The sequence below is a fragment of the Candidatus Merdisoma sp. JLR.KK006 genome, from assembly GCF_036941035.1.
Classification (GTDB): domain Bacteria; phylum Bacillota; class Clostridia; order Lachnospirales; family Lachnospiraceae; genus Laedolimicola.
Genome location: NZ_JAYMNS010000005.1, coordinates 1 through 216,243, shown reverse-complemented (window position 1 = coordinate 216,243; position 216,243 = coordinate 1). Strand labels below are relative to the sequence as shown.

Here is a 216,243-nt window from a genome sequence, read left to right as displayed (position 1 = left end):
GAATTTCTTCTGAGAGGGATGTACAGTTTGTATCCTGCGGAACTGGAATAGGAGGCTTTATTGAAGATTACATGCATTGCGGTGGGAAAAATTAAGGAAAAATACTACGCAGAGGCCATAAAGGAATATGCCAAACGGCTAAGCCGCTACTGTAAGCTGGAGATCCTGGAGTTACCCGATGAAAAGACACCGGACGGAGCGAGTATGGCAGAAGAAGCAGTTATTCTGGAACGTGAAGGGGAGCGGATTTTGAAGGTGATTCGGGAGGATGCTTATGTGATTGCCCTGGCTATTAAGGGGAGGGCTTTGGACTCATTAGAGTTCTCTCACAGGCTTGAGCAGCTTGGCGTAGAGGGAAGAAGCCATATTGCCTTTGTAATCGGCGGATCCCTGGGGCTGTCCCAGGCTGTGATGGAACGGGCAGATGAAGCTGTAAGCTTTTCCAGGATGACGTTTCCTCATCAGCTGATGCGTGTGATTTTATTGGAGCAGGTGTATCGGAGTTTTCGGATTATGAAAGGGGAACCATATCATAAGTAAAGGCGAAAGAGGACGGATGTTCTTGGGAATAAAAGAGAATAAGAGTTGTAATTTTAACCCCATGGGAGTTTGAGGCTTCCATGGGGTTTTACTGTTCGTGACAATAAAGTTCTTACAACGTAGGTTTTATTGCAGAGTCTGTGTTTCTTCTGGCGGGATATATTCTATCAAATCAGTCAGATTACACTCCAATACATAACACAGGCGTTTCAGAATGTCAATATCCAGACGTTGTATCTTGCTATCCCTGTAATTTCTTAATTGTGTTCTCTGCATTTCTGTGCGAAAGGATAACTGATTGAGAGAAATGTTTTTTTCTTCTAATATTTCAGCTAAGTGAATTTTTATATCGCCATAACCATCTGAACTGACAGGAAGCTGGCGTAAAGGGTTTTCTTTCTTGGGCATGGCGGCACCTCCGGTTTTTATTATATTTTATCCAGAATTTAATTGTAAGATTGAGAGTTGTATAGTATATTTATATATGGTATATTTATATATGATATATTTATATATGGGATATATATATGCTCAATATAAAGTAAGAGGTTTACAGGAAAAAGATAAAGGAGATTTGAGTATGTTAATGAATGAGTTGTTGGAAAAGGAAAGTCATTCCGTGGAATATTCATGTTCTGTTGGGGCTGTCAATATTCCGAAAGAGAGAAATCTATATACGGTTCTTCGGAGAAAATACAGCAATCTGGCAAAAGAAGCTGTTTCACAGTTTTCTGCTCTTTATGACAACTATACGAATTGCGATGATATTCTGCGGAAATCTTCTTCTGACTTTCAAAAGAGTATCTGTCCTGTGATTGTAGAGGAGCAGGAAAATACACCCCTGCTTTGCGGGGAGAAGGTATTGTGGATAGCATAGCAAGTTGAGCTAGATGTTGCAGGGAGAATGTTTTTTTCTTCCCAATGTATCTTCCGCCTGCATAGTTCCAAGTTTTTTTCCATAAACCTTCAGAATATAAAAATACATCCCAATCAAAAGCCCTCCGGCCAGTACCCAGGCAGTCGGACTTGCCAGGCAGACGCCCAGATAGCTGTGCTGCCTGGCGGCGATAACAGCCACCACGCCTCGGCCAATCAGTTCCGCAATACCGGCTGTCATGGGCAGAAGTCCAAAGCCCATACCCTGAATACCGTTTCGGTAGACATTCACAACAACCAGAGGCATAAAGAAATAGCCGATGCAGTTCAGATAAAGATCAACCTCACCGATAATATCCGTCACATGCTCCGACACAAACAAATAGGTCAGATATTTACCGCCGGTCATTACAAAGGCGGAAGCCAGAATACTATAGGCAAAGCCGATCAGGGTAGAGGCCCGGAAGCCCTGCCGTACGCGCCGGATATCCCCGGCGCCCACATTTTGGGCGCAGTAGGTAGATATAGTGGTGCCAAGAGCCACATAAGCCTGTGTAACTACCTGCTCAATCTTGCTTGCGGCCGTAAAAGCGGCTACGGACATAGAACCAAGGAGGTTCAGGGACGACTGCATCATCATCGTTCCCACAGCCGTGATGGAGTACTGAAGGGCCATCGGAAAGCCAATCCCCATCTGAATCCGTGCCAGATGTCCGTCGGGGAGCCAATCCTCTTTTTTTAGCCTCAAAAGAGGAACCTTCCTTATAATATAGATCAGGCAGAGAATACCGGATACCCCCTGTGAGATCACGGTAGCAAGAGCGGCCCCGGCCACGCCCATATGAAAGCTGATAATCAGCACCAGATCCAGAACAATATTCAAAAGCGCAGCCAGAATCAGAAAATACAGAGGCGTTTTGCTGTTGCCGAGGGCGCGCAGTATGCAGGAGAGCAGGTTGTAAAGCACCTGGGCAAAGATTCCGGCGCAGATAATCATAATGTATGTATAAGCATCCGCAAAAATATCCTCCGGCGTGTTCATAAGCTTCATCAGCGGGCGCATGCCAAGCATACTGCCGGCTGTCATAAGCAGAGAAACCACCAGAGAAAGCAGGGCGGCGCTTCCAACGGTTTTGCGCATCCCGTCCATATCCCCGGCCCCGAATCTTTGGGCCGTCAGTACGGTAAAGCCTACGGTCATTCCCATAAGGAAGCCGAGAATCAAAAAAGTTATGGTTCCGGTGGAACCAACGGCAGCCAGAGCCGGCGTTCCCACAAATTTTCCTACAATAATGGTGTCGGCCATGCTGTACAATTGCTGAAATACATTTCCGATAAAAATGGGCAGGGTAAAGCCAAGAATAATTTTGGCCGGGCTGCCTTTTGTCATATCTTTTTCCATAATATTCATCCTCGCATTAACAGAAGTTAAGAAGAGCATTGCTTCTTTTTATATCTGCGATATTATAATAAAACGGCGGCGGGAGTGCAAGAGGTTTTGGGAAAGATTTTCAGGTCTGTGAAAATCAGAGAAGTCTAAAAAATCTAATTTCCCTGTAAAAGATAAAATGACAAAAATTCCATTGGAGGGATAGAATTTTTCGGCGTTTAAACAAGAGAGAGGTATAAAACACAGTTTGAAAAGCTGCATCCGGCACTCAACTGGTTTCTGACATTTTCATTTATAAATGTCACCTGGGTGATTTTTCGGGCTGATAGTATTCAAAATGCTTTCCGGTTGATAAACTGTATCGTGTGTTTAGATTTTGGTAAAATGAATGCAGACATAGTAAGCGGTTTTAACCTGCCTGAATTGCTTTTTCTAAATAAAAAACTGCATATCTTGGAAGTGTATCCCCATTTTTTCCTGACCGGATTCTTGATCGTGGCATTTTTATTGGTTCTGGGTTGTGAGAATGCATATGAAAAGATGAAAAAATTTACCCCCACCATTCCAAAATTGTTATTTACTGTGATTTTACTGGTATGGTGTGTTTTTCCTTTTTCCGGAGTTAGCACATTTCTATACTTTAACTTTTAAGGGGAATATAAGAATGAATCTAAATAAAAAATGGAGTATCGCAGTATTGGGTTCTGTTTTCCTGCTATTAACAGTGTTGGGAACAGTTACGGTGGTTGTTGATCCGTATTTTCATTATCATGCGCCGCTTGATTCACTGGAATATCCGATTCAGGATGAAAGATATCAGAATGATGGAATTGTGAAGCATTTTGAATATGATGCGATTATTACAGGAAGTTCAATGGTCCAGAATTTTAAAACAACAGAATTTGGCGGTTTATTCCATATTAATGCTATAAAGATTCCCTTTTCCGGCGGAAGTTATAAGGAGATCAATGAAAATCTGGAACGAGCAGTAGAAGCGAATCCGGATATACAATTGGTTATAAGGGGGGGGTGGACTACAACAGGCTCGGTGATTTAAAGGATAATATGCGGTATCCTCTTGAATCATATCCGGTATATTTGTATGATAATAAGCTATGCAATGATGTGAAATATGTTTTTAATAAATCGGTTTTATTAAACAATAGCTGTTCGGTTTTTGAATTTACAAAAGCAGGAAATAAAACAACGGATTTTGATTCTTATAAGAATTAGAATGCTTAAGAGACAACTGGAATTGGAAAAAGAAACAAACAATCAAAGTGTTACTGCCCTATAAAAACTTATATTTGTTTTCTTTTTTTGATGAATTCAATATGATTTGTGATTTGAATAACTATAAGGATATTATACATTATGGGGAAAACATAAATTCTCAAATTCTCATATGGATGCACAATAAGGAGCATCTACTTACAGAGGAAAATTGTGAAGCATATTATGATAAGATTTATAAATTTTATACAACCTATGATTATGATGCGCTCTTTTAACTGGTAGTTTGCTGGGAACTGATTTATTTATCAAAGACTCAAACAAGGTATTTTTCTCAGACAATAATAAGTTAACGGCCTTAAGAATTCCCTCTTTTGTCCATGCAGATGCTTTGTCCGGAAAATCTATACTTCCTGCTACAACTTCATCCGTAAGTTTGCAGATACGGGATACAAGGAACGGGTAACCGGAAGAGTAGTCAACAATTAATTCAGCCAATTCGTCAGTGTTCATACCGGTATGGCGGTCTGCTTCATATTCCTTAAGCATTCTTTCTATTCCGATTTTAGAAAAACTCATTTCTACATGAAAATCCGCAGCAATGTTCCAGGGGCTGTTCATTTTACGCTCATTACCCGGATGAATTTTCTGACTAATATTTTTTATATCATAAACACTGGCAAGGATAACTGACTGAAAGGCAGGAGTGTTTTTCCGGGTAAGATAGTATCCACGCAGTTGTGCAAGAAAATCAAGGAATACTTGGCTGTTTGCAGCACTGTCCACCTCATCAATCATCAGAATAACCGGTCTATCTGCTGTCCCACAAAGTTCACTTAGATAAATAAACAGTTTACGTAAAGGAAAGCGTATATTTTCTTGAATATCAGCAGACAGCTCATTTAAAATGTTCTGTTGGAATCCCTCCACTGGATTCCAACGGTTTTTTACCGTTGCCAGGAAAAACTCGGCAAAAGCCTTGGAAAAAATATGTTCGTCATCAAAATCTAAATTGCCTAACTTTTGAAAATCAAGAGATATGACAATATAATCTTTTTTTAAGTAATCCGCCAAAGCCATAAGAGTGGTCGTTTTTCCATACTGTCTTGCCCTGCTGATTGTAAAATATGCACCGCTGTCTACTAAAGTCTTTATTTTTTCCAGACGTTCCTGCAGGTTGACCATATAGTGAAGCTGCGGATCACATGCGCCTGTAACATTAAAGCAGCGTTTCATAATTTACACTCCTTTCCAAATGCCGTATTACTCTTGATTGAGAATGTATAGTATCAGATTATCACAGGATGAAAGCTATATCAAGCAACTGACAAATCTTTCTGATAACTATAGAAGCTCCCTCGTCCTTGGCGCCAGATACAGCGGAAGATTCGTAATCCTTCCGTCCTTCCGGTAGTTCCGCTTCGAGAAACGCAGAGCATACTGTGGATCTTTCTCTGCAACGTATTTTTTGAAAGAGGGCGCAGACTTATCTTCGCCGCCTTTTGCTTCCACAGGAATAATCTCTGTTCCATATTGTAAAATAAAATCAATTTCATTATTTTTATCCGGATAGTAGCGCGGCTCCACCTCAAACAGGCCGCGAAGCTGCTGCAGGACAAAGTTTTCCGTTAAAGGCCCTTTAAACTGGTAATTGCTTTTTAAAAGAATCGCACTGTTATCAATACCGGCCATAGCCTTCAGAATCCCGGTATCAAAGAGAAACAGCTTGAATTGATCCGATTTATCAAAAGCAGAAAGAGGGTGCTCCATCTTTGATACATTGTAAACCTGATTCAGCATACCCGCAGAGACCAGCCATACGATAGCTTCTTCAAAATCCCGCGCACGTGCCCCTTCCCGAACAGCTCCGTACATAAATTTCTCATTTGGTTTTGCAAGCTGTGCTACAATACTGCGGAAAACCATAAGAATCCGTCCGCTGTTTACTTTTCCATTGTGTTTGGAAAAGTCATTTTCATAAATTTCAATCAATTCCTTCTGGATTTGCAGGATTTTGGCCGGATCCTTATATTTTATCCAGGATTCAACACATTCAGGCATACCTCCGATAATAAGATAGTGATTATAAGCTTCCAGAAGGCGGTTATGGAAAATAGTTTCAATATCCTGTTCCTTTTCAATGCTGCAGTAGTATGCATACAGCGGCGGATCTGTGGCATTCAGAAATTCGTCAAAGGTCAACGGATAAATATTCAGCAGGTTAATCATTCCTACCGGATAAGATTTGGGTTGGGCCAGAAGTGTGCCGAGGAGACTTCCGGCTGCGATTACATGATATTCATTTGCCTTTTCTTTAAAATACTTGAGGGTATTGAGAGCAGGGGGGCATTCCTGGATCTCATCAAAAATGATCAGGGTCTCTTCAGGAAGAATTTTCTTTCCGTCAATAAGGGAGAGAAGTTCAATAATCCGCTGAGGATTTTTGTTTGTTTCAAAGATTGACTTCAGTTCTTCTTCCTCATCAAAATTGAAATAAGTAAAGCTCTTATAAGCGTTTTTACCAAACTCCTTCATAAGCCATGTCTTTCCGGACTGCCGCGCGCCTTTTAATACCATTGGCTTGCGGTCCTCACTGGATTTCCATTTTATTAAATCATAGATTGCATTGCGTTTCATTTATAGTTTCCTTCCTGAAAATGGAATAATTATAATGTATCACATTTTTCTTGGTTTTACAATCTGGATTCAACACATTTTTCTACACTTTTCGACACATAAAAACACATTTTTCTATAATATTCGACATAAAAAGACACATTTTTCAAGATTATTGAATAAAAGACAAAAAAATAAATGGAGCATACGGGATTCGAACCCGTGACCTCCACACTGCCAGTGTGGCGCGCTCCCAGCTGCGCCAATGCCCCATTTCTAAAAGTATAGCATAAAATGTGCAGCAGTACAAGAGAAATTTTTGCAATCGTGATACAGATGCTGCTTGCACAAAAAATATCATGCGTTTATAATGATAGCGTCGGGAATGCTTTTACGATTAAGAAGCATCTTCGGCGTTTAATATTTTTAACAGGAAAAAGGAGATGACACCGATGAGCATTCGAATTGGCATTTTAGGCTATGGCAATCTGGGCAGGGGCGTAGAGTGTGCGGTTTGCCAGAATCCGGATATGGAACTTCGGGCAGTATTTACCAGGAGAGAACCAAAAGATGTGAAGATTCTGACAGACACGGCAAAAGTCTGCCATGTAGATGAGGTTAAAAATTGGCAAAAAGAAATTGATGTACTCATTCTCTGCGGCGGAAGTGCCACAGACCTTCCGGTACAGACCCCGGAATATGCAAAGCTTTTCAATGTAGTGGACAGCTTCGATACCCATGCCCGGATTCCGGAGCATTTTGCTGCAGTAGATGCAGCGGCAAGAGAAGCGGGGAAGACAACGATTATTTCCGTGGGCTGGGATCCGGGAATGTTCTCTTTAAACCGTCTCTATGCCAATGTCATTCTTCCGGAAGGGAAGGATTACACGTTCTGGGGCCGGGGCGTAAGCCAGGGACATTCTGACGCAGTGCGGAGAATCAAGGGTGTAAAGGATGCCAAGCAGTACACCATTCCCGTAGAATCAGCGTTGGCATCCGTACGTGCCGGTGAGAATCCGGATCTAAGCACCAGAGAAAAACATACCAGAGAGTGCTTTGTGGTACTGGAAGATGGTGCAGATGCAGCAAAGATAGAGGAAGAGATCAAAACCATGCCCAATTATTTTGCAGATTATGATACCACCGTACATTTTATCAGTGAAGAAGAAATGAAGCAGGATCACAGCCGGATTCCCCATGGCGGTTTTGTCTTGCGAAGCGGCGTAACCGGATGGGAGAAAGAAAACCATCACCTGATTGAGTACAGCTTAAAGCTGGATTCCAACCCGGAATTTACTTCAAGCGTCATTGCAGCTTACGCCCGGGCCGCTTATCGGCTTTCAGCAGAAGGAGATCATGGCTGCAAAACCGTATTTGATATTGCTCCGGCATATTTAAGCGCCAAGAGCGGGGAAGAGCTTAGAGCTTCCATGCTGTAGAAACCGCAAATTGTAATCAGGATTGCTTTTCTGTCTGCTGAGTGCTTTTGATATAAGCAGACAGAAAAGCATTTATATGACAGGAGTGCCTATGACCTTTCAAACCATCGAATCTGCCATTGCTGCCTACCCAATTTGTGATTATGCCTTTATTCAAATCAAGGACATCCCCTTTCGGGAAGAAGTCCGCCACATTTGCAAAACCGAATGTCAGCGATACGGCAGGTCCTGGTCCTGCCCGCCGGCAGTGGGAACTGTAGAGGAATGCAGGAGCCGCTGTGAGGAATATGAGGGCGGTTTTCTGTTTACCACTATGACAGAGGTTCCGGATATGGAGGATCTGGAGGGAATGCTGGCCACCAGAACAGAGCATGAGAAAATCACGCGTCAGATAAGAGAATTGTTTTTAAAAGAGAATCAGGAAGTCCTGGTTCTATCCACAGAGTCCTGCGCCGTCTGTGAGCATTGCACTTACCCGGATGCCCCCTGCCGCTTCCCAGAGCGAATGTTCCCCAGTCTGGAAGGCTTTGGAGTCCTCGTCACCGGCCTTGCAGAGCAGTGCGGCATAGCTTTTATGAATGGAAATAACCTTGTAACCTGGTTCAGTTTGATTTTATACCGAGATACATAAGCAATTTTTGCATGCTGCATCCTGTTTCAAAAGACAGAGAAAGGACATCCCATGAAGACCATTTATTTTGAAAAAGATATCCCCCGGATTCTTGCCACCAAAGCCGCTGCCAAGTGCTGCAGACCGCTTCTGTACACAGGCATCAATGGGGTAAAATATAATAAGAAATTACCCAATCCTCCGCTGCCGGGGCCAAACTGGCTGAGAGTAAAAAATATAGCCTGCGGCCTTTGCGGAACAGATGTAAGCTTTTTTAAGGCTACTACCGGAACAAGTTCTGCCTTCGAGCCAATTCCCGGTTCGGCCAGAACCTATCTGGGCCATGAAAACGTGGGCGTTGTCATAGAGACAGGTCCTGCCGTAACAAAGTTTAAAAAGGGAGATCGGGTGACGATTCGGGAATATATGTCCGGCTGCGGCAACAAGGATATTCATCCGCCCTGCAGATACTGCGCAGAAGGCAACTACAATCTCTGCCTCAACTATGGGGAGCCAAGCCCTCTAAAGCTTCCGGATGTAGGCGCAGGTTTTGGAGATCAGTTTTTGGCCCCGGAGCAGCAGCTGACAAAGATTTTTGACGAACTGACAGACGATCAGGCGGTACTGTTGGAGCCTTCCTGCGTCTCGGTTCATTCTGTGCTGATAGATCCGCCTCAAAAGGGCGAAAAAATCCTTGTTTACGGCTGCGGAATGATTGGGCTCGGAATTGTTCAGGCATTAAAGATCATCCAGCCGGAGTGTGAAATCTGGGTAACAACCCGAAAAAAAGCACGGCAGCAGATGGCAAAACGCTTTGGTGCAGATCATATTTTAAAGGGAGATCCCTATGAGGAAACAGCAAAGGCTACAAAGGGGAGCCGGGTTTATGTGGGAATGAATAAAAACAAGATGATGTTCGGCGGCTTTGATCGAATCTATGACTGCGCCGGAGGAGGAAAGGCCAATACCCTATGCTGCCGCCTTCTTCGTCCCAAAGGCACTCTGGTAAAGGTAGGCCATCACATGACATCCATCACCTTTGATGAGACTCCCATCTGGTGGCATGAGTTAAAAATCATTGGCGTGGATGCTCACGGCATGGAGGAATGGCAGGGGCGCAGGCTGTATACCTTTGATCTGGTGCAGGAGTGGATACGTGACGGGCTTTACAAGACTGACGGTCTGATTACTCACCGTTTTCCTCTGTCCCGCTATAAGGATGCTATGCGGCTGGCTATTGAAAGTCCTTCCGGCATGATTAAGATTGTGCTGGACTGTCAGGACACTTAACACACGGCCGGATTTTTCAGATAACGTCATAGAAACAGGCAGAGAGGCATATAGTAAGAGTAAGGAAAAGAGAAAGTCCGGGACCAATGAACTGGAAGGAAGAAATGACAGACGCATTAAATCTGCCCAAGGATTTGATGCTCGGCGCGGTAATCATAACCATTACCGGAAAACATGAGGCTTATGTGGAAAACTACATGAGCCTCATTGAATATACGGAAAGTCTGATCCGCATTCAGACAAAGACCTGCAAGCTGGAGATACACGGGATAAACCTGTACATTTCCTATTATACAAATGACGAAATGAAGATCACCGGAGAGATTCAGGAGGTGAAATATTGCTGACTTCATTCTTTCGTTACCTTTATGGATATGTACGCATCCGGCTTACGGGTTACTCGCCGGAGCGTTTCTTAAACCTCTGCAAGACCCATCACATTGAGATCTGGGACTTGCAGAATGAAGGCGCTTATTATGAAATGAACTTGAGCATCCGGGATTTTCGGAGGCTTAAGCCCCTGCGGAGGAAGACGAAAGCCCATCTGCTGGTCACAGAGCGGCACGGGCTTCCCTTTTTTTTGCATCACTATCGAAATCGGAAAATGTTCGTGGTCGGAATCGCCTTATGCATTGCATTTCTGTACATCATGTCCTTGTTCATTTGGAATATTCACATAGAGGGAAACTATTCCAGAACCACCAATGTGATACTGGACTACCTGGAATCTGAGCATATTGTCCACGGTATGCGTAAAGACAAGGTAGACTGTAAAGAGATTCAATCTATGATCCGCATTCAATTTCCTGACATCATTTGGGTTTCTGCAGAAATCAAAGGAACCCGACTCTTGATTCGGATTCGGGAAAATATGGACAGTATACCCATAGAGGAAGAAGCAGGATCAGAGGAACCAAGGGATATCACAGCAGCCCGAGAGGGCATTATCACAAGTGTTCTGGTTCGCAGCGGCGTGTCCCAGATTCAGGTGGGGGATGAGGTGGAGCAGGGACAGCTTCTGGTATTGGGCCGCATTGACATACTGAATGACAGCGGAGAGGTATCCGGCTATCAGTATACAGCGGCAGACGCCGACGTGTATGCAAGAACCACCTACACCTATTATGATGAATTTGTCCTTTCCCATGAAGAACGCCATCCTACGGGAAAAAAGCGCTATGGAATTTATGCAAAAGTGGGCGGAAAAACCATTTCCGTGGATCTCAGACCAAAGTTTGAAAGGTTCAGTGCCCTGAATACCGAGTATCCGTTAAAGCTCACGGAGAACTTTTATCTGCCGCTGACCTTTGGAACCACATGCTATGAAGAATATGAAATTTATACAGAATCTTACAGCGAAGAGGAGGCCAGAGCCCTGGCAGAAGCAAATTTACATGAATTTTTGGAAAATTTAATACAAAAGGGGGTTCAAATTATTGAAAATAATGTTAAAATAGAAGTCGGCACAAATACCTGCATAGCTGTCGGAACAATTACGGCAGTGGAAGAGATTGGAAGTAGCGTTCCAGCAGAGATTCTGGATGAGCCGGCCATGCCTTCCGAGGAGGATGAGAAATGAGAGAATTTGAGCAGGTTTGTGCAGGAAGCTGTGGAGGTGTGCACAGCTTAAGAGAAATGAAGAAGACAGGAGCAGCAGAACTTGAATATTGTAGAAACCCTGATAGACATTCCGGCAGAACATGAGCGCAATGTATTCGGACAGTTTGACAGCTATGTTAAAAAGATTGAACAAACCTTAAAGGTCTCTGTGATTCCAAGAGACGGGACAGTAAAGATTCTGGGATCCAAAGAGCGCACAGAACAGGCAGTCCGGGTTTTGGAACAGTTATTAATTCTATCCAAACGGGGTAATATAATACAGGAACAGAATGTAGATTATGCCCTTGCCCTTTCCATGGAAGGACAGGAAGAGGCTCTGACGGAGATAGATCGGGATCTTATCTGCCATACTGTAAACGGCAAGCCCATCAAGCCCAAGACTTTGGGACAGAAGCGCTATGTGGATCTGATTCGGGATCGGATGATTGTCTTCGGCACAGGTCCTGCCGGAACAGGCAAGACTTATCTTGCCATGGCCATGGCTGTCACGGCCTTTAAAAATAATGAGGTCAGCCGGATTATCCTCACAAGACCGGCTATTGAAGCCGGAGAGCGGCTTGGCTTTCTTCCGGGGGATCTTCAAAGCAAGGTAGACCCTTATCTGCGTCCCCTCTATGATGCGCTGTATGAGATTATGGGGGCAGACAGCTTTTTGAAGAATATGGAGAGAGGCCTGATTGAGGTAGCTCCTTTGGCTTATATGAGGGGCAGAACACTGGACAATGCTTATATTATTCTGGATGAGGCCCAGAATACCACTCCGGCGCAGATGAAGATGTTTTTAACCCGGATTGGTTTTGGATCCAAGGTGATTGTGACAGGAGATGCCAGCCAGAAAGACCTGCCCTCCGGTACGAGATCCGGTTTGGAGGTTGCCTTAAGGGTGCTGTCCAGGGTGGATGAGATTGGCTTTTGCGCTCTGACCAGCAAGGATGTGGTGCGTCATCCGCTGGTTCAAAAGATTGTACAGGCATATGACAGTTATGAACAATCACAGGCGCGCAGGGGCACAAGAAAGGATGTTTATGACAATCAATATAGAAGATGAGATTCAGATTCGGATTCCGGGAACAGATCTGGAAGATCTGGCGCATAAGATTGCGGAAGCAGCTTTGGATTACGAGGGCTGCCCTTATGAGGCAGAATTGAGCCTCCTGCTTACAGGCAATACAGAGATTCGGAGAATTAACCGGGAATACCGGAATATTGACAGAGCCACAGACGTGCTGTCCTTTCCCATGCTTGAATATGACAGTCCTTCGGATTTTTCCTGGGCAGAAGCAGAGGTCCAGGACTGCTTTAATCCTGAAACTGGAGAACTGCTTTTGGGGGATATTATTATTTCCATGGAAAAGATGCGTGAACAGGCGAAAAAGTACGGCCACAGTGAAAAGAGAGAGTTTGCCTTTCTGATCACCCACAGTATGCTGCATCTTTTCGGCTATGACCATATGGAACCTGATGAGGCAAAGGAAATGGAGAACCGGCAGGAAGCTATTCTTCATTCTTTAAATATTTTACGTTGAAAGGATGCAAAACATGAAAAAAGGAAAGTTGTTTTTCCTTCTTCTGGTTTTCGCAATTGTTTTTACAGGCTGCAAAAAAAACGAACCGGATGAGGAAGAATACAATACGGAGGATGAGGTTTTTGAGGGAGACGAAACCTCTTATTCAAATGGCCGGGAAGTGAAGGACGGCAAGGTGCGCAGCTATTTTACCGGCGAATGGATTGATGAAGAATATGGAAACAGGCGTCCTCTGGCTATTATGATGAGCAATGCGGCGTCAGCTCTGCCCATGTCAGGCCCAACCAGTGCCAGTGTGATTTATGAATGTCCCGTAGAGAAGCGGACTACCCGGTGGATGGGGATATTTGAAGAATGGGATGATCTGGAACGGATTGGCTCTGTTCGGAGCTGCCGTTTATATTTCCTGCATTTTGCTCAGGAATATGATGCAGTGTACGCACACTTTGGACAGGCCATGTATGCGCTGGAATCTTTAAACAGCGGAGAGTTTGACGTGCTGTCCGGCGGAACAAAAGGGATTGAGCATCCGGTTACTTCCATGTATGACAGGATTTCACGTCCCGGAAAAGCATATGAGCATACCCTGTACGCATTCCCGGAGGGAATTCACAAGGATATTGAGAAGAAGGGATATGATATGAAGATGCCGGAGGATTATTCCGGAAAGTTCACCTTTGCCCCTATAGGGGAGATTGAGGAATATGAGGACTATCCGGACGCAGTTTTCCTCCAGCCCGGCGGCAACGGCGGAGCGAATGGCTTCGGAGGTGTAAAGGCGACCTTTGAGTACAATTCAGAGGATCGGAAGTATTACCGTTCCAGCTACGGCAATCCCCATATAGATGAGCTGACGGGAGAGCAGGTGGCAGTGACCAATGTGATTTTCCAATACTGCGACGGCGCAGTGCTGGATGAAAATGATTATCTTCACTTTGCAAGCCAGTCTTTTAATAATGAGTGTATCGTTTTTACAAATGGAAAAATGATTGAAGGATATTGGAATACTGCAGAAGGACTGGGATCTCCGGCTCGGTATTACGATAAAGAAAATAATAGAGTTGTACTGAATAACGGAAAAACTTTTATCTGCATTGTTTGGAAGGATTATGCAGATGAAGTGGTAATTCAATAAATTTTGTACAACATGCCGATGGAAGGGCAGATATGAGCAAGCAGAAAAAGACAAAGACGAAGAACCGCTCCAATTACATAATGCAGGGCAGTATATTGGCAGCGGCCTCCATCTTAAGCCGGATCATTGGCATGCTCTACCGCCTTCCGGTTACGAATATTATTACGGATCACGGCAATGATTATTATTCTGCGGCTTATGAGATCTATAATATTATTCTGCTGATTTCATCCTATAGTCTGCCTCTTGCCGTTTCCAAGCTGGTTTCGGCAAAAGCGGCTCTTGGACAGTATCGGAATGCTCACCGCATCTTCAGGGGCGCCCTGTATATGGCCCTTGTGGTGGGGCTTGCAGGCTCTGTAGTCACTTATCTGGGAGCCGGATTTTTCACGGGAAATCTTCTGAATACGCCGGAGAGTGAGCTGAGCCTTAAGGTTCTGGCTCTCGCAGTATTTTTTCTTGCTGTCATGGGTGTGCTTCGAGGCTTTTTCCAAGGCATGGGAAGCATGATGCCTACAGCAGTATCTCAGGTAATTGAGCAGATTTTCAATGCGGCGGTAAGCATTACTGCGGCCAGTATTTTGTTCCGGTACGGCGTATCCTTAGATGAAAAAGCCGGGATTACGGATGGCAGAAGCGGTCCTATCTATGGGGCGGCAGGGAGCACGCTGGGAACCAGTATGGGGGCTCTTGCAGGCCTTATTTTTCTGATCCTTGTAATGCTCATGTACAATCGTGTGCTGCAGCGGCAGATGCGCCGGGATCGCACAGGACGCAGGGAGAGCTACGGAGCAATTTTCAGGCTTCTGATACTGACCGTTGTTCCGGTTATTTTGAGTACAGCAGTCTATAATATCAGTGGTGTTCTGGATCAGGGGCTTTTCAAATATCTGATGCTGGATGTGCAGGAAGTAGAAAAATCTACGGTTGAGGTTTATTGGGGAATCTATGTGGGAAAATACAAGCTGCTGACCAATGTACCCATTGCTGTAGCATCCGCCCTGTCGGCTTCAACCATTCCGGCTCTCACCCGGGCACGGATGGAAGGAAGCTGCAAAGAGATGCGCAAAAAGACGGATGGGGCCATCCGCATGGTGATGTTTATCTGCATTCCCAGTGCCTTTGGGCTTACGGCTCTGGCAGAACCGATTCTAAACCTGCTTTCCTGGAATACAGATCCCATTGCGCCAAAGCTATTTATAGCAGGCTCCATGGCTGTGATTTTCTATGGCTTGTCTACCCTGACCAACGGAATTTTGCAGGGAATTGATAAGATGCAGATTCCTGTGCGCAATGCTTTGATTTCATTGGTGCTTCATCTGGGGTTGATGGTGGTACTGGTTCAAGTATTTAAGCTGCACATTTATGGCGTGGTTATTTCCTATCTGTTTTTTGCAGTGATGATGTGTATTTTGAATGGACTGGCAATTCGAAAGCATCTTAGGTATCGGCAGGAGTTGGTGCGTACTTTTTTGATTCCTATAGTATCTGCGACCATTATGGGGCTTTCATGCTGGCTGCTTTCCATGTCTTTAGAGGAGCTCATAGGCCCTCGTCCCACAGCTCTGGTATGTATTGTTCTGGCTGTTTTTATCTATGGATTTTTTATGCTGCTTCTTCGGGGAATTACAGAGAAAGAGCTTCGGGCTTTTCCGAAGGGCCATGTACTTGTAAGAATATTGAAAAAAATGCGCCTTCTTTGACAGGTGTTTTCATGTAAAGCTTTATAAGATCTTCCTTTTTTGTCCATACTATGGAAAATAGCAAAAAATGCTGTTGTCATAGCCCTTTTCGGGGATGTGCGTGGACAATAAGGAGGATTTTTTTATGACAAAGAGGATCATTGCAGGTCTTCTGACCATAGGGATTCTGGGAGGACTGGCTTATTATTCGGGTTCTCTGTATTCGGAAAAGGCTCTGGCGGAGGAACAAATGCATCTCAAAGCCCCCATAGCCCAGCCGCTTAAGGAGGAACTCTGGGCTTGCGGCGAAGATTTGGTACAGATGGAAAAGGAAAAAAGCGAGTGGGAGGAATACCGGCAGGAGGCAGCTGCAGAAGCGGATGCAGTTCGGGCGGATACTGAAAAAGAGGTTTATTATCTGATGGAAGAGGAAGGTTATGTAAATATCTACCTTGAGGATAGGAAGACCCTTTATGATGAGACGGAGATTACCATGGAGGCTCTTCCGGAGGAACTTAAGGAAGAGGTGCGAAGGGGAAAGGGGCTTTCCGGAAAAGGCGAGCTTTATGATTTTTTGGAGAATTACTCCAGTTAAAACTTGCTATTCTTTTGGTTATGGTGTAAATTAGAAGTGTTCATATACCCATGGCAGATTACTCGGGCATGGACAGACCAGGGCTTTGGCCTTTAATTATTGGAGGCGTATGTGAGATGAAACGAGCAGGAATGATATTGGAGGGCGGCGGAACCAGAGGCGTATTCACGGCAGGAGTGCTGGATTACTTTATGGAACAGAAGCTGTATCTGCCCTATGTGATTGGCGTGTCAGCCGGTGCCTGCAATGCAGTAGATTATGTATCCCATCAGCCGGGAAGAATGAAAACCTGTACCATCGACTTTTTGGAGGCCGGCAGCTATGTGGGGCTGAAATATTTGGTTCGGAACCACAGCCTTTTTAATATGGATTTGATTTTTGATGTATTTCCTAATAAAATTATACCTTTTGATTATGATACCTATTTTTCTTCGGGACAGACCTGCATCTTGACAGCGACCAATTGTCTTACAGGAAAGGCGGCTTATCTTACGGAAGACAGAGATAGGGCAAGGCTTATGACAGTCTGCCGGGCATCCTCCAGTCTTCCTGTGGTCTCGCCCATGGTGGAAGTAGACGGGATTCCCATGCTGGACGGAGGCGTGGCAGATTCCATTCCTATCCGAAAGGCTCTTTATGACGGGGTGAAGAAAAACATTGTAATTCTCACCAGACAGGAGGGTTACCGGAAGCCGCCGGCCAGAAAGTCCCTCCGGATAGCAAGGATTATGTACCAGAAGTATCCCTATCTGATTCGGGCTATTAAGAACCGGGCTTACTATTACAACCGAACCATGGAGCTTTTAGAAGAGCTGGAAAGCAGGGGGCGGGTATTTGTGATTCGGCCCCAGGTTCCGGTGGTGAAGAATACAGAAGATGATGTGGCAGTTCTGACTGCTTTCTATAACCATGGTTATGAATATGCAGAGGATATATTTTCTAAGGCTGTAAGCTATCTGGGCTGGGAGCCAGATAAGTCCAGCTAAGAAATGTCAAGTGTTTGACAGAAATATTTTCTGCTGGACGGTAAAGTTGCGAAAGCGCACGAGAGGAACTTTCATGAGTGCACTTTCGAATGAAAGTTTCTCTCATAGGTGTGCGCTGAAGTGACTTTACCATTTAGTGCTGTTGCGCAGCAACTTAAAAAGGAGGAAACTTAAGATGATGGATGAGAAGAAGATAGCCCGGATCAATGAGCTTTATCATTGCTCCAAGGCGGAGGGCCTCACGGAGGCGGAGAAGCAGGAGCAGGCAGAGCTTCGCCGGGAATATATTGAGGCAGTTCGGATGAATCTTCGCGGTCAGCTGGACCGTATTGATATTAAGGAAGCAGATGGAAGCATTACCAATCTGGGAGACAGGTTTGGAAGCAAAACTTCCAAATCTGCAAAATGACGCATCAGGTGTGTCAGAAAGAGGAAAAGATGCAAAAAAAAGATATTGACAGAAAAGAAGAGAAGAATCTGCTGCGAAAGGAGATCCGAGAGCTTCGAAAAGCCCGAACGGATGATGAGATTCATGCAATGAGCCGGTCTGTAACGGAACAGGTTTTGAAGCTTTCAGAGTATCAGAAGGCAGAGATTCTTTATGCCTATATGGACTGTAAACATGAGGTAGAGACACGGGATCTCATTCGTTCGGCATGGGCAGAGGGAAAGCGTGTGGCAGTGCCGAAGGTTCAGGGACAGGAGATGCGGTTTTACTATATTACCTCCTTTGAAGAGGACCTGGAGGAGGGAAGCTTTGGTATTCAGGAGCCCAGGGAGGGCGAGGCGGCAGAAGCAGAGGATGCTCTGCTTTTGATGCCGGGTGTGGCGTTTGATCCCCGGAGGCACAGGGTAGGGTACGGAGGAGGCTTTTACGATCGGTTTCTGGAAAAGCATCCGGGACTTATTACGGTTGCGCTGGCCTTTGAATTTCAGGTGAAAGAGGAAGTTCCCTTTGAAGAATTTGATATTCGGCCCCAAAAGGTAGTGACAGAGCAGAGAGTACTTACATAACGGAACTGAAAATGGGAGAATTATTATGATGTTATTGGAGCAGATTGGACAGCAGGCAAAGGAGGCGGAGCCCTTTCTTCGTACCCTGTCAGAAGAGAAAAAGAATCAGGTTTTAAAGCAGGCAGCGGCAGAGCTGGTAAAGCATACAAAGCGGATACTTGCGGCAAATGAGAAGGATATGGCCAGAGGACGGGGAAAGGGTATGAAAGCCGGACTTCTGGATCGGCTTTTGCTGACGCCGGAGCGGATAGCGGGCATGGCAGAGGGACTTGTACAGATTGCAGCATTGCCGGACCCGGTTGGTCAGGTGATGAAGGAGCACACACCGCCCAATGGACTTAAGATTCGTCAGGTACGTGTGCCCCTGGGGGTTGTCGGAATTATCTATGAAGCCAGGCCCAATGTGACGGCAGATGCCTTTGGCCTTTGCTTTAAGACAGGCAATGCGGTGGTGCTTCGGGGCGGAAGCGATGCCCTGAATTCCAACCAAACCATTGTAGAAGTCTTAAGGGAGACACTTTTGGCATGTGACTGTCCGGCTGCCGCCATTTCTATTTTGGAAGATACCAGCAGGGAGACAGCGGCAGCCTTTATGAAGCTGAACCGCTATGTTGATGTGCTGATTCCAAGAGGAAGTTCAGGCCTTATTGCCGCAGTAGTTCAGAACAGTACCATTCCTGTGATTGAGACAGGATCAGGCAATTGTCATATTTATGTAGATGAGGCAGCAGACCTGGATATGGCAGCTAGGATTGTTTTCAATGCAAAGACTCAGCGTATTGGCGTGTGCAATTCCTGTGAATCTCTGGTGGTTCATGAGAAGGTGAAGGATGCTTTTCTTCCCATGCTTGCCCAAAAACTGGAGGAAAAACAGGTGGAGCTTCGGGGAGATGACAGGGCCAGGGCTGTGGTATCCATGAAAGAGGCTGCAGAGGAAGATTGGGGAGCTGAGTATCTGGACTACATTCTTTCTGTGAAAATTGTGGACAGCATCTCGGAGGCCATTGCCCATATTAACCGTTACAATACCGGGCATTCAGAAGCCATTATTACAGAGGACAAGGCTCATGGAGAGCAGTTTTTAAGGGAAGTGGACGCAGCGGCAGTCTATGTCAATGCATCCACCCGGTTTACGGATGGTTTTGAGTTTGGCTTTGGAGCGGAGATTGGGATCAGCACGCAGAAGCTTCATGCCAGAGGTCCTATGGGACTGGAAGCTCTCACTTCCTACAAATATGAGATTTACGGAACAGGACAGATAAGGGGGTAAGCTTGTGAGAGTGATTGCCGGAACGGCCAGAAGCCTTCCTCTGAAATGCATTGAGGGGCTGAGTACCCGTCCAACCACAGATCGCATTAAGGAAACATTGTTCAATATGATTCAGCAGGATATTCCCGGCTGCCGGTTTCTGGATCTGTTTGCGGGCAGCGGTTCCATCGGTATCGAAGCTCTAAGCAGAGGGGCTAAAGAGGCTGTTTTTGTAGAAAACCAAAAAAAGGCATTGGCCTGTGTAAAGGACAATCTTTCCTTTACCAGACTTTCCGATCGGGCAAGGGTGCTGTTTAAGGATGCTGTGGCTGCCCTTTATGAGCTTAAGGGGGAGCCTGCATTTGACATCATTTTTTTGGATCCCCCCTACAATCAGGGGCTGGAGCAGCAGGTATTGGCGGTTCTTCGTGATTCTTCACTGGTGAATGAAGATACTATGGTGATACTGGAGACCTCGAAGGACAGTGATATGGACTGGATAGAGGACAGCGGCTTTGCCCCGTGGAAGATAAAAAATTACAAGACGAATCAGCATTTATTTTTAAGATACAGGAGATAAGGATGGTAAGAGCAATTTATGCAGGAAGCTTTGATCCGGTAACCTTCGGACATCTGGACATTATTGTGCGTGCCTCCCGGGTTGTGGAGGAACTGGTAGTGGGTGTTTTGAATAATCGTGCAAAATCTCCGTTGTTTTCTGTGGAAGAACGTGTTAAGATGTTAGAAGAAGTAACAAAGGAATACCCAAACGTGAAAATCAGATCCTTTACAGGGCTGTTAGTAGAATTTGCAAAAGAGTGTGAGGCTCGTGTAATTGTCCGGGGATTAAGGGCCATTACCGATTTTGATTACGAGCTTCAGATGGCACAGACTAACCGGATTATGAGTCCGGATCTGGATACCATATTCCTGACAACCAGCTTGGAGTATGCTTATCTAAGCTCTACAACCGTAAAAGAGGTGGCAGGCTTTGGAGGCAATATTTCTGCCTTTGTACCTCCTTATGTAGAAAAAAAGATACAGGAGCGGATGGAAATATTGCCAAAGGGGTAAGCTAGTATAAGACCCGAGTTTTCAGTGAGAAGGGTGCCGCTGGTTAGAAGGAACAGAGGCATAGATCTTGAAAAGGAGAGCAAGCATGAGCAGCAAAATCGAACAGATTATTGAAGAAATTGAGGAGTATATTGATGGCTGCAAGCCGCAGACATTATCGAAGACCAATATCATTGTAAATAAAGAAGAGATCGAGGAACTTCTTCGGGAGCTTAGAATGAAGACCCCGGAGGAGATAAAGCGATATCAGAAGGTACTTGCCAACCGGGATGCTATCCTTGCGGATGCACAGGCAAAGGCGGATGCCATTATCAAGGAGGCGAATATACATACCTCCGAGCTGATCAACGAGCACGAGATCATGCAGCAGGCGTATATTCAGGCAAATGAGATTATGGCAGCGGCGGAGGCGGAGGCTCAGCGGAAGCTGGATGCGGCAACCATAGAGGCCAACAATTTTCGGATGCAGGCCATGCACTATACAGATGATATGCTTGGCAATCTCCAAAACCTGATTCATAAGACTATGGAAAGCCATATGGCAAAGTATGAGAGTATGATGGGGTCCTTACGCAGTTTCAGCGATATTCTGGCTAATAACCGCAATGAGCTGGCGCCGGCCCTGAATGAAGAGGAGCTCAGTGACCTGGAAGAATGAAATACCCCGTAGCAAGACAGACAACAAAGGCGGTTGTCAAAAGCTTTGCTTTGAGATAGTTCCAAAATGATAAACCGCTGTCCAGGATCATGCTTTCCGTCTGGGCAGCGCCGGAGAGCCCTCCAAAGGAGAGAAAGCACAGAACAGAGAGATACCGCATAAGAACCGGAAGGGACAGATCGGATGTAACCAGAGCAATCCCATTGGTCATTTCCAGAAGTCCCACACTCAGGTAGGTTACAGAGGAAGACGGACAGGGGATCCGTATCAGAAGTCTTGCCAGCATGGAAAACAGGATGATATAACACCCAAGCTTCAGAATACTTTCCAGTCCGTTCATCATACAGACATCTACGATTTTGAAGCTGATTTGAGATCGGGATGTCTTATTTTCTGCGGTCAGATTTTCAAAGCTTCTTCCTCGACGGGAAAAAAGAGCTAACAGGAGGGGAACGCCATAGACCAGCATCAGAGTAGGAAGCAGAAGCTCCGGAGTTTTTAAGGAATCCGTCAGGCAATAGCCTGCAAGAAAGGCCGGGCTTGCATTATTGCAGAAGGTAAGAAGGTAATTTCCTTCCTCTAGGGTGATGCGCCCTTCCCGTACCAGATCCCCTGCAAGCTTGGCACCGATGGGATATCCGCACAGAAAGCCGGCGGCAAGGCAGAAGCAGCCGTTTCTGGAACAGCCAAAGAGCCTGTGGAGGACAGGATAGAGGAAGCGCGTCAGGTATGCAATTCCGTCTATGGCTATGAGAAGATTGGACAGGATCAAAAAAGGCAGAAGGGTAGGTACCAGAGTGTGGAACCACAGCATAAGCCCTGCTTTTGAGGCAGCTACTCCATGAACCGGGTCTAGGAGAAGGAACGCCAGCAATATCAATATTACGGAGAAATAAAGTATTTTTTTCATCATATTCATATATATGAAAGACAGGAGGCAGCTTATGAGCAAATTAATAAATCTTGAACCGAAGAAAGTATTTCGGTATTTTGAGGAACTGTGCGCCATTCCCCATGGATCCGGCAATACAAAAGGTGCCAGCGACTACTGCATGGAATTTGCGAAGGAGCATAGACTGACTGCATGGCAGGATGAGGCATGGAATGCAGTGATTGTGAAGGAAGCCTCCGCAGGCTATGAGGATGCGCCTACGGTGATTCTTCAGGGACATCTGGATATGGTCTGTGAGAAGGAAGCAGATAATCCCATAGACTTTGCGAAGGATGGATTAGATCTCATAGTGGAGGGGGATTTGCTTTCGGCTAACGGAACCACTCTGGGCGGCGATGACGGAATTGCAGTTGCCATGGCTCTTGCAATTTTGGATGATGAGTCTATTGCGCATCCCAGATTGGAGTGTGTGTTTACCACAGATGAGGAGATAGGGCTCTTAGGCGCAAATGCTATGGATATGAGCAGTCTTCAGGGAAAGCGCCTGATTAATATTGATTCGGAGCTGGAAGGAATTTTTACTGTAAGCTGTGCAGGGGGTATGCGGAGCAAGTGCATTCTGCCTGCGGCATATGAGGCTGTAGAAGGTCTAAGCTTCCGGATTGCAGTGGAGGGCCTTTTGGGCGGACATTCGGGCATGGAGATTCACAAAGAGCGCGGAAATTCCAATATTTTGATGGGACGGCTGCTCTGTGAGCTTTCCCGTGAATTGGATTTTCGGCTTGGCGCTTTAGACGGCGGCTTGATGGACAATGCGATTCCACGCAGAACGGAAGCTCAGATCTATATAGGCGGGGATAAGGAGAAACAACTTACAGAGGCACTAAGAAAATGGGATGCTGTTTATAAGAAAGAATATTCCTCAAGTGATCCGGAAGTTACCGTTTCCTTTGAAGCAGAGGGAAGAAAAAAGGGAAAGGCTTTGAAAGCGGAAAGTGCGTCGAAGCTGCTTTATCTTCTGCACATGGTTCCGAATGGCGTTCAGAGGAACAGCATGGAGATTCCGGATTTGGTGCAGACTTCTTTGAATCTGGGAACCTTAAAGCTTATGGAGGAGGAAGCTTATCTGGTTTTCAGTGTGAGAAGCGCTGTAGAGACAGAAAAGGAAGCTCTGGGGAGCAGGCTTCGTCACTGCGTGGAATTTCTGGGAGGAACCTATGAGGAAACCGGCTCCTATCCCGGATGGGAATACAAGAAGGATTCTGTCCTTCGGGATACTATGGTAAGGATTTATGAAAAGCTGTATGGGGAAAAACCCCAGGTAGAGGCCATTCACGCCGGTTTGGAGTGCGGCATTTTCAGCGGAAAGCTCAAAGGTCTGGACTGTGTTTCCATCGGTCCGAATATGTATGATATTCACACGCCTAAGGAGCGCCTGAGCATTTCTTCCGTAAAACGTGTATATGAATTTGTCCTGGAGGTTCTAAAAGAGCTTCATTAAGCATATAGTAATGGATGGAGTATAAAAAAGTGGAGCGCATATGCGGCTGTCAATTGCTTCTTATCTGTTACTGATTATCACAGTATGTTTTCTGATTCAATTCCAGCTTGTCCGGATGGAGGAAATGACTCATTCGGTTAAGGAGGAATCAGAAGCAGAAGAACAGGCTCGAGAGTTTTACGAGCTGTATGAGAATATTTGGAAGGATCTGGTCTATTTTCCTGTGCCTGAATCCACAGAGAATGAGGAGGCTGTGGTTGCCTATGAAAATAGCTGGATGTTTGAGCGTACTTACGGCGGCTCCTATGGACATGAGGGGACGGATCTGATGGCCGGGATTCAAAAGGCCGGTTACTATCCGGTGGTAAGCATTAGCGACGGGGTAGTGGAAAAGATTGGCTGGCTGGAAAAAGGGGGCTGGCGCATAGGTATCCGAAGCCTTCATGATGTATACTTTTACTATGCCCATCTTAGTTCCTATGCAGAGGAATTTAAGGAGGGGGATGTGATAAAGGCCGGGCAGATCTTAGGATATATGGGCGATACTGGCTACGGAGTTAAAGAGGGGACCAGCGGAAAGTTTGACGTGCACCTGCATCTTGGGATTTACATACGTACAGAAGAAATCCGTGAGCTGGCAGTTAATCCCTATTGGTTCCTGAAATATCTGGAACAGAGCAAGCTGCGCTGTTCTTACTGAGGCAGTCATACTGCGGCAGAAAAGGAATGGAGATTACAAATGGAAATACAATTATGGCGGGAAATATTAAATCCTTACGAGCTTGCCGTTAAAGAAGTGACAACAAAGTTTAACCATTTGATAAAAGAGCATAAGGACAAAGGAATCTACTGTCCCATTGAACGGGTAGAGGGCAGAGTGAAAACCATTGCCAGTATTCTGGATAAATGCCAGAAGAAAAAGATTTCTCCGGAGCGGATCGGGGATCGGATCGTAGATTTGGCAGGTATTCGGATTATATGCCAGTTTGTAGAGGATATTGATCGGGTGGTTGAGATTATACGAAACCGGATGGATATGGAAGTAAAGCAGGAGCGTGATTATATCCGACAGATGAAGACCTCCGGCTACCGCAGCTATCATATGATTATCTTCTATGAAGTGGATACCTTAGAGGGTCCAAGGAGGCTTCAGATGGAGGTGCAGATCCGAACCATGGCCATGAATTTCTGGGCTACGGTGGAGCACTCTCTCCAGTATAAGTATAAGCGGAATATTCCGGAGCACATTAGGGAGCGGCTTTTGAATGCGGCAGATGCGATTATTGTACTGGATAATGAGATGTCCAATGTGCGCAGTGAGATAATGGATGCGCAGATTTCTTTCCAGATTCAGGCGAATATTGTGGCGGATATTTTGAATAATATTCAGAATCTTTATAATGTGGCCAATAAACGGGAGATTGTGAAGATTCAGGATGAATTTTACCGGATTTATGCCATGAATGATATTGAGAAGCTGGAACGGTTTGACAAGCAGCTGGATATGATCGCCGAGGGTTATCGGGCACAGGCTTTATCAGAAACCACCAAAATCACTTAATCAGGCAGTACAAAGGAAAAGGATATAAGAATATGGCAATGGAATTACCAGAAGCATTTCTGGAACATATGAAGGATTTACTGGGAGCAGAATACGAAGCTTTTTTGGAAAGCAGGAAGTCGTCGGGCTTCCGCGGACTTCGTGTGAATACTTCCAAAGTGGAGGCGGAGAAATTTGAAGAAATTTCTCCTTTTCCTTTGGAAGCAATTCCGTGGATTCCAAATGGTTTTTATTTAAAAGAGGATGCTCCGGCTTCCAGACATCCTTATTATGCTGCAGGGCTTTATTATCTGCAGGAACCAAGCGCTATGACACCGGCGGCATGCCTGCCTGTAGAAAAAGGAGATCGGGTTCTGGATCTCTGCGCAGCTCCGGGAGGAAAGGCTACGGAATTGGCGGCTCGTCTTGGGGGGACGGGGATACTGGCTGCCAATGATATCAGTAATTCCAGAGCCAAGGGACTTTTAAAGAATCTGGAGCTTTTCGGAGAGGGAAATATTCTGGTTACCAGCGAAAATCCGGAACGGCTTGTCTCCTATTTCACCGGATTTTTTGATAAGATTCTCGTAGACGCTCCATGTTCCGGGGAAGGAATGTTTCGAAAGGATCCGTCTATGGTAAAGGACTGGCTGGAGCATGGACCAGACTGGTATGGGGCTGTTCAGCGAAAACTGGTGGAGCAGGCGGCACAGATGTTAAAACCAGGGGGGATGCTTCTCTATTCTACCTGTACCTTTTCAGCGAAGGAGAATGAGGGAACCGTTGCTCATCTTCTGGTCCATGAGCCGGAGTTTCGTGTATGCCCTCTGCCCCAATATGCTGGTTTTTCGCCGGGCAGGTCTGAGCTTGCCCCGAAGGAAACGGGCGGGCTTTCCAAGGACATCTTGGAACAATTAAAGCATTGTGTGCGTATCTATCCTCATCGCATGAAAGGCGAGGGACATTTTCTGGCTTTGCTGAAAAAGAACGGAGAATGTCCGGAACAGGAAAATGATTCAGGGAGACAAAGCAAATTTTCTGAAAAGTCTGCTGTGTCCTGTCCTGAATGGGAGCAGTTTTCCAGGTGTCTTGGAATTTCGGTTCCCAAGGAAAGCCTTCGCTTGTATGATGGAAAGCTTTACAGCCTGCCAAAACCTCTCTGGAATCATTCCATCCGCGGTCTGCGTTTCCTGCGAACAGGGCTCTATCTGGGAGATGCAGAAAAAAAGCGGTTTACCCCCAGTCAGGCTCTGGCTATGTATTTGAAGAAAGGAGCTTGCGGCACAGGGATAGATTTTTCTGTTTCGGATCCAAGGGTGATTCGTTACCTGAAAGGAGAGACTTTGGATGTGGACGGAATGGATAAGATTCTTCCAGGCTCTGGCTGGTGCCTTGTCTCTGTGGACGGTTTCCCCCTTGGATGGGGGAAGCTGGTAAGCGGGCAGCTTCGGAACAAATATTATCCAGGCTGGAGGTGGCAGCATGCGGCTGGATAAATATCTCTGTGATATGGGTGCAGGTACGCATTCACAGGTGAAGCAGAAGATTCGAAAAGGTCTGATTACGGTAGAAGGAGAGACGGTGCTGCGCCCGGAATACCAGGTAGAGCCGGAGCAGAAGGTTTGTGTGGAGGGTGAGCCCTTCACTTACACAGAAATGGAATATTACATGCTGAACAAGCCAGCCGGCTGTGTCTCGGCCAGAACCGATGAACATTGCCGGACAGTCCTGGAATTGCTTCCGAAGAAAAAAAGGAAAGATCTGTTTCCGGTAGGACGGCTTGATAAGGATACGGAAGGATTGCTGTTGATTACCAATGACGGAAAGCTGGCACATCTGCTTCTGTCCCCTAAGCGCCATGTGGATAAGACCTATGAGGCAAGGATTCAGGGACAAGTGACCAGAGAGCATGTAAAAGCATTTCAAGAAGGTTTGGATATTGGAGAGGAACGTTTAACCCTGTCTGCTGTCTTGGAAATATTGAATTCCGGGGAGATTTCTCAGGTACGAGTGACGATTCAGGAGGGGAAATTTCATCAAATTAAGCGGATGTTTCAGGCAGTAGGCTGTGAAGTTCTTTATTTAAAGCGGCTTTCTATGGGAAGCCTGACTTTGGATGAAAGCCTGAAGCCGGGAGAGTATCGATTTTTAACCGAAGCCGAGCTTGCGAAGCTGAAATTGGAAGTTGGGGTTGAAGGGTAGTGTTCGGCTAATGGGGAACTGGAATGGAGGAAATGAAAATGTTAGAGAATATAAAGGCAGTCTTGTTTGATATGGACGGAACCCTGGTGGATTCCCTGTGGATGTGGGGAGATATTGATGTGGAATATTTGGGAAAGCACGGATATGAGGTTCCTGCGGATTTGCAGCATACCATTGAGGGAATGAGCTTTTCCGAAGCTGCCGTCTATTTTAAAGAGCATTTTAAGCTTCCTTCCAGTGCAGAAGAGATCAAGGATGAGTGGATTGAGATGGCAAAGGATAAGTATGCCCATGAAGTGCCCTTTAAGCCGGGAGCTTTACGTTTCTTAAAGCATCTGAAGGAACAGGGGATTCCTATGGGAATTGCTACCAGCAGCAGCCGTGAGCTGTTGGAGACGGTGATGGAAGCCCTCAAACTCTCTGATTACATGGATTACTGCATGACTTCCTGCGAGGCCGGAGCAGGAAAGCCGGCGCCTGATATATACCGGAAAGTGGCAGAACAGCTTGGCGCTGTTCCTGAGGAATGTCTGGTATTTGAGGACACTATTGCAGGGATACAGGCAGGACTTAATGCCGGAAGTAAGGTCTGTGCTGTGGCAGAAAAACAGTCGGAAAGCTGGAAGGAGCAGATCCTTAAACTGGCAGATTATTACATAGAAAGCTTTGACGAGATTCTGGACGGGACATATAAGCGCCTGTAAGATTGACATAAAGAGTGAACAGTCAGGAGGTCGGAAATGAGAAAAGAAGGATTTGTGCCAGCCACAAAAGAAGAATGGGACAGCCTTTATGGCGGGCAGCCGGATTTTGTTTATGTAATCGGTGATGCTTATGTGGATCATCCCTCGTTCGGTCCGGCCATTATCAGCCGGGTCTTAGAAAGCAGAGGCTATACAGTGGCCATCATTTCCCAGCCGGATTGGAAGAAAAAAGAAAGCATTCAGGTATACGGAGAGCCCCGCCTTGCTTTTCTTGTATCTTCCGGGAATATGGATTCTATGGTGAATCACTATACTGTGTCCAGGAAGCGCAGAAGCAGGGATGCCTACACCCCTGGCGGATTTATGGGAAAGCGTCCGGATCGGGCTGTAATTGTCTACAGCAATCTCATTCGGCAGACCTACAAGAAAATCCCCATTATATTGGGAGGAATCGAGGCCAGCCTTCGCAGGCTGGCTCATTATGATTACTGGTCTGACAGCTTTCGCCGCTCTGTTTTGCTGGACAGCGGAGCGGATCTGATTTCCTATGGAATGGGAGAGCGTTCTATAGCAGAGATTGCGGATGCTTTGGATGGAGGAATTGATGTAAGGGATCTGACCTATATTGAGGGAACCGTGTATCGCACCAGCAATTCGGAAATCATTTACGATGCGATATACCTGCCGGATTATGAAAGCATGTGTAGGGACAAGCGTTTTTACGCCGAAAGCTTTGCCATTCAGTGGCGGAATACAGATCCTTTCAATGGAAAGCGTCTGGCAGAGCAGTATGGGAAGCAGCTTTATGTGGTGCAGAATCCACCGGCTAAGCCTTTGTCTCAGGCAGAAATGGACGATATTTACGCATTACCCTATATGCGGGCCTGTCACCCCAACAGCCTTAGATGGGGTGAGGTTCCGGCTATTTCTGAGGTCAAGTATAGTCTGGTTAGCTGTCGGGGATGCTTTGGGTCCTGTTCTTTTTGCGCTTTGACTTTTCATCAGGGGCGGATCATTCAGTCGCGCAGCCATGAATCCCTGTTAAAAGAAGCAGAACAGATGGTAAAGGAGCCTGACTTCAAGGGATACATCCATGATGTAGGCGGTCCTACAGCCAACTTTCGCCATCCGGCCTGCAAAAAACAGGAGGTTCATGGGGCCTGCAGGGAACGACAGTGCCTGTATCCGAAGCCCTGTAAGAATCTTATAGCGGATCATAGGGATTATCAAGCGCTTTTAAGGAAGCTCCGGGAGCTTCCGGGAGTGAAAAAGGTCTTTGTTCGTTCGGGGCTCCGCTTTGACTATCTGCTGGCTGATCCGGAATCCTCTTTCCTGAAGGAGCTCTGCACCTATCATGTGAGCGGACAGCTAAAGGTGGCGCCGGAGCATGTATCGGATACTGTGCTGGCAAAGATGGGAAAGCCCTCCCGGTCTGTCTACGAGAAATTCTGCCGTCAATATGGGGAAATGAATGAGCGCCTTGGAAAGAAGCAGTATCTGGTTCCGTATCTGATGTCTTCTCATCCCGGATCCGGCTTAAAAGAGGCCATTGAACTGGCCGAGTATTGCAGGGACCTGGGTTATATGCCGGAACAGGTGCAGGATTTTTATCCTACGCCCTCCACTGTTTCCACCTGTATGTATTATACAGGTTTGGATCCCAGAACCATGGAGAATGTCTATGTGCCGAAGGATCCCCATGAAAAGGCTATGCAGCGTGCTCTGATCCAATATCGGGATCCGAAGAATTATGAGCTGGTGAGGGAAGCTCTTGAGAAAGGCCGTCGGACTGATCTGATTGGCTTTGGTCCTAAATGTCTGATTCGGCCCAAAAAAGGAGAAAGCACACAAAGACGTCCGGAACAGATCCGGAAACGCAAAAAGATTATACGGAATGTACACAAGCGGCCGGGCTAAGCAGCTTTTAAGCAGCATTTACAAAATAATGTTTATTAAACAATATGAAAAAGTACAAAAGGGAAAAGGATAAGAGCAATATGAAACACATTGCGTTAATTACCGGAGCATCCTCCGGAATCGGAAAAGAATTTGTCCTTCAGATTGCGGCTGCCTATTCATCGCTGGATGAGATATGGGTACTGGCCAGAAGGCTTTCGGAACTTCAAAAGCTTAAGGCAGAGCTTTCAAAGAAACAGATACGCATCTTACCACTTGATTTGTCTCAGGATATGGATCTGGAAGCCTTGGAAAAATACTTAAAAGATGAACAGCCCTGTATCCGCCTTCTTGTAAACAGTGCAGGCTGCGGCAAAAGCGGTCCCATAGCAGAGCAGGGCTGGAGGGATGCCTGCAGGATGCTGGATGTAAACTGCAGGGCCCTGACAGCAGTAACCATGATCTGCCTGCCTTATTTGAGAAAGAAAAGCCGTGTAATTCAGATGGATTCAGGTGCAGCCTTTCTGCCTCAGCCGGGCTTTGCCATTTATGCGGCCAGTAAATCCTACGTTTTTTCCTTTGACCAGGCATTAGGAGCAGAACTAAAGGGCAGAGGAATCACTGTAACCTCCGTATGCCCGGGGCCTGTAGACACCGAATTTTTCCATAGGGGGGGAATCACCATAAGCCCCTGGAAAAAAATATTTCTTGCAAAGCCAGAGAAGATAGTACGAAAAGCATTGTTTGATGCAGAGGCAGGCAAAAACCTTTCCATATATGGATGCTCCATTCAATTGGTTCGCCTGACAGCCAAGCTGCTTCCGCAAAAGCTGCTCCTTGGAATCATGAGACGCATGCTTTTGTAAGCGGAAGTATTTTGCAGATTGTATTTTCCTGTAAGATAAGCTACAATAAAAGAGCCTTTAAAAGAAAGGAGATTGCGGTGAAAAAAATCCCAAAGGGCACATTCGGCTACACGGATGCCCATAAAAAACAGCAATTATTAAAGACCTTTATATTTTTTCTTCTTCCTCTGGCGATCTTTCTGACAGGCTGCATAACTACAAAGACAAAGCAGAATTATTTCACCGTTGTGGCTGTAGTAGGCTGTCTGCCGGCCTGCAAGGAAATGGTGAATGTGCTGATGTTCTTGAAACGGAGTTCTATGCCGGAAAAGCTGTATCAGGAGATCGCTTCCCACACAGAAGGAAGCAAGGGAATGGAGACAGCCTACGAGCTGGTGCTGACCACCTATGAGAAGTCCTATCCAATAGCAGCAGTAGCAATTAAAGGAAATGAAGTCATAGGTTATACAGACACAGCAAAAGAAACTGACTGGAAAGCAGGAGAGGAGCATATTCGAAAGATTCTCAAACAGAATGGAATCCCTAAAGCCCATGTGCACATCTTCCAGGATCTTCCCCAGTTTCTGGAACGGATAGACGCTCTGGCAGCCCAGAAAAAAGAGAACCTGCCCTTCACACCGGACGAGCGTTACCCGAACCTTACCCGAGAACAGGTGATACGGGAAGTGATTCTTGCATTGTCTATTTGAATCGGAGTACTCTGTTTTATGAAAATCATTACAATCAAAACAAATGAAGCAGATCAGCGGCTGGATAAATTTCTGGCTAAATATATGGACAAGGCCCCAAAAAGCTTTTTTTACAAAATGCTTCGGAAGAAAAATATTACATTGAATAAAAAGAAAGCTGATGGAAGTGAGCGCTTGAAGGCAGGGGATGAGATCTGCCTGTTTCTATCAGAGGAAACCATAGCAAATTTTTCTGGATCCCGGACATATGTAAAGCCGCAGACAGTCTGCTCCTGTAAAAAGCCGGAGATTATTTATGAGGATACTCATATTCTTCTCCTAAACAAACCGGCAGGCTTGCTGTCGCAGAAAGCAAAGCCAAAGGATGTCTCTCTGATAGAGCAGATGACTGCTTATCTGATAGAATCGGGGCAGTTAAGGGAAGAAGATTTAAGAACCTTCCGTCCAGGAATCTGCAGCCGCCTTGATCGAAATACCAGCGGCCTGATTGCTGCCGGAAAGAGTCTTTCAGGACTTCAGTCTATGAATGAACTTATTCGAACTCATAGCTTACGCAAATTTTACCGATGCATTGTATCCGGCACAGTTCATAAACAGCAGCGGATAGAAGGGTGGCTGAAAAAGGATGAAAAATCCAATCAAGTTACGATTTATCAAAAAGAGCAGAAGGACAGTCTTTTTATCTGCACCGAATATTTGCCGCTGAAAACTATTTTACTTGGAGGAAGAACATACACCTATTTAGAAGTCAATCTGATTACTGGGCGTTCCCATCAGATCCGGGCACATTTGGCAAGTGCAGGACATCCTCTGATAGGCGATGCCAAATATGGAAATCCAGATATAAATAAATATTTTCGAGAACATTACAGTCTGAAATATCAGCTTCTCCATGCGTTTCGGCTGGAATTTCCGGAGCTTTCCGGAATCTTGGAGCCCCTTTCCAATCGGCAGTTTACAGCACCTTTTCCGCCGATTTTTGCAGGAATTTTGAAGCAGTCAAATATCTTGCAGGAATGAATCAGAGATATAGTTTGCTATAAAGTTAAAAAGAATTTATGTAAAGATAGCCCTAAAGCCGCTGAGCTGGGGCTTTTGTATTCTCTCAAAACTCTCTTATAACAACCTGGGCTGATTGCATTTATTTTCAAATTATTATATAATTTGAAAGAAGTTTCAGTAAAAAGAAATGCACATAAGGGAGGGAGAGGATACAATGGATTATCAGAATAAATACAATTCCCTAGGACCAGGATTTGAGATAAATGATTTGAGTAAGAGCAAAAAAATTCCTGTGCCGGTTTTTTTGTTTTTGATGGCTGCTGTACTTTTGGCAGGCGTTTCTATGGGGCTGTTTCCGGAAACCTTTTCGGATTATAAAGTTTTCCGTCAGGCAGAGGAGCGCATAGAGAACGGTGAGACCTCTGGGGCCTTACAGGGGCTTTATGAGGTACAGGAGCGGCATCCCAATTCTTTGCCTGTAACCCTAAAGCTTATCGAGCTTTCTATGGATACAGGTTATTACGATCTGGCAGCTTTTGTATTCAATGAGTATCTGGTCGGAAAAAATTTAAGTGACGGTCAGTATGCCAAAATGATGCGCTATTCCAGACGGCTGGACAGCTACTATCTGACCTATGACGCTGTAGAAGAGTTAATGGCAGAGCTTAATGCAATGGCAGCAGAGGATGAAAGTCAGGAAGCTATAGAAAATCAGACAGAGTGGTTTCGGGGAGAGCTGGCAAAGCTTCATGAGGATGAAAGTCAGGATCAGGCATTTCTATACTATTATGAAGCAATTACAGCTCAAGATGAGGAAGAATATTATAATTGTCTTAAGAAAGCCTATGCAGAAGACCCGGAGCTTTTTGATCTGCGTGTCCTGTTGGGGAATGCGGAGCGAAGCAGAGGAAAAATGGAAGAGGCTGAGGACTACCTTACGGCTGCCGTCGCTAAAGATAAGCGAGATGCAGGAGCCTTGAGGGGGCTGGCTGTCCTGGCAATGCTGGAGGATGATTTTAATGAGGGACTTGTAAAGGCAAGACAGGCTTATGAAGCGGATCCGGACAGTATGTATGTGAGAGACACCTACCTGATTGCCCTTCATGTAAACGGCGATGCGGCAGGAGAGCAGGCCATGATGAAAGAGATTGAAGATCTGGAGGGTTCCTTGGAGGAGGACACAAAGCAGCTTCTGGAGGGAACCATGACCCTGCAGGAATATTATATGAGTGATTAGCGCATTGTACCCATACAGAGCTGAACACATGCGCTGAAGTGACTTTACACTTTCGTACCCTTGTGCAGCAACTTAAAAAGGAGACTTAAATTTATGATAATACCAGGAGTTTTAATTTCATTGCTGACCTTTCCGGGAGTCGTAGTTCATGAACTGGCTCACCAGATTTTCTGTATGCTTTGCGGACTTCGTGTTTTTGAGGTAAAATATTTTCAGATGGGCAATCCAAACGGTTATGTGATCCACGAATCTACAGACCGTCCTTGGAAAGTGTTTCTCACCTGCATGGGGCCGTTTTTCATTAACAGTGTACTGGGAATGGTGATTTTGCTTCCGGCTTCCATCTCCCTTATGGTATTTCGGGAATATAACAATCCTCTGTATCTGCTCCTTGGCTGGCTTGGCTTTTCTATTTTGATGCATGCCTTTCCAAGCAGGGGGGATGCGAAGGTTATGATCAACCGTATTCTTAAGGATCCCGATGTAAGCCTTTTGTGGAAAGTGATTGCAGCGCCCTTTGTAGGCCTTATATATGTCTGCTCCATCGGAAGCATCTTCTGGCTGGATCTGCTGTACGCAGCAGTCCTTGCTATGCTGATTCCCTGGTGTTTGGTACAGATCCTGTAAAAGGAAGGTTAAAAAGCTATGGCAACTTGGAATTCCAGAGGTTTGCGAGGTTCCACCTTAGAGGAGCTTGTAAACCGAACCAATGAAAAATACAGAGAGCAGGGGCTGGCGCTGATTCAGAAGGTGCCTACGCCTATTACGCCTATAAAGATAGACAAAGAGCACCGGCATATTACCCTGGCTTATTTTGAGCAGAAAAGTACAGTGGATTACATTGGAGCCGTCCAGGGGATTCCGGTGTGCTTTGATGCCAAGGAATGTGACAACGATACCTTTCCGCTCCAGAACATTCATGATCATCAGGTGAAATTTATGGAGGATTTTGAAAAGCAGGAGGGGATTGCCTTTCTGATTCTGCTGTTTTCCCACCGGAATGAGCTGTATTTTCTGACCTATGAGAAGATGCGCCAGTTCTGGGACAGGGCTCAAAACGGAGGCCGAAAGAGCTTCCGGCATGAGGAACTTAATCCGGAATATATCTTAACTCCCCATGGAGGGTATCTGGTGCCTTATCTGGATGGAATACAAAAGGTAATTGACAGTCAGGAATAAATGTTTTATAATAGCAGACGTTACTTTATTATATTAGCACAATAAAGTAAAGGCGTACAAAGATCATGTATAAATTTAAGGAAACACCCTTCGGGTATCCCTTTATGTACAAACAACATGTACAAATTTAAGGAAAGGTTCAATTCAATATGAAAAGTCAGGAACAGATTTTACATACGCCGGAGGGCGTTCGTGATATTTACGGAAGCGAATTTGTACAGAAATTCGAGCTTCAGCAGCAGCTCTACCGCCTGCTGGCAGGGGAGGGGTATCAGGGAATTGAAACTCCTACCTTTGAGTTTTTTGACGTGTTTTCCAGGGAGGTGGGAACGGTTCCTTCCAGGGAGCTGTACAAGTTTTTTGATCGGGAGGGCAATACGCTGGTGCTTCGTCCGGATATTACGCCCTCCATTGCCCGGGCTGTATCCAAATATTTCCACGACGAGACGCCTATTCGTCTCTGTTATATGGGTAATACCTTTATCAATTATGACAAATATTTGGGCCGCTTAAAGGAGAGCACCCAACTGGGCGCAGAACTTATGGGAGACGGAAGCGTAAAGGCGGATGTGGAGATGCTTTCACTTCTGATTAAAGCCTTAAAGGAGGCCGGATTAAGAGAATTTCAGGTAAGCATCGGTCAGGTGATGTTCTTTAAGAGTCTCATGAAGGAGGCCGGAATTGACAGCCAGACGGAAAAGCGGCTGCGGCAGCTGATCTCCAATAAGAACCGATTTGGAGCAGAAGAGTTGCTTTCCGACTGTGAGCTGCCGGATGAGCTTCGCCGTATTTTCCTGGAAATGACTGCCTTATCAGGCGGTGTAGAAGTAATCGAAAAGGCAAAAAGGCTTACAGGCAATGAGGAGGCCTTAAGTGCCCTTGAACGTCTGGAGCGGATTTATGAGGGCTTAAAAGCGCTGTCCTGCGAGGCTTATATAAGCTTTGACCTGGGAATGCTCAGCAAGTATAATTATTACACCGGAATTATTTTCCGGGCCTACTCTTACGGATACGGAGAGCCTATTGTAAAAGGAGGGCGCTATGACACCCTGCTGTCCCATTTTGGACGGGAGCTTCCTGCCGTGGGCTTTGCCATTGTCATTGACCAGCTTATGCGGTCTGTCAGCAGAAACGAGAGAGCCTGGCAGGATACTGTTTCTCAGGGGGAGCGTTATCTGACCATAGCCCTGACCAAAGGACGGCTGGCAAAAAAGACTTTGGAGCTCTTAGAACAGATCGGCGTTACCTGTGAGGAGATGAAGGATCCGGACAGTCGAAAGCTGATTTTTGTAAATAAGGAACGCAGGCTTAAGTTTTTTCTGGCAAAAGGGCCGGATGTGCCTACCTATGTAGAGTACGGCGCCGCAGACATTGGAGTAGTGGGCAAGGATACGCTGGTGGAAGAAGGCCGGAAGATGTATGAGGTTCTGGATTTGGGCTTTGGAAAATGCCGTATGTGCGTCTGCGGGCCCAAAGAGGCGAAAGAAAAGCTTGAATCTCAGGAGCAGATCCGGGTGGCTACCAAGTATCCGGACATTGCAAAGGATTATTTTTATAATCGGAAGCAGCAGACGGTGGAGATTATTAAGCTGAATGGCTCCATCGAGCTGGCGCCGCTGGTAGGACTTTCCGAGGTGATCGTGGATATTGTAGAGACAGGGTCAACCCTTCGGGAAAACGGCCTGGAGGTGCTGGAAGAGATTATGCCCCTTTCTGCAAGGATGGTGGTAAACCAGGTGAGTATGAAGCTGGAGCATGAAAGGATTTACGGTCTGATTCGGGACTTACAGGCTGTTTTGTGAGGGCTTGATGCTTTGACGTTTGCTGTAAAAAGGAGATTGTATGCCGAAAACGAGACTTTATTATCTGGATATGGCAAAGGGTGTGGGGATTTTTCTGGTGATTCTCGGTCACATTGAATATCTGGCCCCAGGTGTTCAGCGCTGGATTTCTTCCTTTCATATGCCCCTGTTCTTTGTAGTCGGCGGTGTTTTGGCATATAGAAAAGAGGATTCAAAGGACTCCTGGAAGGAGCAGTTAAAAAGAAGGGCCAGGGGAACGCTGATTCCCTATGCTTCTTTTTCTATTATGATGCTTACCATGCGTACCTTTGAATATTTTGTGCAACCGGAGCGGATTACAGAAAGAGAGCTTGCCAAGGAGTTTGTAGAGAGCCTTACGGGATATGGCCTTTATACCCTTTGGTTTCTGCCGGCCTATTTTTTTTCCGGAGCTCTGTTTGCTCTGCTGTGCCGCAGGCTTCGCAGAAAGCAGCATTTTGAATGGCTGTTGAGTTTGACGGTTTTTATTCTGACAGCTCTGGCCCTGGGAATTACTTTTGCGGTTCATGCAGACCAGTATCCGGTTACCGAAGAGACTCTGCTTTGGTATGCCGGCATGGGTGTGCTGATTGTGTTTCTGCGTATGCTGCTGGTGCTTCCCTTTTTCTGGCTTGGCCGTCGGTATAAAAAAATGGAAAAGACCAATGATAGGAAGCTCTTTCTTTTCCTGACAGGTATGGGACTTTTTCTTGCGGGAACTCTGGGGGCAAGGGGACTTCCGGGGATGGATCTGCATTATCTCTGTCTGTCCCCACTTCACTATGGGGTTGCAGCAGTCTCCTGCATGGGAATTCTGAATATGCTTCGGGCGCTGCCTGCCAGCCGGATCCTTTCTTATCTGGGACAAAATTCTTTGATAATTATGTGTACACATGCAGGGATGTACGTGTTATACTATGTATCATTGGGAATGTTTTTTGTCCGGAAGTTTATTCCTATGACAGATCCGGTTCTTTATGTATGCATTACCATTATGACCTGTGCGGCGGAGGTTCCGATTATTTATATTTTTAATCACTGTTTCGGACATCTGCTGGGTAAGAAGAATTGACATAGAATAGTCCAGCTAAGAAATGTCAAGTGTTTATTAGAAATATTTTCTGCTGGACGGTAAAGTCGCAAAGGCACATGAGAGGAACTTTCCATGAGTGCCTTTTCGAATGAAAGTTCCTCTCATTACAGGTGTGCCGAAGTGATTTTACCCTTTAGTACCGCTGCTCAGCAACTATAACTTAAGATAGGAGGAAATAGATGAGAATTACAGCACTTAACGCATCCAGCCGGAAAAACCTGCTGGATGAATTGTTAAAACGAAGCCCCAATCACTATGGAGCTTATGGGGAGCAGGTAAACGCTATTTTGGATGAGGTAAAGGAAAAGGGGGACGAAGCTCTTTTTTCTTATACCGAGCGTTTTGACGGAGTAAGGATTACAGAGGATACCATCCGTGTCACCCGGGAGGAGATAGAGGAAGCATACCAGAAGGTTGAGCCAGAGCTTCTTAAGGTAATCCGAAAAGCCCTTGTGAACATCAAAAGCTTTCACGAGAAGCAGAAGCGGAACAGCTGGTTTGACAGCCAGCCGGACGGTACGCTTCTGGGTCAGAAGATAACTCCTCTGGCAATGGTTGGTGTGTACGTGCCCGGAGGAAAGGCAGTGTATCCTTCTTCGGTGCTGATGAATATTGTTCCGGCAAAGGCGGCCGGAGTGGAGCGGATTATTATGACCACGCCGCCGGGCAGGGATGGAAAGATCAACGTCAATACGCTGGTGGCTGCTCATGAGGCCGGAGCGGATGAGATTTACAAGGTGGGCGGAGCACAGGCCATCGGCGCTCTGGCCTATGGAACAGAAAGCGTTCCCAAGGTGGATAAGATTGTAGGCCCGGGGAATATCTATGTGGCTTTGGCAAAAAAAGCAGTCTACGGCTTTGTGAGTATTGATTCCATCGCCGGACCCAGTGAGATTCTGGTGCTGGCGGACGAGACGGCCAATCCCCGGTATGTGGCGGCGGACCTTCTGTCTCAGGCAGAGCATGATGAGATGGCTTCTGCGATTCTGGTAACTACAAGCAGAGAGCTGGCAGAGCAGGTGTCCAGGGAAGTGGACGGCTTTCTTACAGAACTTTCCCGAAGGGATATTTTGGTGAAATCTCTGGAAAACTATGGATGGATACTGGTGGCGGATACCATGGATGAGGCCATTGATACAGCCAATGCCATTGCCTCCGAGCATCTGGAGATTGTGACGAAGGATCCCTTCCAGGTTATGACCAGGATCCGCAATGCAGGAGCAATTTTCATTGGTGAGTATGCAAGCGAGCCTCTGGGGGATTATTTTGCAGGGCCAAATCATGTACTGCCGACCAATGGAACGGCGAAGTTCTTCTCCCCCCTTGGGGTAGACGATTTTATGAAGAAATCAAGTCTTATATACTATTCCAAAGAGGCTTTGGAGGCTGTTCATGAGGATATCATCCGTTTTGCCGGGGCAGAGGGACTGACAGCTCATGCCAATTCCATCGCTGTGCGCTTTGAACAGGGAAAGGAGTGAGGGGCCATGAATCGGACAGCAGAACTTGCAAGAAATACAAAGGAGACTCAGATAACCCTGTCCCTTAATCTTGACGGTACGGGGAGGGCGGATATTTCTACAGGCGTAGGCTTTTTTGACCATATGCTGAACGGCTTTGCCCGCCATGGGCTTTTTGATCTTGCCTGTCAGGTGAAGGGGGATCTGGAGGTGGACTGCCACCACACCATTGAAGATACGGGAATTGTGCTGGGGCAGGCCATTCGGGAGGCCGTGGGAGACAAGAAGGGGATGGTGCGTTTTGGAAGCTGCATTCTTCCCATGGATGAAGCTTTAGTGCTCTGTTCGCTGGATCTTTCCGGAAGGCCCTGCTATGGGTCGGATGCGGTATTTCCCACAGAACGGGTGGGAGATATGGATACTCAGATGGTGCGTGAGTTCTTTTATGCCATTTCCTACAGTGCAGGCATGAATGTTCATTTTAAAATGCTTGCAGGAGAGAACAGCCACCATATGATTGAGGGAATGTTTAAGGCTTTTGCAAAGGCGTTAGATATGGCCGTTGCATTAGATCCCAGAATTGCAGATGTTTTATCAACGAAAGGAAGTTTGTAGAATGATGGAAAAGAATCGCGGGGTGATCCGCCTGAATCGGGAGTCAGAAAAAGAGGAACAGAATCCGGTTATTCTGGCAAGACATTACAGTGACAATGGAGCAGATGAGATTCTTGTTTTTGACTGCTCCCGTACAGAAGAAGAACATGAGGCTGCTGTTGGAATGATTAAGGAAATCTGCCGGGTATCGGAGGTTCCGGTGAAGGCCGGCGGCCATATTGAGAGAGCGGAGGATGTGAAAAAGCTTCTCTATGCAGGCTGTGCCAAGGTGATTTTGAACTATGCCAAGCAGGGCAACATTGATCTGACGAAGGAAGTATCCAAACGTTTCGGAAAAGAGAAGATTGCGGCCTCTGTGGACAGCTCTGATGTGGTCAGTGCGCCTGCAGCACTGGCAGAAGAGTATGTAAGTGAGCTGATTTCCATGGATGAGCTAAAGCCCTTTAAGGAACAGCTTCGCCCCTTAAGCTGCAATATGGAATGGCCGGAATTTAAGCTGGGCCCGGATGGTCTGGTTCCGGTTGTGGTTCAGGATTACCGGACAGATGAGGTTCTTATGGTGGCTTATATGAATGAGGAGGCTTTCCATAAGACCATTGAGACCGGGAAAATGACATATTTCAGCCGCAGCCGTCAGGCTCTCTGGCTGAAGGGTGAGACCAGCGGCCATTTCCAGTATGTGAAGGAGCTTCGGGTGGACTGTGACTGTGATACCATTTTGGCGAAGGTGTCTCAGACGGGGGCGGCCTGCCATACGGGCAATCACTCCTGCTTCTTTCATGAGATTGCCAAAACTGAGTATCAGAACACCAATCCTTTAAAGGTTTTTGAGAATGTGTATCAGGTGATTGGGGATCGAAAGGTTCATCCCAAAGAAGGATCTTATACCAATTATCTCTTTGACAAGGGAATTGACAAGATTCTGAAAAAGATTGGAGAGGAATCGGCGGAGCTTATTATTGCGGCCAAGAATCCCAATCCTGAAGAGATTAAGTACGAGATGTCGGATCTTCTATACCATGCCATGGTGCTTATGGTGGAGCGCGGCGTGACCTGGGAGGATATTACAAGAGAGCTTGCTAATCGGTAGGAAGCTGCGGAAAGGATGCAAAATGGAGCGTTTAAAGGATAAAAGAACAGGGTGCCTGCTTTTGATTTACGGCATTATCGTGATTGTGTTCCATGTGTTTTTCCTTCAGCTTGGAGACGGGGACGATCCCTATTATATGGCGTGCCTGAATGATACCACCTTTTGGGGAATTTTGTGGGAGCGGTGGAACGACTGGTCATCCCGGATTGTGATTGAGGCGCTGCTGATTTTGGTTGTGCAGCAGCCCGCAGTTCTGTGGATGGTTTTGGATATTCTGATATCCGTTCTGATTGGAGCTTTGGCCGTCCGGTTTGTTTTTGAGAAAAAGGAGGAGATAGAGACTCCCCTTGCGGTTCTGTTGCTTTTTCTTCTCCTTTCCTATGATTTTCGGGAAATGTCCTCTGCCGGATGGATGACTACCACCATCAATTATTGGTGGTCTTTGGCTGCGCTGCTCCTTGTGTTCCTTCCCATGGCTCCCGGAATTACAAAGAGGGGAAGGAAGCGGGCCTATGCTGCTGCCATACCTGCAGCAATCTTTTCCGTTAATCATGAGCAGATCTGCCTTATAGTGCTGTGCCTGTCCCTTTATATGCTTCTTTGTGAATGGATCCGAAAGCGAAGCTGTAACTGGTATGTATGCTTTCTCCTTGGAGTTTCGCTATTATATTTGTATATTATTCTGACTTGTCCGGGAAATGGGATCCGTAAGGACACCAGTATTGATGTGTGGTTTCCGGGGTATGCCGATTTTAATCTTATTCAGAGAGGGCTTTTGGGCTGGTACAGCCTTTTGCTGACCCTGTATAAGGATATCAACTGGACATATTTCCTGTTTACAGGGGTTCTGTTCCTGGCGGTCGCAGCCAAAAGGAGAAGAATCTGGGAGTATCTGATAGCAGGGCTTCCCTTTGCCTCCAATGCGGGGCTCTTGGTGCTGAAGGGAATTGAGCCTTACTGCGGGATTGATTTGGTTCATTATATTGTAAATATTTTTGAGTTTGACCAGCCTGTTGTCTGGTATCAGGGATATCTGCCGAATAAGGCCCGGTTATTGCTGTTTATCTATACAATCTGCTGCTTTTGTGTGGTTTATGCCCTGTTCCTCCTGTGGGGAGCGACGGAAAAGTTTTTGGATATGCTAGTGCTCCTGGTGAGCGTTACTCTTTCCAAGGTGAGTGTGGGAATGTCCCCTACGGTGTGGGTTTCTACAGAGCGGACAAGCATATTTCTGAATTTCGGCTTTCTGTTTCTGGCCATGTTCTGTGCCCTTGAATGGAGGAAGACAGCCTATTCATATTTTTGGCAAGGCTTTCATAAGATCAAGTAAGCTTCCTTTTGAGAGGGATTTTTATGGCGAAAGCACAAAAAACGGGGGGACAGTACCGACAGATGCTTCTTGCACAGCAGGGACACAGAATGGCGGAACCGGAGGAGCCGGTAAGCTTTTTCCGTATCCGTTTCTATATTTGTCTTTGTCTGTTCCTGGGCTATGTGATTTTGGATTATACAAAGGCTTCTGTCTATGAGGTTGACAGTACTCGTATCTATGCGGAGGTACAGCGGGATCTGACGGCGGAGCTTGATCTGGAGGAGACCTTTGCCAGAGCATTGGACAGTATATGGGTATCGGAGGAGGAAACGGATCCCCTGACAGGAGAAAATATCGAAAAAGAGTGACGGAAGATGAGACGAGAGATACGCTATGCATTTATAAAAACCATTCCGGTGCTTCTGGGATATCTGTTTTTGGGGCTTGCATTTGGCCTGCTTTTGCAAAAGAGCGGCTACAGCTTCTGGTGGGCGCTGCTTTCCAGTACGGTTATTTATGCAGGCTCTATTCAGTTTGTGCTGGTAAGCTTCCTTTCCGGAGGGACAAGCCTTTTGACAGCGGCAGTTATGACACTGCTTATTAACAGCCGCCATGCCTTTTACGGCTTAAGCTTTGTGGAAAAGTTCCGGAGCATGAAAACCTATCCTTATATGGTGTTTTCCCTGACGGATGAAACCTATTCACTTCTTTGTTCCACAAAGGTTCCTGAGGGAATGGAGGAAAAAAGAGTGCTTTTTTTGATTTCTTTTTTTGATCAGTGCTATTGGGTTACAGGATCTGTGCTGGGCGCTGCGCTGGGTGAGATTCTGCCTTTTGATATGACAGGGATTGATTTTGCCATGACGGCTCTTTTTGTAACGATTTTTGTGGATCAATGGAGAGGGTCGAAGTCCCATCTCCCGGCTTTGATTGGACTTGGTTCTTCCATTTTATGTCTGCTGATTTTTGGAGGAAGTAATTTTATTCTGCCGTCTTTGATTCTAACTGTCACGCTTCTGATGGCATTAGAGAGGCCCATTGAAAAAAAGGAGGCAGCGCTATGACGAGGACACAGGCGCTTTTGATTATTCTGGTGGCGGCGGTCTGTACGCTGATTACCCGTCTGATTCCTTTTGTGCTTTTTGGCGGGAAGCGTCAGGTGCCGGAGAAGGTACACTATTTGGGAAGGATTCTTCCGCCTTCCATTATGGCTGCGCTGGTAGTTTATTGCCTGAAGGGTGCAGATGTTTTTTCTGCGGATCATGGACTGCCGGAATTTCTCGCTGTCCTTTTGACAGCTCTCCTGCATATCTGGCGGCGCAATGTGCTGCTGAGTATTGCCGCAGGAACTCTGTGTTATATGTTCCTGGTTCAGATTGTTTTTGTGAGCCGTTGACAGATGGAAGGGAAATCAGGTACAATAGCAGCAATTGCTATCTGTGAAAGGGATTTTTGTAATTATGGAGGGATTTATGAAAAAAATGCCCTTAATTCAGGGCAGGCGGGTAAAATTGCTTTTGGGCTGCGCCCTGTTTGTCTGGCTGCTGGCGTGCATGTTAGTTACGCCGGTCTACACAACTATAACGATAAATTTTGCAGAAGATCCCAGTGGGGAGTATATTACTACTGTTTATGCAGGACCAAGGCAGCATGTGCGGCCGGAGGATGCAAAAAGCAGGGTGATTAACAGCGGAACGGCACGGATTTCCTTTTGGGATATCCAGTATGGTTCCCACTGTTCCCTGAAGCGGATTGATCCGCTGGACGGGGCATATGATGTGAGTCCTTTGGTGATAGAGAGCCTGACTGTGCGGCAGAATGGTTTTGTGACGATTGCTCTTGAGGGAGAGGAGCTTAAAAGCTGCTTTACTGGGAATGAACATGTGCAGTTTACAGAAGATGCGGGTTTTTCTTTTGAAGTTACGGGAGAGGATCCCCAGCTTCTTCCTTCGGATAGCTTCTGTGCTTTGTATCGACAGTTCCGGCTTCCCGTATTTTTGGCGGGATTTTTCGGCTCCCTTGGTATATGGGTGTTTTTGTTCCTTCTGTGCCGCTGGCTGTACAGAGAGCAGCAGACGGCTTCCCTTCTGGAGCGGCGGGCCAGCTTTCTGTTTGCGGCAGGGCTGCTTGGCGCAGTTTTTATGTGCGTTTATACGGGGCTTCGAAGCCCTTTCTGGCTGAATCCAGATGAATATGATGTGAAAGCGGCAGTTACTTATTATTTTACTCATTTTATGCCGCCGGATATCCGCAGCGATATTATTACGGACAGTTTTCCGGTATACGGAACGTCCCGGCATTTTGAATGGAATTTATTTTATTTTTATGCAGGGAAGCTGGGGCAGTTTTTTCAGGATCCGGCCGTTCAGATGCGCCTGTTCAGTCTGATTCTTTTTTCTGTCATGGCAGGGATTGCGCTGAAAAATATCCGGAAGCATTACGCTCTTTTGCTGGTGCTTCTTCTGACCCCTCAGGTATGGTATATTTTCAGTTATTCCACTTCGGATGCATTGGACTTTTTTGTGGGGTTTTTAAGCCTTTACGAGCTTTTGGAGGAGAATAGTATGCTGAACCGGCTTCTTCGGGAGAATTACAGGAGACGGCATCTTCTCTATTATGGGCTTTTGAGTATTTTGTTTGTGCATCTTTTGTGGGCTAAGGCAACCTTTTATCCCATTTTGGTTTTCCTGTTTTTGATTTTGCTGATTGGGATGCTGCACCAGGAAAAGCGGAAGAGAGGGGCTTTGCTGCGCAAATATTTGATTCTTGCAGGGCTGACTTTGGGAATTTTCGTAGTGCGTTATATGATCACGGATTATCCTTATTATGGCTTTAATAAGCTTGGGGCTGTGATTGAGGTAACGGAGCTTCGGGCAGATTATGGCTACAAGCCCTCCACGCCGCCTATAGAGCAGGCGTATTCCATGAGCTTTTTTGGAAAGGGCATTACCCTGGGAGAGCTTTTGACGGAATATGAGTTCCACCAGAACCTTTTTCGGACTTTTGCAGGCTTTTTTGGGACTTATGCTTTTGGGGAGAGAGGCTGGTATTATCTTGTTATGGGACTTTTGTATCTGGCTTTCCTGGGGCGGATTACATGGCAGTTTATCCGTATGAAGAACCGGCAGAAATGGTGGGAGTATGGAGCTGTCGCATTCTGCTGCTTCCTCCAGTATGCACTGATTGTTTTTAACTCCTGGTTTATCGATTTTCAGCCACAGGGACGTTATCTGCTTCCGATCCTGTTTTTTATCTCTTATCTGACGGCTCGGACAAGGCAGCCTCAGAAGGACAAGGTGATTCAGGGGATACTGGTGTGCACCTGTCTTTTGTCCCTGTTTGCTTTCTGGCATGTGGGCATTCCGAATCTGGTTCCGGATCGGGTGGTATTGCCCTAGATGCTTCAATTACATTGACTTTTTTGAAAAAGCCTTTTATACTGAATGAAAGGAAGGGGCTGTTGCAAAAGTTCACAGGCGTTTGCAGCAGTCTTTTTTCTAAGGAATGATGAAGGATGAATATGTATGAAGAAATTGGCTCTTGATGATACCATATTATTAAAAATAGAAAAGCCGGCCCGGTATATCGGCAATGAGATCAATGCAGTGCAGAAAGATAAGTCCAGGGTTGATGTCCGGTTCTGCATGTGCTTTCCGGATGTGTATGAGATTGGCATGTCCCATCTGGGGATTCAGATTCTCTATGATATGTTTAACCAGAGGGAGGATGTATGGTGCGAGCGTGTCTACTCTCCCTGGGTGGATCTGGATCAAGTTATGCGTGAAAAAAAGATTCCGCTCTTTGCATTGGAATCTCAGGATCCCATCAGGGACTTTGATTTTCTGGGCATTACGCTTCAATACGAAATGTGCTATACCAATGTACTGCAGATTCTGGATTTGAGTGGGATTCCTTTGTTTGCGGACAAGCGTGGGGAAGCAGATCCAATCGTTATCGGAGGCGGTCCCTGTGCCTGTAATCCGGAACCGTTGGCTGATTTTTTTGATCTGTTTTATATTGGAGAGGGAGAAACCTCCTATTATGCCTTGCTTGATGCTTATAAGGCACATAAAAAGGCAGGGGAGAGCAGGCAGGAGTTTCTTCAAAAAGTAGCTCAGATTCCCGGCATCTATGTTCCTTCTCTTTATAAAGTAACGTATCATTCCGACGGAACTATTGCTTGTATGGAGCCGACGGATCCTTGCGTGCCGGCCAAGGTGCAGCGTCAGGCAGTGTCTGATTTGACCAATACTTTTTATCCTCAAAAGCCCTTAGTTCCCTTTATTAAGGTTACGCAGGATCGGGTAGTTCTGGAGATACAAAGGGGCTGTATCCGGGGTTGCCGGTTCTGTCAGGCCGGAATGCTCTATCGTCCCACAAGGGAGCGGGATCTTGAGATGCTGAAGACTTCGGCCCAAAAGATGCTTAAAGCTACCGGACATGAGGAGATTTCCTTAAGTTCTCTAAGTTCCAGCGATTACTCAAAGCTCCCGGAGCTGGTAACTTTTTTGCTGGAGACCTTTGGAAATCAGGGAGTCAATATTTCTCTGCCCTCCCTGCGGATTGATGCCTTTTCCCTGGATGTGATGAGCAAGGTTCAGGATATCCGCAAAAGCAGCCTGACCTTTGCGCCGGAGGCCGGTTCCCAGCGCCTTCGTGATGTGATTAACAAAGGGCTCACCGAGGAAGTGATTTTAGAGGGAGCGGGAGCTGCCTTTGAGGGCGGCTGGAATAAGGTGAAGCTTTATTTTATGCTGGGTCTTCCTACGGAGACAGAGGAAGATCAGAAAAGTATTGCGTGGCTGGCGGAAAGAATTGCGAAGCGTTATTATGAGATTCCCAAGGAGCAGAGAAACGGAAAATGCCAGATTACCGTCAGCACTTCCTTTTTTGTGCCAAAGCCCTTTACGCCTTTTCAGTGGGCAAGAATGTGTACAAGAGAAGAATTTCTTGAGAAAGCCCACAGGGTAAATATGGAAATTAAGGCTCAGTTAAACCGCAAGAGTATTAAGTACAATTGGCATGAGGCGGATGTGACTGTGCTGGAGGGTGTATTCGCAAGAGGAGACAGACGGCTTTCTAAGCTGCTCCTTCGAGCTTATGATAAGGGATGCCTCTTTGATTCCTGGACGGAATGTTTTCACAATGAACGGTGGATGGAAGCCTTTGAGGAGACAGAGACGGATCTGCTGTTCTATACCACACGAAATCGGAAGCAGGATGAGATCTTCCCCTGGGACTTTATTGACAGCGGTGTTACAAAGAAGTTCCTGTATGGGGAGTGGGAACGGGCAATGAATGAGACGGTTACGCCTAATTGTAAGCAGCAGTGCCAGGGGTGTGGTGCAGGACGCTATGGAAGCGGAATCTGTTTTTTACAGGGTACCATGAGTCAGGATAAGGCAGAAAAAGAGTAAGCTTCTGAATTAGGGAACATGAAATTTTCCGGCTTATTCGGGTTAGAATGTATAGAAAGAAACGAGGATAAAAGGGTTATGAAAATCCGGGTAAAATTCCGCAAGTATGGGGTAATGAAATTTATCGGCCATCTGGATATGATGCGCTATTTCCAGAAGGCTATCCGCAGGGCGGGAATCGATATCTGCTATTCCGAAGGCTTCAGCCCCCATATGATTATGTCTTTTGCTTCGCCTCTGGGGGTGGGACTTACCAGCGACGGGGAATATCTGGATATTGAGGTTGGACAGGCTTTAGCTTCCGAAGAGGCCATCCGTCGGCTGAATGATGTGATGACAGAGGGGGTCCAGGTAGTTTCCTTCCGGAAGATTCCCGATGGAAAGGCATCCAATGCCATGGCCCTTACGGCGGCGGCAGACTATGAGATTCGCTTCCGGGAGGGATGCGCTCCAAAGGAGGGGTGGCAGGAGACATTTGATGGCTTTTGCGCTTTAGAGACAGTGCCGGTAGTGAAAAAAACGAAAAAGGGTGAGCGGGAGGTGGATATCCGTCCCCTGATCTATAGGATAGAACGGCGTGAGGACTGTATCTTCATGCAGGTGGCAACGGGAAGTGCCCGGAATGTGAAGCCGGAGCTTGTGATGGAGGCTTTTGCTTCCTGGGCCGGGCTGGAATTTCCGGAGTTCGCTTTTCTGATACACCGTCTGGAGGTTTATGCGGACATGGGGACGGAAGAGAAACGGCAGTTGGTAGCTTTGGAATCTCTGGGAGAAGATATGAAGTAACATGAATTGTTTGGATTCAGATTTTGACATCTATGGAGCAATGTAATGGAAAAAAACGGAAAACTCATTATTACGAGGCAGAAAGAACAGGATAGGGGAAAGGTTCTTTCTGCCTTTTACGAAGACGGAAAAGCAACGGAATTATCCTGCTTTGGAATGGATGAAGAACAGCTTCTTGGGAGTATCTACATTGGCAAGGTAAAAAATATTGTGAAGAATATTGAAGCGGCTTTTATTGAGATTGAGGGCGGTATTCTCTGCTATTATTCTCTTCGGGAAAAGGAAGAACCTATCTATATTAAAGAGAAAAAAGGGAGTAAGCTGTCTCCCGGAGATGAGCTTCTGGTGCAGGTAAGCAGAGAAGCGGTGAAAACCAAAGCGCCTACCGTGACCTGCAATCTCAATTTTCCGGGAAAGTATCTGGTGCTTACCACAGGAAAAAAGCAGCTTGGTCTTTCCTCAAAGCTTTCTTTGGAGGAAAAGGAGCGTCTTCGGAAGATTGCGGAGCCTTTTCTTACCGGAGAATTCGGTGTCATCGTGAGAACCAATGCGGCCCGGGCTTCAAAAGAAGTGCTTGAGGAAGAATTTGAGCGTCTAAGCAAAAGCTGCCATAGAGTTTTAACCATGGGAAAGCATCAAAGCTGTTTCTCACAAGTTTATCAGGAACCTCCCGCCTATGCCGCAGCAATTCGTAATATTCATAAGGAACAATTGCTGGAGATTGTAACGGATGATTGGAAGATTTATGAAACCCTTTCCCTGTATCTTTCGGAATATCAGCCGGAGGATCAGGAGAAGCTTCATTTTTACCAGGAGGAGCGTCCCTCTCTGAATCGTTTATATGGAATCACCACAGCTTTTAAGTCTGCCCTTCAGGAACGGGTTTGGCTGAAATCCGGTGCTTATCTGGTTATTCAGCCCACAGAGGCTTTAACTGTAATTGATGTAAATACCGGGAAATATGATGGGCATAAAAAAATTCGAGATACCTTTCTTCGAATTAATATGGAAGCGGCAGGAGAGATTGCAAGGCAGCTGCGGTTACGGAATCTGTCAGGGATTATTGTTGTAGATTTTATTGATATGGAAGAAGATGAGGATCGCAAAAAGCTGATGGAGTTTTTGGACAATGAGATAAAAAAGGATCCCATAAAAACCGTTTTGGTTGATATGACGCCTTTAGGACTTGTGGAGCTTACCCGTAAAAAGGTACGCAAGACACTGAAAGAGCAGGTAGAAGAGTGAATCAATTTGAAGTATCATTAACAAAAAGCACACGGAAGGTATTAAAATTTCTTTTGGAGGAAACAAGTTCTTCGAATATTGAACAAATTATTCATGGGTCCGGAACTTCAAAGCGCAGCGTATATTATGATTTAAACCATATCCGGCATCTTTTGAAGCTTTTGAAAGCCGGTTCTCCGGACAAAGAAGACGGTATGTATCTGCTTACGCCAAAACAGAAACAATTACTGAAAGAATATCTAAGAACAGCCGGACGTTCCTTTGAAAAAAGTCATCGCATTGCTTATATTATTTGTGCTTCTATCTGTTCTCAAAAAGAGGTGCGTCTTGAGTCGCTGATTGCAGAGTTCGGTGTGTCCAGAAATGCCGTTCTCTATGATCTGGCCGAAGCAAAAAAGATTTTATCCGGTTATCAGCTTTCTTTAGTAAATACAAAAAAGAAAGGGTATCATGTAAATGGCGATGTGTTCCGTCAGCGCTCCGTCTTTTTACTTTATGTTACGGAGATTCTGGATTTGCTTGGTTCATCGGAGTTAAATCTGTTTGAAACAGGGATTGTGGATTCTTATCTGCATATTTTGAAAGAGATTACAAAAGAATTGAATCTTAATTTGGAAGAAGAGAATATGCTTGAACTGGTTTATTTGATTTTGGTGGTACAAAATACACCTGCAGTTTATCAGATTCAGCTTTTAGATATTGAATATGTAAGAGGAACCCGGGAATTTCAACTGGTGGATCATTTTTTTCAGGAAATTAAAATGCATGAAAAGTTATACCTTGCCATTTGCCTGTTGGGTTATGGGAATAATCGGCTTTACATGCATGAAAATCCCAAAGAAGAACTCAAACTTCAAGATTGTGCGGAAAAGCTGGTAAAGACCTTTGAACGGGTTGCTTGTGTAGATTTTGAACGCCGGGATGAATTGACGGCATCCCTTTATCTTCATATGAAGCTTTCTTATTTTAATTATTGCTATCTGGTGCCGAACAATAACCCTCTCTTCAAAGAAATACAAGAGGATTATGGGGAGCTCTATCGGATGACAAAGGTAAGCTGTGAGGTTTTAAAAGAAGAACTGCCCTATCTTTTGGATGAAAATGAAATTTCTTATTTGACCATTCATTTTGGTGTTTATATGCATAAAGTCAAAAAGGAGACATCCAAGGCAAGGGTACTTATTACCTGTCCGAATATTACTACAAGTTCTTTGCTGTTGAAAAGTGAAATTGAGCAGCAGTTTGATAACATTGAAGTAGTTGATATGGTACGTCCTCAGGATATCAGCAAATACACTGCTGCTAAGCAGATTGATTTTGTGATCTCCACTGTCCATTTTGATTGTATTTTCCCTCTGATTCTTGTCCATCCTATTTTGACTCAGGAAGATAAGGCAAGCATTGTATCTATGATGATGCTGCTGAATATCAGTTCAAAATCTGATAATCAACAGGTTAAGGCATTGCTAAAGATTGTGCGCAGTCATGTGGACGAGGAAACCTATCAAATAATATGCCAGGATTTGAGCAGCTATTTGAATTCCGGCGGCGCCCTTGTTACTATTCCCGAGCAAAAATATATGACGCTTCATGATATTCTTGCTAAATGCGGGGTTATGATTGCATCACATACTTATGGAAATTGGGAAAGGGCGGTAAGAGATGCGGCCCTTCCTCTTCTTGAGCAGGAATGCATCCGAGAAGACTATATTGATGCCATGATCTCTATGGCTCATGATAATGGCCCTTGGTTTGTCATCAATGATGAGATGGCCATTGCTCATGCCCATGCGGAGAATGGTGTGGATGCCCTTGGAATGACACTTACCATTTTTCAGGAAGGCCTGAATATTATGGGAAAGTCTTCCATTCATTTTCTTTTTGTCTTGGCAACGCCTAACAACCAGGATCATTTACATATTTTGCAGGATATTATGGAGTTGAGTGGAAATCCCTCTATGCAAAGGGAGCTTCTGGCGGCAGAGTGTGAGGAGGATGTTCTTTTTACTTTAAGCAAATTCACGAATATCTAAGTTGGGTACATTTTTCTGCACTGTAAATTGTGAATAAAGTTGGGCTTTTTTCTTTTTGTTTTTTTGTGTATAGTTGCCTTATCAAGAAGCTTGTTGATCAAAAGGGTAACTGTTTTTACTCAGCCTTTATAAGTTTTGCGTATTATTTTTACTTAAGGCTGATCGCAGCAAAAGAAAAGGAGAGAAAGTTATGTTTGTTATTGAGGCAATTTTGGGATTTATTGTACAGTTTATTTCAAATCCCACCATTCTGATTGCATTGATTGTGCTCATTGGTTTGCTTATTCAGAAGAAAAAATGGAATGACCTGCTTCGTGGCACCGTTAAGACAATTGTAGGATTTACACTTATCAGTTGCGGTTCCACCATTGTTATCGGTGCTGTTACTCCAATGAGTGACATGATGCAGGGAATCTTCGGATTTACCGGTACCCTTCCTGTAAATGAGTCTTGCTTCGCCGTGGCTTCCGCACAGTTCGGAACGGCCCTGTCCGGCATTATGGCAATCGCATTAGTAGTAAACCTTGTATTAGCCCGATTTTCCAAATTCAAATTTATCTATCTGACCGGTCATGAAATTATGTGGATTTCTACCGTATGTGCCATTTCTTTGGGCGCTCTTGGATTCCCCATCTGGCAGGTGCTTATCTGCGGCGGCCTGATCACCGGAACTTATATGGCGGTGTTCCCGGCCCTGATTTACAAATCCGTATGTAAGGTTACAGGTGTAAAGGATCTGGCCGTTGGTCACTCAGGAATTGTATATTATTGGATTGGCGGATTGATTGCAAAGGTTACCGGCAATAAAGACAAAGACGCAGAGAAGATTAATATGTCCAAGTCTCTGAACGTGCTTCGTGACCTGACTATTTCACTTTCTCTGGCAATGACACTGGTTTACATTTTAATTTCCGTTCTCTGTATGGTTCAGCAGCCGGAGCTGGCAGCGGCAACCTTTGGAGGAACCAATTTTATCATTTTCTCTATTACTTATGGTGTACAGTTTGCGGTATCTATCTACGTTATCCAATCCGGTGTGCGTATGATTGTAGCGGAACTTGTTCCCGCTTTCAAAGGTGTTGCGGAGAAGTTTATCAAAAATGCGGTTCCTGCTCTGGATATTCCGATTCTGTATCCCTACCAGCCCAACTCCGTATTGATCGGCTTTTTGTGTGCGGCTATCGGCGGCGTGCTGGCATTCTTCCTTCAGTTGGCGTTGGCCGGAACAGCCCTGGAGCTTCCGCTGATTCTTCCGTCTCTGTTCACGGCGTTCTTCTATGGTGCAACCGTAGGCTGTGTAGCCAATAAGGAAGGCGGACTTAGAGGTGTAATCATCAGCTCTCTGCTTACAGGATTTATCATTGCCCTGTTCCCGGCTCTGCTTATTAAGTTTGGCGGTGTAAATGTAGAGGGAACTACCTTTGGCGGTGCGGACGCTACGGTAGTTGGTATGTTTAATACACAGATCGGCGGCACCATAGGAAGTACCGGATTCCTGGCTGTGTCTGTCCTGGTATTCCTTGCGCCAATTATCTACAGTGTACTTACTAAGAACAAACCTGGCTTTACTGAGGAAGCTTAAATGAAATGTCCGCATGCTGCGGACGGAAAGGAGTTATATAATGAAAGAAATCAATCGAATCTTATGCTGCTGTATGACCGGAATGGGTTCCTCTTTCCTGGTAGCTATGAATGTAAAGAAGGTAATGGAGAGCCTTGGCATGGAGGATGTACTGGTAGATCATGCCGGAACCTATGATGCGGTTCCCGGTGCGGCGGATCTCTTTGTCTGCTCTGCGGATATCTATGAAGAGTGTTCTCGTGCAGGGGATGCGATTCCCTTGGAGCATCTGACGGATTACGAAGAAGTAGAAACGAAAATTAAGGCTTATTTAAACAGCTAGATGGGACGTATTGATATGATAACTGAAATGTTAAAGCTCGAAAACGTTCGTATTATTGAGGAAGACTGTGACTGGGAAAAAGCTATTTATATCTCCATGCAGACCCTTCTGGAGCAGGGATATATTACCGAGCAGTATCCCAGGACCATTATCGACACAACAAAAAAGCATGGTGCTTACTATGTATTGTGTCCGGATGTGGCCCTTGCCCATTCCAGGCCGGAGGACGGCGTGATTAAGAAGCAGCTGGCCCTTACGCTGTTTCGCCATCCCATATCCTTCCCCAACAAGAAGGATACGGTTCGGCTGATTATTGCTTTGGCGGCCGAGGATTCCAACAGCCACCTGGATGTGCTGGCCCAATTAGCGGAGCTTTTGAATGATGACAGCAGGATTCAAAGCTGTGTGAATATGAATTCCTCCCAGGAGCTTTATGAGGAATTTGTTAAATAATAGAAGTCCGGCTAAGAAACGTCAAGTGTTTAAAAGAAATACTTTCTGCCGGACGGTAAAGTTGCGAAAGCGCACGAGAGGAATTTTCATGAGTGCACTTTCGAATGAAAGTTTCTCTCATAGGTGTGCGCTGAAGTAACTTTACCCTTTAGTACCATTGCGTAGCAACTTAAAAAGGAGAAAAAAATCACATGGACAAAACATCATTTACAAAGGAATCCCTTGCAGCATATATGGATCACACACTTTTAAAGGCAAATGCGTCAAAGGAGCAGATTCTTGAAATTTGCCGGGAGGCAAAACAATATCATTTTGCATCTGTCTGCGTGAATTCTTATTGGATTGCACTTGCTGCAAAGGAACTGAAAGGGACGGATATTTCACCCTGCTGTGTTGTTGGCTTCCCTTTGGGAGCAATGTTGACCTCCGCAAAGGTTCGTGAGACAAGGGATGCGGTTGCCGCAGGCGCAAAAGAAATTGATATGGTTCTTAATATAGGAGCGGTTAAGAGTGGCGATTGGGATGCCGTAAAGGAGGATATCGCAGCTGTAAATGCAGCTAAAGGCAGCGCAAAGCTAAAGGTAATTCTTGAAACCTGCCTTTTGACAGATAAAGAGAAAGTAAAAGCCTGTGAAATATCCAAAGAAACGGGAGCTGATTTTGTTAAAACTTCTACAGGTTTTTCTGTCGGCGGAGCTACGGCTGCGGATGTGGCGCTGATGAGACGGACAGTAGGTGAGGACATGGGTGTAAAGGCTTCCGGAGGTATAAGGACCCTGGAGGATGCATTGGACATGATTGAAGCAGGGGCGAGCCGGCTTGGTGTCAGTGCCGGTGTGAAGATTGTGGAAGAGCTGTAAAGGATTGATACTTTAACAGTCTCTAAGAAAAAAGGGTTCCAATGATTTTTCATTGGGAACCTTTTTAACGATACTAAATTGAAAAAAATCTTGACAATTTCATCCATCCATGCTATCCTGATACGGATGCCGCACAGTGGGGTAAAAGTATGTGCTTTTTTATGCAAAAGAAAAGCATATCACCGAAGCTGGCGAGTAATGATAATAGGAGGTGCCATATGTACGCAATTATTGCAACAGGTGGTAAACAGTACAAAGTATCTGAGGGCGACGTTATCAGAGTGGAAAAGCTCGGCGTGGAGGCTGGTTCGACTTATAAGTTTGATCAGGTTCTGGCAGTGGGCGGAGACACTATGACAGTTGGAACCCCCACTGTGACGGGAGCAACTGTTACCGCATCTGTAGTCGGTGACGGAAAAGGCAAGAAGGTCATCGTTTACAAGTACAAGAGAAAAAGCGGATATCACAAAAAGAACGGCCACAGACAGCAGTACACAGAATTGAAGATTGAGAAGATCTCTGTGAGGAAGCCGCGTGCAAAGAAGGCTGTTGCAGAAGCTGAGACTGAAGCCGCAGAATAAGTTGTTATGATTACAGTAACCATATATAAGGATTCCAGTCAGTATAATCGGTTTTCCGTGGAGGGACATGCAGGCTATGCCCAGAAAGGGTTTGATATCATCTGTGCAGCAGTCAGCGCTCTGACGGTGAATACGGTAAATTCTATTGAGACATTTACCGAGGACAGACTTTCGGCAGAAGAGAAGAACGGATTTCTTATCTGCCAGTTTGAAGGCCCCCTGTCTTCGCAGGCGGCGCTTTTGATGGATTCCATGGTGCTTGGCTTAACAGACATTCAGAATAACTATGGAAAGCAATATATCAGATTGATCTTTAAGGAGGTGTAAGACTATGTTGCAGATGAACCTTCAATTGTTCGCACATAAGAAGGGTGTTGGTTCTACCAAGAACGGAAGAGATTCCGAGTCAAAGCGGTTAGGCGCAAAGAGAGCAGACGGACAGTTCGTAAAGGCTGGTAACATTCTTTACAGACAACGCGGAACCAAGATTCACCCTGGTGTAAATGTAGGCCGGGGAGGAGACGATACATTGTTTGCTTTGACAGACGGTATTGTTCGTTTTGAAAGAAAAGGAAGAGATAAGAAACAGGTTTCTATCGTTCCGGTAGCAGCAGAATAAGTGTGATGAGGCTTCAAGTCGGTAGATTTGAAGTCTCTTTTACTAATATGGCATATGAGAAGATTTCTTATGAAGCTTCCCTGTGCAATATTTGTTTTTATGAAGAAAGGTTAACTCTATGTTTGCAGATAGAGCAAAGATTTGGATCCGTTCCGGAAAGGGCGGCGACGGGCATGTGAGCTTTCGGCGGGAGCTGTATGTTCCCAACGGCGGACCTGACGGCGGCGACGGCGGAAAAGGCGGAGACGTGATCTTTCAGGTAGATGAGGGCCTGAACACTCTTTACGATTACCGTCATAAGCGGAAGTATAAGGCTGAGGACGGAGAAGAGGGCGGAAAACGGCGCTGTCATGGAAAGAATGGCAGTGATATTATAATGAAAGTTCCGGAAGGAACCGTGATCAAGGAAGCGGAAAGCGGGAAGGTCATTGCGGATATGTCTGGGGGAAATACCCGTCAGGTAATCCTAAAGGGCGGCCTTGGAGGGGCAGGCAATCAGCATTTTGCCACTTCTACCATGCAGGTGCCCAAGTATGCCAGACCGGGTCAGCCGGCCCAGGAACTGGAGGTGCTGCTGGAGCTCAAGGTCATTGCAGATGTGGGATTGGTGGGATTCCCCAACGTAGGGAAGTCCACACTGCTTTCTCGTGTTACCAATGCACAGCCTAAAATTGCCAACTATCACTTTACCACTTTAAACCCCAATCTGGGTGTAGTGGATTTGGACGGAGGCGGCTTTGTGATTGCAGATATTCCGGGACTTATTGAGGGCGCTTCCGAGGGTGTGGGACTGGGACATGAGTTCCTGCGGCATATTGAGCGCACCCGGGTGATCATTCATCTGGTAGATGCGGCTTCTACGGAAGGGCGGGATCCGGTGGCTGATGTGTATGCCATTAACCGGGAACTAAAGGCATACAATGAGGAGATTGCATTAAGACCGCAGGTGATTGCAGCCAATAAGATTGATGCAATTTACGATGACGGGGAAACCAATCCTATTGAGCGTCTGAAGGAAGAATTTGAGCCGAAGGGTATCCGGGTTGTGCCTATCTCTGCGGCGGCGGGAACAGGTCTTAAGGAGCTATTGTATTATACAAAGGAGCTTCTTGATGGTACGGAGCAGAAGCCTATTGTATTTGAACAGGAATTTTTTCCGGAGGAAATGCATGTGGACGAACAGCTTCCTTACACGGTGGAGAAGTCCGCAGAGGAAGAGGGCGTCTTTATTGTGGAAGGACCCCGGATTGAAAAGATGCTGGGCTATACCAATTTGGATTCAGAGAAGGGCTTCGTATTCTTCCAGAATTTTCTGAAGGATACGGGGATTTTGAAGGACTTAGAGGAAGCCGGAATTCAGGAAGGCGATACGGTAAAAATGTACGGACTGGCCTTTGAATATTTCCGGTAGGAGGATTTTTGAAATGACAAGCAAACAACGAGCCTATTTAAAAAGCCTGGCTATGACTATGGATCCCATTTTTCAGATAGGCAAGGCTTCTGTAACGCCGGAGCTTTGCGCTGCCATCAGCGAGGCTTTGGCTGCACGGGAACTGATTAAAATAAGCGTTCTGCAAAACTGTGTGGATGATCCCAGGGTCATTGCCCAGACGCTGGCGGAACGCACCCATTCACAGGTTGTACAGGTAATCGGAAAAAAAATCGTACTCTACAAAGAGGGCAAGGATGACAAAAAGCGGATTGAACTGCCCCGATAATGGGGGGAAAAGAAAAAAGGTAGGCATTCTGGGAGGAACCTTTGATCCCATTCACACAGGCCATCTGATTCTGGCAGAAGAAGCCTTTGCGTCCTTTGGCCTTGATTATGTTCTTATCATGCCCAATGGCAATCCGCCCCACAAACCGGGACAGGTACATGCAACCATGGAGCAGCGCACCCATATGGCGGAGCTGGCATCTGCCGGCAATCCGCATCTTAAGGTGTCTGATTTTGAAAAGACGCCCCAGGATTACCATTATACTTATGAGACACTGGAATTTCTCACGAAGAAGCATCCGGATACAGATTTTTACTTTATTCTGGGGGCGGATTCTTTGGTTTTGTTCCATACCTGGATGGAACCGGGACGGATCTGCAGATGCTGCCGGATTCTGGCAGCTGCAAGAGACCGGATGGAGATTGAGGTCTTAGGGGAGCATATGGAACGTTTAAAACGGGATTATGGCGCTGTGATTGAGCCTTTGGAAACACCTAATATTGATATTTCCTCCAATATGCTTCGGGAACGGGTGCGCAGCGGGAGGAGCATCCGCTATTATGTGCCGGAAGCAGTGGAAGCCTATATTCGGGAACAGGGATTATATAGTGAAAACCACAGGAAATGAGGAATTCGGATGAAAAACTATGATATGAAAGCTTATCAGAAGAAATTGAAGCATGAGATGGACGACGGACGCTATCAGCACACCTTGGGAGTTATGTATACCTGTGCGGCTCTTGCTATGCGTTACGAATATGACATTCAAAAAGCCCAGATGGCCGGTCTCCTTCACGATTGTGCCAAATGCATTCCAAATGGAAAGAAGCTGAAGCTCTGTGAAAAGCACAATATTCAGATGACAGAGACAGAGCGCAGAAATCCTTTCCTGCTTCATGCCAAGCTGGGGGCGTTTTTGGCCATGGACCAGTATGGGATAACGGACAAGGAGATTATCAGTGCGATTTTGAATCACACCACAGGAAAGCCGAATATGTCCCTGCTGGACAAGATTGTCTATGTTGCTGATTATATTGAGCCGAAACGCAACAAAGCAGAAAATCTGCCGGAGGTTCGAAAGCTGGCTTTTATAGATATCAATCAGGCTTTGTACCGGATTCTTTCAGATACATTGAAATATCTGGACAAGGGATCCAGTGAGATTGATGAAATGACTGTAAAGGCGTACGAGTATTACAGAGAAAAACAGGAAGGCCTGGCAGAAAATGCGCAACTGGAATAAAAAGTCCAGCTTAGTACCATTGCGCAGCAATTTAAAAAAGGAGGGAAGCATATGACTCTGAAACAATCAAAGGAAATGGCAAAGAAGGCTTGCCAGGCATTGGAGGATAAGAAAGCAAAGGATGTGCGTATTCTGGACATATCCGAGGTCAGCGTACTGGCAGATTATTTTCTCATTGCAAGTGGTTCCAATCGGAATCAGGTGCAGGCCATGGTGGATAATGTGGAGGAGAAGCTTCGTGAAGCAGGCTTTTCCCCAAAGCAGGTGGAGGGATATAATACGGCTAATTGGGTCTTGCTGGATTACGGCGACATTATCATCCATGTGTTTGATGAAGAAAATCGACTATTTTACGATTTGGAGCGAATTTGGCGTGATGGTTCGCTGATACAGGCGGAAGAACTGGAGGTGTAGCCTGCAGATACCTTGCCGGACAAAGTCTGCCTGTCCATAAAGTATATTGATTTAGCATTACTACAGCATTTGACAGGAGGATATACCAATGATTTTGACAGGAGCAGTAGTTAATGCACTTGCCGTATTTATCGGAAGCGCTGTAGGTCTTTTGCTGAAAAAAGGCCTTCCGAAACGTATGGGAGAATCCATTATGAAAGGCCTCTCCCTTTGTGTGATTTATATTGGCATCAGTGGGGCCTTTGAGGGGGAAAATGTGTTAATTGCCATTGTATCTATGGCTGTTGGAACGGTGATCGGAGAGCTTTTGAACTTGAATGTCCGGATGGAACGGCTGGGAGAGTGGATCCAAAATAAGTTTCAATCTAAAAATAGCCAGACTTCTGTTGCGGAGGCCTTTGTCACCAGCAGTCTTTTATTCTGTACTGGAGCCATGACGATTGTGGGTTCTCTGCAGAGCGGTTTATCCTTAGATCACAGTACTCTTATTGCCAAATCTCTTATTGACGGGATTGCAGCCGTAGTACTTGCTTCCAGTCTGGGCTTTGGCGTTTTCTTTGCAGGTGTTCTGTGTCTGGTTTATGAGGGAGGATTGGCTTTGTGCGCTCAGTTTATTGAGCCTTTCCTGACTGCCGCAGTGATCAATGAGATGACCTGTGTGGGGTCTCTCCTTATTATGGGAGTAGCCATCAATATGCTTTTTAAAAATAAAATCTGCGTGATGAATTCCATTCCGGCTGTATTTATGCCGATTCTGCTGTGCAGATTTATGTGATAGAAAGGGGAGAGACGGATGGGAAAGATTTTAAAAGTTACACAGGTTACAGACAATCGATTTTTAAATATGTATGATTTAGAGGTGGAGGATAAGTTTGGAAATCAGCATCCCTATCAGGTAGCTTCCAGAGCCCGGCACAAAGAGGATATGAAGCTTGCCACAGGGAAAAACAAGCCGGACGGGGTGATTATCTATGCCCTTTATGGGGAACAGAAGGATCATGTAGTGCTGATCCGGCAATATCGTTACAGCATCGGAAACTATATCTATGAATTTCCGGCTGGCCTGATTGATGAGGGGGAGGATTTTCATAAGGCAGGTGTCAGAGAGTTAAGAGAGGAGACGGGCCTTACCTTCCACCCTGTTGAAGTGGATCCGATCTATTCCAAGCCTTATTTTACTACCATTGGAATGACCGATGAGTCCTGTGCCGCAGTATATGGCACAGCGGAGGGAGAGATCTCGAAAAAAGAGCAGGAGGAGACAGAAGAGATAGAAGTAGTTTTGGCAGATCGAAAGGAAGTTCTGCGGATTCTCAGAGAAGAGCATGTATCTCTTATGTGTGCTTATATGATGATGCACTTTCTACATGAAGATCCGAAAGATCCCTTTGGATTTTTAGAGGGATATCGGTCTGTTTGAGAACTTAAAGATACTGGCAGTCCGTATACGAAAATATAAGCCATGACATCCCTGATAAATACTCCTTAAGGGCAGGAAGACTTTGGCCGTTATAGGTGAAATATGCTCTAAATGACTTCTTAATCACAAGATTTTCTCATGGTTAGTGAAGAACTCATTTAGAGCATATTTCATGTAAGGAGGCAGACGCTATGACGAAAACCAAGATCACCCCGCTGTACGAGAGGCTCTCCCGTGATGAACTCCAAGGTGATAGTAATTCCATCAGCAACCAAGAAGAGATTTGTCAAGGATAATTTCTCCGAAAAAAATTTTAATACGCATCCGCATAGCACTCTAAAGCTGTTGTCAAGGGGAGAATGTGAGATTTTTTGATTTTCATGAGGACAACTGCGTCTGGACAAGTGCGCTCTGTTCGTGTTAGTATAGGGGAAACGACAGGGCGGTAGTGGTAATATGCAAAAAATAATGGTTATAGAGGACGATACCGCTATCCAGGAGGAATTGGCTCTGCTTCTGGAAAACGAAGGATATACGCCTCTGGTGGTTACAAATTTTACAGATATACTGGGGCAGGTGGTCTTGGAGCGCCCGGATTTGATTCTCTTGGATATTGGACTGCCAGGGCGGGATGGTTTTTCCTTATGCGCCGCTCTGCGGAAAGCTGTTTCTGCGCCGATTATTTTTGTCACCAGCCGAGATGCTGGTGTGGACGAGGTGCGGGCACTGAGCCTGGGTGGGGACGACTACATCACCAAGCCTTACAGCGTCCCTGTTCTGCTGGCCCGCATCAAGGCGGTTCTGCGCCGGAGCCTTGATGAGCCGGAACCGGCTGATGTTCTGGAGGCCGGAGAACTGCGTTTGAGCCTGACAAAAGGAGTTGTGTCGGCCAACAGAAAAACTGCGGAGTTGACCCGAAACGAACTACAAATACTGGCTTGTCTGATGGCACATACGGGGCAAATTGTTTCCAGAGCTGATCTGATTGATGCGTTATGGGATAATCAAATTTACATTGATGACAACACCCTCAGTGTTAATATGACCCGGCTGCGGGGTAAACTGGCGGAAATTGGCCTGCCTGATGCCATCAAGACCCGGCGTGGAATGGGGTATCAGCTATGACCTTGCGGGAATTTTTATCTGACCGGCTGGGCCGGATTGCCCTCCAACTGATTTGCACCGGATTGGCGGCACTGTTCCTTCTTGCCACAGGAACGCAATCAGGAATCCTTTTAGTTTTGCTGCTCACGCTTCTGATGGTTTTCGTGAGTGTGAATGCGTTCGATTTCTTTCAACAACGTGCCCGCTTGCTGGAATTAGAAAACATTTTGGAGGGCTTGGATCGGAAGTATTTATTTATGGAGTGTGTTCCACTTCCCAAAAATCTCTATGAGCGCCATCTCTTTGACCTGACCCGGCGGGCAGGCCGGGCTATGATGGGGGCGGTATCCGACGCGCAGGCTCAGCAGCGGGAGTATCGGGAGTATGTGGAACAATGGGTGCATGAAATCAAGGCTCCTATCACCGCTGCCCGGCTCATTTGCCGGGAACTGGATGGGGATACCCGCCGGAAGCTGACTGCGGAGCTGGCGCAAATCGAGGCCCATGTAGAGCGGGCCTTGTTTTACGCTCGCGCGGAGAACCCGGAACAAGATTGCCTGCTTAGACAGATAGACTTGGGAAAAATCGCTACGCAGGCGATTGAAAATCATCGTTCTCTGTTGATTCAAAGCGGTGTTCAGGTGGTAACGGAGGAATTGGATTGTACCGTCTATACCGATGAAAAGTGGGCAGTGTTCATCCTGGGCCAACTGCTCCAAAATGCCGCCCGTTACCGGGGGACAGCACCGGTCATCACACTTTCCGCAAAGCCGCTGGGGAAACAGACTCAGCTCATTGTTCACGATAATGGCATTGGAATTCCCGTCCATGAACTGCCCCGGATATTTGACAGGGGCTTCACTGGCACAAACGGACGAAGCCGGGGTAATTCTACCGGCATGGGACTGTATCTCTGCAAAAAACTGGCGGGGTTCCTGAATCTGGGACTGGCGGCCGCCTCCGTGGAGGGAAAAGGGACCACCGTGACCCTGACCTTCCCGGCGAAGGAGAACCTTACAAAATTGTAAGGAAAATCAATATGACTTCGATACAACGGCCTTCGCTTTTGGTGTACCATAGAGCCACAAGCAAAGGAGGCAAACCGCCATGTTACAAGTACAAAATATCGAAAAATATTATGGGAGCAAAAACAATGTCACCAAGGCCCTGGACCGGGTGAGCTTCAACGTGGAGGCCGGGGAGTTTCTGGCAATCATGGGGGCGTCCGGTTCGGGCAAGACCACCCTGCTCAACTGCATCTCCACCATCGACACCATCAGCGCCGGGAGTATCCTGCTGGACGGTGTGAGTATTGCCGATCTGTCCGAGGAAGAATTGGCAAAATTCCGTAGGGAACAGTTGGGCTTTGTGTTCCAAGACTTCAATCTGCTGGATACTTTAACGGTTGAGGAAAACATCGGACTGGCCCTCTCGCTGAACCATACTGACCCCAAAACGGTACAAGAGCGGGTGCGGGATGTTGCCCAAAAGCTGGGGATCACTGACATCCTGCCCAAGTTTCCCTATCAGGTTTCCGGCGGACAGAAGCAGCGGACCGCCTGCGCCCGAGCAATGGTTGCGGGACAATCCCTGCTCCTGGCTGACGAACCCACCGGGGCGCTGGACTCCAAGGCATCCAAGAATCTGTTGGAGATCATGACCACCATGAACCAGGACATGGGCGCTACCATTCTCATGGTCACTCACGATGCTTACAGTGCCAGCTATGCCAAACGGGTGTTGTTCCTCAAGGATGGCCGGGTGTTCAACGAACTGCTCCGGGGGGACCGGGGCAGGCCGGTGTTCTATCACGAAATTCTGGACGTGCTGGCTGCGCTGGGGGGTGATGTCAGTGACGTACTCTAAGCTCTCCCTGCGCAACGCCAGGCGGCAGGCGCAGGACTATATGGTCTACTTCGTCACAGTCGTTATGGCGGCGGCGCTGTTGTATGCTTTCAATGGGCTGATATTCTCTCAGGAGATCCATACTCTTTCCAGAAGCCTCTCCAACTTCCGACTTATGCTTGTCCTGGCCAGCATTGTGGTAGTGTGCGTCTTCGGCTGGCTGGTGAGCTACGCCACAGGATTTATGCTCTCCCGCCGGGGACGGGAATTGGGAACCTATCTGCTTATCGGATTGACAAACAAGCAGGTGGCCCGACTGTTCTTCCTGGAAAACTTAGCCATTGGCGGTTGTGCCCTGGTGCTGGGGACTGTCCTGGGCAGCCTTTTCTATCAGATGCTGCGGGCTGTTCTGTTCGCACTGTTCGGCATGCCGTATCACTTCGTCCTGACCCTGTCCCTCCCGGCGGCGGGACTGACGGTCCTTTATTTTGCGCTGATTTACCTTTTCGCCCTAGACCGGGGCCGGAAACGCATCCGTAAAGCCAACATCCACGATTTGATTTATACCGACAGGGTGAATCAGGGGGCCGTTATCCAGACAGGCAGGAAGCAGCGGATGATGTTCGTCCTGTCCATCGTGCTGGGCATCATCGGAACTGCGTTGATGATAACGCCTGTACTGGCATTGGCAGTCATCGGGGGAGGGTGCGTGATTTTCGCCCTCTTCGGCTTCTTCCTCAGCTTCGCCTCTGGTGTACCGGACTTTTTCGACAAACGCCCTGCCCGGAAATATCAGGGACAGAACCTGCTGATTTTCCGTACCCTCACTGCAAAGCTGGCCACTATAGGAATCGTCATGGCAGTGATTTCCGTGATTTTCACGGCTACGATCATCTCTGAAGGAGCCGGACTGGTGTTCCGTGGGCTTTTCGAGAGCCGGGCGGCGGAGAGCGGCTGCTTTGACCTGTATCTCGGCAGTGAAGATGACACGCCGCTCAGCGAGGACTATTTTGACTACATCCGGGCGAGTATCCCCATGGAACAGTCCCTGCGCTACAATGTTTATCATACTGGAGACAGCCAGGTTCTGGATTATGTGGAAGAAAGCGGGGAGGATTACTTCCGCTACTATGAACAGGACCCGGTACTGCGGTACAGCGACTATGCGGCGCTGCGGGCCATCGCGGGCTATCCGCCGGTGGAACTGAAGCCTGGAGAATATCTGATTCACTGCTGGTCTTATCTGGGAGAATATCTTGCGGGCTTCCCCCAGCCCATTTCTGTGGGGGGCGCCCAGCTGACCCTTGGCGGGGTGCATACAGAACACTTGATGCAGGACTACAACGCAAGCAACGGGACACAATTCACCCTTGTGGTACCGGACAATGCGGCAGAGGGACTTCCGGTGCATCACTATGCCTATGCGGCGAAGACGGTCCAACCGGTGACCGAAGATCAGTTCTACGGCCTGTATTGGATTCATCATAGACTGGAGGAACAGGACCTGACCCGGAGCTATGACACCATCCGTGCCAAAGCAATGGAGGAGGCAGACGCGGCATCGTGGACAGCCCTCTCTGCGTTCCCTTTGTTTTACCTGGCACTGGCCCTCACCATAACTGCGGCGACCATCCTTACCATCCAACAGCTCAGTGAGACGGAGCGGTACAGACGGCAGTTTGCCCTGTTGCAAAAACTGGGCATGGCCCGGCAGGAGATGGGGCGGGCCCTTGGGCGGCAGTTCGCCATCTACTACGCCATGCCCGCCGTGCCGCCGGTGCTGATTGGGGTGCCGTTCATCCTCCACCTGGCCCACGCCCCGGAGCCGGGGGTGATGGTGGGAATGAGCAGTCCCAGGGTCATCGTGCTCATTTCGCTGGGGATTTTCTTTCTGATTTACGCAATCTATATTTTGCTGGCTTACACCAGCTTAAAAAGGAGTGTGTTGCCAAACTAATAGAAAGGGTCATGGGAAATTATATCTTATAACTCAAGTATAAACCTTTTCAATGTGCGACAACGGAGTATAATAACTACTTGGCAAGCAGTGTCTTTGTTCCCACAAAGACTCGAAACTGCGGTTCCCGGCGTTGCCGGAAACCGCAGTTTCTGCTTGTTAGGGTAGCACCCCAAACCCCTTTTTCAGCCCCGTGAACGGGGCTGGCTGTGCGTTCGTGAAACGAACGCTGTTGTTTCCTGCTCCGCACAGGAACAAGTGGGGCTTGCGCTCCCTGCAAACCGGAAAAGCGGCAGTCCTGCTCCTTGTCACCATCATCGGATAGCGGCAAGACTGGCGAGGGACTGTCTGGACAATTCCCATGTCCGGCGCATATTCCATGTTCCTGTTACGGTTAGTTGTGATGGTATATTTGACCACCACCAACAGTCGTAACACTTTTCAGCTTTTTGTTACGGTTAGAGCAAGTGTTCAATTTGGACACTTGATTTACCTGTAACGGTTTTACCGCATTGCGTTACGATTGAGGTAAGTGTTCAATTTGACCACTTAGCTTATCCGTAACGCTCTGGCGATACGCCCGCTGGCGGCAGGCATTGGAGCAGTAGACCGCATCCGACCGACCGCTTGGGTGTGAAGGTCTTTCCGCAGACCTTGCAGACCCGATTCTGGCGTTTTTCCAATCGCCGCTGCTTCAAATCCTTCTGATACCCCCGGTTCCCACACAGTGAAGTATTAAGGTATAAATGTGTCAAAATACAAACTTTCTGGTTCTGATTTAGGATATTCTACTCTTTTGCAGTGCACTTTATTGAAAAAAACGGATTACGCCAAATACCTTTCCAAGGATCTGGCAGTCCGGAACAATAATGGGATCCATGGAATCATTCTCTGGCTGAAGGCGAATGTGATCGGCTTCCTGGTAAAAGGTCTTCACAGTAGCGGAATCATCCACCAGAGCCACTACCATATCTCCATTATGGGCAGTCTGACGCTGTTCTACCAGAATTGTATCTCCATCAAAAATTCCGGCATTGATCATAGAATCCCCCTGCACCTTCAGCATAAAGCATTGTTCATTGGGCATAAACTCCATGGGAATGGGGAAGTAGGATTCTACATTCTCAACAGCCAGTATGGGCTGTCCTGCTGCCACTTTGCCTACTATGGGAACATTCACCACTTCCCGGCGTGCCAGATTGAAATTGTCGTCTATGATCTCAATTGCACGAGGCTTAGTGGGATCCCGGCGGATATAACCATTCTTCTCCAATGTCTCCAGATGGGAATGAACAGATGAAGTTGACTTCAAATCCACAGCTTCACAGATATCACGGACTGACGGCGGATAACCTTTATTTAAAATTTGTGACTTAATGTATTCTAAAATTTCTGACTGCTTCTTGGAAATCTTACCATAGGGCATATATCGCTTCCTCCTTTTTAAGTTGCCACCGGGCGGTACTAAAGGGTAAAGTCACTTCGGTACACACTTAATGAAAGAAACTTTCATTCGAAAGGGCACTCAGAAAGTTCCTCTCGTATGCTTTTGCAACTTTACCGATGTTCTCAGATTTTATGTACAACAAAGTATTATCAGCCTGCCTTGTATGACTGCAGGTCAGTAAAATCTTTTGTACAAGGTTGTTTTAAGTATAACATATGTTCGAAAGAAATGCAAACAAATGTTTTGAAAGTTTGTTCTGTAAAAAATTTACAGTTACTGTTCGGTCCCGGACAATCAGCAAAGGGATTGACCGGGACTGAACAGTAACTCTTATTAAGTTTTTTTGCAAAGTATGAAATGGAAACTGTGGTAAATTACAATGCCGGAGAGCAGACAGCAACTGTTTACACACAGGATAAATCTGTGATGCGGTTTATACAATCGAAGAGTGCAGGCTTATTCCCTTGACAGAGGAAATTGCAGATAAATATAGGGAAACTAATTAAATGCACTTATCCTTATGCAGCGGCTCTTGAGGAATCAAGGCCGCTGTTCTTTATCTTCTGTAGTAATGAAAGAATGGCTTGAGAAAAACGATTCTAACTATATTATAGCAGAAAGTAAAAATGATATTGTATTGCAGACAAAAAGATGTGCTGCAATGAAGGAGGAACTTTTTATTATAGTGCGTCTTTTTCATTATAGAAATTCGCAGTTTGGTATGGATAGATGATAAACCGGAACGTGGATTTTTTATTCAATGAGGGGGTTAGGGGGAATTTTTATCATGGACAGCTACAAGCCATACAATAACACACTCACTTCTTTAGAGCAGGAAAGGCTCAAAAAAATGTATGATGCGGCAGTGGGGGAAGATAAAAAAATTCTCGAACGTGTCCTGGGGAAATACGGTGCATATAAGCTGGAACTGTAGCTGAATGAAAAATTGAATACTGCAAATACATACAGGACGTGAGGAAATGGAGAACAATCCATTGAAGCGAAGGCATTGAGCGATAAAAACCTGACAAAATGCACAGCAGTTGTGCGGGGCGATGAAGCATATCCGTGATAATAATGCTTCTGAATTTTGGTTGAAATTCAGTCATATAATGACGGTGCAATCCTGATGTGGGCAGCGTAATGACCTGCCACTTGTATGTGATTTATCTGATTATGGAATGGGAGAAAGTGACAGGGAATTTGTAATTTTTTTTAGTGCATAAAGTGAGCAGACGTTGGGGGCGGATCTGTATTTGGCAGGAGCCAATCCGGAAAATTGGAATGGCGCCAGTAAATTTGGAAATGAAAACCATTTGCTTTAAAATGCAATAAGTACATGAAAGTGTAAGCGTCTATCGGCTTTATCCCAACAGACGCTTTCCCGCTTTAATCCTAATGCATGTAAGTATCATATAATGCACTTATAATTTCTAACTATTCTCCCCTTAATCCACAAGAATTTCCTTGGCAATGACAGCCCTGTCTGCAGCACTGCTGTTCATTCCCTCGCTCTCCATTTGCTGCCAGTCATCAAGATTGTCAAAGATGAAGATATGCAGAGTCTCTATTTCTTTTCTCTGAACGGCAAATCCGGCCCTGCCTGCCATTTCCGAATCAGAGTAAAGCATCTCCCCATCTTGATTAAATATGATAGTCTGGCAGGGTTCGTAGGACCATCCAAGGATCTCAAGCATTTCTGCATCTGTCATATCAGGATCTTTGGAAAGTAATTTTTCTCTTCTGTCATCTGTCAGTTCTCTCTGTTTACCCGGCGTTGTGGTGTGGACAATTACCTGATAGGGAGATATCACGACGTTGTTAAGCTCAATGCTGCCGTTTTTCTCGCCCACTTCAATCGTCTTTACATCCGTTTCATTTACTTCAAAGGGAAGAACTATATGCCAATTGCCGTCCGTCCAATGAGATGCGGATATTTCTTCACTGTCAAGCATCCTGTCATCATCATAACCAAGGCCGTTTATATTTAAACTCAGCTCACCGCTGCCCGAAGCTTTCTCTCCGAGATTCACTTTCAGCATACCGGCAAATGTATGGCTGTCGATTACCTCTCCCTCAAAGGTGTTTTGGAGCTGTTCAGATGAATTTCCAGCAACACTCCATGTTCCGTCTATATAAAATCCTGCGGCTGTTCGGTTATCTGCAACATTCACACCTGTATAATGCTCAGGAATATGAGTAAAATCTGCGCCTTCCGCTTCAATGTTAACCGTAAGGAATATGGAATATCCATCACAGTAGATCTCCGATGCAGTCAGTGTGATTCCTTTATCAGATACGGAATAGTCCGATGTATCCAAATTCCCTGCCTGATCCTCATTTGTTAAGACAGTTCCCTTATCCGCATAATCACCGGAATATGTGACATTATCCTCAACTTTCTCAAATATTTTTCCAATCAATGGAATCTTTGCTGCAAGCACCGGATTAACATAACCCAATCCGCCAATTCCAATAACGGCTGCTGCAATAGCTGCTGCCGCTGGTCTTCCTATTTTACTAAATTTTTTCATTTTGCCTTGCCTCCTTTTAAGTACCCGTATTTCTCTTTCATCAATTTCAGGAGCAAGGGCCTGCTTTAAGATTTGATCTAACTTTTTATCTGTCATATCCTATTGCCTCCAATTTTTCCTTTAACTGCTTCTTTGCTGTCCGCATCCGGCTCTTGACGGTTCCTTCCGGCAGTCCGAGAATCTCAGAAATCTCATTTATCTGCATATCCGCTGAATAATACAAATAGATTGGCAGCCTGTATTTTTCAGGCAGAGATGCAACTAATCCCTGAATCATTTCTATCTCATTTTGCTGCAATATAATATGTTCCGGTGAAGCTTCATTGTCATGATTGGAAACCTCATATCCCTCATCGGACATCTCATCCATACTGTCAATTGGAACCAGTCTCATCCTGTTTGCGTATTTTTTCTTCTTATTTTTCCAAAGATAAATTGAAGTGGATAAAGCATAACTCTTTGCATTCTGCCCGGAGTCCAGTCTTTTCTTTTTCTCCAGCAGTTTGAGCATAGTGTCCTGATACAGATCGTCTCCGCTTTCTGCGTCTTTGGCAGTCATTCGGCAAAATCGCAGAATATCCTTTCCAAACCTCAGGACAAACTGCTCGAATTCATCATTATTCATAGCAGCTATCCTCCTTCTTCTTTTAAGTCGACTTATAAAGATTTGCCCTTGTATAGATATATTGTCACGACACAGGAATAAAGTTTTCAAATTCTCAAAAAATTTTATCATTTTTATAACCAAATGAAAACTATGAGCGGAATCCGGCTTCTTTTTGCCTGCGCCTTTAACCGGATTGCTTGTGGAAATCCCCTCCCATTTTTCATAAAATTATGCTATAATATTTTCGGAAAAAAGAAGCCCCTTTCATAGAGCAGAAAGCAGGCAGCAAAAAGGAGAGAGATTATCATGGCAGCTATTATGAGCTATCTATATTCCATCCTTTGGAGTATCGTAGTTTTGGGAATAATCATTTATTTTGTCTTTGTGAAAAAGAGCAGGAACCGGAAAGCCGCAGAAACGGGAGAGGACAAAGAGCGTGTGAGACAGGCGGCAGAGCAGATGCTGGTGGGAGTGAACGATTATCAGCTGGCCTATGCCCACTGGGAAGAGCATGAATCCTATGGCCGCACGGTTAAGACTACCTATTTCCGCTATGGGGCGGCGTTTCAAGGGGAAACATTGTGGATCTTTCCTCTGCATATTGATAAGAGAAGCCGCCAGGTTCAGGCCGGCAATCCCATCACGCTTACATCCCGGAATCTGGGCAAGGTGACTGTTAAAACGAAGGAGAAAAACGGCGTCATCAGCCGGGTGGAGGCATGGCTGGGCGACAAACAGGGACATGCCATTGCCCAGCTATATGTGGATGCGGAGAATCTAAGGAAAAGCCGCTGGTTCCCGGTTAATATTCTGCAGCCGCAGGAGTGTGAAGCGTTTTCCCGGTTTATCACAGCTCTGGCGCAGCAGGTTGCCAGTGAGAATCCCGGTATTGATGCGGTGATAGCGGCCGAGGTCAATGAGGGCTATGGAGTGATAGGAGCAGGTCTTTCTATTGCAGGCGCAGTTGGTGCAATGGTATTTCCTCCATTTGGTGCGGTTCTGTGTCTGATTGGACTGATTTTGTCGATTGTAGGAAAGTCAAAGGGAGCCAAGAGTAAGAAATGTCTGATCATAAGCATCATTTGCATGGTGTGGGCCGTATTTTTTAACTACATGTATTTTACGATTATGTGGTAGAATCAGGAGACAGGAGGTTAAGCCATGTCAGTGTCACTTTATTATACGGCAAGCCGGACGCAGCCGATTACCTTACAGGAACAGAAAGCCTGCGATGAAATCGCCAGGCGTTATGATGCACAATATCCCTATGGAGAAATGTATGAGGGATTCTGCATTTATGATTTGGAAAAAGACAGACATGAAAGTGAAAAGGACGTTATTTTCAGCGGTGCTACAAAGTTACCGCCGGATGTTGATCAGGAGTTGTTTTTTGATATTATAAATTGGTGGCTGGAATGCCTGAGTGAAATCACTGACATGCTTCCCGGCGCCCAATGGCATGTGCATATTGATGATACGGTTCTGGAATGGGGAGAAGAGGATAGAGGGGCGCTTTTTTGAAAGAAGCATTTTGCTTTCCTCTATGGGAAAAGGGAGCTTTTTATATAAAATGGAGAGGGTGCGTTATGACAAAGAAAGAATTACGACACAAGCTGAATCTTGCAATATCTCAGGAGGAATGGGAGCGGCTTCAAAGGGGAGAGCTGCCCATCAGTGATTTTAATAACAGTACGCTTAAGGAAATGAAACAGGAAAGTACGGACGGGGATGAGAGCTTTGTTGATGAACAGCTTGCCAAAGAGCTTTCCCAAGTTCTAAAGGACTACCTTTCCCGGCATCTGCCGGATAAACCTTTGGCATGGAAATATATTATAATCAGCAGCATTTATCTTACTTACATTGCCGAACGCCCCATGCATCCCATGGAAAAGCTGGAGATCAAGGTGACGGAGGATAAAGAGGGCAGGATTTATGAATGTCCGAATAAATCTTCCAAAAGAGACACAAGCTGCCATTTCTGCGTGTGTAAGAAGCTGTCAAATTATGAAATTGCCAAACGAAAAACCCAAAAGCAGTTTTACCAATATAATCATGAGGAAATTGCCGGGAAGCTTCGGATTCCTTTGGAAAACGGCTATTTATATTTGAAATTTTTAAACAGGAGCTATCGGGTCCATTGTCAGACCGGCTGCGTGGAATGGTCAGAAAATGATTTTGCTGATGTAAAGGAAGCCGATTTTAATGAGGTTATGACCATTTATGATATTCTCTGCTATTCAAAAAAGGGTGCGGCTCCCTCAAATGAGTTTGCATTAATACAGCGGCTTTCCAGTGTGCAGAATGCCGCATCCTATGCCGGAGAGGGTTCTTTTAAAAAGGATGAAGCTTTCTTTGACGGGAAAGCGGAGCTGCTTGTACAGGCGTTGGAGAGGCTGAACGGGAAGCCATACGTAAAAGGTGACGTGAGCTTTCGGATTCCGGTGTTTCAGTCTCTGGACGTGATTTTTTCCTTTTGGAACTCGGACGAGGACTTCCCGGCACAGATCCAATTTTTGTGTGATAAGAATACGCTGCAATATATGCATTATGAAACCATATGGTATCTCATATCCCATATAATAGGGCGGATCAAAGAGATGTGTAACCCATAATACACAGATTTTCAATGGATTATGGGTTCCTTATGCACCTATTGACTATCCATCACATCCATCATATATACAATATTCAAAAGTTCTATGGCATACAGTCTAAGTCTGTTTTCTTTTAACAGAAGACATTGATTACTGTCTTCGGATATATGGTTCTCGATTGTATAGAATGCATGGATGAAAGAAACGTATTTGTTTGCATGTTCCGCATAGTCATGCCCAAATGTTTCTTCAATGGTAGTGGCTGTTTCATGAATAAGTGCTTCTAATTCATCGCTGTTCTTTTCGTTTATAGAATAAGGAATTAACGTTTCTTCAAAGTCGGAGCTGTATTCAATGCAAAAGGATTGGGGCGAAAAAGAATAGTTATTGTCATTGCCATTGCTTGCTGCCGCAGTATCTTCCGCAAAGGATACATTGCCTGATAATTCATATTCTTGAGACAATAATATAAAGGATGTCAGCTTGCATTTTTCTATCAGAAGATCTCCGGATATGGCTGTATACATGCTGCCCCCAATCATTGCATTAGGTCCATATAATTCACGGCTTTGATAAACTTCTTCCTGATAATACTCCTGCCAAAGACTGATTGCATTCTGTAATTGATCATAGTCGGTTTTACTTAGCAATGCCTTAAGTTCAGAACCGGTGAAGTCAATCTGTTGGTTCCATGCTTCACATTTCGCTAAAGCGGATTTCCAAAATTCCGGAGGAGCAGCTTCATAATCCATTACATAGTTCCGGTCAACTGGATTAAATGCAGCTTTTTCATAAAAATCATGATTCGTGGAAAGGAAGTATGCACTCTCGCTGGAATGATCCGGAATATTGGATGGTTCATCCGAGCTGTCCGGATTATGATTGTCGATTGATTGCGATGAATTATCCGGTATTTTATTGCTGGTTTCATACTTGCTGTTACTGTTATCAAAAGATTCATCTACGGGATCATCATTAGGTAAGCTCTGATCATATGTGACGTCTTCTTGTGGAATTTCATTTTTCCTGCATCCGCTAAGAGCAAGAAATAAGCTCAAAGTCATACAAAATAATAAAGATTTATTTTTCATTATAAGATTACCCTTTCAAAACATTCTTGACACCTTATTTATATCACAGTGAGAAAGACAATAAAATACTCAACGTATAAACGACACAGATTTTGCATAAACGACACAAATCAAATCCGAAAAGGGAGAAAAATTTTAATGAAATTTAATAAAATTGTGGGTGAGATTGTGGTAAAATAATCTTGTTATGGTGGTGGAATTTGTTGAAGTAATGAAATGTGCTGCTGGAATTGAAAATGAGTTTGGAGAATAGCAAAGATGTTTTTTATGATAGGAATTACCCAGGGAAGAAAAGCGTTTGAGCATGATCAGCTGGTTATCTGTGACCATTGCGGCTCTTATGGCAGATATCAGATGTTCATGACTTATATGTGCCTGTCCCTGTTCTTTATTCCATGCTTGAAATGGAACAGGCAGTATTATGTGAAGACGACATGCTGTAATACCATTTATTCTCTTGATCCGGAGCTTGGAAGACGGATTGCAAGGGGAGAAGCTGTAGAGATACTGCCGCAGAATCTCACACAGGTACAGGCGGGATACAAAAGCAGGATTAAGAGCTGTGATAACTGCGGATTTGAGACACAGGAGGACTTTGAATTCTGCCCGAAATGCGGGAAGAGATTTTAAAGTGAGTACATGGCAGATTAGAGCAGTAATGGGAAGCATTTTGTAAAGGATAAATGAATTTAAGCAGAAAGCAGGTTGAAAAATGGGATATTTGATTTCAGAGACAACAAAGGAAGAGCGTGAAAGGATCGTTGCGGAATCCTTGGGCAGCATGGATGCAAATTGTGATGGCTGTATGGCTGGCTTGGCGGATATGTATCAGGATTACATTGACGGCAAAAAAGAACTGCGACAGATCAATATGGAGTTCAACGCCAGATATGTAAAGGCTGATGATATGCCGGACAGACCTGGCTGCAGTTATGTGATGTAAAAGGAGAAAAGAGCATTGACAGATTTGATATTTGGCGAATTAAGTGAAGATGGTGATTATGGCTGGTTGGGGAAGCAGACACTTGACTTTGGAGAAACCTCCTATACCATAGAGCTTCTCATAACAAAAAGCAGCGAAGAAAGCGGAATTACGGAAAGGCAGAAAGAAGCGTTTCAGTGCTTTATGGAAAAATGGCCCAAACTGCAATCAAAACTCATTGAAGCATTGATTAAATACTATAACGAGGAAGAACGCTTTGCCTGGGGGCCTGATGATGAAGCGGAATTTGAAACATGGTGGCCGGAGATTGAGACAAGGGATGCACTTTTGCAGGCAGTAACGCCGGAGACTATGGTTATCCCATGGGATTTTACCATGGAAAAAGTTAAGGGAGGGCGGTATGTTTATTTGCTTTTCTCAAGGACATGGGGCGGTGAAGACTGGGACGATAATGGAATCGGTGTGGGATTTTTAAATGAGGAAATTGATGAGATCGCTTATAAGGATATTGCGTTTTGAACTAATATTAATTTGTATTTTGGTCATTGAGGGCTGTTCCGGCAGCAGTTCTAATTTGCTTATGCTTGGGGAACTTCCAAAAGCAGAAGATAGGGAAGAGATCGGCAATGAAATCCCCCAGTGGGTATGTGATGCTGATTGGAATCAACCATTATATGCAATATCTTCCTCAGATATAGAACCTTTTGATACCTATGCACAGGAAAAATATTTTAGACATTGACCATATGGAGCATAAAGAGGTTGCAATAGATGAGATTCCTGCCATGGAGATTCATGCTTGCGTAAATGCTATGGAAACCTTATGTTCCGAACGAACAGCGAATGTAGATGACTGGATTGTAATTTCTCCGCAATGATGTATAATAAAACAGAGAAACATAATAAAAATGTGATCAAAACCGCAAAAACCCCAATAAAAATGTGACGGAGAACATCTATGGAACGACTGATTCTGAATAAGCTGCTGGAATGGAAAGATTCGCCCTATCGCAAACCGCTGATTTTAAAGGGAGTACGCCAGGTAGGAAAAACCTGGCTTCTCAAAGAGTTCGGCAGACGTTATTATGAAAATACGGCCTACTTTAACTTCGATGAAAACGAGGAATATAAGCAGTTCTTTGAAACCACTAAGGATGTGGATCGCATTCTGCAGAATCTGATGCTGGCCGGCGGGCAGAAGATTGTGCCCCAAAAGACCCTTATCATCTTTGACGAGATACAGGATTGTCCCAAGGTTATCAATGCAATGAAGTATTCCCCTGTGAAGTGAAACTCCGTGTTCGTTTTTCTCTGGACAATTTAAAGCTGGATGATGATGTTCTGAATATTCCTTTGTTCATGGCTGACCAGACAGATCGGTTGATTGGGATAGCATTGGAGCAGAGAAATGCAACACAATCTTGAACTGTTAGGGTGCTGAACAGCTACAAGTACAAGCAGATATTTTATATGAATGATGAGAGAAACCGCATGAAAAAGAAGAAATTTTCTATTCCTGTTCCATGGAAAATTTATAGCTGCATAGGAATTCTGTTCTTGTGCATGGGATATTTGAATGGCTGCATCAGTCCTGTAAATAACGCAACAGCCAAGGAAAGCACAGCGGATGAGCGTCAGGATATCTATGCGGAGGATACTCGGTTAAAATTGACCGGCCACGAAACCTATGAGTATGACAAAGACAGCTCTTCCAATGGCAGCAGCTCCTATGAACGGATAAACAAAGTCTATGACGAGGAAGAGATTGCAGAGATTTCCCATGCATATTTTGACGAACAGAATCGTCTGCTCTATGTATTAGGATATTCGCCCAATATACTTGGCGACAGTTGGAGCTACTGTGAAGAAAATATCTACCAGCGGAATGATGAAAAAGGTACATGCAGATACATTTATTTTAAGTCAAACAGCATGCCCTATAGGGACGGCTACTATGTGGCGGCCCGGTATATGTTTGAGGTTTCCGATTATCAGTTCGATGAAAATGACAGACTGCAGCGGAGTCTGACTTACCGGCGTGATGTGGGCTCCGATCCCAACGGTTACAGTGAGGAGCTTTTTTTCAGCCGTGGATATGAGGCATATTATGACGGGGCGTATCTCATGGGAGAGCTGCAGTACTATGATTACTGGGGAACCAATGAAGTCGGTGCATGGGAGTACCGGCTCTATCAGTACGATGAACAGGGAAATCGTATTCTGGAAGTGGCTGTTACCGAAGACGAGATCACGCTCTATGCTTATGAATATCAGGAGGATGCAGGCCTGGTAGATGTGTATACGTATCTGGTCACAGAGGATTGGGAGCTGACCTGTGCCGATGGAAGCACCTGTTATTTCCGGCCCCGGTGGGAATCTCCCGCAATCAAAATAGTGGCGGAAGACGGGACCGTGGAAAAGGAGCTTTTTTATGGAAAAGCCATGGACTTAGGGCAGCAGCATTATCTGATTCCCGAAGAGGTGGAAAAGACGGTAGATGACCATATGTATACCGTGTGCCCAGGGGATTGTCTTTGGAAAATCGCATACAAAAGCTATGGGCATGGCGAATACTATGATCTAATCTACCGCATGAATTGGGAAATTATCGGCGGAGATGAAAATCTGCTTTTGCCGGGTACACGGTTATATGTACCTGAGGCAGGAAATGCACAGGATACAAACATAAGCGGTACGTAAGATTCACCCCTCCAAGTCTTCAGTTTACGGAATGCCTGCAGTAAGAACGAACGGCCAAAAAAGAGAACAGCGGTATTTCAATGATGCAGGCCCCAATCATGGCATAGGGCGTCCAGACAGCCAGATTGCCGATACTCAGGAATTGGAAATCCGTAATGGCATAGAGAATACTGGCCTGAATACTTGTTCCGCTGGCAGGCAGGATACTGCAAATCCATGCGGACAATACGCCCGGCACCGTCATATGAATGACTACAGGTGCAATGCAAAACACCAGTGCCGACGCAAGGGCTGACACAGTATTTTTGCACCTGGAGGAAAGAAACAGGGTGAAGCTTACCGAAGCCAGAACAGAGAGCAATCCGGCAGCGGCGAAAAGGCCCTGCAGCTGACCTGCGTTTATATCTGCCAATGTCACAATAGAATACATCATTTGAATAGAGGTTTTCGTACATTCCCAGCCAAACAAGCTGTTCGCTGCCAGAATAAATACAACAGCACAGATGATAAAGGCAAATCCGCTAATCAAAAGGGCGGCAAGGACCTTTGTGACGCCTAAGGCCATCCTGCCATGCTTTGTGCAGCGTAGAATATCATCTGCCCCGGACTGGTAGCCGGCAGAGAATACAGGGGCGGCGATCACCACGCAGAACAGCAGCACCAGAAAGCTCATCATATTCTGATAATCCATGACAGTGGAACTCATGCCGGGATAGATTTCAAAGGGCTTTGCAATCCGGCGGTACATTTCCACAGCCCTGTGCTGTGCGGCCGGACTGTCCGGCTGTTCCATTGCCATGAGAGAAGTGATTCGAGCCTCACAAATAGAATAGTAGTTATCAATCTGCTCCGGCTCGATCTCCATAATGGCAGGTGCCATCCCCGTATCCGGGTCTGCAAATGCTTCCTTAACACCGTGGAGCAGGGGAGCGATGGGAAGTATTTCACGTTCATAGACGCCCTCGGGCAAGTCATAGGATTCCGTTACACCGTATGCCCTTAAACAGGCCTGATAAGCTTCCACGGCCTTGCGGACCCGCTGTGGAGTAACAGTACCGGAAGCTTTGGCCTGCTGCTCCTTTTCATAGGAAATGGATTTAAGCCCAGTCAAATGGATCTCATTCCCGCTTTCATCCGTATAGCTGCTGTAACAATAGGTGACAGGCAGATAAGCCAGTAAAAGGGAAAGCATCAGAGCCAGGGCCAGTAAAATCCAGGTGAGCCTTGCTTTCAGCATTCGTTTTAGTTCCAATTGTAAGATTCTCATGCTCCATACCTCCTGTCAGTTTTTCCGCTGCTTTGAGGGAACAGCCACAAGTACAAGTCCTCCAGACGAGGAACGGCAGGTTCGGACCAGGCATTGCAGGGGCGTTTCGCAAGATAGCGGACAGAGACATTGCCGTCATCTTCATTTCGCAGGCTGACAATCCGAAGCTTGCTTTCATATTCCGGCACAGTGTCCGGGGAAATCCGACAGCTCCACACCTTGTCCTCCACCAGCTTTACCAGTTCTTCCGTTGTTCCGGTGGCAAGTAGCCTGCCATCCTTTATCATGGCATGACAGGTGGCAATATACTCCACATCCGGGACAATGTGGGTGGAAATAAGAACAATCCGATCATGGGCAAACTCCGAGAGCAGGTTGCGGAAGCGGACCCGCTCTCCGGGGTCAAGACCTCCGGTAGGCTCATCCAATATCAGAACCTTTGGGTTGTTCAGCAATGCCTGTGCAATTCCTACCCGCCGTTTCATTCCGCCGGAGAGCCTGGAGATCTTTTTGCCGCTGACATTTTGTAGGGAAACCCGTTCCAGCAGCTCATGAATCCTGCGTCGGCTTTGCCGCTCGGGAATTCCTTTCAGGGCGGCCACATATGCCAGATAGTCCCTGACGGTAAATTCATGATAAAAACCAAACTCCTGGGGCAGATAGCCGAAGATATTCCGGTATTCCTCCCCCAGGGTGCGGATGGGAATGCCGTCATACAGCACATGGCCGGAGGTAGGCTGCATAATTCCGGCAATGATCCGCATAAGGGTTGTTTTGCCTGCTCCGTTGGCTCCTAAGAGGCCCCAGACCCCTGGCGTCAGTTTCAGGCTGATGTTCTGGACTGCTTTTTTATCCTTGAACCGCTTGGAAATATGGTCGATCTGCAATTCCATGTGAAAACTCCTTTCCATAATTCATAAAATGAACCTTATTAGACAAAGACCTTATTGGACGAAATCCGCCTGCCCGGGGACATGAAGTAAGAGATGCCCCCAGGGGAGGATATAAATAAAGGCGTTCTTGCCTTGACACAATCATTGTATCAGAAACAAAAACGCCTTTTCTCTGTTCGTCCTTACGGTATTCCACTATTTTTCAAAAGACTTTCTAACAATTTTCCTACAAAACAGGCAGTATTATGGTAAAGGTTGTCAAATCATGTTCGCTTTCTGCGGTGATTGTCCCGTTGTGGAGGGTAATGATCTGCTTTGCAATGGCAAGGCCCAGCCCGGTTCCCTCCGTACTGCGGCCTTTGTCAAGCCTGTAGAACTGTTCGAATACCCGCTCCAGCTTTTCCTTTGGAATGGTGCTGCCGTGGTTGGAAAATTCAATTGTCAGGTTGTCCCGGACACACCTGGCACGAATGGTGATATTGCTTCCGTCAAAGCTGTAGATCACAGCATTTCGCAAAAGATTATCAAATACCCTCTGCATTTTGTCGGCATCGCATTTCAGGGGGACGGTATCTGCCATTTCAAGCTGACAGGATATTCCCTTTTGGTCTAAGATTGGCTGGAACTCATATACGAGCTGCTCCAGCAAACGGGTCAGATTGATTTCGCTGTATTGGAGTGTGATATTGGACAGGTTGTATTTGGCGATTTCGAGAAATTCGTTGATGAGATCCTCCAGGCGTTCCGCCTTGGAAAGGGAGATGGAGAGATACTTTTCCCTCAGTTCCTCGGAAAGCTGTTTCTCGTCCCGCATCAGGCTCAAATAGCTGATGGAGGATGCCAGCGGCGTTTTCAAATCGTGGGCCAAATACATGATGAGATCGTTTTTTCGCTGTTCCTCCATAAGCATCCGGCTTTTCTGCAGATCAATGGTGTGCTTGGTCAGATTCATTTTCCGTTCTATGGTAAGCAGCTCTGGGCTTAAGGATATCTCACCGGGCGTATCCTGAAGCAGAGCGTCCATCCCTCTGTTGATTTCCTCAAAATACCGGGTAAACCAGCAAAGATAAATATGAAACAGGGCCGTAAATACAAGCAGCATAGACAGCCAGATGACAGCGTCCATATGGATGCGGAATGTCCGCTGGTACAGGTCAAGAGCGGCGTGGTGATCCATGCCGAAGACATTTTGAAAGAGGGATACCACAAGGACTGCGAAATTGCCCCGGAGGAAAAACGAATACAGGACATAGATGGTCACGGCGGCGGTGAGCAGCATGGCAATGGTGCGGAGACAAATTTTTATTCGAAACTGGCGAAAATCCTTGTAAGCTTTACTTTTCAATGGTGTATCCAACCCCCCATACTGTTTTTATAAATCTGGGATTTCTGGCAGGCTCCTTAAGCTTCTCCCGCAGCCGTCCGATGTGGGCCATAACTGTATTGTTGTTTTGGAGGAATTTTTCTCCCCACACTGCTTCAAACAATTCTTCTGAGGGGACAACAATTCCCTGACGCTCACAGAGATACCAGAGGATGGAAAACTCAATAGGAGTAAGGGGCAATTCCTTTCCGAACAGGAAGCATTTGTGATTGTCTTTGTTGATAACAAGACCTCGGATATCGTACTCATGTACCGGCTCCCCTTGTCTGGGAACGGCATTGTTATAGTGCATATACCGCCGAAGCTGCGTCTTTACCCGGGCCGTCACCTCCAAGGGGTTAAAGGGCTTGGTGATATAATCATCAGCCCCAATGGTCAGGCCCATGATTTTGTCTCCGTCGGATGCCTTTGCAGTTAACATAATAATGGGATAATAGGAGGTTTCCCGAATCTTTTTGCAGATTTGAAAACCGTCCCCGTCCGGCAGCATAACGTCCAATATGGCCAAATCCAAATCCGTGTGCTCAATACATTTGAGGGCATCTGCGGCGGTATAGGACTTGTGGACGGTGTAGCCGTCATTTGTAAGATAAAGCTCCAGAACATCGGCCAGTTCTTTTTCGTCGTCTGCCACTAAAATATGGATGCTCATTTTAATATGGATTCCTTTCCTTTTACAACACAAGGGTTTTCAATATGGACTACCGGCAGGTGTATGGGATGAAAAGTCTCATTTTTATACAATGTCCCATACTTGCGGGATTATACTTATGGAAATGTTATAGTAGAGGGGGTACATAATCCTATGGTTAATTATATTACGCTTTTCCTATTATATCAGGATAAAGGATACGGTTTCTTCGTTTTTTCTATAAATTTTCTTAAAATTTTCCTACGAAGAAGCGGGAGAATGTAAGGAAACTCTTTCCCGCAATTTTTTGCCGGATTAAACGGAATAAGGGAGGACGATTTATAATATCTGTGGTATAATTTTTCTATTAATGGCTGTAGGGGTATTTGACTTCTGACAGGCTCCTGGTCAGTTAAATAAACGGAATAACATGTAAGGATACATGGAAGGAATTGCACAAATGGATTATAAAATAATACGACTAACAGACGCTCCTGAAATAAAAGAACAGGCAGCCAAGTGGTTTCACGATAAATGGGGGATTCCGCTGGAAGCATATCAGAAAAGTATGGAAGAGTGCCTTACAAAAAGAGAACCGGTTCCCCAATGGTATATGGCAGTGGAGGAAGACAGGATAATCGGAGGAGTGGGAGTGATTGAAAATGATTTTCATGACAGAAAAGATCTTTCTCCCAATGTCTGTGCAGTATATACGGAAAAAGACAGGCGGTGCAATGGAATAGCCGGTGCCCTGCTGAATTATGTATGTGCCGATATGAAAGAGAAAGGAATAGACACCTTATATCTCATTACGGATCATACCTCATTTTATGAACGTTATGGCTGGGAATTTTTGTGCATGGTACAGGGCGATGGCGAGCCTGATAGGATAAGAATGTATATTCACAGGAGCTGATAAGCTCTATTTTGGGATTGCATATCAACCATCAGAAATAATTATCGCACCACCCAAGGCCACGTATTTTAAGGTTTGGGGACGTGGATGGTATTGAAGTGGAATTCAGCCTATAAATTTCAGGCTCAGGGAAGAAAATAATTTGAAAGGCACAAGAAGTATGAAACCAAAATCACAAAAGAGCATGGAACTCTATGATATTTTGCTAAAACGTGGCTATCCGGAAGCGTTCTGTGATCAAATCACAAAGAATCTGAATACGGATTTTACAGCCGGGAGAATGATTGGCTATCTGTCTCATTATAAAAAACTCCCCTTGGATGAGATTGCGGATGAGATGCTGGCTATCTTAAGCGATCGGAACCGGATTATGCAGAAAAAGAAGATGGAGAGTGTCAATGCTTCTTGGAACGAGCATCTTATGCATGGGTTTGAGGAAGAAGTTTGAGAAAGACAACCATAGTTATCAGAAACGGAGGAAATTTTATGGGATACATCATCCAAACAGTTCAGGGAGACATTACAAAAGTAACGGATCTGGAAGCAATCGTAAACGCAGCAAACACCAGTCTGTTTGGCGGCGGAGGTGTGGATGGTGCAATCCATTGTGCTGCCGGACTGCAGCTTCTGGCTGAATGCCGGACTTTGCATGGCTGCAAAACCGGAGAAGCAAAGATTACCGGTGCCTACAATCTGCCATGCAGCCATGTCATTCACACGGTAGGCCCCGTCTGGCGTGGCGGTGGGAATGGAGAAGAACAGCTCCTGGAAAACGCATACAGAAATTAATTAAAGGCTGCCGCTGCAAATGGAATCAGAACAATCGCATTTCCCTCAATCTCCACAGGCGTGTATCGCTATCCGGTAGAGCAGGCGGCTTTTGTGGCAGTCAGAACAGTTTTGGAATTCTGCCAAGCGAATCAGGACAAGATTGATATTGTACGCTTTGTTCTGTTCGATCCCAAGACACTTGCGGCATACGACCTTGCAGTTAAAGAAGCAAAAAAGAGAACGTGCAGGGATTGTAACAGGTGAAAGAATGGCATAAGGCGAGCCCGTTTCATGCCCGCTGGAATAAAGCATATAGGAAAGAACTATGATTTACATTGCAGACAACATTTTAAATTATTTCATTTATCTGTTTATAACTTATTTCGGCTTCAAGGGACGCCCAAGGAAAAACAAGCTTTTGATTGGTGCATCCATATTCGTTATGCTGTCGGCCGGTGTATACAATGCATATTTTGATACAAATTCTCCGATTATTTACATGGTTTGGAGCGTCCTTTCCATAAGCTTATTTTTTGAGGACAGTCCATTGCATCTTGTCCTGTTAAGTGCAGCACTTATGTATTTCACCGGAATTATAGATACATTTACGGTCATGCTGCTCCAGATTGTATTTGTAGGCGGAGGGATCTCCGGAACGGATACGGCATGGTGGATGGAAGCTGCTTATCTGCTTTCATTTTTGATCTATCTTCTGGTATATGTTCTGCTTCTCAAAAAGAACGAAGTTTACTTATGCCATATAGAGCTTAAGTATAAGCTTGCACTTCTCATACAGGGAAGTATCTTTCAAATGTTCTATAATTTTGTCTTTGTCTTTTTTAATGAGAATGAAGCCATGTATGGCCAGGATGCATATGCAGTATTTTTCATCAGCATTGCCGGTGTGATTTACTCCATTTTTCTAACCCTTGGTCTTGCCATTAAAAATGTACTTTCAAACAGGCAGAATCAGGAGCTTAAATCCTTTATGCATATGCAGAAGCAGCAGTACGATTATCAGCTTAAGCAGTCATGGGCAATCAGGCGTTTTAAGCACGATCTGGTAAATCATATGGGCGTCCTAAGAGAGCTGATTACCCAGAGAAAGACAGAGAATGCAAAAGATTACATAGATAAAATCTGGAATATTCAGGAGGACTTTGATTTAAAGCTCCACACAGGTGACAGCTTTCTGGATGTTATTGTCAATTATTATTTTTATCTGGCAAAAAAGGAAAAGATAGACTTTGCCCTAACAGGAAAGCTGACGGAAAAAATGTCCCTTGACATGGTGGATTTGACCTCTCTTATGGGAAATGTGCTGCAGAATGCTTTAGAAGCGGCAGGAAAAGCAGCAGTTCCCAGGATCCGGGTGGAATTAATGGAGCATAAAAAGGAGATATTCATAGTTGTCAGCAACAGCATGGCTGAAACTATACATACAAAAGGCGGCTTATTTGCCACATGGAAAAAAGACAAAGAAAATCATGGCTTTGGTATGAAAAATATTGCCGCAGCAGTGGAAAAGTACCACGGGGAATATTATATGGATTCCACAGCAGAAAATGGAGAACCAATGTTTAAAATCAGCATTTCCATCCCAAGGGAGAACAAGGCATGCGAATAGCGATTGTGGAAGATGAAGCCATATGGAGAGAGAAGATACAGGCTGTGGTTGAAAAATGCTGCAGGGCTTACGATATTTCCGTCAGCATAAAATCCTATGGCAACGGAAATGATTTTTTGAAAAGCCCGGACGCAGATTTGCTTTTTTTAGATATTGAACTGGCAGAGGGTGAAAATGGCTTTGACATAGCTGAAAAACTGATGAATTCCAAGAGCCAGTGCAAAATATGCTTTTTAACCTCACATACGGAACTTGCAAGGCTGGGTTATCGGGTGAATGCGTTCCGGTATATTGATAAAATGCATTTGGAGGAAATCTGCGAAGCGGTGGATTCCTTTCTTAAAACAAAGATTCAGGACAGGTTTATTGACTGCAATGATACCTCCGGGATTGGCGTTAAGATTCATCTGCAGCAGCTTCTTCTTGTTGAGACAAACGGAAGAAAGCTGCGGTATCTTATGCTGGACGGCAGCGAACATTTTTGCCGGGGATTGATTTCGGAGACGGCACAGAGCTTATCCCCATTTGGCTTTTGCCGCATACAGCGATCTTATATGGTGAACTTAAGATACATTGCAAAGGTAAACAGCCGGGAGATTACGCTTTGCAATGGAGCAAAGATAGCGATTGGGAGAGCCCATAGCAAGGAATTTAAGAAAGCGTTCTTTCAGTGGCGGATGTGCTTTGAGGAATAAGCTGTGTAATTTACGCAAAAATTGTGTAGTTTATGCAGAATGTATTTGATTGCGTTTTTTGCTGTGATATAAAGAGGGGGGATGATAGGCTGGCGGCATCGTGAACCGCACCGGAAAACTTTACGGACGCATGATATTGGGGTCGGAAAGCTTTCTATACAAGGTGAGCCGGAACCAATGCCGCAAGATGGGAGAATAAGATGAAAGAGATGGGGAATCAAAATGTCACAGCACAAGAGAAAGAAACGCAAAAAAAGGAGAATGCTTCCCGGAGCCATAATTGGAATATTTATTCTGATTCCGGTTCTTGTATTCCTGGTACTTTTCATAAGAGAAAAACCAGCGGATAATTACAAGGATGATTTAGCAGTTACAAATACAAATATCATTGCTATTGCTGCACTCACAAATACGGATAACAGGGACTATGATAAAGTGCTTGGAATTGAGGAATATGAATATCCCTCGGAATTTATCATGGGTGACAATTTAAAAGCCGCAGTTACGCAGCTTGCACTTACTTATGACAATTTTGATAAAGATTTTGCAGGCAGCGAGGAATGGAAAGAGACGTTCATTGCCAGATTCATTCAAAATTCAAGATTGTCCTTTGACTATTTAGAAATGGTTTCCGAGAAGAACAACGGGCAGATCTTTGTGGACGAACTGAACTATATCCAGTATTCCCTGACGGGCATGGAACTGGATGTCTCGTCTTATACAGGCGGTGCCGTGGACAGGTATGATGCCGCAGGTCCGTTGAATTATGGTTCCATATCTGACTATGATTATGCGTATACGGACAATGGGGTGGTTGTTACCGCCGATTTTGAAATAGGGTATGACGGAACGGATTCCGTGGAGAAACGTGAAATCACAGTAGAATTGCATAAGAATCCATATAGCTGTTTTGACGGATACAGTGTGGCTGCACTTTCCTCTAAGACGGTAACTTCAAGCCTTGGGCCGGACAGCAGCACACCTATGTCTGATGAGACTGGCAGGATGGATGAGAATAATGGGGCAAAAGAGGATGCGTTGGAAAATTTGGCAGGAGAATATACGTATTTATCGGATTATGGAAATGGCAGGTTGATGATAAAAAGAACCTCCGATGGATATGATATTTTCGACTATGAATCAGAATTTTCCTATCGTTTTTTGGCGGATGCATCGAACATAGAGGCTATAGAAAATAATAGGATCTATATAAAGTATCCCGAACAGGTATTTTCGGATGATACAGTAAGCTTTTGCTATTACATTTTAGAATACGGTACGGATGAAATAGATGTGTATTACAGAAAATCTGCATTTGGAGAGGCTGAATTTTTATATCACGCCGAAAGAAAATGAAGTGATTGTAAAATCATTTAAAACTCGTTATACTGATTACACAGAATGTTTTTTCCGGTGAGCAAGTTAAAAATGCAGGTGTAGCGGTGCTGCGATGAGGCTTTTTGACTTGTACAATCGGGAAAATAGTAAGGAGAGGATTGCATCATGGCAAGAACCATAAGCATCGGATGTCAGAACTATGAAACCATCCGAAGAGAGGGTTACTTTTATATTGATAAAACGCCATTTATCCGGGAATGGTGGGAGAGCGGGGACAGTGTAACTCTGATTACACGGCCCAGAAGATTCGGAAAAACACTTACCATGAGTATGACGGAGCAGTTTTTTTCCGTAAATTATGCAAAGAGAAGTGAGTTGTTTGAGGGGCTTTCCATTTGGGAGAGTGAAAAGTTTCGAAAGCTTCAGGGAACCTATCCGGTTATCAGCTTGTCCTTTGCAAATATAAAGGAGAAGTGCTACGAGACGGCCCGCAGAAAAATCTGCCAGATATTTTCCAATCTTTATTCCCAGTATGATTTTTTGCTGGATGGAAATTTGCTGAATGACAAAGAAAAAAGATTTTTTGATTCTGTGTCTGTGGATATGGATGATGTGACGGCTACGTTGGCATTGAATCAGCTGTCTCTGTATCTGTCACGCTATTATGGAAAAAATGTGATCATTCTGCTGGACGAATATGACACCCCTATGCAGGAGGCTTACGTGGACGGATACTGGGAGGAACTGACGGCATTTACCAGAAGTCTTTTTAATGCCACCTTTAAGACGAATACCTATCTGGAACGGGCTGTCATGACAGGCATTACCAGAGTGAGCAGAGAATCCATTTTTTCGGATCTGAATAATCTGAAAGTGGTAACTACAACATCCGAAAAGTATAGCGACAGTTTTGGCTTTACAGAGGAAGAGGTCTTTGCGGCATTGGAAGAGTTTGAACTTCCAGAGCGAAAGCAGGAGGTAAAGAAATGGTATGACGGCTTCACCTTTGGAAGCCGCACCGACATCTATAATCCCTGGTCCATTCTAAATTATCTTGATACAAAGAGATTAGGTGTCTACTGGGCGAATTCCAGTTCCAACAGTCTGGTGGGAAAGCTGATCCAGGAAGGAAATAAGGAAATCAAGCAGGAATTTGAAAATCTATTGAAAGGCGGAACTCTCAGGGTAGAGATTGACGAGCAGATTGTGTACGGCGAGCTGAACAGCAAGAGAAATTCCATCTGGAGCCTGCTGCTTGCAAGCGGCTACTTGAAAACCCTCCAGGTAGAGTTTACGGAGGAAGACGGAAGCTGGAATTACAGTCTGGTGCTGACCAATAAGGAAGTAGGCATTATGTTTGCCAATATGATACGGGGATGGTTTTCCGATTCCGATGGCAGCTATAATGAATTCATAAAGGCATTGCTGAAAAATGATTTGAAAGCCATGAATGCCTATATGAACCGGGTAGCCCTTACTACTTTCAGCTACTTTGATACAGGAAAGCGTCCCTCCGGGGCGGAGCCGGAACGGTTTTATCATGGCTTTGTGCTGGGACTGATGGTGGAGCTTGCGAATCGCTATGCACTTATTTCCAATCGGGAAAGCGGCTTTGGAAGATATGATGTGATGCTGGAGCCGAAAAATGCCCAGGATGACGCCATGATTCTGGAATTCAAGGTGCAGGATGAGGAGGAAGAGCGGGAGTTGTCCGACACGGTTCAGGCAGCCTTAAAGCAGATAGAAGAGCAGAATTATGAGGCGGCGTTGGTGGGAAAGGGCATTCCAAAGGAACGGATCAGGAAGTACGGCTTTGCATTTTGTGGGAAAAAGGTGTTGATTGGGGGTAACAACAAAAAATAATTTTTAGAGCGGATAGAAATGATACTGATGAGCCGGGAACCAAAAAACAGGTTTCCGGCTCTGATAATATTTATTTCTGCGGCAACGAGCCAAGCGGACATGCTGGCATGTCCATTTGGCGACTGCCGCAAGGGTCAAATACCCCGCAGCAAGATGCGGGGTATTTGACTTACTCTTTCAAAACAGCGATATAATAAAAAAGTGCAAAAAACTGAAAAAATCCTGCGAAATGTATAATTGCAACTCAAAGTTGCGTAATAGAAACCGTATTTTGGTGGTATGCTGCCTGCAAAAATAGTATGTTTAGCAGCGAAAGGAGGAACACAATATGACATTTGGAGAAAAAATACAAAAGCTAAGAAAGGAAGCCGGTCTATCTCAGGAGGAACTTGCTTATCAGTTAGAAGTATCAAGACAGGCAATCAGCAAATATCTTTGGACTATCTTCTCAACAGGGACAGGAACATAGATTCTATCAAAATAAGGCTATCAGATGATTTGATCAGGTTCTTACAGAACAGCGGCGGCACACCTCCAGACGGTGCGCCGTCTGTTTTTATGTTCCGGGAATTTGGAACCAAATCACTGGAACTGGAACTTGTGATATAGAAAATTCTTAATACAAAAATCCGCCAGAACCGGCAGGTCTTGTTCCAGGAAATCCAAGTCAACATGAACGGCCAGAAAAGACCAGATTTTACAGAGACCTGCAGATTGGGGAAGGACACCATGCTGGCAAGAATGTTTCAGGTTATGGAAAGATTTCACTTAAACGGCTGTTGTGTGGCAGAGGATACAAGTTTGGATTATACTGTGGCTACCCGGAGGATGAAAGCGTACTCATTCACAACCAGAAGTGGAAGAACTGTGCCGCAGATTATCTTGCAAGGAAACTGGGTAGAACAGTGGGGATTTGAGATTGGGTGCAGTGTTTCTGTGGAGTGTTACCAGAATAAGCTGGTTATCTTGAAGGATTAAAAAGGAAAAAATGGCGGAAGACAGGTTCCCGGCTTATTGTAATTTGCCGGAAATCTGTGTATAATAAAAATAGGTAGCAGGGCTTTTGGAATGTACAGAGTTTTTCCGGCAGTGATTTATTTGAAAGAAAGCAGGTAAATAAATGGGAAACGTGGAAATAAAGCAGAAAAATTGGGAAGAATTAGGCATATCCAATGATTTTCTGTTTGGAAAGGTTATGCAGAATCCAGAACTGTGCAAAGAGTTATTGCAGAGGATTCTTCCGGATTTGAATATTGAACGCATTGAATATCCGGAATTACAGAAGAATATCAATGTAGATATGGACGCTCATAGCGTCAGACTGGATGTGTATGTAAAGGACGACAAGGAGACTGTTTACGACATAGAAATGCAGGTCAGTGATACAAAGGAACTGCCAAAGAGAAGCAGATATTATCAGGGAATGATTGACCTGTAGCTTGTGGATGCAGGCCAGCATTATAAAAAGTTGAACAAAAGCTATATCATATTTATCTGTCCCTTTGATTTATACGGGAAAGGGAGGCATATCTATACCTTTGAAAATATCTGTAAAGAAGACAACAGTATTTCCATGGGGGATGAAGCCATAAAGATATTTCTGAACGCCGATGGGACAATGGATGATGTCAGCAGGGAGTTAAAGGCATTTTTAGACTATGTAGCTGGGCAAAAGCCGGAGGATTCCTATGTTGAGAAGTTGGAAGAAGCTGTGCAGGAAGCCAAGAAAAACAGGGAATGGAGGCATGAGTATATGACGTTGTTGATGCGAGACCAGGAGAATGTGGAAAAGGGCAAAGAATATGGTGAAGAACTGATGGCCAAACTGATAATGTTACTAAATGAGGATGGGCGGCTATCAGATGTTGTAAGGATATCACAGGATAAAGAATATCGCCAGAGCCTTTATTTAGAATATCACATCATCTAAGAGCAGGAGTATGACAAGGCAGAGTATTTCAAGTACTCTGCCTTGTTTGACAGAATAATATAAGGCTATTTTTCGCACTTAGATATGTTATGGAAAACCATATCATAAGTAAATATGGGTTCGAGGTTGTTGGTATTACTGGAGCAAATCGTTCTTCAAATTGTGGCGTAGATACAACATCAGACAATAATGAGGAAATCTGCAAAATGGGGTTATTTATAGAAAAAATTTCTTATCTGCTAACCAAAGAAAATGTATTTATTCCAATGATAGGATTAAAAGGAAATGAGAATATCATAGAAAAACTACAACATTTACTCTAAATCGTAAAGGGAGGATATCATGTCAGTTCATGTAGCAGAAACATTTGAATTGTTGTTTGATAAAAATAATACGGCTGCTTATAAAGCATTACAGGAGTTACAAAAAGAGAGTGAAAAAACGAATAGCGTTTATCCTTATATGGACAGATTAAGCGATATGCTTGACAGTGATAATTCTTATATTCGTACAAGAGGGCTTGTACTGCTTGCCTATAATGCAAAATGGGATAAAGATTATAAAATTGATGAAATCATTGATAAATATTTGAAACACATCACAGACGTCAAACCAATTACAGCCAGACAATGTATCAAAGTGCTGCCGATTCTTGCAAAGCATAAGCCGGAATTAAGAGAAGATATTCTTTTTGCACTTCATAATGCAGACACATCGGTTTATGACGATAGTATGCAGCCACTCGTTTATAAGGATATTCAAAAAGCATTGAAAGAAATAGAAAAATTGTAACAGATGCATTCAGAATTTAAAAGAGACCATCAATGGAAAAAGCAGATATAAAAGCAATTGTTGAAAACAGGTTTCGTGAACTTGGAGCAAAGCAAGTAGAATTATATCCCTCCGGCATTTGCTGGACAATGAATGGAGAATTTTTCAAAGTAACTACATTAATGGATTTTTGGGTAATAGAGTGGACGGATAACCATTCCTATGCGTCAAATTACTGCTTTGAAGATATTGACCCAATGCCGTATGATTTATCTGAGCAGGAGATAATCCGGCATGTAGATCAATTATTGCTGCAATAATTCATGGATGCAAAGCTGAATTTATAAAGTACAAGGAATTCCAATAATAGGATTAAAAGGAAATGGGAATATCATAGAAAAACTACAACATTTACTCTAAATCAAAAATTTGCACCAAAGGAAAAATTAAAAAATAGACAGTCAGATTTGTAAAGGAGAATGGCATGTTTGAAATATTAGTAACCTGTAAGCCGGAAGAACTTTTACAGCAGGCAGAGCAATTATTTTCGAGAGTGATGAATGTAAATTACAGTTTTCTTTTCGGAATTGCCAGTAGTTCCGGCTTATGGAGACAGACAAATGATTGAAAAAACATATACAACACCATCAGGCACGATCCATTATTGGATTCATACAATAGCTGCTGACACCGCAGCCTTGGTTTTCCTGCCGGGACTGACAGCTGACCACAGATTATTTGACAAACAAATCGAATACTTTAAAAACCGCTACAATGTCCTTGTATGGGACCCGCCCGCCCATGCATCCTCATGGCCCTTTCAATTTGATTTTGATCTGATGGATAAAGCAAAATGGCTGAACGGAATCTTTGAACAGGAGAAAATAACAAAACCCGTGATTATAGGACAATCCATGGGCGGCTACGTTGGACAGGCCTACGCCCAGCTATATCCGAAGAACTTAAAGGGATTCGTTTCTATTGATTCCGCTCCATTACAAAGAAAGTATGTAACAGGAATCGAGCTCTGGTTATTAAAAAGAATGGAACCCGTTTACTTTTATTATCCCTGGAAATCCCTGTTAAAGTCCGGTACAAATGGTGTTGCAGTATCGGAATATGGGAGAAAACGGATGCATGAAATGATGATGGTATACGACGGAGATAAAAAGCGGTATTCCCAGATAGCCGGTCATGGATTCAAAATTCTTGCAAATGCAATGGAAAAGGATCTGCCCTATGAGCTCAAATGTCCTGCACTATTAATCTGCGGTGAAAAAGATCACGCCGGTTCCTGCATCAGATATAATAAGGCATGGCATCGAAACACCCATATCCCTTTAAAATGGATAAAAGACGCAGGACATAATTCAAACACAGATCAGCCGGAGATTGTAAATCAGCTGATTGAAGAGCTGGTAAGAAACATTTGATCAAATCGTCCCTGCCAGTGTAAAACCGCACCTTTATTCCATTTGTTAATCAAATATGGCAAGGGGATTATGACATAGAAAGAACACAGTGTGCATTATCCAGAACACGAAACATAACCGCCTATGACAATAAAATGCTAATAGGGTGCTTACGCATTCTTACGGATGGCTATTTTTTCGGAACAATTACGGAGCTGCTTGTCCTGCCGGAATATCAAAAACAGGGAGTGGGAAGCAAGCTTCTTCAACTGGCAAAGGAAAATACGCCTACTATGTTGTACTTTGGTGCACAGCCGGAGGCAGAGGGATTTTATGAAAAAAATGGCTGTCAAAAGAGCTTACAATCCTACCTCATAGAAAAGCAACCGATAACTTAAAATTTATATTAGGAGGCTGTCATGCTTGAAACAATACCTAACGCAGAAGAGATGACAATTTTAGTGGGAGAACCACTATACGATATCTGGAATCAATTAATTGCTGTCATTGATTCCAGATATGACATGGACTGTTCCTGGAATAAAGGCGGTAAAGCGTGGAAATATGAATATAAATACCGTCGGGGCGGCAAAACTTTATGTGCATTATATGCAAGAGAAAACTGTATCGGATTTATGGTTATCTTAGGGAAAGACGAAAGGTTAAAATTTGAGACAGATAGAGAGAATTATTCAAAAGAGGTTCAAAGGATTTATGATGAAACGAAAACCTATCATGATGGAAAATGGCTGATGTTTGAGCCGATGGATACGACCTTGTTTGATGATTTTATGAGACTTCTTGGAATCAAACGAAAGCCAAACAGAAAGTAGCTTCTTCGTACACATATTTTTGATAAAAAATTAAATAAGGATGAGACATTTCATGTAAAAACCGTAGTATAAAGGTGAGGCAGAAAGGATGTGAAGAATTGGAAGATAGTAAGATCATCGATTTGTTTTATGAGCGTTCAGAGCAGGCAATCGTTGAACTATCTAAGAAATACAATTCTGTATTCACCAAGGTTGCTGACAATATATTAAATGATGTACGTGATACGGAAGAATGTGTAAATGACGCATATCTCGGAGCGTGGAATACAATACCGCCTCAAAATCCAAATCCGCTTTTGAGTTACGTCTGCCGCATTGTCCGTAATCTCGCCATCAAAAAGTATCATGCAAACACTGCAGCAAAACGAAACAGTATTTACGATGTTTCCCTGAATGAACTGGAAAACTGTTTTCCGTCATCCACTTCGGTTGAAGATGAATTTCATGCAAATGAGCTCGCACTTGTCATAGACAGATTTCTTGAAACACTGGATCAGGAAAGTAGAATCATGTTTGTCCGCCGATACTGGTATTCCGATTCCATTGGAGATATTGCGGCGCTGTTTCATACAAGCAGCCATAACATATCGGTTCGGCTCTCCAGAACCCGTGGGAAACTGAAAAAATATCTGATACGAAACGGGGTATCCTTATGAGAAAAAGAAAAATTTCCGAAATCATCGGCAATATCAATCAAAAATATGTAGACGAAGCTGCCGCTTATACCGGCATAGAAAAGCATGACCGCCCTTATGCCCGGAAAAAATGGAGTGGGCTTGCAGCCAGCTTTGCCCTGCTTATGCTTGCAGGAGCAGCAATCCTGCCGGCAGTCCTTAAGGGCAGCGAAGCGGATTCGGCCAAATATAAATATTATATTTCCGGGGCAGAAAGGGATATGGAATGGCCCTGGGAATACAAAACCGACAGTGAGAAATATCAAACCATCGAATTTAACGGCAATGCATATAGCATTAAAAATCTAAATTCCATTGACACAGAATTGCTTGGAGATGCCCTTGGCACCTGCAAAGCAGAGGGGATAGATCCCTATACCGGAAAAAAATACACCGAGACATTTGAAGTGCGAAAAATCAATGGTGTATCAGAGGAAAGACTTGTTGCAGCCGGCAATGACAATGGATTCTATGTTTACCGGCTAAACGAAGAAACAACGCCTGCAATGTTCGGGGAAATGATAGAGCTCTATGGGCTGACACAGAACCTCCAATTCAATCACTATACGGTCTGTGAGGGGTATGATGAAAAAGGTTACTTTACTGTAAATGATGATGCGTATATCTGGCAGATCCTTTCAGAATGCCGTGATGCCAGGCTGTACAGCGAAACGGATGTATTTGACGGAAGTAATCGAAATTATCTGACATTTACCGCAACATCGGATGCTCTGGGGGTATACAAAGGGGCAGTATATATTTCTGAGGACGGATACTTTGCAACCAATATCTTTGACTACAGTTATATTTATTTCATCGGAGAAGAAGCAGCGGGAAAAATCATCAACTATGTTAAAAATAATTCTGCAAAAGCAGCATTTGAGCCTTATGAGCATACCATAGCCGGAACGCTGACCGAGATTGGTGATGGCTATGTGCTGATTGATGATCGTGTTCTTTGCACAAATGAAGAGGACGGTACGGTTTATAAAATCTATACCGACGATATAAGAATGAGAAGATGCATCGAATGCACAGACATGAAAGTTGGAGATACTGTTGCAGTAAAGTATAGAGGGAACATTTCTGATGGCAATGAAATTGGCAGTGCATATTCCATGTATAAAGGAACACTGGTTGACGGCGGTTTAGCCATCCCCGAATAAGAAAGGAACAATGGGCGGCATCACAGAAGTTGAATTTTAAATCTGATTTGCATGGAGGAATCCGTACCTATGAAAAGATATATTGCATTTTTGCGCGGCATCAATATAAGCGGGAAAAATAAGATATCAATGGCAGAATTAAAGAAAGGCTTTGAAGAACTTGGCTTTCAGGAAGTTAAAACATACTTAAACAGCGGCAATGTGATTTTTTCAAGTGAGAAAGATGATACAGGAAGCCTTATAAACCAGATGGAGGCCATGATAAAAAACAAATTTGACTTGGACATTCCCGTTTTTGTCCTGTCACAAGAAGAGCTTGCGGACATTCTGCACCATGCACCTGACTGGTGGGGCGGGGAAAGCAAAGAAATCTATGACAATCTGATTTTCATAATACCTCCGGCCACATCAGCCGAAGTATTCAGTGAAATCGGAGAGCCCAAGGCAGAATTAGAGCAGGTAAAGGGTTACAAAGAAGTGATATTCTGGTCATTCAGCCGAAAGGATTATCAGAAGACAAACTGGTGGTCAAAGACAGCAAGCACAAATATCAGCAGCAAACTGACAATCAGAACGGCAAACACGGTCAGGAAAATCGTGAACATGTAAAATGGCAACTTCATTATTCGTATTTCTTTCCAACCAGATACACTGGAAAGAAAAAAGCACAAAGAAAAATGATTAAGAGCAAATAGCTTCCAATATCTATTTGCATGTTTAATAGGATGCTTCCTATCATAAAATTGATAATTGGAAATATTACCATACATAGGCACATACATATCCGGATAATTTTTACCATATGTGGCCAGTTGCTGTTATTAAATTTGATTCCCGGCATATGCATGCGAACAGCACCGTCATAGAAAATGTTCACTTCATTTTCATCATAAAATGTCGGTAATTTTGTTTTTACAAAGCAACAGAAGTATGCACCAAAGACAGCACACAAAAGCATGATGGTTGTCAATGTTTCAAAATGCGGCTCTTTTGTTTTATAGTTTATAAATATACCTATACAGCCTGTGAAAAGCGATAATCCATAAAAAGCAATCCATTTGCTTTTTACCTGATATGCTCTTTCTGGATTTTCGCCGGCATAAGTAATTGCCGCTTTCACAATATCTTCCACCTTATTTGCTTCCAAGGTATTGCTTTGTGTCATTTTTTCGCACATCAGAAGCTCTGTGACAGAAATGCCGAATAAATCTGCCAACGGAATTAACAGAGCCGTATCCGGTAAGCTAATGCCGGTTTCCCATTTGCTAACAGCCTTATCTGATATGAATAACCGCCCTGCGAGCTCTTTTTGTGTAAAACCATTTCCCTTACGGAGTTCTGCTACAAATAGCCCAAATTTTTTTTTGTCAATTTCAAACATCTTTGTCACCTCTATGCTAATTCTAACCGGAAGCTGTCTTTTTGACAATCGAATAATAGTAGAATGCCGGTAAATTAGCAGTAGAATAGCTGTCTGAATTATTACGAATAGACAAGCTGCACTGGTTGACAGTCTTTTATAAGTCATGGTACGCTGTCAGCAGAAATAATTTATCAGTAGGTGGAGCCTGCAATGAAGAAAAATTTATCGGAACTAAGTTTGGAAGAATTATGGCAGTTATTTCCCATCTATTTGTCAGAGCATAAAGATTTCTGGAAGGATTGGTATGGGGAGGAAGAAGCTTTCTTAAAATCCCTGTTAAATCAGCCGGCCAGGATCAGCCATATAGGAAGTACGGCCATTTCCTCCATATGGGCAAAACCTATTATTGATATTCTTGTGGAAGTGCCAAAAGAAAGCAATTTGCTGCATATCAGGGACTTATTGATAAACAACGGTTATCTTTGCATGAGCCGGAGTGATCACAGGATTTCATTCAATAAAGGCTATACGGAAAATGGATTTGCCGAGAGAGTTTTCCATCTGCATTTAAGATATTTTGGAGATAATGATGAGCTGTATTTCCGTGATTATCTTATGGAACATGGGGACATTGCCAAGCAGTATGAGAAATTGAAGCGGAAGCTCTGGCAAGAATATGAGCATAACAGAGATGCCTACACAGACGCAAAATCCGATTTTGTTAAAAAATATACAAGTAAAGGGAAAGGGGTGTATAAAAACAGATATTAATAGTGTCAAAAGCTTTACTTTAAATGCTAACATGTTGAAAATGGTAAGCCCTTTGTATATGATTGACTTAGAAACGGATTCTGGAAATCCAGCATAGTCAACGGTAAAAATTATCCGGATGGAAAAGAGAAAACATGAAAAGAAGAACAATAAGTGTTATCAGTATGATATTTATTTTGCTCATGATTATTAGAGTGATAGAAATTATTTTTGTAAAAACCGACCAGACATGGGTCGGAGAAAATATATTACATAAAATCTGCTGCATTTTGCTGGTATGGACTGCATTGGAGATGCTTAGGCTTCATTGGAGTGATTTGGGATTTTCAAAAAAAGGGTTATTTACCGGTTTAAAATATGGTTTTGCTCTTGGCATAAGCACCTTTTTTCTTTCTTATGCTGCAGAATTTATTGTGTTGCTTGTAATGGGGAAACACCCGTCTTTGGGATTTTATATTACAAATTTTTCACTTACACAGACACATACAAATGGTAGTTCTCTGTTAGCAGTGATCGTGTGCATTATTGGCAACATAGTAAATGTCTATGCAGAAGAGGGACTGTTTAGAGGACTGTTTTTTAAAATTGGCATGCAATACTATTCGCAAAAGACAGCTAATATAATACAAGCTCTGCTTTTTGGAGTATGGCATATTACAAATGTAATAAATCCTCTGCTTGACGGTTCCATGAATATTGCCATGGCAGTTTTTATGGGCATAGGATATATACTTTTGTCCGGAATTTTAGCCTATGAGTGGGGAATGTGTGCGGCATTGTCCGGAATGCTTTGGATAGGTGCATCGGAACATTTATTTAACAATTTCATAAGCAATTCCTTACATACGGTGACAGAAACCGGAGCAGATGAAATGATGATAATTAGAATAACCTTATCAAATGTTTTATCATTGTTATTTGTTTTGGTTATCTCTCGAAAAAATATACATAACAAATGATGTGTACAAATCAACGACCTATGTGGGAGAACGGGGGAATCATCTATATCTTGCACAGATGTATACAGAGAACGGCAACAATCATTGGATTTTGTGCAAATACAAGGATTACATTTGAAAAAAGATGGCAAGTGAACGCCATGATTTTTGAAAGGGTATGAATAAAATGGACGCAGACAATGAATTACGAAAAAATCTGGATAAATTGCACACAACCGAATTAGGAGTAGAACGCATAAAAAGAAACATTCATATCAGTACACAGTTTACAGGACAAACAATTTAAATAACGAAACGCAAAGTTGACAGGACGAAACCACAGATTGGTTGTTTTCCTCTATGGATCAGAAGTAGAATGCAGATAGAGGAGGCGGATAAAACATGACATTAGGACAAAAATTAAAAGCATTGTTGAAAGACAACCGTATGACACAGGAGGATCTGGCGGAAAGGCTGGAGGTATCCCGGCAGGCAGTAGGGAAGTGGGTAAATGATAAAGGAATACCCGAAGTAGGAAAGCTAATACAAATCAGCAGCCTGTTCGGAGTATCATTGGACTATCTGCTGAAAGAGGATTACGAAGAACAAAATGCATCCGAAGAAAAGGCCCCATCAAACAGCGGGTATTATGTCAGCCAAGAGATGCTGGAGGGATATTTATCCTACGGCAGACAGAATGCAAAGTATATAGTAGGAGGGATAAGTCTTTTTGTATTATCAAATATCTTTGAGAGCTTTGGACGCAATGTGATCATGTCTTTCCTCTATTGGCTTACCATGCTTGCAGGGATATTCATGATTATCTGGTATTTTTTTCAGACCAGCCGGTATCAGGAAATCAAAACTGAACACCTTATATTTGATGATAAAGTATTGGCAGCCTTTAAGAGCCAGAGAGAAAACAGGAGAAAGAGATATACCGTTATGATTATGGCAGGAGTGATCATTCTTTTCACAAGCTCGGAAATTGGACGCTTCATAATGGTTTATTTCGGACAGACAGCCTGCAATGTATTTGAATGGGCATCCGATACGGCATGGCTGGCACTTATTCTATGGGCGGGAATGTCAATGCACATTGACAGCATAATCATTAAAAATACGGAGCATCCCCCAAAGAGCAGCCAGATGAAAAGGTATCGCTGGATCTACATGGCATTGCCGGTTACAGCGGCTGCAGTTTTCATTGGAATGATAACAAACGCATGGAGCCCATATGCACCTATCATAATTTTATTTTGCTGCTTATTGGTTACAACATGCAAATTGCTGATAGAAAGCAGGGGAAAAGATGAATAAGAAAAGCTATAGAATAATCAGTATTCTCCTTGCACTCCTGCTATGCATTTGTGCAGGGTGCTCTGCAGGGCGGGGAGAAAAATATACCATAGAGGATTTGGATAACCTGGCTGAAATTAAAATATATTCGGCAGAGAATCATGAACTTATAAAAACAATAAGTGAGGAAGAAGAGCTATATCAATACAATCAACATTTTCTTTTTGATGATTCGGACACAGAAGAACGCCATGAGGAACTGGAAAAAGGCTTAGAGGGGGCAAAGGAGGAATACTATATTATTTCCTACAAAAACCCCGTTGCACGCTTTGGCAAAAAGGAACCGGAAGAAAATACCACAATCACATTATATGAGAATACAAATATTGTAAAAATGACGGTGGAGGAAGAAAGCATCAAAGGCTTATCAATTCCCGAGGAATTTTTAACTTTCTACTATGAACTTTCTGAGGAGGAAATAGATTTTTACCGTTCTTTAGCTGAATAAATTGTGCAATAGGAAAACTTTTTATATTTAAAGCCTGACAGCATCCGTCAGGCTTTGGTCAAATGGACAGGCAGGCATGTCCGCTTGCCCCATGGAGGAAAAATATGATTCGATATGCAGATGAAAGCGATTTTGAAATCTTGAAAAAGTATGACAGGCATATCAGCGAAGCCGAGTTGAAAAATGCTATAAACGCAAAAAGAATATTAATCATGTTCAGGGAAGACTGTTTTATCGGCTTGCTGCGTTTCAATTTGTTTTGGGATCAGCATCCTTTTATGAATATGCTGTATTTATTAGAAGATTGCAGGAGAAAAGGATACGGCAGTCAGTTAGTTGATTTCTGGGAAAAGGAAATGGCAAAAAATAAATACAAAATTGTTCTGACCTCCACTTTGTCAAATGAGCAGGCACAATTCTTTTATCGGAAAAATGGCTATAAAGACTGCGGTTCGCTGCTGCTGCCGGATGAACCCTTGGAAATAATTCTGTTAAAGGATTTAAACCAGTAAAAAGGAAGAGTTTCGGAAGATGGATAAAGCAAGAATTTATGTTGATTTAAACGAAATGGTTACGGATGATATTGTATTGTTGTCAAAGGATGATACCAAGGCTGACAGTATGGGCAGCATAATTACATTTTATGAAGGACTGCCTGTTAGCCTATATTCCGATGATGCGTCCGACAGCGGAGAAACGGATAATTTGATTTTTGAAGGCATTGCCATAAAATATGATTTAAAGAGTTATCCAGAATGGCGGCATGTAAAATGGTGTGCTCGTATTAATTGGAATAGTCTTATGCATGAATCCGATATGAAATTTTTGTAGCTATTATCCGTAGAAATAGAAAAACACCCAAACGATTTACTTTATCTTCATAAATTCCTGATATGTTTTAAAAATCATGGAATGGATAAAGATAGTTAGTGAAAAGGTTGTATAGTTAAATGGAAATGTCGGCACAAGGTTCGTTGCGGAGGTAGCCCTATGGAATATATTAGAGTAACAAGTGAGAACATAGAAAAAGAGCATATTAGAGAAAAAGGAGGCAGAAAATGAAAAAATTTGATGAAAACTACCCATTGCTTGCAGCCATGTATGGGGATGGATATTTCCCCGATTTTCTGGTGGATAAGGTAAAGAATCTGGTGCAAAATGTGATTGGATTTCTGGAAACCGGGGAAAGGGATTTGGAAAAGATACAGGACAAATTTGATGAGATGACTTTAGCAATCAATGATTTGGAGGAAGAATTTGAAGAAAACGAAAGCGAATTAGAGACCGTTGCAAGGGACAGCATCGGTGAAACCGTGGCATATATTTTAGAATGGTTTGACATTGAGCTGGAAGCGGAAGATGCAATCAGGGAGCGTGACTGGTAATGGGGGATTGTCTGCTAAAAGGTCACTGCATCGGGGAGCCGCCTGACCAATAGCAAACAGTGGTTTTTAAAAACGAATTCATTTTCCATGCATATAATTACAATATAAGAACCCTTTTCCGCATAGCGGAAACTTAAGTTCAGGGTTGCCCCATGTGCCGCTGCCGACTTTGATTCATGGTGATACGGCACTGCTGACTTTCATTTATGGCAGTACGCCAACGGGGCGTCAGGTTTAATATCAATGAGGTGGTTTTAATTGAATAACTTTAATCCAAACTGGATATTCAACCCACCGAATTTGTTCGGCATGGGAAGAATTCCTAATAGAAACTGTAATATGAACTGTAATATGAACTATAATCAAAACTATTGTCAAAACAACACATCCAGGCCCACTCCACGTCCTGTATCCGGGACAAATACCCTCCTGCAGGAGCAGTCTCAGGAAGTAAAAACCGTGGAACAGGGGGAATCCGGCTTATCCTGTTCTTGCCAAGGGAAGCCGGGAGAGCCGGAAAGAGAGCCAGGGCTTCAGGGACCAAAGGGAGAACCGGGTATCCAGGGAGAAAAAGGAGAACCGGGTCCCCGGGGGCCAAAAGGAGAGCCGGGACTTCCAGGAGAAAAAGGGGAACCGGGTCCCCAGGGGCCGAAAGGAGAGCCGGGGCTTCCGGGAGAAAAAGGAGAACCAGGTCCCCGGGGGCCAAAAGGAGAGCCGGGGCTTCCGGGGCCAAAGGGAGAACCGGGTCTTCCGGGGGAAAGAGGGGAACCGGGTCCCCAGGGTGCGAGAGGAGAACAGGGCCCGCCCGGATGTCCGGGCGAACGGGGAGAAACAGGGCCCCAGGGCGTCACAGGTCCACAGGGACCACAAGGCGTCACCGGACCCATGGGTCCCATAGGAGAACAGGGCCCCATGGGTCCGGCAGGACCGCCCGGCTATCCGCAGAATCATATCTTTGCATCCTTTTTGGGACAGGAGATCCTTATGCCGGAAAATGCAAGGCTTCCCCTTAACATGGATATACCGGACATAACCGGAAATATATCTCTTAATAGCAACCATTCTATCATACTCACTCCCGGCTTCTACGCCGTCTATTATTATATATCCACAATAACGAAAAAACATGGTCTTATAAAGCTGACACCAATATGTAATGAATGTGAACAAACCCTATTTACCTCATATGCGGAGACCTCCAGGCGTAAAGAAATGCTTGCAATATCAAGATATTTTGTCATGGAGATACCCGATATATCCACGCTGTCCTTTGCCTGGCATTCTTCAGCAGAAGCTTTGGAAATCAGCATGAATCTGAGCATAGAGAAGCTCTGCCGGCAATAAATCAATAAAGTCCGGCTAAGAAATAGCACATGCTTACTTAGAAATAATTTTTGCTTTACTCTTTAGTACCGTTGCGTAGCAACTTAAAATAGAAAGGAACCAAAATGCCCACAATAAGTCTTTGCATGATCGTCAAAAATGAAGAGAAGAATATTGCCCGCTGTCTCGACAGTGTGGCAAAGCTTGTAGATGAGATTGTTATAGTAGATACCGGCTCCACGGATCAGACGGTAAAAATCGTGTCCGGTTATACATCGAAAGTCTATTTCCATCCGTGGAAAGATGACTTTGCGGATGCCAGAAACTATTCCTTTTCCAAGGCCACCATGGACTATTGTATGTGGATGGATGCGGATGACGTTTTGGAGGACACGCAAAAGGACAAATTTCTGGACTTAAAGCAGTCTCTGTCACCGGACACGGACATGGTAATGATGAAATACAATACTGCATTTGATGAAGCCGGCAAGCCCTCCTTTTCCTATTTCAGGGAAAGATGGATACGAAACAATTCCCGGTATCAGTGGCTCGGTGCCGTCCATGAGGTCATTCCACCCATAGGAAAAATCGTATATTCCGATATTACCGTCTGTCACAAAAAAATGAGTGCCGGAGACCCGGACCGCAATCTGAATATATACCAAAAGCTCCTTGCCGGGGGAAGCTCTTTGGAACCCCGGCAGCAATATTATTACGGAAGAGAGCTTTACTATCACGGAGAATACGAAGAGGCTGTTTCTGTTTTTGAACAATTTCTGAATTCCAGGGAGGGATGGATTGAAAATAAAATAGAAGCCTGCTCCATCTGTGCCAACTGCTATTATCGGCTGGGGCAGGAGCAGTCCGCACTGCTTGTGCTGCTGCGAAGTATGAGCTTTGATGTGCCGAGGGCGGAATTGTGCTGTGACATTGGAAAACATTTTTTGGAGCATGGAAACTTTAACAATGCCATCTATTGGTATGAAACTGCACTGAACACGCCGAAAAATGAATACGCCGGAGGATTTATTCTGCCGGACTGCTACGATTACGTCCCCCTTTTACAGCTATGCGTATGCTATGACAAGCTGGGAGACCGGAAAAAGGCAAAGGAGTATAATGACAGAGCCGGGCTCTGTAAGCCTTATTCCAAGGCGTATCTATATAATAAAGAATATTTTGAGAGCTTGAAGATTTCGTAGGGGCTCTTGCAAAAGAGAAAAGCAAATGTCAGTTATTGAATAGTAAACAGAGAGCCGGAAAGCCGCATAAACAGCGGACTTTCCGGCTTTTGATGTGGGCGTGGCGGTTCTCTATGCCCTGTATTTTTAATGGTAAATAAGAAATGAAAGTGGTATAATCAGAACAAATCGAGGTTGAATTATCGAAATAGAAAATAAATCGGTGTTTGGAGGAATGAATGTCAAGAAAAATTATAGAGATAAAACATCATCTTTCAAGTGGATGCTGTATGTGTAGCGGAATTGAGGATTTATATGCAACAAGAACAAATCAATCCATTCCAGAGGGTTTTCTTCTTGCATTGGGAAGTTTTGGTGAAACCGTTTTCATCAAAATGAATAATCGTGAAAAGCCATATATGTTCAGTGCAAATGATGCAAGACCAAAAACAGTATATGAAAATTTAAAAGAAGAATTAGGTTTAGACTATAAAATTATTGGTGGAACAACTGTAAAATATGCCAAAAAGTCTATTAAAAATGAAATTGATGAAGGCAATCCTGTTGTTTTAGGTCCATTGGATATGTTTTATTTGCCCTATCTGAAAATGTACCATGCTGAACATATACCTATACATTATGTTATGATGACTGGATATGATGAAGAAAAGAATTGTGTTTTGATATATGATTGCGACCGGGAAGATATGATAGAACTTGCCATTAGTGATTTGGAACTGGCTTGGAATATTGAGAAAAATGGGGTGGGCGATAAAAACGGATTTATAAAAATTCGGCTAGGTGACAATCTGCCCGATAAATATACACTTAGTCGTAATTGTCTGTTGAAAAAAGCAGAAAGACAATTTAGAGAAAAACCGAATATTCTTGGAATTTCTGCCTACGAAAAAATTGCAAAAGAACTTCCGAAATGGAAAAAGAAATTTTCAGAAGAAGATTACAGAAAAGCCCTTATTTCTATTACTGAATATATGGGGAAAGTGCCTAAAGTGCCAAATGAGATTATGGGAGTGAAAGAAGCTGATATACCATACTGTGCAAATTATGATAGGCTTGCAGAGATTATCCATGAATTAGGACAGGAATATAAGCAGGATAATTGGATAAAGTCTGCACAGTTGTTTCATAGATGTGGGAAAAATATCGAAACGATTGTTACATACGTTGTGCAGTATTGCTGTAATGAAGTTGACAGAATAGATGAACTTCCTAACTTGTTTCTTGAAAATGCTAATTATGCAAAAGAAGCCTATCGGTTAATTCAAGACACAAAATAAGTTCCGAGTTGTGGAGGTATCCCATGAAACGAGAATTAGGAATTGCTAGGTGTGGTCTTGCCTGCTGCTTATGCTCTGAAAATGTTGAGTGTAATGGATGTGGATCAAACGATTGTCCAGATAATGATTCTTGTGAGAATAAAAAATGTTCAATTACAAAAGAGTTGACACATTGCTATAAGTGTGAAGAAAATTGCAAGAAGGGATTATTGAGCAAAATTAAGCCATACACATTTACCTTATTTGCTAAAAAATATGGAGAGGAGGAGCTATTAGACTGTTTAGAGAGAAATGAGAAAAATGGAGTTGTGTATCATCGAGATAGTATAAACGGAGATTATGATGATTTTGATGATGTAGAGCAGTTAATGAATTTTATCTTAACAGGAGTGCGATAAATTCCAGCTTTATTGGTGAGGTGTATACAAAGAAGAATTTTTTGTTGTCCAATAATAATGTTGCGATTATAATAATCTAGAGGGTGTTTTGCTACTATAAAAGTAAAGAAGAATCCCCGAACCGTGCCGGAACACGGTTCGGGGATTTATACAGGAAAAGCAGGCTGTCTTATTTTGTGGAAGCCCCTATTTTTTCGACATAAAGTAACAAACACGGATAGTTTACATAATATATTCTAGAAAAAGATATTTTATGAATATTTTTTTCAAATAAATTATGTAAGGAAGTGATTGTATGACACAAAATAATTCATATAACTGCTGCCAAAATCAATGCCAGTCTCCCTGCTGCGAACGGGGGCCGGCAGGTCCGAAAGGCGACCAGGGGCCTATGGGTCCCCAGGGAATCAAAGGAGATACCGGCTGTCCCGGACCTAAGGGTGACAAAGGTGATCAAGGCCCCATGGGTCCACAGGGTATTCCCGGTGCTCCCGGTGCAAGAGGTCCCAGAGGAAACACAGGTCCTATAGGACCCACCGGAAACACAGGCCCAAGAGGCTGTGCAGGTCCCAGAGGTTATGCAGGTCCACAGGGTATCCCCGGTGTTCAGGGTGTTCGGGGAGATATCGGTCCCAAGGGCGATCCTGGCTGTGAGGGTCCCAAGGGCGATATGGGTCCACAGGGTCCGGCAGGCCCTACGGGAGCAGTTGGTCCCATGGGTCCACAGGGAGATGCCGGCCCTCAAGGCCCCAGAGGTATTCCGGGGCCCACTGGAGCAACCGGTCCCACCGGAGCAATGGGACCCCAGGGTGTGACAGGACCCCAGGGAATCCAGGGTGTGACAGGTCCGATTGGACCTCTGGGTCCGAAAGGCTGTCCTGGTGATGCCGGTCCCACAGGACCGACCGGGGCCACTGGTGCCACGGGTGCAGACGGAGCCACAGGAGCCACAGGAGCAACAGGGGCTACGGGTGCCACGGGAGCCACTGGAGCTGACGGAGCAACAGGAGCCACTGGAGCAACAGGAGCCACTGGAGCTGACGGAGCCGCAGGAGCCACTGGAGCTACAGGAGCCACTGGAGCTACAGGAGTAGATGGAGCTACAGGAGCCACCGGAGTAACGGGAGCAACTGGGGCCGATGGAGTAACTGGTGCCACAGGAGCTACAGGAGCCGATGGAGTAACTGGTGCCACAGGAGCTACAGGAGCCACAGGAGCCGACGGAGTAACGGGTGCCACAGGAGCAACTGGGGCTGATGGAGCCACGGGTGCCACAGGAGCAACAGGGGCTACAGGAGTAACCGGAGCAACAGGAGCAACTGGAGCCGATGGAGCCACTGGAGCTACAGGAGCAACAGGAGCAACTGGAGCCGATGGAGCCACTGGAGCTACAGGAGTAACCGGAGCCACTGGAGCCACGGGTGCCACTGGAGCTGATGGAGCAACAGGAGCAACAGGAGCCACGGGAGCAACCGGAGCCGATGGAGCCACCGGCCCTACTGGTGTAGCAGGCACCGGAGCTATCATTCCGTTTGCGTCAGGACTTCCGGTTTCTCTGACAACAGTTGCCGGAGGGCTTGCGGGACTTCCTGCCTTTGTTGGCTTTGGAAGCAGTGCCCCGGGCCTTACGCTGCTGGGCTCAACCATTGATATTACAAATGCTAGCGGAACCCTGTCTAACTTTGCATTCCAGGTTCCCCGTGCAGGTGTCATTACTTCTTTCAGTGCATTCTTCAGCACAACAGCGGCACTTTCCCTGGTAGGTTCCACCGTAGCGGTGAGAGCACAGATCTACCAGTCCGCAACACCGAACAATGTATTTACACCCATTGCCGGAACACTGATTAACCTGACACCGTCACTGACCGGAATTATATCCATTGGAACATTGCTGAACGGTGCACTTACAGGACTTAATATTCCTGTAACGGCTCAAACCCGTTTGATGCTGGTATTTTCAGCAACAGCAAGTGGATTGACTTTGCTCAACACGGTAGCAGGATATGCAAGTGCCGGATTAAGCATCAACTAAAAGCAATAAGAGCATTCCTGGGGGCTTCCATCTTCGAAGCCTCCGGGAATTTTTTTAAAAGGGTACAAACAGGCACAGTTGTATTTTTGAATAAATCCGTTATAATGAAAAAAGAAAGGATGCGAAAGGATATGGAGAATCAATTTTCAAGAACACAAATGCTTTTAGGGGAAGCAGCAATGAAACGCCTGTCACAAGCAAGGGTTGCGGTTTTTGGAATCGGCGGAGTGGGCGGCTACGTGTGCGAGGCACTTGTAAGAAGCGGAGTGGGTGCTTTTGATCTGATTGATAATGACAGGATCTGCATGACAAACCTGAACCGGCAGATCATTGCCACAAGGAAAACCATCGGAAGATACAAAACAGAGGTTATGAAAGAACGGATGCTGGAGATCAACCCGGATGTAAAGGTCACGGTACATAATTGCTTCTTCCTGCCGGAGAACGGGGAGCTGTTTCCCTTTGATGAATATGATTACGTGGTTGACGCAGTTGATACGGTAACTGCTAAGATAGAGATTATATTGCAGGCACAAAAGAAAAATGTGCCGGTGATTAGCTGTATGGGAGCTGGCAATAAACTGGATGCCAGTGCATTTCAGGTGGCGGATATCTATAAGACCAGCATGTGCCCGCTGGCAAAGGTCATGAGGCGGGAGCTGAAAAAACGAGGTGTCCGAAAGCTGAAAGTTGTATATTCCAGGGAAGAGCCTATGCGTCCCTTGGAAGATGCATCAATGGGCGGTGAGACAAGCGGTATCTGTCCACCTCAAGAAGAACATGCCCATGCGGAACGCAGGAGCATACCGGGAAGCGTGGCATTTGTCCCGTCAGCGGCAGGGCTGATTCTTGCCGGCGAAGTAGTAAAGGATTTGTCTGCCGTAAAGTCTTAGCTGGATGACGGATTCTGCGGCTGGAGACCTTTCTAAATATATAAGAGTTGATGATATGGAAAAATTGTCCGCTGTAACATTTGGCGGACATTTCTTTGTTATACTATACACAAAACCCTTTCGTACCATTGCGCAGCAACTTAAAAAGTCCAGTTAGGAAATGTCAAGTGATTATGAAAAATATTTTCTGCTGGACGGTAAAGTTGCGAAAGCACACGAGAGGAATTTTCATGAGTGCACTTTCGAATGAAAGTTTCTCTCATAGGTGTGTGCTGAAGTGACTTTACCCTTTAGCTGACCGGCGTGTTTGCCGAGGACAGGGCGGCCTTTATCACCAGCCTGGACGATTACAGCCTGCTTATCATTGACGATTTAGGGGTGGAAAGGAATACCGAGTATGCCATGGAGCAGATGTTTACCGTCATTGACAGCCGGTATCGGAGTAAGAAGCCGCTGATTGTCACGACAAACCTGAAACTGGAAAAGATTAAGAACCCGCCAGACCTTGCCCACGCAAGGATTTATGACCGCATACTGGAACGGTGTGCGCCGGTTCTCTTTTCTGGAAAGAATTTCCGGGAGGAAGGAGCCATGGCGACCAAAGCGGCGGCGAAGGAGATTGTGAGGAAGGATAATAAAATCTGATTGTATGAAAAGGAGAATTTATGGGCAGCGAGAAAATTACAGAGAACACTACCACCACAGCACCGGCTAAGGACGCTCCCGCACTGGTGAAGAAGATTGGCCGGACGACCTACATTGTGAGGATTCATTTCAGCAAGACGAGCAAGGAAACCATGAGCGACAAAATCAAGCGTATGCTGAAAAATGAGATACAGCAGATGTGAAAAAACGATAACGGCAAGAAGCCGGGATTCAGAAATACGCTGGCTCCCGGCTTGTAAAATCAGGAGGTTTATGGTAGTATGGAGATACGAAAACGAAAGGGAAAGCAGGTGGGAAGATTGACAGTGACGGAACAGATAGACCAGAAACATCAGGAAGATTTACAGAGGCTAAGAGGCTTTCGCCTGCTTGATGATGACTTCCTCACAAAGTGTTTTGAGGGAGATACGGCAAGCATAGAACTGGTATTGCAGATTGTACTGGAAAAGCCGGATTTAAAAGTGCTGGACGTTCGCACCCAGGTATTTGTGGAGAATTTGTTGAATCGTTCAGTAAGGTTTGATATTCTTGCTACTGACAGTACCGGTGCTAAAATAAATGTTGAAATCCAACGAGCCGATAAAGGAGCCGGGAGAAAAAGAGCAAGGTATAATTCCAGCATGATGGACGCAACTCTTTTGAAGAAAGGTGATGATTTTGACAATCTTCCAGAAACATGGGTAGTGTTTATCACGGAAAATGATGTGATAGGAAAAGGGCTGCCGCTCTATCCGGTTGAGCGCTGCTTTTTAGGAACCGGAGAAAGATTTGAGGACGGTTCACATATACTGTATGTAAACGGCGCTTATCGTGGAGATACACCAATCGGAAAACTTATGCATGATTTTTCATGTACGAATGCGGCAGATATGTATTATACGACACTGGCAGACAGAGTTCGTTTTTTCAAGGAAAGTAAGGAGGGCATTTTAATCATGTGCAAAGTCATGGAGGATATGAGAAAAGAATCTTTACAAGAGGGCATAAAAGAAGGGGCAATAAATACTGCTAAAAGAATGCTGACAGATGGAATATTGACACTTGAAAAAATTGCGGAATATGCAGGACTTCCTCTTGACGAAGTAAAAAAACTGAAAGCAGAGCGGACAGCATAAAACAAAACCGTAGGCCGGGAATCTAAAAACAGGTTCCCGGCCTTATTTTTTGCCCTGAAATGTAAATTTTCTATGAATTTGATTAAAAAGTCCTTTACAAAACGTCACTGGGGCTGTCCGGCTGGAAAAGAAAGAGAGCCTGCTTATTGATACGGTGGCTTTAGCATTAAGCGGCATTGTCTACAAAGCGGAGAAAAAAGACATCGCCGTGACCGTTCACTGCCCGGAGGATCTGCGTCTGCTTCATGACAGCAAATGGACGGCGGAAGCACTGTTCAATCTGCTGGACAACGGGGTGAAGTACATGCCCTTAGGCGGAAAAATAGCCGTGTCTGTGACACCCTGGGAGATGTATGTGGAAATCAGGGTATCCGATACCGGCAGGGGCATTCCCGAGAGCAGCCATGCCGCCATCTTCCGGCGGTTTTACCGGGAGGAGGTGCACGAACAGCCGGGCGTAGGCATCGGCCTGTATCTGGCCCGTGAGATTGTAATGCGGCAGGGAGGTTATATCAAAGTGGCTTCGGCTCCGGGACAGGGATCAGCCTTTTGTGTTATGCTCCCCCTGGGGTAAAGTGTAAAACAGGGCGGATTTCCCGGTACGTGTTTAAACATTCATTCCTGATACCTGTATGCCTGACTTTGCGGGAGCTTGTGACACGCATCTGTCAGAAAGAATTTTTCAAGTACGCTCTGTCTGCCTGCCGCAAATGCTCCGGAAATGTCTCAGCTTTGTGACATTTCCCCCGGATTTTTAAATGAATTATTGACTGGCTGGGATATTTCTGTGACATTTTGGTTTTACAATGGCATTATGAAGAGGAAAGGAGTATTCAGCGATGGACGTACTGGAAACAATCGATCTGAAAAAATATTACGGCACGGAGCCCAATATCACCCGTGCTCTTGACGGCGTAAGCTTCACCGTAGAACAGGGAGAATTCGTGGCCGTGGTGGGAACCTCTGGCAGCGGCAAGTCCACCCTTTTGAATATGATGGGCGGACTGGATACGCCGACCTCCGGCAATGTCATTGTCCGTGGAGATGAGCTGGCGAAAAAGAACGATGAGGAACTGACCATTTTCCGCCGACGGAACATCGGTTTTATCTTCCAGAATTATAACCTTGTCCCTATTCTGAACGTCTATGAGAACATCGTCCTGCCTGTGGAGCTGGACGGAGATAAAGTGGATCAGAGGTTCCTTGGAGAGATTGTACACCTGCTGGCTCTGGAGGACAAACTACAGAATATGTCCGGCAACCTCTCCGGCGGACAGCAGCAGCGTGTGGCCATAGCCCGGGCCCTGATTACCAAACCGGCCATCGTTCTGGCGGATGAGCCTACCGGCAATCTGGACAGCAAGACCAGTGCCGACGTTCTGGGGCTGCTTCGACGTACCAGCACGGAGTTTAACCAGACCATAGTCATGATCACCCATAACAACGAGATCGCCCAGCTTGCAGACCGCATTGTGCGGATCGAGGACGGAAGAATTCAAAACACCTTTGAAACACCTTCAGACAGCATATCCGGAAGCGTCAAAGAGGCAGCCCCCTGTAAAGGAGGAGCGTTATGACATGGCCTTTTGAAAATGATACCAAAGCCGTAATAAAGAAGCTGGCGGACAGGAGCCTGGAAGCCGACAGGCGGCGGAGTATTTTCGTTATTATCACAATTGCTCTGGCAGTCTGTCTCATGGGCACTCTTTGCTTCGTCTATTCCGGACAGAGAATGCAGACCTTAGAGCAGATACAGGGACACTACCAGGCCGGCTGCACAGGCATTTCCCGTGGGGAGATGGAAGAGCTTGCGGCTTATGGAAAATTTGAAAAATGGGGCCGCACCATAGACTGTGGCTCCGTCCGCTATCAGGACAGCGTTTTGAACATCAGCTTTGTGGATTTTGGAATGATTGACCTGATGGACTACGGAAAAATCACCGGATCTTATCCCCAGGCAGAAAATGAGCTTTGCGTGGAACGGATGTTTTTGGAATATTTCAGTCTTCCCGCTGACACAGGCCAGACCATCACCCTGAATCTGGGCAATGGTGAAACCGCCTATACCATAACGGGCATTTTGGAAACCGAAAACAGCAGCCGGGTATTTACCGCCTGGATCGCTGAAGACGCTGCACTTACGGAGGGCAGCTTGGCCCCATATGAGCTGCGGTTCCAGTTTGCCGGAAGCCAGACGGGGGATAGCGAACAGCTTCGAATGGATATTCAGGCATTTTTTGAGGAAATGGGCATTTCCGAAGACAGGACATTTTACAGCTCCAACTATTTTGACATGGCGGAAATTTATCTGGGAAATGGTTTGGAGATCTACGTCCTGGCAGCCCTCATCGCAATCATCTGCGGGATTGTAATCTATAACATATTTTACATCTCTGTTATGGGAAAGCTTAAGGAATACGGCCGCTTAAAGGTTCTTGGAACCACGCCAAGGCAGTTAAGGCTTATTGTAAAAAGAGAGCGGCGTTTTTTAAGCACCATCGCAATTCCGCTTGGGCTGCTTGCGGCGGCGGCCGTCACCTTGATCCTTATGCCCGGCTACTGGGCCTGGTCAGACAATATAAAACATGGGGCGATTATTTCCGCTGCGGCCTACGGGGTTGTTCTGATTGCAACCAGGAAGCCTTTGGAACTGGCAGGAAAGGTATCCGCAATTGAAGCAGTCAGAGCCGCAGCCTATTTGGAGAGCCAGGGCCCCGGCGTATCCAGGCAGCTTCACCGCCGTCTCACAATGCCCCGCCTTGCCCTGATGAACTTTTCCCGGAACCGCAAAAAGACAGTTGTAACAACGCTTTCCTTAAGCCTGACGGGAATTCTGCTCCTTTGCGTTTCTGCTTACGCAAACTCGGTGGACGCAAAGGAAATGGCCCAGTCCCAGTTTGGAGACAGGAGCCAGTATCTCCTGCAGTATGAGGATTATGCGGGGCAGGAGTTTGTGGACATACAGAAAGAGAACCCTCTTGGCCGGAAGCTTAGGGATGAGATTGCCGCCATTCCCGGCGTGGACTTTGTCACGGCTTACAGCCTGGCCTGCGTTGAAATTCCCGCCATCTGGGAACAGGAGCCCTTTATTGTCAGGGGAATTTCAGAAAAGCAGATGTCAGACTTGTATACGGAGGATGTGGTTGCAAAGGGAACTGCGGATTATAAAAAGCTTGTGAAAGAGAATGGCATTCTGGTGTGTCCGGCAGGCGATACGCTGGAAATGGTCTACAAAACCAGCTATCAGGTTGGCGACACAATTACCCTTTCCTGTTACAACGGGCAGACAAAAACTTACACGGTTATGGGCATTGTTGATAATGTTCCGATTGGCTGCACGTCCCATTTCTTTATTCTCCCGGAGGAAGAATTGCCTGTGCTTTACCCTGAGATCATCGATTTTACAGGCTATCTCAATGTTCACGCAAAGGAGGACGGCGAAGAGCTGCGGCAGGCGGTATTCGGTGCCGCAACGGACAAAAGGGTTGATGTTTCCGGCGTGGAGGACATGGCCGCCGTCCTTAAGGACAGCCTGCAGCAGGAGCTTAAAAGGGATTACGGCATCCTTGTTTTTATCTTTGTGTTTTCCCTGATCAATCTGGCCAATACGCTGATTACAAACCTTTTGTCCCGCCAGCAGGAGTTTGGCATTTTTCAGTCCGTCGGTATGAGCGACCGGCAGCTATCACAAATGCTGTCCTTTGAATGTCTGTATTATGTTGGAATCACATTGCTTGTAACCTTGACCATTGGAACGCTATGCAGTCTGGCTGTGTGCGGCGTCTTTGATAAGATTGGCACATTCGGAAAGATTACCTATCACTTTCCGCTGATTCAAGTGCTGCTGTTCGGGGCTGCACTGCTTCTTGTTTGGGCGGTATTCTCCGGCTGTGCGGTCCGTTATTCCGGAAAGCTTTCCCTTGTGGAACGGATTAAGGCGGCAGAGTAGCAGGCCGTATCTGAAAAGTCTGCCGGAAAAAGCAGATGAAATTGCCGTAAGTAAATATTTTCTCTCTGTTTACGGCTCCAATGCTGAAATCGGGGAGAGGGTTATGCTGGACACCGAAAATTGGATTTAAGATTGCAGATAAGTCATCATTCCACAGCATCCCCGGGGCATCTCACAGCAAATGGATTAACCTGCCGTTTCTGGCAGCCGAAAGAGAAAATGTAAGGGTTCAGTGCTGTGCTGAAGTGACTTTACCCTTTAGTGCTGCCCGGCAGCAACTTAAAAAAGGAGGAATTGGTTATGCACACGAAAGCAATAGAGGGTCTTGTAGGGGCAAGTATGAATGCAAAGCTGATGAATACACCGCTTCAGGTTTATAATGAAGCAAGCCGGCGGGGTGATACGGCAGCAATGGGACGGGCAATGGAGTATGCTGGCGAATGCACGGACAAAGCAGGGGAGTGCATGAAAAAAGTAGAAAAAGGAATGGAAGAGGATGCAAAGGAAGCAAAAGAAAAAGCAAAATTGGAACGTGAAAACGCTATCCGAAAACGTAAGGAAGAGCGTGGAGAGCTTGAAAAGAGGATAGCAGAAAGCAAGAATAGGAAAATGGATACAGTTGAGATAAGCGGAAGTGAAAAGGCAACAGGGACAGGAGATGCCGGCCAGAATCAGCCCGGACAGGGCGGCGAACCGGTAAAAATAGTGACAGATGCTGTTAAGGCAGAGCCAACAATCTATACAAGAGCCGGTGAAGTAAGTCAGGAACAGCCGGAAGCCGGTGAGAGCATTTCTGTTTCCGTATAAAGTCAAATACCCCGCAGCAAGCTTGTAATGCAGTAAGCTGCGGGGTATTTGACCCTTGCGGCAGCTGCCAAATGGACATGCCAGCATGTCAGATTTTATAAAGCTTTTAGTTCATAGGGGTGCAATTGTAACAGGGACTGCAAAGAAAATGAGCTGGATGGTTGATATGAAAAAGGTAAGCAGGTATAATAAACCTTGACATATCCTGTCAGGATATAAGTGCTATTCTATGTGTAAGTCCAGCTAAGAAATGTCAAGTGTTTAACAGAAATATTTTCTGCTGGACGGTAAAGTTGCGAAAGCGCACGAGAGGAACTTTCATGAGTGCACTTTCGAATGAAAGTTTCTCTCATAGGTGTGTGCTGAAGTGACTTTACCCTTTAGTGCTGCCCGGCAGCAATTCGGAGGAAGACCAAATGCAGGAGAGCAGATTATTTAAGATTATATACTACTTACTTGACAAGGGACAGGCCACCGCCCCGGAATTGGCAGAGAAGCTGGAGGTGTCGGTCAGAACCATCTACAGAGACATTGATGCCTTAAGCGGAGCCGGCATTCCCATATATGCGGAAGCGGGCAGAAACGGCGGCATTCATTTAATGAATGATTTTGTCCTGGATAAAGCCGTATTATCAAAGGAAGAAAAGCAGGAGATCCTTACGGCATTACAGAGCATCCATGCAGTACGGAGCATGGGCGGCAGCCAAACCCTGCAAAAGCTCTCCGCAATCTTCAACCTCAATTGGGACGACTGGCTTGAAATTGATTTTTCCCGTTGGGGGAGCAAAGAGGATGACAATGAAAAATTTGAATTGCTGAAATCAGCAGTCCTCCATCGCAAAAGCGTCAAAATTCGTTATGCAGGCTCCTGCGGGACAATAAGCGAAAGAATCATACAGCCCCATAAGCTTGTTTACCAAGGAAAGGCATGGTATCTGAAAGCTTTCTGCACGGAGAAGCAGGACTGGCGGATATTCAAATTAAATCGTATTTTCGATCCGAAGATTTTAGATGAAACCTTTCCCAAACGCAGCTTTCCGGCACCGGAAGATGTTTCCGAAAGCGAATATCATGAGATTACGCTTCGCTTCCCAAAAGAAATGGCATACCGTGTATATGATGAGTTTGACAAAACACAGGTGCAGCGGCAGGAAAACGGGGATCTGATTGCTTCAGCGAAAATGCCCGAGGATGCATGGCTGACAGGATTTCTCCTGTCCTTTGGCACAGCAGTAGAGATACTTTCGCCCGCTTATTTGAGAGATGCCATAGCAGAGCAGGCAAGGCTGATATATGAAAAAAATAAGCCTTAACAAAGATTGTGCAAATAACCAGGGAGAGATCAAATGCATTTTGTAACAGCCAAAGGAATCCTATCCTCAAAAAACGGAATGAATTTATATCGGGGCTGTACTCACGGCTGCATTTACTGCGATTCCAGAAGCAAGTGCTACCATATGGAGCACGCCTTTGAAGACATTGAAGTCAAGGAAAATGCCATTGACTTGCTAGAGCATGCCCTGAAGCATAAGCGGAAAAAATGCATGATTGGCACAGGCTCCATGACCGATCCCTATATCCCTTTGGAAATGGAAATCAGAAATGTCAGAAAAGCCCTGCATTTGATTTATGAGTATGGATTCGGATTTACAGTCATAACAAAATCAGACCGCATTCTGCGGGATTTAGACCTTTTGCAGAAAATAAATGACAGGACAAAATGCGTTGTGCAGATGACCTTGACAACCTGCGATGAAGCCCTGTGCAGGAAAATTGAGCCCAATGTCAGTACAACAGGGGAACGCTTTGAGGTCCTAAAAAAGCTTCGTGACGCAGAGATACCTACTGTTGTCTGGCTGTCCCCTGTTTTGCCCTTTCTCAACGACACGGAAGAAAATATTTCCGGTATTTTGGATCTGTGCGTGGAAGCAAAGGTCTATGGCATCATTTGCTTCGGTATGGGGCTGACGCTTCGGGAGGGGAACAGAGAGTATTTTTATAAGCAGTTGGACCGTCTGTTTCCGGGGCTGAAAGAGAAGTACATACGAACATACGGCAATCAATACATGCTTGAAAGCCCGAAGAACCGTCAGCTGATGAAATTATTTCATCAGAAATGCAGCGAGAACAAAATAGTCCATAATAACGAACAGATATTTCAGTATTTGAGCACCTTTGAGGAAAAAGACCTTTCCGAACAACTTAGTCTCTGGGATTTTCAGGCGGAATAATTCCTTATGAAGTCTGTTTCTCCTGCCGATATTCATACAGAGAGAAATTTATTCATTTTCAGGCAAAGAAAAAGAGGGGCAGACATTTTTATGACAATAGCGGAAAGGATAGCGGCTTTGCCGGCGGCAGTAAATTTAGCTCAGCCGGGCCGTTCATATCTTGCTCAAGGAAAACAGAATGGCAGAACAAGCAAAGCGGAGCAGTCAGAAGATATTACAAACGCATCACGGCTCCAAAAGTCTTTATATGCAGTGGAGGATTCGGACTATTCCAAGGCAGACGCAGTAAATAAACAGTGGAGAAAGATGAATACCGTAAATATACTGGACATACTGGACGGAACGGCAGACACGTCCAATCGGACTTTGACCTCACAGGAGATTGAGCAGCGTCTGCAGCAGGGAGATCTTTTGAATGATATAAGTAATACGGATTTCGGTATGCTTAAGTTTGAACTTTCAGGGATTGAATTTGAAATGGGAGTTCCTGCTTCTGCAGATACATTTCATAAAAATGTGGAATATCTGGCTTCACGTTATGCCGCCATGGAGGATAGAATCAAAAACACATGCAAAGGGACAGAGCAAAAGGAGTACCTGGAGCAGTTAAATGACATTTACAAGAGTACATTAGAGAGGGCAGCCAACGAATATTCCAATCTGGTGGGAGGGATTTTGGGTAAATATGGTGTATTGGATGAGAGGGAAAAAATCTATCGGGCTTTCAAAAATGGAGTGGATGAAAGAGCTGCCGAATACAGGACGTACTTAAAGGAAAATCCGGGATTTACAGGCCTAGAGGGAACGAAAGATTCATGGCTTTTAAAGGATGATGAATATATAGCATCAAGGCTCAGAAGCCAAAACATTGCATCAACCAGAGATGCAAAGGATGATGAATATACTTTACAGGATCTGGAAGTAATAGGGAAGTATGCTTCTTCCTTATCCGCTATGGAGAAAAAATCCAATACCTATGATTTGAATGAAGAACGGATGGGACTGGAGCTTGCAATGCTTGCAATGAAAACAGATATCTTGGGAGCAAAAGCAGGTGTCAGTCCGATGCTTAATACAACTTTGAAAAACACACTGGAGGGATATATCAGAGCATTTCTGGAACAGTTTGATAACAGGCTGGATACGAACAGGAAGAAAGCATATACAGCTTCGGATATTCAGGGAAATGCACATTTGGATAAGGACAGCGTATGGCGTGTATACAATATGACTATGGAAAGCTATCGTATTTCCGGTGATGTGGTGCAGGCAATGCTGAAAGGTGCGGAGTATGGGAAAGCACAATATTCTGAAAAGATGAATCAGAATGGAACCAAGAATATTTACCGGTACAAAAACGGAAATACATATTGGAATCAATTTTTCCAAGCTTCCACAGTCACAAAGGCAAACGGATATGAAAAAAATGTAAGTACCTTTGAGCAGCACATGATGGGATGGGTAGATTTTAACATGAGTTTGGAAGAAAAGCAGGGGATACGTATGAACCTGTGCATGGATTTGGCGGAATACGATTCTGTGGATTATAGGGGAAACCAGTTCAGCAGGGAAGCATGAAGCTTATCCGTTTTGAAAGTGTAAACATTATGGGATGTACTGGCATCCTAAGGATGCATTGTTTGAAAAATATACCTGTGAAAAATACGGCCAAGGAGGGCTTTGTTATGCCAAGAATTATAGATTACACCTATTTATTTCAGAACATGCCTGGAGCATCAAAAACAAGCACCAATTTAATTGGCAGCTTTCAGCTTTCTCAGATCAACAGCGGCTCCGTACAGTCGCAGCTAAGAGCAGCGGGAATTGACACCAACAGCAAGCAGTTCAAAGCGGTCATGAAAGAGATGATGAGTGCCAGCAAGGGAAACGGTGCCATGTTCACAAACATCCAGGCTATTAAAAATTCCATGAAAAGCTACGATCAGGACGGAGATTATATCGATCCCACTACCGGGCTTGCAGGTCTTCTGGTGACAGAGGAAAACGAAAGTAGCCGAAAACGAATCATCTCCATCCCGGAAAGCAGCAAGGAGGAAATGTTTGAACAGACCAAGAGAGAATTCCTCCGGGAAAACGGCGTGCTGAACGGCGACACCACAAAGAGATCCGATGTATACACAAATATGTACCGAAAAGTGACAAAAAAGGATCGTCTGGCGGCAGGGTACACCATGCAGCAGTACGAGCGATCCTACCGGCAGGCATTCTTGGATGCGGCAAGAAAAGCAGATCCAAGCTGGGAGATCGGCAGGCCGATCCCGGCCGGAGCACTGGACGGCATTACAAGAGCGTCTGTTGAAAATGCACGAGGGGCATTGGATGTGAGGATATAGTGGGATTTGTTTTGAGGTTCTTGCCGATGCTTGAGATCGTACCATCTAACACACCAATTAAAAAATCTTTTTATGCAACAAACAAGTGGCAGTTACTTTTCTATGATGGAGTGACTGCCATTTCTCTATTAAGACCACATCGCAAGAGACTATTTGGAGTTGAAGATTATATGAAATACAATTATAATAAACCATAGCAGAACAATTAGTAAGCTTAGGTGACAAAGAGAGCGATTATAAAGTGATTGGCTATTATGTATGCGAAATTACAGACATGCCAGAATACTTGCATGAGCTGGGAAAGAAAATGCTCTCTGTCAGTACTTGCCTGGGTGAACCCCACTAAGACCGTATACAAGGTTGACTATCCGGATGTCAGCGGCAGCGGCTATCAATGGCATGAACAGGTGCTGAGCCGGGATCAGGGGCAGGACATGGTGGATGCAGGGAGGATGGTTCAGCGCCGGGTACTTAGCATATGGGATAAGGGCACTTATATTACCCTGGAACCGGAGCAGGATGCACAGAGCTATACGGAGGGATTAAAGCAGAAATATACATACACATTGGGAATGTCGGCGGCATATATTTTGATTTATTTGGGAACATGGGCGGTATTATGGAATATAAAACGGGGAAAGGCATGATTTTGAAAATGCTGTTTAATTCATAGAGCTTGGGGCCTCTTTGACAGAAGAGCGCATGCGGATTTTTGATTGGTATTATGGAGTGTAAAAGGAAGCTATGAAAAAAAGAAAAATTATTTTATTTGCTATTCTTATACTTATTCTCTACCTTGCAGGGAATACCATAAGCATCTGCATGTACGGTATGAAGGATGAACGCTGCGAGGCAGATGTGGCCATTGTTCTTGGAGCGGCGGCCTATGATGAGACCGTTTCCCCTGTGTATCGGGAGCGTCTGAACCACGGCATCTACCTGTATCAGCAGGGATATGTAAAAAAGATCATTGTCACAGGCGGCTTGGCGGAGGGAAACAAGTACTCAGACGCTTACGCAGCAAAACAGTATGTAATAGATATGGGCGTTCCGGAAGAAGATATACAAATGGAGGAAACCTCCACCATAACACAGGAAAATCTGGAAAATGCCAAAAGAATTATGGACGAGAATGCTTATGAGAAAGCGATTATTGTCAGCGATCCACTGCATATGAAGCGTGCCATGCTCCTGGCTAAAGATACAGGCATGGAAGCCTACAGCTCACCTACCCCCACAACCATGTATCGAAGCTTCAGGACAAAGCTGCCATTTCTGGCACGGGAGGTATTTTTTTATATTGGGTATCGGTGGTACAGACTGCTGAAATACTTTTAAAAGCGGTTGCTATTTTTCGTTGTACTAGTATACTGAAGATAATGCCTTTGGCATAATTACTTGTGCTGTTTTTACAGCCGGAAAATATAAATCGGTAATCGTTCTATGAATGACAACATGTGAGGTAATGCTATGAATAGATCTGAGAATAAAGAATTTCAGGACTTTCTTTTGGAAAGATTTAAAATTGAAAGAGCAAAATTTGACCGTTCAGGAGTATATGCCTGGACCCAGCGTTTACTTGCATATAACTCAAATAAGATTGAAGGAAGTACATTGACGGAAGAGCAGACCGCATCTTTATTTGACAATGGTACGTTACCCAGATCAGATGACTATTATAGAGCAAAAGATGTGGAAGAGATGAACGGGCATTTTCTGATGTTCAACAAAATGCTTGATACCATAGAGGAAGCTTTGACGCAGGAATTAATCAAATGCTTTCACTATGAATTGAAATCAGGGGTATTTGAAGATCGAGCCAATGGGTATGCTATCGGTGATTATAAGAAACGTCCAAATATGATTGGCATGTATCAGACCGTAAGGCCCGAGAATGTTGAAAATGAGATGGACTTGCTGTTAGACTGGTATCGCAGCAGAGAGATAAATATCTGCGTATTAGCAGAATTTCATGCGAGATATGAGAGTATTCATCCATTTCAAGATGGAAATGGCAGAACAGGCAGGCTGATTTTGTTCCGGGAATGTCTGAAAAATGGAATTGTGCCGGTTGTGGTTGAGGATGTGAATAGAAATGAGTACCTGGAGGCTTTAAAGGAATATAGAGAAGCAAAAAAATTGGATAAACTGGTTAAGCTTTTGGAGAAGGAACAGCAGTTTTATTTGGGAAAATGCGAGTATTTTATGTGAGAGCTTGTTGCCTTGGGCAATAGAAAAGAATATAGCAATGTCAGGAAGGCAGAATATTTATGGAAATGTGTGACAAAATAGCAGGCGGCTTTTATGGACTGCTCATAGGGGATGCCCTTGGAGTCCCCTATGAATTTTGCAAGGCGGAACAACTGCCGCCTTACGAAAAGATTGATATGATACCTCCCTTGGATTTCAAAAAGACGTATCCTCAAGTGGAGGCCGGAACCTGGTCGGACGACGGAGCACAGGCATTGTGTCTGCTGGACAGCCTGATAAGTCAGGGCGGCTTCTCTCTGAACAGCTTTTCGGACTTGCTGTCAGCATGGTATGAGGACGGACTTTGGGCAGTGAATAATGTGGTATTTGATGTAGGAATTCAGACCGGCAATGGGGTGCTTGCATGGGATTCAGGGAATACCAAAAGACTGGCTTTCCATGCTGCAGGAGAGGGACAAGGCAGAAAAATTGCTGGAACGGTTCTTTTTAAGCCGTGGGTATACTTAAGGTTTTTCAGAAATAAAATGTCTCCCTGCAGATAAGAGTTTAGAGATAGAAATTCTTATCTGCAAGGACATTTTCCTACATCATCGTATCATCCCGCAAAACCTCCACCAGACTTATCTTTTGCACATTCCGCCAGCCAAGGTAATAGGCCAGCGCCACGAAAACCCAGATAGCCAGCATAAAGGCAGCAATGGGAAGCAGCGGAGCTTCGGACAGGAATAATCCCACTTCAAGGTAACTGGCCCGCAGCATAGCTCCCATCGCAAGCACAGCCAGAGGCAGGGTAATCAAAACAGGCCGGCCGGCAATCACAAGAGCCTCGATACAGAACATCTTCCGGATGCCCTCGGGTGTCAATCCCACAGAGAGATACTGGGCAAATTCCCGTTTTCTCTGCCGGACGAAAGCAAGTGTATTGGAAAATACATTACTGATTCCAATAATGGCAAGAAGAACACAGAAGCTGCCGAATACAGTCATCATTCCCTGTATCTGTTTATCATTGAGTTCCTTCTCCTGAATACGGTTTTCCATCACCATTTCATATGTTTGACCCAAAAGCAGATCCATTTCATCTTCTAATTGATTCAATTCCTCCAGGGTCACATTTCCCATCCCACGCACACGAATATAGAGATCTTTGTCTGTTCCGCCTATCTGCCCCTTGATTTCCTTCCACAGGGATACAGGTAAGAAATGCACCAGCTCGTAAAAGTCAAGGGTGGCATATTCCTCTCTCAAAACAGGGACTTGCGAAGTGTAAGCAAGAACAGGAATTTCTGCGGTAATTTCTTCCTTTCCTGCCTGCCTTAAAATACTGGTATCGCCCGTTTCGTTTATATAGGGCATATACACAGGATGACGAAAATCAGGATTTGTCACGTCACGGATCTGATTTAGGATGATGGCTCCGTGAAGCTGGGGATCTATACCGATCTGCTCACAGTAAGCCAGAAAGCTATTGTCATCCAGAATAATAATAGGAACATTTACCATCCAGCCCTCATCGGTCCTTGCTACATAATTGGGAGAAGCATGGTCAAAACCGCCGAAGGAACGCATGTCATCCGTCATTTCTTCATCGGTAATTACTCTTTTTGCCACAGCCTTCTGATATACAACAGCACTCTCGATTCCGGAAAGCTCCTGTATCTGCCGGGTTTCCTCAAAAGAATCAATCTCCTCATTCTTTACCGTGGCCATAATGTCCCATACGTTCATGTACCGTACAAAATAAGTTTCCCTTGTGCTGATTCCGGACAAGGTAAAAAAGCACTGCATCATCGTAAAGGCCAAAAAAGAGAATATCAGGGACAGTGATGCGGCCCGCAGAGCCTTTCGCTGTGCCTTCAGCGCATTTCCGGCCAGTTCTCCTTCCGCACCAAACAGAAGCGTAAGAAGAGGGGAGTTCTTTTTACGTTTTAACTGGAGGCCCCCCGCAGTCTTCACAGCCTCCAAGGGAGTCAGCTTGCTTAGCTTTCTGGCCGGAAGCCATGCGGAAATCCATATAGTTATGATTGTGATAATCAGTGCAGTCAGAAAAACAACCGGATGATAAGTGAAAACCGCCTCATGCCGTCCAGGAATATCCTTTCCCAGAACATTTGTCAGATACGTAATTGCGAAGCTCAGTCCAATGCCGAAAAAGTTCCCTGCAAGAATCGGGATGGCACACAATGCGGCGGCCTCCTGCAAAAGACAGGTCCGGATCTGCTTTGGCGTAGCCCCAATACTGGAAAAGATGCCAAACTGATGGATCCGTGTATTCATGGACATGGCAAATGAATTGTGGATAATCATAATCAGGGAAAAGGATGCCATGGCCCCAATAAAGAGCAGCAGAGGAAAGGTCAATCTGGGCGCCGGATCTGACGGATCACGGATAAAATACATTGCCAGAAGATTATAGTGGTAGGTAATTGCTTCCGGCGAAGCCCCTGCAAGCTCGGCGATTTGCGGAGTATCCGTAAGGGCATCCTTCATAGAGTGAAAATAAAGGTCAATCACCGTTTCCTGCTCCGAGGATTCCCTTTCATTGATGAGCGCATCCTTTACAGTGGCAAAATTAGTGATGGATTCCGGTACTCCATCCTGAAAATCTCCCGCAATCCGGCTCTGCCAGCCCCCTTCCTCCTGCTCAATCCTCTCAATTTCATAATTCCACAGATTATAAAATTCTCCGCACAATAGGGATAAAAGCAGGGCTGAAATAAATGCGGCAGCAAGTACGGATACACTGGAGGAACGATTGTTTTTGATATAGCTGACTGAATAATCTTTCCACATAGCAATCACCTCCGCCACTCGTCATGGAGGATCCGTCCATCCTCTATGGTGATAATGCGGTCAGCCTCCAGAGCCACCTTTTCATCATGGGTAATAAGTAAAATGGTCTGTTCCAGGTTGCGGTTGGAGAGCTTCAGCATGTCCATGATTTCCCTGGAATTTTTCTGATCCAGATTTCCGGTGGGCTCATCTGCCAGAAGAAGGGCGGGGCGGTAGATCAGAGAGCGGGCAATGGCAGCCCTTTGCTGCTGGCCGCCGGAAAGCTGGCTGGGCAGAGCCTCCAGCTTGTCAGAAATTCCAAGAGAGCTGACAACCTTCTCAAAATATTCCTTGTTTGGCTTTTTCTTATCAAGTGTCAGGGGCATAAGTATATTTTTTCGTATGGTAAGGGTGGGAATCAGGTTATAGAACTGATACACCAGTCCGACCTTCCTGCGGCGGAAAATTGCGGCCTGTGTTTGATTAAGTTCGGAAAGATCCGTTCCGTCTATGGTAACTTTTCCCTTTGTGGGCTTGTCTACACTGCCGAGAATATGCAGAAGCGTAGACTTCCCTGAGCCGGAGGCTCCCACAATTGCTACAAATTCTCCCTTGCTGATGGCAAGATCGATTCCGTTTAGCGCCGTAACCTGATTGCTTCCGGAGCCGTATACTTTTTCGACGCCTTCACATTTTAAAATATCCATTTTGTTGTTTCCTTTCTTTCTTTTCTTCTGGTATTATCAGATAGAAGCGGTTTTAAGTTGCTTACATTTATATTGTAGCAAGTGAAAGTTACAACTTGGTGACGATACCAGGGAGCATCTCGCTATGCCATTCGGCAATTAGATGTAATAAAACCGAATTTCAAAACAGGCTCCGCCATCCGGCATATTTCTTGCCCGTATGGTTCCGTTCTGACGCTCAATAATCTCTTTGGACAAGGCAAGCCCGATCCCGATGCCGCCCTCGCCTGCATTCTGCCCCCGATAGAACCGCTTAAAAAGATGGGGAAGATCTTCACGGGCAAATCCGTTTCCTTCATCCCAGATAAGGATTTCCGTGTATAGCGGATTCTGTGCATAGGAGCAGTGGACGGTACCTCCTTTGTTATGCTCCATGCAGTTTTTCATCAGATTTATAATAGCTTCCATTGTCCAGTCCATATCTACGGTGACTGCCATCTCGCCCAATTCCGGGATATCCATAACCGTGCCGGATTCCGTCAGCAACTCCTGCAGGTTATCAGCGGCAAGTACAAGCATGGTAAAAACATCAGTCTCATCTTGCTTAAGCAGCAAGGTTCCAGCATCCAGCCGGGACAAAACAAGCAGAGCTTCTTCCAGATGGGTAAGCCGCAAAAGCTGTTTTTCCACCTGTCCCGGATAATTTCCGCCGCAGTCCCGTTTCATCATCTGAACAGATAAGGAAATGGCTGTGATTGGCGTCTTGATCTGGTGGGCAATATTGGACAGATTTTCCGCAAAATGATTTTTTGCTTGTACCGCAGCATCCTTTGTCTGATAGAGAAAGGTTACGGTTTTGTAGATCTCGTCCTCCAATTTGGAAAAATCATCTTCACCGGAGGCAGAGAGAATGACAGCCTTTCCCATATTGACCTGCTCCAGATAATTGGTCAGAGCCTGAATGCGTAAGCTCTCTTTTTTATTTCGATACAAAAAGGTAAGGCAAAGAAGCAGGGCCCCAAAAAGAAAGCCAGCCACGGCAAACAGGATGCCGGTTCCTATGGACAGAGCTGTGAAATCCGAGATGCGGTATCCAAATGAAGACAGGATATCAGGGTTCATTGTGCCGCTGTCACCCTCCGTCATATATTCCTTTAGTGCGGCAAGAATAAGTCCTTTGGTTTCCGGCTCCTGTTCCAGAATCTCTCTGCATACGGAATTTAACAGGTTAAATTGAAGGCGGCTGTAATAGTGAGAGACCATAAAAACCGTTAACGCAGAAGCAAGAAGACTTAAAGACAGTGCAAATCCCAAAGTAACTGCTATATTTTTTCGTCCGTTCACATCGAATCCTCCATACGGTATCCTACACTTCGAACTGTTTTCAGGCAGGCAGGCTGATGCAGCTTGTCCCGCAGGCGTTTCATGGTGACAGTCAAGGTGTTGTTGTTTACATAATTTCCATTTACATCCCATACCTGCTCCAAAATTTTCTCTCTGGTAACAGTTTTCCCCTTGTTTTGAAGCAGATACAAAAGCAGCTGGTATTCCGCTCCGCTCAACCCGATTTCCTCGGAACCGCAGAAAACAGCTCTGCGGTTTCGATCAATGGAGATTCCATCACAGGAAAGGTACTGCTTTGACACATTTCCGGTTCTGCGAAGGAGGGCCAGGATTCGGGAATACAGCACCTCCAGCTCAAAGGGCTTTACCACGTAATCATCCGCACCGTTTTGAAAGCCGGAAACAATATCATGAGAATCGTCCCGAACCGTAAGGAAGATAACGGGCAGTTCTTTCCAGTTGCTGCGAATCCACTGGCACAGGCTGTCTCCACGGCCGTCCGGCATATTCCAGTCCAACAGTACAAGCGCTGGCACATGAGCGTTCAAAGCCTGCCTTGCCTTCGCAAGGGTAGTATATATGGTTACTTGAAAGCCTTTTTGCCCCAGATATTCTTTTACGGCCTGTGCAATACTTGGATCATCTTCAATATAATATAATTCAAACAATGTTAGTTTCCGCCTTTCTGATTCCTGATGGCAGTAAGTGCTACCCTATAGTAGCTGATTTCCATTATAGCAGGAATAAGTGACAGATGAATGACAGTTTTTGGATTTGCAATAAATTTTTTAATGTTATTTTATAATAACTTACGCTATCCGCCTAGAATGTTATGATTGTTTAAGGATTAAAAAAATGTTATAATTAATAACAACATTTGACAAGTGAAAAAATGAATCTTGGATGTGAATTTATTCAATATACGAAAGAAATAAATATGGAATAATGATAGGAGGTATTGCTGATGACAGCTTTGCGGCAAACTGCAATAAAAGAAATGGAAAAGCTACCGGAAGATAAAGTAGGATTTATTTTACAGATTATACAAGGGGTTAATGGTTTATATAATGATAATCGCTCAGAAAGGAAAGAAGCATTTGCAAGATTAGAGCAATTGCGTAAGAAAGGAACGGTTGCTGATTATGACGAGGAATTAGCTTCTTATAGGGAAGAAAAATATGGTAAATAGGATTCAGTTTTCTGACTTTGACGATTGTTTGCAAATGGAGTGTGCAAGAGCATACGGAGCAGAATATATTGTCACAAGAAACATAAATGATTATAAAATGTCAGATGTGAAAGCAATTTTACCAGAAGATTATTTAAAATTATAGAATTAGTGCAGAAAAGAACATATGTTTACATGAAAGAGGCATGCAAAAATAACTGGTGCTCTTTATCTTTTAAGTCATTAGCCGTGGAGTAAAATCTACGGCTTTTCTTTTATATACAAATCAAAAAATTAAGTGTTTTCAGTTTTTCACTCGTACTATATATGACTGATCAGTGAAATGTACCAAAAAAGACATACGGTTAGAGAAAGAGGTACCAATATTGAACGACAAGAAAATAATCACAGCAATCATCAACCAGGATGAGCAGATGCTTGCATTTGTTCTGCAAAAGTATTCGAAGCTTCTCTGGCGGATTGCTGCCTCCATCCTGATCAATGCGGCTTCCGTTCAGGATGTGGAGGAGTGTATCGCAGATGTATTCATTTATCTGTGGCAACATCCCGAAAAATACGATCCCAATCAGGCAAAGCTTGCTTCCTGGCTTTCCATAATTGCAAGGTCGAAAGCGATTGACCGGTATCGCCAGATAATCAGAAAACGGGAGCTGCCCATAGAAGAAATTGTAGCCGAGAGCTTAGGATACGCCCAGGCGCCTGTCATTGATGAGGAAAAAGAAAAATTATTGTCCTGCATAGGCGAGCTGGGAGGAAGAGACAGGGATTTGATCATAAGGCGGTACTACTATGAGCAGAAACCGGCGGAGATTGCAGTTGCACTGGACATGCCCAGGAAACAGGTGGAAAACCGCCTGTACTATGTGCGGCAAAAGCTGAAAAAAATGATGGAACGGTGAGAAAGGAAGTAACTATATGGAAAAATATACCAGGAAAAATCTGAAAAACATACGGACAATCGTTCAAAACAAAACAGGAGTGGTTTTCACTGCAAACAAGACTTCTATGCAGAAAACCGCAGGCTGTAAAATCAGCCGGATGGCATTTCTGACCGCCTGCCTGCTATGCTTTATAACCCTGTCAGCCTTTGCCTGGGTGAAGCTGTCGGACTTGAATGGCGATAAAATCGGCTTTGCGTGTGCATATCAGGGAAAGGGCAGGTTTGATATTGTTATTACAAATTCCTCTGATCGGGTGTTAAAGCTGCAGGACAAGGTAAAGGTTATGCAGTGGTCAACCGGGGATGAGGTGGAGGGCGACCCGGAAAAGATATGGATAACCCACACACCAATCGCCCCGCATTCACAGGGAATCGTCTCTATTGATTTATCAGAAGGCTATGACTATAGAGCAATGGAAAATGCATTGCAGGAGGGAGACTGGTACTATTTTGTCCTGACCAACAATAATTTTGCATTCGGACAGGACTGGATGTGCTCCTTTGATTTTAAACTGGAAAAAACAGAAGAGGTTCAGAACCGGCTGGTTCAGGCAATGGAGGAAAAATCAGAGGAAGAACAATCACAGGAGCCGCAGTATCGCACCGGAGATTTGATTGATTCTGACTGGATCTGGCCCACAGTCAGCCGAAATATATCCGCTGTTTACGGAAGACAGGAAAATGGAGCTTATTCGGATCACATTAACATTGCAGGAGCAGCCGGAGATAATATTTATTCAGTTGCGGATGGAACAGTTAGAGAGGTGGCATTTGACGCAGCTTACGGAAATGTGATTGTAGTAGATTTGGGAGAAGGTGTATCTGTTAAGTATGGCCATCTAAAAGACATCAAGGTATCCGAAAGCGATGAAATCCATCAGGGGCAGGTGATCGCAGCGCTTGGCCAGACGGGAATGGCAGCAGGGCCTAATCTGTCCTTTTCGGTAATAGTGGATGGGGAAGCAGTGGACCCTTTAACGATAAAATAGAAAGGGTTGAAGATCCTTTGCAATCTATTTATAATAATATGCAGCAGGGTATCATTCCGAAAAAATTTGCACCTATAAGTTAAAGGCCAGATAGGAAGTAAGATGACAAGTTGTTGAGCCAAGGGTGAAAGAGCGTTGTTTTGTAACAAGGATGATGCCCCAAAAGGAGAGTATGATGTACAAATGTCCCAATTGTGCCGGGAATCTGAAGTTTGATATTGCCCGGCAGAAGCTGCATTGTGAATATTGTGATACGCAGATGGATCCCTACGGTTTTTATCAGGAAAAGGATGCGGAAGAGGGAAAAGGGGCATCCGGGGAGTATAAGGTGACGGTTTTTACCTGCCCACAGTGCGGCAGTGAGCTTATAAGCGAGGATACGACAGCAGCCACCTTCTGCAGCTTCTGCGGAGCGACTGCTATTTTGGACAGCCGTATCAGCAGAGAGCGGCAGCCGGAATGCATTATCCCCTTTACTAAGACAAAAGAGGATTGCAGAGCCGCCTATGGGAAGCTGCTGCGCCGGGCCATCTTTGCCCCGAAAGAGTTAAAAGACGAGACGCTGATTGAAAAATTCCGGGGAATTTATATGCCCTATTGGGTGTATTCCTTTGAAAAAAAGGAACATATTAGTTTTTTGGGAAAGAAAACACACAGAAAGGGCGATTACCTGCTTACGGATCATTATCAGCTGGACTGTGATGTGGAGGAAGATTATAAGGGGCTGGCCTACGATGCCTCCTCCGCCTTTTCGGACAGTCTCAGCAATGCCATAGCACCTTTTGATCTGCGGCAGGAGAAGAGCTTTACACCTTCTTTTCTGAGCGGCTTCTATGCAGATACCAGCGATGTGGATAAATTTGTCTATATGTCTGATGCGGAAAAATTTGTGATTCAGGATGCCTGTGAGCGTCTTCTTCGGGAACCGGTATGTGGTAAGTGCGGCGTTGGGCGGCCGGGTGATGAGTACATTATTGAAAATGCTCTTCGCCCTGACAAGAAGACAGCCAGGCTTGCCATGCTTCCGGTTTGGTTTTTGTCCTACCGGAACAAAGATCGGGTCAGCTATGCAGTGGTAAACGGCCAGACGGGAAAGGCGGCCGCAGATCTGCCGGTGGATGGGAAAAAGTATCTGGCAGGCTCTTTTCTTCTGGCAGTTCCGCTGTTTTTCCTGCTCAATCTCTCTTTCACCATTACACCCGGGGCGCTTCTGCTGATTGCGGCAGTGCTTGCATTCCTGTGCGTTCTGATTTCCAATGGACAGATGAACCATATTCTGGCAAGAGAGTCGGGGGAGGATGACAAGGGGCTGGCTTCCACAAGAGAATTTAGGGCAAGGAATACACAGTGGAAATGGAACAGGAAAAAGAAGAACCCGGGGCTTTGGAATAACGGAATAGGAAGAATACTTTGGGCTGTACTGGGAGTTTATCTGATGAGCTGGCTTTTTGTGGGATTTGCCCGGCTGGCGGACGTATTGGCAGGTATTGGGATGATAGGAAGCAGCAGTACAATGTTTTATTTTATAATATTGCTGATAATTCTAAGTAATTTTGTCAAAGGACGATCCTCCCGGCGCAGGGGACGCAGTTCGGATAAGAAGTCCTTGGGAGGCGGACATTTTAAGGAAAAAAGGCTGGTTTTGGTGAAGCCCCTTGGAGGAATTGCTCTGGCCGTAATCATACTGCTGGTGAATCCCGTTTCCGACTGGTTTTATTACATAGGCGCATTTGTATGTATGGGTATGGTGTTCTGGGCTATTATGGATATCATCAGACAGCACAATCTGCTGACTACTCGAAAACTGCCGCAATTAAACCGGCGGGGAGGTGACGAGCATGCGTAAATCTATTCGGAAATGGGTAAGAAAGGGACGAAGCCGTGTCCTGTGCATGTTATTGAGCGTGCTTGTGCTTTGGGCAGGGGTGCTGCCGGCAGGAAACCTTAAGTGCTTTGCACAGGAAAGTCCCAAAAAGGATATGGAATATGAATCCCAAAGAGATGAGAATGACAGCACATCCGAAGTGTACCGGAACCCGGACACAGGCTACCGGGTTTGGATGGAGGACAGAGCGGAGCTTCTTACCAAGGAACAGGAAATGGAGCTTGCAAAGGCTATGGAGGAAATCACTTCCTATGGAAATGCGGCATTTGTAACTACAAAAGAAAATGCCCGTTCTACGGAAAGCTTTGCCAGAAGCTGCTACATGGAGCAATTCGGCACGGACAGCGGCACAATATTTGTAATTGACATGGATAACCGCAATATCTGGATTCACAGTGACGGGGCCGTTTACAAGGTGATTACCAAGTCCTATGCCAATACCATAACGGATAATGTGTACCGCTATGCCTCAAGAGAGGATTACTATGGCTGCGCAAAGGAGGCTTTTGAAGAAATCTATGCATTGCTGGAGGGGCAGAAGATTGCTCAGCCTATGAAATACATCAGCAATGCTCTTTTGGCCATGATTCTTGCAATGCTGGCCAATTTTGGACTGATAATCTGCTTTACCAGACTGCATAAGCCCAGGAGAAAAACTGTTTTGGAAAATATGAACAGAAAATTCAGCTATTCAAATCTGAAAGCAGATTATGCTTATCAGACGAAGATTTACGATCCCATTTCCAGCGGAGGCGGCGGAAGCGGTGGAGGAAGCCACGGCGGCGGAGGGCACGGCGGTGGTGGCGGTGGCCATTCGGGAGGCGGCGGAGGGCACAGCTTTTAGGCAGTTTCAGGTTGGAAAATACCCGTCCCTTTCATTTGGGAATTTTAATTTTCCTGTAAAATTCGGAATAAACATTGAAAAAATGCATATCCTATGATATGATTATGGCAAATTTAGAATCAGATTCCAAATTTGCCATAAATATTAGGCGGAAACACCCTGCGGGCATCCCTCTATGTACAAAAAACATGTGCAGACTAAGGTAAGGAGAAGACAGGATATGGATTATATTTCAAGGGCCCTGGAAGACAGATTACGCAAGTATGAAAAAGCATATAAAGCAATCCTGGTAACAGGTGCACGTCAGGTAGGAAAGTCTACGCTGCTGAAAAAAGTATTTCCTGACAGAAAATATGTATCCCTGGATGATCCTTTTCTGGAGCAGCAGGCAAGGGAAGCAGGGGATATGTTTTTGACACTCAATGCTCCGCCTGTCACCATTGACGAGGTGCAGAGAGCGAAAGAGCTGTTTCGTTATATTAAGATTAAATGTGATAATAGTGAGGAAAAGGGATTATTTTGCCTGTCCGGTTCACAGCCCTTTCATTTGATGCGGAATATATCGGAATCTTTGTCCGGGCGTATTGGGATCATGGAGCTTTCCGGTTTGTCCATGCGTGAGTGTATGGGTGATGCATTTAACAGACATTTTCTTCCTACACCGGAATATGTGACAGAAAGAAGAAAAGCATTGCGAAAGCCGGAGAATATCTGGGAAATTATCCATATGGGCGGATATCCGGAACTGCAGGATGGAGCTAAAGAGTGGAGTGCTTTCTATGCGGATTATGTAAAGACTTATATAGAGAGAGATGTGCGAGAACTGGCGGCAGTGCAGGATTTAAGCACTTTCCGGCAATTTATGATTGCGGCGGCTGCGAGAACCGGGGAGATATTGAATTATTCAGCCATAGCATCCGAGATTGGAAAGGATGTAGGGACAGTAAAAAAATGGATATCTATTCTGGAGGCATCCGGAATTGTATATTTGCTAGAACCCTATACTTCTAACGTATTAAAAAGAGCAATCAAATCACCAAAGCTTTATTTCAGGGATACGGGACTGGTCTGCTACCTTACCAGGTGGCTGACACCGGAAAATCTTGCTTATGGGGCAATGAGCGGGCCTGTATTTGAAACATTTGCTGTGTCCGAGATTTTAAAATCATTCGCCAACGAAGGGCTGGACTACCGCTATTTTGTATCTTATTATCGTGGGCGTGATAAGAAAAAAGTGAAAGAGGATGGAGAAATACTGGAATTAGAAGCGGAAATCGATCTGATTATTGAAGAAAACGGAATCTTATATCCTATTGAGATTAAGAAAAATACACAGGCAAAGGCGGTTATGACATCCGCATTTGCCATATTGGATCAAATCCCTGGGAAAAAGAGGGGAATGGGGGCGGTTATATGTAATTGCCCGGATGTTGGAGTGCTTAGGGAAAATATTTTTCAGATACCGGTTTGGTACATTTGATATGCGGGGCAGCCGCCGGCACCGGACGGATCCATGAGATAGAAAACAAATGAAATGAGATATGAGGAACCGGAATGAAAAGGAAAACGGCAATTCGCATTGTTATAATTTTTCTGTGTACATGTTTTCTGTCCGGGTGCAGGCAAAAAGCCGAGTATCCCTTTTATCGGATGGAAACATTGGCAGATAATACGGAGATTCTTACCATTGACGGTGTTCTGTACCGAAGAGATTGGAATGACAACGAGCGTGCCATGTACTACAATGGCGGTGATGTATGGACACTGGCTTACGGGCTTGGCCAGCAGATTGGCATTTGCGGCGAAGAGGATTCCAGCAGTGAATTCGATATCTATGCTGCTGCAGGTGATGATGAGCTTAAGGTTCTCTATACATCGCCCCATAATTTTTATTTTGGAGGAACTTATGTGCGGCTTTGGCTGCGTGAGGATGTATCTCTTGGGCCGCCTACGGCAGAAATGGTTTCCTGCATAACAGTCGTTTGGAATAATGATGATATGGAATCGAAACAAACGGATGATCCGGATCTGATTGCCGCCTTGGTGAATGCTTACGGCAGCAGCTCCGAACAGGCGGCGGAGCTTCCCCCAAGGGGACGGACAGGCTGCAAGCTCATACTGCATCATGCGGATTATCCGTTTTTGCAGTATGAGATTCATTGCTGCTATTCACTGGAGCAGGGGGCGGCTTACTGCCAGAATGATGATTTGGAGTGGTTTGCCCTGCCTGGGGAGTGGATGGAGGTGTTGGGGCTATAGTTAGGCTTTTTAGAATTGCGTACCTACGAAAGAATGATGTATAATAATGCAACAAGATGCATGGAGGTGTATCATTTTGCTTTTGCTTAATTTGGCGAATTTATTTATCCGATCGGATGCGGAAAGTTATGATGAACATCATAACGGTCAGCCGATTAGACAGGGAAATAAAAAATGCCGAAACCGGAAGTGGTAAAAATATTAAATGAATTAATTTATGTATAATTAAGGAAAGCAGGTAAACGGATGGTATCCAAGACGTTTTTATGGATAGAAGATTGCAAAGGTAAGTCAGCCTATACATTCTGGAAATCCTTCATAAATCAGCTTCGTCCGGAGATTGTAGTTGAAAGTAAAAAGAATAGCAGTGAATTGGTTAAAGCGGTAAAAAATCTAAAGGATATTGAAAATAAATATGTAATCATTTTTGATAATTCCTTTGACAATCTTCAAGCTGTAATGGAACTAAAATTATTAAAGCATTATGCAGATGAAAAGGATAATGTTGTTATAGTGGATATCGTATGCTTTGAATATATTTTGTTGGAGTTCAGAGATCTGATAACATGGATTTATGCACCAGATGATGAATTTCTGGTAAAGAGATCCGATTCCATAGCCGCAAGAGAAAAACTGGTAAATTCCATTACCTCCGGCGAATGGAGCTATAAAGATATTCAGGAAATAATGGAATATGATAAAAATATAGAAGAGCACAATATTGAGCAGTTAGCAACAAAACTGTTATTTGATTTGACAAGAAATACAGGGTTTGAAGTTTCAAAAAGTACAATTGGCGACTGTTGGGTAAAATCTTGCTGTGAATGGAAGAATCGCATGGAAAACGATATCTGTGGCTTAGATGATGGAAGGCTGCTTTTATTTGATAAAATGAAAAAGCTTTATGAAGGAACATCCCTTAAAGAACAGCTTGCAGGGGTTGGATTGGAGGTGTCAAGGTGATTACAATTTTTAAAGCCAAGAAGGATATACCTCAGAATAAAGAATATGTAGAGTTAAATGATCTGTTTTTTAATCAAAATACGGCTGCCGTGCTGGACGAAAGAGCAAGTGGGATTATTGAAAAAATTGATGCTTCCAAGTTTCTTGGCAAATATAGAATTCAGTCAAGATTTGATGATGTTGTTTTGAATATTGATCAGCTTTCGGCAGGCTGCAAAACCGTATTAAATGTATTGTATTATCCTGATAAGGTGTTCTGTCTGAAAGAATGCGGCAGTAACGCATTGGAAATATTATATGGACTGGAAAATGGCTTTGTATATAGTGACTATGCATTGATCCCCTTTAACATGGAAAAAGTGACAGTTCGAACAAGCAAAGGAGAGCGACAAATTTCAGATTATGAAGAATTAAAGGAGTGGTGGTGCGATGCAAAGTAAACCTGCTGTGATGGATCATTTTTCAACGATTCATACTTCATTTATTGTTAATTTTACGTTTTCAAATAACATCACAATTCTGACTGGGGATTCGGGAACCGGAAAGACAGCAAGCTTTTCGTTTATAAAAGAATGTATGGCATTTAATCCAAACATTCTTTGCTTCAATTATCTTGATTATCAGAAAGATATTAAGAAGATAATAAGTGAGGCAGATAATAAGCTAATTGTTATTGATAATGCCGATATATTGTTGGATAATGATATAAGGAAATATATTTCTCTGGATGGTAAGAACCAGTACCTGATTATAGGAAGAAATCCGAAGAACTTGTTTGCAACAAAGGAAAATTTATTTGAACTGGTAAGCAGGAAGGTAGGGGAACAGACGGAATTAAGTATAAAACCTTACCTGTAGAAAAAGAAGCTTTAAAAACCGTCCTGTTCCTATGAGATACCTTCTGCTCCCGTCTGACAAGCACCAGTGCCAAAAAACCGGACAGTCCTTCAGAAATGGAGTTCGCCCACAGAACACTGTCAATCTCCCAAATCAGGGGGAACGCAATCACCAGCAGAAGCAGGAAAAATACCTGCCGATATGCACAGCAGAGCCATAGTTCATTTAATGAATCCCTTTTTCAATAACCCCAAATCCCAGGGGATAAGGCCCGGTATGTACGCCGATGGTAGCCCCGATCTGATAGACGGGCAGTTCCTTGATGGAATACCCTTCTTTTTGTAATACAGTCAGCGCCTGATTACGGAAGGACAAGCCTTCCTCCCGGTCATAGCCATATCCAACCGCAAGGCTGTAGCATTCGATTCCCAGAGGACTTTCACGCAGGTATGCCAAAAGAAGCTGCAGGGCTTTCCAGGCCGTGCGCTTACGTCCCCTGTCCATACCAGAGGGGAAGATTTCTCCCTGCTTCAGCGTGATCACCGGGCGAATGTCCAGAACGCTTCCCGCAAGAGAAGCCACCTTTCCAATCCGGCCGCCGTGCTTTAAATATTCCATATTTCCAACGGTAAAGAAGATTCTTCCGGTACTCTTAATCTCTTCCAAGCGGGCCGCCGCATCGGAATAGCTGAAGCCGTGATCACGCAATTGCGCCGCTTCCAATACATATTGTCCCTGCAAAACCGTGTTGACAGTTGCATCAATGACGGTGATTTCAGCGCTGGGATATGTCTCCAGCAGAAGTTCACGGGCATTGAGGGCAGATTGCATGGAGCCGCTGAATTTTGTGGTAATGCAGATGCAGATTACGGGAATCCCCGCTTTCACAAAAGGCAGGAATGCTTCTTCATAATCTTGGATCGATGGCATGGAGGATTTGGGATACACGCCTTTTTTATCAACCATCTGCTGATAGAAGTCTCGGATATCAATCTCTACATTTTCCTTAAGATAATGCTCATCATCAAAGGACACATAAAAAGGCACTATGGTTATGTTTTTTTCCTGTGCCAGCTTAGGAGGCAGATCGCAGGATCCGTCACTGATAATATGAAATGTTTCTGTCATATTAAAAACCTTCTTTATGTAAAAGATGATGCTTTGACTGTTGCAAAAAGGGGCGTCAAAGCTTGTTGTTATACAGAATACTACATTTAAACAAAAAATGCAATTATTTTGTCAAAAAAGATTATAATTAATAGTATTGAAAACTATAAAATTTAGTTTTTAATACTATATAATGAGATTCAAGAATATAAAAACACTCCATCCTATCCCCTTTATTACCCTGCCCATGGGAGCATGATTTGTGATAAAAGGATATTGTGCTCTGACGAATCTGGTATTTACAGCAAAAAATGTAACCTGTCCGCCCTTTCCCGTGTCTAATCTTCAGAAAGGAGGAAAGACAGATGCCGGCAGAAAAAGTAATATCAGAATTAATCAAGGAATATGGAGACAGCATACTGCGCATGTGCTACATCTACCTGAAAGATTACCATCTGGCCGAGGATGTTGTGCAGGAGACATTTCTACAAGTGTACAACAATTATGACAGTTTCCGGCAGCAATCATCCGTCAAAACATGGATAACCCGGATTGCGGTCAATCTCTGTAAAAATCAGATGCGCACCAGATGGTTTTCCGTAAAAAAGGAAGAGGAATTTCCCATACTTTCCTATACGGAGGATTATGACGGCGTCATAGATCGGGAACAGCTGCTTACAGCCATCGGCAATTTAAGGCCCAAATACAGAGAAGCCGTACTTTTATTCTATTATCAGGAGCTTTCCATAAAGGAGATAGCAGGACTGCTGAATAAAAAGGAATCCACGGTTAAGGTACGGCTGAAAAGAGCCAGAGAGCAGTTAAAGCAGGAATTAAAGGAGGACTACTTTTATGAATGATATTAAAAAATGCATTGACAGCGGGTTAAGTGACATGAAATTATCTCCTGATTTTGTGAAACGGATAGAAAATAGTAAAAAACCGGGGGGGACCTTTTCGGGACACGGCTATAGAATCCGATACGGAGTACTTACGGCGGTTTTATGTATTCTGCTGTTCGGAACTGCAGCATTTGCGGCAGGCTCCCTGCTGTATTCCAAAATCCGGGTGAACCAGGAGGCAATTCCTGATTTGGATCCCATGGAGATTACAGCCGTTAATCCGGTTGAGGGCACCGTGACAGAATACGGGGATGTGGAAAAAACCTATGTCTCCTTTAGGGAGCTGGAAGAGGAGTTGGGAATCAAGCTTCTGGATACGGATCTTGCATCAGAGAATCCCTTTGCAAAGATATCTTACAGAAAGCTTGGCGAGGGCTACCATGTAATTGATATTCAGGAATATATACTGGGGGATGTGACAGACATCCGAGAATGGAAAGGGGAGCCTATTGACAATACCAGAGAAGGAAATGATGAATGGTATGTTTGGACCCAGGGAGCTGTCTATAAAACCCCCGTGGATTTAAAGATCGAAATCATATCCGATCCCTCACAGCAGGAACTGGATACGGAATACATGGGCTGCTATAAATATGTGGAAACCTTTACCTCCCAACAGGGATATACGGTGAATGTTCTTAGGGATACCATAGCGGAGGAACAGACAGCCTTGCCGGAGGGATACACACCTCAGACGCTGATGATATTTGCAGCAGAGGGCATCCGCTATACCTTAGAGGGACGCATCCCGCCGGAAACCATGAAAGAAATCGTAAGTTCTATGAAATAATTGGAACTCTATAGGTACGGGACAGTTACAAATCATTCGCCTTAGAGCTGCCGCAAAACAAGTCATCCGGCTTATTTTGCGGCAGCTTCATTTCGTCCCTTTTCATGACTTGCCATTACCAAAATTATGAAATATAATAGAAGACAAGACAGATTGCATTTATCAGAGAGGGGAGATGCCATGTTTAAGAAAAAAGAAAAGAAAACAACAACAGATGTACTTTTTGGAAAAACAGTCTGCACCGTACCATGGAACGTACGAACTCAGGAGAAGGATGAGACGGTAGATTCATGGGAGGATGCGGAGGACTGTATCCTGGATATGTTTGGTGATGAGGATGAATTTGTGACGCTGACCACGGCGGATGCCCGTCACAATATCCGCTATATACAGGCATGTCAGGGAAAAGAAGGGATCATTGTTCAGGCAGGAATTGAAGAAGGAGAGCATACCAGGCTTGTAGAAAAGGTCTGCCTGGAAGAAGAATGTTTGGATATCTTTGAAGAATTCTATCATTCCGCAAATGTGCAGGGGCTGGATCAATATAAACCGGTGGAATTCTTCATATAGAGCAGGAGTGAATTATGACAGACAGAAAAGAAGCAATCGCCTATTGTCTGACATTGAAAGGCGCTTATGAGGACTATCCCTTTCACGATCCCAACTGGTGCGTTATCCGGCATAAAAGCAATCACAAGGTATTTGCATGGATCTTCAACCGAAATGGTCATGTCTGGATCAATGTCAAATGCGATCCCCAGTGGCGGGATCTCTGGAGAGAGACCTTTCCTTCCGTAGTCCCTGCCTATCACCTGAACAAAAAGCACTGGAATTCCATTATCCTGGATGGAACGGTGCCAAAAAAAGAAATTGAAAGGATGATTATGGAAAGCTATGATTTGACAGAATAAAAGTTTTCCCACACAGGAAACGTTCTTTAAAAATTTTCTCATTTCTTGGAAACTGCAATATTCTGCTTACAGTTGAAATTGCACAATCCGGAGACTATATTGTATAATATTAGTAACTATTCAGTACGGTTCGAAGCACTTGCAATCAGAAACGTAAGAAATAGATTTTGCCGTGCGGCCGGGAAGATACTGAACAGTCAGAATAGTAATAATAAGACTTCGAAAAAGCTTTAAAAAGTGTATAAATTTGTTTATGGCAGAGGAGGATATTAATATGGACACCCGATTTGTATGGCGAGAAGAGTTTAATATTGGAGTAGACAATATCGACAAGGAACACCAGAGGCTTTTTAAAATTATCAACAAGTTATTTGCTATGAAAGAAGAAGACAAGAACAGCCAGTGGGCGTGTCAGGAGGGAATTAAGTTTTTTAAGGGACATGCGGTAAAGCACTTTGCAGATGAAGAAGCATACATGATATCAATTGGGTATGAAGGAATTGGACAACACAAGCTGATACACAGGGAATTTCGAGAAAATACGCTTCCGGCCCTGGAACAGGAGCTGGAACAGACAAATTACTCCCAGGATGCGATAGATCATTTTCTGGGAGTTTGTGCCGGGTGGCTGATTGGGCATACCCTGACAGAAGATCAGGCCATTACGGGCGAACGCACAAGCGACTGGGAAAAGGTACTGCCGGGAGAAGAGCTGGACACCCTGAAAAAGGTGATCGTTCAGCTTGTATTTGATATGTTCCATCTGGAATCCCGGATGATCAGCAGCGCCTATAGGGGAGAAAAATTCGGAAAAGGAGTCTATTACCGCCTGGTTTATGGGACGAATGAGGATGAAAAACGGCAGGAGGTTATCCTGGTATTTGAGGAAAAGCTGTTAATTAACACCGTTGGAAAGATTATGGGAATTCAGACGAATAAGCTGGATACCAAGATCATACATGCGGCCAGGTATACATCCCGGCAGTTTGTGGCCCGTACTATGGAGCATTTTCCGGATATGGAAGGCTATAAGCTGAAGGAAGAGAATCTTCTTTCCTATGAAGAGCTTCAAAGAATATTTGACAAGGAAAAGGTACAGGCCAGCTTGCTGTTCGATACAGGCTCAGGCTACTTTGCCTACTGTGTGATTGCGCCTCATCTCTTAGAGAAGGGGGTGGGTACTCCCATTGAAAAAGAGAATGCTATGGAAGAAGTAGAGAAGTATCTGATGAAGCGGGAGGAACAGGCTGAGGAGGAAGCTTTAAAGCCTAAGATACTTATCGTTGACGATTCCATGACCATTCGAGAGGGTATGAAAAACCTTTTGGGAGAAGATTATGAGATTGCATCAGTCGAATCCGGAGTGGCCGCAATTCGAGCCATTACCTTGAATCGGCCCGATCTGATTTTGCTGGACTATGAGATGCCGGTTTGTGATGGACGGCAGACCTTAGAGATGCTTCGTTCTGAAAAGGAATTTGAAGATATTCCTGTTATTTTCCTGACCGGAAGACGTGATCCGGAGAGCATGATAAAGGTAATGCCCTTAAAACCGGCAGGCTATCTTCTGAAGAATTCAAAACCGGCGGAGATTAAGAAAGAGATTGATCATTTCTTTGAAAAGAAGAAAGCCTGACATTTGCGGCTGCCAAAAGCTTGCAGGTTGGAAAATCAGGTGTGGAATTATGAGATAAAGCCGTTTGCATGCAGAAAGTAGACGGCTTTATTCCTGCAAAGAATAGGTGTTCTGTTTGTAATACGTTTTGGAGTTTAGTAAAAACGCTGGTTACTTTAAGAAGACTTTTATGAAAAACGGAGTTAAGACATTGAAGAATTTTACTGTTCAAAAGGAATGCCTGGGGCGGGTTATTCGGCTTAGCATTCCGGCCATACTTGCTCAAATCAGCTCCATTATTATGCAATATATTGACGCAGCCATGGCGGGAAGCCTGGGAGCAAAGGCAACGGCGGCCATTGGCCTTGTTTCCAGTACGACCTGGCTTTTCGGCGGTTTGTGCATGGCCTCGGCAGCCGGATTTTCGGTGCAGGTGGCACAATTGATTGGCGCCGGACAGGAGGAGGGTGTGCGAAAGGTTTTACGTCAGGCTCTTTTGTGTACCTTCCTGTTTGGAGTGGGCCTTTCTGTGATCGGAGCGGGAATCAGTCATTCTCTTCCTCTTTGGCTTGGGGGAGAGCCGGAGGTCTGTAAAAATTCCTCCCGCTATTTTCTGATCTATGCCTGTGCCCTTCCCGCCGTTCAGCTCCGCCACACGGCAGGCAATATGCTTCAATGCAGCGGCGATATGCGTACCCCCAGCCAATTGAACATTCTTATGTGTGTGTTGGATGTGATTTTTAACAGCCTGCTGATTTTTCCTGTCAGGCATATTTCTTTTTATGGAGTTGCATTTACCATACCGGGAGCAAGTCTTGGAGTTGCTGGAGCCGCTCTTGGCACGGCTCTGGCAGAGCTGGTTACGGCAATTTTAATACTCTATGCCGTTTGTTTTCGCTCTATGGCCTTAAGGTTGGAACGGCATGGAACGTGGCATTTGGAAAAGAAATGTATCAAAACCTCCTTTCGTCTGGCTCTTCCCTTGGCTCTTGAGCACACCATTTTATGCGGTGCGCAGATTGCAGGGACACGTATTGTAGCACCCCTTGGAACGGTGGCGGTTGCGGCGAATTCTCTTGGTGTGACGGCAGAAAGCCTCTGCTACATGCCCGGCTACGGAATCGGAGCGGCAGCTACCACACTGGTGGGACAGAGCATAGGGGCAGGAGAAGAGAAGCTGGCCAAAGATTATGCCCGTCTTTCCGTGATTCTTGGTATTGCCATTATGACCTGCACAGGAGGCTTGATGTACCTGGCTGCACCAAGGATGTTTTCCTTGCTCACGCCGGATAAAGCTATTCGTGTCCTTGGTACAAAGGTTCTTCGTATTGAGGCATTTGCGGAGCCTATGTTTGCGGCATCCATTGTTGCGGCAGGAGCCTTAAGGGGAGCGGGAGATACCTTGGTGCCCAGTGTTATGAATCTTGCGAGCATGTGGGGTGTCCGCATTACCCTTTCCCTTCTCTTAGCGCCCCGCCTGGGACTTGCCGGCGTGTGGATTGCCATGTGCATGGAGCTTTGCGTTCGGGGGATTTTGTTTTTGATTCGTCTTTTTCGTGGAAAATGGTTAAAGGGGAAATTGATTTAAAATGTAATAAAAAACAGAATGTAGAAATGCTGTAAGTAGATCTGAAAGCTTGCAAGACTCAAGTATGTGCAGGAACTAAATATGTGAATAAGCAGGTAAATCAAGCAGTAAATAAAGTATATAAAATTTCTTGTAAAATTCTCTAAAACAGAGTACAATACCCCCTATACCTACAAATTGGGGTAAAATAATTTACTTCACCTGCATAGGGCTCTTCAGGTATACCTTTATGCACAAAAAACGTGTGCGGATCTAAGGAACGCCCTCCGGGCATCCCCCTATGCACAAAAAACGTGTGCAGATCTAAGGAACGCCCTCCGGGCATCCCCTATGCACAAAAAACATGTGCAGATCTAAGGAACGCCCTCCGGGCATCCCCTATGCACAAAAAACATGTGCAGATTTAAGGAAAGGAAGTAATTCAATGAAAAAATCTTTAAAAAGACTGCCTCTTATTATCCTGATTCTATTAGCGGCCTGTATCTATTACTATGTGACCATTCCAGCCTTCAACATCCATTCCACAGGTACCTGGATGTTCCTGATCTGCGGCTGGGCTGTCATTGTCCTTTTATTCTCATGGCGGAAAATCCGTCTTACAAGAGGCGGAAAAATAGAATATGAAAAAGAAAAGGGCTTTACTTTTACCAAATTGGGCTTTGGATTTCTGGTCCTTATGGTATTGGTATTGCTTATCGGAAGTCTTCTGTCTTCCCCTATTGTCAATGCAAAGAAGTACCAGCAGCTCCTGACAGTAGAAAACCGGGAATTTACTGAAGACATCAAGCCTGTAGATTATACCCAGATCCCTCTTCTGGATAAAGCCTCCGCAGAGCTTTTGGGCAATCGGAAAATGGGAACTATGGTGGAATATGTGTCACAGTTTGAGGTCAGCACCCTCTACAGTCAGATTAACTATCAGGGAAAGCCAGTCCGTGTAACGCCGCTTGTTTATGCAAGTCCCATCAAATGGCTGACCAATCAGGCAGACGGCATTCCGGCCTATATCATGATCGATATGGCAACACAGGAAACAGAATGTATCAAGCTGACACAGCCCATTCGGTATTCCATGTCTGAGTATTTTGGGAGAAACATTTATCGTCACCTGCGTTTTAACTATCCTACCTACATCTTCGATCAGCTCAGCTTTGAGATTGATGACGAAGGAATCCCCTACTGGATCTGTCCGGTTAAGAAGTTCAATGTGGGACTGTTTGGCGGTCAGACCATTGGAAAGGTTGTTCTGTGCAACGCCATTACAGGGGAAACTCAGAGCATGGATGTAGATCAGGTGCCGGAATGGGTAGACCGTGTTTATCCGGCGGATCTTCTGGTACAGCTCTATGACTATCACGGAATTCTGAAAAATGGCTTCTTTAACAGCATTTTAGGACAGCGTGACTGTCTGCAGACCACAGACGGCTATAACTACATTGCCATGGAAGATGATGTATGGGTGTATACAGGTGTCACTTCCGTATCTGGCGATGAGTCCAATGTGGGCTTTGTACTGATGAATCAGCGAACCATGGAAACCAGATATTATACCTGCGCCGGAGCAGAAGAGTATTCAGCCATGTCGTCAGCAGAAGGCCAAGTGCAGCACTTAGGATACCAGGCAGCCTTTCCGTTGCTGCTTAATATCTCCGGAGAGCCTACTTATTTTCTGGCTCTGAAGGATGACGCAGGTTTGGTGAAAAAATATGCGATGGTCAATATACAGCGCTATCAGATTGTGGCTATTGGAGATACCGTGGCAGAGTGTGAAAAGGCATATCGGGCTTTAATGGCGGAAAACCAGATTACTCAGACGGATGAGGACGCCATCAAGGAGCGCACAGGCGTCATCCGCAAGATTACACCTGGAGTAATTGAAGGCAATACCTATTATTATTTAATGCTGGAAAACTCCAACGATATTTTTGAAATTAGTCTGGCTGATTTTGTGGGAATCGTCCGTTACGAGCCGGGAGACCGAATCTCCATGCGCTGTCTGGAGGGAACAGAAACCTGGGAGGTTGTTGAAATAAAATAGAAACAATCACTTTAGTACCATTGTACAGCAACTTAAAAAGGAGAATTTTCAAGGATGGAAAAATGTATAGAACGTTTGCAAAAGCCAGAGCGTGCATCCGCTTTGTTTGCCGGATGGGAGGAAACCGTAATCTGGTCTTGTCTTCAGGGAATTATGGGGAATATTTATGGCGATTGCCAAAAGAATCCGCTTTCTGCAGCAGCCATCCTTGGAGATTTCTGCTTTCTGGCCGGAGAGCCAAGCCGCTCTCTTGCTTCATATAAGCCGAAAGAGAGCAAACAAAATTTTATGATTATGGTTCCTCAAAATGAGCAATGGGGCCAGATGATCCGGGAGTGCTGGGGAGGGAAAGCAAAGGAAGTTACTCGTTATGCGCTAAAAAAGGAGCAAAATAATTTTGACAAAAAGAAGCTTCATAAAATGGCAGTAAATTTGCCCGATGGATACGAAATTAAACCAATTACACAGGATTTATATGAGCAATGCAAAGAAATGGAATGGAGCCGGGATCTGGTGGGGCAATATAAAAGCTTTGCGGAATATGAAAGTCTGGGTCTGGGATTTGCTGTTATAAAAGATAGTAAAGTGGCTGCCGGTGCTTCCTCCTATTCTTCCTATAAAGGAGGGATCGAGATTCAGATTGATACACAAATGGAGCATCGAAGAAAGGGCTTGGCAAGAGCCTGCGGAGCCACACTTATTTTGGAATGCCTGAAACGTTGCATATACCCAAGCTGGGATGCCCAGAATCCGGAGTCTGTTGCTTTGGCAGAGCAATTGGGCTATCATCCGGATCATCCCTATCCGGCATATGAGATATCTGACTATTAATCATATCTTATCGGACGATGCCTGCAGGATATACTATAAAAATGTTAGAATTTTACTTGACAGAATGATGCCCGCACGGATATACTATGTATATACAAAGGCGGGAGGTGTGCTATGGTAGCACAGGTAAAAGCATGGGGAAACAGCCAGGGAATCCGTTTGTCTAAGGAATTGCTGGCTTTGGCAGGAATCCAAAATAATGACTTATTAGAAATAGAATTAATCGAAGGAGGTATCGTATTGAAAAAGACAAAAAAAGAGCACCGCACCCTGGAAGAACGTGCCAAAGAGTTCGGCGGTCAATTAGGGCCTTATGAGGAATTTGACTGGGGTGATCCGGAAGGTCGGGAAAGGTGGTGAAATATGGAGATAGAGCAGGGAGATATTATTGCCGTAGAAGGATTAAAGGGATATTATCTGGTTACGAGTAAAAATTTCTTTAACAGGACAGAGCAGGCTATCCTGTGTCCAATTGTAAAGGATACATTTTTGGATCCTTTACATATTCCCATTGAGACAGATGAGGTTCAGGGAATCGTCATGTGTGAGCAGATGCGGTTGGTAGATTTGCGGTATCGAGGTTTTAAAAAAGTGACCCGCATTCATTATCCGGATATCATTGATATCACAGATGCGATTCAAAGTATTTTTGACTATTAAGTCCTTGACAGGAATTATCAGCAACTTATTCCAATTTCGGATAAGGATTTATTTCTGCAGATCTTTGCAACTTCAGGTTTTCCCTATTTTTCAAAATATTACGCAAAATATTAAGTACTTAATCAATGCTTGTACCATGTTCGGAGATATGGTAAACTGTACTTTGTCAAAAGAGGAGAAGCATTATGAGCAAAATTCTGATCATCGGCGGCGGAGCCGCCGGTATGATGGCCTCTGTATTTGCAGCACAAAAGGGGCATGAAGTCCATATCTTTGAGAAAAATGAGAAAACAGGCAAGAAGCTCTACATTACGGGCAAGGGACGCTGTAACCTGACCAATGCCTGTGATATGGATACTCTTTTCGCAAGCGTCTGCACCAATGAAAAGTTCCTTTACAGCGCTTTCTACGGCTTCACCAATGAGGATGTAATGAACTTTTTTGAGAAAGCAGGCGTCGCATTAAAGGCGGAACGGGGCGGCAGAGTATTTCCCGCCTCTGACCGGGCGGCAGATGTGCTGGATGCTCTGCGCCGCTGTATGAAAAAATCTGGTGTTCAAGTGCATCTACACTCAGAAGTTACGGATATTTTAATAGAAGAAAACCAGGTCAGAGGGATCCGTCTGTCTGACGGAAAAGAGATCATGGGAGACGCCGTTTTTACAGCAACCGGTGGATTGTCCTATGCCAGTACCGGTTCAACCGGAGACGGCTTTCGATTTGCCAAGAAGCTTGGACATAAAGTAAATCCCTGCCAGCCCTCCCTTGTTCCCTTTAATATCCGGGAAGCATTTGTAAAAGATCTTCAGGGCCTTTCTTTAAAAAATGTGGAGATTCACATTCGAAAGGGAAAAAAAGAATTGTATCGGGAATTTGGAGAGATGCTGTTTACTCATTTTGGCGTCAGCGGCCCCTTGATTCTCACAGCCAGCAGCTATGTGGGAAAGCTTGCGGCAAAACAGGAGCTTATTCTTGCCCTCGATCTAAAACCTGCCCTTACTTTGGAGCAGTTAGATCAGCGAATCCTTCGGGATTTTGCAGAAAATAGAAACAAAGCTTTCAAAAACGCAGTATCCGGACTTTTTCCGGCCAAGCTGACACCGGTAATGATTTCCTTGGGAGGCATCGATCCGGATAAAAAAGTTCATGAGATTTCCAAGGAGGAACGACAGCGTTTCATCCGCCTTATAAAAAATCTGGAAATGACCGTCACAGGCCTTCGGGGTTTTGAAGAAGCCATTATCACACGGGGCGGGGTGTCCGTCAAAGAGATCAATCCCTCCAACATGGAATCCAAGTTGGTATCCGGCCTTTATTTCATTGGAGAGGTACTGGATCTGGATGCAGTTACCGGAGGCTTTAATCTCCAGATTGCATGGTCCACTGCCTATGCGGCAGGGAATGCCGTTTGAGCAAAAGCACAGATATAACAAGGAATATGTATCTGCTGCAGAGAGTAAGACATTCTGCAGAAAGTATACCCTACGGGTACCCCATTAATGCATGTCCCTTCGGGACTGGCGGACTTTGTCCGATAAGGTATAAATATAGAAAGACAGGAGCAAAAATTATGAGCTATCAAATCGCCATCGACGGCCCCGCAGGAGCCGGAAAAAGCACCATTGCAAAGGAAATTGCCAAGCAGCTTGATTTTATCTATGTAGATACCGGCGCTATGTACCGGGCTATGGCCCTATATTTACTGCGCAGGGAGATTCCCGTAGATGATTCGGAGCAGATCAGTGCTGCCAGCCAGAAGGCAGACATTACCATTGCCTACAAAAACGGACTTCAGCAGGTGCTTCTTGACGGTGAGAATGTAACGTCCTTTTTGCGCACCGAGGAAGTGGGGAATATGGCTTCCGTATCCTCTGCAAATCCGGACGTACGAAAGAAGCTGGTTGAACTTCAAAGAATCCTGGCAAGCCGGGAGAATGTAGTGATGGATGGCCGTGATATCGGAACCTGCGTTCTGCCCGAGGCAAATGTGAAGGTTTATTTGACGGCTTCTACGGCTTGCCGAGCGAAGAGGCGGTATGATGAGTTAACAGCTAAAGGCGAAGTTTGTGATCTGGATGTTATAGAAGCTGACATTGCAAAGCGTGATCATCAGGATATGACAAGGGAGCATTCACCTTTGCGGCAGGCTGAGGATGCGGTGCTTTTGGATTCTTCTGATTTGACTATTCGGGAGGTTGTGGAGAGGATTCTTGCATTGGTGAAGGAAAGATAGACAAGTGGAACGCAGTGGGGTGGGGCGGAACGGATGATATCTACCTTCACGCAACCGCCTGCAAGGCTAACAAGCGTGAAGGTAGATATCATCCGTTCCGCTGAATGTAGGTAGTGATTGTGGTAGTTGGTGTGGTGTAGAGTGAGGCTGTGTGTATGTTGAAGTATGATTTGAGTATTCAGGAATTGATGGATTTCTTTTACGAGGGAGAGCATAAAGGCTTTAGCGAAGCAGAGATTGAAGCAGCGGAGAAGGGGATGGGAGCATCCTTTCCATTAAGCTACCGCAGATTTCTTCTGGAATATGGCAAGGATGCTATTAATACCAGGCATAACGGGCTCAATAGTCCGCCGGAGGAAATATTTACTTCATACCAGGCAATCCATGAGACACTGGAGGAATGGGAAGAAGAATTTGAAGAAGCCCGAAGGAATGGCTGCCAAAATGACTATGCGGATAATGAATACTTCACCTTGTGGCAGCTTACGGAAGAACAATGGCATACGGTTACGGCGAACTATCTGTTGATCTGGACGGAAAACCAGGGGGTATGGAATGCAGGCTATCTCCTTAAAGATCTGTTGGATGGCCAGCCTGATCCTCCGATTTATATGAGCACTGAAGACGATTTTATTACCTTTAAAAAATGTGCAGATAATACGGAAGCCTTTTTAAAGTGTATGCTTTCAGAGGCAGCATATGGATATCACAGCAAGGAACGCTATACCAAGCTGCCAGAGATTGAGAGAGTGCTTTCCGAGAGAGGAATTGATCCAATACGGCTTGAACAGGCAGGCTGCTGTCTGGACACCGTGCAGGAGCGACTGTATTTTTATGCAGTCAGCGGAGACTACCATGATCTTATCACTGCCAACCGAAGAGAGCCGGACAGAGGGGAGCTGACACAGCAGCTATATCAGGCAGTACAGGCCATCCCAAAGCCAAGATATAACCCATATCATCTGCTGCTTACGCCTAATCAGGAGAAAGATTTGGGGATGAATCGCCCCCGCAGACCGGACGGCATAGCCATTCATCCCCTTGTAGCCTTTGCAATAAAAGAGAACTTCAACCGCCTTCCGTTAACCGCCTATGACTGGTCCAAAGATCTGGGACGTATTAAAACCTTAAAGCTTGAGCCCAGAGGCAGAAAAGAGGGAATCGATACACTCTACATCTGTCCGCCCTCCGAATACTTTCCTCCAGAGCCTTATTACTACGATCTCCATGACTGGTCCGTAGTCGGAAGAATGACCAGTCTGCGTACACTCATCATAGAAAACATCTATGTAGATGACTTCACCTTTTTAAGCAAATGCAAAAACCTTCGCAAGCTGTCCTTATACGGAACCAACTTTTCCGATTGCCGTCTCCTTTTGGAAATGCCCAATCTCAAGGAAGCAGATCTCCATCTCTGCCCCTTAACCCACGAGGAAGCGCTATCTACTTTGTCCATAAACTACCGCAGATAACCCCCCGCTTCCCCCACGACCCCAACAACCTTTTGTATAAAACACCCTATTATACACCATCTTTTTCAATTCGCTTTTGTATACCGCCTTATATATAGTACCAGCAGTCAGGAGGCCCTATATCCGGAAGGCGTGTTAGCGAAGCGGAGCAGGGAGGATATAGGGCCTCCTGACTGCGTCCGCCTTAAACAAACAAAAATCCAACACACAAATAGCAAAGAAAGGACCCCCATGGAAGTAATACTAGCCAAAACCGCCGGCTTCTGCTTCGGTGTACAAAGAGCCGTAGACACAGTACAGACCCAGATAAAAGAAGGAACCGCCCCCATCTACACCTACGGCCCCATCGTCCACAACGAAGCCGTAGTCCAGGAGCTAGAGGCGCAGGGCGTTCAAGTACTAAGATCGAAAGAAGAGCTTTTGAACCTGACAGAAGGAACAGTCATTATACGTGCCCATGGTGTAGGAAAGGAAATCTATGATCTACTGGAGAAAAAGGGCATTAATCTAGTAGATGCCACCTGCCCGTTCGTCCGCAAAATCCACCGCATCGTCCAGAAAGAGGGCGCCCTGGGAAGAAATATACTAATCATAGGCAATGCCAGACACCCGGAAGTAGAAGGCATCCGGGGCTGGTGCCGCACTCCCTCCTATGTGGTAGAATCTGTAGAAGAAGCCCAAAACTTTACAATGGATCCGAAGGGAAAACTTTGTGTAGTGTCTCAAACGACATTTAACTACAAGAAATTTAAAGATATGGTTGAAATTATTTCAAAAAAGGGGTATGATATAATTGTTTTAAATACGATCTGTAGTGCCACAGAAGAGCGTCAGACCGAAGCCAGGCGGATAGCATCCAGGGTAGATGCCATGATCGTCATAGGCGGAAGCCACAGCTCCAACACACAGAAGCTATTTGAAATATGTAAAAAGGAATGTGAAAATACTTACCATATACAGGAACTAGAGGATTTGGATTTAAAGTCATCGCAATCCATTCGTTGCGTAGGTATTACCGCAGGGGCTTCCACCCCAAAGAAAATTATTGAGGAGGTTCAAACACATGTCGGAATTAAGTTTTGAACAAATGCTGGAAGATTCATTAAAAACAATACGGAATGGAGAGGTTGTCGAAGGCACTGTTATTGATGTCAAAGAAGATGAGATCATCTTAAACATAGGCTACAAGTCAGACGGTATTCTTACCAAGAGCGAATACAGCAACACTCCGATGGACTTAACCACCTGCGTATCTGTTGGCGACACCATGGAAGTAAAGGTGCTGAAAGTAAATGACGGAGAGGGACAAGTACTTCTGACCTACAAGAGATTGGCTGCTGAGAGAGCAAGCAAGCGTTTGAAGGAAGCATTTGAGAATGGAGAAGTTTTGACTGCAAAGGTAACTCAGGCGTTGGATGGCGGTTTGAGCGTTGTAGTGGACGAGTCCAGAGTATTTATCCCTGCCAGCCTGGTATCCGATACCTACGAGAGAAATCTGGCGAAGTACGAAGGACAGGAGATCAGCTTCATTATTACCGAGTTCAATCCCAGAAGAGGCAGAATCATCGGCAACCGCAAGCAGCTGGTGATGGCAGAGAAGGCTGAGATGCAGAAAGCCCTCTTTGAGCGCATTCAAGTGGGTGATGTAGTAGACGGTGTTGTTAAGAATGTGACAGATTTCGGTGCATTCGTAGATTTGGGCGGCGCTGACGGTCTGCTCCATATCTCTGAGATGTCCTGGGGGCGCGTAGAGAATCCCAAGAAGGTATTCAAAGTAGGACAGGAGATCAGCGTTCTGATTAAGGATATCAACGATACCAAGATTGCTTTAAGCCTTAAGTTTGAAGATCAGAATCCTTGGCTGGATGCTGCGGTGAAGTATGCACCGGGCACCATTGTGGATGGTCGAGTGGCTAGAATGACAGATTTCGGCGCTTTCATAGAGTTAGAGCCGGGCGTGGATGCACTTCTTCATGTATCTCAGATTTCCAGAGAGCATGTGGAGAAGCCGGCAGACATTCTTTCCATCGGTCAGGAGATCGAGGCTATGGTTGTAGATTTCAATGAGGAAGATCGGAAGATCAGCTTGAGCATGAAGAGCCTTCAGCCACAGCTGGATGTTCAGGAAGAAGACTACGACGAAGATGTAGCTGATGTAGATATTGATGCAGTTTCTGCAGAGGAAGAATAAAGCATAAGTCAAATACGTGCGTAAGCGGCACGCGTCTTGCTGACAGGAAATTAAAAATGTGATAAGTTGACGGGAGGACATGCACTGCGTGCGTGTCCTCGTGCCTTGTTAAGAGATGCATGCATTTGAAATATCGAAACACAAAGGAGGTTTGCTTCTATGTGGGAGCGGCAGATTCTGGGGGTCGATCTTTACCATATCCTGAACTGGCTCTTTATTTACAGCTTTTTTGGCTGGGTATGGGAGAGCTGTTATGTATCGGCAAAGGAAAAAAGATGGGTGAACCGCGGCTTTGTGATCGGGCCGGTTTGTACCATCTACGGCCTCGGCGCTGTAAGTGTCTATCTTATCTTGAAGCCCATTTCCGGAAATCTGTTTTGGCTCTATCTTGGCGGGGTACTGTTCCCTACGATTCTGGAGTATTTTACAGCAGTTTTAATGGAACATATCTTTCACGCCAGTTGGTGGGATTACAGCTGCAATAAATACAATTTTCAGGGAAGAATCTGTCTGGGAGCATCCCTGGGATGGGGCATTTTTTCCGTTATTCTCTTCTATGGATTTCAGCCGATGGTGGATCGGATTGTGGCGCTCTATTCGGTGTCTGTGGGAAAAGTTCTTGTAACGGCGGCTTCTTTGGTGTATGCAGTGGACTTTGGAATGTCCTTTATGAATGCCATGCAGATTGGCGAGAAGCTGCGGAATATGGATGCAGTTATTGATGAGCTTTACGAATACATGCAGTCCACCCGTCTTTTTCAGTCCGCAGAGGAGCTTAAGGAGCGTTTGGAGAATTACCATGGGCTGGAACGGGGTACCGAATTGAGAAAGCGGCTGGAGGCCCGTCTGGATGCACTGGCGGCCTTTGGCGGGGAGCTGCCTCTTGCAGAGCGTAAGGCTGCACAGGAGGAATTAAAAGTACAGATCGAGGAACGTATTGCAGGTCTGCAGAGCCGTTATGAGCAGCTTCGAAGCTGGGGCAGTATGTTTACACGCCGTACCATAAATGCTTATCCTCATATAAAATCCCATGCACAGGCTCTGCGTGATCGGAAAAAGAAATAATAAACAAAAGATATCTTATAGGTATGACAAAGATGAGAGGAACTTATGGCACATTCAACTTTTAAGGGGGGAATCCATCCCCACAAGCGGAAACGATTTACAAGAGAAAAGCCGATTCAGGAATATTATCCCAAAGGGGAATTGGTTTACCCGGTTTCCCAGCATATCGGAGGCCCGTCCGTTCCTATTGTGAAGGTGGGAGACAGGGTCTTAAAGGGGCAGATGATTGCAAAAGCAGACGGTTATATCTCGGTGCCCCTTCATGCATCTGTGTCAGGCATTGTAAAGGCGATTGAGCCTCGTATGACAGTTTCCGGCAATCAGATATTATCCATTGTAGTAGAAAATGATAATCAATATGAGCGGATGCCCATAGAAAGGTTCCAACCCTGGCAGGAATTGGAGCCGGGAGATCGGATTCTTCAGATTCAGAAGGCTGGTATTGTAGGAATGGGAGGGGCCGGCTTTCCGACTCATGTAAAGCTGGCAGTAAAAAATCCCAAAAAGATACGCTATGTAATTGTCAACTGCTCTGAGTGTGAGCCTTATCTGACCTCAGACTACCGCCGGATGGTAGAGAATCCGGAATGGCTGGTCATGGGTTTAAAGATGATATTAAGTCTTTTTGAACGGGCGGTAGGTGTCTTTGCCATTGAAGACAGCAAAAGAGATGCCATAACAGCGCTGCAGTTTGCGGCCGGCAAGGAAAGTCGGATGGAAGTAAAGGTCTTGGAGACAAAATATCCTCAGGGATCCGAACGGATGCTGATTTATGCCTGTACAGGAAAGGAGATTAATTCCTCCAAGCTACCGGCAGATGCAGGCTGTATTGTTCACAATGTAGATACGGTCTGTGCTATTTATCATGCACTGGTCTTTGGACGGCCGCTGACAGAGCGAGTGGTATCTGTCACCGGAAAGGCTCTTGTAAATCCGTGCAATTTCAATGTTCCTATTGGAACCAGTTATGCTGAGCTTATTGACGCTGCCGGGGGATTTGCTGTAGAGCCGAAGAAATTTGTGGCAGGCGGTCCTATGATGGGCATCAGCCTCTTTGATCTGAATGTGCCCATTGTAAAGACTTCTTCGGCATTACTTTGTATGACCAAGGATGATGTGGCACGGTTCAGACCCAGTGCCTGCATCCGCTGCGGATCCTGTGTGGAGGCATGCCCGGAGGGTCTGCTTCCGGCCAAACTGGCAGATCTGGCAGAGCATTTTCAGGAAGAAGAATTTCGGAATCTGTATGGAATGGAATGTTTAGAATGCGGAAGCTGCAGCTATGTATGTCCGGCCAGGCGGCATCTGACCCAGTCTATCCGGGCTATGCGCCGGGGGCTGCTTGCGAAAGGAAAAAGATAAAGAGCATCTGATTTTATGCGTTGGATGACAGATGCAGAACCAAAAAATAGGAGAAGGATGGATGGAAAAACTAATGAATGTGTCGGCATCTCCTCATATAAGAGGCGCTATGTCCACTTCCAAAATAATGCGGCTTGTGATTTTAGCCCTGCTACCTGCCGCCGGGTTTGGAATCTATAATTTCGGCATACGTGCACTGTATCACATGCTTGTCTGCATTGTGACCTGTGCGCTTACGGAGTTTACCTATCAGGCATTTGCAGATCGGCCCGTGGCAGTGGGAGATTTCAGTGCAGTAGTTACAGGGCTTTTGCTGGCCTTGTCCCTTCCGGTGAATGCACCCCTTTGGATTGGAGCGGCAGGGGGAATCTTTGCTATATTGGTTGTGAAAATGTTTTTTGGGGGGATTGGTCAAAATATTGTGAACCCGGCTCTGGCCGGACGCTGTTTTTTGCTGATTTCTTTTGCGAAGCATATGACAAGCTTTACCTGTGATGCATATACAGGCCCTACGCCTTTAGAGGTTTTAAAACAGGGCCAGGTGACAGATCCCCTCTTTTTGATTCTTGGGAATACAGGCGGCTGCATTGGCGAAACCTCAGCCCTTGCTATTTTGCTGGGAGCCATCTTTCTTTTGGCTCTTGGGATTATCAACCTGCGGATTCCGGCTTCCTGTTTTATGGTATTTACCGGAATGCTGATTTTTTTCGGCGGCAGGGGATTTGATGATATTTATCTGATTCAGGAGCTTTGCAGCGGCGGTTTGATGCTGGCCTTCTGGTTTATGGCTACGGATTATACCACCTCCCCGATTACCAAACGGGGACAGATTATTTATGGGGCAATTATAGGGGCCTTGACTGCTATGTTTCGGTTGTACGGCAGTGCTTTGGAGGGCGTATCCTATGCCATTCTTCTGGCCAATCTGCTGACGCCGATTATTGAAAAAATAACAGTTCCCAGAGCTTTTGGAAGACGGCGCTGACAAAATACCATAGTAAACCCACATGCACCCCATTGACGCACCACCATAAATGAAAATCGGCAGTGGTGCATGGGGCATCCCTGAACTTAGTTTTCTGCTGCGCAGAAAAGGATCTTTCATAGTAATCGATTGTTTAATTAGGAAATCCTTCTGAGTAATGAAGCTCTCCTTCACGCGTAATAAAGATTGCCTGAATATCAGGAAGGCTGTTAATAAGTTCCATACCCTGTTCCATTCCCATAAGGAAACAGCAGGTGCTTAAAGCATCTCCGTCTACGGAGTGCTCACAGACAATTGTTACGGAAGCCAGCTCGTTATCACAGGGATAGCCGGTGTTGGGATCTAAGAGGTGATGGTAGAGGATGCCGTTCTTTTCAAAGCAGCGCTCATAGATGCCGGAGGTAACTACGGACTGATCGGTGATGGAAAGAATCGTGGCCGCTGTATTGGCCTCATCAAAGGGCTGACGGATTCCAATCTGAAAGGGCGTGCCGTCCGGTCGGTTCCCTATGCAGAGCACATTGCCGCCAAGATCAATCACAGCGCTTTTCACTCCCTGCTTTATGAGATATTCCTTGATGCGGTCGGCAATATAGCCTTTGGAGATGGCGCCCAGATCCAGCATCATACCGGAGTCCATTGTGACGGTATGGTTGGAAAGGCGGACTTTTTCCGCATTTACCAGCGGCAGGGCAGCATGAATCAGAGCGTCATCCGGTACTTCCGGATCTTCCCCGTGAAAATCCCACAGGCTTGAGATCGGTCCGATGCTTGGCTCGAAAAGTCCGCAGGATAAGCGGCTGTAGGAGAGAGCGATTTTCAACAGTTCCTCTGTTTCAGGGGAGAGATCTTTTTTTACTCCCTGATTGATCTGGTAAAGCTCGCTGTTTTCACGGGTGCGGCTAAGGAGATTTTCATAAGTATCACAGAGGGCCAAGGCATTGTCCAGAAGTGACGTGTCTGAGGAATCGTAAATAGTGATTGTTACCACCGTATTTAATTTAAAACTGGTTTTTGTAATGGGATCAGCCGTTTTTTTGCAAGCTGTCAGTGAAAGGATCAGGAGCAAAAGGCTGAAGCTCAGGAAAGAAAAGAAGTGCATTTTTAGTTTCATAGTCAAAGTCCTCCTTTCGTTACATTATTGTATCGGATAAACGAAAAGGCTGTCAAGGGTTATGGACGGCCGCAATTTATAGCGTTTTACATAAGAAATTGGGGTGTTTTTTGGGGAGGATAAATGGTAAGGAGGTATTTTATGGAGAGCAACAAAATAGAAAACATGGTGCAAAAAGAGAGTGAGCACATTAAAGAGGTGATTCTTCCCAGAACGATTCATTTGGTTCCGTTAGATCAGTTGGACGGCTATGATGTGCGCCCCGGCTTTTATGAAATCAATGGGGCTACGGCAATTCCGGGAGGCGTGAACTTCACGGTCCATTCCCATGGAGCAACCTCCATTGAACTTTTGCTCTTCCATAGAGAAGAGGAGAAGCCTTATGCCGTGCTCCCGTTTCCTCAGCATTACCGCATCGGCAATGTGTATTCCATGATTGTGTTTAAATTGAATATTGAGGAGTTTGAGTATGCCTATCGGGTAGACGGCCCTTATGAGCCGGAGAAGGGCCTTATTTTTGATCGAAATCGGTATCTTCTGGACCCTTATGCCAAAGCAGTTACAGGACAAAGTCAGTGGGGGGTATCCTCATCTTCGGAAAAGCATTATAAAGCCAGAGTTGTCAAGGATGATTTTGACTGGGGTGATCTGGAGGCTCCGCTTTTGCCTATGGAGGATCTGATCATCTATGAGCTGCATGTTCGGGGTTTTACAAAGCATGAATCCTCAGGCGTTTTTAAGCCGGGTACCTTTGCCGGACTTAGGGAAAAGCTGCCTTATCTGAAAGAGCTTGGCGTCAATGTGGTAGAGCTGATGCCCATCTTTGAATTTGATGAAATGCAGGATTACCGGCAGGTGGACGGACAGGAGCTCTGCAATTACTGGGGGTATAATACGGTAAGCTTCTTTGCGCCCAATACCAGCTATACGGCAAGCAGGGAATATAACCGGGAGGGGAATGAGCTTAAGAGCCTCATAATGGAATTTAATCAAAACGGAATTGAGGTTTATCTGGATGTGGTGTTTAACCATACGGCGGAAGGCAATGAATGCGGCCCGTTCTTTTCCTTTAAAGGCTTTGACAACAATATTTACTATATGCTGACCCCGGATGGAAAATATTATAATTTCAGCGGCTGCGGCAATGCTTTAAATTGCAATCATCCCATTGTGCGGCAGATGATTCTGGATTGCCTGCGCTACTGGGTCACTACTTATCGGGTAGACGGCTTCCGCTTTGATTTGGCGTCTATTTTGTCCCGAAATGAAGACGGCACGCCTATGAGCGATCCGCCTCTTCTGCAGTCCCTTGCCTTTGATCCCATATTGGGCGATGTAAAGCTGATTGCGGAGGCTTGGGATGCAGACGGCTTGTATCAGGTGGGTACGTTTCCCTCCTGGAACCGGTGGGCAGAATGGAATGGGCGCTATCGGGATGATCTGAGACGCTATCTGAAAGGCGATGCCGGGATGGCGAAAGCGGCAGCCCAGAGGATCGGCGGTTCCCGGGATATGTATGGAGCCCTTTCCAGAAAAAATGCTTCTGTGAATTTTATTACCTGCCATGACGGATTTACGCTGAATGATTTGTTTTCCTACAATATGAAACACAATGAAAAGAACGGATGGAACAATACGGACGGAGCCAATGACAATAATAGCTGGAACTGCGGTGTGGAGGGCGAGACGGAGGATCCTGCCATTCTGGAGCTGAGACGCCGGCTTATGCGCAATGCCTTTGCAGTGCTTATGTGCAGCCGGGGCATTCCCATGTTCCTGGCCGGAGATGAATTCTGCAATTCCCAGTTTGGCAATAACAACGCCTACTGTCAGGACAATCTTACCTCCTGGCTGGACTGGCGCCTGCTTTCCAAAAATCAGGGGATGTTCCGGTTTTTCCAGTATATGATCCGCTTCCGGAAAGAGCATCGTGTACTGCGGACAAATATCAGTGACGGAGCGTTGGGATTTCCGGATGTAAGCTTTCATGGGGTGGAGCCCTGGAAGCGCGCATTTGAGGAGTATGATCGGTATGTGGGCGTGATGTTTGCCGGACAGGAACAGGGACAGAGGCCGGAAGCTGTTTATCTTGCTTCCAATGCTTACTGGGAGGAGCTTACGGTATCGCTTCCCACTCTGCCCAGAGATATGCACTGGGAAATCAGGGCAAATACATGGGTAGAAGAACAGAAGTCCGGAAGAATCGTAAAGGACAGCCTTGCTATAGGGCCAAGAAGCGTGATTGTGCTGACAGGGACTACCGGGTAGAATACTTCATTAGACCGTCAGCCCTTAAAATAACGAATTATAGAGCAAAAGGGGCTGCCGAGAAATAAGACATCAGCCATTTCTATACCCTTAGCAATAAGGAATCCTCCCACCTTGTGGGTCCCTCCTTATTACAACGTTCGGAGGGTTTGTGTACATTCTGTCTGCTCTGTACGGACATTAGAAAGCAATATCCGCACATATCAGACAGTCTGTACACAAACAGCCGGACACTGGGTATTAGAAAAGTCTTCTGTCTTATTTCCCGACAGCCCCTTTTGCCAAAAACGGATGCTGTTCCCTCAGCAAAGAAGAAAAACCATAAGTTTTCAGCCTGCTAAAGCTCCTTTTTGAAGAGCATTTAAACAGATTCATCCACATAATTTCCCACATTGCTTGGGGAAACATGAGGACGGGAGGGCGAAGCTTTTGTTTCTGTTTCGCTTTCTTCTTCCGTCTTCTTTTTTCTAAGCTCTTCCAAACGGCGTTCGATCTCCTGGATTTTGCGCTCCAGTTCTCGTACCTTGTCTAAATTCTTTGCTTTTTTCGCTTTTTCTTTCTCTTTATTAAGCTGTGAAAGCTTCTGTTCCAGACTTTTGATCTGGGGATCCTCACCGGCATTAAGAGAACCTTTCGCACTTATGGGACTCTGGGAGCCTATGGAATTCACGTTCATAAAAATCACCTCGCTTATTTTCTCACCTTGCAGGAAAAAGACTGTCTATCCTGAAGGAATATGTAATAGGGTATGGAAAAAGTATAACATCTGTAAGGCAAAGAATCAATTTTTTTGGTGTGAAAGGCCATTTGAGCGTTATGAAATGACAAGTAGGATATCAAGACGAAAACAGCTTTGGGAGAGGGTGATGCGGACGGTTCCGCCGTGTTTTTTTGCCACGGCACGGATGTTGGAAAGTCCTATGCCGTCTTTCGGAATCTCACATAAGGTATCCGGACATGCATTTTCAATGGAAAGCAGATAGAGGTTTCCCTTTTGGTTCCCGCAGATTTTAATCATACGCTGTTGGGGCGGCACCAGTTGATTTGCCCAAATGGCGTTATCCAAGGCATTGGCAAGCATAATGCACCAGTCCATATCTGAGATCTCTTTCCTGTCAGGAAGCACAAATTCCCATCGGGGATCTATGTGATACTGTTCGGCAAGGGCCATCTTGCTTCCAAGAAGTGCATCTACAGCCCGCCGGCCTGTATGGATCGGACTGGAAATGGAACCGGCAGTATCCTCCAAGTGAGACAGATATTCACCGGCTTTTTGGAATTCCTGTGCGTTCAACAGCTCCCGAATCACTGTCAAATGATTTTTTACATCATGGCGGAAAGAACGTGTCTGTTCATAACGGGAGCAGACTTCCTTTAGATAAAGCTCCTGGGCAAGGAGCTGCTGCTCCAGAAGCAGGGAGTTTGTGATCCTTTTCCATAGAAAAAGGATGGCAAAAAGACAGATTCCGGCAAAGAGCTGTAAAAGAAGAATTGACCTATGTTCTACCACCGGATATACAAGCCCCAGCTGATTATCCCAGATTGTCACGGAGCCGTAGACGGAATCGCTGATGATTCGCTCTGTCAGAGAAATAAAGCAAACCGGGATCAGAAGCAGAAGAATAGGTCTGTGCATTTCTGTAAAAACAGACAGCGGAAATGCTTTCGCAATAAAAAACAGCAGTAATGAGAAAAGCACAGAGACCAAAAGGAACTGTAAGAAATCCAGATATTTAAGGAGAGGCATATAAAGTGAAATTCTCGCAGAAAACCAGAAAATCACACATTGCGCAAACCCCTGGCACACACTTAAAGCAGAAGCGGACAAGACAGAAAAGGGTAATGTCTCCCGAAGCGGCCGGTGGAATATCATGCTTCCCAGGACGGCAAGAAGGCAGGATTCCGGTAAAAGCCAGAGCCCGCCAGGCAAGGGCAGGTACAGTTCCATAAGAAAAAGTCCGGCATTGAAGAAAAAATAGAGAAAATAAAAAAGGAATTTGTATTTCCGGGAAAAATGGAAATATCGGCAAAAAAAGAAAAGTGAAATTCCGGGCAGTAAAAATAATGCGAAAAAATACGGAAAAGCCCAATTCATAACGCAAACACTCCTTTCATTACCCGAATGACATATATTGCAGCATTGCTTCCATAAATTCCCCATGCCGCAGTCTTGATACCGGAATACGGCTTCCGTCCTGCAAAAGAAGCTGTCCCTCGGAATAAGTCTTAAGATACTCCAAATTCACCAGATAACTGCGGTGACAGCGGAAGAAGCGATTGTCCAACTGCATTTCCAGAGCATCCATTTTTCCGTAATAGTCAATTATGCCATCCTGCGTATGGAGATAAAGCTTTCGATTGATGACCTCACAGTAAAAGATGGAGTTGAATGCAATCGAACGGCATTGATTCAGCGTCCGAACCAAAAGGTGGGGCTCTTTCCGGCGATTCAGCTTTTTCAGTGCCCGGTCAAGGGTAAGAGCAAGCCGCACGTCTTTCACGGGCTTAATAAGATAGTCAAAAGCCTCTACCTCAAAGGCTTCCGGCATACAATCCTTTAGAACGGTAACAAATATAAGAATACAGTCCGCAATCCGCTCCCGAAGCTGCCTTGCCGTTTCCATTCCATCAAATCCGGGCATCTGAATATCCAGAAAAATCAAATCATAGGCAGCTGGAGCATTTAAAAGCTCTGACGAGCTGGTATAGCAGGTGATGGAATAAATAACCCGGCGTGATTCTAGCAGGGAAGTAAGTTTTGTTTCCAGAAACCTGCACATGACAGGTTCGTCATCGCAGACGGCAATTTGAATCATAGCAGTGTCCTTTTCTTAAAAATATTTTTATTTTTAGTATACGGAAAACGAAAGGACATTGCAAGGCAGTGGTGTGAAATGTTATCAGAGTGTTGTGAATTATATAAATTAGACCTAAGATTACAAAAACTTTTTCATTGTATTTCCCATTGAGAAACGTTATAATAGAAATAGTAAATTTGTTCTGGAGAAAACGAAAGGAGATGGCAAATGAAGCTTACATTTTTGGGGGCAGCCCACGAGGTAACCGGAAGCTGTCATATGCTGGAAGCCTGCGGTAAGATAATGCTGGTGGATTACGGCATGGAGCAGGGGCCTGACTATTACAAGAATCGGGAGATTCCCGTAGCTGCGGCGGATATTGATTATGTATTTTTGACTCATGCTCATATTGATCATTCCGGCCTCCTGCCTCTTTTGTATAAGCAGGGATTTCGGGGAGTGATTTTTTCTACAAAGGCCACGAAGGATCTATGCGAGGTTATGCTTCGTGACAGCGCCCATATTCAAATGTTTGAGGCAGAGTGGCGGAACAGGAAAGCCAGGCGTTCCGGAGGCGAAGAATATGTGCCCCTTTATGACATGGCTGCAGCGGACGGAGCTATCAAGCTGTTCTGCGGCTGTGCTTATGGAGAACGCCTTAAGGTAGCAGACGGAATCTCTATCCGCTTTACCGATGTAGGTCATCTTTTGGGTTCCTCATGCATTGAGATCTGGCTGACAGAAGGATCCGAGGAGCGAAAAGTCGTGTTCTCCGGCGATATCGGCAATCACAATCAGCCCATTTTAAAAGAACCGAATACGGTAGGCGATGCTGACTATGTAGTGATGGAATCTACCTATGGTGATCGAAGCCATGGAGAGCGTCCTGATTATGTGGAGGCCCTTACAGCTATTCTTCAAGATACCTTTGACCGGGGCGGCAATGTGGTCATTCCCTCCTTTGCAGTAGGAAGAACTCAGGAGATGCTCTATTTTCTGCGGGAGATTAAGGAGAAAAGGCTTGTGAAGGGCCACGAAGGTTTCCAGGTTTATGTGGACAGTCCCTTAGCCGTTCAGGCAACCACCATTTTTAATAAAAATATGTACGAATGCTTTGATGAAGAAACGCTGGCTCTTGTGAAAAAGGGAATCAATCCCATTTCCTTCCCGGGCCTGAATCTGTCCATTACCAGTGACGAGTCAAAGGCTATTAACTTTGATGATGAACCAAAGGTAATCCTTTCCGCATCCGGCATGTGCGAGGCCGGACGTATCCGCCATCATCTGAAGCATAATCTCTGGAGAGAAGACAGTACAGTTCTCTTTGTAGGCTATCAGGCCGTGGGAACTCTTGGCCGGGCCCTTGTAGAGGGCGCTGCCGCCGTAAAGCTTTTCGGTGAAGAGATTGAGATACGGGCAAAGATCTGCAAGCTGGCAGGTATCAGCGGACATGCGGACAAGGAAGGGCTGATTTCCTGGCTGCAGGGATTTCAGAAAAAGCCAAAGAGAGTCTTTGTTGTTCACGGAGAGGATGCGGTCTGTGATCACTTTGTAGAATGTCTTGAGACAGAGTATGGATATGATGCAAGAGCGCCTTACAGCGGCGGTTGTTACGACCTGATTACAAATACGCATCTTGAAGTAGGCAACATGGTTCGAATCGAAAAAGATAAAAAGCTTGCAAAACCTGCTTCTACCGTATATGATAGATTGGTGGAGGTTGGCAAGAGACTTATGCGCCTGATTGAGAAGAGCAGAGGATGGACGAATAAGGATCTGGCAAAGCTTGCGGATCAATTGCAGGCACTCTGTGAAAAATGGGAAAAATAATGGGGGATGAAATAAGCTATGGAGCGGAACGAAAGAGAAAGGCAGATGAGTCCGGCAGAACGCAGGCGGAGAATGGAGGCCAAAAAAAGGCGCCAGAAGGAACGGGCACGTAAAAAGCGGATACGGATGCTGATTCTCATTGGTATGGGCGCTGCAGCAATTGCCCTCATTGGACTGATTATTTTCGGAATTGTAAAGCTGGTTTCCGGCAGCGGTTCCAGTGAAATCACTTCCAAAAGCGGTACTTTTGTGATTGCCATTGATCCGGGACATGGAGGCGAGGACATCGGCCAAAGTAATGGAGATAGCGTGGAAAAGAATATCACTTTAGCCATTTGTTCTAAACTCAAAACCATGTTAGAAGACCAGTTGGGTTATCAAGTTATTATGCTTCGCGAAGAAGATTTGAGGCTGTCAAAAGAAGAAAGGGTACAAAAAGTCAATGAATCTCAGGCTGATTTATTAGTGAGTATTCATTGTGGTTATTCAGAGGATGCTGGTATTTCTGGATCTGTAAGTTATTACAAAACTGATAGTAAATCTAGTAAAGATTTGGCAAATAAAATACAAGAGGCTCTTGTTGAAGTAAGTAGTACAGCAGATGGAGGGGTAAAAGAAGGGAACTTCAGTATTATCTCAAATACAGAAATACCATCAGTTCTTATTGAAGTTGGTTATTTAAGTAATTTTGAAGAAGCCAGCAATCTATCAGATGATAAATATCAAAGTACTATAGCACGTGGAATAGCTACGGGAATAAAAAATAAGTTGGCGAAAAATTAAGTTAGTATATTATAAAATTCGGGTCAAAGAATAATGACTAAAGTAATATAGCAAAATGATGTTATGAGTAATATACTGTAAATGAGCAAATTCCAAAAAGTGCACAAAGATCTAAGAAATTTGTCTTTGTAACAAAGACTTTTCACTGTGATTTTGGTTCAAAATCCGTATAACAGAGAATATATTGTGCAATATTTCAAATTTGCTCATTTATAGTAATATATAATTAAGAAAGCAGAGGATTTATGCAAAATATAATTAGATTTTCCATATTTGGAAATTTTGAAAGATTTAATACTAATAATCTAGATATGTATTTAAAATTAATTGATTTTTTTAGACAAAAATCTTATAAACCTGCTACAGCAAATGAATTACAACTTCAAACTAGTGGCCAAGCAGGTCAAGCTCGGATAATTATAATGCCCATTTTTTTTAATGACATGGGTGCATCCGTAGAGATAAGTTCTAATAGGATTAACTTTCAAAAGATAATAGATATAAAAAGTTCAGTTTCTAGTCTAAACGAAGCATTTCGAAATGAATTTACAGATTTATTATCACTGTTTCTTGCAGATATGGAGCTTACAGCAAATAGAGTTGCATTAAATTATGATATTTTTGATATCAAAATTAACAATAAAATGCCTATTGTTTCAAGCTATTATAAGTCTTCGAATAATGTTGAAATGTCTGTTAGAAACATGAGTCGTATTATGGTTGAAAATGAAAATAGTAATGTAATTACAGAAAAATATGTTGATTTATCTAATAATATTGTAAAATACTCTTATGATATTAATACAATGGCAGAAAATCAAATAATGCGTTTTAATTTTTCGAATATCCCTAAAATGTATAAATCTTATATGGACATTTCACTAGAAATTGAGAAAGGAATGGAGTAAGGTTGAGGAAAAATTTAAAAGAGACAACTTTACAAAATAATAGGAGCAGAGTATTATTTTTAAAAGAAGATAATTTTGAAAGAATAACATATTTAAAAGAATCTACGAATATGCATAATAATAAAATAAAACGTTACAGTAATATTTATGAAGAAGATATTACTGAGCAGTTTAAGATTATGCAAAATTCTATTATGCTAGAGCAGATTCCTATATTAACAAAGTTGTTAATGGAAACAGATTTTGATTCAGGATATGAGTCCATGGCAGAAATATATTTTAATACATTATTTAAAAGGTATGGTATTATTGCAGATACAATACTTCAAAATATTTATCTTCAAAACATGTATAATCAACAGCATTTATTAAAACATTTGTTATTCATTGTTGCAAATTTACCTGTTGATAGAAGGGGAAATCTCGAAATTATTCCTTTAGCAGGAATTTCTAATCCAGACAATGAAATACAAGATTTATCAGTCAAATGTTTTGAAGCTTGGGAAGATAAAAGACATATACCTACATTAGCCAATTTACGTGATAAAACAACAATTGGTTGGTTTAGAGATTATATAAGTGATGTGATAGCTACATTGGAAGAAGGATGATATGGTTTATTATGTAAGAAAAATTGCTCGTTCGAAATGGCCGAATATGCCTTTGAGCGATAATCCAGAAAAAGCAATATATGAGATAGGAACTGTTTCAGCAGATGCCATAACAAATTGCATTAAAACGCAAGAGAATAAGTTATCACTTTGGAGAGTTGAAGAAAAGAGGAATTCAATTGAAGATATAATTCCTTTAATAGTAGGATTTGAAAGGCCAGATACTTGTGATATTATATACATTTCAGAAGATACTTTTGGGGAGGAAGGAATTACAATTGAGCAATCAATTAAAGATGCTAATACTCCACTTGAAGAATTAAAAAAATATCATTATAATGCAATAATAAAAGATTATGATGGATTGGGAAAATTTGCAAAGGTGATATTAAAGTCTCTAGGAAATCACAAACGTTTTAAGGGCAAAGAAGTGAAAACAAAATTAAGAGAGATGTTACATAATCATGAAATAGAAAAAGGTATGATATCCGATAAACTATTTGAAAAAATAAGCTAATAAACAAAAGCATAAAAATTAATATATAGGAGGGAATAAATAATAACATGGCAAATAATACAGTGATTACTATCGGGCGTCAATATGGCAGCGGCGGTCATGATATTGGAATTAAGCTGGCGGAGGAGCTTGGCATCCCCTGTTATGATAAGGAGCTTTTATCAAGAGCTGCCAAGGACAGCGGATTATGTCAGGAGCTTTTTGAAAATCATGATGAAAAGCCTACCAACAGCTTTCTCTATTCTTTGGTGATGGATACGTATTCTACAGGGTATTCTTCTTCAGCGTTTTCAGAGATGCCTTTAAATCACAAGGTTTTTCTGGCACAGTTTGACAGCATTAAGAAAATTGCGTCCGAAGGTCCCTGCGTGATTGTAGGAAGATGTGCCGACTATGCTTTGGAGAATGTGCCTAATGTTGTAAATGTATTTCTTCATGCAGATCTTCAGTCCCGGATTGTCCGGATTGCCAGACGGCATGATCTCTCAGATGCCAAGGCCAAGGATCTGATTCGCAAGACGGATAAGGGCCGGGCAAGCTATTACAATTACTACACCAGTAAAAAATGGGGAGACGCAGCCGGATATGATTTGTGCCTGAATACCAGCACTCTTGGTATTGACGGTGCCATTCATGTGATCCGTGAATTTATTACATACAAAGAAAAAGAACATGAAAGAATCTAGGAGAAACTTACTTTTATGAAGTTTGTTATACAGAGAGTGTCCCATGCATCGGTAACGGTGGATGGGACTGTTATTGGAAATATCGAAAAAGGATTTCTTGTCCTCATAGGCGTGGGGAAAGAAGATACAAGGGCAGAGGCGGACCGGCTGGTTAAGAAAATGCTGGGCCTTCGGATTTTTCCGGATGAAAACGGCAAGACCAACCTTTCTTTAAAGGATGTAGGAGGAGAGCTTCTTCTGGTTTCCCAGTTTACTCTCTATGCAGACTGCAACCACGGCAATCGACCCGGCTTTACCAATGCAGGGGATCCTGCACTTGCAAAAGAACTGTATGAGTATATTATTGAAAGCTGCAAAAAGCAGGTCCCCAAAGTTCAGCAGGGAAGCTTTGGGGCAGATATGAAGGTGGAGCTTGTCAATGACGGGCCGTTTACTATTATTTTAAAGTAAGCTATGGATTTATAGTTTAAAAACTATGTCCTGCTAATTTATAAAAGGGAACAAGTTTGGAAGCAAGCTTCTGAATTTGTCCGGATAACGCAGTAAGTGCGTCAAGAGGAGGAAAATATGAGCAAAAGAAACGACGTCCACAAGGTTCTGATTATCGGATCCGGCCCCATTATTATTGGGCAGGCCTGTGAGTTTGATTATTCCGGCACACAGGCTTGTAAAGCTCTCAAAAAGCTGGGATATGAGATCGTGTTGGTCAATTCCAATCCGGCAACGATTATGACCGATCCCGGAACCGCTGATGTAACTTATATTGAGCCGCTCAATGTAGAACGGCTGACACAGATTATTGAGAAAGAAAGACCAGATGCCTTATTGCCGAATCTCGGCGGACAATCCGGTCTTAATCTTTGTTCAGAACTTTCTAAGGCCGGTGTCCTGGAAAAATACGGCGTAAAGGTTATCGGTGTACAGGTAGACGCTATTGAGCGCGGAGAGGATCGCATTGAGTTTAAGCATACAATGGACAGCCTTGGCATTGAGATGGCAAGAAGCGAGGTTGCTTACAGCGTAGAGGAAGCGGCAGCTATTGCAGAGAAGCTGGGGTATCCGGTGGTTTTGCGTCCGGCCTATACTATGGGCGGCGCAGGCGGCGGACTGGTTTACAATGTGGAAGAGCTTAAGACGGTTACTGCAAGAGGTCTACAGGCCAGTCTGGTAGGACAGGTTCTGGTGGAGGAATCCATCCTTGGCTGGGAAGAGCTGGAACTTGAAGTAGTTCGTGACAGCAAGAATAACATTATCACAGTCTGCTTTATTGAAAATATCGATCCTCTTGGAGTTCATACAGGAGATTCTTTCTGTTCCGCACCTATGCTGACCATTTCTGATGAGATTCAGAAGCGCCTCCAGGTGAAATCCTATCGGATCGCAGAAGCGATTCAGGTGATTGGCGGAACCAATGTACAGTGGGCCCATGATCCGGTGACGGATCGGGATATTGTAATTGAGATCAATCCCAGAACCTCTCGTTCCTCAGCACTGGCTTCCAAGGCAACAGGCTTCCCCATTGCTCTGGTTTCTGCTATGCTGGCTTCCGGACTGACTTTGGATGAGATCCCATGCGGCAAATACGGAACTCTTAATCATTATGTGCCGGACGGAGATTATGTGGTAATCAAATTTGCCCGTTGGGCTTTTGAGAAGTTTAAGGGCGTAGAGGACAAGCTGGGTACTCAGATGCGTGCCGTAGGTGAGGTTATGAGTATTGGAAAGACCTACAAGGAGGCATTCCAGAAGGCAATCCGCAGTTTGGAAAACGGCCGATATGGCCTGGGCTTTGCCAAAGACTTCCATGATAAGTCGAAACATGATCTCTTAAAGATGCTTCATGCCACCACCAGCGAGCGGCAGTTTATTATGTATGAGGCTCTGCGAAAGGGCGCTACAGTGGATGAGCTCTATGAGCTGACAAAGATCAAGCATTACTTTATTGAGCAGATGAAAGAGCTGGTGGATGAGGAAGAAGCACTTCTTTCTTCCAGCCACGGAAAAGTGCCGGAGCCTTTGGCGCTTAAGCAGGCAAAACAGGATGGATTTTCAGATCGGTATTTAAGCCAGATTTTGGAGGTGCCGGAAGAGGATATCAGAAAGGCAAGGATTGAGATCGGCGTAACAGAAGCATGGGAGGGGGTACATGTAAGCGGCACCAGGGACAATGCTTATTATTATTCCACCTACAATGCGCCGGATCACAGTACAGTCAATACAGATCGGCCCAAGATCATGATCCTGGGAGGCGGCCCCAACCGAATCGGGCAGGGTATTGAGTTTGACTATTGCTGTGTTCACGCTGCTATTGCCCTTAAAAAGCTGGGCTTTGAGACTATTATTGTAAACTGCAACCCAGAGACAGTTTCCACGGATTACGATACCTCAGACAAGCTGTATTTTGAACCGCTGACACTAGAGGATGTATTAAGCATTCATGAGAAAGAGAAGCCTGTGGGCGTGATTGCCCAATTTGGCGGTCAGACACCTCTTAATTTGGCTGCAGAGCTTGAAAAGAATGGTGTGAGGATTCTCGGCACCAGTCCGGAGATTATTGATTTGGCAGAGGATCGGGATCGGTTCCGAGCCATTATGGAAAAGCTTGACATTCCTATGCCGGAAGCAGGCATGGCAGTAAATGCAGACGAAGCCCTGGCTATTGCAGAGAAAATCGGCTATCCTGTTATGGTGCGTCCCTCCTACGTATTGGGCGGTCGGGGCATGGAGGTTGTGCATGATTCGGAAAGCCTGATTGGATACATGAGAGCTGCTGTAGGCGTAACACCGGATCGGCCCATTTTGATTGATCGTTTCCTCCATCATGCTATGGAGTGTGAAGCAGATGCTATTTGTGACGGAACTCATGCCTTTGTTCCGGCTGTAATGGAACATATTGAGCTGGCCGGGGTACATTCCGGAGATTCTGCCTGTATTTTGCCCTCCTTGAATATTTCCCAGGAGAATTTGAGGACGATTAAGGAATATACCAAGAAAATTGCAGAGGAAATGCATGTCTGCGGCCTGATGAATATGCAGTATGCCATTGAGGACGGAAAGGTCTTTGTGTTGGAAGCCAACCCAAGGGCTTCCCGGACGGTGCCCTTGGTATCCAAGGTCTGCAACATTCAGATGGTGCAGCTTGCAACGCAGGTTATCACAGAAGAACTGACAGGAACACCTTCACCTGTCCCCGACTTAAAGGAAAGCCGTTTCCACCACTATGGGGTGAAGGAAGCTGTATTCCCCTTCAACATGTTTCAGGAGGTAGATCCTCTTCTCGGACCGGAAATGCGTTCCACAGGAGAGGTTCTCGGACTTGCTTCAAACTTTGGAGAGGCATTCTACAAGGCTCAGGAGGCTACCCAGACTTGTCTGCCATTATCCGGAACCGTGTTGATAAGTGTCAGCGACCGGGATAAGCCGGAGGTACTGCAGGTAGCCAGGGGCTTCCATAAGGATGGCTTTACCATTATGGCCACAGGACGCACCTATGAAATGATTGCGGCAGACGGAATCCCGGCCAAAAAGGTAAAGAAGCTTCAGGAAGGCCGGCCTAATATTATGGATGCCATAGCCAATGGTGAGATTCAGCTGATTGTCAATACGCCCTCCGGAAAAGAGAGCATCTATGATGACAGCTATATCCGAAAAGCCGCCATTAAGGGTAAGATTCCCTATATGACCACGATGGCGGCTGCCATCGCTACAGCAGAAGGCATTCGAAAAGTAAAGGAAAAGGACGGAAAGCTGGAAGTTAAATCTTTGCAGCAGCTTCACAGCGAGATTGAACAGGTATAGCTGAAAATTCTATTAATCATATGTGCTTTTAAGGCGTTTAAATGATAAATATTATCATTTAAACGCCTTGATTTATGGTACTAAAAGGTATTGTTCTCCATTATTTTGTACAAGAGTTAACTGCCGACAATGCCTGAATATAATCCAGAGACTCATAGGGCTTGTAAATTCCATCCAGAATGGCACGAAACATTCGCTCGGAGGTGCCGGGATGCTCCTGGTTCAGACTGCGGAGCAGATCCTTTGCGTATTCTCGTTTGGTATGTCCGTCGGCAGGACAGGGGCTTTTGCAGACAGGTAGGCTGTATTTGTGCTGAAAGCCTATTACGTCCGCTTCATCTATGTACATCAGAGGGCGAATCACGGTCAGATCCATCCGATCCAGGTAGGTAACCGGCGCAAAGGTATGAAAGCGTCCTTCGAAGATGAGGGCGAGCAGCATAGTTTCCACCACATCATTCTTGTGATGGGCATAGGCTGCCTTATTACAGCCAGTCTCCTTGATAGCCTGATTTAAGGCTCCCTTACGCATCTTGGCGCAGAGGGCACAGGGGTTGCTTTCTTTGCGGATACGAAAAATAATATCATAGATATCTGTGGGGACAATCGTGTAATGTATTTCCATTTTCTCGCACAGGGTTCGAATTCCGCTTAAATCGAAATTCGGAAAGCCAAGGTCAACCGTAATTGCCTCCAGCTCAAAAGAGGCCGGATAGAAGCGTCTAAGCCCGTGAAGAGCATAAAGCATGGCCAGGCTATCCTTTCCACCGGAAATTCCCACAGCAATTTTATCTCCCTCTTGAATCATATGGTAATCATCTACGGCTCTGCGTGTATAGCTTAAAAGCTGCTGAAGCTTCATATGGTAAATGCCTTCTTTCTTTTATATATAAACAGATGAATCCGTCTTGGACATGATACCATGCCGACGAAGCTCTTGGCAAGTTCTATTTGTCTAAATACCTCTTATATAACGATATAACCTAAATTTTGGCGTTTATCTTGAATTACTGCTGTAATTATGATAAATTGTATAAAGGAGCAGAAAGGAAGGTATGATAAAATGACAATAAGAGAATGCTATGATGCTATGGGAGGTAATTATGCAGATGTAGAGGGACGTTTGAGAACGGAAGAACGGATTAAGAAGTTTGTGCTTCGTGTTCTCAATGATTCTAGTTATGACCTGCTTTGCACATCTATGGAAACCCGTAATATGCCTGAAGCGTTCCGGGCAGCCCACACGATAAAGGGTATCTGTCAGAATCTTTCTCTGGATCGGCTCTACGAATCCTCCAACGACCTTGCCGAGCTGTTGCGGAACAGAGATGAGTATGGTGCGGACTTAGAGCCTGCACTGGAGAAGGTGAAGGAAGATTACCAGGTTACCATTGACTGCATAAAGCGGCTGGATTAGGCAGGACAGGCGTGATTGCTGTTTAATAAAGAGTTGGAAATTTAATCACCCAAACGCAGGCTTGTTTAAATAAGCGTTTGGGTGATTAAATTATTATGAGTTTTTTAACCATAGCTTACTATTTATCTGATAAGCTTTCCGTATATCTGCACTTGGGAAAATTGGAGCACCCCAAAAAATTTCTTCCCTGATACATAGGATTGAAAAACTGTCTTTTTTGTGACCTGCCTTTTCCGGACAGCAAGGTTTGTGTCCAATATTGCTGTGTTTCCGTTCCAAAAATCCAACCGCTATAATTCTTAGATTCAAATACATAGATCCCGGATTCATGCAAAAATGAAAATACAGAAATAGTGAGATCTTTATAATCTACTTAAAACCGAACAAAAGCCCGAATATTTTTCGAACATATGTATTGACAAACAACTGTTCTGTGCGTATAATAACAATATGTATAGAACAATTGTTTGGAAAATGTGTTCGAATTATTGCTTTAGGGGGAAGAGATATGTGTAGGATGAGGAAGATTGCTTTGACGGCTGGTTTAACTATTTGTCTGATTTTAGTCATGGCTTTTACGTTCGGAAGCTTTTTATCAAAGGCAAAGAATAAGGAAGCAAAGGTTACTTATTACAAGTATTATACCAACATTGAGATTCAGCCTGGAGATACTTTATGGGATCTGGCAGATGAGTATTTGGAGAATTATGAATCCAAAGAGGTCTATATCAAGGAAGTCAGCCAGTTAAATTCCATTAAGAATGGCAAGATTATTTCCGGACAGAATCTGATTATGCCGTATTACTCTACGGAATATAAATTTTAATATTGTCAATTGCCTGGAAGATTTGGAAAATCCGTCTTGTGGAGAATATTCCATGAGGCGGATTTTGTGTTATGTTGAAGCTTAGGGGAACTTTTGAATTCTGTTTATCAGATTCGCTGAATAAGCTTTTAGATATTTTGGAAAAGAATGCTTCAAGAAGTGGTGGAGTTCAGAGAAATAGATCTATGCGACAAACACATGTTTTTCGCATAGATCTAAGAGGAATTACACATACAAACCCTTGCCTAAGTCAAAACCGCTGTTGGATAAACCGGACATATGAAAATACGGCTGCCAATTTGCAGTCAGCTCACAATCCTGCCGTCCTCAATATGAATCGTCTGAATTTCTTTTCTTCGAAGAATACAAGTTCCTTGTATCACATCACAAAATCCTCAGGCTTGCCCTGTTATAATTTTTCCTATAAAAAACGCCTGCCATAGGATTTGTTTTTAGAAAGTGCCTTGTATTCCGGAAAAGAAAAGCTACAGGTATTCTTTTCCGATAAAAAAGCTTCTTACAACAAAACCCAGACAGACGCCAGGGCATCCAAAGGAAACCTGGGAAAGGCGTGAGTAAGCCGAATGCCGTCACAGCTTATCAGACCTGTGCGTTTAGGATATGTCACCTTCAGATGGTACGTTCTTCCACATTGAGCATTCCATATGATAAAAAATGCCTGCTTCCACGGAAACAGACACGTACAAAAAGCCAAAAGGCATTTTTGACAGGAACTAAACTTTCTTCGGAAGTCTCTCCTCAAGTATTAAGCAGGTTTCCTGGCTTACAGATCTGCATATTTTCCTTTCCTTCTCATACAAAAAGTTGTACAATGGATTCGTTAGGAAATATTCCCTGCTTACAGTGACCGGATCGCTTAGGACTCGCACCTAATTCCCTCTTCCTGCCAAAATTTTGAATCTGGCAGGCACTTAATACCTTATATGGAATTGTACGCATTTATTATAGCATTGACCTGATGATACGTCAAGGTACTCTTAGTGCTATTTACTATGAAAGATCCTTTTCTGCGTAGCAGAAAACTGAGTTCAGGGATGCCCCATGCGCCACTGCCGACTTTCATTTATGGTGGTGTGCCAATGGGGTGCATGTGGGTTTGCTATGAGCTTTACAATACGCACCAGCAATGAATGGAAATAGTTCAAAACTGATATAGGTGTGAATTGTAACGAGAAATCGATTGATAAGTTACATAATTTTATTATGTAAACTTAAATATATTATATCTGGAACTTATACATTACTTAGGAAGGAATTTTCAATTATGGAATACAAAACCTACCATGAACAAAACGATATGGAAAATATTCGTAAGCTGCGGGAGGTACTGAAAACGCTGCCATCCTTTGCCAAGGATTATTTTCGGGCAATCGAGCCTACCACTTCCACAAAGACCCGAATCTCCTACGCCTACGATATCCGAGTTTTTTTTCGATTTCTCATTGAGGAAAACCCTGTTTACAAAAATTATGAAACCACGGATTTTAAGCTGAGTGATCTGGATCGGGTTGAGGCTGTGGATATTGAAGAATATCAGGAGTATCTGAAGCTGTATCAGAAGAAAATTGCTTATTCCGGTACGGATAAGGAAAGCTTCGACACCATAGATATTACCAATGGCGAACGAGGATTAAAACGGAAAATGTCCGCTTTGCGGAGCTTTTATGCATATTTTTATAAGCGGCAGCTTTTAGAGCACAATCCTACGGTGTTTGTGGACATGCCAAAGCTCCACGACAAGGCAATCATTCGTCTGGATGTTGATGAGACGGCAAGGCTTCTGGACTTTATTGAGCATGGCGGCGACGGCCTTACGGGGCAGAAAAAGGTTTATTATGAAAAGACAAAGGAACGTGATCTGGCGATTGTCACACTCCTTTTGGGAACCGGTATCCGTGTGTCTGAGTGCGTGGGCCTCGACATTACGGATGTGGACTTTCACAACAACGGAATCAAGGTGACTCGAAAGGGCGGCTCCGAGATGATTGTTTACTTTGGGGAAGAGGTGGAGCAGGCTCTTCGAAATTACATCAATGGGAGCCGCAAAGAGGTCATTCCTCAGGAGGGGCATGAGCTGGCGCTCTTCTACTCCACCCAAAAGCGGCGCATCGGCGTAGGTGCTGTGGAAAACCTGGTGAAGAAATATGCAAAGCAGGTAACTCCCCTTAAGAAAATCACTCCCCACAAGCTCCGCAGTACCTACGGAACTACCTTGTATCAGGAAACAGGAGACATTTATCTTGTTGCCGATGTACTGGGGCACAAGGATGTGAATACCACCCGGAAGCATTATGCCGCTCAGGATGAGAACCGCCGCCGGATGGCTGCGAAGGCGGTTAGGCTTCGGGAGGATTAGTGCTTTTTTTCATTTATGGTGATATACCAATGGAGCACATGTAGGTTTACTATTAAGAAAGGATGTTAGAAACAACCTCTCAGGCTATTTCTAACATCCTCATGTATTTTTTATTCTGTCAGTGATTACTGAATTACCAGTTCACTCCAACGGTTGTCTGCAACAAAACCAATGTAGGTCTTACCAGTGTTTATCTTAATCTCGTTACCATCCATATCATAGTAAATGGTACGACTCTGATCGGTAGTCTTGCTCCAGGTAATGGGGATTGCTTTTCCATTGGTAATGTAGTAGCCGTCTTTTCCTGCATCCAGACAATTCCAAACCATATATCCGTGATCATCCAACTGATTAAATTCCATTCTCTGAAGAATCACATTTTTGAATGCAAGCTGCTGATTGCCGTTGCCTGGATCACGGTGCTCTCCGCCGTACTCAGAATACAGATATGTACCAGATGCTTCATCATAGTCTAACTGAGAACCATTGTGGCCGAAAGGAAGATCCACCAGCGTGCAATCCTGACAGCCAATGTTGCCGGACAAATCTACGGGCTTCTTTTCAGAAGCAAACCGGAAATGCGCTTCTTCCGGACGATACTCATTATATTCCCGTGAAACGCTTGTGTTGCGGAAATTCTTATCCATATCACCAGGAAGAATGTACTCTGTAAATTCTCTTGCTTTTCCGTTATTTACACGGGAGAAGGTTCCACTGAAGTGATCCACATAGGGCTTCTCCAAAAACGTGTTAATATAGAAGGGACCTCCGTCATGGCAGACAATTGCGTTCCATTCCGGAGCGATCATCAGGTTGGTGGGACGTACGCTTCGAACACTTCCAATCTGATCAATGCTGTCATAATCCTTTATGAGAACCATAAAACGTGTAATCTGATCATTCAAAGTACTGTTCATCATCTCATAAACAATATCTGCCTGACTCAGACCATAATGGGGAAGGGCTGTCTTTTCATTGTCAACCATTACTGCAATGGGACGCTGCTCCTGCAAGTCTACACTGATCCACTCGTTGGTCAGTTCACTGCGGTACATGCCGTCCGGAGCAATTTCGTCTTCCTCCTCTTCTTCCTGCGGTTCCTCTTCTGGCTCTTCAGCTAAAATTTCATCTTCAGTAGAAAATTCTTCTGCCGGAGCGGAAACCTCTTCTTCTTTTTTTCCGCACCCTGTTGTGCTGATTCCAAGGGACAAAGCCAATAGAATCCACAATAATCGTTTCCTCATAAGTAAATTCCTTTCTGTTTTCCTGTTGTGTGTTAATTTTATTAAAAACCGTAACAATTATATCATACTTTTTTAAAATTTACTACAATTTTTTAGATATTAAAAGTCTATTATTGTCCTTAAAAAATTTCAACACAAATTCTCATTTAACTCCTGTTTTTTCCTGTCACTTCACAAGAAAAATGTGATGACTGCTTTTATAGTGATTATTCAGAAATTTTTAATCAGAAAGAAATATTCCAGGCACAGATTTTTTCAATCTTTTTTATTTTACCGCATCAAAAGCTGCATCCAATGCCGCAATCAGATCCTCTGCTTTCTCAATCCCGATGGAAAGACGAATGGTGTTCGGCTTGATATCCTGCTCTAAAAGTTCTTCCTCTGTGCACTGGCTGTGGGTGGTGGTTGCAGGGTGAATGACAAGGGATTTCACATCCGCCACATTTGCCAGCAGGGAGAAAATGGACAGGTTATCAATGAATGTCTGAGCGGTACTTGCATCACCCTTGATCTCAAAGGTGAAAATGGAGCCTCCGCCGTTTGGCAGGTACTTCTTGTACAGCTCATGGGTGGTCTCCGTGGGGAGCGACGGGTGATGCACTGCTTCTACCTGTGGATGACTGTTCAGATATTCTACAATCTTCAAAGTATTGCTTACATGGCGTTCTACCCGGAGGGAGAGAGTCTCCAATCCCTGTAGAAAAATGAATGCATGGAAAGGAGAAAGGGTTGCTCCCGTATCACGAAGAATGACCGCACGGATATAGGTTACAAATGCCGCTGGGCCTGCTGCGTCTGTAAAGGATACGCCGTGATAGCTGGGGTTGGCTTCGGAGATCCAGGGATATTTTACCGATGCTTTCCAGTCAAAGTTTCCGCTGTCTACAATCACGCCGCCAATGGCTGTTCCGTGTCCGCCGATAAACTTTGTGGCGGAATGTACTACAATATCTGCGCCATACTCAATGGGACGGATAAGGTAAGGCGTAGCGAAAGTGGAATCTACTACCAATGGAAGGTTGTGTTTGTGAGCAATCTGCGCCAGCTTTTCCAAATCGATCAGGTTGGAATTGGGGTTACCGAGTGTTTCTACGAAGATTGCCTTTGTATTTTCCTGAATAGCTGCTTCGAAAGAGCCCTCCACGTAAGGATCTGCGAAAGTGGTTGTCACCTGATTGTTCAGTGGAAAGGTGTGTGCCAAATAATTGTAGGTACCGCCGTAAATGGTTTTGGATGCTACGATATGCTCTCCTGCTTTGGCAAGAGCCTGGAATGTATAGGCCAGGGCTGCTGCACCGGAAGCAACGGCCAGGGCCGCCACGCCGCCCTCCAGGGATGCAATTCTCTGCTCGAATACGTCTTCTGTGGGGTTGGTCAGCCTTCCGTAGATATTTCCTGCATCACGAAGACCAAAGCGGTCCGCCGCATGCTGTGAGTTGTGGAATACGTAGGAAGTAGATGCGTAGATGGGAACGGCCCTTGCATCCGTTACCGGGTCTGCCTGCTCTTGTCCGATATGTAACTGCCTTGTCTCGAATCCCCAGTTTTTTGAATCTTTGATATCTGCCATTTTTTGAATCCTCCGTTTTATTTTTTGCTGTCTTTTATTCCTGTGGGCAGCGAGCCAAGCGGACGTGCTTGCACGTCCATTTGGCGACTGCCGCAGGGGTCAAATACCCCGCAGTTCTGCTGCGCTACAAGCTTGATGCCCCGTCAGCTTGCTGCGGGTATTTGACTTATTGGTATATTTCTATGGTGTCAAAGCTTGATTTCTTTTTTATAATATTCCGGCTTCATTCCTACTGTTTTTGCCTTATGGCATCATAACTTACGGCACATTCGATTTCTGCTTAAAATAAATGCATATTGAAACATTTTTTATCCTCCTTGCTGTTCCTGTTATTCATACTAACATGGTGGGTTATTTCTGTCCAATATGCAAAAAGAATACCCAGTTATAGTTTTAAACTATAACTGGGTATTCAATTCATTAGCTGCTTTTCTGGTTATTTCTTGCGTAACAGAGCAAGAAAACCATGCTTATCATAACTTCAAGTACGGATTATACTAGATTAAACCTTAAGATATTTCTTAAGCGCCTCCACATACCTCTCTCCCATCTTGCTTAACAGGATATTTTTCCTGGTGATATAGCCGATCTCCATAAGGCTGTTTGGATTCTGCTCATCATCCTCAAAAGGAATCGCCAGAAAATCGCTTCCGTTCAGTTCCTCACAGATGATTCCCGAACACAGCGTATAGCCATTCAATCCCACCATCAGGTTCAGCATGGTAGCCCGGTCGTTTGCCTTAATCACCTGGGGATATTCATTGGTCGCCAGAATTTCCTCTGCCAGATAGAAGGTGCTGTTGTCTCCCTGCTCAAAGGACAGGCAGGGATAGCCGCTAAGCTGCCCGAATCGGATGGACTTCTCTTTCGCAAGGGGATGATTTTTCCACAGATAGACATAAGCCTGACATTCAATCAGGTGATGGAACTTTAGTCCTGCGGAGCTTAAGAGCTTTTCCATGGACTTTCGGTTAAAATCGCAGAGGAACAAGACTCCAAGCTCACTTTTCAGAGTACTGACATCGCTGATGACCTCTGCCGTCTTTGTCTCTCGAATTGCAAATTCATATTCTGACATGTCAAATTCCTTCGCCATGTCTACAAAGGCTTTCACTGCAAAGGAATAGTGCTGTGTGGAAACACCGAACTTCTTTTTGCAGGATCCCTCTTTTCCGTATTTTCCCAGCAGATTTTCATACTGGGAATAAAGCTGCTTTGCATACAGCAGAAATTCCGCACCGTCGTTAGTCAAAGTTACACCCTTTCCGCTTCGGTAAAACAGGGTGATTCCAAGCTCCTTTTCCAGTTCCTTTACTCCGTTGGTAAGGGAGGGCTGAGACACATAAAGCTGCTCGGCCGCTTTGTTCATGGATTTTGTCTCGGCAATGGCAATGATATATTTTAGCTGGATCAGCGTCATGTCGGTTCGTTCCTTTCCATGTGATATATAATCCTATGTAACTGTTCAGTACCCTCACAGTTACAATGCAAAATCCATTAAAATCGCCTGCGGCGATGGGGTTCTAAATGCCGGTGGCACTTGTTCAGAACCGACCGAAGCGAAGCGTAGACCTTTGCACTCCTGAATCACGTTCTTACGGTCTTCGCAGCAAGTGCTTCGACCTGTACTAAATACTTACAATCCTACAATAAAAAAGCAGTGAAGTCAAATCGAATACTCCGCTGCTTTTTCTTATCGGTCAATCCCTGGGAGAAAATCTTCTGCAATAAGGATATCACTCGGTAAATAGAGGTGTAGAATAATATCTGTCGCCCGTATCCGGCAAAAGCGCCACAATCACCTTTCCCTCATTTTCCTGGCGCTTTGCAAGCTCAATGGCGCCATACAGAGCCGCACCGGAGGAAATGCCTACCAGGATTCCTTCTTTTTTTGCCAGAAGCTTTGCGGCGGCAAAGGCATCCTCATTTTCTGCCTTGAATACCTCATCATAAACAGATGTATTTAATACCTCCGGCACGAATCCGGCTCCAATGCCCTGAATCTTGTGAGCGCCTGATTTTCCTTCGGATAATACGGGAGACGCCGCAGGCTCCAAAGCCACTACTTTAATATTGGGGTTCTGCTCCTTTAAGTACTCTCCGGTGCCCGTTACGGTTCCGCCCGTCCCCACACCGGCGATAAAGATATCTACCTTGCCGTCCGTATCCTTCCAGATCTCCGGGCCGGTGGTTGCCTTATGAACAGCTGGATTAGCCGGATTTACAAATTGGCCGGGAATGAAGCTTCCGGGAATCTCCTTTGCCAGCTCATCCGCCTTTGCAATGGCGCCTTTCATGCCCTTGGCTCCTTCCGTAAGCACCAGCTCCGCCCCATATGCTTTCAGAATGTTTCGCCGCTCTACGCTCATGGTTTCGGGCATGGTAAGAATGATTCGATAACCCTTGGCTGCCGCAATGGATGCAAGGCCGATTCCTGTATTGCCGGAGGTTGGCTCGATGATTACGGAGCCTTCCTTTAAAAGTCCCCTGCTCTCCGCATCCTCGATCATAGCCTTGGCGATTCTGTCCTTTACGCTTCCCGCAGGATTGAAGTATTCCAGCTTGACCAGAATCGTCGCCTTAAGGCCAAGCTCCTTTTCAATGTTTGTTACCTCTACTAAGGGTGTATTTCCTATCAGCCCTAAGGTTCCCTTATAATAATTTGCCATTTCATTCTCCTCCTTTTTTAAGTTGCTGCCGGGCGGCACTAAAGGGTAAAGTCCCTTCGGCACACACCTAATGAGAGAAACTTTCATTCGAAAGGACACTCATGAAAGATTCTCTCGTGTGCCTTTGCGACTTTACTGTCCAGCTAAAAAAATTTATCATTAACACTTGACAGTTCTTAGCCGGATTTTTATTTCCGAAATTCCTCTGACAGCAACTCTGTTTATTGTTTTTCGGAACTATTTACCAAAGGATATCACCTTTTACATACTATGTCAATATGAATATAGGTTTTATATTGAATTTTTTTCCGCACTGGGTTATAATAAACAAAGAACAGCTTGGAGCTTCTCTGCAAATGAGGATTTGAATGATATCCGGGGAGTGCCGAGCATTATGGAGGAACTGCTATGATTTCAACAAAAGCCCGTTATGCCCTTAGAGTGATGATCGATCTTGCACAGCACAGGGATGCTGCTTATATTCCCCTGAAGGATATTTCCTCCCGGCAGGAGATTTCCGAAAAATATCTGGAGATTATTCTGCGGATGCTGGTAAAGGGGAAGCTTGTGAAGGGACTTCGGGGGAAAGGCGGCGGCTATGTGCTTACGAGGGAGCCGGAGGATTATCTTGTCGGAGAGATCATTGAGCTGACCGAAGGTCCTATTGCCTGTGTAGCCTGCCGGCTGCCGGATGCGGAAGTGTGTCCCCGAAAAGAAAACTGCATTACCCTTCCCCTTTGGGAAAAGTATGACGCACTTGTGCATGAGTTCTTTTTTGGTATTACGTTAAAGGATTTGATGGAGGGGCGCTTTTAAATTCTATGATCCTCTTTTTTCCAGCACCAATACCTCAAAGGGTCTCAATCTCACCGCACCCTCCATCGTACGGCTGTCCTCATAATTCCCAAGGATTTTCTCATACCCGCACCAGACGGATTCAGCCAAAACCGCCGCTTCCTTTCCGGTCAGGTTATTTAACACAACCACTTCTTCACCCTGATACCTTCTCCGATAAGCCAGCACATCCGGATTCTCCTGCATAAAAAATTCAATACTGCCCTTGGAAATCACAGCCTTTTCTTTCCGCATAGCAATCAGCTTTCTATAAAAATGATAAATGGAATCTTCCTCTGCCATCTGGGTCCGCACATTGATTTCCCCATAATTCCTGGCAGCCTCAATCCAGGGCGTCCCCTCCGTAAAGCCGCATCCGTCCTCTCCGGACCACTGCATAGGCGTCCGGCTGTTGTCCCGGGAACGGGCGGCCAAAATCTCAAGGGCCTCTTTTTCCGTCTTCCCCTGCTCCAAAAGAATCCCATAATAATTCAGGCTTTCCACATCCCGATACTGCCCAATTTCCTGAAAATGGGGATTCATCATTCCGATTTCTTCCCCCTGATAGATATAAGGCGTTCCCTGCATCAGATGGATACAGGCTCCAAGCATCTTGGCGGACTGCTTCCAGTACTTTCCCTCATCCCCCAGCCGGGACACAATCCGGGGCTGATCGTGGTTGCACCAGAACAAAGCATTCCATCCATGAGCTTTTTGCATCCCCATCTGCCACTCTTCAAAAAGCCGTTTCAGCTCCATTCGATCCGGCTCCATCAAGCTCCATTTGTCCCCATCCCTGTAGTCAACCTTGAGGTGATGGAAATGAAAGCACATGGACAGCTCCCGTTCCTCCGGGTTGGAATAGCGGATGCAGTCCTTAAGATGCGTGGAAGACATTTCGCCCACAGTCATTAATTCCTCAATCCCCGTGTCACCTGTCAGCTCTTTCAAATACTCATGAATATGAGGTCCATCCGTATAGAACCGCCGTCCGTCTCCCATAAGATCATCCGTAAATGTTTCCGGCTTGGAGATCAGGTTTACTACATCAAAGCGAAAGCCCTTTACTCCTTTCCCCTTCCAAAAGCGGATAACATTTTTAAGTTCCTCCCGAACACGAGGGTTTTCCCAGTTCAAGTCCGCCTGCGTTACATCAAAGAGATGGAGATACCACTTCCCAAGAGCGGGCACATACTCCCATGCAGGGCCTCCAAACTTGGACTGCCAGTTTGTGGGAAGCTGGTCCCCGGTTCCATCCCGGAAGATATAGTAATCCTGATACTCTTTCTCCCCGGCCAGGGCTTTTCTGAACCATTCATGAGCGGTGGAGGTGTGGTTGAACACCATATCCAGCATCACCTTAAGTCCTCTCTTTTCACTCTCGGCAATCAGACGATCCATATCCTCCATGGTGCCGAATCTGGGATCAATGGCACAGTAATCCGACACATCATAGCCGTTGTCATTCTGGGGGGATGGATATACCGGAGTGAGCCACAGGTAGTCTGCGCCAAGTCCCTGTAAATAGTCCAGCTTTTCTATCACTCCGGGCAAATCTCCCAGCCCGTCTCCGTTTGAATCCCGAAAGGATTTTGGATATATTTGATATACGATTTTTTCTCCCAGATCTATCATGGAAATCTCTCCTATCTTTTTGCTTCTTTTTTATACATACTCCCCGGCAAAGAAAGCCGGCTGCTTATCAAACTGCTGTCAGTCAGAGCTGGGAAGTATGCCCTATACTGTTCTTTGATGGGTTATTCATTTTACAGAATCTTGTACAAAGCTTTGTTTCTCTATGCAAATGTCACAAGAACGGTCTCATTTTCCTTTGCATCCATGCCCGTATGGAATTGTATCCCATGGGCATTTCCCTGTTCCGTGATAATGCATACGGTCACATCCGGATGGCCTGCCGCCTGAATCTTTTCCCGGCTGAACCGAACCAAAGCATCCCCGGCTTTCACTCTCTGACCTGTCTCCACCTCATAGGTAAAGCCATCCCCGTTCATATCCACCGTATCAATGCCGATATGTAAAAGAACTTCCATTCCATTGGCAAGTTTAAGGCCGCAGGCATGCCGTGAATCCTCCATCAGCACCGTAACCTCCGCATCTGCCGGAGCACACAGCACCTCGCTTTTTGGTATAATCGCAAGGCCCTCTCCCATAACGCCCTCGGAAAATACGCCGTCACCAACTTCTTTTAAGGGAATTACCTTTCCGGATAAAAATGCTTTTAATTCTTTGGGAACATCTGTCCCGTTTTCATTTCCGGCTTCTTCCCTATTATCTGTCGTTATTCCATCGCCTGCGTTAACGGCTTTCACTTCGCCTTTTTCTGACGGGGTCAGCTTCTTCTTTCCCGCTATCATGGTAAGAGCCAGGGGAACCGCTGCCGCAATTATCATGCACAGGGCAAAGCTTCCCATATATTCCGGCTTTATGGAAAGGATTCCCGGAAGCCCGCCTACACCGATGGCATTTGCCGTAGTTCCCGTTGCCACACAGACTATCGCAGCAGCGGCAGAACCCATCATACCGCACACAAAGGGGAAGCCTTTCTTTAGGTTTACGCCGAAGATAGCCGGCTCCGTAACTCCAAGGTAACAGGAAATGCAGGCCGGAACATTGACCTCCTGAGCCTCCGCATTTTTCTTCTGCAGAAGAATCATTCCCAGTACCGCAGATCCCTGTGCAATATTGGACAAAGCAATCATAGGCCACAGCATAGTTCCGCCATAGTCCGCAATCAACTGCAGATCAATGGCATTGGACATATGATGAAGTCCCGTAATAACCAGCGGTGCATAGACAAATCCGAAAATTGCTCCAAATACGACCTTAAAGGTTCCGGTGATTCCCGCATATACCACAGCAGAGATGGCGGATCCAATCTTCCAGCCGATAGGTCCTAAGACAAAATGGGAAGCCATTACTGCAAGCAAAAGGCTGCAGAATGGAACTACAATCATGGATACTACCTGAGGTGTTATCTTTCGGAAAAATTTTTCCAGGTATACCAGAGTAAATGCCGCCAGAATAGCCGGGATTACCTGTGCCTGATAGCCAATCATATTTACCTTAATAAACCCGAAATCCCATTTGGGAATATCAGATGCAGCCGTGGCCGCTACCGAATAGGCATTCAAAAGCTGCCCCGATACCAGCGTCAGTCCAAGAACAATTCCAAGCATCTGGGTAGTACCCATCTTCTTTGTCACCGACCAGCAGATGCCCACCGGAAGCATATGGAAAACGGCTTCGCCAATCAGCCACAGAAATCCGTCAATACCGGTCCAAAACTGGCTGATATCGCAGAGGGTCTTGGTGCCGTTCTCAAACAGATACAGACTGTCAATACAGTTGCGGAAGCCTAAGATCAAACCGCCGGTAATAATAGCCGGAATCAGCGGCGCAAAGATCTCCGCCAGTGCGGTTACGATCCGCTGCAGTACGTTTTGGTTCTGCTTTGCGGCCTGCTTTACCGCATCTTTGGATACACCCTCAATTCCTGCTATCGCAATAAAGTCGTTGTAAAAATCGGCAACCGTATTTCCGATGATAACCTGAAACTGGCCGGACTGTGTAAAGCTTCCCTTTACCACTTTCATAGCCTCGATTCCCGGCACATCCGCCTTTGCCGGATCTGCCAGTACAAAACGCATTCTGGTCATACAGTGTGATACTGCCGCTATGTTTTCCTTGCCTCCTACCAGGCCCAGCAGCTCTTTTGCATCCTGTGCATACTTACCCATAACCTCGTTCCTCCGTGTCTGTTTTACTTGTTTAAACATGTTATGGTTTATATATATCACACTTGTTTAAACATGTCAATAGGTTTTTCGAAATTTGTTTAAACAAGTTTGTGATTTGCCATTGACTTTTGGGGATTGGGATTTATAATAAAAGGTAGGAAACGGACGCAGTCAGGAAAGCCCGCATATCCCTCCCTGCTCCGCTTTCGCTAACACGCCTTCCGGGATATGCGGGCTTTCCTGACTGCTGGGGGTTGGGTGATTCTACACTGTTGATATGTATTGCAGGCAACTTGCTAATATTTTGAAGTTTATCTGCCCCGTAGGGTATAATCAAAGATACGGATCGGGCTTAGAGAGGAATGATATGATGCGGCAACATGATAAGATTATAAATATGGCTGCAAAAAAGATATTAGCCCCTCATGGGCTTTTTCGGCAAGGCACGTCAAGAACTTGGTTAGATGATAATGGATATATTTCAAACAAAGATAGAGGAATTTGCGAAAAGTGATAGAATACCGTAAATTCAATGATATGAATTATGCGAAAAAATGTCTTGAACAGAAAGCATCGGGTATACCAAAAAATCAACGCTTTTGGGAAGTTTATGATATGGCAATGATATGCTTTCTAATGGGCAATTTTGAAAATGGATTAAATTTCTTTGAAAAATTTTTGAATATATTAAAGAAAAGTTTTTATGCTGGTAATGTGTATATAGAGTGGCATGAAACATTTTATAACCATTGTATATACCATATAAAACCCTATTTAACATCTAAAGAAGCGGCACAAAAAATGGTCTTAGATATGATTAAGCGACGAAGAAATTATTTTAATAGCAAGCCCTCTTTTAAAAAGATGAGTAAAGAAATATTTCTTTTGTCTTAGAGAACAAAGTTGGAGAAATTCCGGTTTACAAAACAATGAATCAGATGCAAATTTAGTAATTGTGTGTAAAATATTCATTGATGCTTCAAGTTTTATGCAACAGAAGCTCTTTTCAAAAAAAGAGTTTTCCTTTTTATACGGATAAGCTTTCACTAGAAGTTTTAATTTTGAAGTCAGCCGTCATACAGGAAATATACTTCTTTACAAGCGTGTTAGGCCTCTGGCCGGAGCATGGAAAGAAGTATGTTTCCTGTATGACGGCGTCCGCTGCCAAATACAAATTTTATTTAAAGGAGTTTCCCTATGCCTAAGAGTATTTATGAATCTATTTATAAGGATTTAAAACGGAGAATTGAATCGGATGAGTTCGCCTATCGGGAGCTTCTGCCCTCGGAAAATGTGCTGATTCGAAACTACAACTGCTCCAGAAATACGGTCCGCAGGGCGATTGGACGGCTGGTGACGGACGGCTATGTGCAGACGATGCAGGGAAAGGGTGTCCGCAATATCTACCGTCCTGTGGAGCAGACGGCTTTTACCATAGGGGAGATTGAGAGCTTTCGGGAATCGGCCATTCGAAACGGTCATACCTATGATACGAAAGTTCTGCTTTTTATGGAACTGACTGCCGACGAATCTCTGGCAGAAAAAACAGGTTTTCCGGCAGGTGCGGAGATTTATTATCTGCAAAGGCTTCATTTTCTGGATGGGAAGCCTTTGATTATCAATCATAATTATTTTTTGAAAGAATGTACCCTTGGTCTTACAAAGGAGATCGCTGAGACTTCCATCTACGATTATCTGGAGCATACGCTTCATATGACCATTGTGAACAGCCGCCGGATTATGACGGTGGAGAAAATTACGGAGATTGATGAGAAATATCTGGAATTGAATGTGGAGGATTACAACTGTATGGCTGTAGTTACCAGCTATACCTATAACAGTGACGGGATTATGTTCGAGTTCACCCAGTCCCGGCACCGGCCGGATTATTTCCGGTTTCAGGAGCATGCGGTGCGGAAAGGGTGAGATACGATTATTACGTAAATAAGGGGCCGGATTCCTGAATAAAATCTACAAGGTTTCCAACCCTGTTGCTACTTGTCAGGGACGTATTCATCATTTTTCATCACCTTTCCTTGATTTTGATCTATTTCCCATGCTCTAAGTCATGGAGAATGACACGCTTTAACTTTTAAAGACGCATGGTTTACAATTTACTGTTCCATGCGCCTTTATGCTGTTTTATTGATATTAAATTGTTCTGTTGATTACGCCAACTGCATAACCTCAGCTTCAAGTTCTTTTAATTCTTCAAGTGATAATGACGGAACATAATCCGCAATTTCTTGCAGTGACATTTTACCTTTCTTTATCATTCTTTCTGCGGTTTCCCTGTCTGCGTCATGTCTTTCGCTTCTGATAAATGATTTCATTATCTGTTCTTCATCAAATAAACTCATCATAATCGTCACAACCTCCTTTTCTCTTTCCGCTAAATATTCCCTTAAAACATTTCTGTCCTTACAGATGCGAATTGTTTTCGAAACTGCCTTTTGTGTCATTCCATACTGTTTTGTCTGTTCGTTAAAAACTTTACAGAAAATGATGTACTGATTGATGATATCATCTGTATCACTTTCATAAATAACCCTTGCTTTTACTTCAATGTCAATATCTGCACCTTCAAAAAATTCTTTTGATAAAAATACTTTATCGGGTTTCCGTCCTTTGTTTCCTGTAAAAATCACATAGAGTTCGGGCTTCGGCATTTTCACTTTCTTGCTTTTGTAATAGTTTTGGCTGGTACGTTGAAAATATTCGTGATAACTTTGCGCCAAATACAGCAAAACTCTTACTAAAATATTCATTGTCCATGTAGACTGTGCTTCTATGAGAATCATCAGCTTATTATTAACAATAAAGCCTAAGTCATTATACAGATTGTCGGTCAGCACATTTTCTATTGTTACATCAGTTAGGGAATCCTCTGTCGCTGTGGTGTCCTCTGGGTGGAGCGTCTTATACAGCTTTAGCAGATAACTCTTGTTTTGAAAAAGGTCAAGGAATACGCTGTTTTTTGCGGTACGCTTTGCCATGACTTCTTCTATCTGTTTTGTATCGTCCTGCACTTTAACACCTCGATTTCTAAAAACCTGTGACACAAGATACGATATATTCTACTCCTGCTACACTTCAATTATACAAAAAAGTCCCGTATTTACAATGAAATTCATATGAATTTTTCATATACTATATTTCCTTGTCAACCGCCTGCAAATTTATCATAGCAACTATTTGGTTCTGCATATCCTCAACAGTTTCTATTCTAATTCTGCCTATTTTCAGGGTTCTTTTTGTTATTGCTGATTACCTCTTTGACAGTTCCTTTAATCGGTTTAATTTCTGCCCCTTTGAAAGATGTTCCATTTCCAACTGTTGGTATCGCTGTTCCTTATCTGCTGTGAATTTTGCAAGGCTCTCAAAGCTGTCTATCTGTTATTCAAGAGCCGTATAAAATCACTTTTCGCAAATGTGAACCATATATTTTCTTAATTTCAGAAATATACTGTTCTAACAAGCTCCGCATCATCTGTGGCATATACCATACCTCCTATTGCATAAACCTGTTTTCATTATGTGCTGTTAATTCCATTATTTATATATTTTCAGTCTCCAAAATCAGGAACTGATACCCCTCCATAGAAATCCGGCTTCCATCCTCTGTCTTTTCCACAGCTTCAATCCCAGGTTCCATCCCGCAATTATCCGCAACCACGCCTTTCACCGCTGCGGTAACAGATACACTTCTTTTCTCCTTTTGCACATTAGCCAAAACAAGAAGCGTCTTCTCTTTCCCCCTTCGGTAAAAGCCCGTAAAATTTTGAAGCTCCGTAAGCACCGGCTCCTGCTTTCCATAGACAACTGCTTCACCATATTCCGAATCCGTCCGCAGGGCAATGAGCTTTTTGTAAAAGGATAAGACGGAATCCTCACGCCCCTCCTGCTCTTTCACATTCAGCTCTTTATAATTTTCATTCACCAAAAGCCATGGATTGCCCTCGGTAAAGCCGCCATGCTCATCATCACTCCACTGCATAGGAGTACGGGCATTGTCCCGGCTCATTTCCGATACAATCTTAAGGGCCTCATCTTCCCCAATGCCATGCTCCAATGCAACCTGATACTCGTCCAGCGTGCTGATGTCATCCACTTCTTCTATGGAAGAAAACCGCTTATTGGTCATTCCGATTTCCTGTCCCTGATAGAGAAATGGCAGGCCAAAGGTCATAAGAGAAATTCCGGCCAAAAGCTTTTTCCCTCTGTCATTCTGCCCGTCCTTCGGCAGATACCGGCTGACCCCTCTGGGCTCATCATGGTTTTCAATGATATTTGCCATCATGCCGATTTCCTGAGATACGGCCTTGCTTTCAAAAACCGTATCCCGAAATTCATCCATGGATATTTTTCGCCTGTCATACCATCCGTTTTCACTGGCTCCCAGAAGATGGGGAGAAAAATCAAAGATGGACTCAAAGCAGCCCTCATTCCCAATATACCGCTTAAGCTCCTGGGGACGGAAATCAAAAAGTTCTCCGATGGTAAATGCATCATAGGGTGCAAATGCTTCCTGCTTCATTTCCTGAAGAAAATCCATTACGCCCCGGGCATATGCAAGCATAGTGGTTCCCGCACACATGCCGTCCTCCCGATCCGCCGGAAAATCCACAAAGCGCAGATCTTTTTTGATATTGATAATGGCATCCAGACGGAAGCCTGCAATTCCCTTTTCAAGCCACCAGCGGATCATTTTGTAGATCTCCTGACGGACCTTTGGATTCTCCCAGTTAAGATCCGGCTGCTCCTTTGCGAACATATGGAGATAAAAAAGATTGTCATATCCGGGTAATTTCTCCCACACGCTCCCTCCAAAGTAAGACCGCCAGTTGCAGGGAGGATTGCCGTCCTTTCCCTCCCGGATATAGAAATACTCCCCATAAGGCCCAAAAGGATCCTTAAGCGCTTTCTGAAACCATTCATGCTGATCCGAGCAGTGGTTTACCACCAGATCCATCACAATGGCAATGTCCCGCTTCTTTGCTTCCTTTAGAAGCTCGTCCATATCCTCCATGGTTCCAAAGGCCGGATCAATGGCGTAATAGTCGGAGATATCGTAGCCCTGATCCACGAACGGGGACTTGTAAATAGGGGAAATCCATACAATTCCAATGCCCAACTCTTTTAAATAATCCAGTTTTTCTATAATTCCACGAAGATCTCCGATTCCGTCCCCGTTGTTGTCCTTAAAGCTTTTGGGGTAAATCTGATACGCTGTCTTATCATGCCACCATCTCTTTTTCATTTTATCCTGTCTCCATCCCTGTTCACAATTTCATTTCTATAAACCTGTTCCACCCTATATCTTGTGCATACATTTAACTAATCCCGATGCCCCATAAATTTGGTCCCTGCCTGTTTTCCTTTCACAATCTCATACAAAATCGCCGGATTGCCTCCATTGGCTATAATCGTGTCGATTCCCTGAGTAGTGGCCAGGTCCGCCGCCTGAAGCTTGGTCCGCATGCCTCCCGTTCCCCGTCTGGATCCGGCGCCTCCCGCAAGCTCATAAGTGCTGTCCTCTATCCTATCAATGCATTCAATCAAAACCGCATCCTTATAAAGCCGGGGATCCTTGTTGTAAAATCCGTCAATATCCGAGAGAATAATCAGCTTATCCGCATTACAGAGAACGGCAACCACTGCGGAAAGCATATCGTTGTCTCCGAAAAGCTTTTCCTCGGACTCAATCTCCGTATAGCTTACGGAGTCATTTTCATTTACAATGGGAATGACACTGTGCTCTAAAAGGGCGTCAAAGGTGTTTGTTAAATTTTCTTTCTTTTCCTCCTGGGTAATATCCTCAGCATTCAATAGAATCTGGGCTACGGTTTTGTCGTAATAGCCGAAAAATTTATCATAGAGAAACATATTGGCGCACTGTCCCACGGCTGCCGCCGCCTGCTTCATCCGCATGCTTTTGGGCTTTTCCTTAAGACGCATTTTGTTGGCTCCTACGGCAATGGCGCCGGAGGACACCAGAATCACTTCATGGCCCATATTTTGAATATCCGCAATGGTCCGGGCAAGCTCTTCCATCCGCTGTAAATTGCTGTTGCCCAGCTCATTGGTCAAGGTGGTGGTTCCCACCTTGATGACAATTCGTTCCCGTTTCAGACTCATTTTTTCTCTCCTCAGTTCTCAGGCAAGCATACCTTAACGGACGAAGTCCGCCTGCCCCAAAGGGGCATGTATTACGGTGTACCCGTAGGGTATGCCTATCTGTTTTTAAATTTTTCGATTTCCATTGGCATCGAAGTGTTTTTTCAATGCCCTCTCCGTATAAAAAATCGTTCCAAACAGAGGAAGAAGCTGCAAAAAACACAGGATTCCTCCCACATTAGAAACAATATTTTCATTTTTTCCCATAACAAAGAGCATTGCCGCAAGAGATACGGGCAGCATCACGAAACCGCATCGCTGCCATATCCGGCCGCAGTATGTATTGGCAAAAATCCATGTATCCATATTTTTTGTAGACATTCGGGTTCGATAGCCGTAGACGTCGTTAATCTCCTTAGGCGGGTGCTTTTGAAGCAAAATCCCGAAGCCCAGCAGAATGGCTGGCGTCAGCAGATCTACAAGCAACATCGTAATCCAATATCCCATCCCATACCTCCTAAAAAATCTCTTTTAAAAATCCGTCATAAAACAAGTCATTCCTGACACCTTGCCTTATGACAAACTTTTTACCTCAATCAAATACTCATCTTATTGTCTTTCTTAAAAATCCAGCAGAATCGGGACACGGTTTTCCAGGGAAAACTTGGCAGCTCTCCAAAAAATGGAGAAAGCAAACTTGGCCAGGGATTCCGTATCATACACATCATGCTCCGCAATACCTGCATTTGTCAGCTTTCCGTCCCGAATCTCCCCATCTACCGGATAGCCTTCCGTTTCCGTCCAGCTTAAAATTGTCTCTTCATCGGCCTTCCAGCCTATGGAATTGATCTGGTCAAGCTCCATTTTTAAGGCTCCTGCAGTGGAGATTGTAACCTCCCCTCCAGCAGGATCTGTGCCGTTAAAGGCAAAGCCATCCTCTATGGGAAGCCACCAGCTTGCCCCGATAAACAAAGACCAGAGCATCTTCTCATCCTCGCCAATCCGCTGAATCAGGGGATGCTTTTCAAAATCCCAATTTTTTTCCACCGTCTTCGGCAAGGGTTCCTGATAGGTCCGGGCGGCCGCATACAAAAGCAGGGCGCCAAAGGCATCCCAATCCGGCTTATTCGTATAATAAGGCGACACATTGTCCTCTGTCCACGCCTCATATGCCGGGCGCTCCGGAGAAGCAAGGGCGGCCAATATCTGACTCTGCCAGTTTTTCATAATTTCCTGCATCTCAGATGCGCTTAACTGAGGTTCGCTGTTATCCTTATCCCCCTGGGGCGTAATCCGTGAAAAGGAATAGCCGTTGGCTTCCGCCCACTGCTGTGTGACAGACTTCCAGTTATCTGTGTAGTAGCGGGTCAATGTGCCTGCATAAATGTCAAGTCCCATGTATGATTTCCTCCTGCTGGTTTTTGTTATTTCTGTCTTTGAAAATGTGTTTTGCTTGTTTATGGAAATTATAACATGAGCGTGGAACATTTGCAATTCAAAGCGCCAAACCATCCCGCACAATGAGCCAAGAGAATAAAAATATCCTTCATCACCGCTCCCCCGCCTCCCGCTGACAAGTCCATAATCCCCTCAAAGGCGGCCTGGGAAGGTACAAGGCAGCAAACCGCCGAGATAATCGGATGGCGGCTCCCAATAAGAAAGCTCGCAATGGGCACAGCAATGAATAAAAGCATTACGATTTTAATATAAACCACTCCCACCATCAGCCCGCCGGAGGCCCTGCCAATGACAAGGCCAATAAGGGCGGCCACAAATGCGGAGAGGACCACCAGTGCCAGCATCAAAACCGCATTTTCCAAAGAAAGCCGAAAGCAAATACACACCGTAATCAGAGAGGACAGACAACCAAAGATAAAACCAACCGCTAGCTTCTGCACAATATACCGGCTCCTGGTCATGGGCAGAATCTCATTGATAAAAGCCACCCCATCCTCCTTCTCGGAAATTATATTCATGGCATTAAAGGTACATCCCATAAACATCGCCACAATCAGCGTCGCAGCTATAAACATATTCTGGTATCCTTCCATCAGGTCAGGACGCTCTAAAATCTCAGTCTTTACCTGAGAAGCCATGTCCCGCTCTTTGTACAGAACCGGAAGGGTATGGGCGGCCAGACGAAACACATCCAGCTCATCACCGGACAGAATGGTTTTAATGCCGTTTCCCTCCCCTTCCACTCCAATCAGAGTTGTTGACGGTTCATTTACCGCCGCATACAACTCATCTGATGCAGGATAGACAGTAACCGTACCATAGCGCTCCAGCCATGTGACCATTTCCTCTGACAAGTCATTTTCCAGAATTCCAAAATGTAACTTTCCCACAGGTGACATGTCTATGGATCCTGCAAAATGAAGAGCGATTGCCACAGCAATGGGCAAAAGAAAGGTCATCAGGCAAAACTTATCATGCAGCACACTTTTTAATTGATAATACAGGCTTTTCATCTTCACCCCTCCTTTTCCATTTCCCGAAAAAATACATGCCGTACCCCAAAAAACAGCAGGATAATTACAAGCAAACAGCCCAAATAGTAAAAGGGACCTGCCCCAGGCGTTCCAAAATATGCGTTTTTCAATCCCATATAGATGTGATAGAAGGGATGAAGATGAATCCAATCCATCTTTATGGCCGTATTTGCCGACAAAAAGACCGGAGTTGCGGCAAAAACAGCAATGAGAAGATACGCCAGCGTAAACTGCCGGAAATCTTTTAGCAGCAGGGCACAGGCAATCCCCAATAAAGCCATAATCAGGGAGAGAAACATGGTCTGCAGCAAAACACCGGGCAATATGGCACCCGCATCCGCAAACCCCACATTGAGCAGCGTAAGCAGCAAGGCAAAGACCAGATCGGACACCAGGAAAATCACAAGCTTAGACATGAGAAACATATTTTTCCCTATGGGAAGGGCCGCATGGATGCGGATAACCCCCATACTCTTTTCCTTAAACAGTACGGCGGCAATCCCCAGAAATCCAACGGCGGCAATCTCAAAAAACAGAAGCTCACAGGTAATCTCTTTTCGTGCCTTTTGTTCCGGTGTATTGGTTCCTACAATCTGGGTGAGATATTTTTCCGGTAAGTTTTCCGATGAATCTTCCGGCAGGTTTTCCACTCTGTTTTCCGGGGAATCTTCTGACAACTCTTCCGGCGAATGCAGGAGGGAAAATGCGTAATCAGCCCGATGACGATCAGTCTCTTCTGTTCCCCTGTAAAAAACAAGCCGTATTTCCCCGGTACTGGCATCAATCCCCACACTGCTGCTGTTATCCAACAGCGCCGCATCCAGCTCTTCTTTGGAGGAAACGGGGTGAACCAGCAGGGAAACAGATTTCTGTGTCCCTGCCGGATCATACAGATACACCGGATAGATTTCCTGTTTCATAAATTTGACATATCCCAGATTCACATACAGAGTATAAAGGATTAAAAATGCTGCCCACATAAGAAAAAATTTTCCTGATGCCATAAGTCGTATATCCTTTTTTATCAGAGAGCAAAATCCATGCATCAAACAAGCCCCCTTCCCGTATATTGAACAAACATATCCTCCAGAGTCGGGCTTTTGGAATGGATGCTGATAAGCTCCTCATGGGGGAAAGGAATACTCCCTTTAAATTCCGAAGTTTCCAGGATCTTTTCTTCCCGTTTTCCCTGGTATAAATAGGTAATCACAATATGGTGACTGCTGTTCTGTTCCTTCAGATTTTGTGGCGTATTAAGGGCCGCAATGCTTCCGCCGGACAGAAACGCCACCCGGTCGCAAAGGAGATCCGCATCCATCATATTGTGGGTAGTCAGAAAAATTGTAGTGCCTTTCTGCCGCTCCTTTTCAATCATTTTTCGGAACAGAACGGCGCCGGAAGGGTCAAGGCCGCTGGTGGGCTCATCCAAAAACAGCAGCTTCGGATTGCTGATCAGCGCCCGTGCCATGCTCACTCTCTGCCGCATTCCCTTGGAGTAGGAGGAAACGGGCTTTTTCAGAAAATCCCGTTTAAACTCCAATTCCTCCAGCAGCTCCCCCGGGTCACGCACCTGCTCCTTGGGATAGAAGGAAGAAAAATATTCCAGATTGTCTATGGCGCTTAGATTTGCATACAGATAAGGAAATTCAAAGAGAACACCTATCTTCTGAAAAAACTCCTGTCTTCGTATGGATGAAATATTCTGCCCGAATATAGACACCTCTCCCCCATACCCTTTCAAAATCCCGGTAAGTATCTTCTGAGTTGTTGACTTTCCAGAGCCGTTCGGACCCAAAAAGCCAAAGATTTCCCCATCTTCCACAGTAAAATTCAGGCCGTGCAGCGCCTGCTTATCTTTTCCATAGGAAAAAGTCAAGTCCTTTACCTCAATCATTCCTCATTCCCCCATTTCTCCTGCTGTTCCTCTTTTCTTTCCCGCTGAAGCTTATCCCACCATTTTAAAAATTTGATCTTGAAGGGCATAACAACTGCCGCCGCAAGAATGATCACAATCCACCAGTACCATTCCAAACCTAAAAACATAATGACATCCTCCTTTACTTAAGGGTTCTTCCCTTTGTCTGAAATAAGATTATAAGGGTGGAGTGAAGTTGACGTGAAGCCGCTGTGAAATCCGTGTGAAATGAGTAAAAGACGAAAGCTGCCGGCTTTGCGGCAGCTTTACTGTGAAGATGCTTACAATATACTACGAACTTTTAGACCGAAGGGATAGAGAAATAAAACCGAACTCCATCCTCCTTATTCTCAACACCGTAGTCCAAATCCTGCATGGACAAAATCTGTGCTACAATGGCAAGGCCCAGCCCGGAGCCGCTGTAGGCCGAATGGGGATCACGATAAAATTTCATCCATATTTTTGACAGATTTTCCTGGGGGATAGGCTGTCCCTGGTTATAAATAGAGAAATGCAGCATCCCGGCATTTTCTGTTAAGGATAATTTCAGTATTCCCCCTGATCGCACATTCCTTTTTGCATTGACAATCAGGTTATTGAGAACCTGCTCCATACGGCCTTTATCGGTGTATACATATACCTTCTGTTCGGGAAGCTCGTATTGCAGCTCAAAATCGCAGTCAGGAATATCGGACAAAAGCCGTCCTGCGGCGGTCTCCAAAAGCTCCACATAGTCAAATCGTTCCGGCGTAAGCCGGGCTGCACCGTTTTCCAGTGCGGACAAATCCAAAAGTGTCGTGATCAGCTCGCTCATTCGCCGGGTTTCCTCTATGATAACGGAAGAATACTTTTGTCGTTTCGTCTCGTCCTCTTCCTCCTGCAAGCCCTCGGCATAGGCACGGATCACGCCCAAAGGAGTTTTCATTTCATGGGACAGCCGATCTGCCAGTTCTTTGCGTTCCGCCAGTAAAAGCCGTTCCTGTTCCACATCCTTTTCAAGCTGCGCATTGGCAGCTTTCAATTCCGCAAGGGTCTTTTGAAGATTTTCAGCCATGGTATTAAGGCTTGCGGACAATTCGCCAAATTCATCATTGCTCTCTACCCTGCAGGGAGCGGAAAAGTCCAGCTGTGCCATTTTTCGGGCCGATCGGTTCAAGCTTGAAATGGGAGTGGAAATAAATCGTCCCATAAGGTAATCAATCACCAGCACAAGCAGGGTAACAAAAATAAGCCAGAGCCACAAGGAAGCAGAGGGTGGAAGCGTAAGCCGGGTTGACGCAATGTAAGATACAATCAAAACGAATCCCGCAGCCTTAGATACGAGTATGATTTTCCTGCGGACCGTGTGCAGAGAAAAATAGTCTTTCCATGTCATAGCGCCACCTCAAATTTATACCCGGAACGAATCAATGTAACAATATGCTTTCCCTCATTTCCCAGCTTTTGCCGCAGGGTTTTGATATGGGTGTCAACAGTCCGGGTAGTTCCTTCAAAATCGTAGCCCCATATTCGGTTCAGCAGTTGGTCACGGGTGAAAACCTGTCCGGGATTTGCCATGAAAAAATGGAGCAGTTCATATTCCTTGTGGGTAAGTGTAATTTCCTGCCCGTCTAAAAATACTTTCCGGGAGGAAGGGATTATGGTAATCTTCCCGGCATTTAAAGCGGCTGAAGGACCGGAGGAAACTCGGCGGAGAAGGGCGTTTACTTTGGCCAGCAGCACTTTGGGACTGAAGGGCTTTGTCATGTAATCGTCCGCACCATACTCATAGCCTTTAAGCTTATCTTCCTCACTGCTCTTTGCTGTCAGCATGATAATGGGCAGGCTGCTCATTTCACGTGCCGCCCTGGTGACGGAAAAGCCGTCCAGATGGGGTATCATAATATCCAGGATCATCAGATCCATTGGGGTGCTTTTCAATATCATTAAGGCATCTACTCCGTCATCGGCAGTAAAACAGGTATGGCCGCCTTTTTGCATATATGCAGCAATAATATCCTGCATATTTTTTTCATCCTCAACAATTAAGATATTTGCCATGGGAAATTGCTCCTCTCTTATTTGAAGGTTTGCAACGTTTTTTATATTATATTTCCTTAAATTTAAGAATACAAGTTGAAAGTCATATGAAATAAAATTAATAATTTCTATTTGACTTGCCTATACCATATACTAAAATTTCAATTAAAACGAAAAATGAGTTCCCTTTAGTATTGACAGTAATTAATATAATGGTTATAATAATTATCATCAAAACCAGGCAGGAGGTGACTCATGAATAATTCCGCTGATATCCGCAGGGAAAACAAACGTTCCATCTACCGCTTTCTTATGCGTGAGAAAGCCTGTACTAAGCAGCAGACTGCTTTAGGCACCGGCTTAAGTACCGCTACCTGCAATACTCTGCTTAATGATCTTAAGTCTCAGGGAATTGTAACCGGCGAGATGAAACTGTCAGGCGAGATCGGAAGAAGTTCTACCCTCTATCAGATTCGGGAAGAGCATGAAAGTTATCTGGCTCTCCACTTCTATCTGAAGCATGGAGAAAAAGCAGTGGAAACCCTTGTATTCTCTCCATCCGGAACAATTCTGTCTAAAGAAACACAGACCTTAACACAGATTCGTTACTCAGATCTGGAAGAAAGGGTTCAAAGGATTCAGGAAAAGTTTCACAATCTGACCCAAATCATTGTAGGAACCCCCAGTATCGCAGAGCATGGAATCATAAGGTACTGCGATATCCCGGAGCTTGAGAATCTTCGCTTAAAAGAAAAATTGGAGCAGCGCTTCGGTCTTCCTGCTGTTATGGAAAATGATATGTATCACAAAGCCTATGGATATTATAAGACAAAAGGAAATCCTGATGAAGTTATCACTCTTGGATATTTTCAAAGCCACATCCTCCCGGGAACGGCAACCATCCACAAAGGCACCATCATCCGGGGCGCCAACAGCTTTGCCGGGATGACCGGCTTTCTTCCCTATGACATAAGCCGTGAAGAACAGCTGTCCCTGCTTCGTCCGGGAGCCTGTATCCCCTTTATTTCCAAATCCATTGCCGCCATTCTTGTACTGCTCAATCCGGATGCCATTGTACTTACGGGAGATTTAATTACGGAAGACTTGCTATCACAGGTAAAAGACAACTGCAAGGAGACGATTCCCATGGAATATATGCCCCATTTTATCATAGCAGACAGCTTTGATGACTACTACTATCAGGGAATGTTCCAGCTTGCCGTAGATCAAAAAAAATTTTAGAACATGGATGAGTTAAATTGTCTTCTAAAAGGAACAGCTTAATTCATCTGCTATATGTATAATGCCACTAAAAAACATTATAAACAAACAGAAAGGAACGTATTTATTATGAAATGGAATGCAAAAGACCTGCAATGGACAAGAGAACCCAAGACATTTATGATTCAGGATGAGCAAATCACCATTACCACGGAACCGGGAACGGATCTCTGGCAGAGAACCTATTACGGCTTTCAAAATGACAATGCCCCGGTTCTCCAGCTATCCACAGAGGAAACTTATTTCTCCTTTGTGGTAAAGACAGACTTTTCATCAAGCAGCCATCGCTTTGACCAGTGCGGCATTGCCCTGTATCTTGACAGCGACAACTGGCTGAAAGCTTCCATCGAATATGAAAATGAACAGTACCAGCGTCTTGGCAGCGTAGTAACAAATCACGGCTACTCTGACTGGGCAACCACCGATATCCCTGCTTCTGTCAAATCCATGTGGTATCGTCTAAGCCGCCGGGAATCCGACTACTGTCTGGAATGCTCGGAAGACGGCGTAAACTTTAAGCAGATGCGTATCTGCCATCTGTGGGAAGGGGCAAAGGAGATCCGTTTTGGAATCTATGCCTGCTCTCCGGAGAACTCATCCTTTGAAGCAGTTTTCTCCCATATGGAGATTACAGAATGTAAATGGATGGCGCATCAATAAAAAAATAGAAAGAACTGCAGAAAGGATATGTATTATGAACATCGTCATTGAAGCCTATCAAACATCAGATCTCCCTTCCATGATTGCCATCTGGAATGAAGTAGTGGAGGAAGGAATTGCCTTCCCCCAACTGAATCCTTTGAACGATACAACCGGACCGGAATTTTTCGCCGCCCAGACCTACTGCGGTGTTGCAAAGAACACGGAAAATGGAGAAATTCTGGGACTTTATATCCTCCATCCCAACAACGAGGGACGCTGCGGCCATATCTCAAATGCCAGCTATGCGGTCAGTTCCAGGGTTCGGGGACTTCACATAGGCGAGCAGCTGGTTCTGGACTGCATGGCTCAGGGAAAAGCCCATGGCTTTCGAATTCTTCAATTCAATGCGGTTGTGCGCACCAACACCCACGCCAGACATCTCTATGAACGTCTGGGCTTTCAGCAGTTGGGCGTGATCCCAGGCGGATTTTTAATGAAAGACGGGCATTATGAGGATATTTGCCCTTACTATCATCTGCTATAAGTTTGTTCCTCAATCCAAGGGGCTTCACAGCCCCTGATTCTCCGGTTTCCGGGCCGCATCAAGAATCTCCATTACCATCAGGCTATGGTCAAGCCTTTTATCAAATGCTTCCCAGTCCTCTGCTTCATAATATTTTGTAAAGGTCAAAAGCTCATAGAAGAGCCGCTCCGGGTTGTCCGCCAGATGGTAATTCTCCGGCTCGCATTTATTTTCCTGAAATGAAAACCCGGCCAAAATACTGGAGGCATAATCACTGTGGAAAAAGCCCCTATTTCCCTGAACACTGACGCTCAAGGGCGCTCCGCAGTCCTTGGCCGCAATGCAGACTGCCTGAAAATCGGGATATTCCATTACAAGAATGCCAGAAGTATCAACACCACGCTCCATATTGGGGCAATAGCGCACCTTCAGAGGCTTTCCAAACAAGCCTGCCACAAAATGAATATTATAGATGTTCAGATCCATCAAAGCTCCCCCTGCATTCTTCGGATCAAAGGAGGGGCTTACAATCCCCTTTTTAAAATTGTCATACCGGCTGGAATACTGAGAAAAATTAAGGGCTACAAGCTTGATCTCTCCAAGCCTTGGAAGAAGCTCTTTCATCTTGTCATAATTGGGATTATACTGGGTGGTAATGGCTTCAAAGAGATACAGCTTCTTTTCCCGTGCCAGATCTGCAATCTCCTTAGCTTCCTCATACGTAACGGTAAAGGGCTTCTCCAAAATCACATGCTTTCCTGCCTTTAATGCTTCCTTTGCAAAGGAAAAATGCAGATTGTTGGGAAGGGCCACATAAACCACATCCACCTTTGGATCTCCCAATAGCTTCTCATAAGAATCATATCCTACGGGAATCTGATATTTCTCACAAAATTCCTTCCGCACCTCTTCTCTTCTTGCAAAAACAGCATAGATCTCCATCTGCTCTACCAAAGCCGCCGCATCCAAAAAGGTGGGGACGATCATACCTGCACCTGCGATTCCTACTCTCATATCGTATTTCCTCTCCTGTTCCTGTTTAATAATTTGATTGTAACCTACTTCTCAGGGTATTTCAATCCCCAGATAAACCGCATAAATTCTTTCAAAAACCTATTTCAAATCATCTTTGAACCAAATTTTTTTTAAAAACCCCATAAAAACCTGAATAACAGGGCCAACGGCCAAGGCGGTAATCAGCGTAACCACTCCAAGCTTTCCGCCCAAAGCCGTACCTAAGATAACCATAGTAAGATCAAATCCAATCTTCACGTAACGATATTCCTTCTTAAGCACATCTTTTAGCACCAGCACAACGCCGGTAAAGGGATCCACACCAATATCCACCGTAATATAGATGGCTACCCCAAGACATAGCAATGTACAGCCTGTCACGCTGAACACAACTCGAACAAGAAAGCCGTCCGAAAACGCAAGATGGCGATACAGGAAATTCCCCATATTAACACAGAAGCCATAGGGAACCAGATAGACAAATGTTCCGATGCTCACATAATGCCTTCCCGCAAAGAGAAGAATCACCAAAAGCGCAATATTTACTACATTCGATGCCATGCCAAGCTGCTCAGAGTTCATACCGCTGACCGCCCGGATTCCATCATAGACGATTCCCACGGGATCATTTCCGAATCCGGCACAATTATTAAAAGCTACGCCGATGCCTACCAGCAGAACTCCGAAGGCTGCGGCAAATATGTTTTTTCCTGTGATCTTTCCCTGTTCCATATAGTACCTCTTGCTTTAAAACTCATTTGTCTCGTTTCCATTACATTAACTATACTACAAATGTGAGTTTTTGAAAAGAAACATATAGAAAATAGAGGATATCTAGGGGGAATGGGAATTGATGTCCGCATGATTGCTAAAACAGTACCCAAAAAATCCCCGTCAAAAGGAGCAGGAGGCCAGGAACCACGTATTTCCTGGGATGATGCCACAGATCACTTGGCGTCTTCCATCTGCGTATAGGAAAATACCACTCCATAAGCACAGAACCTGCCGATCCCAAGCCTGCCAAAATCAAGGCCAGACATACATCGCTTATATGTCCCTGCCCATTCTTAAGCCAAAAGCTGCAAAGGAAAATCAGATCACCTGCCAGGCTGCAGGCAAACAGAAACATTCCATAGGGAAGCACAAAGCGCATCCGCTGTCCCGGCAGTGTCCGCACTGCCTGTTCCAGATCCGGATCTGCGGAGAGCAGAATGCAGACAGGCGTATTCAGGGTAAGAAGGGAACAGCCTATCGTAAGTACAAACTCCCTCTCCGTCTGCCCAAAGAAAAGAGGAAGTCCCGCCGCCACTCCCCATAAAATCACTAAATTGATCAAATAATTCTTGTGACACCATAAATACCGGAAAAAATAGTTCCAAATCAAAATGCCCTTTCCCGGCTTATGGCCAGCCCAAACGGATGCCGTTCCGAATACGGGAAAGCGAAAGCCTTCTCCTTCATAAAATGCATAAGCATCCATCCCCTTCAAAAAGAAGGCCGCAGCAAGACTGTTTACAAACAATATAACATGAAACAGCCAAGTCCCGCTCAGCCACAAGGCCAGAAGAACGGTGCCGCCCATCCAGAGGAAAATAAGCCTTCGCTTTCTGCTCTCCCCATAAATCAAAGCCGCCGCAAGAATACTGTAAAGGGCACAGATCAGGCAGCCTGTAAGCTCCGCCATTCCCCATGGAGAAACAGCCAAAACCACTGCCAGCAAAATTCCGGTCCGTGTAATCACTGCATAACTCCCTAATGCTCCCACATAGGAAGCAGTTAAGCGCCATCCCGAAAAAGGCAGCATGAAAAGATTCTTTCCTGCCAGTGCCTCATTTTTTGCAGACAGATCCTGCCACATGGCTCCAATGGTAACAGCTCCTGTCATCAGATACAGAATGCCGGGGGCAATCCGCACCGAAACTTCCGCCTGCCTTAAGCCACAGAATACAAACAGGCAAATCAGGCCGTTCTTTACCGCCTTTTCATAGCGTGAGCCAAATAAATAAGCTGCAAATCCTTTCCACATCTTTAACTCTCCTATTCGTTGTACTAGTTCCGCAATAGTTCTAACAGTGCCCCGTTAAGAAGGATCTCCGAATTTCTTCCGCATCTATATCCCCGCAGGAAAAGTTCCGGCCAATCCGCCCGTCCTCCATCACCAATACCCGCTCCGCCGTAAGGGTGATGCTCTCTAAAATATGGGAGGAAAACAGCAGTGTTCCGTAAGCTCCATATCCCTTTATTTGCTGATACAAAAACTCCGTCCCGGCAAAATCCAGCCCGTTCACCGGCTCATCCAGAAAAAGAAACTCCGGCTTTAGGGCAAAGGCCGTAATCAAAAAGGCTTTCTTTCGATTTCCCATGGACAAATCGCCCAAAAGCTTATTTTCATATGCTTCAAATCCAAAGCCCTGAATCAGTTCATCCGCCTTTGGCGCCTGCTTTCCATAAGCCCGAAACACATAGGAAAGATATTCCCGAAAAGTAAAATAGGAAAAAGAGTGATCCTCCGCAAATACCGTATAACGGCGCTTTTTAAAGGCTTCCTCCCGAAATGTCAGGGGCTTTCCCTCTGCTTCCAAAGCATCTGCCAAAAAGCCCTTATGAAGCCCGGAGAGAATATTCAAAAGGGTGGTCTTTCCGGCTCCGTTCAGCCCCATAAGCCCCAGGACCTCATTTCTTTTAAGCTCCAGGGAAAGTCCGGACAGTACCGGCTTTCCCGGTATATACCAGGCATTCAGATTCCGAACGGACAGCCCTCCCGCCATTCTATTCATCTCCTTTTCCATTTCGCTCTTTCCTCCATCCCGAATAAGCAGAAACAAGAAATATCATTCCCATTACCACATACAGAGCGCCTCCGCTCACCGCTGCCGCCGCCAGCCAAACCAAAGCCAAAATACTGCGAATCCAAATATGACGCATACCAAAGTCCTCCTATTCCTGTTTTGTTTCTTGTTTTGTTGTGCTTATAGAATAACTCTGAAAATTGCCTTCTGCCTAAATGTCCATAATTGGTTGGTTTTTGACCGCAATTGGAAAGTCATCAAAAAAAGAGCCGTCCTATTCACTGATGTCATTTCCTAAAGTAAGCAGTATTTAGTTGATTAGACAGTTCATATTTATGGGTAGAATTTCCCCAGGCGGCGGACGGGCTTTTTTGATATGTCAATGACCGTCGGATTTTGTCCATACGATATGTGCTTCATGGCGGCTGTCTCCTTTTGCCGCCGTGCGGCAGATTGCGTTTTGATTCTTTGCTTATATGCTGAACGCTGATTTTGTGGATTTCATAAAGATTAAAAAAATGAGCGATACCATAGTATCGCTCACTAATTTCAATATGGAATTTTGATAATGACCTGTGCCCCCTTTGCCTTATCAGAATTTTTTAATATGAGCTGTCCGTTATGCTGCTTGATAATGCTGCTCGTAATATATAGTCCCATACCGAAGTGCATATTTGAGGTTCGGCTCTTATTCCCCATGAAGAATTGTTCCTGTGCATGATGTAGGGCTTCCGGCGTGAAACCGCTTCCCTCATCTATTATAGAGATTTGTATAAAGCCGTCGTCCGGCTTCTGCACCTCTACATAGACTGTCCCTTTTGGTGGAGAGTGATCTATCGCATTGCCTATCACATTCATAATTGCCCGTTCCAGTAGTAATTTATCCGCTTTGAAATTTCCTAAATTTGCCTCTGTTTCCATGTGTAAACAAATTTCTTTTGTAAGGCATAATGAATTTGCCTGCGCTTCAATCTGCTCCATATAATCAGTTATATCAAATTCTTCCAAATTGAGCTGATACCCGGCTACTGTCCGGGATATATCAATCAGCGTCCTAATATAAACGCCCATTTGCCCGGAGCTTTCCGTAATATACCCCACATATAACCGCTGTTCGTCTTCAAGCTCTGTTTCACTTATCAAGTCGATATTTCCTTGAATGACAGTTAGGGGCGTTTTTAAATCGTGAGCAAGTGCCGCTATCTGCTCCTTTTGTAATTGTTCCGCTCTCCATTGTTTCTCTAAAGATAATTTCAAGTTATTTTTCATATCAGAGAAAGAACATAACACATCTTCAAATTCTTTGATTTTTGAGTGTCCCACCTCAAAATCAAGATTTTGTTCTGCCACTCTTTCTGTTGCTTCAAAAAGTGGGGAGAGCTGCGCCCTCATATTTTTTGCAAACTTCGCTGTTAATATCACGCAGACCGCGATACAGTTTATCCCCATGAGGATATACAGCAGAATTTCCGGTGAGGGAAAATGATTATAGAACCATTCATTTATAAACTGTGAGCCAATGTAATATTGAAGCACCACATATTCATTTTTGCGGGTAACAAACAGATACTGCTTGTTGAGGTTTTCGTTTATCTTTCCAGATAGGGCATACTCCATAGCCCTGTCTAAATCGTCGCCCTCTAAAGACGTTTCCCGCATTTGATAATTCTTATCCAGTATTAGGTACTTGCACCCCATAGGAAGCTGAACATCTGTTAAATCCGGCGTTACGGCAATAATTGGAACAAGATTTTTTGCGCTGCGTTCTGAATAATCCGCATAAGTAATAAAGCCCGTTCTGATTCCGGCAAGGATAAGGCTAAATGGAATAGCTACCGAACCCATTAGCCCAATCAGCAGCATACATAAAAATTTCCAAAAAGACGCTTTCAATGATGTTGTTCTTTTTATTCCCATTTATACCCTATCCCCCAAACTGTCGCTATCGGCTGAATATCCAATTTGCTTAATTTCGCCCGGATATTTTTGATATGAGTGGAAATGGTAGAATTATCGCTGTCGCCGTCCAAGCTAAAAACAGCCTCATAAATCTGTTCTTTTGAAAATACCTGTCCTTTATTTCTTGCAAGATATTCACAAATTAGATATTCACTTTTGGTTAGGGGAACAGGTATATTATCTACCCGCAGCTCCTTTGCGGACAAATCAATTTTTATCCGTTCAAAGGTAAGGGCTGTATGCCGTTCCCTGTGTTCCCGGCGCAAGTGGGCATTTACCCTTGCCCGCAGCTCCGCAATGCGGAATGGTTTTGTCAGATAGTCGTCTGCTCCCAAGCCAAGCCCGAATGTAATATCATTTTCCATTGTCTTAGCTGTCAAAAAGAGAATAGGGCAGTCCACCAATGAACGGATTTTATTGCAATAAGAAAATCCGTCCATATCCGGCATCATAATGTCCAGTATAATCAAATCGTATCTGTTCAGCTTATCAAGCGGAACCTGTGCGGCAGACGTATAGGCAGTAATGAAATGCCCGTCTTTTTGCAGCCCATTTTTCACAAGCTCTAAAATAGGTCGTTCATCATCAACCATAAGGATTGCTGCCATAGTGTCGCCTCCTTTCGTTGCTCTTTTTGTATTATAGCATAATCCGCAAGGGCAGAGGTCATTTCTGCTCTGCAATATAGTAGCGGTTATTTATTTTTACCGCAACCGCTTCTGTTTTATCCGTACCATAAATCTCGTAAACATCTGCGTAAAACCTTTGTTCCCGTCCCTGTCCGGCATTTTTTCCGTTCCAGTCAATCTTGTTCAACTCTTCTTTGGACAAAGGGTGTTTTGTTTCCGTATCGAATGTAACGCTTTCCGCAAGAATATCAATCCAGCTTCCTAATTCATCATTTGATACAGTATCAGAGGTTACTTGATAAATAATCCCGTCGCAAAGGAGCTGCGTTGCATTTTCGGGATTGATTTCAAACTTTCCACCCATAGACTGCTCTGTGTCCTTGAAATCAAAGACCGTATCTGTGTCTTTGATATTTTCTTTTCTAACAGCTTTGTGATACCCTCCGTTTACATCTACAATCAGATAATCTTCAGCGTTGGGGGCTGCGTACACATTCAAGAATGGGATAATATAAGCAGCTTCCGGGGCTTTATCCGCTAAATCTGCCAACGTCCGAAAGGTAGCAGATTCTATGTTTTCTTGAAGCAATACTTTTCCCGTTTCGTCTACCGCTGCAAGCTGCCGAATATATCCAGTCCATTCCCCAAGCCCACCATTAGAAACGGTATCCTCCAAAATCGTATAGTCGTTTCCCTTAAAGGAAAATTGCGTCACATTCTCTGCGTCCAGATAACATTGCTCTTTATCACTGGAATATTCCCTGATTTTTTCCTGTAAAGAGCAGCCCGCAAGAGAAAAGCATAGAACAAAAGCAAACAGCAAGACGATAACCATTTTTCTATTTTTATTCATAATTTTTCCGTCCTTCCCAATGAGAAAACCATAATAAGGTCAGCAGCAAGCCGCCTGTTGTTAATGCTGCAATCCATATTTTTTCCGTTCCATAGTTGAAAATTTGTCGGCTCAAAATATCCTTTACCCAATTCATAGACCATGAAAAGGGAATATACCTCGCTATGCCTTTTAGTTCGATATTGCTATATAAGATACATTGCAAACTTTCAAACACGCCCCAAAACAGGGATAACCCTAATCCAAATTTGAAGCTAAGGAACAAGTGCAGGATGTATATTATCAAGTTACAAAAGGCCATCCCGGCGGCGGCTCCAATCAGCATTCCGAGCTGCACTGTATCAGCCATTCCCAAAAGATGTATGCCAATCACAAATAAAAGGAACAGAAAGAACAATGCAAATACCCCCGAACCATAAAGATAAGTTAATTTTGCAAGCATATTTTTGTGTCGGTTCGGTACAGCAAGCAGCGTTTGGAAGTGTGAAACCTTTTCTTCCAGCGCAACATTCAGACCGACAATAACGCTTATCAACAATGGAAAAAACGTTGTCGTAATTTCTAATATCATTTTGAGCTTTTTGCTATCTGCTGTGCTGCCATAATGGAAATAGTAAACAAGAAATAACAATGCCCCAATAGCAGGTATACAAAAATGGATAGCCCCAAACGGTGTATGCTTCGTTTTTACCTGTTCAGAACGAACCGCATGAATAAAACCCATTTCCGTCTACCTCCCTTTGGAAAAATCCTTTGCGTCGGCATAGGACAAAATAAGAAACAAGAGTATTGACAACGCAATGGAAATCATAATGGCTATAGAAAATCCACAATTTCCCGCATAAGTTCCGTTTATTTCAATTCCCATAAGTGGCTTTGCCAGTTTTGCCGCCCAACAATACGGTACAAACCACCATGCTATTGTATTTCCTAATGCAGTAGCAGTAGATAGAACAATCCCAAGTATTGTATTTAATACAATCGGCACAAACATTCCCGTTTTGCGTGCTAAGTACAGGCACAAAGGGATTTGCCAGACAGACGCAAGGATAATCCCGATACTTCCTGCAATGCTGTGTAAAAGAGAATATACTGCCGTTGCCGGAGCAATGATATTACTGATAGAAATAAGCAATGCTAAAAATATCGCTGAAACAAGCAGTTTTTCGACTAAGATAATGCCCTTAGCAAATTCAAATTTTGAAAGGTTCACGGGCATAGAAAATACCGAATAGTATTTCCCGGCGCTTTCTTCTTTTCTGTGTGACAAAGAACACAAAATTGCGATTGCTCCCGGAAGCAAAAACGCATACCACCAGTAAAGTGTCATGTATTGATACCCCATAAATCCACCCATAAGCCACGCAAAAATAGCGGTGATTAGTGGAACAATGAAAATCAGTTTGTTCGATATTGTCCTCTTGAATTTTAAATGCTCTGATTTCAGATAGTTCATGCCTTAACCCTCCCTGTGATTGCTTTTTGCAACGTCCATAAAAAGCTGTTCCAAATTTTCGTTTGCGTTCAATTTTCCCTCATATCCAAGAACGCCACCTGCGATAATGCCGATATGGACGGCTCTTTTATTGCCTGTTTCCGTCAGCCGGACGATTTTGCAGAGGTTTATTGTTTTCAAAATCATTTCCATATTTTGTATTATCCTTTCTTTTGATTATGAGAAAAGAATAGCTTCTGTTTTTGAAGATTTCATAAAGAAAACAAAATTTTCTCGATTACATTTTACGAATTATTTAGATCAACTGATAGAACAGTGTAAATATATCCAAAAAGAAAGGTGAACAGTAAAATGTAATAGGGTGAATGAATATAGCAAAAAGACCAGTACCATGATATGACTTTAAGGCTTTTGGGGAAGCAATCAAGATAGCCCGGAAAGGGCGCAAGGCCCCTTGAAAAATCGAAATGCTTCAAAAGCTATGTCGGTCAGAGAAAGAAGCGGGAATAAGAAAACCGCTGTTGCATGGTATATGTTTCCATGTAGCAGCGGTTTTGTGCTGGTAGTATTTAGTTGGGAGCGTGGCTCGATAAACCGGAATCTATGCTTATATTTTTTTCCTTTGTATAAATATAAAAAATGCAATCAAAATCACATTGACAATTAAAACAATAATGCTTCCTTCAATTTTGCAAATTCCGCCGGACAAAATATCGCTTCCAGTAAAAGTCGTAACAAACAGATTTGGATAGTCATCAGCAAGTGACACACCACCTAAAACTAATGCACCAATTCCATTCCATAAAAAATGCATAATAATTGGTGCTATAATGGAGCCGCTATATTCAAGGACTACTATCATAAGCAAACTCATAGTAAGTACATTTAAAACGGGAATAATACCCGCTTCAAATGCCCCTCCATGCAATGCTGTAAAAAGTATTGTTGTCACAATCGCAGCAACAATTATATTGTGCTTTTGCTTAAGCATTTGATACAAATAACCACGAACAAGAAGTTCCTGCATAATGGTATTTAGAAATACTGCCAGCACCCAAACAGGGAATAGGTTAATTAAGTTAGTTCCGTCAACATGGATAATTTTTGCTGCATACATTACCAAAACAGGGATAGCTAACCATACAATCCCTGCGATTACTCCCAATACCATTCCCTTTACTGGATTATCGAATAAATGTAACTTTACATTTTTCTTTTCAGCAAGCCAAAAGATGAGAGTAAAAGCTGCTACTGCCAATAGAGGTGTAATTTCTGCCCATAATCTCCATATAGCTTGTTCCTTTGAAGATGATAACGGCAATATAGAAACCAATATTGTCCATCCCAGAAAAAAGCCTATGGATTTTAAAATTGTAATACCGATTTTTTTCAAAATGAATACCTCCCAAATTCTCCAATTTGTCAATGGCTCCATTATACTGCAATAGCTTTCCTGATGGAACAGACTTTACAAAAAATTCATTTAATTCCAATAAACTTTCATCATTTCTTTGATATCCAAAAAATATCATCTCTTAATCATTCACTCCCCATCCGTTTTGTGTGAACCAATCCTTTACCTTATTTGACAAATCAGGCATACCTCTTCTTTATCCTCTCCCGCATAATCCATAAATGCGATCATGTGCCCTTCCTGTGCTTCTACATTCAAAAACGTTTCAGTTTCTATATTATTTTTTCGGTCATCCCAGCGACAAACCAGCCTGATGCATATACCAAACAAGAACAGAAATTGACAAGTACAAATTTACCCCTTTCTGTAATTGCACTTCTTACAAAAACAGACTATAATTACAAGAAAAACAGGGCCATGACGTGCTAAAGTCTGTTGTTGAGGAAATCAAGCGGCTTAGTGCCACTGACTGTTATATTCTAAGAATGAATAGCAGCAGCAAGAATATCAGCCCTATGTAGGAAAATCCAAAATGTCCTGTCATCCGTTTGTTCTCCGTTATTTGTAAAAATTATATTAGAGAAATTGTTCTTTCTTGAAACCATTTATATCGTATTAGTCTCCCAATAATTCTTCATAGCTCATTGGTTTGGACGCATGATCAATTAATTCAAATAAAAATTTTGTTTCTTTATTCCAAACTTCCTCGGTAACTACATCAAAAACACCTTTTTCTTCATCCCAGATACTATATTTAACACATTCTCCTCCATTTCCATCACTCATTGGTGTAACGGTATATAATTTATATTCGATCAAATTTGCATTTTTATCATATAAATAGTATCCATACCTTGTATCTGTGTGAAAATCTTTGGAATACATTTGCCCGTTTCCAATAGGTTTTTGCTGTTCTCTTTCTTGCAGCCATATCTCAAAGCATCCCAATTCTTCATTGTATTTTATTGTATTGAGTAATGCCACAATTCTAAAGCAATATTCCTGTATTCCGTCCCCGTCCATATCAACCATATACAATTCCGGGTAAAAACCAAATTCATCTATTATTTCGCTAAAATAAAGCGTTTTATAAATAGTTGTTCCTTCTATCCATTCATAAGGATAATGAGTGATCGGAATTTCATCATGGAGAAACTGTAAAAACAAATTCTTGTCCGGATTATTCTCGTTATAAATATGGCGTTCTTTGACTTGCGTATCGTCAATCCTGTCATTTTCAGATGTGCAGTTACTTTCATTCATCTCTAATAAAGCATCTATTTCAACATAACAGCCTTTGTTCATTTTGCTTAGGGCTGTACCGCTTTTATCTGGCACACATCCTGTTGCTTTTATGCTAAAAATCAAAAGAACTATTATAAGAATTACTCTGTTCATATCTCTCCTTACCATTTTTAGACGAAAATATCATCCGGTAGTCCGTACTAAAAACTCTTGTGTTTCATTTGGCTCGTTATTTTATAAATTCTTTTCCAATTAAAAGCCCGCTTTCCTATACCCATTGGATCTGAGTTTATTATACTATACCCATTGATTTTTGAGAAGAACTATGCCGAACACATTTCCCGTTAAGCTTTCCTCAATGGTAAAGCAACCTGAAGCATGTACCGATGGAAGATGCAAATTTACTGTCTTTAGGTAATTGCACTCCTTGCAAAAACGGATTATAATGACAAGGAAAGCTGCAAGTTTTATGGAGAAAAAAATGAGAATATGAAAGAAATTTCGCTATTCGAAAAATTGATAAAGGAGAACCCATGGCAGGATACATTGTTTATTGGCCAAAGGAGCAAATCGCAAAGCTGAAGAAAGCAAAGGATACCGGCCCTATCCGGGTGGTATTGGGAAGCATTCATACGAAAATGCCCTCCATTGCAAAAATAAAGGCAGGAGATGTTATCTATCCCGTAACTCTGGAAAAAGGAACCTTATCTATTATGGCACGCCTTCCGGTGGAAAAAGTGGAAAGTGCATTTGACTATCTATTGCGTGAAACCGGAGAGCGATGGGCCGCCCTGATTCCTAAAGACGCTGCATGTGAGGAGATCCCCTATCGCAATGGCGCTCCCATCTTCCGTGTGGCAAATGGAAATTGTTTTGATCATTTTGATGAACTTCCCCCGGAAATAAATAAGGTTGCATACCTGGCCAAACGAACTCCGGTTCCTCATCTGTGTCATCAGGAGCCTTTCAACTGCTGCTCGGAAACGGCTGCGTCCGGAAGCAATGGCTCGTCCATACAGCCAAGGCCCATTCCCAAGGAGATGATTCCCACCCTTCTTTTCGGCCCCAGTAAGTCAAAGCAAAAGCCGCTGAAGCTTAATGCCAAGGGAGAACTGACAACATTGTCTCTGTCAGGCTTTGCCCGCAAAATGAGTGAAGAAACAAAAAAGGTGTTTGATTCTCTTTTTGAAGATACGATTTCTAATTGAAGCTTGATGGATTTCTTAATTCGGATTGTTGGAAAATTGGTCCTGAACAGCCGCCGGAAGTTCGTCATATTGTACTTCCTCCCATTCAAGAACACCACGGATCGGCATTATCGTTAAGCGGATAAAAGCGTCTTCTTTCAATTCCCTTGATGCTCCGAATGTAATATCTTTTCCCTTTCCATTCTCATCATAGGAAAATAAAGTGTATGAGTAATCCATACTCCCGCTGAAATTAATTACACCGCCTCTCGATTCAACCTGTTCCATTTTGCTGTTATCAATCTGTGAATAATAGTATGTGCTGCCTGCTTTTGAAAGAGAGAAAATACAGACGCAAACAGCCGCTATAACAACAGCGCCAATTCCAAACAAAATTTTTTTCTTCATGTGAAAACCTCCTATTCCAGTTCCGCAATACCTTGTCCTGTACCCTTTATAGAGAAAGATTTCCAGTCACAATAGCTTCTGCCTGTAAATCCTTCTGGCACTGTTCAAGGTATTGCTTTTCATGTCTGCTATTCTATCACGCCAACCTTACATTGACCTTGCGATAACCTTGCATTAACCTTGCAATTTGGAAAGGCACGGCGTAACCTCCTTAAACGGTTGCCACACAAAAACACCGCCCCGATTTTACCGGAAGCGGTGTTTTGTGTAAGGTTGACAGCTTTTCTCTCAAATGCTGTTAGCAAAGGAATCTAAACAATTACTTTGTCTCAATACCTTCTCCAAAGCATTCCGTTACAATTCAATAATTTCAATTACTGTCTCTTCTCAACGCTAAACGTTCATATAAACTGGAATTATATTGCCTCTGCAGAGTACGAACTCCCCATCCAGTTTTTGCCGTTTCAATTTCATAAAAACTACGTTCAGCTTCATTTTCTATGCGCATTAACTGCAAATAATGTGACCACGAAACGATAAATGGTGGCTCTTTTTCAAAAAAGCTAAACACTGTTTCACTTTTTTCAACTGCAAAAAGGCTAAACACTGTTTCGCTTATTCGTTCCTTATAAATCAAATAAAATTTCCTAGCATTTTTCAACGTATCTTCTGAAAATCCTTTACCAAATTCTTTCTGAAGCTTTTCAGATAATGTTTTAATAACTTTACCTCCGTACTTTGCTCGCTTTTCTCCCATTTGTTGCGTTTCCACAATCCATCTACCTAATGAATAGT

The 216,243-nt window shown here is 44.6% G+C and carries 227 protein-coding genes, 1 tRNA gene, 7 pseudogenes and 1 riboswitch; of the genes and pseudogenes, 175 read left to right on the top strand and 60 right to left on the bottom strand.

Annotation, left to right across the window (positions count from 1 at the left end; all coding sequences use genetic code 11):
• Positions 1–60: 60 nt before the first annotated feature.
• Complete coding sequence (rlmH, locus tag VSQ61_RS06645; RefSeq protein ID WP_334343659.1) at positions 61–540, top strand: 23S rRNA (pseudouridine(1915)-N(3))-methyltransferase RlmH; 480 nt, start codon at positions 61–63, stop codon at positions 538–540.
• Positions 541–666: 126 nt separating this feature from the next.
• Here rlmH and VSQ61_RS06640 read toward each other — a convergent pair whose 3' ends face one another.
• Positions 667–948: a helix-turn-helix domain-containing protein gene (locus tag VSQ61_RS06640; protein WP_334343658.1), complete on the bottom strand. Its 282-nt coding sequence runs from the start codon at positions 946–948 to the stop codon at positions 667–669.
• A 172-nt stretch (positions 949–1,120) separates the two neighbouring features.
• Between VSQ61_RS06640 and VSQ61_RS06635 the strand changes: the two genes are divergently transcribed.
• Positions 1,121–1,417: a hypothetical protein gene (locus VSQ61_RS06635; RefSeq protein ID WP_334343657.1), complete on the top strand. Its 297-nt coding sequence runs from the start codon at positions 1,121–1,123 to the stop codon at positions 1,415–1,417.
• Between the two features lie 9 nt (positions 1,418–1,426).
• Here the strand turns inward: VSQ61_RS06635 and VSQ61_RS06630 are convergent, their stop codons facing one another.
• Positions 1,427–2,818, bottom strand: a complete 1,392-nt coding sequence (locus VSQ61_RS06630) for an MATE family efflux transporter (RefSeq protein ID WP_502877021.1) — start codon at positions 2,816–2,818, stop codon at positions 1,427–1,429.
• A 652-nt stretch (positions 2,819–3,470) separates the two neighbouring features.
• On the opposite strand from VSQ61_RS06630, the gene VSQ61_RS06625 reads away from it, so the two are divergent.
• Complete coding sequence (locus VSQ61_RS06625; RefSeq protein WP_334343655.1) at positions 3,471–3,863, top strand: hypothetical protein; 393 nt, start codon at positions 3,471–3,473, stop codon at positions 3,861–3,863.
• A gap of 374 nt (positions 3,864–4,237) precedes the next feature.
• Here VSQ61_RS06625 and VSQ61_RS06620 read toward each other — a convergent pair whose 3' ends face one another.
• The 3 genes from VSQ61_RS06620 to VSQ61_RS06610 all read right to left on the bottom strand — a co-directional run bounded on the left by VSQ61_RS06620 (position 4,238) and on the right by VSQ61_RS06610 (position 6,927).
• Positions 4,238–5,275 carry an AAA-like domain-containing protein gene (locus tag VSQ61_RS06620; protein WP_334343654.1) on the bottom strand — a complete coding sequence of 346 codons (1,038 nt, stop codon included), beginning with the start codon at positions 5,273–5,275 and terminating at the stop codon, positions 4,238–4,240.
• Positions 5,276–5,383: 108 nt separating this feature from the next.
• The gene (locus VSQ61_RS06615) at positions 5,384–6,676 is read right to left on the bottom strand and encodes an ATP-binding protein (protein WP_334343653.1); all 1,293 of its coding nucleotides are present in this window, start codon (positions 6,674–6,676) and stop codon (positions 5,384–5,386) included.
• 178 nt (positions 6,677–6,854) lie between these two features.
• A tRNA-Ala gene (locus tag VSQ61_RS06610) sits at positions 6,855–6,927 on the bottom strand.
• A 180-nt stretch (positions 6,928–7,107) separates the two neighbouring features.
• On the opposite strand from VSQ61_RS06610, the gene VSQ61_RS06605 reads away from it, so the two are divergent.
• From VSQ61_RS06605 to VSQ61_RS06520, 18 genes are all read left to right on the top strand, one after another.
• Positions 7,108–8,094 carry a diaminopimelate dehydrogenase gene (locus VSQ61_RS06605; RefSeq protein ID WP_334343652.1) on the top strand — a complete coding sequence of 329 codons (987 nt, stop codon included), beginning with the start codon at positions 7,108–7,110 and terminating at the stop codon, positions 8,092–8,094.
• A gap of 91 nt (positions 8,095–8,185) precedes the next feature.
• Entirely contained in the window at positions 8,186–8,725 is a 540-nt protein-coding gene (locus VSQ61_RS06600; RefSeq protein ID WP_334343651.1) for a DUF2284 domain-containing protein, read from the top strand.
• A gap of 51 nt (positions 8,726–8,776) precedes the next feature.
• Positions 8,777–9,994, top strand: a complete 1,218-nt coding sequence (locus VSQ61_RS06595) for a zinc-dependent alcohol dehydrogenase (RefSeq protein WP_334343650.1) — start codon at positions 8,777–8,779, stop codon at positions 9,992–9,994.
• A gap of 86 nt (positions 9,995–10,080) precedes the next feature.
• Positions 10,081–10,341, top strand: a complete 261-nt coding sequence (locus VSQ61_RS06590) for a YabP/YqfC family sporulation protein (RefSeq protein ID WP_334343648.1) — start codon at positions 10,081–10,083, stop codon at positions 10,339–10,341.
• The gene (gene yqfD, locus VSQ61_RS06585; RefSeq protein ID WP_334343647.1) at positions 10,335–11,573 is read left to right on the top strand and encodes a sporulation protein YqfD; all 1,239 of its coding nucleotides are present in this window, start codon (positions 10,335–10,337) and stop codon (positions 11,571–11,573) included. The genes VSQ61_RS06590 and yqfD overlap by 7 nt, the downstream gene beginning before the upstream one ends.
• Positions 11,570–11,698: a hypothetical protein gene (locus VSQ61_RS06580; protein ID WP_334343646.1), complete on the top strand. Its 129-nt coding sequence runs from the start codon at positions 11,570–11,572 to the stop codon at positions 11,696–11,698. Before yqfD ends, VSQ61_RS06580 begins: the two co-directional genes overlap by 4 nt.
• Positions 11,655–12,662 (top strand): PhoH family protein, encoded by a 1,008-nt coding sequence (locus tag VSQ61_RS06575; protein ID WP_334343645.1) that lies wholly within the window; start codon positions 11,655–11,657, stop codon positions 12,660–12,662. The genes VSQ61_RS06580 and VSQ61_RS06575 overlap by 44 nt, the downstream gene beginning before the upstream one ends.
• A complete protein-coding gene (gene ybeY / locus VSQ61_RS06570; RefSeq protein WP_334343644.1) occupies positions 12,640–13,140 on the top strand; it encodes an rRNA maturation RNase YbeY in 501 nt (166 codons plus the stop codon). The genes VSQ61_RS06575 and ybeY overlap by 23 nt, the downstream gene beginning before the upstream one ends.
• A gap of 13 nt (positions 13,141–13,153) precedes the next feature.
• Complete coding sequence (locus tag VSQ61_RS06565) at positions 13,154–14,275, top strand: DUF3048 domain-containing protein (RefSeq protein WP_334343643.1); 1,122 nt, start codon at positions 13,154–13,156, stop codon at positions 14,273–14,275.
• Positions 14,276–14,307: 32 nt separating this feature from the next.
• Entirely contained in the window at positions 14,308–15,978 is a 1,671-nt protein-coding gene (locus VSQ61_RS06560) for a putative polysaccharide biosynthesis protein (RefSeq protein WP_334343642.1), read from the top strand.
• Between the two features lie 124 nt (positions 15,979–16,102).
• Positions 16,103–16,552 (top strand): hypothetical protein, encoded by a 450-nt coding sequence (locus tag VSQ61_RS06555; RefSeq protein WP_334343641.1) that lies wholly within the window; start codon positions 16,103–16,105, stop codon positions 16,550–16,552.
• A 116-nt stretch (positions 16,553–16,668) separates the two neighbouring features.
• A complete protein-coding gene (locus VSQ61_RS06550) occupies positions 16,669–17,538 on the top strand; it encodes a patatin-like phospholipase family protein (protein WP_334343640.1) in 870 nt (289 codons plus the stop codon).
• A gap of 178 nt (positions 17,539–17,716) precedes the next feature.
• Complete coding sequence (locus VSQ61_RS06545; RefSeq protein WP_334343666.1) at positions 17,717–17,947, top strand: DUF896 domain-containing protein; 231 nt, start codon at positions 17,717–17,719, stop codon at positions 17,945–17,947.
• Between the two features lie 29 nt (positions 17,948–17,976).
• The gene (locus VSQ61_RS06540; protein ID WP_334343639.1) at positions 17,977–18,552 is read left to right on the top strand and encodes a 5-formyltetrahydrofolate cyclo-ligase; all 576 of its coding nucleotides are present in this window, start codon (positions 17,977–17,979) and stop codon (positions 18,550–18,552) included.
• A 28-nt stretch (positions 18,553–18,580) separates the two neighbouring features.
• Positions 18,581–19,822, top strand: coding sequence for a glutamate-5-semialdehyde dehydrogenase (locus tag VSQ61_RS06535; RefSeq protein ID WP_334343665.1), 1,242 nt, complete (start codon positions 18,581–18,583; stop codon positions 19,820–19,822).
• 4 nt (positions 19,823–19,826) lie between these two features.
• The gene (gene rsmD / locus VSQ61_RS06530; RefSeq protein WP_334343638.1) at positions 19,827–20,381 is read left to right on the top strand and encodes a 16S rRNA (guanine(966)-N(2))-methyltransferase RsmD; all 555 of its coding nucleotides are present in this window, start codon (positions 19,827–19,829) and stop codon (positions 20,379–20,381) included.
• A gap of 2 nt (positions 20,382–20,383) precedes the next feature.
• Positions 20,384–20,875, top strand: coding sequence for a pantetheine-phosphate adenylyltransferase (gene coaD, locus VSQ61_RS06525; RefSeq protein ID WP_334343637.1), 492 nt, complete (start codon positions 20,384–20,386; stop codon positions 20,873–20,875).
• An 85-nt stretch (positions 20,876–20,960) separates the two neighbouring features.
• Positions 20,961–21,533, top strand: coding sequence for an ATPase (locus VSQ61_RS06520; protein WP_334343636.1), 573 nt, complete (start codon positions 20,961–20,963; stop codon positions 21,531–21,533).
• On the opposite strand, the gene VSQ61_RS06515 is transcribed toward VSQ61_RS06520, so the two are convergent.
• A complete protein-coding gene (locus VSQ61_RS06515) occupies positions 21,514–22,347 on the bottom strand; it encodes a transporter (RefSeq protein ID WP_334343635.1) in 834 nt (277 codons plus the stop codon). The two genes, VSQ61_RS06520 and VSQ61_RS06515, sit on opposite strands and share 20 nt — an antisense overlap.
• A gap of 130 nt (positions 22,348–22,477) precedes the next feature.
• Between VSQ61_RS06515 and VSQ61_RS06510 the strand changes: the two genes are divergently transcribed.
• The 46 genes and pseudogenes from VSQ61_RS06510 (at position 22,478) to VSQ61_RS06290 (ending at position 64,294) form a co-directional block, all read left to right on the top strand.
• Positions 22,478–23,926 carry an aminoacyl-histidine dipeptidase gene (locus VSQ61_RS06510; RefSeq protein ID WP_334343634.1) on the top strand — a complete coding sequence of 483 codons (1,449 nt, stop codon included), beginning with the start codon at positions 22,478–22,480 and terminating at the stop codon, positions 23,924–23,926.
• 40 nt (positions 23,927–23,966) lie between these two features.
• Positions 23,967–24,626 carry a M23 family metallopeptidase gene (locus VSQ61_RS06505; protein ID WP_334343633.1) on the top strand — a complete coding sequence of 220 codons (660 nt, stop codon included), beginning with the start codon at positions 23,967–23,969 and terminating at the stop codon, positions 24,624–24,626.
• 39 nt (positions 24,627–24,665) lie between these two features.
• The gene (locus VSQ61_RS06500; RefSeq protein WP_334343632.1) at positions 24,666–25,487 is read left to right on the top strand and encodes a GTP pyrophosphokinase; all 822 of its coding nucleotides are present in this window, start codon (positions 24,666–24,668) and stop codon (positions 25,485–25,487) included.
• A gap of 38 nt (positions 25,488–25,525) precedes the next feature.
• A complete protein-coding gene (locus VSQ61_RS06495; protein ID WP_334343664.1) occupies positions 25,526–26,962 on the top strand; it encodes an RsmF rRNA methyltransferase first C-terminal domain-containing protein in 1,437 nt (478 codons plus the stop codon).
• Entirely contained in the window at positions 26,949–27,668 is a 720-nt protein-coding gene (locus tag VSQ61_RS06490) for a pseudouridine synthase (RefSeq protein WP_334343631.1), read from the top strand. The genes VSQ61_RS06495 and VSQ61_RS06490 overlap by 14 nt, the downstream gene beginning before the upstream one ends.
• 38 nt (positions 27,669–27,706) lie before the next feature.
• Entirely contained in the window at positions 27,707–28,372 is a 666-nt protein-coding gene (locus VSQ61_RS06485; RefSeq protein WP_502877020.1) for an HAD family hydrolase, read from the top strand.
• 36 nt (positions 28,373–28,408) lie between these two features.
• Positions 28,409–30,289, top strand: coding sequence for a YgiQ family radical SAM protein (locus VSQ61_RS06480; RefSeq protein ID WP_334343629.1), 1,881 nt, complete (start codon positions 28,409–28,411; stop codon positions 30,287–30,289).
• A gap of 80 nt (positions 30,290–30,369) precedes the next feature.
• Positions 30,370–31,134: an SDR family NAD(P)-dependent oxidoreductase gene (locus tag VSQ61_RS06475; RefSeq protein ID WP_334343628.1), complete on the top strand. Its 765-nt coding sequence runs from the start codon at positions 30,370–30,372 to the stop codon at positions 31,132–31,134.
• A 77-nt stretch (positions 31,135–31,211) separates the two neighbouring features.
• Positions 31,212–31,823: a hypothetical protein gene (locus VSQ61_RS06470; protein ID WP_334343627.1), complete on the top strand. Its 612-nt coding sequence runs from the start codon at positions 31,212–31,214 to the stop codon at positions 31,821–31,823.
• An 18-nt stretch (positions 31,824–31,841) separates the two neighbouring features.
• The gene (locus tag VSQ61_RS06465; RefSeq protein WP_334343626.1) at positions 31,842–32,843 is read left to right on the top strand and encodes an RluA family pseudouridine synthase; all 1,002 of its coding nucleotides are present in this window, start codon (positions 31,842–31,844) and stop codon (positions 32,841–32,843) included.
• A 196-nt stretch (positions 32,844–33,039) separates the two neighbouring features.
• The gene (locus tag VSQ61_RS06460; RefSeq protein WP_334343625.1) at positions 33,040–34,062 is read left to right on the top strand and encodes a tetratricopeptide repeat protein; all 1,023 of its coding nucleotides are present in this window, start codon (positions 33,040–33,042) and stop codon (positions 34,060–34,062) included.
• Between the two features lie 93 nt (positions 34,063–34,155).
• On the top strand, positions 34,156–34,689 hold the full coding sequence (locus VSQ61_RS06455; RefSeq protein WP_334343624.1) for a metalloprotease family protein: 534 nt from the start codon (positions 34,156–34,158) through the stop codon (positions 34,687–34,689).
• A gap of 18 nt (positions 34,690–34,707) precedes the next feature.
• Positions 34,708–35,241 carry a Holliday junction resolvase RecU gene (locus VSQ61_RS06450; RefSeq protein WP_334343623.1) on the top strand — a complete coding sequence of 178 codons (534 nt, stop codon included), beginning with the start codon at positions 34,708–34,710 and terminating at the stop codon, positions 35,239–35,241.
• Positions 35,242–35,390: 149 nt separating this feature from the next.
• Positions 35,391–36,305, top strand: a pseudogene (gene hisZ / locus VSQ61_RS06445) (ATP phosphoribosyltransferase regulatory subunit); the annotation flags it as partial.
• A gap of 48 nt (positions 36,306–36,353) precedes the next feature.
• Entirely contained in the window at positions 36,354–37,043 is a 690-nt protein-coding gene (gene hisG, locus VSQ61_RS06440; RefSeq protein WP_334343663.1) for an ATP phosphoribosyltransferase, read from the top strand.
• 40 nt (positions 37,044–37,083) lie between these two features.
• On the top strand, positions 37,084–38,133 hold the full coding sequence (locus tag VSQ61_RS06435) for an acyltransferase family protein (protein WP_334343622.1): 1,050 nt from the start codon (positions 37,084–37,086) through the stop codon (positions 38,131–38,133).
• A 200-nt stretch (positions 38,134–38,333) separates the two neighbouring features.
• Complete coding sequence (gene hisD / locus VSQ61_RS06430; RefSeq protein WP_334343621.1) at positions 38,334–39,635, top strand: histidinol dehydrogenase; 1,302 nt, start codon at positions 38,334–38,336, stop codon at positions 39,633–39,635.
• A 6-nt stretch (positions 39,636–39,641) separates the two neighbouring features.
• Entirely contained in the window at positions 39,642–40,229 is a 588-nt protein-coding gene (gene hisB / locus VSQ61_RS06425) for an imidazoleglycerol-phosphate dehydratase HisB (RefSeq protein WP_334343620.1), read from the top strand.
• A 1-nt stretch (position 40,230) separates the two neighbouring features.
• Positions 40,231–41,319, top strand: coding sequence for a bifunctional phosphoribosyl-AMP cyclohydrolase/phosphoribosyl-ATP diphosphatase HisIE (gene hisIE, locus VSQ61_RS06420; protein WP_334343619.1), 1,089 nt, complete (start codon positions 40,231–40,233; stop codon positions 41,317–41,319).
• Between the two features lie 22 nt (positions 41,320–41,341).
• Positions 41,342–42,649, top strand: a complete 1,308-nt coding sequence (locus tag VSQ61_RS06415) for a hypothetical protein (protein ID WP_334343618.1) — start codon at positions 41,342–41,344, stop codon at positions 42,647–42,649.
• A 23-nt stretch (positions 42,650–42,672) separates the two neighbouring features.
• Positions 42,673–42,999, top strand: coding sequence for a hypothetical protein (locus tag VSQ61_RS06410; protein WP_334343617.1), 327 nt, complete (start codon positions 42,673–42,675; stop codon positions 42,997–42,999).
• Positions 43,000–43,005: 6 nt separating this feature from the next.
• Complete coding sequence (locus VSQ61_RS06405; protein WP_334343616.1) at positions 43,006–43,695, top strand: AzlC family ABC transporter permease; 690 nt, start codon at positions 43,006–43,008, stop codon at positions 43,693–43,695.
• Positions 43,692–44,027, top strand: coding sequence for a branched-chain amino acid transporter permease (locus VSQ61_RS06400; protein WP_334343615.1), 336 nt, complete (start codon positions 43,692–43,694; stop codon positions 44,025–44,027). The genes VSQ61_RS06405 and VSQ61_RS06400 overlap by 4 nt, the downstream gene beginning before the upstream one ends.
• A gap of 76 nt (positions 44,028–44,103) precedes the next feature.
• Positions 44,104–46,029, top strand: coding sequence for a DUF2142 domain-containing protein (locus VSQ61_RS06395; protein ID WP_334343614.1), 1,926 nt, complete (start codon positions 44,104–44,106; stop codon positions 46,027–46,029).
• 126 nt (positions 46,030–46,155) lie between these two features.
• Complete coding sequence (locus VSQ61_RS06390) at positions 46,156–48,048, top strand: TIGR03960 family B12-binding radical SAM protein (protein WP_334343613.1); 1,893 nt, start codon at positions 46,156–46,158, stop codon at positions 48,046–48,048.
• A gap of 78 nt (positions 48,049–48,126) precedes the next feature.
• Positions 48,127–48,834: a TIGR03936 family radical SAM-associated protein gene (locus VSQ61_RS06385; RefSeq protein WP_334343612.1), complete on the top strand. Its 708-nt coding sequence runs from the start codon at positions 48,127–48,129 to the stop codon at positions 48,832–48,834.
• A 45-nt stretch (positions 48,835–48,879) separates the two neighbouring features.
• Positions 48,880–50,079 (top strand): ribonuclease E/G, encoded by a 1,200-nt coding sequence (locus tag VSQ61_RS06380; protein WP_334343611.1) that lies wholly within the window; start codon positions 48,880–48,882, stop codon positions 50,077–50,079.
• Positions 50,076–52,112 carry a BglG family transcription antiterminator gene (locus VSQ61_RS06375; protein ID WP_334343610.1) on the top strand — a complete coding sequence of 679 codons (2,037 nt, stop codon included), beginning with the start codon at positions 50,076–50,078 and terminating at the stop codon, positions 52,110–52,112. The genes VSQ61_RS06380 and VSQ61_RS06375 overlap by 4 nt, the downstream gene beginning before the upstream one ends.
• 190 nt (positions 52,113–52,302) lie before the next feature.
• A complete protein-coding gene (gene ulaA / locus VSQ61_RS06370) occupies positions 52,303–53,694 on the top strand; it encodes a PTS ascorbate transporter subunit IIC (protein WP_334343609.1) in 1,392 nt (463 codons plus the stop codon).
• Between the two features lie 40 nt (positions 53,695–53,734).
• Positions 53,735–54,016: a PTS sugar transporter subunit IIB gene (locus VSQ61_RS06365; RefSeq protein ID WP_334343608.1), complete on the top strand. Its 282-nt coding sequence runs from the start codon at positions 53,735–53,737 to the stop codon at positions 54,014–54,016.
• 15 nt (positions 54,017–54,031) lie between these two features.
• Positions 54,032–54,469 carry a PTS sugar transporter subunit IIA gene (locus VSQ61_RS06360; RefSeq protein WP_334343607.1) on the top strand — a complete coding sequence of 146 codons (438 nt, stop codon included), beginning with the start codon at positions 54,032–54,034 and terminating at the stop codon, positions 54,467–54,469.
• A 191-nt stretch (positions 54,470–54,660) separates the two neighbouring features.
• Positions 54,661–55,329 (top strand): deoxyribose-phosphate aldolase, encoded by a 669-nt coding sequence (gene deoC, locus VSQ61_RS06355; RefSeq protein ID WP_334343606.1) that lies wholly within the window; start codon positions 54,661–54,663, stop codon positions 55,327–55,329.
• 218 nt (positions 55,330–55,547) lie between these two features.
• Positions 55,548–55,910, top strand: coding sequence for a 50S ribosomal protein L21 (gene rplU, locus VSQ61_RS06350; protein ID WP_334343605.1), 363 nt, complete (start codon positions 55,548–55,550; stop codon positions 55,908–55,910).
• A gap of 6 nt (positions 55,911–55,916) precedes the next feature.
• Positions 55,917–56,237, top strand: coding sequence for a ribosomal-processing cysteine protease Prp (locus tag VSQ61_RS06345; protein ID WP_334343604.1), 321 nt, complete (start codon positions 55,917–55,919; stop codon positions 56,235–56,237).
• 4 nt (positions 56,238–56,241) lie between these two features.
• Positions 56,242–56,529 (top strand): 50S ribosomal protein L27, encoded by a 288-nt coding sequence (gene rpmA / locus VSQ61_RS06340; protein WP_087306297.1) that lies wholly within the window; start codon positions 56,242–56,244, stop codon positions 56,527–56,529.
• 118 nt (positions 56,530–56,647) lie between these two features.
• On the top strand, positions 56,648–57,940 hold the full coding sequence (obgE, locus tag VSQ61_RS06335; protein ID WP_334343603.1) for a GTPase ObgE: 1,293 nt from the start codon (positions 56,648–56,650) through the stop codon (positions 57,938–57,940).
• A gap of 13 nt (positions 57,941–57,953) precedes the next feature.
• The gene (gene yhbY / locus VSQ61_RS06330) at positions 57,954–58,247 is read left to right on the top strand and encodes a ribosome assembly RNA-binding protein YhbY (protein WP_334343602.1); all 294 of its coding nucleotides are present in this window, start codon (positions 57,954–57,956) and stop codon (positions 58,245–58,247) included.
• The gene (gene nadD, locus VSQ61_RS06325) at positions 58,216–58,875 is read left to right on the top strand and encodes a nicotinate-nucleotide adenylyltransferase (RefSeq protein WP_334343601.1); all 660 of its coding nucleotides are present in this window, start codon (positions 58,216–58,218) and stop codon (positions 58,873–58,875) included. Before yhbY ends, nadD begins: the two co-directional genes overlap by 32 nt.
• Before the next feature lie 9 nt (positions 58,876–58,884).
• Positions 58,885–59,490: a bis(5'-nucleosyl)-tetraphosphatase (symmetrical) YqeK gene (gene yqeK, locus VSQ61_RS06320; protein ID WP_334343600.1), complete on the top strand. Its 606-nt coding sequence runs from the start codon at positions 58,885–58,887 to the stop codon at positions 59,488–59,490.
• Positions 59,491–59,541: 51 nt separating this feature from the next.
• Positions 59,542–59,904, top strand: coding sequence for a ribosome silencing factor (rsfS, locus tag VSQ61_RS06315; protein ID WP_334343599.1), 363 nt, complete (start codon positions 59,542–59,544; stop codon positions 59,902–59,904).
• A gap of 88 nt (positions 59,905–59,992) precedes the next feature.
• The gene (locus tag VSQ61_RS06310; protein WP_334343598.1) at positions 59,993–60,679 is read left to right on the top strand and encodes a DUF554 domain-containing protein; all 687 of its coding nucleotides are present in this window, start codon (positions 59,993–59,995) and stop codon (positions 60,677–60,679) included.
• An 18-nt stretch (positions 60,680–60,697) separates the two neighbouring features.
• The gene (locus tag VSQ61_RS06305; protein ID WP_334343597.1) at positions 60,698–61,324 is read left to right on the top strand and encodes an NUDIX hydrolase; all 627 of its coding nucleotides are present in this window, start codon (positions 60,698–60,700) and stop codon (positions 61,322–61,324) included.
• A gap of 191 nt (positions 61,325–61,515) precedes the next feature.
• Positions 61,516–61,614, top strand: a pseudogene (locus VSQ61_RS22915) (recombinase family protein); the annotation flags it as partial.
• A 166-nt stretch (positions 61,615–61,780) separates the two neighbouring features.
• A complete protein-coding gene (locus VSQ61_RS06300) occupies positions 61,781–62,449 on the top strand; it encodes a response regulator transcription factor (RefSeq protein ID WP_334343596.1) in 669 nt (222 codons plus the stop codon).
• Complete coding sequence (locus VSQ61_RS06295) at positions 62,446–63,456, top strand: sensor histidine kinase (protein ID WP_334343595.1); 1,011 nt, start codon at positions 62,446–62,448, stop codon at positions 63,454–63,456. The genes VSQ61_RS06300 and VSQ61_RS06295 overlap by 4 nt, the downstream gene beginning before the upstream one ends.
• A gap of 79 nt (positions 63,457–63,535) precedes the next feature.
• Positions 63,536–64,294 (top strand): ABC transporter ATP-binding protein, encoded by a 759-nt coding sequence (locus tag VSQ61_RS06290; RefSeq protein WP_334343594.1) that lies wholly within the window; start codon positions 63,536–63,538, stop codon positions 64,292–64,294.
• On the opposite strand, the gene VSQ61_RS06285 is transcribed toward VSQ61_RS06290, so the two are convergent.
• The gene (locus VSQ61_RS06285; protein WP_334343668.1) at positions 64,278–64,415 is read right to left on the bottom strand and encodes a hypothetical protein; all 138 of its coding nucleotides are present in this window, start codon (positions 64,413–64,415) and stop codon (positions 64,278–64,280) included. The genes VSQ61_RS06290 and VSQ61_RS06285 overlap by 17 nt on opposite strands.
• Between VSQ61_RS06285 and VSQ61_RS06280 the strand changes: the two are divergent.
• Together VSQ61_RS06280 and VSQ61_RS06275 are read left to right on the top strand one after the other, a co-directional pair.
• A pseudogene (locus VSQ61_RS06280) lies at positions 64,359–64,775 on the top strand (FtsX-like permease family protein); the annotation flags it as partial. The gene VSQ61_RS06285 and the pseudogene VSQ61_RS06280 overlap by 57 nt on opposite strands.
• 162 nt (positions 64,776–64,937) lie before the next feature.
• On the top strand, positions 64,938–66,230 hold the full coding sequence (locus VSQ61_RS06275; protein ID WP_334343667.1) for a hypothetical protein: 1,293 nt from the start codon (positions 64,938–64,940) through the stop codon (positions 66,228–66,230).
• Positions 66,231–66,784: 554 nt separating this feature from the next.
• Here VSQ61_RS06275 and VSQ61_RS06270 read toward each other — a convergent pair.
• Together VSQ61_RS06270 and lexA are read right to left on the bottom strand one after the other, a co-directional pair.
• On the bottom strand, positions 66,785–66,985 hold the full coding sequence (locus VSQ61_RS06270) for a hypothetical protein (RefSeq protein WP_334343593.1): 201 nt from the start codon (positions 66,983–66,985) through the stop codon (positions 66,785–66,787).
• Between the two features lie 53 nt (positions 66,986–67,038).
• The gene (gene lexA, locus VSQ61_RS06265) at positions 67,039–67,656 is read right to left on the bottom strand and encodes a transcriptional repressor LexA (protein WP_334343592.1); all 618 of its coding nucleotides are present in this window, start codon (positions 67,654–67,656) and stop codon (positions 67,039–67,041) included.
• 808 nt (positions 67,657–68,464) lie between these two features.
• Between lexA and VSQ61_RS06260 the strand changes: the two genes are divergently transcribed.
• Positions 68,465–68,611, top strand: coding sequence for a hypothetical protein (locus tag VSQ61_RS06260; protein ID WP_334343591.1), 147 nt, complete (start codon positions 68,465–68,467; stop codon positions 68,609–68,611).
• A 514-nt stretch (positions 68,612–69,125) separates the two neighbouring features.
• Here VSQ61_RS06260 and VSQ61_RS06255 read toward each other — a convergent pair.
• Together VSQ61_RS06255 and VSQ61_RS06250 are read right to left on the bottom strand one after the other, a co-directional pair.
• Positions 69,126–70,211, bottom strand: a complete 1,086-nt coding sequence (locus tag VSQ61_RS06255; RefSeq protein WP_334343590.1) for a DUF4179 domain-containing protein — start codon at positions 70,209–70,211, stop codon at positions 69,126–69,128.
• Between the two features lie 85 nt (positions 70,212–70,296).
• A complete protein-coding gene (locus tag VSQ61_RS06250; protein ID WP_334343589.1) occupies positions 70,297–70,836 on the bottom strand; it encodes an RNA polymerase sigma factor in 540 nt (179 codons plus the stop codon).
• Positions 70,837–71,124: 288 nt separating this feature from the next.
• Here VSQ61_RS06250 and VSQ61_RS06245 point away from each other — a divergent pair, with 288 nt between their 5' ends.
• From VSQ61_RS06245 to VSQ61_RS06235, 3 genes are all read left to right on the top strand, one after another.
• A complete protein-coding gene (locus tag VSQ61_RS06245) occupies positions 71,125–71,955 on the top strand; it encodes a hypothetical protein (RefSeq protein WP_334343588.1) in 831 nt (276 codons plus the stop codon).
• Positions 71,956–71,979: 24 nt separating this feature from the next.
• Positions 71,980–72,339: a hypothetical protein gene (locus VSQ61_RS06240; RefSeq protein WP_334343587.1), complete on the top strand. Its 360-nt coding sequence runs from the start codon at positions 71,980–71,982 to the stop codon at positions 72,337–72,339.
• A 65-nt stretch (positions 72,340–72,404) separates the two neighbouring features.
• Positions 72,405–73,430, top strand: coding sequence for a DUF3786 domain-containing protein (locus VSQ61_RS06235; protein ID WP_334343586.1), 1,026 nt, complete (start codon positions 72,405–72,407; stop codon positions 73,428–73,430).
• A 38-nt stretch (positions 73,431–73,468) separates the two neighbouring features.
• On the opposite strand, the gene VSQ61_RS06230 is transcribed toward VSQ61_RS06235, so the two are convergent.
• A complete protein-coding gene (locus tag VSQ61_RS06230; RefSeq protein WP_334343585.1) occupies positions 73,469–74,503 on the bottom strand; it encodes a hypothetical protein in 1,035 nt (344 codons plus the stop codon).
• Between the two features lie 258 nt (positions 74,504–74,761).
• Between VSQ61_RS06230 and VSQ61_RS06225 the strand changes: the two genes are divergently transcribed.
• The 6 genes and pseudogenes from VSQ61_RS06225 (at position 74,762) to VSQ61_RS06200 (ending at position 78,146) form a co-directional block, all read left to right on the top strand.
• Positions 74,762–75,133, top strand: a complete 372-nt coding sequence (locus VSQ61_RS06225; protein WP_334343584.1) for a zinc ribbon domain-containing protein — start codon at positions 74,762–74,764, stop codon at positions 75,131–75,133.
• A gap of 82 nt (positions 75,134–75,215) precedes the next feature.
• Entirely contained in the window at positions 75,216–75,446 is a 231-nt protein-coding gene (locus tag VSQ61_RS06220; RefSeq protein ID WP_334343583.1) for a purine biosynthesis protein PurH, read from the top strand.
• A 15-nt stretch (positions 75,447–75,461) separates the two neighbouring features.
• The gene (locus VSQ61_RS06215) at positions 75,462–75,965 is read left to right on the top strand and encodes a DUF6985 domain-containing protein (RefSeq protein WP_334343582.1); all 504 of its coding nucleotides are present in this window, start codon (positions 75,462–75,464) and stop codon (positions 75,963–75,965) included.
• Positions 75,934–76,188, top strand: coding sequence for a hypothetical protein (locus VSQ61_RS06210; protein ID WP_334343581.1), 255 nt, complete (start codon positions 75,934–75,936; stop codon positions 76,186–76,188). Before VSQ61_RS06215 ends, VSQ61_RS06210 begins: the two co-directional genes overlap by 32 nt.
• A gap of 216 nt (positions 76,189–76,404) precedes the next feature.
• Positions 76,405–76,722 (top strand): annotated as a pseudogene (locus tag VSQ61_RS06205) (AAA family ATPase); the annotation flags it as partial.
• Between the two features lie 194 nt (positions 76,723–76,916).
• A complete protein-coding gene (locus tag VSQ61_RS06200; RefSeq protein WP_334343580.1) occupies positions 76,917–78,146 on the top strand; it encodes a LysM peptidoglycan-binding domain-containing protein in 1,230 nt (409 codons plus the stop codon).
• A 19-nt stretch (positions 78,147–78,165) separates the two neighbouring features.
• Here VSQ61_RS06200 and VSQ61_RS06195 read toward each other — a convergent pair whose 3' ends face one another.
• From VSQ61_RS06195 to vanR, 4 genes are all read right to left on the bottom strand, one after another.
• On the bottom strand, positions 78,166–79,413 hold the full coding sequence (locus VSQ61_RS06195) for an ABC transporter permease (RefSeq protein WP_334343579.1): 1,248 nt from the start codon (positions 79,411–79,413) through the stop codon (positions 78,166–78,168).
• On the bottom strand, positions 79,410–80,306 hold the full coding sequence (locus tag VSQ61_RS06190) for an ABC transporter ATP-binding protein (protein ID WP_334343578.1): 897 nt from the start codon (positions 80,304–80,306) through the stop codon (positions 79,410–79,412). Before VSQ61_RS06190 ends, VSQ61_RS06195 begins: the two co-directional genes overlap by 4 nt.
• A gap of 226 nt (positions 80,307–80,532) precedes the next feature.
• Positions 80,533–81,585, bottom strand: a complete 1,053-nt coding sequence (locus VSQ61_RS06185) for a sensor histidine kinase (protein ID WP_334343662.1) — start codon at positions 81,583–81,585, stop codon at positions 80,533–80,535.
• A 55-nt stretch (positions 81,586–81,640) separates the two neighbouring features.
• Positions 81,641–82,342 carry a VanR-ABDEGLN family response regulator transcription factor gene (gene vanR / locus VSQ61_RS06180; protein WP_334343577.1) on the bottom strand — a complete coding sequence of 234 codons (702 nt, stop codon included), beginning with the start codon at positions 82,340–82,342 and terminating at the stop codon, positions 81,641–81,643.
• Positions 82,343–82,781: 439 nt separating this feature from the next.
• On the opposite strand from vanR, the gene VSQ61_RS06175 reads away from it, so the two are divergent.
• From VSQ61_RS06175 to VSQ61_RS06080, 20 genes and pseudogenes are all read left to right on the top strand, one after another.
• Positions 82,782–83,237, top strand: coding sequence for a GNAT family N-acetyltransferase (locus VSQ61_RS06175; protein ID WP_334343576.1), 456 nt, complete (start codon positions 82,782–82,784; stop codon positions 83,235–83,237).
• Between the two features lie 160 nt (positions 83,238–83,397).
• Positions 83,398–83,685: a hypothetical protein gene (locus VSQ61_RS06170; RefSeq protein WP_334343575.1), complete on the top strand. Its 288-nt coding sequence runs from the start codon at positions 83,398–83,400 to the stop codon at positions 83,683–83,685.
• Positions 83,686–83,723: 38 nt separating this feature from the next.
• Positions 83,724–84,272 (top strand): annotated as a pseudogene (locus VSQ61_RS06165) (O-acetyl-ADP-ribose deacetylase).
• Between the two features lie 61 nt (positions 84,273–84,333).
• Entirely contained in the window at positions 84,334–85,635 is a 1,302-nt protein-coding gene (locus VSQ61_RS06160; RefSeq protein ID WP_334343574.1) for a sensor histidine kinase, read from the top strand.
• Positions 85,626–86,330 (top strand): LytR/AlgR family response regulator transcription factor, encoded by a 705-nt coding sequence (locus VSQ61_RS06155; RefSeq protein ID WP_334343573.1) that lies wholly within the window; start codon positions 85,626–85,628, stop codon positions 86,328–86,330. The genes VSQ61_RS06160 and VSQ61_RS06155 overlap by 10 nt, the downstream gene beginning before the upstream one ends.
• 222 nt (positions 86,331–86,552) lie before the next feature.
• Positions 86,553–87,686 (top strand): hypothetical protein, encoded by a 1,134-nt coding sequence (locus VSQ61_RS06150; protein ID WP_334343572.1) that lies wholly within the window; start codon positions 86,553–86,555, stop codon positions 87,684–87,686.
• 147 nt (positions 87,687–87,833) lie between these two features.
• Complete coding sequence (locus VSQ61_RS06145; protein ID WP_334343571.1) at positions 87,834–89,531, top strand: AAA family ATPase; 1,698 nt, start codon at positions 87,834–87,836, stop codon at positions 89,529–89,531.
• A 328-nt stretch (positions 89,532–89,859) separates the two neighbouring features.
• Complete coding sequence (locus tag VSQ61_RS06140; RefSeq protein ID WP_334343570.1) at positions 89,860–90,000, top strand: helix-turn-helix domain-containing protein; 141 nt, start codon at positions 89,860–89,862, stop codon at positions 89,998–90,000.
• Between the two features lie 203 nt (positions 90,001–90,203).
• Positions 90,204–90,509 carry a SymE family type I addiction module toxin gene (locus tag VSQ61_RS06135; RefSeq protein WP_334343569.1) on the top strand — a complete coding sequence of 102 codons (306 nt, stop codon included), beginning with the start codon at positions 90,204–90,206 and terminating at the stop codon, positions 90,507–90,509.
• Between the two features lie 142 nt (positions 90,510–90,651).
• On the top strand, positions 90,652–90,969 hold the full coding sequence (locus tag VSQ61_RS06130; RefSeq protein WP_334343568.1) for an Rpn family recombination-promoting nuclease/putative transposase: 318 nt from the start codon (positions 90,652–90,654) through the stop codon (positions 90,967–90,969).
• A 30-nt stretch (positions 90,970–90,999) separates the two neighbouring features.
• Positions 91,000–91,461 carry a hypothetical protein gene (locus VSQ61_RS06125; protein ID WP_334343567.1) on the top strand — a complete coding sequence of 154 codons (462 nt, stop codon included), beginning with the start codon at positions 91,000–91,002 and terminating at the stop codon, positions 91,459–91,461.
• A gap of 342 nt (positions 91,462–91,803) precedes the next feature.
• The gene (locus tag VSQ61_RS06120) at positions 91,804–92,253 is read left to right on the top strand and encodes a HEAT-like fold family protein (protein WP_334343566.1); all 450 of its coding nucleotides are present in this window, start codon (positions 91,804–91,806) and stop codon (positions 92,251–92,253) included.
• A gap of 32 nt (positions 92,254–92,285) precedes the next feature.
• Entirely contained in the window at positions 92,286–92,552 is a 267-nt protein-coding gene (locus tag VSQ61_RS06115; RefSeq protein ID WP_334343565.1) for a hypothetical protein, read from the top strand.
• Between the two features lie 164 nt (positions 92,553–92,716).
• The gene (locus VSQ61_RS06110) at positions 92,717–92,860 is read left to right on the top strand and encodes a hypothetical protein (protein WP_334343564.1); all 144 of its coding nucleotides are present in this window, start codon (positions 92,717–92,719) and stop codon (positions 92,858–92,860) included.
• Positions 92,853–93,665 carry an alpha/beta fold hydrolase gene (locus VSQ61_RS06105; protein ID WP_172541590.1) on the top strand — a complete coding sequence of 271 codons (813 nt, stop codon included), beginning with the start codon at positions 92,853–92,855 and terminating at the stop codon, positions 93,663–93,665. The genes VSQ61_RS06110 and VSQ61_RS06105 overlap by 8 nt, the downstream gene beginning before the upstream one ends.
• Positions 93,666–93,700: 35 nt before the next feature.
• Positions 93,701–94,042 carry a GNAT family N-acetyltransferase gene (locus VSQ61_RS06100; RefSeq protein ID WP_334336234.1) on the top strand — a complete coding sequence of 114 codons (342 nt, stop codon included), beginning with the start codon at positions 93,701–93,703 and terminating at the stop codon, positions 94,040–94,042.
• Between the two features lie 21 nt (positions 94,043–94,063).
• The gene (locus VSQ61_RS06095) at positions 94,064–94,477 is read left to right on the top strand and encodes a DUF3788 domain-containing protein (RefSeq protein WP_334335688.1); all 414 of its coding nucleotides are present in this window, start codon (positions 94,064–94,066) and stop codon (positions 94,475–94,477) included.
• A gap of 98 nt (positions 94,478–94,575) precedes the next feature.
• Positions 94,576–95,133, top strand: a complete 558-nt coding sequence (locus VSQ61_RS06090) for an RNA polymerase sigma factor (protein ID WP_334343563.1) — start codon at positions 94,576–94,578, stop codon at positions 95,131–95,133.
• Complete coding sequence (locus VSQ61_RS06085; protein ID WP_334343562.1) at positions 95,130–96,317, top strand: hypothetical protein; 1,188 nt, start codon at positions 95,130–95,132, stop codon at positions 96,315–96,317. The genes VSQ61_RS06090 and VSQ61_RS06085 overlap by 4 nt, the downstream gene beginning before the upstream one ends.
• A 69-nt stretch (positions 96,318–96,386) precedes the next feature.
• Positions 96,387–96,926, top strand: coding sequence for a DUF1697 domain-containing protein (locus VSQ61_RS06080; RefSeq protein ID WP_334343561.1), 540 nt, complete (start codon positions 96,387–96,389; stop codon positions 96,924–96,926).
• 13 nt (positions 96,927–96,939) lie between these two features.
• Here the strand turns inward: VSQ61_RS06080 and VSQ61_RS06075 are convergent, their stop codons facing one another.
• Positions 96,940–97,698: a helix-turn-helix domain-containing protein gene (locus VSQ61_RS06075; protein WP_334343560.1), complete on the bottom strand. Its 759-nt coding sequence runs from the start codon at positions 97,696–97,698 to the stop codon at positions 96,940–96,942.
• Positions 97,699–97,890: 192 nt separating this feature from the next.
• Here VSQ61_RS06075 and VSQ61_RS06070 point away from each other — a divergent pair, with 192 nt between their 5' ends.
• The 28 genes and pseudogenes from VSQ61_RS06070 (at position 97,891) to VSQ61_RS05935 (ending at position 123,581) form a co-directional block, all read left to right on the top strand.
• Positions 97,891–98,451, top strand: coding sequence for a GrpB family protein (locus VSQ61_RS06070; RefSeq protein WP_334343559.1), 561 nt, complete (start codon positions 97,891–97,893; stop codon positions 98,449–98,451).
• A 134-nt stretch (positions 98,452–98,585) separates the two neighbouring features.
• Positions 98,586–99,410: a CPBP family intramembrane glutamic endopeptidase gene (locus tag VSQ61_RS06065; RefSeq protein WP_334343558.1), complete on the top strand. Its 825-nt coding sequence runs from the start codon at positions 98,586–98,588 to the stop codon at positions 99,408–99,410.
• Positions 99,411–99,791: 381 nt separating this feature from the next.
• Entirely contained in the window at positions 99,792–100,709 is a 918-nt protein-coding gene (locus VSQ61_RS06060) for a helix-turn-helix domain-containing protein (RefSeq protein ID WP_334343557.1), read from the top strand.
• The gene (locus tag VSQ61_RS06055; protein WP_334343556.1) at positions 100,702–101,196 is read left to right on the top strand and encodes a hypothetical protein; all 495 of its coding nucleotides are present in this window, start codon (positions 100,702–100,704) and stop codon (positions 101,194–101,196) included. The genes VSQ61_RS06060 and VSQ61_RS06055 overlap by 8 nt, the downstream gene beginning before the upstream one ends.
• A gap of 104 nt (positions 101,197–101,300) precedes the next feature.
• Positions 101,301–101,708, top strand: a complete 408-nt coding sequence (locus tag VSQ61_RS06050; RefSeq protein ID WP_334343555.1) for a GNAT family N-acetyltransferase — start codon at positions 101,301–101,303, stop codon at positions 101,706–101,708.
• Positions 101,709–101,727: 19 nt separating this feature from the next.
• Entirely contained in the window at positions 101,728–102,027 is a 300-nt protein-coding gene (locus tag VSQ61_RS06045) for a hypothetical protein (RefSeq protein ID WP_334343554.1), read from the top strand.
• Positions 102,028–102,254: 227 nt separating this feature from the next.
• On the top strand, positions 102,255–102,581 hold the full coding sequence (locus VSQ61_RS06040) for a DUF5713 family protein (RefSeq protein ID WP_334343553.1): 327 nt from the start codon (positions 102,255–102,257) through the stop codon (positions 102,579–102,581).
• Positions 102,582–103,040: 459 nt separating this feature from the next.
• The gene (locus VSQ61_RS06035) at positions 103,041–103,925 is read left to right on the top strand and encodes a collagen-like domain-containing protein (RefSeq protein WP_334343552.1); all 885 of its coding nucleotides are present in this window, start codon (positions 103,041–103,043) and stop codon (positions 103,923–103,925) included.
• 104 nt (positions 103,926–104,029) lie between these two features.
• The gene (locus tag VSQ61_RS06030; RefSeq protein WP_334343551.1) at positions 104,030–105,106 is read left to right on the top strand and encodes a tetratricopeptide repeat-containing glycosyltransferase family 2 protein; all 1,077 of its coding nucleotides are present in this window, start codon (positions 104,030–104,032) and stop codon (positions 105,104–105,106) included.
• 218 nt (positions 105,107–105,324) lie between these two features.
• Positions 105,325–106,383: a BtrH N-terminal domain-containing protein gene (locus VSQ61_RS06025; RefSeq protein ID WP_334343550.1), complete on the top strand. Its 1,059-nt coding sequence runs from the start codon at positions 105,325–105,327 to the stop codon at positions 106,381–106,383.
• 23 nt (positions 106,384–106,406) lie between these two features.
• A complete protein-coding gene (locus VSQ61_RS06020; protein WP_334343549.1) occupies positions 106,407–106,781 on the top strand; it encodes a DUF3795 domain-containing protein in 375 nt (124 codons plus the stop codon).
• 295 nt (positions 106,782–107,076) lie between these two features.
• The gene (locus VSQ61_RS06015) at positions 107,077–108,813 is read left to right on the top strand and encodes an exosporium glycoprotein BclB-related protein (protein ID WP_334343548.1); all 1,737 of its coding nucleotides are present in this window, start codon (positions 107,077–107,079) and stop codon (positions 108,811–108,813) included.
• 131 nt (positions 108,814–108,944) lie between these two features.
• The gene (locus VSQ61_RS06010; protein WP_334343547.1) at positions 108,945–109,706 is read left to right on the top strand and encodes a tRNA threonylcarbamoyladenosine dehydratase; all 762 of its coding nucleotides are present in this window, start codon (positions 108,945–108,947) and stop codon (positions 109,704–109,706) included.
• Between the two features lie 294 nt (positions 109,707–110,000).
• Positions 110,001–110,351: pseudogene (locus VSQ61_RS06005) on the top strand (ATP-binding protein); the annotation flags it as partial.
• A 20-nt stretch (positions 110,352–110,371) separates the two neighbouring features.
• Positions 110,372–110,554, top strand: a complete 183-nt coding sequence (locus VSQ61_RS06000; RefSeq protein ID WP_334343546.1) for a transposon-encoded TnpW family protein — start codon at positions 110,372–110,374, stop codon at positions 110,552–110,554.
• Between the two features lie 78 nt (positions 110,555–110,632).
• The gene (locus VSQ61_RS05995) at positions 110,633–111,487 is read left to right on the top strand and encodes a PD-(D/E)XK nuclease family transposase (protein ID WP_334343545.1); all 855 of its coding nucleotides are present in this window, start codon (positions 110,633–110,635) and stop codon (positions 111,485–111,487) included.
• Between the two features lie 106 nt (positions 111,488–111,593).
• A pseudogene (locus VSQ61_RS05990) lies at positions 111,594–112,061 on the top strand (sensor histidine kinase); the annotation flags it as partial.
• Between the two features lie 265 nt (positions 112,062–112,326).
• Positions 112,327–113,064 carry an ABC transporter ATP-binding protein gene (locus tag VSQ61_RS05985; protein WP_334343544.1) on the top strand — a complete coding sequence of 246 codons (738 nt, stop codon included), beginning with the start codon at positions 112,327–112,329 and terminating at the stop codon, positions 113,062–113,064.
• Positions 113,061–115,436 carry an FtsX-like permease family protein gene (locus VSQ61_RS05980; RefSeq protein WP_334343543.1) on the top strand — a complete coding sequence of 792 codons (2,376 nt, stop codon included), beginning with the start codon at positions 113,061–113,063 and terminating at the stop codon, positions 115,434–115,436. The genes VSQ61_RS05985 and VSQ61_RS05980 overlap by 4 nt, the downstream gene beginning before the upstream one ends.
• Before the next feature lie 300 nt (positions 115,437–115,736).
• Positions 115,737–116,243 (top strand): hypothetical protein, encoded by a 507-nt coding sequence (locus tag VSQ61_RS05975; protein WP_334343542.1) that lies wholly within the window; start codon positions 115,737–115,739, stop codon positions 116,241–116,243.
• Between the two features lie 416 nt (positions 116,244–116,659).
• Positions 116,660–117,556 (top strand): helix-turn-helix transcriptional regulator, encoded by an 897-nt coding sequence (locus VSQ61_RS05970; RefSeq protein WP_334343541.1) that lies wholly within the window; start codon positions 116,660–116,662, stop codon positions 117,554–117,556.
• A 33-nt stretch (positions 117,557–117,589) separates the two neighbouring features.
• The gene (locus VSQ61_RS05965; RefSeq protein ID WP_334343540.1) at positions 117,590–118,474 is read left to right on the top strand and encodes an SPL family radical SAM protein; all 885 of its coding nucleotides are present in this window, start codon (positions 117,590–117,592) and stop codon (positions 118,472–118,474) included.
• 90 nt (positions 118,475–118,564) lie between these two features.
• Positions 118,565–120,052, top strand: coding sequence for a hypothetical protein (locus VSQ61_RS05960; RefSeq protein ID WP_334343539.1), 1,488 nt, complete (start codon positions 118,565–118,567; stop codon positions 120,050–120,052).
• A 107-nt stretch (positions 120,053–120,159) separates the two neighbouring features.
• Complete coding sequence (locus VSQ61_RS05955; protein WP_334343538.1) at positions 120,160–120,828, top strand: DUF3879 family protein; 669 nt, start codon at positions 120,160–120,162, stop codon at positions 120,826–120,828.
• 290 nt (positions 120,829–121,118) lie between these two features.
• The gene (locus VSQ61_RS05950) at positions 121,119–121,475 is read left to right on the top strand and encodes a hypothetical protein (RefSeq protein WP_334343537.1); all 357 of its coding nucleotides are present in this window, start codon (positions 121,119–121,121) and stop codon (positions 121,473–121,475) included.
• Positions 121,476–121,572: 97 nt separating this feature from the next.
• A complete protein-coding gene (locus VSQ61_RS05945) occupies positions 121,573–122,166 on the top strand; it encodes a YdcF family protein (RefSeq protein ID WP_334343536.1) in 594 nt (197 codons plus the stop codon).
• 132 nt (positions 122,167–122,298) lie between these two features.
• Positions 122,299–123,039, top strand: coding sequence for a Fic family protein (locus VSQ61_RS05940; RefSeq protein ID WP_334343535.1), 741 nt, complete (start codon positions 122,299–122,301; stop codon positions 123,037–123,039).
• Positions 123,040–123,098: 59 nt separating this feature from the next.
• Positions 123,099–123,581, top strand: a complete 483-nt coding sequence (locus tag VSQ61_RS05935) for an ADP-ribosylglycohydrolase family protein (protein ID WP_334343534.1) — start codon at positions 123,099–123,101, stop codon at positions 123,579–123,581.
• Positions 123,582–123,621: 40 nt separating this feature from the next.
• On the opposite strand, the gene VSQ61_RS05930 is transcribed toward VSQ61_RS05935, so the two are convergent.
• The 4 genes from VSQ61_RS05930 to VSQ61_RS05915 form a co-directional block, all read right to left on the bottom strand.
• A complete protein-coding gene (locus VSQ61_RS05930; protein WP_334343533.1) occupies positions 123,622–125,832 on the bottom strand; it encodes an ABC transporter permease in 2,211 nt (736 codons plus the stop codon).
• 5 nt (positions 125,833–125,837) lie between these two features.
• Positions 125,838–126,518: an ABC transporter ATP-binding protein gene (locus tag VSQ61_RS05925; RefSeq protein ID WP_334343532.1), complete on the bottom strand. Its 681-nt coding sequence runs from the start codon at positions 126,516–126,518 to the stop codon at positions 125,838–125,840.
• Between the two features lie 138 nt (positions 126,519–126,656).
• A complete protein-coding gene (locus VSQ61_RS05920; protein WP_334343531.1) occupies positions 126,657–127,841 on the bottom strand; it encodes a sensor histidine kinase in 1,185 nt (394 codons plus the stop codon).
• A complete protein-coding gene (locus VSQ61_RS05915; protein ID WP_334343530.1) occupies positions 127,838–128,509 on the bottom strand; it encodes a response regulator transcription factor in 672 nt (223 codons plus the stop codon). The genes VSQ61_RS05920 and VSQ61_RS05915 overlap by 4 nt, the downstream gene beginning before the upstream one ends.
• 296 nt (positions 128,510–128,805) lie before the next feature.
• Here VSQ61_RS05915 and VSQ61_RS05910 point away from each other — a divergent pair, with 296 nt between their 5' ends.
• From VSQ61_RS05910 to VSQ61_RS05860, 11 genes are all read left to right on the top strand, one after another.
• Positions 128,806–129,030: a UDP-N-acetylenolpyruvoylglucosamine reductase gene (locus tag VSQ61_RS05910; protein WP_334343529.1), complete on the top strand. Its 225-nt coding sequence runs from the start codon at positions 128,806–128,808 to the stop codon at positions 129,028–129,030.
• On the top strand, positions 129,020–129,175 hold the full coding sequence (locus VSQ61_RS05905) for a PIN domain-containing protein (RefSeq protein WP_334343528.1): 156 nt from the start codon (positions 129,020–129,022) through the stop codon (positions 129,173–129,175). Before VSQ61_RS05910 ends, VSQ61_RS05905 begins: the two co-directional genes overlap by 11 nt.
• Positions 129,176–129,395: 220 nt before the next feature.
• Entirely contained in the window at positions 129,396–129,929 is a 534-nt protein-coding gene (locus tag VSQ61_RS05900) for a sigma-70 family RNA polymerase sigma factor (protein ID WP_334343527.1), read from the top strand.
• A gap of 16 nt (positions 129,930–129,945) precedes the next feature.
• Complete coding sequence (locus tag VSQ61_RS05895) at positions 129,946–130,959, top strand: M23 family metallopeptidase (protein WP_334343526.1); 1,014 nt, start codon at positions 129,946–129,948, stop codon at positions 130,957–130,959.
• Between the two features lie 172 nt (positions 130,960–131,131).
• Complete coding sequence (locus tag VSQ61_RS05890) at positions 131,132–132,805, top strand: TFIIB-type zinc ribbon-containing protein (RefSeq protein ID WP_334343525.1); 1,674 nt, start codon at positions 131,132–131,134, stop codon at positions 132,803–132,805.
• On the top strand, positions 132,798–133,688 hold the full coding sequence (locus VSQ61_RS05885) for a TPM domain-containing protein (protein WP_334343524.1): 891 nt from the start codon (positions 132,798–132,800) through the stop codon (positions 133,686–133,688). Before VSQ61_RS05890 ends, VSQ61_RS05885 begins: the two co-directional genes overlap by 8 nt.
• A 220-nt stretch (positions 133,689–133,908) precedes the next feature.
• Positions 133,909–135,168: an ATP-binding protein gene (locus VSQ61_RS05880; RefSeq protein WP_334343523.1), complete on the top strand. Its 1,260-nt coding sequence runs from the start codon at positions 133,909–133,911 to the stop codon at positions 135,166–135,168.
• A gap of 74 nt (positions 135,169–135,242) precedes the next feature.
• Entirely contained in the window at positions 135,243–135,947 is a 705-nt protein-coding gene (locus tag VSQ61_RS05875; protein WP_334343522.1) for a hypothetical protein, read from the top strand.
• A gap of 372 nt (positions 135,948–136,319) precedes the next feature.
• Entirely contained in the window at positions 136,320–136,910 is a 591-nt protein-coding gene (locus tag VSQ61_RS05870) for a hypothetical protein (protein ID WP_334343521.1), read from the top strand.
• Positions 136,907–137,350 carry a DUF4869 domain-containing protein gene (locus VSQ61_RS05865; protein WP_334343520.1) on the top strand — a complete coding sequence of 148 codons (444 nt, stop codon included), beginning with the start codon at positions 136,907–136,909 and terminating at the stop codon, positions 137,348–137,350. The genes VSQ61_RS05870 and VSQ61_RS05865 overlap by 4 nt, the downstream gene beginning before the upstream one ends.
• On the top strand, positions 137,340–137,768 hold the full coding sequence (locus VSQ61_RS05860) for an ABC transporter ATP-binding protein (protein ID WP_334343519.1): 429 nt from the start codon (positions 137,340–137,342) through the stop codon (positions 137,766–137,768). Before VSQ61_RS05865 ends, VSQ61_RS05860 begins: the two co-directional genes overlap by 11 nt.
• A gap of 204 nt (positions 137,769–137,972) precedes the next feature.
• Here the strand turns inward: VSQ61_RS05860 and VSQ61_RS05855 are convergent, their stop codons facing one another.
• Positions 137,973–138,875, bottom strand: a complete 903-nt coding sequence (locus VSQ61_RS05855) for a DegV family protein (RefSeq protein ID WP_334343518.1) — start codon at positions 138,873–138,875, stop codon at positions 137,973–137,975.
• Between the two features lie 344 nt (positions 138,876–139,219).
• Here VSQ61_RS05855 and VSQ61_RS05850 point away from each other — a divergent pair, with 344 nt between their 5' ends.
• The 18 genes from VSQ61_RS05850 to VSQ61_RS05765 all read left to right on the top strand — a co-directional run bounded on the left by VSQ61_RS05850 (position 139,220) and on the right by VSQ61_RS05765 (position 157,497).
• Complete coding sequence (locus VSQ61_RS05850; protein ID WP_334343517.1) at positions 139,220–139,714, top strand: RNA polymerase sigma factor; 495 nt, start codon at positions 139,220–139,222, stop codon at positions 139,712–139,714.
• Complete coding sequence (locus tag VSQ61_RS05845) at positions 139,707–140,546, top strand: hypothetical protein (RefSeq protein WP_334343516.1); 840 nt, start codon at positions 139,707–139,709, stop codon at positions 140,544–140,546. The genes VSQ61_RS05850 and VSQ61_RS05845 overlap by 8 nt, the downstream gene beginning before the upstream one ends.
• Before the next feature lie 180 nt (positions 140,547–140,726).
• Positions 140,727–141,116: a hypothetical protein gene (locus VSQ61_RS05840; protein WP_334343515.1), complete on the top strand. Its 390-nt coding sequence runs from the start codon at positions 140,727–140,729 to the stop codon at positions 141,114–141,116.
• Between the two features lie 14 nt (positions 141,117–141,130).
• A complete protein-coding gene (locus VSQ61_RS05835; RefSeq protein ID WP_334343514.1) occupies positions 141,131–141,457 on the top strand; it encodes an MmcQ/YjbR family DNA-binding protein in 327 nt (108 codons plus the stop codon).
• 274 nt (positions 141,458–141,731) lie between these two features.
• Complete coding sequence (locus VSQ61_RS05830) at positions 141,732–143,093, top strand: hemerythrin domain-containing protein (RefSeq protein ID WP_334343513.1); 1,362 nt, start codon at positions 141,732–141,734, stop codon at positions 143,091–143,093.
• A gap of 169 nt (positions 143,094–143,262) precedes the next feature.
• Positions 143,263–144,660: an MATE family efflux transporter gene (locus VSQ61_RS05825; RefSeq protein WP_334343512.1), complete on the top strand. Its 1,398-nt coding sequence runs from the start codon at positions 143,263–143,265 to the stop codon at positions 144,658–144,660.
• Positions 144,661–145,084: 424 nt separating this feature from the next.
• A complete protein-coding gene (locus VSQ61_RS05820; protein ID WP_334343511.1) occupies positions 145,085–146,698 on the top strand; it encodes a CvpA family protein in 1,614 nt (537 codons plus the stop codon).
• A 54-nt stretch (positions 146,699–146,752) separates the two neighbouring features.
• Complete coding sequence (locus tag VSQ61_RS05815) at positions 146,753–147,529, top strand: GNAT family N-acetyltransferase (RefSeq protein WP_334343510.1); 777 nt, start codon at positions 146,753–146,755, stop codon at positions 147,527–147,529.
• 114 nt (positions 147,530–147,643) lie between these two features.
• Complete coding sequence (locus VSQ61_RS05810; protein WP_334343509.1) at positions 147,644–147,889, top strand: AbrB/MazE/SpoVT family DNA-binding domain-containing protein; 246 nt, start codon at positions 147,644–147,646, stop codon at positions 147,887–147,889.
• 3 nt (positions 147,890–147,892) lie between these two features.
• Complete coding sequence (locus VSQ61_RS05805) at positions 147,893–148,189, top strand: type II toxin-antitoxin system PemK/MazF family toxin (RefSeq protein ID WP_334343508.1); 297 nt, start codon at positions 147,893–147,895, stop codon at positions 148,187–148,189.
• 185 nt (positions 148,190–148,374) lie between these two features.
• Positions 148,375–149,601, top strand: coding sequence for a BaiN/RdsA family NAD(P)/FAD-dependent oxidoreductase (locus VSQ61_RS05800; RefSeq protein WP_334343507.1), 1,227 nt, complete (start codon positions 148,375–148,377; stop codon positions 149,599–149,601).
• A 158-nt stretch (positions 149,602–149,759) separates the two neighbouring features.
• Complete coding sequence (gene cmk, locus VSQ61_RS05795) at positions 149,760–150,422, top strand: (d)CMP kinase (protein WP_334343506.1); 663 nt, start codon at positions 149,760–149,762, stop codon at positions 150,420–150,422.
• 155 nt (positions 150,423–150,577) lie between these two features.
• On the top strand, positions 150,578–151,894 hold the full coding sequence (locus tag VSQ61_RS05790) for an SMI1/KNR4 family protein (protein WP_334343505.1): 1,317 nt from the start codon (positions 150,578–150,580) through the stop codon (positions 151,892–151,894).
• Positions 151,895–152,125: 231 nt separating this feature from the next.
• A complete protein-coding gene (gene ispH / locus VSQ61_RS05785; RefSeq protein ID WP_334343504.1) occupies positions 152,126–152,977 on the top strand; it encodes a 4-hydroxy-3-methylbut-2-enyl diphosphate reductase in 852 nt (283 codons plus the stop codon).
• The gene (gene rpsA, locus VSQ61_RS05780) at positions 152,958–154,085 is read left to right on the top strand and encodes a 30S ribosomal protein S1 (protein WP_334343503.1); all 1,128 of its coding nucleotides are present in this window, start codon (positions 152,958–152,960) and stop codon (positions 154,083–154,085) included. The genes ispH and rpsA overlap by 20 nt, the downstream gene beginning before the upstream one ends.
• A gap of 159 nt (positions 154,086–154,244) precedes the next feature.
• Positions 154,245–155,150, top strand: a complete 906-nt coding sequence (locus VSQ61_RS05775) for a putative ABC transporter permease (protein ID WP_334343502.1) — start codon at positions 154,245–154,247, stop codon at positions 155,148–155,150.
• A gap of 45 nt (positions 155,151–155,195) precedes the next feature.
• Positions 155,196–156,512, top strand: coding sequence for an electron transport complex subunit RsxC (gene rsxC / locus VSQ61_RS05770; RefSeq protein ID WP_334343501.1), 1,317 nt, complete (start codon positions 155,196–155,198; stop codon positions 156,510–156,512).
• Positions 156,513–156,573: 61 nt separating this feature from the next.
• Positions 156,574–157,497 (top strand): RnfABCDGE type electron transport complex subunit D, encoded by a 924-nt coding sequence (locus tag VSQ61_RS05765; RefSeq protein WP_334343500.1) that lies wholly within the window; start codon positions 156,574–156,576, stop codon positions 157,495–157,497.
• 133 nt (positions 157,498–157,630) lie between these two features.
• Here the strand turns inward: VSQ61_RS05765 and VSQ61_RS05760 are convergent, their stop codons facing one another.
• The gene (locus VSQ61_RS05760) at positions 157,631–158,611 is read right to left on the bottom strand and encodes an FAD:protein FMN transferase (RefSeq protein ID WP_334343499.1); all 981 of its coding nucleotides are present in this window, start codon (positions 158,609–158,611) and stop codon (positions 157,631–157,633) included.
• Positions 158,612–158,776: 165 nt separating this feature from the next.
• On the opposite strand from VSQ61_RS05760, the gene glgX reads away from it, so the two are divergent.
• Positions 158,777–160,879: a glycogen debranching protein GlgX gene (gene glgX / locus VSQ61_RS05755; RefSeq protein ID WP_334343661.1), complete on the top strand. Its 2,103-nt coding sequence runs from the start codon at positions 158,777–158,779 to the stop codon at positions 160,877–160,879.
• A gap of 361 nt (positions 160,880–161,240) precedes the next feature.
• On the opposite strand, the gene VSQ61_RS05750 is transcribed toward glgX, so the two are convergent.
• The 3 genes from VSQ61_RS05750 to VSQ61_RS05740 form a co-directional block, all read right to left on the bottom strand.
• Positions 161,241–161,555, bottom strand: coding sequence for a hypothetical protein (locus tag VSQ61_RS05750; RefSeq protein WP_334343498.1), 315 nt, complete (start codon positions 161,553–161,555; stop codon positions 161,241–161,243).
• A 138-nt stretch (positions 161,556–161,693) separates the two neighbouring features.
• Positions 161,694–162,827, bottom strand: a complete 1,134-nt coding sequence (locus VSQ61_RS05745; protein ID WP_334343497.1) for a sensor histidine kinase — start codon at positions 162,825–162,827, stop codon at positions 161,694–161,696.
• 166 nt (positions 162,828–162,993) lie between these two features.
• Entirely contained in the window at positions 162,994–163,695 is a 702-nt protein-coding gene (locus VSQ61_RS05740) for a LytR/AlgR family response regulator transcription factor (protein WP_334343496.1), read from the bottom strand.
• A gap of 210 nt (positions 163,696–163,905) precedes the next feature.
• Between VSQ61_RS05740 and VSQ61_RS05735 the strand changes: the two genes are divergently transcribed.
• The 8 genes from VSQ61_RS05735 to carB all read left to right on the top strand — a co-directional run bounded on the left by VSQ61_RS05735 (position 163,906) and on the right by carB (position 172,810).
• Entirely contained in the window at positions 163,906–165,507 is a 1,602-nt protein-coding gene (locus tag VSQ61_RS05735) for an MBL fold metallo-hydrolase RNA specificity domain-containing protein (protein WP_334343495.1), read from the top strand.
• An 18-nt stretch (positions 165,508–165,525) separates the two neighbouring features.
• Entirely contained in the window at positions 165,526–166,290 is a 765-nt protein-coding gene (locus VSQ61_RS05730; RefSeq protein ID WP_334343494.1) for an N-acetylmuramoyl-L-alanine amidase family protein, read from the top strand.
• A gap of 245 nt (positions 166,291–166,535) precedes the next feature.
• Positions 166,536–167,198: a hypothetical protein gene (locus tag VSQ61_RS05725; protein ID WP_334343493.1), complete on the top strand. Its 663-nt coding sequence runs from the start codon at positions 166,536–166,538 to the stop codon at positions 167,196–167,198.
• A gap of 2 nt (positions 167,199–167,200) precedes the next feature.
• A complete protein-coding gene (locus VSQ61_RS05720; RefSeq protein ID WP_334343492.1) occupies positions 167,201–167,809 on the top strand; it encodes a hypothetical protein in 609 nt (202 codons plus the stop codon).
• 1 nt (position 167,810) lies between these two features.
• Positions 167,811–168,326, top strand: coding sequence for a hypothetical protein (locus VSQ61_RS05715; protein ID WP_334343491.1), 516 nt, complete (start codon positions 167,811–167,813; stop codon positions 168,324–168,326).
• 47 nt (positions 168,327–168,373) lie between these two features.
• A complete protein-coding gene (locus tag VSQ61_RS05710) occupies positions 168,374–169,012 on the top strand; it encodes a cytidylate kinase-like family protein (protein ID WP_334343490.1) in 639 nt (212 codons plus the stop codon).
• A gap of 15 nt (positions 169,013–169,027) precedes the next feature.
• Positions 169,028–169,462 carry a D-aminoacyl-tRNA deacylase gene (gene dtd / locus VSQ61_RS05705; RefSeq protein WP_334343489.1) on the top strand — a complete coding sequence of 145 codons (435 nt, stop codon included), beginning with the start codon at positions 169,028–169,030 and terminating at the stop codon, positions 169,460–169,462.
• A gap of 117 nt (positions 169,463–169,579) precedes the next feature.
• Positions 169,580–172,810, top strand: a complete 3,231-nt coding sequence (gene carB, locus VSQ61_RS05700; protein WP_334343488.1) for a carbamoyl-phosphate synthase large subunit — start codon at positions 169,580–169,582, stop codon at positions 172,808–172,810.
• Between the two features lie 100 nt (positions 172,811–172,910).
• On the opposite strand, the gene VSQ61_RS05695 is transcribed toward carB, so the two are convergent.
• Positions 172,911–173,672: a tRNA lysidine(34) synthetase gene (locus VSQ61_RS05695; RefSeq protein WP_334343487.1), complete on the bottom strand. Its 762-nt coding sequence runs from the start codon at positions 173,670–173,672 to the stop codon at positions 172,911–172,913.
• A gap of 201 nt (positions 173,673–173,873) precedes the next feature.
• Between VSQ61_RS05695 and VSQ61_RS05690 the strand changes: the two genes are divergently transcribed.
• The gene (locus VSQ61_RS05690; RefSeq protein WP_334343486.1) at positions 173,874–174,227 is read left to right on the top strand and encodes an Hpt domain-containing protein; all 354 of its coding nucleotides are present in this window, start codon (positions 173,874–173,876) and stop codon (positions 174,225–174,227) included.
• A gap of 118 nt (positions 174,228–174,345) precedes the next feature.
• On the opposite strand, the gene VSQ61_RS22825 is transcribed toward VSQ61_RS05690, so the two are convergent.
• On the bottom strand, positions 174,346–174,561 hold the full coding sequence (locus VSQ61_RS22825) for a nuclease-related domain-containing protein (protein WP_350340137.1): 216 nt from the start codon (positions 174,559–174,561) through the stop codon (positions 174,346–174,348).
• 174 nt (positions 174,562–174,735) lie between these two features.
• Here VSQ61_RS22825 and VSQ61_RS05685 point away from each other — a divergent pair, with 174 nt between their 5' ends.
• Complete coding sequence (locus VSQ61_RS05685; RefSeq protein ID WP_334343485.1) at positions 174,736–175,053, top strand: LysM peptidoglycan-binding domain-containing protein; 318 nt, start codon at positions 174,736–174,738, stop codon at positions 175,051–175,053.
• A gap of 752 nt (positions 175,054–175,805) precedes the next feature.
• Positions 175,806–176,004, bottom strand: a riboswitch (cobalamin riboswitch).
• A 334-nt stretch (positions 176,005–176,338) separates the two neighbouring features.
• Positions 176,339–177,430 (top strand): tyrosine-type recombinase/integrase, encoded by a 1,092-nt coding sequence (locus VSQ61_RS05680; RefSeq protein ID WP_334343484.1) that lies wholly within the window; start codon positions 176,339–176,341, stop codon positions 177,428–177,430.
• 125 nt (positions 177,431–177,555) lie between these two features.
• On the opposite strand, the gene VSQ61_RS05675 is transcribed toward VSQ61_RS05680, so the two are convergent.
• From VSQ61_RS05675 to cysK, 4 genes are all read right to left on the bottom strand, one after another.
• Positions 177,556–178,674, bottom strand: coding sequence for a DUF3048 domain-containing protein (locus VSQ61_RS05675; RefSeq protein ID WP_334343483.1), 1,119 nt, complete (start codon positions 178,672–178,674; stop codon positions 177,556–177,558).
• A 265-nt stretch (positions 178,675–178,939) separates the two neighbouring features.
• Positions 178,940–180,244, bottom strand: coding sequence for an O-acetylhomoserine aminocarboxypropyltransferase/cysteine synthase family protein (locus VSQ61_RS05670; RefSeq protein WP_334343482.1), 1,305 nt, complete (start codon positions 180,242–180,244; stop codon positions 178,940–178,942).
• Positions 180,245–180,746: 502 nt separating this feature from the next.
• Positions 180,747–181,664 carry a LysR family transcriptional regulator gene (locus VSQ61_RS05665; RefSeq protein WP_334343481.1) on the bottom strand — a complete coding sequence of 306 codons (918 nt, stop codon included), beginning with the start codon at positions 181,662–181,664 and terminating at the stop codon, positions 180,747–180,749.
• A 316-nt stretch (positions 181,665–181,980) separates the two neighbouring features.
• Complete coding sequence (cysK, locus tag VSQ61_RS05660) at positions 181,981–182,913, bottom strand: cysteine synthase A (protein WP_334343480.1); 933 nt, start codon at positions 182,911–182,913, stop codon at positions 181,981–181,983.
• A 408-nt stretch (positions 182,914–183,321) separates the two neighbouring features.
• Between cysK and VSQ61_RS05655 the strand changes: the two genes are divergently transcribed.
• Entirely contained in the window at positions 183,322–183,729 is a 408-nt protein-coding gene (locus tag VSQ61_RS05655; RefSeq protein ID WP_334343479.1) for an RrF2 family transcriptional regulator, read from the top strand.
• A 3-nt stretch (positions 183,730–183,732) separates the two neighbouring features.
• On the opposite strand, the gene treC is transcribed toward VSQ61_RS05655, so the two are convergent.
• Entirely contained in the window at positions 183,733–185,382 is a 1,650-nt protein-coding gene (gene treC, locus VSQ61_RS05650) for an alpha,alpha-phosphotrehalase (protein WP_334343478.1), read from the bottom strand.
• Between the two features lie 161 nt (positions 185,383–185,543).
• A complete protein-coding gene (treP, locus tag VSQ61_RS05645) occupies positions 185,544–187,505 on the bottom strand; it encodes a PTS system trehalose-specific EIIBC component (RefSeq protein ID WP_334343477.1) in 1,962 nt (653 codons plus the stop codon).
• 510 nt (positions 187,506–188,015) lie between these two features.
• On the opposite strand from treP, the gene VSQ61_RS05640 reads away from it, so the two are divergent.
• Complete coding sequence (locus VSQ61_RS05640) at positions 188,016–188,399, top strand: hypothetical protein (RefSeq protein ID WP_334343476.1); 384 nt, start codon at positions 188,016–188,018, stop codon at positions 188,397–188,399.
• Positions 188,400–188,702: 303 nt separating this feature from the next.
• Positions 188,703–189,431, top strand: a complete 729-nt coding sequence (locus VSQ61_RS05635; RefSeq protein ID WP_334343475.1) for a UTRA domain-containing protein — start codon at positions 188,703–188,705, stop codon at positions 189,429–189,431.
• A gap of 242 nt (positions 189,432–189,673) precedes the next feature.
• Here VSQ61_RS05635 and VSQ61_RS05630 read toward each other — a convergent pair whose 3' ends face one another.
• The 11 genes from VSQ61_RS05630 to VSQ61_RS05580 form a co-directional block, all read right to left on the bottom strand.
• Positions 189,674–190,534, bottom strand: coding sequence for a hypothetical protein (locus tag VSQ61_RS05630; protein ID WP_334343660.1), 861 nt, complete (start codon positions 190,532–190,534; stop codon positions 189,674–189,676).
• 527 nt (positions 190,535–191,061) lie between these two features.
• Positions 191,062–192,765: an alpha-glucosidase gene (locus VSQ61_RS05625; RefSeq protein WP_334343474.1), complete on the bottom strand. Its 1,704-nt coding sequence runs from the start codon at positions 192,763–192,765 to the stop codon at positions 191,062–191,064.
• 77 nt (positions 192,766–192,842) lie between these two features.
• Complete coding sequence (gene proB / locus VSQ61_RS05620) at positions 192,843–193,643, bottom strand: glutamate 5-kinase (protein WP_334343473.1); 801 nt, start codon at positions 193,641–193,643, stop codon at positions 192,843–192,845.
• A 105-nt stretch (positions 193,644–193,748) separates the two neighbouring features.
• Positions 193,749–194,129: an SdpI family protein gene (locus VSQ61_RS05615; RefSeq protein ID WP_334343472.1), complete on the bottom strand. Its 381-nt coding sequence runs from the start codon at positions 194,127–194,129 to the stop codon at positions 193,749–193,751.
• Positions 194,130–194,243: 114 nt separating this feature from the next.
• Positions 194,244–195,020: a hypothetical protein gene (locus tag VSQ61_RS05610; RefSeq protein ID WP_334343471.1), complete on the bottom strand. Its 777-nt coding sequence runs from the start codon at positions 195,018–195,020 to the stop codon at positions 194,244–194,246.
• Between the two features lie 68 nt (positions 195,021–195,088).
• Positions 195,089–196,093, bottom strand: coding sequence for an ABC transporter permease (locus VSQ61_RS05605; RefSeq protein ID WP_334343470.1), 1,005 nt, complete (start codon positions 196,091–196,093; stop codon positions 195,089–195,091).
• A 2-nt stretch (positions 196,094–196,095) separates the two neighbouring features.
• Positions 196,096–197,118: an ABC transporter permease gene (locus VSQ61_RS05600; protein ID WP_334343469.1), complete on the bottom strand. Its 1,023-nt coding sequence runs from the start codon at positions 197,116–197,118 to the stop codon at positions 196,096–196,098.
• 41 nt (positions 197,119–197,159) lie between these two features.
• Positions 197,160–198,008: an ABC transporter ATP-binding protein gene (locus VSQ61_RS05595; protein WP_334343468.1), complete on the bottom strand. Its 849-nt coding sequence runs from the start codon at positions 198,006–198,008 to the stop codon at positions 197,160–197,162.
• Positions 198,005–198,157 carry a hypothetical protein gene (locus tag VSQ61_RS05590; protein WP_334343467.1) on the bottom strand — a complete coding sequence of 51 codons (153 nt, stop codon included), beginning with the start codon at positions 198,155–198,157 and terminating at the stop codon, positions 198,005–198,007. The genes VSQ61_RS05595 and VSQ61_RS05590 overlap by 4 nt, the downstream gene beginning before the upstream one ends.
• Positions 198,158–198,330: 173 nt before the next feature.
• Positions 198,331–199,404: a sensor histidine kinase gene (locus VSQ61_RS05585; RefSeq protein ID WP_334343466.1), complete on the bottom strand. Its 1,074-nt coding sequence runs from the start codon at positions 199,402–199,404 to the stop codon at positions 198,331–198,333.
• Complete coding sequence (locus VSQ61_RS05580) at positions 199,401–200,069, bottom strand: response regulator transcription factor (RefSeq protein ID WP_334343465.1); 669 nt, start codon at positions 200,067–200,069, stop codon at positions 199,401–199,403. Before VSQ61_RS05580 ends, VSQ61_RS05585 begins: the two co-directional genes overlap by 4 nt.
• Positions 200,070–200,303: 234 nt before the next feature.
• On the opposite strand from VSQ61_RS05580, the gene VSQ61_RS05575 reads away from it, so the two are divergent.
• From VSQ61_RS05575 to VSQ61_RS05565, 3 genes are all read left to right on the top strand, one after another.
• Positions 200,304–201,290, top strand: coding sequence for an ROK family transcriptional regulator (locus VSQ61_RS05575; protein ID WP_334343464.1), 987 nt, complete (start codon positions 200,304–200,306; stop codon positions 201,288–201,290).
• A gap of 108 nt (positions 201,291–201,398) precedes the next feature.
• Positions 201,399–201,989: a DUF1349 domain-containing protein gene (locus VSQ61_RS05570; protein ID WP_334343463.1), complete on the top strand. Its 591-nt coding sequence runs from the start codon at positions 201,399–201,401 to the stop codon at positions 201,987–201,989.
• A 34-nt stretch (positions 201,990–202,023) separates the two neighbouring features.
• Complete coding sequence (locus VSQ61_RS05565) at positions 202,024–202,515, top strand: GNAT family N-acetyltransferase (RefSeq protein ID WP_334343462.1); 492 nt, start codon at positions 202,024–202,026, stop codon at positions 202,513–202,515.
• 24 nt (positions 202,516–202,539) lie between these two features.
• Here VSQ61_RS05565 and VSQ61_RS05560 read toward each other — a convergent pair whose 3' ends face one another.
• From VSQ61_RS05560 to VSQ61_RS05495, 13 genes are all read right to left on the bottom strand, one after another.
• A complete protein-coding gene (locus VSQ61_RS05560) occupies positions 202,540–203,508 on the bottom strand; it encodes a Gfo/Idh/MocA family protein (protein WP_334343461.1) in 969 nt (322 codons plus the stop codon).
• A 99-nt stretch (positions 203,509–203,607) separates the two neighbouring features.
• Positions 203,608–204,240 carry a YczE/YyaS/YitT family protein gene (locus VSQ61_RS05555; protein ID WP_334343460.1) on the bottom strand — a complete coding sequence of 211 codons (633 nt, stop codon included), beginning with the start codon at positions 204,238–204,240 and terminating at the stop codon, positions 203,608–203,610.
• A 136-nt stretch (positions 204,241–204,376) separates the two neighbouring features.
• Complete coding sequence (locus VSQ61_RS05550; RefSeq protein WP_334343459.1) at positions 204,377–205,534, bottom strand: hypothetical protein; 1,158 nt, start codon at positions 205,532–205,534, stop codon at positions 204,377–204,379.
• A gap of 40 nt (positions 205,535–205,574) precedes the next feature.
• Entirely contained in the window at positions 205,575–206,297 is a 723-nt protein-coding gene (locus VSQ61_RS05545) for an ATP-binding cassette domain-containing protein (protein ID WP_334343458.1), read from the bottom strand.
• Complete coding sequence (locus VSQ61_RS05540) at positions 206,278–206,433, bottom strand: hypothetical protein (protein ID WP_334343457.1); 156 nt, start codon at positions 206,431–206,433, stop codon at positions 206,278–206,280. The genes VSQ61_RS05545 and VSQ61_RS05540 overlap by 20 nt, the downstream gene beginning before the upstream one ends.
• Positions 206,434–206,846: 413 nt before the next feature.
• Positions 206,847–208,214 carry a sensor histidine kinase gene (locus VSQ61_RS05535; RefSeq protein WP_334343456.1) on the bottom strand — a complete coding sequence of 456 codons (1,368 nt, stop codon included), beginning with the start codon at positions 208,212–208,214 and terminating at the stop codon, positions 206,847–206,849.
• Positions 208,205–208,864: a response regulator transcription factor gene (locus tag VSQ61_RS05530; RefSeq protein WP_334343455.1), complete on the bottom strand. Its 660-nt coding sequence runs from the start codon at positions 208,862–208,864 to the stop codon at positions 208,205–208,207. The genes VSQ61_RS05535 and VSQ61_RS05530 overlap by 10 nt, the downstream gene beginning before the upstream one ends.
• Positions 208,865–208,922: 58 nt before the next feature.
• Complete coding sequence (locus VSQ61_RS05525) at positions 208,923–209,738, bottom strand: NisI/SpaI family lantibiotic immunity lipoprotein (RefSeq protein ID WP_334343454.1); 816 nt, start codon at positions 209,736–209,738, stop codon at positions 208,923–208,925.
• Positions 209,731–210,462: an ABC transporter permease gene (locus VSQ61_RS05520; protein WP_334343453.1), complete on the bottom strand. Its 732-nt coding sequence runs from the start codon at positions 210,460–210,462 to the stop codon at positions 209,731–209,733. Before VSQ61_RS05520 ends, VSQ61_RS05525 begins: the two co-directional genes overlap by 8 nt.
• Before the next feature lie 6 nt (positions 210,463–210,468).
• On the bottom strand, positions 210,469–211,194 hold the full coding sequence (locus tag VSQ61_RS05515) for a lantibiotic immunity ABC transporter MutE/EpiE family permease subunit (RefSeq protein ID WP_160254344.1): 726 nt from the start codon (positions 211,192–211,194) through the stop codon (positions 210,469–210,471).
• A 3-nt stretch (positions 211,195–211,197) separates the two neighbouring features.
• A complete protein-coding gene (locus VSQ61_RS05510) occupies positions 211,198–211,386 on the bottom strand; it encodes a hypothetical protein (protein WP_334343452.1) in 189 nt (62 codons plus the stop codon).
• Between the two features lie 415 nt (positions 211,387–211,801).
• Complete coding sequence (locus tag VSQ61_RS05500) at positions 211,802–212,587, bottom strand: CPBP family intramembrane glutamic endopeptidase (protein WP_334343451.1); 786 nt, start codon at positions 212,585–212,587, stop codon at positions 211,802–211,804.
• 636 nt (positions 212,588–213,223) lie between these two features.
• Positions 213,224–214,006, bottom strand: coding sequence for a hypothetical protein (locus VSQ61_RS05495; protein WP_334343450.1), 783 nt, complete (start codon positions 214,004–214,006; stop codon positions 213,224–213,226).
• 380 nt (positions 214,007–214,386) lie between these two features.
• On the opposite strand from VSQ61_RS05495, the gene VSQ61_RS05490 reads away from it, so the two are divergent.
• Complete coding sequence (locus VSQ61_RS05490; RefSeq protein WP_334343449.1) at positions 214,387–215,061, top strand: hypothetical protein; 675 nt, start codon at positions 214,387–214,389, stop codon at positions 215,059–215,061.
• A 15-nt stretch (positions 215,062–215,076) separates the two neighbouring features.
• Here the strand turns inward: VSQ61_RS05490 and VSQ61_RS05485 are convergent, their stop codons facing one another.
• Entirely contained in the window at positions 215,077–215,448 is a 372-nt protein-coding gene (locus VSQ61_RS05485) for a YxeA family protein (protein ID WP_334343448.1), read from the bottom strand.
• A 370-nt stretch (positions 215,449–215,818) separates the two neighbouring features.
• Positions 215,819–216,243: DUF1016 N-terminal domain-containing protein (locus VSQ61_RS05480; protein WP_334343447.1), on the bottom strand; the 425-nt coding region annotated here is incomplete at its 5' end.

Coding starts and splice junctions, on each gene's coding strand:
- VSQ61_RS06070 (WP_334343559.1), top strand. CDS start 97,891: ATGAAGAAAAATTTATCGGAACTAAGTTTGGAAGAATTATGGCAGTTA.
- VSQ61_RS06225 (WP_334343584.1), top strand. CDS start 74,762: ATGTTTTTTATGATAGGAATTACCCAGGGAAGAAAAGCGTTTGAGCAT.
- yhbY (WP_334343602.1), top strand. CDS start 57,954: ATGACAAGCAAACAACGAGCCTATTTAAAAAGCCTGGCTATGACTATG.
- VSQ61_RS05820 (WP_334343511.1), top strand. CDS start 145,085: ATGAAAAAATCTTTAAAAAGACTGCCTCTTATTATCCTGATTCTATTA.
- VSQ61_RS06435 (WP_334343622.1), top strand. CDS start 37,084: ATGCCGAAAACGAGACTTTATTATCTGGATATGGCAAAGGGTGTGGGG.
- VSQ61_RS05555 (WP_334343460.1), bottom strand. CDS start 204,240: ATGGAACAGGGAAAGATCACAGGAAAAAACATATTTGCCGCAGCCTTC.
- rpmA (WP_087306297.1), top strand. CDS start 56,242: ATGTTGCAGATGAACCTTCAATTGTTCGCACATAAGAAGGGTGTTGGT.
- VSQ61_RS05515 (WP_160254344.1), bottom strand. CDS start 211,194: ATGAACTATCTGAAATCAGAGCATTTAAAATTCAAGAGGACAATATCG.
- VSQ61_RS06600 (WP_334343651.1), top strand. CDS start 8,186: ATGACCTTTCAAACCATCGAATCTGCCATTGCTGCCTACCCAATTTGT.
- VSQ61_RS06590 (WP_334343648.1), top strand. CDS start 10,081: ATGAACTGGAAGGAAGAAATGACAGACGCATTAAATCTGCCCAAGGAT.
- cysK (WP_334343480.1), bottom strand. CDS start 182,913: ATGGCAAATTATTATAAGGGAACCTTAGGGCTGATAGGAAATACACCC.
- VSQ61_RS06220 (WP_334343583.1), top strand. CDS start 75,216: ATGGGATATTTGATTTCAGAGACAACAAAGGAAGAGCGTGAAAGGATC.
- VSQ61_RS05860 (WP_334343519.1), top strand. CDS start 137,340: ATGCAAAGTAAACCTGCTGTGATGGATCATTTTTCAACGATTCATACT.
- VSQ61_RS05875 (WP_334343522.1), top strand. CDS start 135,243: ATGAAAAGGAAAACGGCAATTCGCATTGTTATAATTTTTCTGTGTACA.
- VSQ61_RS05955 (WP_334343538.1), top strand. CDS start 120,160: ATGCCAAGAATTATAGATTACACCTATTTATTTCAGAACATGCCTGGA.
- VSQ61_RS06105 (WP_172541590.1), top strand. CDS start 92,853: ATGATTGAAAAAACATATACAACACCATCAGGCACGATCCATTATTGG.
- VSQ61_RS05675 (WP_334343483.1), bottom strand. CDS start 178,674: ATGAGGAAACGATTATTGTGGATTCTATTGGCTTTGTCCCTTGGAATC.
- VSQ61_RS06135 (WP_334343569.1), top strand. CDS start 90,204: ATGAACGGCCAGAAAAGACCAGATTTTACAGAGACCTGCAGATTGGGG.
- VSQ61_RS05895 (WP_334343526.1), top strand. CDS start 129,946: ATGGAAAAATATACCAGGAAAAATCTGAAAAACATACGGACAATCGTT.
- VSQ61_RS05985 (WP_334343544.1), top strand. CDS start 112,327: ATGGACGTACTGGAAACAATCGATCTGAAAAAATATTACGGCACGGAG.
- VSQ61_RS06250 (WP_334343589.1), bottom strand. CDS start 70,836: ATGAATAATGATGAATTCGAGCAGTTTGTCCTGAGGTTTGGAAAGGAT.
- VSQ61_RS05730 (WP_334343494.1), top strand. CDS start 165,526: ATGGAGCGGAACGAAAGAGAAAGGCAGATGAGTCCGGCAGAACGCAGG.
- VSQ61_RS06260 (WP_334343591.1), top strand. CDS start 68,465: ATGGACAGCTACAAGCCATACAATAACACACTCACTTCTTTAGAGCAG.
- VSQ61_RS05760 (WP_334343499.1), bottom strand. CDS start 158,611: ATGAAACTAAAAATGCACTTCTTTTCTTTCCTGAGCTTCAGCCTTTTG.
- VSQ61_RS06030 (WP_334343551.1), top strand. CDS start 104,030: ATGCCCACAATAAGTCTTTGCATGATCGTCAAAAATGAAGAGAAGAAT.
- VSQ61_RS05625 (WP_334343474.1), bottom strand. CDS start 192,765: ATGAAAAAGAGATGGTGGCATGATAAGACAGCGTATCAGATTTACCCC.
- VSQ61_RS05945 (WP_334343536.1), top strand. CDS start 121,573: ATGAAAAAAAGAAAAATTATTTTATTTGCTATTCTTATACTTATTCTC.
- VSQ61_RS05710 (WP_334343490.1), top strand. CDS start 168,374: ATGGCAAATAATACAGTGATTACTATCGGGCGTCAATATGGCAGCGGC.
- VSQ61_RS06000 (WP_334343546.1), top strand. CDS start 110,372: ATGGGCAGCGAGAAAATTACAGAGAACACTACCACCACAGCACCGGCT.
- VSQ61_RS06390 (WP_334343613.1), top strand. CDS start 46,156: ATGAAGAAATTGGCTCTTGATGATACCATATTATTAAAAATAGAAAAG.
- VSQ61_RS06195 (WP_334343579.1), bottom strand. CDS start 79,413: ATGAGAATCTTACAATTGGAACTAAAACGAATGCTGAAAGCAAGGCTC.
- VSQ61_RS06500 (WP_334343632.1), top strand. CDS start 24,666: ATGGAAATACAATTATGGCGGGAAATATTAAATCCTTACGAGCTTGCC.
- proB (WP_334343473.1), bottom strand. CDS start 193,643: ATGAGTCTGAAACGGGAACGAATTGTCATCAAGGTGGGAACCACCACC.
- hisG (WP_334343663.1), top strand. CDS start 36,354: ATGCGGTCTGTCAGCAGAAACGAGAGAGCCTGGCAGGATACTGTTTCT.
- VSQ61_RS05935 (WP_334343534.1), top strand. CDS start 123,099: ATGGAAATGTGTGACAAAATAGCAGGCGGCTTTTATGGACTGCTCATA.
- VSQ61_RS06635 (WP_334343657.1), top strand. CDS start 1,121: ATGTTAATGAATGAGTTGTTGGAAAAGGAAAGTCATTCCGTGGAATAT.
- VSQ61_RS06045 (WP_334343554.1), top strand. CDS start 101,728: ATGGATAAAGCAAGAATTTATGTTGATTTAAACGAAATGGTTACGGAT.
- VSQ61_RS06255 (WP_334343590.1), bottom strand. CDS start 70,211: ATGAAAAAATTTAGTAAAATAGGAAGACCAGCGGCAGCAGCTATTGCA.
- VSQ61_RS06175 (WP_334343576.1), top strand. CDS start 82,782: ATGGATTATAAAATAATACGACTAACAGACGCTCCTGAAATAAAAGAA.
- lexA (WP_334343592.1), bottom strand. CDS start 67,656: ATGCCCTATGGTAAGATTTCCAAGAAGCAGTCAGAAATTTTAGAATAC.
- VSQ61_RS05885 (WP_334343524.1), top strand. CDS start 132,798: ATGCGTAAATCTATTCGGAAATGGGTAAGAAAGGGACGAAGCCGTGTC.
- VSQ61_RS06605 (WP_334343652.1), top strand. CDS start 7,108: ATGAGCATTCGAATTGGCATTTTAGGCTATGGCAATCTGGGCAGGGGC.
- VSQ61_RS06060 (WP_334343557.1), top strand. CDS start 99,792: ATGACATTAGGACAAAAATTAAAAGCATTGTTGAAAGACAACCGTATG.
- VSQ61_RS05560 (WP_334343461.1), bottom strand. CDS start 203,508: ATGAGAGTAGGAATCGCAGGTGCAGGTATGATCGTCCCCACCTTTTTG.
- VSQ61_RS06040 (WP_334343553.1), top strand. CDS start 102,255: ATGAAAAAATTTGATGAAAACTACCCATTGCTTGCAGCCATGTATGGG.
- VSQ61_RS06235 (WP_334343586.1), top strand. CDS start 72,405: ATGACAAAGAAAGAATTACGACACAAGCTGAATCTTGCAATATCTCAG.
- hisB (WP_334343620.1), top strand. CDS start 39,642: ATGAATCGGACAGCAGAACTTGCAAGAAATACAAAGGAGACTCAGATA.
- cmk (WP_334343506.1), top strand. CDS start 149,760: ATGAGCTATCAAATCGCCATCGACGGCCCCGCAGGAGCCGGAAAAAGC.
- VSQ61_RS06190 (WP_334343578.1), bottom strand. CDS start 80,306: ATGGAATTGCAGATCGACCATATTTCCAAGCGGTTCAAGGATAAAAAA.
- VSQ61_RS05510 (WP_334343452.1), bottom strand. CDS start 211,386: ATGGAAATGATTTTGAAAACAATAAACCTCTGCAAAATCGTCCGGCTG.
- VSQ61_RS05975 (WP_334343542.1), top strand. CDS start 115,737: ATGCACACGAAAGCAATAGAGGGTCTTGTAGGGGCAAGTATGAATGCA.
- VSQ61_RS06625 (WP_334343655.1), top strand. CDS start 3,471: ATGAATCTAAATAAAAAATGGAGTATCGCAGTATTGGGTTCTGTTTTC.
- VSQ61_RS06520 (WP_334343636.1), top strand. CDS start 20,961: ATGAGCAGCAAAATCGAACAGATTATTGAAGAAATTGAGGAGTATATT.
- VSQ61_RS05925 (WP_334343532.1), bottom strand. CDS start 126,518: ATGGATATTTTAAAATGTGAAGGCGTCGAAAAAGTATACGGCTCCGGA.
- VSQ61_RS06065 (WP_334343558.1), top strand. CDS start 98,586: ATGAAAAGAAGAACAATAAGTGTTATCAGTATGATATTTATTTTGCTC.
- VSQ61_RS05605 (WP_334343470.1), bottom strand. CDS start 196,093: ATGAAAAGCCTGTATTATCAATTAAAAAGTGTGCTGCATGATAAGTTT.
- VSQ61_RS05950 (WP_334343537.1), top strand. CDS start 121,119: ATGAGCTGGGAAAGAAAATGCTCTCTGTCAGTACTTGCCTGGGTGAAC.
- VSQ61_RS06490 (WP_334343631.1), top strand. CDS start 26,949: ATGCGGCTGGATAAATATCTCTGTGATATGGGTGCAGGTACGCATTCA.
- glgX (WP_334343661.1), top strand. CDS start 158,777: ATGGTGCAAAAAGAGAGTGAGCACATTAAAGAGGTGATTCTTCCCAGA.
- VSQ61_RS05845 (WP_334343516.1), top strand. CDS start 139,707: ATGAATGATATTAAAAAATGCATTGACAGCGGGTTAAGTGACATGAAA.
- VSQ61_RS05600 (WP_334343469.1), bottom strand. CDS start 197,118: ATGGCATCAGGAAAATTTTTTCTTATGTGGGCAGCATTTTTAATCCTT.
- VSQ61_RS06050 (WP_334343555.1), top strand. CDS start 101,301: ATGATTCGATATGCAGATGAAAGCGATTTTGAAATCTTGAAAAAGTAT.
- VSQ61_RS05835 (WP_334343514.1), top strand. CDS start 141,131: ATGACAGACAGAAAAGAAGCAATCGCCTATTGTCTGACATTGAAAGGC.
- VSQ61_RS06130 (WP_334343568.1), top strand. CDS start 90,652: ATGGGAAACGTGGAAATAAAGCAGAAAAATTGGGAAGAATTAGGCATA.
- VSQ61_RS06580 (WP_334343646.1), top strand. CDS start 11,570: ATGAGAGAATTTGAGCAGGTTTGTGCAGGAAGCTGTGGAGGTGTGCAC.
- VSQ61_RS06410 (WP_334343617.1), top strand. CDS start 42,673: ATGGCGAAAGCACAAAAAACGGGGGGACAGTACCGACAGATGCTTCTT.
- VSQ61_RS06360 (WP_334343607.1), top strand. CDS start 54,032: ATGATAACTGAAATGTTAAAGCTCGAAAACGTTCGTATTATTGAGGAA.
- VSQ61_RS06185 (WP_334343662.1), bottom strand. CDS start 81,585: ATGCTGCTCACCGCCGCCGTGACCATCTATGTCCTGTATTCGTTTTTC.
- VSQ61_RS06300 (WP_334343596.1), top strand. CDS start 61,781: ATGCAAAAAATAATGGTTATAGAGGACGATACCGCTATCCAGGAGGAA.
- VSQ61_RS05840 (WP_334343515.1), top strand. CDS start 140,727: ATGTTTAAGAAAAAAGAAAAGAAAACAACAACAGATGTACTTTTTGGA.
- VSQ61_RS05850 (WP_334343517.1), top strand. CDS start 139,220: ATGCCGGCAGAAAAAGTAATATCAGAATTAATCAAGGAATATGGAGAC.
- VSQ61_RS06460 (WP_334343625.1), top strand. CDS start 33,040: ATGGATTATCAGAATAAATACAATTCCCTAGGACCAGGATTTGAGATA.
- VSQ61_RS06615 (WP_334343653.1), bottom strand. CDS start 6,676: ATGAAACGCAATGCAATCTATGATTTAATAAAATGGAAATCCAGTGAG.
- yqeK (WP_334343600.1), top strand. CDS start 58,885: ATGAAAAACTATGATATGAAAGCTTATCAGAAGAAATTGAAGCATGAG.
- VSQ61_RS06295 (WP_334343595.1), top strand. CDS start 62,446: ATGACCTTGCGGGAATTTTTATCTGACCGGCTGGGCCGGATTGCCCTC.
- VSQ61_RS06200 (WP_334343580.1), top strand. CDS start 76,917: ATGAATGATGAGAGAAACCGCATGAAAAAGAAGAAATTTTCTATTCCT.
- VSQ61_RS05580 (WP_334343465.1), bottom strand. CDS start 200,069: ATGGCAAATATCTTAATTGTTGAGGATGAAAAAAATATGCAGGATATT.
- VSQ61_RS06505 (WP_334343633.1), top strand. CDS start 23,967: ATGCGGCTGTCAATTGCTTCTTATCTGTTACTGATTATCACAGTATGT.
- VSQ61_RS06020 (WP_334343549.1), top strand. CDS start 106,407: ATGAAACGAGAATTAGGAATTGCTAGGTGTGGTCTTGCCTGCTGCTTA.
- VSQ61_RS05830 (WP_334343513.1), top strand. CDS start 141,732: ATGGACACCCGATTTGTATGGCGAGAAGAGTTTAATATTGGAGTAGAC.
- VSQ61_RS06485 (WP_502877020.1), top strand. CDS start 27,707: ATGTTAGAGAATATAAAGGCAGTCTTGTTTGATATGGACGGAACCCTG.
- VSQ61_RS05550 (WP_334343459.1), bottom strand. CDS start 205,534: ATGTGGAAAGGATTTGCAGCTTATTTATTTGGCTCACGCTATGAAAAG.
- rsfS (WP_334343599.1), top strand. CDS start 59,542: ATGACTCTGAAACAATCAAAGGAAATGGCAAAGAAGGCTTGCCAGGCA.
- VSQ61_RS06095 (WP_334335688.1), top strand. CDS start 94,064: ATGCTTGAAACAATACCTAACGCAGAAGAGATGACAATTTTAGTGGGA.
- VSQ61_RS05995 (WP_334343545.1), top strand. CDS start 110,633: ATGGAGATACGAAAACGAAAGGGAAAGCAGGTGGGAAGATTGACAGTG.
- VSQ61_RS06110 (WP_334343564.1), top strand. CDS start 92,717: ATGTTTGAAATATTAGTAACCTGTAAGCCGGAAGAACTTTTACAGCAG.
- VSQ61_RS06510 (WP_334343634.1), top strand. CDS start 22,478: ATGAGCAAATTAATAAATCTTGAACCGAAGAAAGTATTTCGGTATTTT.
- VSQ61_RS06240 (WP_334343587.1), top strand. CDS start 71,980: ATGTCAGTGTCACTTTATTATACGGCAAGCCGGACGCAGCCGATTACC.
- VSQ61_RS06565 (WP_334343643.1), top strand. CDS start 13,154: ATGAAAAAAGGAAAGTTGTTTTTCCTTCTTCTGGTTTTCGCAATTGTT.
- VSQ61_RS06620 (WP_334343654.1), bottom strand. CDS start 5,275: ATGAAACGCTGCTTTAATGTTACAGGCGCATGTGATCCGCAGCTTCAC.
- VSQ61_RS05960 (WP_334343539.1), top strand. CDS start 118,565: ATGACAATAGCGGAAAGGATAGCGGCTTTGCCGGCGGCAGTAAATTTA.
- coaD (WP_334343637.1), top strand. CDS start 20,384: ATGGTAAGAGCAATTTATGCAGGAAGCTTTGATCCGGTAACCTTCGGA.
- VSQ61_RS06365 (WP_334343608.1), top strand. CDS start 53,735: ATGAAAGAAATCAATCGAATCTTATGCTGCTGTATGACCGGAATGGGT.
- VSQ61_RS05725 (WP_334343493.1), top strand. CDS start 166,536: ATGCAAAATATAATTAGATTTTCCATATTTGGAAATTTTGAAAGATTT.
- VSQ61_RS06025 (WP_334343550.1), top strand. CDS start 105,325: ATGTCAAGAAAAATTATAGAGATAAAACATCATCTTTCAAGTGGATGC.
- VSQ61_RS05680 (WP_334343484.1), top strand. CDS start 176,339: ATGGAATACAAAACCTACCATGAACAAAACGATATGGAAAATATTCGT.
- VSQ61_RS06495 (WP_334343664.1), top strand. CDS start 25,526: ATGGAATTACCAGAAGCATTTCTGGAACATATGAAGGATTTACTGGGA.
- VSQ61_RS06015 (WP_334343548.1), top strand. CDS start 107,077: ATGACACAAAATAATTCATATAACTGCTGCCAAAATCAATGCCAGTCT.
- VSQ61_RS06545 (WP_334343666.1), top strand. CDS start 17,717: ATGGATGAGAAGAAGATAGCCCGGATCAATGAGCTTTATCATTGCTCC.
- deoC (WP_334343606.1), top strand. CDS start 54,661: ATGGACAAAACATCATTTACAAAGGAATCCCTTGCAGCATATATGGAT.
- VSQ61_RS06640 (WP_334343658.1), bottom strand. CDS start 948: ATGCCCAAGAAAGAAAACCCTTTACGCCAGCTTCCTGTCAGTTCAGAT.
- VSQ61_RS06560 (WP_334343642.1), top strand. CDS start 14,308: ATGAGCAAGCAGAAAAAGACAAAGACGAAGAACCGCTCCAATTACATA.
- VSQ61_RS05825 (WP_334343512.1), top strand. CDS start 143,263: ATGAAAAACGGAGTTAAGACATTGAAGAATTTTACTGTTCAAAAGGAA.
- VSQ61_RS05535 (WP_334343456.1), bottom strand. CDS start 208,214: ATGGGAATAAAAAGAACAACATCATTGAAAGCGTCTTTTTGGAAATTT.
- VSQ61_RS06515 (WP_334343635.1), bottom strand. CDS start 22,347: ATGCTGTGGTTCCACACTCTGGTACCTACCCTTCTGCCTTTTTTGATC.
- VSQ61_RS06550 (WP_334343640.1), top strand. CDS start 16,669: ATGAAACGAGCAGGAATGATATTGGAGGGCGGCGGAACCAGAGGCGTA.
- VSQ61_RS05495 (WP_334343450.1), bottom strand. CDS start 214,006: ATGAACAGAGTAATTCTTATAATAGTTCTTTTGATTTTTAGCATAAAA.
- VSQ61_RS05930 (WP_334343533.1), bottom strand. CDS start 125,832: ATGTGGAAAGATTATTCAGTCAGCTATATCAAAAACAATCGTTCCTCC.
- VSQ61_RS05965 (WP_334343540.1), top strand. CDS start 117,590: ATGCATTTTGTAACAGCCAAAGGAATCCTATCCTCAAAAAACGGAATG.
- VSQ61_RS05750 (WP_334343498.1), bottom strand. CDS start 161,555: ATGAACGTGAATTCCATAGGCTCCCAGAGTCCCATAAGTGCGAAAGGT.
- VSQ61_RS06140 (WP_334343570.1), top strand. CDS start 89,860: ATGACATTTGGAGAAAAAATACAAAAGCTAAGAAAGGAAGCCGGTCTA.
- VSQ61_RS05905 (WP_334343528.1), top strand. CDS start 129,020: ATGGTAAATAGGATTCAGTTTTCTGACTTTGACGATTGTTTGCAAATG.
- VSQ61_RS06405 (WP_334343616.1), top strand. CDS start 43,006: ATGAGACGAGAGATACGCTATGCATTTATAAAAACCATTCCGGTGCTT.
- VSQ61_RS06535 (WP_334343665.1), top strand. CDS start 18,581: ATGTTATTGGAGCAGATTGGACAGCAGGCAAAGGAGGCGGAGCCCTTT.
- VSQ61_RS06475 (WP_334343628.1), top strand. CDS start 30,370: ATGAAACACATTGCGTTAATTACCGGAGCATCCTCCGGAATCGGAAAA.
- VSQ61_RS06480 (WP_334343629.1), top strand. CDS start 28,409: ATGAGAAAAGAAGGATTTGTGCCAGCCACAAAAGAAGAATGGGACAGC.
- VSQ61_RS06145 (WP_334343571.1), top strand. CDS start 87,834: ATGGCAAGAACCATAAGCATCGGATGTCAGAACTATGAAACCATCCGA.
- VSQ61_RS05635 (WP_334343475.1), top strand. CDS start 188,703: ATGCCTAAGAGTATTTATGAATCTATTTATAAGGATTTAAAACGGAGA.
- VSQ61_RS05590 (WP_334343467.1), bottom strand. CDS start 198,157: ATGTTTTTAGGTTTGGAATGGTACTGGTGGATTGTGATCATTCTTGCG.
- VSQ61_RS05740 (WP_334343496.1), bottom strand. CDS start 163,695: ATGATTCAAATTGCCGTCTGCGATGACGAACCTGTCATGTGCAGGTTT.
- VSQ61_RS05570 (WP_334343463.1), top strand. CDS start 201,399: ATGAAATGGAATGCAAAAGACCTGCAATGGACAAGAGAACCCAAGACA.
- VSQ61_RS05685 (WP_334343485.1), top strand. CDS start 174,736: ATGTGTAGGATGAGGAAGATTGCTTTGACGGCTGGTTTAACTATTTGT.
- VSQ61_RS05775 (WP_334343502.1), top strand. CDS start 154,245: ATGTGGGAGCGGCAGATTCTGGGGGTCGATCTTTACCATATCCTGAAC.
- VSQ61_RS06230 (WP_334343585.1), bottom strand. CDS start 74,503: ATGAAAAATAAATCTTTATTATTTTGTATGACTTTGAGCTTATTTCTT.
- VSQ61_RS05670 (WP_334343482.1), bottom strand. CDS start 180,244: ATGGCAGATATCAAAGATTCAAAAAACTGGGGATTCGAGACAAGGCAG.
- VSQ61_RS05715 (WP_334343491.1), top strand. CDS start 167,811: ATGGTTTATTATGTAAGAAAAATTGCTCGTTCGAAATGGCCGAATATG.
- dtd (WP_334343489.1), top strand. CDS start 169,028: ATGAAGTTTGTTATACAGAGAGTGTCCCATGCATCGGTAACGGTGGAT.
- VSQ61_RS05735 (WP_334343495.1), top strand. CDS start 163,906: ATGAAGCTTACATTTTTGGGGGCAGCCCACGAGGTAACCGGAAGCTGT.
- VSQ61_RS05615 (WP_334343472.1), bottom strand. CDS start 194,129: ATGGGATATTGGATTACGATGTTGCTTGTAGATCTGCTGACGCCAGCC.
- VSQ61_RS06115 (WP_334343565.1), top strand. CDS start 92,286: ATGGAAAAAGCAGATATAAAAGCAATTGTTGAAAACAGGTTTCGTGAA.
- VSQ61_RS06055 (WP_334343556.1), top strand. CDS start 100,702: ATGAATAAGAAAAGCTATAGAATAATCAGTATTCTCCTTGCACTCCTG.
- VSQ61_RS05520 (WP_334343453.1), bottom strand. CDS start 210,462: ATGGGTTTTATTCATGCGGTTCGTTCTGAACAGGTAAAAACGAAGCAT.
- rplU (WP_334343605.1), top strand. CDS start 55,548: ATGTACGCAATTATTGCAACAGGTGGTAAACAGTACAAAGTATCTGAG.
- VSQ61_RS06345 (WP_334343604.1), top strand. CDS start 55,917: ATGATTACAGTAACCATATATAAGGATTCCAGTCAGTATAATCGGTTT.
- VSQ61_RS05855 (WP_334343518.1), bottom strand. CDS start 138,875: ATGACAGAAACATTTCATATTATCAGTGACGGATCCTGCGATCTGCCT.
- VSQ61_RS06010 (WP_334343547.1), top strand. CDS start 108,945: ATGGAGAATCAATTTTCAAGAACACAAATGCTTTTAGGGGAAGCAGCA.
- VSQ61_RS06075 (WP_334343560.1), bottom strand. CDS start 97,698: ATGTTTGAAATTGACAAAAAAAAATTTGGGCTATTTGTAGCAGAACTC.
- VSQ61_RS05540 (WP_334343457.1), bottom strand. CDS start 206,433: ATGCGTCATATTTGGATTCGCAGTATTTTGGCTTTGGTTTGGCTGGCG.
- VSQ61_RS05655 (WP_334343479.1), top strand. CDS start 183,322: ATGATTTCAACAAAAGCCCGTTATGCCCTTAGAGTGATGATCGATCTT.
- VSQ61_RS05485 (WP_334343448.1), bottom strand. CDS start 215,448: ATGAAGAAAAAAATTTTGTTTGGAATTGGCGCTGTTGTTATAGCGGCT.
- VSQ61_RS06455 (WP_334343624.1), top strand. CDS start 34,156: ATGATAATACCAGGAGTTTTAATTTCATTGCTGACCTTTCCGGGAGTC.
- ispH (WP_334343504.1), top strand. CDS start 152,126: ATGGAAGTAATACTAGCCAAAACCGCCGGCTTCTGCTTCGGTGTACAA.
- VSQ61_RS05940 (WP_334343535.1), top strand. CDS start 122,299: ATGAATAGATCTGAGAATAAAGAATTTCAGGACTTTCTTTTGGAAAGA.
- VSQ61_RS05765 (WP_334343500.1), top strand. CDS start 156,574: ATGGAAAAACTAATGAATGTGTCGGCATCTCCTCATATAAGAGGCGCT.
- VSQ61_RS05525 (WP_334343454.1), bottom strand. CDS start 209,738: ATGAATAAAAATAGAAAAATGGTTATCGTCTTGCTGTTTGCTTTTGTT.
- treC (WP_334343478.1), bottom strand. CDS start 185,382: ATGATAGATCTGGGAGAAAAAATCGTATATCAAATATATCCAAAATCC.
- VSQ61_RS06085 (WP_334343562.1), top strand. CDS start 95,130: ATGAGAAAAAGAAAAATTTCCGAAATCATCGGCAATATCAATCAAAAA.
- VSQ61_RS06080 (WP_334343561.1), top strand. CDS start 96,387: ATGAAAAGATATATTGCATTTTTGCGCGGCATCAATATAAGCGGGAAA.
- VSQ61_RS05880 (WP_334343523.1), top strand. CDS start 133,909: ATGGATTATATTTCAAGGGCCCTGGAAGACAGATTACGCAAGTATGAA.
- VSQ61_RS05805 (WP_334343508.1), top strand. CDS start 147,893: ATGGAGATAGAGCAGGGAGATATTATTGCCGTAGAAGGATTAAAGGGA.
- VSQ61_RS06160 (WP_334343574.1), top strand. CDS start 84,334: ATGATTTACATTGCAGACAACATTTTAAATTATTTCATTTATCTGTTT.
- VSQ61_RS05575 (WP_334343464.1), top strand. CDS start 200,304: ATGAATAATTCCGCTGATATCCGCAGGGAAAACAAACGTTCCATCTAC.
- VSQ61_RS06555 (WP_334343641.1), top strand. CDS start 16,103: ATGACAAAGAGGATCATTGCAGGTCTTCTGACCATAGGGATTCTGGGA.
- VSQ61_RS05610 (WP_334343471.1), bottom strand. CDS start 195,020: ATGGGACTTGACATTTATGCAGGCACATTGACCCGCTACTACACAGAT.
- VSQ61_RS06275 (WP_334343667.1), top strand. CDS start 64,938: ATGATAACGCCTGTACTGGCATTGGCAGTCATCGGGGGAGGGTGCGTG.
- VSQ61_RS05810 (WP_334343509.1), top strand. CDS start 147,644: ATGGTAGCACAGGTAAAAGCATGGGGAAACAGCCAGGGAATCCGTTTG.
- rpsA (WP_334343503.1), top strand. CDS start 152,958: ATGTCGGAATTAAGTTTTGAACAAATGCTGGAAGATTCATTAAAAACA.
- treP (WP_334343477.1), bottom strand. CDS start 187,505: ATGGGTAAGTATGCACAGGATGCAAAAGAGCTGCTGGGCCTGGTAGGA.
- hisIE (WP_334343619.1), top strand. CDS start 40,231: ATGATGGAAAAGAATCGCGGGGTGATCCGCCTGAATCGGGAGTCAGAA.
- VSQ61_RS05690 (WP_334343486.1), top strand. CDS start 173,874: ATGACAATAAGAGAATGCTATGATGCTATGGGAGGTAATTATGCAGAT.
- VSQ61_RS06245 (WP_334343588.1), top strand. CDS start 71,125: ATGGCAGCTATTATGAGCTATCTATATTCCATCCTTTGGAGTATCGTA.
- VSQ61_RS06170 (WP_334343575.1), top strand. CDS start 83,398: ATGAAACCAAAATCACAAAAGAGCATGGAACTCTATGATATTTTGCTA.
- VSQ61_RS05980 (WP_334343543.1), top strand. CDS start 113,061: ATGACATGGCCTTTTGAAAATGATACCAAAGCCGTAATAAAGAAGCTG.
- VSQ61_RS05490 (WP_334343449.1), top strand. CDS start 214,387: ATGGCAGGATACATTGTTTATTGGCCAAAGGAGCAAATCGCAAAGCTG.
- VSQ61_RS05790 (WP_334343505.1), top strand. CDS start 150,578: ATGTTGAAGTATGATTTGAGTATTCAGGAATTGATGGATTTCTTTTAC.
- obgE (WP_334343603.1), top strand. CDS start 56,648: ATGTTTGCAGATAGAGCAAAGATTTGGATCCGTTCCGGAAAGGGCGGC.
- VSQ61_RS05665 (WP_334343481.1), bottom strand. CDS start 181,664: ATGACGCTGATCCAGCTAAAATATATCATTGCCATTGCCGAGACAAAA.
- VSQ61_RS06150 (WP_334343572.1), top strand. CDS start 86,553: ATGTCACAGCACAAGAGAAAGAAACGCAAAAAAAGGAGAATGCTTCCC.
- rsxC (WP_334343501.1), top strand. CDS start 155,196: ATGGCACATTCAACTTTTAAGGGGGGAATCCATCCCCACAAGCGGAAA.
- VSQ61_RS06305 (WP_334343597.1), top strand. CDS start 60,698: ATGGGAAAGATTTTAAAAGTTACACAGGTTACAGACAATCGATTTTTA.
- VSQ61_RS05745 (WP_334343497.1), bottom strand. CDS start 162,827: ATGGAACTGTACCTGCCCTTGCCTGGCGGGCTCTGGCTTTTACCGGAA.
- VSQ61_RS06385 (WP_334343612.1), top strand. CDS start 48,127: ATGAAAATCCGGGTAAAATTCCGCAAGTATGGGGTAATGAAATTTATC.
- carB (WP_334343488.1), top strand. CDS start 169,580: ATGAGCAAAAGAAACGACGTCCACAAGGTTCTGATTATCGGATCCGGC.
- VSQ61_RS05585 (WP_334343466.1), bottom strand. CDS start 199,404: ATGACATGGAAAGACTATTTTTCTCTGCACACGGTCCGCAGGAAAATC.
- VSQ61_RS06415 (WP_334343618.1), top strand. CDS start 41,342: ATGGAGCGTTTAAAGGATAAAAGAACAGGGTGCCTGCTTTTGATTTAC.
- VSQ61_RS06155 (WP_334343573.1), top strand. CDS start 85,626: ATGCGAATAGCGATTGTGGAAGATGAAGCCATATGGAGAGAGAAGATA.
- VSQ61_RS06630 (WP_502877021.1), bottom strand. CDS start 2,818: ATGGAAAAAGATATGACAAAAGGCAGCCCGGCCAAAATTATTCTTGGC.
- VSQ61_RS06595 (WP_334343650.1), top strand. CDS start 8,777: ATGAAGACCATTTATTTTGAAAAAGATATCCCCCGGATTCTTGCCACC.
- VSQ61_RS05815 (WP_334343510.1), top strand. CDS start 146,753: ATGGAAAAATGTATAGAACGTTTGCAAAAGCCAGAGCGTGCATCCGCT.
- VSQ61_RS05970 (WP_334343541.1), top strand. CDS start 116,660: ATGCAGGAGAGCAGATTATTTAAGATTATATACTACTTACTTGACAAG.
- VSQ61_RS05910 (WP_334343529.1), top strand. CDS start 128,806: ATGACAGCTTTGCGGCAAACTGCAATAAAAGAAATGGAAAAGCTACCG.
- VSQ61_RS05565 (WP_334343462.1), top strand. CDS start 202,024: ATGAACATCGTCATTGAAGCCTATCAAACATCAGATCTCCCTTCCATG.
- VSQ61_RS06400 (WP_334343615.1), top strand. CDS start 43,692: ATGACGAGGACACAGGCGCTTTTGATTATTCTGGTGGCGGCGGTCTGT.
- VSQ61_RS06395 (WP_334343614.1), top strand. CDS start 44,104: ATGAAAAAAATGCCCTTAATTCAGGGCAGGCGGGTAAAATTGCTTTTG.
- VSQ61_RS06290 (WP_334343594.1), top strand. CDS start 63,536: ATGTTACAAGTACAAAATATCGAAAAATATTATGGGAGCAAAAACAAT.
- nadD (WP_334343601.1), top strand. CDS start 58,216: ATGACAAAAAGCGGATTGAACTGCCCCGATAATGGGGGGAAAAGAAAA.
- ybeY (WP_334343644.1), top strand. CDS start 12,640: ATGACAATCAATATAGAAGATGAGATTCAGATTCGGATTCCGGGAACA.
- VSQ61_RS06380 (WP_334343611.1), top strand. CDS start 48,880: ATGGAAAAAAACGGAAAACTCATTATTACGAGGCAGAAAGAACAGGAT.
- VSQ61_RS06450 (WP_334343623.1), top strand. CDS start 34,708: ATGGCAACTTGGAATTCCAGAGGTTTGCGAGGTTCCACCTTAGAGGAG.
- ulaA (WP_334343609.1), top strand. CDS start 52,303: ATGTTTGTTATTGAGGCAATTTTGGGATTTATTGTACAGTTTATTTCA.
- VSQ61_RS06540 (WP_334343639.1), top strand. CDS start 17,977: ATGCAAAAAAAAGATATTGACAGAAAAGAAGAGAAGAATCTGCTGCGA.
- VSQ61_RS05545 (WP_334343458.1), bottom strand. CDS start 206,297: ATGGAAAAGGAGATGAATAGAATGGCGGGAGGGCTGTCCGTTCGGAAT.
- vanR (WP_334343577.1), bottom strand. CDS start 82,342: ATGAGCATCCATATTTTAGTGGCAGACGACGAAAAAGAACTGGCCGAT.
- VSQ61_RS05800 (WP_334343507.1), top strand. CDS start 148,375: ATGAGCAAAATTCTGATCATCGGCGGCGGAGCCGCCGGTATGATGGCC.
- VSQ61_RS05530 (WP_334343455.1), bottom strand. CDS start 208,864: ATGGCAGCAATCCTTATGGTTGATGATGAACGACCTATTTTAGAGCTT.
- VSQ61_RS05890 (WP_334343525.1), top strand. CDS start 131,132: ATGATGTACAAATGTCCCAATTGTGCCGGGAATCTGAAGTTTGATATT.
- VSQ61_RS06210 (WP_334343581.1), top strand. CDS start 75,934: ATGAGATCGCTTATAAGGATATTGCGTTTTGAACTAATATTAATTTGT.
- VSQ61_RS06120 (WP_334343566.1), top strand. CDS start 91,804: ATGTCAGTTCATGTAGCAGAAACATTTGAATTGTTGTTTGATAAAAAT.
- VSQ61_RS06310 (WP_334343598.1), top strand. CDS start 59,993: ATGATTTTGACAGGAGCAGTAGTTAATGCACTTGCCGTATTTATCGGA.
- VSQ61_RS05695 (WP_334343487.1), bottom strand. CDS start 173,672: ATGAAGCTTCAGCAGCTTTTAAGCTATACACGCAGAGCCGTAGATGAT.
- VSQ61_RS06285 (WP_334343668.1), bottom strand. CDS start 64,415: ATGGATCTCCTGAGAGAATATCAGCCCATTGAAAGCATACAACAGCGC.
- hisD (WP_334343621.1), top strand. CDS start 38,334: ATGAGAATTACAGCACTTAACGCATCCAGCCGGAAAAACCTGCTGGAT.
- VSQ61_RS05595 (WP_334343468.1), bottom strand. CDS start 198,008: ATGATTGAGGTAAAGGACTTGACTTTTTCCTATGGAAAAGATAAGCAG.
- VSQ61_RS06465 (WP_334343626.1), top strand. CDS start 31,842: ATGAAAATCATTACAATCAAAACAAATGAAGCAGATCAGCGGCTGGAT.